Source organism: Chitinophaga niabensis, assembly GCF_900129465.1.
GTDB lineage: Bacteria > Bacteroidota > Bacteroidia > Chitinophagales > Chitinophagaceae > Chitinophaga > Chitinophaga niabensis.
In genome coordinates, this window is the sequence record NZ_FSRA01000001.1 from 3,654,626 (window position 1) to 3,885,311 (window position 230,686).

The following is a 230,686-nucleotide window of genomic DNA, read 5'->3' on the forward strand; positions in this document are numbered from 1 at the left end:
CAGCGGTTTACCTACACGGCGCAACCATTCAGGGGTAGAAGCGTTTTCATCCATACGGATGATCTTATTCCTTGCCCAGTTGAAGTTACCGGTAACACCATATTCCAGTTTGCCAATATGATTATTGTAACGGACCTGCAGATCAAAACCACGGTTATCCATAATACCGGAATTCACGGTAGCCGGATAATAGCCCCCAATGGTGGGTGGGAATAAGCCAGACTGCCCAGCCAGGATATTTGTAGTGAGCTTATAGAAATATTCAAAATCAAATCCAAGTTTACCATCCAGCCACAAAGACTCAAAACCCACGTTCGTTACTTTGGCTGTTTCCCAGGTAATGGAAGGATTAGGAGGTGCACTGGTATAAATAGCTGCAGTTGGCTTGCCACCCAGAACAATCACCGGATCGGTGGTCAGCTGGTAAGTTTGCAGATACTGGAAGGAAGAGATAGACTCATTACCCAAACGCCCTAAAGAGGCTTTCAGTTTCAGGAAGTCCACCACGCCTTTTGCTTTTTCAAAGAAGGGTTCTTTACTCACGATCCAACCCACTGCTGCTGCAGGGAAATAATCCCAGCGGTAATCCGGGTGGAAGTTGATAGAAGCATCATAACGGGTTGCTAATTCTACCAGGTATTTTCCTTTATATACATAATTGATACGGCCTACATAACCTGCCCTTGAATCCAGTCCGCTGCTGCCTGTAGGAGCAATGATGTCCAATGGGCCCTGTCCGCCATAGTCGATCTCATGAATATCCGTCAATGGGAAATTGCTGGCGCCTGTAGAAAACACGTTGTTCCTGCCCTGGCCAAATTCATACAATGCCAATGCACTGATCTCATGATCACCAAAGGTTTGATTATAGGTGATACTTGGCTGGAATGTTTTACGGAAGTTTTGGCTGTAAGACTGGCGCAGGGTGGTTCTTGTGATACCCGGTAAAGTATTCAGCATTACAAAATCTCCTGTAGTCTGATCCCTGGCGCGGCCCATCAGGGTATAAGGTGTGAGCCAGCTTTTATTTTCTGTACTGGTTTTATCATACGCCGCGAGCACTTTTGCTTCCAAACCTTTCACCCATGGTATCTTTGCACGGAAAGTGATATTCCCCTGGAAGATATTGGATTGGCCGTTCTGATAACCGGATTGTTGTACAGATGCGATAGGATTCACCCAACCTGCATTACTGTTATACGCAACTGGTAATCCGTTAGGAGCATACTCAGGCATGTTTGGAAGCATCCGCACTGCCTGGTAGAAAGGGTTCAGGTAAGCAGTGTTATCAGGGGAGATACCCGGTGTGCGGGTATTGGTCTGGCGAACGCCCAGGTCTACTGATACGGAGAAGATATCATTCAGTTCCGCATCGATGTTGGAACGAACGTTGTAACGTTTGAAGCCCGTATTTTCAATCACACCATTCTGATCCAGGAAACCCGCGCTGGTAAAATACTTCACTTTATCTGTACCACCTCTTACTGTTACATTATGCTGGTGTGAAATGGCAGTGTTGTCTGCCAGTTTACCTACCCAGTCAGTATTACCCAACAGCGGATTGGTATTGGTACCATTGCGCACCGCCTCTATCTGTTCTTTCGTGTACACGTAGGGAACAGGGAATGCGCCGGTATGGTCCAGGTAATCATTATCCATATCCGTTCCTTTATTGTACCAGTACATATAATCCGGGCCATTAAGGAATTTAGGGAAACGGGTATTGGAAGTTACCTGTAAACCGCCATCATAAGTGATCTGTGGTTTTCCGCTTTTACCACGTTTAGTGGTTACGAGGATAATACCATTCGCCGCCTGTAAACCATAAACTGCGGTAGACACGGCGTCCTTCAGCAATGTAATGGATTCTACCTCAGCAGGGTCCAGCGTACCGAAAGAAGTACGCGGTACGCCATCAATGATCACCAGCGGAGCCTGGTTACCATTATATGTAGCCACACCACGGATACGCAAAGTAGCATCATCCGCACCGGGACGGCCTGATTGCTGCAAAGTGGTAAGGCCAGGTAAGCGGCCAGCCAATGCATTGGTAAGGTTCATAGTGGGCGCCTGTTTCAGCTGGTCGCCACTGATCTGCACCGCAGAACCAATTACATTCTGTCTTTTTTGTTTACCATACCCTACTACGATCACTTCGTTCAAACCACTTGCAGATTCTGCCAGTGTTACTTTAAGATCGGCCGCAGGGCCTGTTGTAATTTCTTTTGTCTGAAAGCCAATAAAGCTAAATACTAACGTGGCTGATGCTGATTTCAGCGGTAAAGAGAATTTACCGGTCACATCTGTTTTGGTGCCAAGCGAGGTGCCTTTGATCTGCACCGTAACACCTGGTATGGAACCTCCTTTTTCATCCGTAACCGTTCCGCTAACATTGCCTGTCTGTGCGTAGGTGTGGATGGATGGCGCTATCAGAATAGCGAGGCATAGCAACCATCTGACCATACTTCTTTTGGTAGATAAAACATCCATAATAATCGTTGATTAGGTGAGTAGGAATTAATTGAATTGTCCGCTAAAGTCCACGCCCTTTTGGAATGGCTTCAAATAATAGTCTATTAATACAGCTGTAGTGCTTCTGTTTAGTTCCAGTGTAGCAGCAGGTTTGCCGGCGATAGCCAGTTTATTCCAGTCTGCTTCCACCTGTTGCAGTGTTACTTTAGTACCTGCTTTATCAAAAAGTTCCAGCAGGAACTGCAGTGTTAAAGGATCGCCGGACGCGCCCCAGTAATTCAACAGGGAAGCATAATAAGTGCGAAGGCCTTCTGCGAGTTCATAACGTGTGATGATCTTTTCAGGGTAGAACCATGTTTGGTTAGCCCATTGATAAGGAACACCTGTTCCTTTGAGGATACCGGTGGCGCCAATGCGCTGGATGGCCGCAAAATGCACGCTCTCTGCAGGCACATCAATAAAAGGCATGATGTAGGCTTTTGCATTGAGCAGTGCCTGCTGCACTGATCTGATGGCTACCTGGCGAGGTTGTATATTTTGTTGCAATGAAATAGCTGCGAGTGCACCCGCGGCCTGGCCAATGCCTAATACCACAGGCTGCAAACGGGTAGCGCCGTTCACGATATTCGTAACACTGATGCTCTTCTCCGCTACGATCAATCCTTCCACACCTTTTGGTATGAGGCTGCCCAGGGGAACATTATAAGAAGGCACACGGATCTTTACGAAATCGATCTTAGGTGCTGCCTGGTTCTTTTCATGATGATGATCTATCGTATAATCCCCTACAGCCACGCCCGTACGATACAAGGTCTTTTCATAAGGCCTGGACACTTCATTCACAGTTAACACAGCTTCTCCTTTTACACGGCGGGACTCCCGGTGATAAGGGATCATGGGTAACTTGTCAGTTGTAGGAAATTCATCGTCCGCAATGCCCAGGTGTTTGTAGCCGAGCGCGGCCTGCAGGTAATAGATAAAGCGCAAACTGTGCAGTTTCGCAGCTTTCAGGGCTTGCTCCCTTTCTGTAGGTGTATTCTCAATGATATTGAGGTAAAAATCATTGCCGGATTTCGGCCAGTTGATCATGTATTTATTATTCGGCAAACGGCCGTACTGCATCATATGATGACAGTTATTATCCGGGGAGTCAAAAGAAGCAGGATCAGATACATCACAGCTCTTTGCAAACTCCGCTGCATTATATCCTTCTGGTTTGGGAATGGTTTTGTTGGCGCCTTTACCGTAATCTTTCAGTACCACCACATAAGTAAGGTCCTGTATAATGTCGTTGGCTTTTTCGGGTGCCTGGAGTTCTCCTGTTTCATCACGACTGTCCATCCCGATATCATACTTTGCGCCTGCTGCTGCCATTACATCTCCCAGTTCAGTGGCATCTATTACCAGTTTTGCTTCGATGGTACTTTTCTTCTTTCCCTGCAGGATGGTTACCTCCCAGCGATCATCCAGGCGGCGGATGGATTGCCATTTTGTTTGATAAGCGATCTGCAGTTTTGGTTCAGCTGCAGCCATCTTCTTTAATATATCATTGCCTACATGCGGCTCAAATAAACAGTTACTGACCCAACCGGTGTATACTGCGGCCGGACCTCCATAATAAGTATAAAGATGTGAACGGAACTCTCCCCACAAACCGGAAGGCATCCTGTTATTACCATCAATGGCAGATACACCTGCGGAAGTAAGCATGCCTCCGAGCCAGGTAGTTTCTTCTATGATCAGTGTATTAGTACCCATACGGGCAGCCTGAATTCCAGCCATTGTACCACTTGCACCACCACCGATCACCAAAAGATCCGTTTTCGTTTGTGCGTTCACAGTAGTATAAATAAAGCTGAATACCAGTATTAATAGCTGAGTACAGTTGCGCATCCTTCTAGTCGATTATATATTGTTAAAGTCCCCTGCCTTTTGAATAATATTCAGATCTGGTTGGGCATCTAAATATTTAAAATGATTCCTCTAAATAAGAATAAATTTTATTAAAAGACAAGTACTTTTTAATATTATTTTTTAACTAGAGTATTATTAACCTCATAAATGAGAAAAGTAAGCCCTAAAATGAATATAGTATCATCGTTTTCCGGATTATGGTTCGAATGGGAAGATTTTTGCCCAAAATGACCAGATTATCAAGATTTGTTTTTAATTTTTTTTAAAAAGAATATCTTTGCGTAGATTGTACATTTATAAGATGTGGCAAATGCTGTAAAACTTTTTAAATAAACCTATCTCCCCAACTCACATGAGTCAAACATTCTTTGAAGAATTAAATAATGAAACCCTGGGTGGTGTAGCCTATAAGAATCTAAGTCTGAAGAAAAAGATGATCGCCTATTTTGCCAATATCAATAATGCGACCATTGCGGACCTGGCTAAAGAACTGAATGCCAGCACCCCTAAAGTGACCACGCTGTTAAACGAACTCCTGCAGGAAGGCCTCGTGCACGACTATGGGAAAGTGGACAGCACAGGAGGGAGAAGACCTAACTTATATGGCATGGCGCCGGACGCCGGTTTCTTTATTGGCGTGGAAGTAAAGCGGTACCATATTAATCTTGGCCTGTTGGATTTCAAAAAGAACCTTGTAAAGTTCGTAGAGAAGATCCCTTACGACCTGCAGAACACTGCGGCTTCGTTAGATGACCTGTGTAAGATCGTAGTGAAGTTCATTGATGAGCTGCCTGTTGGCAGGGAAAAGATCCTGGGGGCAGGTGTGAACCTCTCCGGCCGTATTAATTATGCAACAGGTTACAGTTACAGCTTTTTCCATTTTGATGAAGAACCGCTGAGCAGGGTGATCGAGGCCCGCATTGGCATCAGGACCTTCCTGGAGAACGATTCCCGCGCTATGGCATATGGTGAATTCAGCAGCGGCACAGTTAACAACGAAAAGAATGTACTGTTTGTAAACCTGGACCATGGTATTGGTTTAGGTATCCTCATCAACGGCCAGTTGTATTATGGTAAATCCGGTTTTGCAGGAGAGTTCGGGCATATCCCCTTCTTTAATAATGAACTGATCTGCCATTGCGGTAAAAAGGGTTGCCTGGAAACAGAAGCCTCCGGCGCTGCGCTGGTCCGTAAGTTCCAGGAGAAACTGAAGGAAGGTTTTTCTACTGTAGTGATGCGCAAGCATAAACAACCGGAGCAGATCACTTTAACAGATATTATACACGCCGCTAATAATGATGACATGCTGGCCATTGAACTGGTAGCAGAGATCGGCGAAAAACTCGGGAAAGGCATTGCCATGCTGATCAACCTCTTCAACCCTGAACTGGTGATCCTGGGTGGCAGTATTTCCACTACGGGCGATTATATCCGCCTGCCCATCAAAAGTGCGATCAACAAGTTCTCACTGAGCCTGGTCAATAATGATACCCAGCTGATCCTCTCCCGCCTTGGGGAAAAAGCAGGGATCATCGGGGCCTGCCTGCTGGTAAGGAATAAATTATTATCGCTGGCATAGAATTAATTTGGCGGGATAGCTTATGGCATGTACATTTATTGCCCAATTTAAAGGCTATCTCTATGACAACGGAACAAAAATCCATGCAGTATTATGTACTGGACGTATTCACCCATGAAAGGTTTAAAGGCAATCAACTGGCAGTAGTGGTGATCAATAAAGAACTTGACCTCAAACTGTACCATGATATCTCCCGGGAATTTAATTTTTCCGAGACCTCATTCATTCATTATTCAAAAGAAGAAAAGGCATTAAAGGTACGTTCTTTCACCGCCTCCGGAATAGAAATAAATGGTGCAGGACACAACCTCCTCGGTGCTATCTGTCTCGCGGAACTGAAAGACATGAATATTTTCCGCCACCAGGAAAAAGCTCCTTTTGTGATCATGAAAGATGAACGTATTCCCATTTCTATTGAGAACAACGGGCATGACCTTCCCTATGTAGGCATGCTGCAAAAACCTGCCACTACTGGTAACACCGTTCCCATTGAAGATATGGCAGCAGCCCTTTCCCTGCAACCGGAAGACCTGGTGGTACGCGACTGGCTACCTACTGTTGTTAGCACAGAAGTAGGCCACCTGATGATCCCCATTAAAAATATGGAGGCATTAAACAGGGCCGTACCTGTAAAACCCAGCCTCAGGAACCTCGCCACTGGTTATGGCTTTGAAGGATGTTATTGCTTCACTATAACGGATAAGGACACCCCACAGATCGCGCAGGCACGTTTCTTCAATCCAAGTATCGGTATTGATGAAGATGCTGCTACCGGCAGTGCTGCAGGGCCTCTCGGCGGCTTTCTCTTCTTAAAAGGATATATCCACCAACATACAGATTACAGCATACTGCAGGGTGTTAAAATGAACCAGCCCTCTGTGTTACGCTTTCGCATAACACCCGAAGGTATCTGGCTCAGCGGCACTTCCATCATTGTGATGGAGGGTATATTGCATGTGTAATTGCGTATATTTAAGGTATGGCCACTTCCTTTTTACAAGTACTGCTGTCTCTCGCAGCAGGTATTGGATTGATCGTACTACTTACGGTAAAGTTCCGGGTGCATGCTTTCTTCGCTTTATTCCTCGCGTGTTTTGTGGTAGGCTTAGGCGTACAGCTGTCTGTTGCTGAAATTGTTACAGCTATGAAAGAAGGCTTCGGGCATATCCTGAAGAACCTTGGTTTTGTGATCATGCTCGGTACCATGCTGGGTGTGATACTGGAACATACAGGCAGTACACGTGTAATGGCCGCATTCATTTTAAAGTTAGTGGGGGAAAAGAATGCTGCTGCTGCCATGGGTATTACAGGCTTTATTGTAGGCCTGCCCATCTTCTGTGATTCCGGTTATATTGTTTTAAGTGGCCTGAATAAATCTGTAGCAAGAAGAAGTGGTATATCCCTCCTCGTGATGTCTGTTTCACTGGCATCCGGCTTGTATGCCGTGCATTGTTTAATTCCTCCGCACCCTGGTGCTACGGCTGCTGCGGGTATTATCGGAGCAGATATCGGCAAGCTAATCCTGATAGGCATCCTGGTAGCTGTCCCCGCTGCTGTGGTGGGTTGCTGGTGGGCTGCCCATATGGGGAAAAAGATCCCCGTAACAGCTATGGACGAAGAAGAAGAAACACCCGTACTCCCGGATATTCCTGTATGGAAAGCATTCCTTCCTGTTATTGTTCCTATTATCCTAATTGGTGTGGGTGCTTTCAGTGATCTGCAAAAAGGTGCAGCCTTTCTGCATGTACTGGGCGATCCGGTCATTGCTTTATCCATTGGTGTGATCCTTGCTTTCTTCACCAGCACCAGCTGGCACAGGGATGCCCTGAGCAATTTAATGCAGGAAGCTGCTGAGAAAGCCGGGAGCATACTGGTGATCATTGGCGCAGGTGGTGCTTTTGGTGCCGTACTCGCCACCACAAAACTCGGCGATCATTTTTCCAGTTCCCTGTCACTGGGCAACCTGGGGATCATCTTCCCCTTCCTGCTCGCATTTATATTAAAAACCGCACAAGGCTCTTCTACGGTAGCCATTATTACAGCTGCTTCCATCATTCATCCTTTATTACCCGCACTGGGGCTGGATAGCGATATGGGCAAACTTCTCTGCATGCTGGCTTTGGGTGGCGGCTCTATGATGATCTCTCATGCCAATGATGCTTACTTCTGGGTGATCAGCAAGTTCTCCGGGCTGGATATGAAACCCATGCTAAAGGTATATTCCATGGCTACTTTATTCATGGGCTTAACAACATTGGTGATTGTGTATATCCTATCGCTGCTGCTGTTGTAATGGCCTGAATATTGTGTTTTAACCCATATGCCTGAAGGACCTTCAATTGTTATACTGAAAGAAGAACTTGCGCCATTTATCGGAAAGAAAGTAACGGCTGTTTCCGGCAATGCAAAGATTGCACTGGAGCGCATGGAAAAGAAAAAGATCACAGGTATCAAAAGCTGGGGTAAACATTTACTGATCTGCTTTCCGGGCTTTGCCGTACGTATACATTTCCTTCTTTTCGGCACTTACCGTATCAATGAAACAAAAGCATCCCCACCCCGTTTACACCTGCAATTCAGCAAGGGGGAGATCAATTTCTACGCCTGTTCCGTTATTATCATAGACGAACCGCTGGATGAACGATACGATTGGAGCAGGGATATCATGAATGATGCATGGGATGCAAAGAAAGCGATGGCCAGCCTGAATGAGATCCCCCAAACCCTTGTATGCGATGCCTTGCTGGACCAGGATATCTTTGCAGGTGCCGGGAATATCATTAAGAACGAAGTGTTATTCAGGATAAAAGTACATCCTGCCAGTAAAGTAGGTAAGCTACCGCTTAAACAAAAGAAAGACCTGATCAAAGAGGCTGTTAAGTACAGCTTTGAATTCCTGGAATGGAAGAAGGCCTATGTGTTGAAGAAACACTGGAAAGTGCATACAAAAAAGACCTGCCCACGCTGCCATATTCCTTTAATAAAAGAATACCTGGGCAAAACAAACCGCAGAACATTCTTCTGCGAAAACTGCCAGGTACTGTATAAATAAAAAACCGCCTCAGCAAAAGCGAGACGGTCTTTTTAAGGTTTCCGAAAATATCTATTCTTTATAGATCAGTATTTCAATCTTACCATCTTTTGTAACAGCACCCCTGTACATACCTTCTGTATTGAAAGGCATGGCCATATTGCCATCTTTATCCAATGCAATCAATCCTCCGTCTCCGCCAAGATCCCCTACTTTTTTGATCACTGTTTTACCAGCTACCTGTACAGACAGGCCTTTGTATTCCATGAGTGCAGAAAGATCATGTGCTACCACACTGCGGATATAGAACTCACCCCATCCTGTGCAGGATACAGCCACTGTTTTGTTGTTAGCATAAGTACCGGCACCAATGATAGGCGCATCGCCCACACGGCCGTATTTTTTATTGGTCATACCACCGGTAGAAGTACCTGCGGCAAGGTTGCCATTATGGTCTAATGCCACGCAGCCAACAGTACCGAATTTATTATCGTGATTGATGGTACCTGCTTTTTGCGGGGTAAGGAAACTATGGTCCAGCTTTGCTTTAATAGAATCTTCTTTCAATGCATTCTGTAACCCCTGCCAGCGTTCTTCTGTTCTGAAATAAGAAGTGTCAACTATTTCCACGCCTACTTCTGCAGCGAACTGTTCAGCACCATTACCCACCATCATCACATGCTCTGACTTTTCCATTACGGCTCTTGCCAGGGTGATCGGGTTTTTGATGGTACGCACACCCGCTACAGAACCTGCTCCCAGTGTTTTACCATCCATGATGGCGGCATCCAGCTCATTCCTTCCGTCGTGCGTGAATACAGCGCCTTTACCTGCATTGAACAAAGGATTATCTTCCAGTATGCGGATGGTGGCTTCTACTGCATCAAGACTGGTACCACCTGCTTCCAGAACAGCATATCCTTTCTTCAGCGCTTCTTCCAGTCCGGCTTTGTAGCGGGCTTCCTTTTCTGGTGTCATGTTCTTTTTGAGGATGGTACCGGCTCCGCCATGGATCACCAATACATAGTTCCCCATGTTCCGTTGTTGCGTATTTTTACATGCTCCTATAAGCAGGACAAGCAAAAAGAGAAGTAGTTTTCTCATAAACAGATAATAGATTTTATTGTAACCTTTCTTTTAAGTGTCCGTTTTCCACCCACCAAAAATACCACTTTCCTCCCTTCGCTTTGTTTACAGAAAAATCAGCTACGGAAAAGTGGCCATTCCCCTGCGGAGTGCCCTGCAGCTCATACACCTTTACGGCCTGCTGATTGGCTTTCCATTCTACAGGTTTACCGGGAGCACATTGTTCAGGCGGATCTTTTGTGATCAGGAAGTAAGCTTTACCTTCTCCATATACCTGCGCCTGCCCCTTCTCATCAATGCAAACAGCTGTTCTTTCATCCGGTGCAATCCCTTTCGGATAGATCTTCCAATCCGTAATGATGCGTGCCATAAAAGCCATATGCCTTCCCTGCCTTTTTCTTGCCACATAATGCTGATCGCTGATCACATGTTTTAAGAAAGGCGGATGCAGCAGATCATTGTTGTACAGGGTTACCAGTGTATCATACGGGTCCTTCAGTGCTGCTGCTGTAGCGCTGCCTGTTTCCCCGCTGTAATACAGCCCCGTGAGGATAGCACAGCCTGCGCTGGTTCCGCCTACGGGTACTTTCTTTACATTCAGCAGGTAATTGATGGCATCTGCTGTTTTAGTACCGCGCCAGAAGTTCATGTAATTGGATTGATCACCTCCTGTGATGAACAGCATTTCTGCATTCCTGATCACTCTTTCCACTTCAGGGTTATTCGCCAGTTCACGGGAATCGATCAGCAATGTTTCCACGGAAGCTACTTTACCCAAACTATCTATGGTGCGGTTGTATAAATAATTGCTGGATGCGCGGATCACCACTACATTGCCCCCGCCGCTCTTTTTGATCATCCATTGAAAAGCGCCGGGAACATCTCCCCCTCCGCCGATCAATGCCACGCCGCCACTTGTTTTTGTCTGAACATCTGTTGTATCACCGGTTACACCCAGCGATGCTACTCTCTTCTGTGCCTGTACATAAACTGATATGCTTATGAAGAACAGGATCATATATCCTTTCATACTTAGTATCCCGGGTTTGGTTTCATATTTGGATTGGCCCTTAACTCGCTGTTAGGGATGGGGAATACATACTGAGCGTCTGTAGGTTTTAACAATACAGCACCCAGCGCATTCACAGCATCTTCCGGATTACGGGAGATCACCCAATTCCTTCTGCGCAGGTCAAAATGACGATGGCCTTCAAAAGCCAATTCTTTAAAACGTTCTGTGATGATGTTATCGATCATGATGTCCTTATCTACGATCGTTACCGGCGTATACCCGGTAATGCGGGCCGCACGCAGCGCGTTCAGATCATCTCCTGCTTTGGGAAGATTGTTCTTTTCTGCATAGGCCTCCGCACGGATCAGGTACATCTCTCCTGTTCTGAGTAATTTCACGTCCGTAAGGTTGGAACCATCTGCTTTGATATATTTCACCACAACATTCGGCACCTTATTATCCGCCAAACGGCCCGGTTCTATCATGATGTAAGAACCGAAACGCACATCATTTACTTTATCGAAGAGATTGGTAAGCTTATAAGAAGCGGCATAATAGATCCTTGATCCGGCGGGATCATCCAGGAAACCGGCTTGTGTGTAGAGGTTGCCGATGATCTCATCTCCTTCTACCCTTTTCAGTTTCCAGATCACCTCTGCATTGGAGTTATCTTTCCAGATCTGCGGGAAGGCGGTCTTAGAAGCCAATGGCAAGGCATTGATCACTTCTGTGGCATATGTAATGGCATTATCCCAGTTCTTTTCGTACAGGGCTGCACGTGCCTGCAATGCAGATACGGCGATGGAAGTGATCCTGATCCTGTCGTCAAAACCGGCTGGTATCAGGTTCCTGGCATTGGCAAGGTCTGTATTGATCCTGGCCATTGTTTGTGCAAAAGTGAGCCGGGCTGGTTTGCTGTTCATGGAGCTATCCATATAGGGAACACCCAATGCATCCGGTTCGTATTTCGCAGCAAAGTTCCTGATCAGCTCCAGGTGGCAGTAAGCACGCAGGGCCAGTAATTCGCCCCTGTATTGACTGATCGCTTCCTGCTCTGAGGGTTTCACCGGAATTTTCCAGGAAGCACTCAAAGCCCTGTTCAAACGATCGATGGCAACATAGTTATCCTTAAATGCAGGATGCAGGAAACTACCATCGTATTGCCAGCGGTGTGTGGCAAAACCTGAGCCGGTACTGTTCTCAGAAGGCAGCATGTTCTCGTCCGTGATGATGGAGGTGTAATACATGCTGGAACGGAAATTGAGCGTGGAGTAAGCTCCCAGCAGACCTTTATTGATATCGTCCACTTTCTGGTAAGCGCCCTCCGGGTCTATAAAATCGGAAGGGCGCAGGTCTATCTGCTTATTGCAGGCAGTTGTGGCAAAGGCTATGAGAAGTATATAGAGAGAATGTTTTCTGATGCGCATAATGAAGGATTAAAAGTTAACATTTAAACCAACCACGTAAGTTCTCGGAGCAGGATAACTGAAACGGGCGTATTCGTTACCATTTTCAGGATCGAAACCTCTCCATTTTGTCCAGGTGAAAAGGTTTTGCCCCTGCACATAGATCTGTAATCCTTTTATGTATTTCATATTACCCAATGCACTCTTTGGAAGATTGTACCCGATGTTCGCATTCCTTAAGCGCAGGAAAGAAGCATCCTGTATATCCCTGGAAGTATAATTGCGATCTGCATCTATGCGTGGCAGGATGGCATTATCTCCCGGTTTCTTCCAGCGGTTGTACAATAACCGGGTGGATTGATTACTGGTGATGAAGCTGGGATTCTCATTAAAGTAATCCTCATTATTGTACCGCATCACCTTTGCATTAAAGCTCAGCAAAGCATTGGCATAAAAATTCTTCCAGGTGAGGGAAGTATTGAAACCACCTGTTATTTCAGGAATGTAGGTACCAAACTCTGCCACGCTCATGGTAGCCGCATTATAATCTGTAGTGATCTCTCCTGTTGCTGTGTAATACTGCGGATCACCATTAGCAGGATTTACGCCAGCCCATTTCGGAGCATAGTGTGCGCCGAAAGGAAGGCCCACACGGATGATGCCGGTATAACCATTTTCAAATTCTTCTGCGCCCCCAAGGTCCAGCACTTTGTTTTTGTTATACGCCATGTTCACGCCTACCGTCCAGGTAAGGTCATTCTTTCGTACGATATCCCCCTGCAGATCTATCTCCACGCCCCTGTTCCTCATTTTACCGGAACTGATCGGCAATGTTTCGTCCGGTACGCCGGCTGTGAAAGACAATCGCTGATCTATGAACAGGTTACTGGTGATCCTGTTGTAATATTCCATCGTAAGGCGGATGCGGTTGCTTTTAGTAAGCCCGATATCAAAACCTATGTTTAACTCTTTTGCATATTCCCAATCATAGTCCGGGTTACCGGGCTGGCTGGGAACAATAGCCGCATTACCGCCATAAGAAGCTCTGGCGAAAGTAGCCAGGTAGGCAAAATCACTCCCAAACTGGCTGGCGGTAGTACCATAACTGGCCCTGAAACGCAGCGCGGAAATGAAGCTAACATCTTCCAGGAACTGTTCCCGCTTAGCTTCCCAGGCTACGCCTGCAGAATAGAAACCATGCCACCTGTTAGTGGGCGGCACCATGGAAGAACCATCCCTTCTGTAACTTCCGTTGAAAGTATATTTATTGTTGTAAGTGTAACGCAGCAAACCAATGTAGGAGGCTGTAGCATTCTTAGACTTACCACCGTTAAGCAGTGGTGTATATGTTCCCGGATCACCTATTCCGGCAGGTGTTTCAGGTAAGCGGGGATCTAATCCGTAGCCGGTAAAACCGAAAGTGCTGTACCTGTTCTGCAGGTATTCAAAATAACCGGATACCTCCAGTTCATGTCTGGAATTGAAGGTGGTATTATAAGTAAGGCCAGAAGTGGAGATCAGCGAAGAATTCTTTACAGAACCTTCACTATAACTACCCAGCCTGCCGTTGGATACCCTGCGGCCTGCATAAGAATCCGGGTTGATCCATTCTTCATTCACCTGGTCACGGTAATCGATGCCCAATCTTGTTTTAGCCACGAGCCCTTTTACGATCTCATAACTGAGCGAAGTGCTCACGATCAGCTTCAGCTGGTTCTGCTTCCTGGTGGTGTTCAGCATCCTTTCGTAAGAATCACTTCCTTCCCTTAGGTCCAGCACCGGGTAATTGGAACCATCGCCTGTGGTAACCAGTTTACCATCAGGCGCAAACGGGTATTCATAAGGCAATGCATAGTACACGGCAGATAAAGGGTTATTAGCCCCGGAGCCGCCTTCGTTCTGAATGAGATTACCTTTTGAATACCCTGCGTTCACGTTTAAGTTGGCGGTTAATTTACCTGCCGTGAAGTCCAGATTGTTTTTTAGTGTGTAACGTTTAAGGTCTGATACTCTTACCAACCCCTGCTGATCAAAATAATTGAGGGAAGAGTAAAAGCGGATATTTTCATTACCGCCGCTGGCGCTAACCTGTTGTTCCATATAACGACCGTTGCGCATGAACAGGTCTCTCCAGTCAGTATCCTGGCGGAGAAGGCTGTCTACGATACGATCTGCTGCTGCTTTTTGGGCAGGAGTTTTTCCTGCATAATCCGGGTTCAGCTTGGAATAGATCCAGAAAGGGCCAGCTTCCGCGCCGGTTTCCACACCAATGCCTTCTTCAAATTCTTTCCGCTGTGCGGAGTTCATCATATCGAAACGGGGAGTGGTTAAGGTAGAAACGCCGTACTGTGATCTGTACTCCACCGCTACTTTTCCTGACTTACCTTTTTTGGTAGTGATCACGATCACGCCGTTGGAACCTCTTGAACCGTACAGCGCTTTTGCGGAAGCATCTTTCAACACCGTAACGGATTCAATATCTCCGGGGTTAATAGACTGAAAGGTACCTGCTTCAATAGGCACACCATCCATCACATACAATACAGCGGTATTACCTGCAATAGTACCTACACCACGCAAAGTAACTTTTGCACTGGTACCGGGCTGACCGGAAACGGCATTCACCTGTAAACCGGGAACGCGGCCCTGCAGCGCTTGCTCAAAAGTAGCAGCAGGTACATCGTTGATCTTATCGCCGCCGATGGTAGTGGCAGCAGAAACAGATTTGCTTCTGTTGTAACCGGTGTAACCTGTTACCACTACTTCGCCCAGGCTGGTAGTGGAGGGTTGCAGTACTATATTGATCTCTTCCCGGTCACCTATCGTTACCTGCTGGGCAATGAAACCCAGGAGGGAGAAGTCCAGTGTTTTAGCACCATCCGGTACGGCCACCGCAAAGCGGCCATTCGCATCCGTTACTGTGCCGGTAGCGGTTCCGGTCACCTGGATGGTTACGCCCGGCAGGGCTTCATTAGAAGAACCTGTTACACGCCCTTTCACTACTTTGTCTACCGGGGCGTTCTTGTTGGAAGGCATGATCACCACCAGGTTATCTTCCTTCACCACATAACCTAATCCCAGTCCTGCAAAAGCACGGGACAGTACCTGGGCCAGGTTGGCATTCTGTACGGAAATGCTCACCCGCTGGTTATCCGGCAAAGTGCCCGTGTGGTAAACGAAACGGTAATCCGTCTGTTTCTCCACCTCGTTCAGGACCTGCCGGATGCTGCTTTTCCGCAGGTCCAGGCTGATCTTGTCCTGCCCTGCGCCGTTCACGGCATATACCTGCAGGCCTAAAAGAAGCAGTAGCGTAATTAGTTTCATAGCTAATATTAGCGCGCGTTTAGATGGAAACGGGCATATAAAACCCGGCTCCAACACATTTTTTCTCATAACTTTGTTATGGTTTAGTGAATGAATACCCTAATTCTTTTAACTAACCGCCGGGAAGTGCGCCAACACTTCCCACTTTATTTTTATTTACTGATAACGATCCTGCTCTGCTCCATCTGAAAATTGAAGGGATAAGATAACTGTAGTGCTTCCAATGCTTTGATCACTGTTTCACTCTCAAAAGTGCCCGAATAGCTGTATTGCTTTACGGCTTCGTCTGTGATAACGATCTGTATGCCATACCATTCCTGCAAACGGATGGCGATCTGCTCCAATGATTCGTCCTGGATCTTGAGCCTGCTTCTTACCCATGCAATTTCCTTTGCTTTATGGTCCTGGGGGTCTACCGCCAGTGAGCGTACCTTTAATGCAGCAGTGTCTTTTGCCTTATCGGCATAGACCACGAGTTTTTGATTTGGTGTAAGGATGGTTTTGTGCTCCGGCTTTGTTTTAGAGGTAACAGATACCTTTCCCCTGAAAAGGGCAGTTTCTGTGTATACGTTTTCCGGATAAGCGCTCACGTTGAATACGGTGCCTAATACTTCTATACTAACGTCTTTTGTGTGTACGATGAAGGGATGTGCAGGATCTGGCTTTACATCAAAAAAAGCTTCACCGGAAAGGGTGAGTATCCGGTTGTTTTTCCCAAATCCTTCTGAGAGAGAGACGGTACTGTTGTTCCTCATGGTCAGTACGGAACCATCTGAGAGTACCAGGGTTTTCCTGGGCTCATTGCCGGACTGGATGGTTGCGGCCAGTACGGGCATCTTATCTTTATCAGTGGCGTATTTCCAGATCAGGGAAAGGCCAAGTAATGCCACAAAAGCGGCAGCGATGGAGATGTAGCGGGATGTACGTTTGGGTGTTCCCTGCAATGCTTCTTTCAGCAACATAGAACGGCCTATACCATCCTTTAGCTGGGCAGCCTGCTCCTGCAGGTTTCCCTGGTTACCATTCAGGATAGCGAAGATCTTTTTAGCTTCTGCGATATCCGCGGCAGCTTCCGGATGCGCTTCCATCCATTCCTCCCATTGGGCTGTGGCGGATGGGTCTGTTCCCAGGCAATAACGTTGAAAGGATTCATCACAGAGGAAATCCTCTGCGTTACGGTAATTTTGGTCCATCTACATACACCTTTCCAATACTGACGGCAGAAAAGTGCGTTTTACCCAAAGAAAATTTAACTTTTTTTTATTTCAGCAGCTGCCGGAGCAAATGGATGGCGTTATAGATGGTATTATACACTGTTTTTACACTTTGGGATGTATGCTCCGCAATTTGCTGGTAAGAGTATCCCTCAAAGAACATCAGCCCGATCAGTTCCTTCTGGCGGGGCGTTAACTGCTGCAGGGCATGATATAATTTACGTTTCAGCTCTTCATCCTGCTGCACCCGTACGATGATCTCTTCATAGGGCAGTTCTGTTGTAACCTCCTGTTGAGACATCCGCTCAATAGCCGTGTCGATCCTGGCGTGGTACTCCAGCTGATCGATCAGCATCCTGCGCAGGGAGGTGAACAGATAAGCCCTTACCTGCTTAACTTCATTGAGCCTGTGCCGCTTTTCCCAGAGTTGCAGGAAGAGCTGTGTAACGGTGTCTTTCACCAATTCATCATTGGCCGTAACTTTCAACCCGAACCTTACCAGGTGGAAATAGGTATTGTTATAGAGATCAAAAAAGGACTGTTTATTCCCTTTCCTGATGCCTTCCCAATAAGCGCTATTGTTTTCTTCCCCTGTCACTTTATATCTTTTATCAGTTCCCGGACGGCTGCCTGTAGTTGCTGGTCCTCTCCCCCGGCTACTTTATCAAATTCATTCATCACTTCAATATCCGGTTGTGTGCTTACATTTTCAAGATATTTTCCCTGCAGGTCTTTTACACCTACAGTAGGTACGCTGAAGTGCATGGTATTGTCAACGAGCGTTTGCCCCGTCATCCAGGTACAGCTTCCGGGAACGGGCATCCCCACCAGTTTACCCATTTTCAAGACCTGGTAGTCATGTACAAAACACTGGCCATCGCTGTAATTTGCTTCGCAGGCCAGTACAATGGAAGGTTTCGTCCACCTGAAAGAAGGTTCGCTGTTCACCAGGAAATGGTCTGTGGTATTGTCCCTTACCTTCTTACCGCTGAGGAACATGATCAGTTCAGATGCCAGGTCCCCGCCCCTGTTGAAACGCGTATCCACCACTATGCCTTTTCTTCCGGGATATTTGCCCAGTACTTCTTCATATGTATGACGGTAAGCATTATCATTCATCCGATAGAGATGTACGTATCCCAAGGTACCATGGCTGCGCTTACTCACTTCTTCCTCATTCCTTTTCACCCATCGTTCATATATGAGATCGAATTCCGCGGCTGGGCTGATGGGCTTTACCTTGACCTGCTTACCTGATACTGTAAGCATGATATCTTTACCGGCTTTGCGGTTAAGATAAGCTGCAAAGTCTTTATTTGGTTCAATTTTTTCTCCGTCTATTGCTTCAATCACATCCCCCGGTTTCACCAGGCCTTCCAGGGGACTGCCTTTCATGATCTCTTTAATGGCTGTGCCTTTATAGAATACACCCAAAGAGGCTGTTACATCCCCATCCTTTCTGTCGTCCCGGTAGGTAGCGCCTGTATGGCTTACATTCAATTCACCCAAAAGCTCATTGAGCATTTCTGCAAAATCATAATTGTTATCGATATGCGGAAGGAACTTTTCATAGTTCACCCTGAGTGCAGCCCAGTCAACACCATGCATGCCCGCGGTATAGAAAGTTTGCTTTGTTTTATTCCAGATGTAATCAAACATCGCCTTTCTTTCTTCTCTTACTTTTACAGGGAATGTACCTTTAAATTCAATAGTATCTTTTTTTGCGGCAACCGGGTCCACCCGTAATATTTTCCCCTCTGCCACCATGTAAATGAATTGTTTTTCCTTATCCCATTGCATGGTGGTTTCGTCAATGCTCAGCGGCAGCAGTAATTTTGTTGCTTTCGTACGAAGGTTACAGGACCACAGATCGTAATTCTTTCCCTGTTTGGCGAGGTAGTACAATGTTTCTCCATTACTGCTTATCAATGAGCTTGCCAGCTGGGAAGGATATTCTGTAAGTCTTGTTTTCTTATTCCATGGTTGTTCCAAAGCATATACATCCACCTGCCGTGTGCTACTGTTGGCATAACTGTGCAAACCATTCCTGTCCGTGAACCAGGTGATCATTTTTCCATTCATCACCCAATGTGGGTCCGTATCGCTGTACCCGCTTTGGGTGAGATTGATCAGTTCTCCTTTCCCGGAGGTACTGATCATACCCACTTCGTCATTGCCAGCACCCTTTTCATTAAATTTCACCAGCAGCCAGTTGCCGTCCGGGCTCCATTCAAAATACTGATCGTGTTCCCTGCGGCTGGTTAGCTGGTCAGGCCCAAGAATAGTCCGGAATTTACCGGAGGCGATATTGAATATTTTCAGGGTTGTTCTGTCTTCAATAAAAGCGATCTCTTTTCCATCCGGAGAATAGGCGGGTTGATAATTATCGTGTTCATTTGTTATCTGCGCATGTGAAAGTATTTCCAATGGACCTGATTTAAAGATGCCCCATTTGCCGTTCATAAAACCCGCAAACAAAAGCTGTTTACCATCCGGAGAATAACTAACGCTGGTGGCCGAACTTCCGCCATAGAAATGTGAGCTGTTTACCTTTCCGTCTATGCTGCCTGTAAAGATACGCCCCCTGATAATAAAGGCCAGTTCCTTACCGGAAGGAGATACCGCCATCTCTGAAATATCCGAGAGCGGTACACTTATTTCATCCCTGCTTTTCAGGGGTGTAATGCGGATGTTTACTTTAACCGGTTTCCTGTTCTTCTGTTGCTGATAGATCTCTCCGTTGTAACTGAAGCAGAGCGTAGCGTTTTGCGATATGCTCAAAGAACGTACGGGGTGATCTTTAAAGAAGGTCACCTGCTGTACGTTCCTTTTAATATCTGTTGTAAATACATTAAAGCTGCCACCCTGCTCACTGAGATAATAAATATTATCTTCTCCGTTCCAAACAGGGCTTCTGTCTTCCCCCTCAAAAGAAGTGATCTTTTTATGCTTACCTGTTTGGTTATCGTATAACCAGATGTCCCGCGCGATGGAAGATACCTGGTGTTTGCGCCAGATGTTTTCCCGCCCTTTCCTGTCGTGGTAAACAATATAACGGCCTGCAGGACTCAGCTTTGCATCTTCAGCCGGCGTAGTCAGTAATTGCGTGACAGGGCCTCCTTCTACCGGCACTTCGTATAATTCCTGCAAAGCATCAGAAGGGAATTGGCGGTTATCCGGATCATCGAGCCTTACTGCACCGAAGATTGCTTTCTCGTTCTTAATATCATAAGGATATTCATCTGCAGAATGCCAGGTGAGGCGTTTGGGAGATCCTCCTGTTATGGGAATAATGAATAAGTCGAAGTTGCCGAAGCGGTTGCCTGCAAATACAACAGACTTACCGTCTGCACTCCATACCGGCATGCATTCATAAGTACTGTCTGTTGTAAGCTGAATAGCCGTACCTCCTGCTGCGGGCACTTTATACAGATCTCCCCTGTATGAAAAAACAATTGTTTTACCATCCGGGGAAATAGCGGGATAGCGTAGCCATAATGGAATATCAGCAGCTGATACGTTGTGGCATAGCAGGATAAAACATAGCAACGGGAAGATGCGTTTCATCCGAGAAAAGTACAAAAGATTTATGGAACCCTCTAAATAATGATGATAACTGGTTAATGAGGGTTTATTCTTTTATACTATTTCTTTGCCTCCTTCATTTCTGATATTTCTTTCTTCAATTCAATAACATAAAGCGTTAACTCCTCCACCTTCTTCAGCAGCTGCTTATTGAACTCTCCAACATCCAATCCTTCCTCACTTATCTTTTCCGCAGAAGGAATACCCGGTAAGTGCTGGTGTTCCCTGATATAAGATGCCACCTCCAATAAGGGAGGGAGTACATAATCCCGATGAAATACATAATCAGGCCAGTCATTGGTATTCAGGGTAACCTTTACCTTTTTAGCGAGTATGGTTCCGTTAACAGCCAGTTTAGCCTGCGGAGAAGTAGTGCCGATGCCTACATTACCGGAAGGATCTACCCGTAAACGTTCTGCATTGGCAGTGTATATCGCAAAAGTGCTTCCGGCAGGGGCAAATGTACCAGCTCCATATGAAGGAGTAGCGATATTTCCTAAACGGTACCTGTCAACAATAGCACTTCCGTTAACCTGCAACTGGTCTGTACCGTTATCCACCGGCTTATTCAGCAGCATTCTTGATGTTCCCGAATGCCATATCTCATTCCAGTCACCCCAATTTGTTATTCCGTTCGCCTTTCGGAAATACATCCTTTCTCCATCAGCATTTGCATATGGAATGGCGATCTGTGTACTCCATCCAGGGCCATCATGTCTGCCGGAAATTCCCTGCACATAAGAATAGGAGATACCATTTATTATTGTTGGCGTCACCTTATTATAAAAACCAGACCCTGCCGTGGCGGTCATATCATTCCATGTTACATCAGACACAGAAAACTGAGACACAGCATATTGCGCATTACCGCTTAGCACAATCAGGCACAAAGCTACCAAGGGAAAAAGGGTCTTACATTTCATAGTGATAGTTTCCATTTATAGTTAATAAAAAACGAGGGAGAAATATGTTTCGATCTGATAGAAAAAAGTGGACAACTTTTAAAAACATTTCATGATATAAGGTTATCTCCATAAATATACGGGAAAAAGCTATTCATACCGCAAAGCCTCAATAGGATCCAGCCGGGAAGCCGCCTGTGCAGGGTAATATCCAAAGAATACACCCGTCAGCGCACAAACCATAAAGGATAATACAATAGAGGACTCAGATACCAGTGTTGGCCATCCCAACGTGAGTGTGATCACCTTTGCAGCAGTAATACCCAATAATACTCCTATGATGCCTCCCGTAATGCTGATAATAATAGCTTCTACCAGGAATTGCAGCAGGATGTCTACCCCTCTTGCGCCGATGGACATCCGCAATCCTATTTCCTTTGTGCGTTCCGTAACGGAAACGTACATGATATTCATAATGCCTATCCCTCCTATCACCAGGGAAATACCTGCAATAGCGGTGAGCAATACCGTTAATAAGCTACTGGTGGAACCGAGTGTTTTGATCAGTTCTTCCATTGTTCTTACCTGGAAATTATTTTCATCCGCCGGCCGCAGGCGGTGTGTTTCCCGAAGAATGGAAATGATCTCATCTGTAGCCTGTACAGATGAATTCTCATTGATTGCAGAAGCATAGATGCTCTGGAAATAAGTAGTAGCCAGGATGCGCTTTTGTACTGTAGTATATGGCGTGAGGATGATATCATCCTGGTCCTGCCCGAAAGAGCTCTGCCCCTTTGGCGCCAATGTACCTATTACCTGCAAGGGAATGGAGTTGAGCCGGATCACCTTGCCTACAGGGCTTTCACCACTGGGAAATAGATTGTTGATCACGGTTTGCCCCAGCACACATACTTTAGCAGATGAGGCTACATCTGCATCGGTAAAGCTCACACCGTCCTGCACCACCAGTTTTCGGATATCAAAATAAGAAGGTGCTACGCCCTGCAGGCTGGTAGGCCAGTTCAATGCACCATAGATCGCCTGCCCTTTTGTGGAAGATACCGGTGATACCTCGCTTACATATTCTGCATTCCGTTCTATCGCCTTTACATCTTCAATGGTAAGGCTTTGAAAACTGGAACCTTCTACCCTTACTCCACCGCTTACATTACTGCTGGGCAGGATGGTGATCATATTAGAGCCCATACTGCTTAACTGCGACTGGATACTTTGCTTGGACCCTTCGCCTATTGCCACCATCGCAATCACGGCAGCCACCCCGATAATGATGCCCAGCATAGTGAGGAATGCCCGCAGCTTATTGCGTTGCAGTGCTTTTAATGCGATCCGTATGAGGTTCATTGCATTCATTTCCCGGATTTAATAGTCGTCCGCTACAGGTAATGCAGCGAGTGCTTCCTTTGCCGAACGTACGTTTTCATTGATACTGTCTTTCACTACTTTCCCATCCCGCAACATCACCGTTCTGCTGCTGAATGCGGCAATATCCGGTTCGTGCGTAACAAACACGATGGTTTTTCCTTCCTGCTGATTCAATTCCTGCATCAGCATCATGATCTCATAAGATGTACGCGTATCCAGGTTACCGGTAGCTTCATCTGCCAGGATCATCACAGGCTCGTTTACCAATGCACGTGCAATGGCCACCCGTTGCTGCTGTCCGCCAGAAAGCTGATTGGGCATATGGTCCAGCCGGTCTCCCAACTTTACGGATTGCAATGCTTTCACAGCTCTTGCCTTTCTTTCCTGTGTGCTTAGTGAAGGATTGTAGAACAAAGGCAATTCTACATTTTCCAATGCAGAAGTACGGGGGAGCAGGTTATATGCCTGGAACACAAAACCTATTTTATGATTGCGCAGCCTGGCCAGTTCATTGCGCGACAAGTCTTTTATATTCACACTATCCAGCAGGTAATTACCGGATGTGGGTTTATCCAGGCAGCCCAGTAAATTAAGCAGGGTTGTTTTCCCGGAACCGCTGCTGCCCATGATCGTAACAAACTCCCCGGCATGCACATCAAAGGAAACACCTTTGAGTGCGCGTACTACTTCCGTGCCCATCACGAACTCCCGCCGGATCTCCTGTAGTTCAAGTATTTTGTTGCTCATCGCCTGCGCCCTCCCATCCTTGGCATAAAAGGACTGCCTGTACCTCCCGCTGCTGCAGGATCACTGCTGCCATTCATGGCCATTACCACCACATCCTGCGGTGTTAGGCCAGACAGTACTTCTATATGTGTGTTATCATTTAAACCGGTGCGGATGTGTTTCTGCAAAAGGGTATCACCCCTTATTACCCAAACGTAGTTGGAAGATCCCGCACGCTGCTTTGGTTTATCTTTAGTAGGATTCTTATGTACTGCACTCACCATCACATAGTCCTTCAAACCTGTAGAATCAGGGCGAAACTTCAGGGCTTTAACGGGTAAGAGCAAGGCAGTGTCTTTTTCCGCAGTGAAGATGGTTACGTTGGCCGTCATGCCCGGCTTCAGTTTCATGGCTGCATTGGAGGCATTGATAATGGTATTGTAGGTGACCACGTTGGATGATACGTATGGCGACAACCTGATCTCCTGCACTTTCCCATCAAACACATCATCCAGGTATGCATCTACGGTGAAGGTGACCCGTTGCGAATCTGCCACGTTGCCAATATCAGCTTCATCCACACTTGTTTCCACCTGCATATGTGCAATATCTTTTGCTATCACAAACAAGGTGGGTGTATTAAAGCTGGCGGCTACCGTTTGCCCCAGGCTCACATTCCTGTTGAGTACCACACCATCTATCGGAGAATATATTTCAGTGAAGGAAAAGTTCTTTAACGCTGTTTGCAGTTGTGCATTTACACTGGCTACATTGGCTTTGGCCTGGTTGATCTGGTTGTAGGCAAGGTCATAATCTGCTTTGGCGATCACACCTTGTTTATACAACATCTCCTGCCTTGAAAAATTATTCTGCTGATATTCCAGGTTACTTTTCATTACCTGCAGGTTAGCCCTGAATTGGTCCACCTGTGCCTGGAACAAAGATTTATCCAGCTCCGCCAGCAGTTGCCCCTTTTTCACCTGTGTATTATAATCCACATAGAGGTGCTTGATGGTACCGGATACCTGTGTACCTACAGCCACTGTATCTACAGGCCTGAGTGTACCCGTGGCCGTAACCGTGGTGGCGATATGCCCATATTCCGGCTGTGCGGTCTCAAAGCTGATGGGTACCTCCTTCTTTCTGATGAAGAAATACCAGATAGCTACCACCGCCACAAGGATCAGCACAATTGTAATAATGCCCTTTCTATACTTTTTCATCTGTTATCATTAACATGATCAATGACTACAAGCTGACAGCAGGGTTTAAGCAGATAATGTTATTTAACAAATATTATGCAGATTATGTTGACCTGGTAAAATGACAATGGCCCGCCGGCGCTGTTTTCACAGAACCGGCGGGCCATTTTAAACAGGCAATGCCTATTTCAGGTTATACAGGATCACAAACTCCACCCGGCGGTTCTTCGCTTTTCCGGCCTCAGTGGTATTATCCCCGATAGGATCGCGGTCTGCAAGCCCCCAGGTGAACATACGTTCATTATCTACCTTGTTATTATTGAGTAATTGTTTAGCACTTACGGCGCGTCTTTCAGACAGGTCCCTGTTATAAGCCGCCACGCCGGTATTATCCGTGTGCCCGGTGATCATGATCTTTGTTTTATCATACTTATTCAGCACACCCGCAAAACGTTCAAACGTGGGTTTGATATCATCTTTTAACTGGTCAGACGCGGTGGCAAAGAGTATATGATCCGGGAAGATCACTTTGAGACTGTCGTTAAGGATACTTACCTCTGCCTCATTCAATACGTTCTTTAGTTCTTTGTATTGCTTATTCATGTATTGCTGCTCAGCCGTCAGTTTTTTAGAAGCAGCGCAGGAGGTTAGTACAATCAATGCGGTAATTACCGGGAGTAACATTTTTTTCATTATGCATAATTTTGCTGCGAAGGTATCTAAAATATAGATTATCAGCGTTTTATGCAGTTTTAATTTAATATTGGGGATTTGATTGATATGAGTCTCTTCTGGCTATGTGAGGCCCCTTTTTATACTCCGCAGATTCTATATATGCAGCAGGGGGCTCTGTAACGCCTGCCCTCACGCCTTCTATGTTGATATTAGCGGAAGGAATGTCAATCTTAATACCGGAAATCCTATTGGCAGTACGTCTGAATATTATATAACCGCCATATCGCTCTACCTTAAAAGTATCTGCTACCTGACGGCCCAGGTCTGCGCTACCAGCGCGACTGCTGGCAGTAAGAACACCATCTTTCAAAGTTACTTTCACTTCATCCTCGTCATAACCAGTGCCCACTTTATAGGTACCTACATAGTCAACCAGATCTTCTACACGGATACCTTCCAGATCTATATTGGCTACAGGGATGTTTACTTTGATACCGGAGATCTGTTTAACGGGGTTACGAAGGAAGATGACCTCACCACCATATTCATCCACAGAGAAGGTATCAGGTTTCAGCATGCTGAGATTAGCACTCCCTCTGCTACCGCTGATCGTCAATTTGTCTTCTTTCAACTCCACCCTGGTATCTTGTGCGGCATCACCCGTACCCAATTTGTAAGTACCGGGATATTCCGTTAATGAACTTTTCTGTGCATGTACCGCAAGCGTCATAAAAAGCGCTGCAGTCAATAAAACATGTTTCATAAAATGAATAGTTTAGGCAGGGAAATTAGTCTTGTTGCGGGGGTCTAACAACAAAACAGGTATGAAATAATTGTTATAAAGTGAATGAGGCCGGGAAGAGGGGTAATAAAAAAAGAGAAGACCTGCGAAGATCTTCTCTAACCCTTTGTTGTCCCACCTGGATTCGAACCAAGACAAACAGAACCAAAATCTGTCGTACTACCATTATACTATGGGACATCGTGATTGGGATTGCAAAAGTATACTTTTTTTTATTTCTGCAAAAAAAACTTCCTCTTTTTTTGTAAAAAACCTTGGAATCCTTGTCCCCACAAGCATTTCATCAAATCAACATCCATATTTTTTCAACGATCCGTTCCGGAGATAATTGTTCCATGCAAGCATGATCTCCTCTGAAACAGGGTTTATTTCCGAAAACAGAACATGGTCTGCAATAGAGATCTATCTGTGCCGCAAACTCCTCTTTCTGGCCATATCCCATAAATCCTGCATAAGGGTGTGTAGCCCCCCAGACAGATACTACGGGTACTCCAAACAGAGAGGCCAGGTGCATATTGGCGGAATCCATACTTACCATCAGTTTTAACCTGCTGATAATGGCTAATTCTTCTTTCAGGCTGAAATTCCCTGCCATCACCTGCACGCGGCTAAATTTGGCCGCCAGTGCATTTAATTGTGCCACTTCCTGTGCTCCGCCGCCAAACAACAACACTTCCACTTCTTCCTTTGCAGTGAGCTGCCGGATCACCTCTTCCATTTTTTCAATAGGATAGGTCTTTTCTTTATATGTGGCAAAGGGGGCAATGCCGATCCGGACTTTATCACTGGCCTGCCGGGGTAATGTTCCCGAACCCGCAATTCCCGGTTCCAGCCCCAGTTCCCGGAAAACCTGCCGGTACCGTTCAATGGTAGTGGTCAGGGGTTGCAGTACCTTCCCTTCTTTCTGTGTCAGTCGTTTTTTCCCTTCCCGCCCTTTATCTATCACGGCCACCGGAATCCCCCGGAGCCGGAAAAAGGTCCTTAAGATACGGGAACGCAATACCTGGTGCAGGTCGGCCACTGCGCTGATCTCCGGAAAGGCCTTACGTATAGAAGAAAAGAGCCGGTACAGGCCCCTAACCCCTTTATGCACTCCTTTCAGGTCAGCCGGCACAAATACCAGGCGGGGGATCCCCTCACAGAGTGGTCCCCAGTTCTTATTGGTCACGAAAATGATGGTAAGTTCCGGATGAGCATCCAGCACCTCTTTCATCACGGGAATGGTCATGGCCACGTCTCCCATGGCAGAAAACCGTATAGCCAGGATACTACGGCTTTTGGCCATATAATACAGGATTGAGGGAAGGATCGTTGTACATCTTCATCTGTTTGTACACTTTCATGTATTTGCGGCCCTTGCTGATATCTTCCAGCAACTCCTCGATGGCAGTGGAAAGGTCTTTTTGCTGTTCCAGCAGGATGTTCAGTTTGCGCTGGCAGGTTTTACGATGCTCTTCGCTGGCATCCGGGCGGGTAGCTTCCTCCCGCATGTGGTAGATCTTGAGACCAAGGATGGAAAGGCGGTCTATTGCCCAGGCAGGACTTTCCGTATTAATGGTAGCCTTTGGCTGGGGGATCACGTCCTTATATTTATCAAGGAAATAACTGTCAATGTATTCCACCATATCTGTCCGTTCCTGATTGGAGCGGTCGATCCAGCGTTTGAGGTCCAGTGCTTTTACCGGGTCTATATGGGGGTCCCGCACCACATCTTCCAGGTGCCACTGCACAGTATCTATCCAGTTTTTCCCGTATAACAGGTGTTCCACGGTGGTTTTTCCATATGGGTTCTCCACTTTCCGGTAAATATCATTGTGAATGTGGTAATCCCGGATACTCTGGTCAAAAATGCCTATACAAAGTTCAGTAAACATGCAGCAAATGTAGTCTGGAATTTTGAAAATCCCATGCCCCGCATCTCCCCGGCCCGGCAGGGGCTAACGCAGAACCCTACACGTTACCGCAAAAAAAAAGCACACTGTAGATACAATGTGCCGGGCATAAATCATGTGAATGTTCGAGAATGCAATTGTGTAGGCTCTTAATGGTTCTCTAAAGAGGGCTTTTCAAAAAAGCTCGCGCCATTGCAATTAGCTGATTACACATGCTTGTTATTAGCAAGTTGGTGACGACAGCAACACTGCTAATAACAGCATGGTAAATATCTTATCTGTGAGGAGGATCTTTTTGGGGATCGTCCGTGTCTTTATCTGGTTATGTCTTCTGCTTTTAGGTAATGTTGGGTTATCACAAGTTGACTGTTCACTTATTTGTCAGGCTAAATTGGTAAATCTGTCTTAAGTCTTTTTTGCTTGAGTGCAATACTAAATTACAACGCGTTGCTGTGATAATATTGCAGTGGTTAATTTTTTAACAAATGAAAAAAAGGAATTCCCAACCCATTGAAAACTGCGCTGTTAGTGATCTTAAAAGGTCTCAAATGGCATAGAAAGTTTATCCGTGACTGTTGGAAACGCTGCATTGCTGCAGTAGGGCATTAACAAAAAAAAGAACAGCGCGGGGAGATCCCTGCGCTGTTGTACTTTACCCAAATTTTCTCATAATCATTAGTCCGGGAGAATAACAATGGATGACTCGCTTAAAAGCTGCCTGGAGTCATATAAAACTTGTACAGTTGGCGTAATACGTTCAAACTGCCCCTGCCTTCCTCCACCGGCAATCAGGGATAGCGCTTTGGCTATCAGCGGGTCCTGCTGATCCGCGATAGGGAATAATGGCAGTATACTTTTCTCGTCACTCACATATTGTGGTGTTATGCCGTTTTCATATCCGCCTTCTCCCCTGGCGTTTGATAATTTATAGGTAATAGGGAGCAGGGACCAGGGAATACGTTTATCTGTAATGCTCACAGCGCCCACATCTTTGCCAAAAGTGGTCTGGCCGATCAGCACTACCTGTGTATAAGGTTTGAGGTTGTTGATCACTAATTCTGCTGCGGACCCTGTAATGGCAGTTCCCAGTATGAATACCCTAGGAAGGGATAACTGCCCCGGTGCCAATGCACCGAAAGGGATCACTTTATTATCTTCGGAGGGAACAGCTAAAACATCTTTAAAGGAACGCATCTTTACCTGTTGTTTTGCATTACCGGCATATTGAACAAAAGGTTTCAGCTCATCAAGGCCGGGAGCCACCAGTGCGCTGAGCAGGGCAGCTCCGGTTACACTGCCACCCGGGTTATACCGGAGGTCGATGATCAGTTCTGAAGCGCCTTCTTCCTTAAATTTCCGGAATGCCTGCAGCACATCATTATTATAATAGTCATCAAAATTATTCAGGAAGAGATAGGCTATTTTCTTCCCATTGATCTGCCATGTTTTCTTTTCATAAAGGGGATTTTCTACGATAAGCCTTCCCTCTATGGCTACCTGTTGTACTTCTGTAACCTGTCCGTTATCCGCCACTTTGGCTGTGGTAATATTGCTTTTGTTCTTTTGCAACAGGTCCTTCCCTAATTGCTGTGCATTTGCGGGAGTAATAATGGTATTACTGATACGGGTGAAATAATCTCCTCTTTTGAGCCCGTTAAGCGCCGCTGCGGTACCGGGGATCACAAAATTAATGATCCCGATAGCTCCTCCCGGAGCCTGTGCCCAGGGAATTACATAATAATCAACACCGAATGTCCGCAACATTCCTTTCGGGAAATTGCTTTCATTATATATAATAGAGAACCGGTCCGTGGGCTGTTTGAGACTGTTAAAGAACGCAACGGGTTCCTGCTGCCCATCTGCCACGGCCGGAAGGGATTGATTCCAAAGATAGTACTCCCGCATATTGGCCAATATCCAGTTATTGATCTCCTGCTGCGTTACCGGTCCGGCAGGCGCAGGGGCATCCTGCTTGCGGCAGGCGCTGAATAACAATATCAAACAAAGCAATCGCAGGTACATAAATATGATTTAAAATCCGGCAAGCTGGGTAGAGCTATAGGTGATAGCGGTGCCGTTAACAGCCCGTTTAATATCAAAAATAGCACTGCCTATATCTTTTAAAGCAGTAGCGGTTAAAAACATCCTTCCTCCCTTTGCATACCTGGCAGGATCGATTTGATCTGCATTGGGCAGATAAGTATTTGTTGCAGCATCCTTTAATTTGAAAACGAATCTTACGCCTGTTTCAAAACCCGCAAAATAATCGATGGTGGTAAAACCAGTGAATTTACCCCGTTGCAGATTTTCGAATACAGCAATCGGCGCATTCATGCCTTCGCCTGGTGTAATGGCGTTGAGCATTTTAACACGGTAAAGTTCCAGCGTGAGCTTTTCAGGCAATTCCGGATCTGAATAGCTAAAACCAACCTTCCGTTTGTCCGGTGATGATGATTCTCCCTTTGCATTGAGGAGGAATTGGGGTTTCCCGGTTTTCTCAAACTGTAAAATAGTGAAGGAAACAAAGCTAGCAGGGATGTCCAGCAGGGTATCTATCCATGTTTCTCCGCTTTTCAGGTTCTTTAGTTGCAGATGTTGTTTTCCATTTCCCTTTTCCACTATCTTCCTGTTGATGCTGCTCTTAGTTTTACTCATACTATCCAGCAATACTTCATTGTTCCATGTTAGCGCTGATACCGCCGTTTCATCTGCCCAATAACTGGTGGCAGACATTTCCATAATATTTTTTTCCACTTGCAGGTTGCCTTCCTTCTTACATGCAGCAAGGCAAATAAATAAAACGAGTAAAATGTTTCTTTTCATTAACATAAATTTTATTGGTATTACAGAATAAGCAGGTGATAGGGAACTATCACCTGCCTAAAAATTCGTTGCACCATTTTTACAAATGTAAAAGCAGTTATTTTTAATAAGATATTACAGACCAGCAGTCCAGGTCAGGAACCAATAAGAACCAGCTGGGTCTGCACCTTTACCGGCATGTGCAGGTAATGTAGTGTTTGGATCGAAAGTACCAACACCAAATGGATCCAGTAATTGGATATCTGTGTTTGAGTTACTGGCGTTGATGTAAACTTCGTTACCTGGTACCACAATAGGGCCAAGTGTGCTGAATGCATGAACAACGTTTCCGCTGAAAGTACCTGATGCACCACCTTCCAGGGTGATACCATTACCATAACCCAGGAAGATAGAGTTGGTAACGTTAAGACCTGTATTTCTTCTGAAACGTGCAGCATTCAATGTACCTGCAAAAGCAGAAGTTTCTCCGCCGATCAGGGTAACGTTAGAAACAGTAGGCTGTGTTCTTGGAGTCAGCGAAGAGCTGTTTGCATCGTTGTCTGATTCGATACCATTGGCATCAGCATAAACAAAACCTGCCCTGCGAAGGCCAATTACATACTGAACATTACCAGTGTAACCATGGTCAAAATCCAGGATATCATCGTTTGTGTTCAGAGATACGAGGTGAGTAGCATTTACAGTACCTCCAAAGAATTCAAACGCATCGTCCCTGCCATAAGAAACCTGGATATAATCCAGAACGGTACCGCTACCTACACCACCCAGGGTGAGGCTGTTCAGTTCGTTGTTGTCTGACACGTTAGCACCAGCCCACTCGATACGAACATATTTCAGTATGCCGGAATTGTCTGCGGGAGTGCTACCGCCATAATGTACGTCAACACCTACAGGCAGTGTAGGCAGGTCAATACCTTCGATGGTTGGGTTGCTTTGGTTAGTTGGAGCATTACCCAGGATCACAACACCACCCCAGTCACCAACTGCAGGAGTAGCATTATTAGAAGTGAATACGATCGGAGCGTTGGTACCATCTGCATGAATCAAACCACCGCGGGTAACAATCAATGCAGAAGCTTCTGCTGGTGTGGGTTTAGAGATACCTTTAATGGTAACGCCTTCATTGATCACCAGGTCTCCGCCAGGTACAACATAGGATTTTCCGTCGAGATAGTAAGTACCGTATGCCACCAGTTCCACATTAGCGTTAATAATACCGGGTAAGGTAGAACCGTTTGGCAGGATACCTGCTTTTACATTTTGATCAGCTTGCTGGCCTTCTTTTTTGCAGGCAGCAAAGGTTAACAGGGTCAGCGCACTGGCTGCAATCATGAGCTTTTTCATGGTTTGAATTTTTTCTAAGGTTTTAATGAATGATTTGTTATCTAATGGATGCAATGAATTTTGTGTTTTAAAGACCTGCAGTCCAGGTCAGGAACCAGTAAGAATAGTCCGGGTCGCAACCCTTACCTGCATGCGCCGGCAATGTAGTATTTGGGTCAAAAGGACTACCAAATGGATCAATCAGTTGGATATCTGTATTTGAATTGACAGGATTCAGGTGAGCTTCATTACCTGCAGGAACAGGACCAAGGGCACTGAATGCATGTATAACGTTGCCGCTGAACACAGTTGATGATACTACCTGAATTCCCATTCCATATCCCAGGAAAACGGCGTTGGTGACATTCATGCCTGAATTTCTTCTGAAGCGTGCAGCATAGAGCGTGCCGGGGAAAGCAGCAGTTTCTCTGCCTATTATAGTGATATTCGAAACGGACGGCTGTGTTTTCGGAATGTCTGCTGAACCACTTGCATCATTATCTGATTCAATACCATTTGCATCAGCATACACAAAACCCTGCTTACGAACACCCAGTACATACTGAACTGTACCAGTGTAACCAAGATCAAAGTCCAGGATGTCATCATTTGTGCTCAGGGATACGAGGTGAGTAGCATTTACAGTGCCCCCAAAGAACTCAAACGAATCGTCCCTTCCATATGAGGCCTGGATATAGTCCAGTACGGTACGGCTACCAACACCCCCGAGTGTGAGGCTGTTCAGTTCATTATTATCAGAAACGCTGGCACCTGCCCATTCGATGCGGATAAATTTCAATACGCCTGAGCTGTCTGTGGCATCAGCACCACCATAATGTACATCTACACCGATAGGGAGTGTGGGCAGATCAATGCCTTCAATAACAGGCTCAAATTTATTGGTGGGTGCATCTCCCAGTATCACAATACCACCCCAGTCTCCAACAGCAGGGAAATTACTGTTAGAAGTAAATACGATCGGATTCTCCAATGTGCCAACAGCATGGATCAAACCACCACGGGTAACTATCAGTGCAGAAGCCTCTGCTGGGGTAAATTGAGGTATTCCTTTTACAGTAACACCTGCATTGATGATCAGGTTTCCTCCTGGCTTCACATAAGTTTTGCCATTAAGATAATAAGTACCGTTAGCCACCAGCTCTACATTCGTACTAATAACACCGGGTAATGCGGAGCCATTTGGCAGAATACCTGCTCTTACATTATGATCATTTTGTTTCGCGTCCTTTTTGCAAGCGGCAAAGGTTGCCAGGGCCAGCACGCTGACTATAATAGTAAGTGTTCTCATTTCTAAACCGGCTTTTTAAAAATTATAGGTGATGTTCATGCTCAGGTTCCTTCCCTTAAACCAGCGGTGACGTACATAATCCAATCCTTTGTTATACCTGTTCCCTTTGGGATCGCCATTCGGTTCGTTGCTCATCATATAAAGGTCCGTTTCACTTCCACCGCCGGAATTACCCGATGGCTTCAGGGATTGGTTCTGGTAAATAACATAATCCTGCTGTAACAGATCGCTCAAGTTCAGCCTTACCTGCATACGTTTCTTCAACAGGTTGGCACTTAACTGTACATCTATCACATCGCGCGGGTTCTCATACTGATCATGCCATGCCTGGTAACCACCTACTATGATGCGCGGACCATAGCGGTTGTAAGCAATGTTCAACCCTATCACATCTCCAAAGTAACCGATGCCACCATTCAGCACGTAAGGAGAAAGGCCCTGCAATGGTCGGTTACGGGAATCCGGTGCCAGGGTAGTATCATTTCTACCGGTTACACCATTTGCCGCATTAAGTAATTCTGATGTATTATACCGCACGTTCGCTTCCATCCATGAAGCATTTGCACTTATATAGATCTGTTTCAGCAGTTTGGAATTTGGCTGGATAAAACCTAAAGACTTACGGAGATCCAGTTCAAATCCTTTGCTTGTAGAGCTTTGCAGGTTAAAATAGTAGAAGATGCCGGTTGCATTTCCACTGCTGAAATCACCTATCAACTCCACGGGGTCATGAAACTTCTTGTAGAAGGCGGAGAGAGAGATCACTTCGCCCGGAGCCGGGTAATATTCATAACGGATATCCCAATTGGTGATCTTCGCATCTTTCAACCCTATTGCTCCTTTATAAGAACTTCTTTCTTTGAATTCATAATAGATGTAGGGTGCTCTTTCCCTGAAATCAGCCCTGGCTAAGGTTTGTGAATATGCCAACCTGAAGTTCATACGGTCATTCAAACTATACACCAGGTTGAAAGAAGGAAGCCAGTCCGTTTTACTGTATTTCACCGTAGTATCTCTCGGCAATCCTGTTCTATAGTTATAAGAAACACCCTGCAGTTCCATAGCACTCTGCTCCATTCTCACCCCGCCTATAAACCGGAAGTGCTGCAGGAATTTCAGGTCCGTCATCAGGTAAGCAGCATGGATCTGTTGTTTGCCGGTATAATCATCTCCCGCAAATCCCTGCCTGCCAATACCAGAGGGCTGGTACTGCAGCATACCGGGTTGAATAAGTTCCGACGAGTGTAATTCATAATCCGCCTTGCCAAATACAGCACTGTCTATCCTTGCCAGTGCAGCAGGCGTATTCGCGGTTGGATCATAATACATCCGCAGTGCAAGGCTTTTGTTGTCCGCATTCCGGAAAGTGCCTGCATATCCTACTTTAAGGTTTTGTGTTGTATTGCCAATTTTAAATGGTATGGTAAAGTTGCCCAGTACATTCTTACGTCTTTCCTTCAGCTTGGAATTAAAGATGGTTAACCCGTCTGACAGGATACCGCTGGAACCGTCGTTCAGGTTATAATTCCTGAACTGCCCTTTGGGTCCGTTGCTCATACGCCCATTAGATGCCCTTGTATCCGGCTGATCCCTGTCCAGCACAATGTTATCTGCAGACCAGTCGAACTTCAGGTGTTTACCCAGGAGATGCTCCCCTTCCAGCCTGTTCTGCCATAAAGCATTGATCAGCGTTACGTCTATATAATATTTTACCGGCCCATCCCCTCTGTCCCAGTTAGTGCCGTAAAAAGCATTGGACTCATTACTGAAACGCCTGTTGTATAAATTCTTAAAAGCTACCTTATGCCCTTTTGTTTGAAAGCCAATGTTCAATACTGCACCCAGGGCGGTGTTGAAATTGTAAGTGTTTGCACTATCGTAGAGATAATAAGAAGGAAAATAACGTGTTTCATCTACGATGCTTTCTTCATGGCGGTAAGTGGCTGCCAGCGTAACACCAAAGGAAGAGACCTTGTCTTTCAGATCCATTTTCCGGCCTAACATCAGCTGGTAATTCTGCACCGGTGAATATTGGTAAGCACGCAAGCCCCAGTTATTGGGTATAGCCCTTTCCATCCTGCTGCGGTTCTCCTTATCTCCCGCACCCAGATATTTGCGGTATTCTTCATTATTCCAATCTTTATTCCACCAGCCACGCGTTCCATCATCAAAGCCCAGGTAATCATTACCACCACGTTTTGTTCCGTACATAGACTTACCGGTGCTGTTGGTATTAATGCCTGTTCCTAATGTTATGGACAGGAAGTTCTTTTCCGGAATGCTCCGTGTATTTACCTGAACAAGGCCACCTGCAAACTCTGCCGGCATATCCGGCGTAGCTGTTTTATTTACGATGATATTATCTATCAGTGCGCTGGGGATCACGTCAAAGGAAAAGTTCCTTCTGTTAGGTTCTGTACTCGGCAGATTAGCACCGTTGAGGATCACATTATTATAACGCTCACTCAATCCCCGTACGGTCACAAACTTATCGTCCTGCACGGTGATGCCGTTCACTCTTTTTAATACCTGTGCCGCATTATTATCCGGTGTAACCCTGATCTGTTCTGCACTGATACCATCAGACACCGCAGCATTATTTTTCTGCAGTGCATACAGCCCTTCCACGGAAGCTTTCTGATAATTTCCGGTGATCACTACCTCTTTCAAAGCAGAAGAAGAGGAGGTCATTAACACATTCAGCGGCGTCAACTGTTTTTCTCTTACGATGATATCTGTAACCTTCTGCGTATTATAAGAGATGTAACGGAATGTGAGCACATATTTACCCGGGGGTAATTTAATTGTGTAACTGCCATCCACCTGCGTTACAGTACCTCCTTTTCCTTCTACCATAATGGTTACGCCGGGGAGTGGTTCATTACGGTTGTCCACCACCTTTCCGGAGATCGTACCATCTTCTATCCTTCTTGCCAACGCTTCGGCTTTGCCTGCACGGATGGCAATTGTATTATTGTTGTAGTCGATATCTACGGGTGTATTCCTGTCCAGGAATTCTAATACTTTTCCGAGGTCAGCCGAAGAATATTCCAGTTCTGACACGGCACATTTACCAAGGTATAAAGGATCATATGCATAAATAAAAGAAGTTTGCGATTGCAGTGCTTTGACCACCTCTGCCACATTGGTCTTCCCTGTTTTTAAAGAAATCTTTTGTTGCAGTGTTTTATATGACTGTGCAGCTAATACCAGGTGCTGCCCGCATAATAAAATAGCAAATGTTAAATAGATGGCTGTGCGCCTGTTAAAAAATTTACGTGTAAAATTCTGCATACGTTTTTGTTACTTTTTTATATCTGGTTGAGATGAAGCATGCGCATAAGATACCTGATAGCAGGGGTCTCCCTGCTTTCGTATCCGGGTCTGTTTATGAATTAATCCTTCGTGATGTGTACAAAAGTGCTATCTCCTTTCTGGCTATAGGAGATGCGCTGAACAAACGACATTTTTTTAAGTACAAGTTCAAGTGATACCTGCAACGGGAAGGTGGCAGTCATCCTTTTTGCCGCAATAGCTTTATCTGTTAATATAAAGGCCTGTCCGTACCGGCGCTGTAATTTGGCAAATACCTCATCCAGCGGCGTATTATCAAAGATCAGTTTACCTTCTTTCCAGTCTGTAGCTTCGCCGGGGGTAAACGTTGATTCTTTATATTCCCTGTTGTTCCTGTAGCTGATCCTGTTGCCGGGTAACAATATCTTTGAAAATGCAACGGCGGTATCTTCTGCACTCACGGCTACTTTCCCTGAGATGAGGCTTACATGGATGCTACTGTCTGAATAGCTGGGGGTAGCAATATTGAAAGAAGTACCCAATGCTGTTGTGATCAATCCGCCTGCATTTACACTAAAAGGCTTTTCCTGGTTTGTTTCCACTTCAAAATAAGCCTCTCCTTTCAGCCACAGTTCCCGCTTTTTAACATTATAGGTTTCATCATACATGAGCATGGAATACCCGTTCAGCCATACGGCGGTACCATCCGGCATATGCACCAGTTTTACACCTGGCCCGTTGTTGGATAAGGTGTCCATGTGTTGTACATGGAGGGTTTGAGGCATTGTTTTTGTCTGCAACAGGTACGCAGTTGTTGCGATGATCCCCAGTACGGCGGCCGCAGCGGCCATCCGTAGCCATGGGATCCGTCTTATTTCTTTAACCGGTGTTGGCTCATCCCATTTTGTCATCAGATACCCGTCCAGCTCCCTGTTATCCTGTTGATCCAGCCAGGCTTCCACCTGTTCCTGTTCCGCTTCGGTACAAAGGCCTTTAAAGTATTTATCCAACAATTGGTGGTTCATGTGTTAGTCAAACGGTGGTTATTAACCCGGTTGCAATAAGAGTACGTTTGTAAAAGAGGGATGTACCAATGAAAAAACGGAGTTCATAATTTGGTAACATTACATGGTTAACGGGCCGTCAGCTCCCGGCGGATAAACTGTAAAGCCAGCTGCAGGTGATTCCTGACGGTCATAGGTGATAGGGACAATTGGTCAGCAATTTCTTTATGGGAACGGCCTTCATCGCGGCTCATCAGGTAAATGTTCCGCCGTTGTTCAGGCAACCGGGCAACCAGTTGTTGTATTTCTTTACGTAACTCTTTGTACAATAAGGTATTCTCTGCTGAATCCTCATCCTGCACTTCTTTCTTATGCAGGGTTAACTCACCCAGGTTTTTCTTTTCCCGGTATAACTTACGGGTTTCATCGATCACGATGTTCTTCACGTAAACAAATAACAGCGGGAAAATATCCTGGCCGGGCTGCACCCGCTCTATATTCTCCCATAACCGCACAAAACACTGCTGTGTAATCTCTTCCGCCCTTTCTGCATCGCTGGTTAACTTGTATGCAAAGCGGTAGACCTTGTCCCGGTTTGTGACAAACAACTCCTCAAAAAGTACTTTTGCTGGAATTTCGGGCATGACAGAACAATTGAAATTAACGTGGATAAATGTAGGCGTTACATGTTACTTGAATGTTAACATACGTAAAAGCAAAAACCCCAGAGCAACGGATCGCTCTGGGGCCAGCATAAACATGGTTTTCTTATTATTTTTTGGTCATCTGCAAAATAGCCACCAGCGGTAAATGGTCTGAAGCCAGCTTTCCGGTAACCGGTCCATAACTGATCACCCTGAAATGATTCGCAGGTTTGAACATAATATAATCGATCGTTCTGTCCGGTTTATCCGAGGGGAAAGTATAGGCACAATTCAAACATCCCATAGTGAATTGCTGCTTTAAGATGCCGATCGTCTGGCTCGTTGGCAAAGCATTCAGATCACCTGCAAGAACCAATGGGTTTTGCGTCAGATCTTTCACCAACCTGTTTGCCTGCAGGATGCGGTTATCTTCTGCTCCCAGGTGATCCAGGTGGGTAGCTGCGAAGTTGAACTTCATGCCTTCTGCTTCTACCGTGATCATAGCCACAGACCTTGGTTCTGAACCTGCCAGCGCGATCGGTAATTCCAGCCGCAGGGAATCCAGGATCGGAAAACGGGACAGTACAGCATCTCCGTATTCACCACCGTCATATGCCATGGCTTTGGTGAAGTAGGAATACATCCCGGTTAACCGGCCTAATTCTTTCGCCTGGTCCACTGTAGCGCCGCTGCGTTTTGTATAACGGTCCACTTCGGAAAGTGCTACCAGGTCCGGCTGAATGGATTTGATCACATCTGCCGTTCCCTGCAGATCTATCGCAGTGCCTGTCATGGGAATACCCCTGCGGATATTATAACTCAGCACTTTCACACGCACCTTTACGGAAGTATCTACCGGTACCGGAGGATTGGTGCCTCCATTACTTTTACTGCAGGAGAGCGCCAGGAAGGACAATAAAATTAATCTCATCATACTACTAATAATAAACCTGCATTTGAGAAATTACAGGCAGGTGATCACTGGTGGAAACAGTTCCTACTCTATTCTCCACTACCCTGAAACGGTTAGCCGGTGAATAGATGATATAATCTGTATTGCTGGCAGGGTTGGTAGCCGGATAATTGAAAGCACAACCTTCTGTACAGATCAGCGTAAAGCGTGTTTTTAAGGCCAGGTAGGTATCTCCCGCCAGCTGATCATTGAAGTTGCCTCCCACGATCACCGGCCCGTCATACGGCTGTAAGAATTCCAGCAGCTTGGCTGGTTGCCCCGCCCTTAAAGTAACGTTCGCATTGAAGTGTGTGCCGGCAAATGTGAGGGTCTGCCCTTCCTTTACTTTCACTTTGATCACAGCCAGCGGACCGGGTTCGCCGGAAGGTGTGGGCAATATAAATGCCGCACTGTCTGTGATCGGGAATTTGGATAATACGGCAGTACCATATTCTCCGCCATCATGATTAATGGCTTTGGCAAAGTAGCTGAACATACCCAGCTTCTTCGCGATCTCTGCAGGCATATCCACATATCCGCTACGTTTAGTGTTCTTGTCTATCTCCCTGATCACAATCAGGTCTCCGCCTAAGGGACGCAAAACATCTGCCACTGCGTTCACATCAAATACGGTAGACTTCTTACCATAAGAGATCACTTTCAGGTTCAGGCCGTCTCTTTGCGCTTCCACTAAAAAATAGGCTGTGCGCAGGTTTTCATTCACTGCTACATTACCTGTTACCTGCTCTATCGTAACCGGCAAAAGGTATTTCTTCAATGATTCCAGCACACCTGCTGTTTTGATCTGCAATTTCAGGGGTGCAGTACTTTGCTGTCCTTTTGCAATGGTCCCGCTGGTTTGCAGTAGTTCATAACTACCTGCCGGCATAGTTTCGTAGGCAGTACCGTTCAATTGATTATAAGCAGCTACGAGTGATGCGTCTACCCTGAACTTTACTTCCAGGTTATTGCTGTTATTACGCGGCCCACCAAAGGCGGCACCGAAGATGATGGTCTGTGGTGTGTCTGCCATCACCAGGTTAACGATGGAAGGCAGGTTCACTGCCTGCGGCATATATACCTTTTCATACAATTCCGGATGAGGAATATCCTTATCGTACTTACAGGCGGAAATGAGGATAATAGAGAGTATACTGAGTAAATACTTCATGTCGAATAATGTTAAACGTGATCAATTACCATCCCGGGTTCTGCACAATGTTCTTGTCAATATCTATTTCAGACTGTGGTACCGGGAAGAGATAATAGTTCTTCCGGAACACTCTTGTTTCAAATACTGTTCTGCGATAGAAAGCCGGCGGATCTGCATCTACGTTCATACCATAAAATGCACCGCCCTCTGTTTGTTCTGCGATCTTCCAGCGGCGGGTATCAAAATAACGGAGGTATTCAAATGCCAGTTCTACCTGCCGTTCGTGACGGATGGCTTCTCTCATCGCTGCCTGTCCATTGGGTACAGGCAAAGGATTAGCACCCTGGCCGTATTGCGGAACACCTGCCCTGTCGCGGATCATGTTCAGGTACAACAGGATGTCGCTGTGCCCCGGTTCTGCTTCATTTAATGCTTCCACATAGTTCAGCAGCACCTCCCCGAAACGGAACATGAGATAGGCACGGTCCTGGTATTTATTGAGACGAGGATTGGTCAGAGGGGATACATTCTTACGGTTCAGGTAACCTGTGCGGGAATGGTCCCAGGAGCCTTTCTTGCCGGATTCTCCGGAGAACCACGTCTGGATCACTTTATTACCTTCTGAAGGGTTGATCCAGTAACTGCCTGCATAAGATACCGCTACATAAAAACGCGGCTCTCTTCCCACATACATATTGTAGGTGCCAACAGTAGTATATTTTGTAGCTACGGTGGACATACCTGTTTCCTTATAACCGGAAGCTGTATTGATAACAGGAGAACCATCTGCGTTATAGCCAGTAATAGGCCGCATGCCGTTTTCCATTTCGTAAGCATCTACCTGTTTTTGAGTAGGGCCTGTTGCAGAGTAACCCGCAGCAATACCTCTCGGTGTAGCAGTACGCTCCCAGGCAGAGATAGAACTTTTTGCACGCGCAAAGATCCATTCACTGTTCCAGGTATCTAAGAAAATATCACGCAGGGAAACGATGGGATCGCTCTTTTTATATAAAGAGAAAAGCCCTTCATCTATGATCGCTTTGGATGCATCTGCCGCCCTGCGCCATTTGGTGATATCTTCTGTTTGGTTGACCAGTTGTTTACCATCTGTGTTCTTAAAGTTTGCATAGTCTTTATTCCCATTGAATAAAGGACTTGCCGCATACAACAGCAGGCGTGCCTTCACCGCCATACAGGCTGCCTTGGTAGCACGGCCGTAATCCATTTCGCTTTGTACGGTGAAATGCAGCGGCAATTCCGTAGCTGCTTTATCCAGTTCTTCCACTACATAATCCACACATTCATCAAAAGAGCTGCGCGGCAGGTTGAGGCGAGGATCGCTGATGGGCAGGTCCACAGGAATAGCATCATCACCAACCAGTACAGCAGGACCATATTGCTCCATGATCAGGAAGTAGCAGTAAGCCCTGAGGAACCTGGCCTCTCCTGTATATTGTTTGATCAGCTCTGCACCATTCGGTTCACTGAGCAGTTGCTCGTTCTTACCTATGCGGGACATAAAGTAAGTAGCTGAACGGATACCCTGGTAGTATCCCTGCCAGAAGTTATAGTAATTGGATAATGCATTCCAGTTACCAATATTGATCTTGAAAGAATAGTAATCAACACGGTCGTAGGATACATCTCCTTCATCAGAACAACCGATCCAGGGGATACCTGCAGTAACGCCTGCATGGTCCCTGATAGCAGTGTTGTAAATATTGGCCAGGTATTGTTCAGAGAGGTCTCTGCGGTTAAACACCTGGTCTATGGTAATGCGGTCATCCGGCACCTGGTCCAGGAAATTCTTCTGGCAGGCAGTTAATGAAAATATCGTCAGCAGAAAAAGAACGATTCCTGATCTGTACATGAGTTTGTGATTTTAGAAAGTAAAGTCAATACCGGCACTAAATGTTTTAATCAGCGGGAAGGCAGCACCACTGCCATTGCCCAGTTCAACATCCCATAGTTTGAATGGAGAGAAGGTGAGGATGTTCACACCCTCTACAAACACAGATGCACTCTTCACCTTTGCCCTGTTCAGGAACGCTTTAGGCATGCTGTAAGCCAGCTGTGCATTCCTTAAACGGATGTAACGGCCATTCTGCAGCCACCAGGTACTTTCTGCATAGTTATCATTCACGGTACCAGGTGCTAAACGCGGATAGAATGCTTTGGGATTTGGGTTCTCTTCCGTCCAGCGATCGCCGATATTACTGAAGAGGTTGCCACTGGCCATACCTTGCTGGAAAGGGATCATACCCTGACCGGTGAGATAGATATCTACATTCCCTATACCCTGGAACAAACCGGAGAGCGTGAAGTTTTTATAGGAGAGCGTTAAACCAACACCGTATACAATCTCAGGAATGGGTCCGTAACCAATAGCTGTTTTATCATTTGCATCGATCACACCATCCGCATTCAGGTCTTTATATTTGATATCACCTCTCCGGGTATCACCTGTTTGCCTTGGACTGTTGGCTACTTCATGATCGCTTTCAAATATTCCCAAAGCGATGTAGCCAAACTTCTGCTGCACTTTCAGACCACGCTCTTCCAGCCATGGATAACGGCGTGCGGGTTCATCATTTTCAATCACTTTGTTACGGGTGAATGTGAAGTTGCCCAGGAGCTGGAACTTAATGTCCTTGCCTATTTTGCCGGACCAGGTAACGGAACCATCAATCCCTTTATTCTCAATGATCCCTACGTTACCGAAAGGAACTCTCCGCAAGCCTGCATAAGCAGGCACAGATTCTTTACGCAGGAAGATGCCTTCTCTTCTTTCTTTAAACAGGTCCGCCTGTATGTTGATGCCTTGCAGGATCTGCAGATCAAAACCCAGGTTGGTTTTCTGTGATGTTTCCCAGGTCACATCTGATGCATATTCTCCCAGTTCCCTTCCTATATAGTTATTATTCATGTTCTTGCCAAAGGTATACGCATTGCCACTGGCGGGAATAGTTTCCACAGTAGCGATATAAGCGAACCTTCTGCCGGTGATGTTGCTGCTGCCCACAATACCATGTGAAAAACGTACTTTGGCCACCTGTACAATTTGCTTCAGCGGCTCAAAGAATTTTTCTTCAGATAACAGCCATCCTAAACCCCCTGAAGGGAAAAATCCGTAGCGGTTCTTCGGTGTAAAGTTTTCCGAACCATTATAACCAAAGTTCAACTCCAGGAAGTACTTTGAGTTGTAGCCATATGTAGCACGGCCAGACACTCCTCTGAAACGTGTAGGCAATGATAGGATGAGGTCTTCCGTCTGCGTATCGATCTTATCACTTTGGTTATAGATCAACATAGCGCCTATGCTGTGTTTACCAAATTCGTTCACATAGTTCAGCGATGCTTCATTGTACAGTGAACGGTTACCTTGCCTTGCATTGGAATAACCGAGGAAATCGTCTCCGCGAAGTACTTCCTGGTAAATGAGCTTCCCATCTGCATCTCTTCCGGTAGCACGGTAGGTGCTTGGCTTTTTAGTACGGCGCTGGCTGGTATAATTGTAAGCATCAAAAGCAAACATGGCATTGATAGAAAGGCCCTTCACGAGGAAGTCAAGGTCCTGCCTTACCTGTAAGTTGGAGTACAACTGGTTGCGCCACTGGTTCGCATAACCAGAGTGTGCCAGTAATGCCCAGGGGTTCTGCACATTGGCGCCCGCCGGGATATCCGGTATCTTCCCATCTTTATACATGGTAGGATACATGATCGGTGTAACAAAGTAGGCTTTCGCAAAAATGTCCGCAGCATTGGAGCCGGGGTAATTCACATTCGCGAGCCAGCCCTGCAAACCCAGCTTAACATTAGTGGTGCGCGTAGGTTGTAAAGTGATGTTAGTGGTAACGTTGTATCGCTTCATAGCGATTTCATTATTATAGGTATTGAGTGCATCTTTTTTATACATACCCACTTCATCAAAATAACCTGCCCCTACATAGTAGCTGGCTTTTTCCGCACCGCCATTGATATTGAGGTTTACACGGCGGCTGCGGCCATATTTATCGAACAGTTCTTTAAACCAGTTCACGTCTGGATATAATTCGGGATCTGTCTGGTTACGGGTCATCTCAATCATTTCATCCGTATACATCGGAGCACCACCCCTGGTGGTCAGTGCTTCGTTGGAAGCTTTCATATAGGTCACGCCATCTGCAAAATCCGGGATCTTGGTCAGTTGTGTGATCCCTTCGTTGTACCTTAAACGCACCACCGGTTTTCCGATCTTACCGGTTTTGGTAGTAATAAGTATTACACCGTTCGCACCGCGCACGCCATACACTGCAGTAGCGGAAGCATCTTTCAGTACAGTGAAACTGGCAATGTCTTCAGGGTCCAGGCTGCCCATATCGCGGGGCACACCATCTACAAGGATCAATGGTTTGCTGAGTGCATTATCGAAGGTGGATACTCCCCTGATCCATACATCTGCGCCTGCGCCGATCTCACCATTACGCTGTACGGAAATTACTCCGGAGAGGCGGCCACCCAGCACAGTACTTAAGTTGGAAGCCGGGATCTGCAGCTCCGAGGGTTTTACGGAAGATTGCGCACCAACAAGACTGATCTTTTTCTGTTGCCCGAAACCGATCACCACTACTTCGTTCAAGCCACCTTCCAGCGCTTCCATGATCACATTGATCTCATCCCTGTTGCGCACGGCGATGGTTTGTACTTTGAAACCGATGTAGCTGAACTCCAGGGAATCTTTAGGATCAGCGCTGATCCTGTACACCCCTTTTTCGTCTGTGATGGTACCTCCGGATTTTGCTTTTACGCGTACCGTAACTCCCGGCAGCGCATTGCCCAAACCATCCTTCACGAAACCCGTGATCTCAAGGTCTATGCGTTTTACAGCAGTAACAACAGGCGCAGGAGCTACCGCACTGCGGATCACTACGCTCCTGCCTACCAGCTCCCAGTTCAGCCTGGCCGGCAGTAATAACTGGTTGAGCAGGTCGCTCAGCTTCTGGTCTGTAACCTTTAAGTTCACAGGCTGCGACAGGGAGGCATGTGTACTGTAAATAAAAGCCACATCGGCCCGTTCGCCCAATAATTTCAGCGCAGTTTCCAGCGATTCGTTCCTTACCTGCAAACTGACCTTTTTGTCTAATACAGTCTGACCTTCCGCACTGCGTGAAAATGCCATTTGCAGTGAAAATAACAGGAAGGCAAACCCAATAACTGACCCTCTCATAATGACAAGGATTGTGTGTTTAGAGAACCGGTAAAAATCCATACATTTGATCGTTTTTAGGAACATTAAACATAGCCCCCATGTGCAGGTTGGCGCTCGCACGGGGGGCTTTTTCTTTATAGCTACAGGAATCCCGTTCAGGCTTGTTGCCAAACCTGTCAGGTACTTTTAAACTTCCGGGAAATACTTTCTAGTCTTTAATGATGACAGCCGTTCTCTGCGTGGATAATGACCCTTTTTCCATCTGCTTCATACGTGGCATCAATTGTTTTACATATTAATTGCAATACTTCGTCTATCGTTTGGTTGACATGGAACTTACCTGTTATTTCACATTGTTTTGAACTATTATTACTAATCTCTATGCTGATATCATAATGGCGTTGCAATACTGCCGCTACTTCTGCCAGCGGCATATGGAAGAAGTTAAGCTCTCCTTTCACCCATGCTTCCGGCTCCTTCTGAAACTCAGCATGGCTGAGCTTTCCCTGCTGTTTATCAAACACACCCGCCTCTCCTTTTTCCAGTATTATTTTTTCTGTGGCTTTGCTCATTTCCACTTTTCCGCTGATCACGCCTACACTGATCTTTCCATCTTTCGGATAAGCCTGGATATTAAAACTCGTACCCAGTACCCGCGTACGTACTTCTCCGCTGGTGATCACAAAAGGCAATTCGCTGCTGGCCTTTACGTCAAAGAAAGCTTCTCCTTCCAGGATCACTTCCCGTGTTTCCCAGTCTGCCATATATTGCAGTTTACTTGCAGCATTCAGCACCACAACAGAACCATCAGGCAGTTCTATCCTTTTAGTACCTGCGAGGCTCTCTATGGTTTCCATTTGCCCGGGCCTGCTCATCAATATGTATATCAATGCGGCACCCAATACCACTACGGCAATGGCTGCTACGCGTAAGATCATCATACGCAAGGGCTGCCGGCGGGCCGGTATTTCAATTGACTGGCGAACATCCTTGTACAGCGCATCCAGGTAAGCCTGCTGCGCCGTAGCCGTCATATTATGCCATTCACCCTGGTTTGTATTCCTGCTGTTTAACCAGTGCAGCACCTGCTCTTCCTCTTCAGGAGTACAGGTGCCGGCCTGGTATTTGTCCAGCAGTTTGCTGAGTTGCTCTTGATCCATCGTTGGACTTTACATCTATATTGTCGAATGAAAAAATACGGTGGTACTATAAGGGGCAAAAATATTTTCAGAGAAAGAAAAAGAACATCCGCTTCAGGGAAAAGCGCAATTGCTTCAATACCATAGTGAGCTGATTCTTTACGGTTTGATTAGAGATATTCAGGGTGCTGGCAATCTCATTCACACTCATGTGCTGCTGCCTGCTGAGGCGGTAAATTTCACGGGCACGGGGAGGTAAACGGTTTAGCTCTGCTGAAACCGCATTGTCGAGGTCTTTATAGATCAGGGTATTACCAGTACTGTTATCTACATCATTATCCGATGCTTCCACTGCTGCCAGGTAGTTTTCGTGCAACATATGGCGGCGTAAGTGATCGATCACGCGGAAGCGTACGGCTTTCATCAGGTAAGCACGAAGGGATTGTTCAATGTGAAGCTGCGCACGTTTTCCCCAGAGTTCTACCAGCAGATCGTGAATGATGTCTCTTGCCTCTTCCAGGGAAACCATTTTCCCGGCAGCAACATCCATCATTTCCTTTGCATACTGATGGTATAACCATTCAAACGCAAGGAGATCACCTTCCCTGAAACGGCGCACCCATTCGGCTTCTTCTATGTTGGTCATTCCGCTCATGAATTGTTAAAATACCCAAAAATAACTAAGAATCAAATTAACAGTTAGCCGCGACCCTTTAGTTTATTGTTAAGAAAAAGGCCCGATGGATCACCGGGCCTTTTCTTTATTTTTTACTGCGTTGTGCTATGAAGTATAATGGTATGCCTAACAGGATGATACCCAATCCCGGAATGGCGTAATTAGGCTCGTATATCAGGAGTAAAATTGCCAGTGACAATGCAACCAGGATATACAATGCCGGTAATACAGGATACCCGAAAGCTTTGTAGCTGCGGGGAATATCCGGCCGTGTTTTACGCAGGATGAAGATCCCCAGGATAGTGATCACATAGAATACCAGTACGCCGAATATCACCATGGCCAGCAGATCGTTATACTTACCGCTGAGGCAAAGCACACAGGTCCAGGCACATTGGATCCAAAGGCCGAAACCCGGTACATCATCCTTATTCAGTTCACCGGCCTGTTTGAAGAACAGCCCATCTTTTGCCATGGTATAATAGATCCGCGCGCCGGATAAGATCAACCCATTGTTACAACCGAAAGTGGAAATGATGATCATTACTGCAATGGTTGCAGCACCCACCCCTGCTCCGAAGATGCGTTCTGCTGCTGCCACGCCCACCCTGTCTGAAGGCGCAAAGGCGATCTCGTTGAAAGGCAGTACGGCGAGGTACATGAAGTTAGCGGCTACATAAATAATGGTTACAATAAAAGTACCCAGGAACAATGCCCTGCCAATGTTCTTCTGCGGATTTTTGATCTCTCCCGCAATGAAGGTTACGTTATTCCAGGCATCGCTGGAGAACAGGGTACCTTTCATGGAAACCGCTACCGCACCAAAGAAAGCCATAGTAGTTAAACCGGTGGTCACCAGCTGGCCATCCGCCATGCTGAGGCTGTTCAGCTCCCAGGCATTTGCCCAGTTGGCATTCCATATCTCTGCTTTGGCCCCGATGATCAATCCGAAGATGATCAATCCAAAAAGAGAGAACAGTTTGGTAAAAGTGAAAACGGTTTGAATGATCTTACCATTCTTCACCCCTTTTGTATTAATAAAGGTGAGCAGGATAACAGAAAGCATGGCCACCAGCTGTGCCACAGACACATGAAAGCTGCCTATTTCAAAGAGGTAATTCTTCTCCCCCAGTTCCGGTGCCAGGTAACCTACATATTTGGCAAAAGCCATGGCCACGGCAGCAATGGTACCCGTTTGTATCACGCCGAACTGCGTCCATCCAAAGAGGAAGGCGATAAATGGATTGTATGCTTCCCGCAGGTACACATATTGCCCCCCTGCCTTTGGGAACATGCCGGACAGTTCACCATAACTGAGTGCGGCAATCAGTGTTACCACACCCGCCAATACCCACATGGCCATCATCCACCCGGAAGAGCCCATGGAGCGTGCTACCTCCGCGGATACAATAAAAATACCGGATCCTATCATGGAACCGGCTACGATCATGGTGGCATCCACCAGACTTAGACTTGGTTTGAAAGAGTTTTCCTGGTTGATTGACATGTGAGGTTGATAAGGTGGTTTATAAAAAAATCCCGGTGTAATATACCGGGATTAAATTTAATATATTTCAGGATTACATCCTGCGACTTATTTTTTAGCTGCTGCGTTCAACTCCTTGATCACCTCGTTGGTAACATTGTAAGCCTCATCCTTGTACAGGATATTGGTGGCCCCGCTGCGATAAGAGAAGATGAAAGCATAACGATTGTCTGCATTGAACTTCTTCACGCTTTCGTCCAGGCGTTTTTGCAGGTCTTCATTGAACTGTGCTTCTTTGGTTTGTAGTTGTGCGTACAGGTTCTGGCGGTTTTGTTCATGCTGCTGTGCTTTCTTCTGAAGGCCCATTTGCGCAGCCTCACCTTCTGCCTGCGTCATAGTAGGCGCTCTTTGCTGCAATACCTGTAATTCGTTCTGTAATTGTCTTTCGCGGGCACCAATCTCATTCTGGGCTTGCTCTTTTTCTTTTTCCAGTGCCGCCTTTTTTTCTTTAAAGTAGTCGTAGTGTGCTTCCAGGGAATCAATATCTACATACGCCAGCTTTAGAACTGCGCCTGAGGCGGGTTGTTGTACAGAAGAATTATTAGCTGATGCGGCGTTCTTTTGATTAGCTTGTTGGCAGGATGCGAATACACCGGCTACCGCCGCCAGGAATAATCCATTTTTCACAAAAAGTTGACGAGTGTACATGTTGATCGGTAGATTTTTAACCCTTATAATATGAAATAGAAATCTTGAGGCGGCTAAAATAAGGTTTTTGGGATATAAAAAAACGTTAAAATGGATTTTTATACAGATGTGCAATTAATCTTGTGGGGCAGCATGCCTGTTATATAGAAAAGGCCGCCCCCATATGGAAACGGCCGCCCAGTTGGCATATTATATCTTATTTAACTTTTTCCAGTAACATCTCGGGTTCATCGGTGGTCAGGTAATCCACGCCCGCTTTCAGGTAAGTATCCATCTGCTCCGGGTTATTCACTGTCCAGATATTCACATTGATGCCATTTTTCTTTGCATCCTTGATGATACTGATATCTTTATCGATCACTTTAAAATTGTAGTCAAAACCCCAGATCTTATCCGCTTTCAGTTCTGCCGGTGTTTTATCTCCCATCAGATATGCAATCTTGGCAAAAGGATTGAGTTCCACGATCTTTTTGCAGATATTATAGTCGAAGCTGATATAGAGCATCCAGGCCTCACACTGATGTTTGCGGATCAGTTCCACGCATTTTGTAGCCAGCTCCTCTGCCCTGGCCTTACCTAAACCGGAAGGTTTCAGCTCCAGTACCAGGTGGGTGGTGTTCTGCTTCATGGCCTCGAGGATGTAATCTTCAAATAAAGGAACATGATCACCTTTATTTAATGGTATGGAGGTAAGATCTGCGATCAATGTTTCCTCGATCTTTTTATCACCGATATGGTTATCATGAGAAAGCACGGGTACGCCATCCTTAGACAGCCATACATCGAATTCAGTACCTTCCGCACCGATGCGGATAGCATCTTTCAGGGAGCTGAGGGAGTTCTGGCTGGAACCTGTGTTTTTCCAGGCACCGCGATGGGCTACCACTTTATTACGATGAAAATCATCCCTTACGAGGATAAAGGTTTCACGCTTATCGCCGCTCTGAACGGTTACGGCATATTTGAAGGAAGGGGTATTAGCCGCCACACTGTTTTTTTTGTTCAGGCGGATTTCGCCTTTTTTGCTGATGGTGAAAAGCCCGGAGGTATCTTCCACCAGTTTAGCTGCCTGGGCAACGCCCTGTGCATTAAACACCTGTCCCACCAGGGCACCTTTTTTGGCCACGGGGATCTTGTAATTGTTCAACAGCAGGGAAGGTACCTGCCCATGAACCGCAACTGCTGCCATCAATGCAGGGATCATAATCAGACTTTTGCTCAGTCTATAACGTAGACGCATGGTATTGTGTTTTTATCTTTCAAATAGTTACTTTTCAACTTACAAGATACTTTTATATTGTTGTATTTTACTTACAATTTAATTTCGTGCCAAGGTAATATGAATCTTTTGTAAACGTGAATGGTTTTGATTAAATTACCATTAAAGAATAAAAAACCGCCAAAACAGCAACCATATACCATCGCATGCCCCTTAATATCCATGTAAAAACAATAGTCCATGTGGCTTAAGCTCCAGATCCGCTCCATCCTCTATGCAGGTACCGCTGGCATTACGGACGATGATCAGCGTGCCCGGATATTACGCAACAATGCTGTTGCGCTCTTCACCGCCTTGCTGGCGTTGATCTTTGGTCTCTATTATTATTTTATCTCCAGGGAAAAAATGATCTTGTACGGCGTGCTTACAGAAGCGACCTGTTTCTTTACGGGTATTTTCTGTAACCGGTTACGGCGCTATACCGCAGCCACCATCATCGTTCAGTTCACCAACCTGCTGGCAGTGGTTTATTTCGGCTGCCTGCTCAGCCTCAATATGGAAGCCAGCCTGCTGGCCATCTTTATTGTTGGAACTTCCTTCCTGATCCTGAAAGATATCAGCTCCCGGATCATTTCCATTACTGCCACCTTTGTGGCCCTGGCCTTAATGGAACTCAACAAACTTTACCCGGTGATCACGCCCATTGTATTTGAGCCGGCTACTGCGCTGATGGTTCATTATACCGCCCCGTTCGTGATCGTATTGCTGAGTTGCCTCACCATTGTATTATATGTCTGGCAGAACGACCGGCTGCTGCTTAAAATAAAGAGTACTACCCATAACCTTGAGCAACATGCGGTAGAGCTGGAACGCACGAATGATGCATTGGAAAAAGCCAATCTCACCAAAAGCATTTTCCTCCGGGAAACCAGTCACGAGATCCGTAATCCCCTGAATGCCATTTTTGGGATCAGCCAGTTACTGATGATGGAAATGGAAAAAACAGACCAGTTAAAATCCATCTCCAAACTGATCATCCATCTTCATTCCGCCAGCTACAATGTTACCCAGATCATCAACAATGTGCTGGAATTATCCAAGCTGGAGGCCGGTGTGCTGGACGATGTGCGGAAGGACCATTTCAATATGCAGGAATGGATCAGCAACATTATCCATATCTACCAGTATGTGGCTGACCTGAAGGGCGTAAAAATTGAATTGGAAATAGACCTGGACATGCCGGAAAGGATGATCAGCGATAAAGTAAAGCTCACGCAGATTGCCAACAACCTGCTGATCAATGCCATTAAGTTCACTGCGGACAACAGTGTAATTAATGTTCACCTGTACCCGGAAAATGATCAGTGGTCTTTAGCTGTAAGTGACCAGGGGCCGGGTATTCCGGAAGAAATGATGCAGGCCATCTTTGATCCTTTTATCACGCAGCAGGATGCCGCTTTTATTGATGGCACCGGCCTTGGCCTGCCTATCGCCAAACGGCTGACACAGTTATTATATGGAGAGATCAAAGTGCGGCGCAATGAAGATGGCGGTACTACTTTCATTGCCAGCTTCCCGAAGGAAGAACATGTACTCCCTCCTGCGCCGGCTGAAACTAATTTCCTGGCGGACGATGTGGATTATAGTGATAAAGTGATATTGGTAGTGGAAGATAATATGATGAACCAGATGGTGTTCTCCAATTTCCTTTCCCGTTCCCGCTGCAAACTGATCTTAGCGGATAATGGCCAGCAGGCACTGGAAAAGGCCAGGATCCAGGTCCCGGACCTGATATTGCTGGATATGCATATGCCGGTGATGGACGGGTATGAAACACTCCTGGAACTGAAGAAAGACCCCAGGCTAAAAAATATTCCGGTGGTAGCTATTTCTGCCGATTCATACAAAGAAGCGGTGGAAGAAGTGATGCAGGCCGGCGCGAATGATTATGTATTGAAACCCGTTCAATTCAGGCCCTTGTATGAAGTGGTGGGAAAATACCTGAAACCCCAACCGGTAGCGATCTGAAACTAAAACCGGGAGCAACCTGCTCCCTGCCTTCCAAGATCTGAAAATCCTTTCCCATAAAAAAAGGGAGCGCTTTTCGCGCCCCCTTTATTCTCTATCATTAACTACGTTCGAAGTTATAACTATTCCTCTTCGTCAAACTGGAACACTTCTTTAGAAGATGCCAGGATATCATACTCTTCTTTAGAACCTACGATCATGTTTTCAAACTCTCTCAAACCAGTACCGGCCGGGATCAGGTGACCTGTAATCACATTCTCTTTCAGGCCAAGCATATCATCTGTTTTACCGTTGATGGCTGCAGAAGACAGTACTTTGGTAGTTTCCTGGAAGGATGCGGCAGAGATCCAGCTGTGTGTACCGAGGGATGCTTTGGTGATACCAAGCAACAGCGGGCTGGACGTTGCAGATTCCGCATCGCGGTATTCCACAAGTTTCTTGTCCGCACGGCGTAACACGGAGTTCTCTTCACGAACCTGGCGCAGTGATACGATCTGACCAGCTTTCATGCTGGTAGAATCGCCTGCTTCGGTTACTACTTTCTTATCGTATATCTGATCGTTTTCTTCAAAGAATTCAAACTTATCGGTAGTGTCGCCTTCCAGGAAGCGGGTATCTCCCGGATCCTCGATGGTTACTTTACGCATCATCTGACGCACGATCACCTCAATGTGTTTGTCGTTGATCTTCACACCCTGTAAGCGGTATACCTCCTGAATTTCATTCACCAGGTATTCCTGAACAGCAAACGGTCCTTTAATAGACAGGATGTCTGCAGGTGTAATAGAACCATCGGACAATGCGGTACCTGCTTTCACGAAGTCACCATCCTGTACAAGGATGTGGCGTGTCAACGGAACGAGGTACTTCTTGATATGTGATTCGCGGCTTTCGATGATGATCTCACGGTTACCACGTTTGATGTTACCAAATGCTACCACACCATCAATTTCAGAAACGATGGCAGGGTTGCTCGGGTTACGTGCTTCAAAGAGCTCCGTAACACGTGGCAGACCACCCGTGATGTCTCTCAGCTTACCGATCACGCGTGGGATCTTCACAATCACCTGACCCGCTTTCACGGAAGCACCTTCTTCGAGTATTACGTGAGAACCTACAGGTAAGTTGTAAGATTTGCTTTCCTTGTTACCATCAACGATGAGGGAAGGGATCTTGTTCTTATCCTTGGTTTCGATAACCACTTTTTCACGGTGACCTGTTTGCTCATCCGCTTCTTCGCGGTAAGTGATACCATCGATGATGCTATCAAAACGGATCTTACCGGCAATTTCAGAAACGATAACGGCGTTGAACGGATCCCAGAAGCAGATCACATCACCTTTCACTACTTTCTGACCATCTTTCACTACCAGGGTAGATCCATAAGGTACGTTGTTAGTGATCAGGAGACGGTCGTTCTTCACATCCATGATCCTCAATTCACCGGTACGGCCGATAACCACCTGTACTTTTTCACCTTCACCGTTTTCGAATGTGGTCGTACGCAAGCCATCGAACTGAACAGTGCCATCAAATTTAGCAGTGAGGGTAGACTCTACTGATGCAGAGCCGGCCACACCACCCACGTGGAAGGTACGGAGTGTCAGCTGTGTACCTGGTTCACCGATGGACTGTGCTGCGATGATACCAACGGCATCCCCACGTTGTGTGGTGTACCCGGTGGCAAGGTTTTTACCATAACATTTCACACACACCCCTCTGCGGCTTTCGCAGGTAAGTACAGAACGGATCTCTACTGTTTCAATGGTGCTATCTTCAATATGTTTGGCAATTTCTTCTGTTATTTCCTGACCTGTAGATACGATCAGCTCTTCAGTGATCGGATCAAACACATCGTGCAGGGAAGTACGGCCCAGGATACGATCGTACAGTGGTTCTACCACCTCTTCGTTATCTTTCAGGGCAGCAGTTGCAATACCACGGAGGGTACCGCAATCTTCTTCCGTGATCACCACATCCTGTGCAACGTCTACGAGACGACGGGTCAGGTAACCCGCATCCGCCGTTTTCAACGCTGTATCCGCAAGACCCTTACGGGCACCGTGCGTAGAGATGAAGTATTCCAATACGTTCAGACCATCTTTAAAGTTGGAAAGGATCGGGTTCTCGATGATCTCGGAACCGGAAGAACCACTCTTACGCGGTTTTGCCATCAATCCTCTCAAACCAGCCAGCTGTTTGATCTGTTGTTTAGAACCACGCGCACCGGAATCCAACATCATGTATACTGAGTTGAACCCTTGTTTATCATTGGCGAGCTCACGGATCAGTGTTTCGGTCACTTTCGTGTCCACACGGCTCCAGATGTCAATGATCTGGTTGTAACGTTCGTTGTTGGTGATCAGACCTGTGTTGTAGTTATCCCACACTTCATCCACCTCGCCGGACGCGCCGTCGATCATGAGTTGTTTAGCTTCAGGGATGATCAGGTCATTGATATTAAAGGACAATCCACCACGGAATGCTGTACGGAAACCAAGGGTCTTGATATCGTCCAGGAATTTCGCAGTTTTTGGAATGTCTGTTGCTTTAATGATATCACCGATGATCTCACGCAGCGATTTCTTAGTGAGCAGGGCATTTACGAAGCCTGCTTCACGCGGAACGAACTGGTTAAAGATCACACGGCCTACTGTAGTTTCGATCAGCTTTCTTTCCAGTGTGCCATCCGCTTTACGGATATCTGCTTTTACGCGGATGTTAGCGTGCAGGTCAACCCGGCCTTCGTTGTAAGCAATGATCACTTCTTCAGCAGAGTAGAAGGCTTTACCTTCTCCTTTGATCACTTCTTCAGCTGTAGTTTTCTTACCCTTGGAGATGTAATACAGACCGAGTACCATGTCCTGAGAAGGCAGGGTGATTGGTGTACCATTCTGAGGGTTAAGGATGTTGTGGCTGGAGAGCATCAGTAACTGGGCTTCCAGGATAGCAGCGTTGCTCAAAGGAACGTGTACCGCCATCTGGTCACCATCGAAGTCAGCGTTGAACGCAGAACACACCAGCGGGTGAAGCTGGATTGCTTTACCTTCCACCAGTTTGGGCTGGAATGCCTGGATAGACAAACGGTGAAGGGTTGGAGCACGGTTCAGCATCACCGGGTGACCTTTCAGTACATTCTCCAGGATATCCCAAACCACTGCTTCTTTTCTATCTACGAGCTTTTTAGCTGATTTAACTGTTTTTACGATACCTCTTTCGATGAGCTTACGGATAATGAACGGTTTGAACAGTTCAGCAGCCATATCTTTCGGTAAACCACATTCGTGCAGTTTCAGTTCAGGACCTACCACGATAACGGAACGACCGGAATAGTCAACACGTTTACCGAGCAGGTTCTGACGGAAACGACCTTGTTTACCTTTCAGTACATCGGAGAGAGATTTCAGTGCACGTCCGCCTTCTGCTTTAACGGCGTTGGATTTCCTGGAGTTGTCGAACAGGGAATCCACCGCTTCCTGCAACATCCGTTTTTCGTTCCGTAAGATCACCTCTGGCGCCTTGATCTCGATCAGGCGTTTGAGACGGTTGTTACGGATGATCACACGGCGGTACAGGTCGTTCAGGTCAGAAGAAGCAAAACGGCCACCATCCAATGGTACAAGCGGACGTAATTCCGGTGGTACAACTGGAATGTATTGCATCACCATCCATTCCGGACGGTTATCAACACGGCCATTGGCATCACGGAAAGCTTCCACCACACTCAAACGTTTCAGCGCTTCCGCTTTACGTTGCTGGGAAGTTTCAGTGGCAGCCTGGTTGCGGAGCTGGTAAGAAAGACCGTCCAGATCAATGCGGGACAGCATCATTTCTACCGCTTCAGCACCCATTTTGGCGATGAATTTATTCGGATCTTCATCCGGCAGCATCTGGTTGTCTTTCGGAAGGGTATCCAGGATATCCAGGTACTCTTCTTCAGTGAGCAGATCGCTGTAGTTCAGTCCTTTCTCCTGTTTCACTCCGCTTTGGATGATCACGTATCTTTCATAATACACGATCGTTTCCAGTTTCTTGGAGCTCATACCGAGCAGGTAACCGATTTTATTAGGTAATGATTTGAAATACCAGATATGAACAACAGGCACTACTAAACGAATATGACCCATTCTTTCACGACGTACTTTCTTCTCTGTCACTTCTACACCACAACGGTCGCACACAATGCCTTTATAACGGATACGCTTATATTTTCCGCAATAACATTCGTAATCCTTTACAGGTCCGAATATCCTTTCGCAGAACAAACCATCACGTTCGGGTTTGTAAGTACGGTAGTTGATGGTTTCGGGTTTCAGCACTTCTCCATAAGAACGCTCCAGGATGGTATCCGGAGAAGCGAGACTAATGGTGATGTTACTGAAATTTGATTTAGGACGATTTTCTTTTTTGATGGCCATTATATGTTATTTAAAGAAAACTCATTGGAAATGCATGGTCTGAGATGCCATGGCCTGTTTGTCTTCACATGATTATACGGCAGCTCCCGCTTGTGCGGGAACTGCCTATATATAATAATCTTAATCAAACTTCAGGTCCAGACCGAGACCACGTAACTCATGGATCAATACGTTGAAGGACTCAGGTACACCGGCTTTCGGTATATTGTCTCCCTTCACGATTGCTTCATAAGCTTTCGCACGGCCTACGATATCATCGGACTTAATTGTGAGCAACTCTTGCAGGATGTTGGCGGCACCGTATGCTTCCAGGGCCCATACCTCCATCTCACCAAAACGCTGACCACCGAACTGGGCTTTACCACCCAGCGGCTGTTGCGTAATGAGACTGTATGGTCCGATAGAACGGGCGTGCATCTTGTCGTCCACCATGTGGCTCAGTTTAAGCATGTAGATAATACCTACTGTTGCTTTCTGGTGGAAGCGCTCGCCGGTTTCTCCATCACTCAGGTAAGTGTGGCCGAAGCTTGGCAATTTAGCTTCAGTGATGTATTCTGCGATCTCTTCCACGCTCGCACCATCGAAGATAGGCGTGGCGAATCTTACACCCAGTTTCTGACCGGCCCATCCAAGAACGGTTTCATAGATCTGACCAAGGTTCATCCGTGAAGGTACCCCAAGTGGGTTCAACACGATATCAACCGGGGTTCCATCTTCCAGGAATGGCATATCCTCATCGCGTACGATCTTAGCCACGATACCCTTGTTACCGTGACGGCCTGCCATCTTATCCCCTACTTTCAGCTTACGTTTGCTGGCCAGGTAAACCTTAGCCAGTTTCAGTACGCCCGCTGGCAGTTCATCACCGATAGAGATGTTGAACTTCTCACGTTTGTAGCGGCCCAGCTCCTCGTTGTACTTAATGTTAAAGTTGTGGAGGAGGAAGTTGATCTGGTCGTTTGTTTCCTGATCAGTTGTCCAACCCAATGGGTTTACAAACTGGAAGTCAACATTCGCCAGGTTCTTGTTGGAGAATTTAGAGCCTTTGGAGATCAGTACTTCACCGTAAGTGTTGGTGATACCTGCAGACGTTTTGTCTTTCAGCAGCAGCAACAATTTACTCATCAGCACTTCCATCAGGTCTTCTTCATTCTTCTGATGTATCTTTTCCAATTTCTCCAATGCCGCTTTTTCACGGGTTTTGGAGTTCTTGTCTTTCTTAGCGCGGGAGAACAGCTTCTTGTCGATCACCACACCTTCTGTAGATGGTGGTGCCTTCAGGGAAGCATCTTTCGCATCGGAAGCTTTATCACCGAAGATCGCTCTTAAGAGTTTTTCTTCAGGAGAAGGATCAGATTCACCACGTGGGGTGATCTTACCGATCAGGATATCTCCTTCTTTAATATGCGCACCTACACGGATGATACCGTTCTGATCCAGGTCCTTGGTGGCTTCTTCGCTCACGTTCGGAATATCCGGAGTCAGTTCTTCTTCACCCAGTTTAGTGTCACGTACTTCCAGTTCGTATTCGTCGATATGAATAGAGGTGAACCAATCTTCTTTGGCAACACGCTCAGAGATCACGATCGCATCCTCGAAGTTGTATCCTTTCCATGGCATGAAGGCCACTTTCAGGTTACGGCCGAGGGCCAGCTCACCTGCACGGGTAGCGTATCCTTCTGTTAAGAAGTCTCCTTCTACCACTCTTTGTCCTTTCTTCACAGCAGGACGGAGGTTGATACAGGTGCTTTGGTTGGTTTTAACGAACTTGGTCAGTTGGTAGATGATCAGATCATCTTCAAAGCTTACCAGTTTCTGCATTTCGTCGCGCTCATAGCGAACATGGATCTCATTTGCATCCACGAACTCTACCACACCTTTACCGTTTGCAGTGATCTGCAGGCGGGAGTCGCGTGCTGCTTTTCCTTCCAGGCCGGTACCTACGATAGGCACCTGTGGATTGATCAGCGGTACAGCCTGACGTTGCATGTTTGATCCCATCAACGCACGGTTGGCGTCATCATGTTCCAGGAACGGGATCAGGGAAGCGCTCAAACCAACGATCTGGTTCGGAGCCACGTCCATATATTCTACTTCTCCACGGTCCAGGATCGGGAAGTCGCCGGTTTCGCGGGACTTCACTTTCTCGTTGGTGAAGGAGCCTTTATCGTCCAACGGAGCGTTGGCCTGGGCTATCTTAACAGAATCTTCTTCTTCAGCGCTCAGGTATTCGATCTTGCTCATATCCACTTTACCGTCTTTTACTTTACGGTAAGGTGTTTCAATGAATCCCATTTCATTCACCATGGCGTGTACGCACAGGGTGGAGATCAGACCGATGTTTGGTCCTTCAGGGGTTTCGATCGTACAGAGACGGCCGTAGTGGGAATAGTGTACGTCACGTACCTCAAAACCTGCTCTCTCCCTGCTCAAACCGCCGGGCCCGAGTGCGGAGATCCTGCGTTTGTGCGTGATCTCAGACAGTGGGTTGGTCTGGTCCAGGAATTGAGACAACTGAGAAGTACCGAAGAAGGAATTGATCACGGAGGACAAAGTTCTCGCATTGATCAGGTCCACTGGCGTAAACACCTCGTTATCCCTTACGTTCATTCTTTCACGGATGGTACGGGCCATACGGGCCAGACCTACGCCGAATTGCGCATAGAGCTGTTCTCCCACGGTACGTACACGACGGTTGCTCAGGTGATCGATATCATCGATATCAGCTTTACCGTTGGTCAGTTGAACCAGGTATTTGATGATGGCGATAATATCCAGCTTGGTGAGCACTTTCATGTCCAGCGGAGTAGGCAAGCCCAACTTGCGGTTGATCTTGTAACGGCCTACATCTCCGAGGTCATAACGTTTATCAGAGAAGAATAATTTATCGATGATACCCCTTGCTGTTTCGTCATCCGGCGCATCGGCACCACGCAATTGGCGGTAGATGTGCTGAACGGCTTCCAGTTCGGAGTTAGATGTATCTTTGTTGAGGGTGTTATAGATGATGGCAAAGTCGCCGCTCACCTCTTCTTTCTGCACAAATACAGATTTCACGCCCATGTCTGTGATCAGCTCGATATTGGTTTCATCCAGGAAGCTGTCGCGTTCCAGAACGATCTCATTTCTTTCGATGCTCACCACCTCACCGGTATCCTCATCCACGAAATCTTCCACCCAGCTACGTAAAACGCGGGCAGCCAGCTTTTTGCCGGTGTATTTTTCCAGGTTCTTGCGGTCTGCTTTAACTTCGTCAGCCATACCAAACAGCTCCAGGATATCCTTGTCTGTTTCGTAGCCGATGGCACGCAACAGGGTGGTTACCGGGAATTTCTTCTTACGGTCGATGTACGCGTACATCACATTATTGATGTCCGTCGCAAACTCCATCCAGGCTCCTTTGAAGGGGATTACCCTTGCAGAGTAGATCTTGGTACCGTTTGGATGTACAGATTGACCAAAGAATACACCAGGAGAACGATGGAGTTGAGATACAACTACCCGTTCAGCACCGTTGATCACGAATGTGCCCCTTGGGGTCATGTAAGGGATATTCCCGAGGAATACGTCCTGTACAATTGTCTGGAAGTCTACGTGCTCCTCGTCGTTACAGCTCAGACGGAGTTTTGCTTTGAGCGGCACGGAGTACGTAAGCCCCCGCTCAATACACTCTTCGATGGTATAACGCGGAGGGTCTACGAAATAATCAAGGAATTCCAGATTGAAGATATTTCTCGTATCTGTGATCGGGAAGTTTTCCTTGAATACTTTAAAAAGGCCTTCGTTGTTTCGCTTGTCTGGTGTGGTTTCTAATTGGAAGAAATCCTTGAAAGATTGAATTTGGATAGCCAACAGATCCGGTGTCTCAGCAACTTGTTTGATCTTTCCAAAATTAATTCTTTCGTTAGTTTGGGCTTTTTTTAGAGACATATTCGAAGTTAGCAGTTAATATAACTTGTATGAATAAGGGAAATTAATGATTCTTTGTCAAATACATCGAAATTCTTGTCTATTGAAGGACACTTTCCCAAAGGGGTAAGGTCAAAAGTGCAAAAGCACTTTTGACCTCAAAAAGATGTATCTAAACAAAGAATTACTGAATTTCAACTTCAGCGCCAGCTTCAGTCAGCTTCGCTTTCAGGTCTTCTGCTTCAGCCTTGGCTACGCCTTCTTTGATAGCTTTAGGAGCACCGTCTACCAGTTCCTTAGCTTCTTTCAGACCAAGACCGGTCAGATCCTTAACGATCTTCACTACGTTCAGCTTGCTTGCGCCAGCAGATTTCAGGATTACGTTAAAGGCAGTTTTTTCCTCAGCAGCAGCGGCTCCACCACCACCATCAGCAGCTACAACAACTGCAGCAGCAGCTGGTTCGATACCGTATTCGCTTTTCAGTACGTCTGCGAGTTCTTGAACTTCTTTAACAGTAAGACCTACTAATTGTTCAGCTAATGCTTTTACGTCTGCCATTGTATGATATTTTTGAAATTGTTTTTTAAAATTTGTTGTTGTTTATATTGTGACTTGGAAGCCATGTTAATTGGGCCACTGTAGCTTATTCAGCTGCAGGTGCTTCTGGTGCTGCATCAGCTGCGGGAGCTTCAGGAGCAGATGGTGCGGAAGCTTCGGGAGCTGCAGCAACTGCTTCTCCTTCTTTCTTTCCTTTCTCGAGCAAAGCAGCGATAACGCGTTTTGCAGGAGACTGCAACAGACCGATAACTTCGCCGATGAGTTCGTTCTTGGTTTTGATCTTCACCAGGCTAGCCAGCTGGTTGTCGCCCAGGTACAGTTCGTCAGCGATGAAAGCTGCTTTCAGTACTGGTTTTTCCAGTTTAGCGTTTTCCTTACGGAAAGTGGAGATGATCAGTGCCGGCTCTTTCGGGCTGTCTGAGAACATGAGGGCAGTTACGCCATGCAGTGCTTCGTAAACACCGGCATATTTCTCATTGTCCAGGCTTTCCAAAGCTTTTCTGATGAGGGTGTTCTTAGCCACCTTCATTTCTACCTTCTTATCGAAGCACACCTTTCTCAGGTGGTTCACCTGCTCAACGCTCAGGGACTCTGTATTGGTGATGTAGAAGTTGCTATATTGAGAGAACTTACCTTTCAGCAGCTCTATTGCCTCTGTTTTTTGATCTTTCGTCATTACTCAATAATTAGTTTTGAACAGATTTGGTGTCAATTACAATACCAGGGCTCATGGTGCTCGCCATGGATAAGCCTCTCAGGTAAGTACCTTTTGCAGTAGCCGGTTTCAGCTTGATGATCGCGTTGATCAGCTCCTGGCTGTTCTGCTCGATCTTATCAGGCGCAAATGAAATACGGCCGATAGAAGCGTGGATGATACCAGCTTTATCTACTTTAAAGGTGATCTTACCGCCTTTAACCTCGTTAACAGCAGCTGCTACATCATTGGTAACAGTTCCTGTCTTAGGGTTCGGCATCAGGTTACGTGGACCGAGGATCTTACCCAGTTTACCGATCTTAGGCATCACGGAAGGAGTAGCGATGATTACATCGATATCCGTCCAGCCAGCTTCGATCTTTTGGATAAATTCATCCAGACCCACGAAATCTGCACCCGCTTCTTTAGCAGAAGCTTCTTTATCAGGTGTGCAAAGAACCAATACTTTCTTAGTCTTACCAGTACCGTGTGGAAGCGTAACAGAGCCACGGATTGCCTGGTCAGCTTTCTTAGGATCAACGCCTAAGCGGATATGTAAATCGACGGAAGAGTCGAATTTAGTACAATTAATGTCTTTAACGAGCGTGGATGCCTCTTTCAGGCTGTATGACTTATTCTTGTCCACTTTCACGTCAGCCACTTTTCTTTTCTTCGTTGCCATTGCAGAATGATTTAAAAAAAGTTAAGATTAGTTTTCCCAGGGGGCTTTACCGTCTACAGTAATACCCATGCTACGTGCTGTACCGGCAACCATTTTCATAGCGCTTTCCAGGGTGAAGCAATTCAGGTCAGGCATCTTGTCTTGAGCAATAGCCTCAACCTGTGACCAGGATACTTTACCTACCTTGTTACGGTTAGGCTCTTTAGAACCACTTTGCAGTTTGGCAGCTTCCAGCAGCTGTACAGGTGCGGGAGGCGTCTTAATTACGAAGTCGAATGATTTGTCAGTGTAAACTGTCAGCAAAACCGGCAATACCTTACCCATTTTATCCTGGGTACGGGCATTAAACTGTTTGCAGAACTCCATGATGTTCACACCTTTGGAACCCAAAGCGGGACCAATCGGAGGTGCAGGGTTGGCTTGGCCGCCTTTCACCTGCAATTTCACGTACGTTGCGATCTCTTTTGCCATTGATGTCTGTTTTAATTTGGTTAAACGTCCTCCTCCTCGTTTTACCGGGAAGAAAACTCCCAAAACTCAAAAGTCTTTAAAAGACCTTTCAAGGGGGATGCAAAGGTAGGTATTAATTAAATAAATAGCAAAAATTGTTTGGAGTTCGGCATTTTTTTTGCTATTATCCGGAGATTGGGAATAAAATTAATAGCTAAAGCCCTATTCATCAGTATATTAGGTTTCTAATACAGCATACAAAGATACGGATTTATATTGTATTTTAAGCCCAAATTTCCACTTATGCGCTTTTTCAGCCTCCTTATTATACTATTACCATTTTCGCTCATGGCACAATCCCGTCTGCTCATCGGCACCTACACCAAAAGCATGCATGTTTACAGCTTTAATGCGGAAACAGGGGCCCTTACAGCACAGGATTCAACACAGGAGCTGAATAATCCTTCCTTCCTGACCGTAGCCCCCGGCGGCCAGGCTGTTTATGCAGTCGGCGAAGCTGGCGGCGGCAAGGTATATGCACTAGGGCTTAATGGCAACCAGTTACTGTTGAAGAACACCCAATCCTCCGGCGGCAACGGTCCCTGCCATATCACGATAGATAAAGCCGGACGGAATGTAATTGTGGCCAATTACGGCAGTGGCAGTGTATCCGTATTGCCTGTTCTGGCCGATGGCAGCCTTGGCGCTCCCCTGCAAACTATCCAGCACACGGGGTCCAGTGTGGTGGAATCCCGGCAGAAAGGTCCTCATGCCCACTCTGCCAATTTCTCGCCGGATGAAAAGCAGGTATTTGTTGCGGACCTGGGCATTGATAAGATCATGGTCTACGATTACCATCCTGATAATAAACAAACACCCCTCACCCCTGCTGCCATACCTTTTGTTGCTACCAAACCGGGTATGGGTCCAAGGCACTTCACTTTTCATCCTAATGGTAAATATGCTTATGTGGTGGGAGAGCTTAATGGCGATGTAACGGCTTACCATTATAAGGGTGGGACACTGATACCTTTCCAATCACTTTCTTCAGCTCCCGGCGCCTCAGTTAAGTTCGGCCTGGCGGATGTACATATCTCCCCGGACGGGAAATTCCTTTACCTGAGCGACAGGGACAAACAAAACTACCTGGCCATCTTCACGATCAACAAGAATACGGGCAAGCTGAGCTTTTCAGGTCATCAATCCACACTGGGCGAGAATCCCCGGAACTTCCTGATCGATCCTTCCGGCAAGTTTGTACTCGCAGCTAACCAGAGTACCAATAATGTGGTGGTGTTTAAAAGAGACCTGGTTTCAGGGAAACTGACCCCCACCGGTTATGAGATCAGTGTGCAGAAACCCGTTTGCCTCCAATTGGTAAAATAGGTGTGGCACCATGCATAAAGTTGTCAAAACAAGTATTTTGTAACTTTAGTGCCCTAAAAACCACCCCTTTATGAAACGCACATTGTTAATTCTCATCACCTGCTTTATTGCTTTTTCTGTGAATGCTCAGGATGAAGCTGCACAAAAGAACTGGATGGAATACGCTACCCCCGGTTCTGTTCAAAAAATGATCGCCATGTCTGACGGAGAGTGGAATACGGACATCACCTTCTGGATGGCTCCGGGCGCTCCTCCTTCCAAACAAAGCGGCAAATGCGTGAACAAAATGATCCTTGGCGGCCGTTTCCAGGAATCAAAACACACCGGTTCGTTTGGCGGGCAGCCTTTTGAAGGCATTGGCACTATGGGGTACGACAATCTGAAAAAGGTTTTCCAAAGCTCATGGGTGGATAACATGAGTACCGGTATTATGTACATGGAAGGCAAATGGGACGATGCCACCCGTTCTGTTACCTTTACAGGCAAATGCACCAATCCAGCCTCTGGCAAGGAAATGAACATTAGAGAGGTATACAGGATCGTAGATGATAACACCCATCAGATGGAGATGTTCCAGATGGAAAACGGCACGGAGTACAAGAGCATGGAAATGAAGATGACCCGCAAATAAGCTAATACTAAACGACATTTAAACAAAAAAGCCTCCCGGGATCCGGGAGGCTTTTTTTAAATATAATGAGCAGCTTAGCTGATCTTTTCTACCTGCATGAAGTTGAGTTCCACCGGAGTAGCACGGCCGAAGATCTTCACCGTTACTTTCAGTTTCTTCTTGTCTTCCAGTACTTCTTCGATCACGCCATTGAAATCGTTGAATGGTCCATCGATGATCTTGATGGTTTCTCCCACGATGTATGGTTCGCTCATGGTGAGGCCCTGATCGGAGATCTCGTCCACTTTACCCAGCATTTTGTTTACTTCTGATTTGCGGAGTGCAATGGGTTTTTCTTTTCCGAGGAAGTGGATCACGCCGGAAACGTTGCGGATAGCCTGGATCACTTCATCAGTCATCCTGCCTTCCATCGCTTCGATCATGATATACCCGGGATAGAAGTTCTTTTCGCGCATCACTTTTTTACCAGCCTGCACTTTATAGACCTTTTCCACGGGCAGGAAGATCTGGCTGATCACATTGCCCCAGTCGCTACGGCGCACTTCGATATCGAGGTATTCTTTTACTTTCCGCTCCTTGCCGCTTACTACGCGCAGCACGTACCATTTGGTTTCGTGAGCGGGAGCCTGCGGTGCTTCAACCTTCGGCTTTTCAGGTGCGGAGGCTTGTTCCTGTGGCGTTTCGTCCAGTGGGGTATCTTCTAATTGGATATCATCCATTATTGAAACAGTTTATAGTATTGCGATAAAACGAGGTGAGATGCTGAATCCATTCCCCAAACCATCAGGGTGATGATTATAGTGGCGATCAGAACGATCATGGTAGAGGATTGCAGTTCCCGCCAGGTTGGCCAGGATACTTTATGAACCAGTTCGTGGTATGATTCTCTGAAGTAGTTGGTGATTTTGTTCATGGTAATAAGTTATCCTGATATGAACGATAAAATTGCCGAGGAGTAAAATTGTTTGTTTTCTTTCAAAACCAATCAATTTAACTATCCGGCAATTCAATTCTTAAGCACGGGTACTAGGATTCGAACCCAGATCAAAGGTTTTGGAGACCCGTATGCTACCGTTGCACCATACCCGTTTGTGAAAAAGCCATTAGCCGCAATTGTCTCTGCTCAGCAAATATAATCCGCTAATGAAAGCAAATTACAACTAATGGCCTTTTTATTATACAGTATTGCTACTGATGATTATTTCAGGATTTCTGTAACCTGACCAGCACCTACGGTACGTCCACCTTCGCGGATAGCGAATTTCAGACCTTTTTCCATAGCGATAGGCTGGATCAGTTTAACAACCAGACCGATGTTATCACCGGGCATAACCATTTCAACACCTGCTGGTAATTCAACCTCACCAGTTACGTCAGTTGTACGGAAGTAGAACTGAGGACGGTATTTTTGGAAGAATGGAGTGTGACGGCCACCTTCTTCTTTGCTCAGTACGTAAACTTCGCATTTGAAGTCAGTGTGCGGAGTGATAGAACCTGGCTGGCAGATAACCATACCACGACGGATCTGAGTTTTCTCAATACCGCGGAGCAGCAGACCGGCGTTGTCACCAGCTTCACCTTCATCCAGCAGTTTTTTGAACATCTCAACACCAGTGCAGGTAGATTTCAGAGACTCAGGGATCAGACCTACGATCTCAACGTTCTCACCAACTTTGATACGACCGCGTTCGATACGACCAGTAGCAACGGTACCACGACCAGTGATAGAGAATACGTCTTCTACTGACATCAGGAACGGTTGATCAACCGGACGTGGAGGCAGCGGAATGTAAGTATCTACAGCTTCCATCAGTTCGTCGATCTTAGATACCCAGTTAGCATCGCCAGCGAGGGCGCCGGTTGCAGAACCTTGGATGATGGGCACATTATCGCCATCAAAACCGTATGAAGACAACAGGTCGCGGATCTCGATCTCAACCAGTTCCAGCAATTCCGGATCATCAACCAGGTCAACTTTGTTCATGAATACTACGATACGTGGAACACCTACCTGACGAGCGAGGAGGATGTGTTCTTTCGTTTGTGGCATTGGACCATCTGTAGCGGCTACCACGAGGATTGCACCATCCATCTGAGCTGCACCGGTGATCATGTTCTTCACATAGTCGGCGTGGCCTGGACAGTCAACGTGTGCGTAGTGACGGTTTACAGTCTGATACTCAACGTGTGCTGTATTGATGGTAATACCTCTTTCTTTTTCTTCAGGCGCTGCGTCGATCTCATCATATCCTTTCTTCTCAGCCAGACCCTTGTTTGCCAGAATTGTAGTAATGGCAGCAGTCAAGGTAGTTTTACCGTGGTCCACGTGACCGATGGTACCAATGTTAACGTGGGGTTTATCCCGCTTAAAGGTTTCTTTTGCCATTGTATTTTTTTTTAAGATGGTTTGTAAAGTTGTATTATGTTGTTTTTTAAAAACTGTTTTTACAAACTTGAGCCAATGACGGGGATTGAACCCGCTCCTTTCTCTTTTCCCTGAGAACGCTCATCCATTGAGCTTATCGGCTTAGTTAAACTTCGAAATTCCGGATACTGATCTCCTGAACCTCCCGAAGGATAATCCGTTGACCTGCTATCCGAAACTTATTTGATTTGATGATGAGGGTTACCCTTTCAAAAATTCAAATTTCTAGAGCTGTTGATGAGAATTGAACTCACGACCTCTTCCTTACCAAGGAAGTGCTCTACCCCTGAGCTACAACAGCGAATTCAAAAACGAATTACGAATCTCTATTAAAAATTATCAACCCGTAATTCGTAATTGATAATCCGTATTGACTCAGAGCGGGAGACGAGGTTCGAACCCGCGACCTACAGCTTGGAAGGCTGTCGCTCTACCAACTGAGCTACTCCCGCATATATTGGTATCCTTTATATCAATCACTCTATTTCCTTGCACAACTTTGTTCCGCCCCTGATTGCACAAAAGCGGAACAAAATAAAGCGTGGGCAGGATAGGATTCGAACCTATGAAGTCGAAAGACAGCGGATTTACAGTCCGCCCCATTTGGCCGCTCTGGAACCTGCCCAACTTACAAACTTTGCCCGGAGCCATCCGGTAACTTCTGAGCCAGCAGAGGGATTCGAACCCCCGACCCACTGATTACAAATCAGTAGCTCTGGCCAACTGAGCTATGCTGGCGTGTTTTGTCAAGAAAAAGATTAACACTCTTCTTAAAAGGAAGCGCAAAATAAATGGTTTACTTTTTAAGAAACAAATATTTTTTTCAGCTTCCGAGTGCCCATCAATTCCCTGATGTAAGTCGGCTAAAATGCCCTACAGTAAAGAACTTTACTACCCTTGCGGATCCCTTTTTGATTCGGGATGGCAAAGGTAGTAAAGAGAAAACTAACTTCAAAATATTTTTGGGAAATTAATGTAAATTCTTCTCCTTCTGGCGCTTGATCTGATTTACAAGCGAATCGAAAGCAAGATCGACGGACTCTTCGAAAGATTTAGACTCGTGTTTCACGAAGAAATCGTGGCGGGGTACATGTACTTTAATCTCGGCTATCTTATCTTTTACCTGGTGGGCTAACTGATCAAGTTTGAGGAACACTTCAACGTTTACGATACGGTCATAAAAGGTGGTGAGTTTTTGAATACGTTTGTTCACATGATCAATAAGTTTTGCGTCAGCATCGAAACGCACAGTTTGAATTTGAACATTCATAGCACTAAAATTTAACATTTAACAATCTAATTTCAAGCAAGTAATCATCTTTTCATAGGCTGTTTTTTGGTGAGAACTCTGTATTACTAATTTACTGAACTTTCAATGGCTTTCCATTTTTTGTGTAAAAATTTTTGTTAAAATCAGTCTACAGCAATAATAACTTTCCTCATAACAATAACAGCTGATCAGCATCAACTGTTCCTATGATCTTACTCCGTATAATTAAATGTTGATAATTGTGCTAGGCTTTGGGATGCGCCTGACGATATGCTTTTTTCAGGCTTTCTATGGTATTATGGGTGTATACCTGTGTGGAAGCAAGACTGGAATGCCCCAGCAGATCCTTTACTGCATTGAGTTGTGCCCCGTTGTTCACGAGATGTGTGGCAAAAGTATGCCGCAATACGTGCGGGCTTCTTTTTGAAATGGTAGTTACCTGGCTGAGCGCAGCTTTTACCAGCCTGTATACATATCCTTTGGTGACCCTGGTTCCCTTTTCGTTCACAAACAGGTATTCCAGCTCAGCACTTTCCAGTTCCTGCCGTTTACGGGCATCGTAGGCCTGAATGTGATGGACCAGTTCATTGCTGAGCGGGATGATGCGTTCTTTATTGCCTTTTCCCAATACTTTGATCTGGCTGTTGCTTACATCCACGTCGTACAGTTTGATACCCAGCAGCTCTGCCTGCCGGATCCCGGTTTGGTACAATAAGGCAATAATGAGTTGAGCAGTGGCTCCTTTGAAGTCGTCCCCAAAGATCACCTCTCCTTCTGCGGAATTCTGCTCCAGCTGCTGCATGCCCTTCTGTTCCACAAATACGGGCAGGCGTTTCCGCAGCTTTGGACTCACTACTTTCACCATAGGGCTCTGGCCGATCACTTTCTGGCGAACGGCGTATTTGAAGAACGACCTTAAGGTGGAGATTTTATGACGGATAGTACCGGGAGAGATAGTATCAGGGCTTTCCGGCCGGCCTTTAAGGCCTTCCACTAACCAGGACTGGATGTGAAGGGAACGGATATCTTTCAGATCTATACCGCCGTAGGAAAGGGCCAGGTATTCGAAGAACTGGGAAAGGTTCACCGTGTACAGTTCCACTGTTCTCGGTGATTTCCGCTTAACGCCTGTATAGTAGGCCAGGAACTCTTTTGCCAGTGGTATCAGATGCTCTTCCTTCATGCCAACACAAAAAAATTGATGACTGTAAAGTTATAGAAAACCTTACAATCATCAATCTTATGTATTAGAAATTAATTTCTGATCTTAATTACCAGATTACTCGAACTTACCGGAAGCTACCTGCAGTTTGTAAACAGCTTTCAGCACTTCAGTCCTGCGACGGATAGAAGGCTTGGTAAATGACTGACGCTCTCTGAGTTGCAGCAAAATCTTCGCTTTCTCAAATTTCTTCTTATACTTTTTAAGCGCTTTGTCTATGTTTTCGCAATCTTTAGAATCGATGATTAACATATTTGTCCTTTATTTTTACGGACAGCAAAGGTACGGCAAGTTTTTTATTTTCCAAAATTAAATCAGCTCCATTTTACTGCCCCTTCATGTTAGTGTGTAATTGACTAATTTTGTGGTCCAATATTAAGACTATTTATGTTTACAGGCATTATTGAAACCATGGGTACGGTTACTTCGGCCGTAAAGGAAGGAGCAAACCTGGAATTAACCATCAGCTCGGCATTGGCACCTGAATTAAAGGTGGATCAAAGTATCTCTCACAACGGCGTTTGCCTCACTGTTACCGCTATTGCAGCGGACCATTATACAACTACCGCGGTGGCGGAGACTTTATTAAAAAGCAACCTGGGCAGCCTGCAGCAAGGCCAGACCGTGAACCTGGAAAGGGCCATGATCTTCAACAGCCGTATAGACGGGCATATTGTACAGGGCCATGTGGACAGTACAGGCACCTGCCTTTCCGTTGAAGAACAGAACGGCAGCTGGCTCTATCGCATTGGCTTCCCTCCGCAATTTGCATCCCTGATCGTGGAAAAGGGTTCTATCTGCATGAACGGCATCAGCCTCACGGTATTTGACATTACCAACGATGCTTTTTCTGTAGCCATCATCCCATATACTTACGAGCACACTAATATTCAGCATCTTACGCCCGGCGCCTCCGTGAACCTGGAATTTGACATCCTTGGTAAATACGTGGCCCGGCAATTACAAATCAACAAATGAACCATCCTCTTTTCCGGGAACTGGGTATGAAATATCCGCTGATCATGGCGCCCATGTTCCTTGTGAGTAATGAACCCATGATAAAAGCAGCCATCCGTGCCGGTATTGCAGGTACTTTCCCTTCCCTCAACTATCGTAAGGAAGGAGAATTGCCCGCTTTGCTGGATAGATTGAATGAAACCAGGGCACAACATCAGCAGGGCACTTATGGCGTAAACCTGATCGTACAGAAAACGAACCCGCTCTATAAAAAACACCTGGATGCCTGTGTGGCAGCCAAAGTTCCTTTTTACATCACTTCCCTGGGGAACCCGAAGGAGGTGATAGAAGCTGCTCACTCTTATGGCGGCAAAGTGATCTGTGATGTAACGAATATGGAACATGCACAGAAAGCTGTGCAGTATGGAGCAGATGGCCTTATTGCTGTATGTTCCGGTGCAGGAGGCCATGCCGGCCCCTACCCTATGCATGTGTTGATCCCGGCCCTTAAAAAAGCATTCCCGCACATTCCCGTAATTGCTGCCGGTGGTATTGCTACCGGCCAGCAAATGGCCAGTGCCATGGTATTGGGGGCAGATATGGTATCCATAGGTACCCGTTTCATTGCCAGCCTGGAAGCTACGGTGAGTGAAGAATACAAACAGGCCATTGTGGATCATGGAATGGAAGATATTGTACTCACGGAACGGCTTTCCGGCACGCCCTGCAACATCATCAATACGCCTGAAGCTAAGAAGATGGGGTATAAACAAACCGCCTGGGAGAAATGGCTTTCCCGCAATCCCCGCACTAAGAAGTATTATAAAATGATGGTGCAGCTAAAGGGGATGAAGAAACTGCAAAAGGCCGTGAAGCCCGGCAACTACGCGCATCTCTGGAGTGCAGGGCAGAGTGTTGAAATGGTGGATGATATCATTGGCGTGGAAGAGATCGTAACCCGCATCGTGCATGAATATGATCAAAGCCTGCTGGCCTTCAAATCTTAATTATCTTTGCAAAATGTCCGAATCAATTAATTACCAGGAAGGCGCTGTGCTGTTGTTCAACAAACCATTAACCTGGACTTCCTTTGATGTAGTAAGGAAAGTTAGAAATACCACTAAAGCCAAGATAGGCCATGCCGGCACTTTAGATCCCCTCGCAACGGGTCTGCTGATCTGCTGCACCGGTAAAATGACCAAAAAGATCAACGAATACCAGGCACAGGAAAAAGAGTACACCGGTACTTTCACACTTGGTGCCACCACCCCTACTTTCGACCTGGAATCTGCACCGGAAAACCAGCAACCCGTTCCCGCATTGGACCAGGCAGGTTTACAGGCTTTTGCAGATAAATTTGTGGGCGCTATTCAACAGCTTCCTCCCATTCATTCCGCCATCAAACAAAATGGTACACCTATTTACCACCTGGCCCGCAAAGGAGTAGATGTAAAGGTAGAACCCCGGAATATTACGATCTATGCTTTTGAAATAACGGAAGTGGCTTTGCCTGTTGTGCATTTCAGGGTACAGTGCAGTACGGGTACTTATATCCGTTCACTGGCCAATGATTTTGGTGCAGCTATCGGCTGCGGAGGTTACCTGAGCAGTTTATGCCGTACAAAGATCGGTGCCTTTAAACTGGAAGATGCAATGGAAGTGGCTGATTTTATTGAGCAGTATAAACAGGCACATCAGAACGGATAACCGATGGCCACGTTCCAGGTTACGTTCTCCCGCCGCCAGCGGCTATCTCCCAACGTCCATTCACCAATATACCAGCCGCTGCTGTTTTTGGTGGGATATGGTTTTTTGAGCGGGATACCAAAGTCGAGCCGGATCACGAAGTAACTGAAATCCACTCTCAGACCAGCGCCTGTACCAATGGCAAGGTCCTTATACAGATTACCCACCTGGAACTCTGCACCAGGGCGGGAAGTATCTTTCCGTAACATCCAGATATTTCCGAGGTCCAGGAACGTGGCTCCTTTGAGGTTCATGCTGCCGCCAAACAAACGGATCAGGTTGAAACGGTATTCCACATTTCCTTCGAGTTTCATATCCCCCGTCTGATCCGGGAAGATCTGTGCTACCCTTGATGTGTCTGTATAAGAACCAGGGCCCAGTGTACGCAGCCGCCATGCACGGATACTGTTAGGACCGCCTGCTGTGAACTGGCGGATATAGGGTAATACGGAACTTTGCCCGTAAGGAACACCCAGGCCTACATAAGCACGCGTGGCAACGGCTGAACGCTCATAATTCCAGTAATGCCGGTAATCCAGTTCCAGCCTTACAAACTGCGAGATGTTCACCCTGGAAAGTGTTTCCAGGTTTTCTCCTTTGCTGCTCAGCACATCCAATGCCCCGTTCACGCCTTTCAGCCAGAGACCTGATTCTTCGAAATTGGCGCGGAAATAAGTATTCTGCCGTTGATGGAACACATCGTTATTACTGAAGATGTAGGTAATATTCTCACCTCCCACAAAGGCAGGCTCAAAGCTCCTTCGCAGATAGGGACTGGTGCTCACCACACTGTCTATGAATTCCTTTGTTAACACTACGCCCACATACGTGAAGGTTAATGGTTTTACATTCCAGCGTTTGTAAACAGATTCATTCCATTCATATCCAAAAGAGCCGGTTACGTTCCGGATATTGAACTTATCGATACGCCGGAGATTATTGAAACCGGCAGAGATACGTGTTTTAGCGGTGGAGCGGTTGTTCTGCCTTAAACGGAAAGGAGTTACAAAACGTGGCAGGATGAGATCTGCCGTGATACCATACTCCTGTGCCTGCAGATCGAACTGACTATTGTTCTTTACTACTTCCACCCCTCCTTTTACATTTATATGCAATTCATTGGCGGCACGGTTCAGGTTGTAATGGCGATATCCAAAGGACACGCCGCTACCCACAAAATAATCACTACTGGTAGAAATATCGAAGTTGGTGCTGATCTCCTGTTTTTTCCTGGGTGTGAGCTGAATATATGCATCCAGCTTCTGCACCGTATCCGGGTTCTCCTTGTAAGTAAGGGTTACAAACTGCCAGAGGTTGAGATCGTATAAACGGTTCACCGTGTTGTTATAGTTCTGGATAGAATATTTATCGTTGGTGCGTAATTGAATAGCACGTGAAAGTACCCGTGGCCGGATAATATTCTCGTAGTATTTGATAGTGAGGAAGCGGCTTTGTGTTGTGTGATAATTAGTGTCATTCACATTTCCCTGCAGTTTGAAATCGGGGAACACATAGATCTTGTTCAGGTAAAAGAGTTTGGTAAGATCGCTGGCGGAATCTTCCGGCAGCTTTATTTCCACGTCTATATCCAGTAAAGGCTTCTGGTCTGAACTCAATACCGTGGGCATGCTTTCAAAGGGGTTCAGCGGATCTACGAAGAGGGATTTATTGAGGGTATCTACCGTAAAGGAGATCAGTTCCCTGTTGAACTTGTAATATCCTGCATCACGGATCACCCTTGTAAGCCTTTCCCGCTCCCTATCCAGGTTGCCTGCTTTATAAGCATCGTTGGTCTTTATGTGGGAGAACTGCAGGTTATCTTTTACGATCTTGGAAATGGCTGTGTCCGGTATGTCGTAATTGATCTTTTTGATCACAAAGTTTTTGCCGGTGTTCACTTCATACTCCACGCTTGCTTTCTGCCGCCGGATATTCTCTTTATAACCTACGGTGGCATAGAAGTATCCCTGGTTATTAAGATAGGAGATCATGCGGGCAACGGATTCCTTTGTTTTCAGGGAATCGTAGATCACAGGCTCCTGGAGGTTCCGCTCTGCCAGCATCAGGTTCCAGAACCAGTTGCTTTTCTTTTCGTAATTCTTCTGATTGTACAGCCAGACCTTCAGGCGGGTGCCCAGTACTTTCTGGTTGGGCTGTTGCAGCATCAGGGATTTGGAGGAGAGGTCGTTCTTCAGGTCCGTTTTTTCATTGGAATTGAGCTTACCCGTAATGTTCACATCCGTGTTGGTGAGCAGGTTCTGCTCTTTCTGCAGGTACCGGGTGTTGGAACAGGCCGTCCATAACCCGCATACCATCAGCAGCACAGCCAGATGAGCCATCTTCACATATAACGGGTATGTACTTCTCTTCAAGATATTTTGAATTAACGGGTATTGATACTTCCCGAAACTACGGGGCTGCTTGGCTGAATGCCGGAATTCCTGTAGGTTTGATCCTATGATTTCAAAGGCGCAAATTAAATATATTCAATCATTACAGCACAAAAAATACAGGCAAAAATTTGGCCAGTTTGTAGCAGAGGGAGATAAGATCGTGCAGGAACTGTTGCAGGGTACTTATGGCGTAAAAGCCGTATATGCCACCAAAACATGGCTGGAAGCACAGGCCCCGATGATACAAAGGAGTATTGAAGTGCTGGAAGTGGACGAAGCGGTTTTGAAACAGCTCTCTTCTCTTTCCACCCCCAACCAGGCGGTTGCACTGGTGGATATCCCTCCTGCCCCGCAACCCCTACTGCAGGGCCATATCACCCTGGCCCTGGAAGCGATCCGTGACCCTGGGAATATGGGTACCATTATTCGTATAGCCGACTGGTTTGGTGTACGCCAGATCATCTGCACGCCGGATTGTGTGGATGCCTATAATGCCAAAACCATCCAGGCCACGATGGGCAGCATTATGCGGGTGCCAGTGATAGAAACGGACCTCGTGGCATTATTGAAAACACCCGGCCAGGTGGCCAGTTACGCAGCTACCCTCCATGGGAACAATATTGCCAACACTAAAAAACTGCAGGAAGGGATCATCCTGATCGGCAATGAATCCCGCGGGCTGAGCGAAGAGGTTATAGCACTGAGCACTCACCAGATCACTATTCCAAGGATCGGACAGGCTGAATCGCTGAATGCTGCCGTTGCCACTGGTATTATCTGCGGCAGACTGCTTATTTGAACTGGATAGCTTTAACCGGGGTAATGGTACGGATCAATAAAGAAGGGATGATCAATATCAGTATGCAAATACCTAAGGTGCCCACATTGATCATACCCACTTTCCACCATTCGATAGCAATGGGTGCCACGGTCATATAGTAAGATTCTTCCGGCAATTTAAAGAAGCCCGTGTACTGCTGCAGCAGGGCTAAACCAATACCCAGCACATTACCGATAATGATCCCGGCCACCACGATATATGCTGCCTGGTAGATGAACACCTGCTGTATCGTGAAATTAGGCATGCCCAATGCCTTGAGAATGCCCACCATATTGGTACGTTCCAGGATAAGGATAAGGATGGCCGTGATCATATTAATTACGGCCACGATGGTCATGATCACCAAGATTATGGTTTCGTTCTTATTCTGTAAGCCCAGCCAGTCGAAGATATTAGGATATACCTCTTCCATGCTGCGGATGTTGAGCTCGTCAGACATGAGTTCTCCGATAGCGCTGCGGGCACTGTCTATTTTCCGGTAATCCTTCAGGTAGATCTCGTAACCACCAATGTCGCTGGGTTCCCAGTCGTTCAGCCGGCGGATCAGGTCTATATCTCCTACCAGGTAGGCTTTGTCGTATTCCTCGATGCCGGTTTTGTAGATGCCGCAGACAGTGAGTTTCCGGGCACGGGGTGGCAAACCGTCTCCCCTTACAAAGTAGACCACCACTGCATCGTTCAGTTTTAACTGTAACAGGGCCGCAGTATTGGCGGACACAATGATCTCGGGCGCATAACCACTGTCCTGGAACTGAATGTTGCGGCCTTCCGTGATAAAAGGCAACTGGTTGTTCCGGTCTATTCCCTTGAAGATCATACCTTCTGTTTCCCGGTCCTTTTTAATGATCACGGATTTGGTGGCAAAATCGTGGATGGCAGTAACACCGGGGAGCGCACGGATCCCGGCTTCCAGCGCAGAATCTGCTTTAAAGGGAATTTGTTCTGTTAAAGGACCGGCATTGGCCTGATATTGGGTAATATGCATATGCCCCCAGAAACTGAAGATCTTTTCAGAGATCTTCTGCTGGAAACCGTTGATCATTGCTGTAGCCAGGATCATCACAGCCACACTGAAGGCTGTAGCGATCATAGCTATGTTGATGATGAATTTAGTAAAAGAGGAAAACCGGTTGAAGGCGATCCTCCGGGCAATGAACACTGATATGCGCATAGCGCTAATTTAATGGAATATTGTAAATTACAGTTATGAAGAAAGTAGCATCCACATGCTTCACCCTTATAGCGATCCTCACAGGTTTCCACCTGAGCGCGCAGGAAAACAAGATCACCCCGGATCATGTTTACCATCAGAACATCAGAACAGTAAAGCTTAACCGTACAGGCGACCCGGTTAGTTTACCCCTGATAACACTGAACAGCGGCGAAAAACTTGAGTTGAACTTTGATGATCTTCAATACGAAGTTAAAAGTTATTACTATACTTTGGTGTTATGTAATGCGGACTGGACACCTGTGCGCATGAACGCCATCGAATACCTCCGCGGATTTTCAGAGAACCAGATCCAGGATTACCGTTTTTCCAGCGTGGCTTTGCAGAAGTACGTGCATTACCGTGTAGAGATCCCGAATAAGAACTGCACACCGGTGAAGTCGGGAAATTACCTGCTGAAAGTATACCTGGACAGTGATACCAACAAACTGGCTTTTACCCGCCGCATGATGGTATTAGAGAATAAAGCAAACGTGGGCGGGTTCGTTTCCCAGCCTATCAATCCTAAAGTATTCAGAACTTCGCAGAAGGTAAATGTTTCCATCAATACAAAAGGCCTGAACCTTCCCAATCCTTTCGATCAGTTAAAGGTGGTGATCCAGCAGAACTTCCGCTGGGATAATGCCATCACCGGCATCAAACCACAGTTCATCAAAGGCGATGTGCTGGAATATAATGCAGAGCAGAACATTATTTTCCCTGGTATGAAGGAATGGCGCTGGATAGACCTGCGCAGCTTCCGGCTGCAGACAGAAAGGGTGGAGAAAACAGATTACCAGCGCACAGGCACTACCGTATTTGCCATGCCTGATTTCCCGCGGGACAACCAGGTGTACCAGTATATCAAAGATATCAACGGGCGTTATTTCCCTGCCACCATAGATGATTACAACCCCAACTTTGAAGGAGATTATGCACGGGTGAACTTTGTATTCCCCGCTAAAGAACCTTTTGCAGGATATGACCTGTACATCTTTGGAGAGCTAACGGATTACGAATGTAATACGGCTAATAAGCTGGTATATAACGGCGCCCGCCGGGCTTATGAAGGAGCGCTCTTTCTCAAGCAGGGTTTTTACAACTACGTGTACGGCCTGATAGACAGAACTACTAACCAGTTCAGTACAGAATATACTGAAGGTGATTCCTGGGAAACAGAGAACGTTTATACCGTTCTGGTGTATTACAGGGCATTAGGCGGACGGTATGATGAACTGATCGGCCAGCTCAACCTGAACTCCATTCAAAACCGCAGATGATCAGATATTGGAAGCCGTTGTCTGATCCATCGTTTTACCCAACTTCACAATATTTGCTGCGCCGCGTTTGATAATGATCCGCGTTCCGCGATCGTATGTAAAGTAGCGGTAGAACCAGTTGATGAACACTACCAGTTTATTCCGGAAACCTAAGAGGTTCAGTAAGTGTACTGCCATCCATGCGATCCAGGCAATATAACCGCTGAGGCGAATACCGGCAAATTCTGCTACTGCTCTGTTACGCCCAATGGTGGCCATGCTGCCAAGGTCTTTGTACCTGAAAGCTTTCATCACCTTACCACGCAAACTGTTTTTGATATTGGCTCCCAATTGTGCGCCCTGCTGTATGGCAACCTGTGCCACCATCGGGTATCCCTTCGGGAAACGTTCATCATTCAGCATTCGTGCCATATCCCCGATAGCATAGATATTGGAATATCCTTCCACGAGGTTCACTTCATTTACTTTCATGCTGCCGTTCGGTAAAAGCACGCTATCCGGGAAACCTTCCAGCGGAAAACCTTTCACACCTGCGGACCATAAGAGGGATTGGGTTTCAATGGTGTCTCCATTGCTCAGCTTCAAAGTAGTACCGTCATATTCCTTCACGGCGGTGTTCAGCAATACTTTTACACCTAAGAAATCCAAACCTTTTAAGGTGTTAACGCTCGATGCTTCAGACATAGAGGCTAATACCCTCGGCCCTGCTTCCACCAGGAAGATGTTCATCAGATGGATCGGTAATTCAGGATAGTCCTTGGGCAGGATGTACTTCCGTAATTCTGCAAAGGCACCCGCTAATTCCACGCCGGTAGGGCCGCCGCCTACCATCACAAAATTCAGTTTCCGGCGGATGAGCCGTTCATCGTTCAGCAATAAGGACTCTTCGAATTGTTTCAGCACATAGTTACGGATCTGCACGGCTTCTATGAGGGATTTCATACCGATGGCATTTTCTGCGATCTGGTTATTCCCGAAGAAGTTGGTGTTACTGCCGGTAGCGATCACGAGGTAATTGTACCTGATCTCACCGATATTGGTTTCCAGGACATTTTCCTCAGAACGTACCGCTTTCACCTCAGCCATGCGGAAGTGCAGGTTCTTCTGGTTCTTGAAAATACCCCTCAGCGGAAAGGCAATGCTATCCGGTTCCAGGCCTGCGGTAGCTACCTGGTAAAGGAGGGGTTGAAAAAGATGATAATTGTTCCTGTCCAGCAACACCACTTGTACGGGTGCGTGTTTCAAAGCCTTGGCCAGGTTAATGCCACCAAATCCACCTCCAACTATTACCACCCTGGGCCTGTCTGATTCCGGAATGTTCGGCTGTATCATGTCGTTTTTATTTTGCAGTATGGTCTTTCTAGGTTCCAAAAGCCATACCATTCATATTACATATCAAAATTACAAAACTTTCAGTAAAAAATGAAAGATTAGTTTAAAAGGGATTGTTAAAGTGTACAGTGCTGTGCAGAATTTATGCAATTGTAGTTTGGTGTTTGCTTTATTCTTGTGTAAACCTTGCTTTATCCTTGCTTCGTTGTTGTAAAGTATTGCGTGCCAATAAGGATTTAGAGCAAGTTTGGAGCTAGGATAAAGCAAGGATTAAGCTAGGATAAGGCATAAAAAAAGGCTGCCCCGTTATCTGAGGCAGTCCTTTTGTTATGCGGATGATCTTATTTTAATGCCATATGCAAGGCGGCAGCCAGTAGTGCACCGATCACCGGTCCTACTACGGGAATCCATGCGTATCCCCAATCGCTGTTACGTTTGCCTTTAATAGGCAGGATGAAATGTGCGATCCTTGGACCAAGGTCCCTTGCAGGGTTGATAGCGTACCCGGTAGGCCCGCCTAAAGAAAGGCCGATGGCTAATACCAGGAGCGCCACAGGCAAGGCATCTACAGCACCCAGGCCCACTTCGGATTTAGTGATATAGAACACCCCGAAAATAAGTACGAAAGTGCCGATGATCTCTGTAACAAGGTTTGGAATGGTGCTCCTGATGGCCGGTGCCGTGCAGAAACAGGCCAGGATACCATCTGCATCTGTAGTGGCATCAAAGTGTTGCTTGTAAGCAGCCCATACCAGGCTGGCTCCGATAATGGCACCGATCAGCTGGGCAGTGATGTACACCGGCACAAGGTCCCAGGTAATACCACCGGTAACAGCCAATGCGAGTGTTACCGCTGAATTGAGGTGAGCGCCACTGTAAGCACCTACTGTAAATACACCTACAAAAACAGCCATGGCCCAGCCCATAGTGATCACCATCCATCCGCCGTTCTGACCTTTACTTTTATTCAATACGCAGTTTGCTACTACCCCGTTCCCTAAAAGAATGAGCAATGCAGTGCCTAATATTTCTGCCAGGAAAATTGACATTGTTGGTTGTATTAAGGTGAGTGTTATTTTTCAGCCCAGGCTTTTGCTGCGCGGATGGCACGCTGCCAGTCTTTTGTGAGTGCCGTTCTTTTTTCTGCATCCATGGAGGGCGTGAACTTAGCGTCTTCCTGCCATTGTTTGCGAATGGTTTCAATGCTATCCCAGAAACCGATAGCAAGGCCAGCGAGATAGGCTGCACCCAGTGCGGTGGTTTCTGTTACTTTCGGGCGGATCACCTGTGTTTCCATGATATCTGCCTGGAACTGCATCAGCAGGTTATTGGCAGTGGCACCGCCATCCACCCTTAATTCCCGGATCTTCATGCCGGCATCGGATTCCATGGCTTTCAGAACATCCATGGTCTGGTAAGCGATGCTGTCCAGTGCGGCGCGGGCAATGTGTGCGTCTTTTGTTCCGCGGGTCATACCAACGATCGTGCCGCGGGCGTATTGATTCCAGTGTGGGGCACCCAGTCCTGCAAATGCGGGGACCATATATACACCATCTGTATCTTTTACTGAAGCTGCCAGTGCTTCCACATCCGCAGAGTGGCGGATGATACCTAAACCATCGCGCAGCCATTGCACAACGGCTCCGCCGATGAAAATACTGCCTTCGAGGGCGTAATGGGTGGTATTACCGATCCTCCAGGCAATGGTGGTAAGGAGATTGTTGGCAGAGGAGATCGCTTTTTCACCGGTGTTCAGCATCATGAAACAGCCCGTGCCGTAGGTGTTCTTCACCATACCGGGTTCTGTACACATCTGGCCGAAAAGGGCTGCCTGCTGATCACCTGCAATACCGGCGATGGGTATTTTGAAAGGTGTGAGCGTGGCTTCTGTTTCTCCATACACTTCGCTGGAAGCGCGTACTTCCGGAAGCATGGAGGCGGGAATATCCATCAATTTCAGGAGGCTTTCGTCCCATGCCTGTTTGTGGATATTATATAACATGGTGCGGGAGGCATTGCTTACATCAGTAACATGCAGTTTCCCTTTAGTGAAGTTCCAGATAAGCCAGGTGTCTACCGTACCGAATGCCAGTTCTCCGGCGTTAGCCTTTGCGCGGGCGCCTTCCACATTATCCAGGATCCATTTTACTTTGGTACCGGAGAAGTAGGCATCTAAGATAAGGCCCGTTTTGGAGCGGATATCTTCTGCCAGGCCTTGTGCACGCAGTTCGTCGCAGTAGGCTGAAGTACGCCTGTCCTGCCAAACGATAGCGTTGTACAAGGGTTTTCCTGTTTTACGATCCCATACGATAGTGGTTTCCCGTTGATTGGTGATGCCCATGGCTGCGATCTTGTCTCCCGTGGTGCCGGCTTTTGCGATCACTTCAGCAGCTACGCCTGCCTGGGTACTCCAGATCTCATGTGGGTCATGTTCTACCCATCCTGGTTGGGGGTAGATCTGTGAAAATTCTTTCTGCGAAACGGCTACGATATCCCCTGCACGATTGAAGATGATAGCGCGAGAGCTGGTGGTTCCCTGATCCAGGGCCATAATGAATTGTGCTTCCATGCTTTTTAAGTATAGTTAAACGTGGTACCTTGGTTTACGAGGTAGTAAGATACTAGGAATAAATTAAAAGTAAAAAAAATTTCTACTTGCCTGAAAACAAAAAAGGGAAGCCGTATGGCCTCCCTTTCAGAGAAATATTATTAGTCAGAAACTACATTTTCTTAGCATCTTCCAGGAACTTGGCGAGGCCAATGTCCGTGAGCGGGTGTTTCAGCAATCCGAGGATAGAATCCAGCGGGCAGGTGCAAACATCAGCACCGCTTTCAGCACATTTCACAATGTGGAGGGCGTTGCGGATAGATGCTGCCAGGATCTCAGTTTTGAATCCCTGGATGCTGTAGATCTGGGCGATCTGAGCGATCAGTTCAACACCATCCCAGCTGCTATCGTCTATACGGCCGATGAAAGGAGATACATAAGCAGCACCGGCTTTTGCTGCCAGGATAGCCTGACCTGCGGAGAACACCAGGGTGCAGTTAGTACGGATACCGTTATCAGTGAACCATTTGATGGCTTTCACACCGTCTTTGATCATAGGCACTTTCACCACGATGTTCGGGTGAATAGCGGCCAGTTTCTTACCTTCTTCCACGATGGAAGCAAAGTCTGTAGATAAAACCTCTGCACTTACATCTCCGCCTTCCACGATCTCGCAGATAGCTTCGTAGTGCTTAATGATGGCAGCCTCGCCTTTGATCCCTTCCTTAGCCATGAGCGAAGGATTGGTGGTTACACCGTCCAGGATACCTAAGTCTTGTGCTTCTTGTATCTGTGCGAGGTTTGCTGTATCAATAAAGAATTTCATAAAGTAATATTAATGTTGAAAAGTTTAGTGTTCAAGATATGCATTTGTTCTCTGTTCCGAAATGTGTTCCGGGCAATTTCAACAAACCATCAAACTAATTTCGGAAAAAATGAAGAGAGAACTTTCTGCCAGGAGGAAAAAAAAATGGCAAGTTACTTATATCGCACCGCTACAACCGCCTACCCTTGCTACATTCCTGTCCTGGGGGAGTTCAGCAGGAGCTGGTCGTATAAGACTTGCCGTTGCAAAGGTAACGGAAGGTGGGATAATATGCAAATTAAATTGCGGGAAATATCTGCGGGGGTTACGGTTTTGGGAGGATGGTGTGGTTGGAGATACCTGCCGGGGCTGAGGATGTTGTTATTGCAGATGTGTGAATTATGCCTGCCGGAGTTAAGGTTTCGGAAGAATATTGTTATTGTAAATGCCCATTACTGCTATGTTTCACAGCTGCTATTGTTTCTTCTTTTTTGAAGGCTTCTTAAACACATCCTTTTCATTCTCTATAAGTCCTGTCTGATCTTCGGGGCCCTGCTTCACAGGGATATCTGAAGCTGCATTTATATCAGCATTGCCGCGGTATACTGCTCTTACTGCAATGCTCTTTGTGATACTGTCTGTTGCAGGGATCAGGAGGTCCTGCCCTATTATCTGGCCGGTGTTAGTATATAAACGAACGCGTGCGGTATCCAGGGGGTAGATCTTTCCGGTGTTGTAAATGCCTTCCACATTCAGGTAAAAATGCAGGCCGCGCTTGAGGCTATCTGCATAATGATGAAAGCGGATGCCTGTGAGATAAGGGAGCTGCAGAAAAACCTCATGTTGTTTGGAAGGGTTCTCTTGCAGGGTAACCAATAACTTAATACGGTAATTATCAGGGCGTATCCTGTTCCTGTTAAAACGCAGGATGCCGTTATTGCATTCACCATCAGGGGATTCCACTTTGATCTGGCTCCAGCGGTAATCTCCTTTGAGCAGGCCCGTGGTGCTACGTTTGCTGCTATCTGCGTAGGTGATCTCAAACCCTATCGGGGTGGTACTGTATAACTCTGCCACAGCGCCGGAATCAAATGCGGCGCGGATGTTTACTACCTCCTTTTGCTGTGCCATAGCGGGTAGTGCGCATATTATCAATAGCAACGTTCTGAACATACTGTACATAGGCTAAAACCATTCCAAATTTAAGGATTGCGAAAGCAATGCGCGACACTTGAAAAAATATTCTATTTTCACGCAATTTTAGAAAGCATGTCATTACCACAACATTCGGATGCCACTTTGCGCTACCAGCAGCAGGTAGAGAATTCCAGGAATTACGTTTTGCCTTTTATAGCGCAGGAGTTTCCGGAGATGAAAGGACTGCGTGTAATGGAGATCGGCTGTGGAGAAGGTGGTGTACTCACCCCCTTCCTGGAGCAGGGCGCTCAATGCACGGGTGTTGATCTTTTCCCGGAAAGGATTGAACTGGCGAAGGGTTTCCTGGGGAACTACGTGGCCAGCGGGCAGTTGCAGCTGATTGCCAAGAATATTTACGATGTGGATTTCTTTGGTGAGTTTCAGCATGCTTTTGACCTCATTATCCTCAAAGACGCGATTGAACATATTCCTGATCAGGATAAACTGATCGAATACCTGAAGCAATTGCTCAATCCGCGTGGGCAGGTGTATTTTGGGTTTCCGCCATGGTATATGCCGCATGGGGGGCATCAGCAGATCTGCCATAGTAAGGTGCTGAGTTTTTTGCCTTATATCCACTTGTTGCCGAGGCCGTTGTATCGTGGTTTGCTGAAAGCATTCGGGGAGCATGAGAATACGATCAAGGAGTTAATGGAACTGGTAGATACCGGTATTTCCATTGAAAGATTTGAGAAGATCGCTAAGGCTTCCGGGTTTGCTATTACGCGGCGTAAATATTACCTCATCAATCCTATCTATAAATACAAGTTTAATCTCAAGCCCAGGGAGCAGTTTGGCTGGATGAAGGGGATTCCTTTTGTGAGGAATTTCTTTACTACCTGTATGTATTACCTGATTAAGCCCAAGAGTAATTAATTTTTTGCAGGAACCTTGCCACGCAGCAGAGAGCGGAGGTTTTTCATTTTGCAGGGTGAAGTTCTTTTGCCGGGGCAGGTGTTTCTTTTGCGGAAACCTTGCCGCTCAGCAGAGAGCGGAGGTTTTTCATTTTGCAGGGTGAAGTTCTTTTGCCGGGGCAGGTGTTTCTTTTGCAGGAACCTTGCCACGCAGCAGAGGGCGGAGGTTTTTCATTTTGCAGGGTGAAGTTCTTTTGCCGGGGCAGGTGTTTCTTTTGCGGAAACCTTGCCGCTCAGCAGAGAGCGGAGGTTTTTCATTTTGCAGGGTGAAGTTCTTTTGCCGGGGCAGGTATTTCTTTTGCAGAGACCTTGCAGCGTAGCAGAGGGCGAAGTTTTTTGCCAGATAAAACCTAAACGCCCAGTAGCGAACTCTCCGTACAAGAGTGCGACGCAACGAACGTTTCATTCCTATTCTACTGCCGGGTCAACGAGCATTCCATATCTCCCAGGAGGCTTCTGCCTGTAAGATGAGCATTTCGTGGCCATTCTTTACAGTGGCTCCTTTTGCGGCGCCATTCTGCATGAACTGTGTTTCTGCGGGATTGTAGATCAGATCGTATAACAAATGTTGCGGGGTGATGAATTCGTAAGGAATGGGAGGTGCTTCCGTTACGTTGGGATACATGCCAACGGGTGTAGTGTTGATGATCAGGGTATGCTCCTTCATAATGGCTTCGTTCAGGGATTCATACAGGATAGTGCCCGTGAAATATTTCCTGCTCACTTCTGTATAAGTTATCCCTAACTGCTCCAGGCTGAATTTCACTGCTTTGGCTGCTCCACCGGCTCCTAAGATCAACGCTTGGGTATGCTGTGGCTGCAATAAAGGTTCCAGGGAACGCTGGAAGCCGATCACATCTGTATTATGCCCCGTTAATTTATTTCCCTGTTTGCGAATGCAATTCACAGCGCCAATGGTTTTAGCGGCTTCGCTGAAATCATCCAAAAATGGGATCACGGCTTGTTTGTAAGGGATGGTTACATTCAGCCCTTCCAGTTGCGGGTTGTTCTTCCAGAGATCAGGAAACTGATCTATATCGGGAATGGGAAAATTTTCGTAACTGCAGCCGGAAATACCTTCCTGTGAGAACTTATCAGCAAAGAATCCTTTGGAAAAGGAATGAGAGAGCGGGAAACCAATAAGGCCGAATAAACGCATAATGATGTATATACGAATACGGATTGCCTGTAAAGACAATCCGTACCTGTTGTGCTATTCTTTATCTAAGAAGAGATGGAATGTGTCTCCACGGAGACCAACGCGCATGGCTTCCAAAGGAATCACTTCATTAGGAGCCAGGTTACCCAAGTTGGCATTGCAGCCTACCAGTTCCAGGAAATAGAGCTGCTGATCTTTCTGCGGTGCTTCCCAAATGATCTTTTCTGCAGGGATCTGTGTGAGGATCTCCTGAACGAGGCCTTCGCGCACTTCTCCTGAACCACGGTAAATACCTACATTCCCACCTTCGCGGGCTTCTGCAATTACGTAAGTGGCGCCGGCTGATAATTCCGCACGCATCAGTTCGATCCATTTATAAGGAGGAATGATATGCTCTGCATCTTTGGAACCTACTTCGCTGAGTACCAGGCCATGTTTGGTGAGTTGTTCAATATAACCACACTTTTCCGCATGAGGGATAGTGATGGACCCATCGGATACCTCCATCCATGTGATGCCGTAATCCTTGATGGTTTTCACATAATCATCAAACTGGTTGCGGATCAGGAATGCTTCAAACAAAGTACCACCAAAATATACAGGAATGTTGGCAGCCTGGTATAGTTCAATCTTTGCGCGCAGGTTTGGCGTTACGAATGAGGTACCAAATCCTAACTTTACAACATCTACATGTGGTGCTGCTGCTGAAATAAAATGCTTTGCCTCTTCTACACTCAGGCCCTTGTCCATCACCATGGTTAACCCATAAGTACGTGGCTGTGTGGTTCTTTCAGGAATTTGCGTGAGATTAAAATTCATTTTTCACAATTTTATTCTTCTTAATGGTCATTCACCAAACGTTCATACTTAGCTCTGCCTACCTTGTAATTGGATTGGTTTGTGGTTTTTCAAAATGATGATCAAATTATAAAACCGCGGCAAAAATAAGAAGTAATACAATATGTGAGGTAAAAAATAGACAAGCAGGCTACCGTTTCCGGCGATACCGGGCTATCAGCTCTACTACGCTGTTATGCTGAAGGATGGAAGGATCCAGTTCTGTGACCTTTTTAAACTGCCTTGGATGCAGCTGCAGGGCGGTTTCCAGTTGAATAAGGCCTTCTTTGGTCCTCCCCATAGATATGAGTATCACTGCTTTATAATACAGGAATACGGGTTTGCGGCCGATTTTGCTTTCCGCGATCTCCAACTGGGCATAGGCTTCTTCCACATGGCCAACGAGGTAAAGGCCGCGGATCAGTTCCTTCCAGGCGGCAGCACTGCCGGGGCGGATCCTTACGGCGTTAAGGAAATACACCAGGGCTTCTTTGTCGCTGCCGATCTGGAGCAGGCACTGGCCCAGGGTGATATTGTATTCCAGGTTCTGCTTATTCAGGCGGATAGCGGTCTGGAGGGACTTTATAGCATTTTCCCAGTTCTCTTCCGTCATGTAAGCTTTGGCTATTTTAAGATAGAGCTTATCATCGTTCGGGCTGAGGTGGGAGGCTTTGCGGTAGTAATAACGGGCCTGGGTGAACTTGCGCATCTTTTCATAGCAATGGCCGATGGCTTCGTAGATCACGTCCTCCGGTTTGGCTACTTCCAGGTGTTTTTGCAGTACTTCAATGGCTTCGTTGAACTTACGCAGATGAATATACGCGTCGCCCATGTTTCGGTAGGCGTAATCGAAACGTTCATCTATCACTACGGCATACTGGTAAGCATCTACGGCTTTTTCATAAAGCTTGAGGCCCTGGTAGGCTGTTCCCAGGTTGAACCAGGCGAGCTGGTTGTAGGGGTGTTCGTTGATGATGGAAGTATGCAGGCGGATACTTTCTTCGTTGCGACCGGTAAACTCCGTCCAGAAGCAGATCTTGTGCAAGGCCTCTTCATTGGTGGGATCGAACTCCAGCAGCATCTTCAGGCAGTCGAACACTTTCTCAAACTCTTCCCAGTCGTCATATACATCAGCGAGTTCCAGCAGGAGGTCTGTGCGGTCTTCCCCGTCGAACACTTTGATCTGTTCTTCGAGGAGTTTGGCGGCCTTTTCGTGCTGGTTCATGGCCAGGTATACGTCTGTTTTGAGAATATAGAGGTTAATATCGTTACTGTCCAGTACAGCGGCTTTTTCCAGCAGCTGCAGGGCTTCCCGGTATTTTTTGGTTTCTATTAATAAAGCAGATTTCTTGAGGAGCAGTGCGGAAGAAAAGGGGAACTGCTCTATAGCGATCTCGACGGCTTGCATGGCATTATTGAGTTCGTCATGCTCGTCATAATAGTCGATGATCTGTTCGAAAGAATCCTCGTCCAGAAAGGAGTGAGAACGCCCTTCCTTTAGATTTTCAAATTGCTGAAGCAAGTCCCTTAAATCTTCAAAATCCTCGTTAAACTCGTTAAATGATGGGAAATCGTGATTCATTAATACGAATATAGTGGAAATTCAAGCTGCCACCAAACCTGCTCCGTCTACCGTTTGTGTATATTTTTTAACATTTTATTAAGATAAAGGGTATCTTTGCTTTAAGATTCCGTTATGATAGATAGAAAATTCGTATATTTGTGGTACAATGAAGAAGATAAATAACATAATCAACAGATTCTCATTGTCTTGCCTCATGGTGAGTGCTTTATTCATGGTTGCACTTAACGTCCAAGCCAATGATTTAGGCGGTAATTTCGATAACAACAACGATAAGGTTGTAAAAAAGACCGAGACTAAATATACTTTAACCGCCATGCCCAAAACAAATCTGAGCCTCGACGCCGGATTCACTGCAAGTGGTATCCTGAGGACGGATTTTAAACTGAGCTCTGACAATACTGTGAATGTAAGATCTGTAGTGACTTACAAGCGTGGTAATGTTACCTATATCGTTCCTTACATCGTGCAGGTTCCGCCAACGCAGAATTTGGCGCCCCAGCATTATCATCAGCTGCAGGTGCAGGTTAAACTGCCTTTCAGAAAGAATTAAGGACATTTGAAAAGAGATTTTACAAAGAAGGCTGCTCGGAAGAGTGGTCTTTTTTGTTTTTGTGGGGATTGGGATGGAGCGTGTTTTGCAGAGATGTGGCGGAAACCTTGCCGCGCAGCAGAGGGCGGAGTTTTTTTCTTTTGGGGGGAGGATGTTTTTTGAAGCTGTTCTTTTGAGGATTTAGCGGAAACCTTGTTTTCTTTTGGGGGCGGATGTTTTTAGAGAGAGAGTATTCTTAAGCGAATTAAAACCACCTAATACAACTAAGGCCATTCTTGCGAATGGCCTTATATTTTTCAGGGAGCTCTTTTATCCCCTTATTTTCTTCAATTCATCCTGGGTGATTTCCTTATACCCCTTTGGCTCATCAAAAGTAGAGGCGGGTACGGGACTGAGGTCTACTTTTGTAGCTATGGCTTTCATTTTAGAGCCGGCCTTAATGATGATCTCAAATTCCAGGGGAATACCTTTCAGGTTCATGAACCGGCGGTTGTAGAACTTGTTCTCAGGCAGGAGATCTATGGTGTAGAATACATCAAAGGTAGTACCATCTTCATTTTTACCAATGGCCCTACGACATCTGTAACCGGCTATCTCCTTGGTTTCCTGCTGGTCTGTGAATTGGGTGCCCTGGTATTTCTTCAGGTCCTGTTCATAACCTTTCCTGTCTGTACGGATCAGGTATTTATCACCATGATTATCCATGAGCGTCACTACCGTTTCGCTCTGTGTATTGATCAGGTAGATGTAATTCACCACATTGAAGTTCATGTCTATCCGGCTCTGATTACCCCGTATGTACTGTGTCATGGAACTACCGGCAAACATAGCCTCCATCTGGAGCTGTTCGGGAGGTAATTCCACTTTATAGGTGATCCTGGCGTCCGATATGGTACGTTGTGCCAACAGCGGCGTTGCCAGGCCTGCGATGCAGCCTACCAGCAATCCCCCTATTTGTAACAATTTTCGCATAATGGTTCAATTAATTCATAGGTATGAGTGAAAAATCTATGCCAAAGGTAGCAGATCCGCTACCAGTCTGGTTTTAGCTTATTCAAAAACGCCCCTATCCCCTTTTTGCAATCAGGGTGCTGCCTGGTTTCGGCATTTGTGCGGGCCGCAGCTTCCAGGGCATCCGCCAGCGGTTTATCCAAAGCAGCGCTGATCAGTTGTTTGGTGATCTTCAATGAGTTAGCCGAAGTTTCCCCACATAACTTTTCTGCTAAGGCCTGTACCTCCTCCTGGATTGATCCGGCCGCCATCACCCCATTGATCAGGCCGTGCTTTACTGCCTCTTCCGCACTGATCAACCTGCCAGTTAACAGCAATTCCCGGGCGCGGCCCTCTCCTATCTTCCTCACTAAAAACACACTCACCAAAGCGGGTACAAACCCTATCCTTACTTCTGTATATCCAAATTTCGCAGCCGGTACGGCATAACTCAGATCAGCTATGGAAGCCAATCCACATCCCCCTGCAATGGCATCTCCTTCTATCCGGGCAATCACCACCTTTTCCAGTAAGTAGATGTCCTGCATCAATTGCATCAGTTCCTTTGAATCAATTAAGTTCTCCTCAAAGCTGTTGTGCTGTAACTGCTGCAGGTATTCAAGATCTGCTCCTGCACAGAACGCTTTTCCATTGCCGGCAAGTATCACCACTTTCACATTTTCATCTGCTTCCGCCTGTGCAAAAGCAGCCCTTAACTCCCGCACTACTTCTGCATTCAATGCATTCCGTTTATCCGGCCGATTGAGTGTAATAGTGGCGATCCTGTTGCTGATATGATAGGTGATACCCTGCATGATCCAAATGTAAGGGAATTATTTTTAACGATTAAAGTACATGTATAACATATTGTAAATTAAAAGCCTCTGCCGGGATTTACGTTCCTGCAGAGGCTTTCTTTATTGTTATTTTGTACGCTTAGTGCGTTACTTCTTCTATCACTTTTCCTACTGTACCATTCGGCATCTGGATGCGCAGGAGTGCTGCCACGGTTGGCGCAATATCAGTCATCGCAGTTGTTCTGTTGGTTTTACCGTTACGGATGCCCCATCCCATAAATACTAAAGGAATATGTGCATCGTAAGGGTTCCAGAGACCATGGGTGGTACCTGTTTTGCCACCATCCAGCCAGCCGGGGAGCAGTGTAACCATGATGTCGCCACTTCTTTGTACGTTATAACCATTTACCACCATTGTTTTCAATGGCTCAGGCAAAGCGGTGGTACCCAGTTTATGCAGGTCGAAAGCGTTGGAAACACCGGGATACTTAATAGCATTTTCCAGGATCCAGGCTTTTACGGCTTCCAGTTTGCCTGCTTTGGTCAGTCCCTCGTTATCCAGTGTGAACTGGTAGTTGTAAGAAGCAGTTACTGCTTTCTTGAATCCGAATTCTATTTCAATGGCAGTGTTCAGGGCTTTTAACATGGTAGCATCATCCCACAGACCATTAGGCAACTTGTTCTCTGCCAGGAAACCGGGTACATGTGCCACACCGTGATCTGCCGTGATAAAGAACAACCATTGGCCTTTACCCACTTTCTTGTCCAGGTACTTGAAGAATTCTCCGAGGTCTTTATCCAGGCGCAGGTAAGTATCTTCAGTTTCCACAGAGTTTGGCCCATGTTGGTGACCTACGTAGTCAGTTGAAGAAAGGCTCACTGCCAGGAAGTCCGTAGTATTGCCATGGCCCAGCTTTTCGTTATCCAGTGCTTTTTTGGCGAATTCCAGTGTGAAGGTGTTACCAAAAGGCGTGGAAGATAGAATGCCGAAGCTATTTCCCATCTGGCCTGCCAGCGCATGCGGGAAAGAAGTATTGTCCTGCCCCTTGAAACGGCCTTCATAAGGCTTTTCGTCTCCGGAACTCTGGATGTAGGTATTTACCGGGTACAAAGTATTCCAGGGTTGTGAAAGGTACTTTGCAGGCAGCTTCTCATTATTGAATGCATCTACCCAGGCAGGCAGTGCGTTCATGTAGTAGGAGCTGGTCATAAAGTTACCGGTGGCGCCATCAAACCAATAAGCTGCGTTGGCACTGTGGCCTGCGGGTAATATAGCACCGCGGTCTTTGATGGCAACGCCTATTGTTTTATTACGGAAGTTCTGCGCCAGGCGGAGTTCGTCTGTAATAGTATTGGTGAGCATATTCTTCGGGCTCATCCTTCCGGCTGCATTACTGCCGCCGATTGCGTTAACTGTCGTATCTTCCGTACAGTACATGCTTTTGTTGGAAGTCCTGTCGTTCCAGTTATTGCCGATAATACCATGAATTGCAGGTACAGATCCGGTATAGGCACAGGTATGGCCGCAAGCAGTGATGGTTGGTGTGTAAGGGATAAGCGTGTTTTCGCAGGAGAAGCCCTCATTCAACAGGCGTTTAAACCCATCATTGGTATAACGGTCATAATAACGGTACAGGAAGTCCCAGCGCATCTGGTCTACTACCATACCCACCACTAATTTAGGGCGGGCCACTTCTTTGGCTGTCTTTTTACCATAGTTCGGCGGGAATCCGTGTGTAGGCGATGTGGCTTTTTGGCCAAATGTTACGGTTGCCGTCAATAGTAATGCGACAGTTAAAAATTTAATACGGCTCATATAAATCATTGATTGTTGCTAATTTACTCTCCGTTCAGACGTGGAAAAATTGATTGACAAAAGTAACCTAAGTTTACAAAAAATATAATTTTAATACCTTTGTAGGCAAATTTTAAACACTTTTTAATAATCGTCATGGATATATTCGAGAAACTGAAGCACATGGGGCCCATCGGAGAACACTCTGAGAGAGCCCACGGTTATTTTGCTTTTCCCAAACTGGAAGGCGAAATCGGACCCCGTATGAAATTCCGGGGCAAGGAAAAGATTGTATGGAGCCTGAACAACTACCTGGGGCTGGCTAACCACCCGGAAGTTCGTGCCACTGACGCAAAAGCTGCAGCTGATTTTGGATTGGCAGCCCCCATGGGTGCGCGGATGATGAGTGGGAACACGAATTATCATGAGCAACTGGAGAAAGAACTGAGCGATTACATGGGTAAAGAAGATACTACCCTGCTCAACTATGGCTACCAGGGTATCATGAGCGCTATTGATGCCATCTGTAACCGCCGTGATGTGATTGTGTATGATGCAGAATGCCACGCCTCTATTGTGGATGGTCTGCGTTTACACCAGGGACATCGTTATGTATTCAAACACAATGATATTGAAGATTGCGAAAAGCAACTGAAACGTGCAGTAGAAATGTGCAAGACCACCGGTGGTGGCATCCTCGTGATCACGGAAGGTGTGTTTGGCATGGCCGGCGATCAGGGCAAACTGAAAGAGATCGTTGCTTTGAAATCAACGTATGAGTTCCGTTTAATGGTAGATGATGCCCATGGTTTTGGTACGATGGGTAAAACCGGCGCAGGTACCGGTGAAGAACAGAATGTACAGGATCAGATAGATCTGCTGTTCAACACTTTCGCCAAGTCTGGTGCTTCTATCGGTGCCTTTATGAGCGGTGATAAGGCTATCATCAATTACATCCGCTACAACAGCCGTTCACAGATCTTTGCTAAATCCATTCCTTTACCACTCGTGATCGGGCATCTGAAACGCGTTCAAATGATGCGCCAGCAACCGGAACTGAAAGATAAACTGTGGAGCAATGTAAATAAACTGCAACAGGGTCTGCGTGAAAGAGGTTTCAATATCGGAAAGACCAATTCTCCCGTAACACCTATCTACCTGCAGGGGGATATTCCTGAGGCAACAGCTATGTGCCTGGACCTGCGTGAAAATTATAACATCTTCTGTTCTATTGTAGTGTATCCGGTGATCCCGAAAGGCCAGATCATTTACCGCCTGATCCCAACCGCGGCACACTCTGATGAAGATATTGAGCTGACGCTGAAGGCATTCACTGAAACGAAGGCTAAGCTGGACCAGAAGGTGTATGCAGTAGCAGAAATTCCGATGGTGTAAGTAAGTATTTTTTGATATGTTAAGGGCATTCGCAAGGATGCCCTTTTCTTATTTCAAACCATTAACAAAGGGGCAAAAAAATAGGGCTGATGGTTAGTCAGCCCTGGCAAACAAATCGTTCTTTCACTAGGTGTAATACATGATCATAAGAATCGATCGTTCATGAGGACATGGTAATAAAAAAAAGTTTGGTCATCATAGAATATGGATAACTATGAAGTAACCCATAAATATATTTTATGATAATTTTAGAACTTTAAATGTCTTAAGGGGATTTTGTAAAGCACGGCTCCATGCGCTTTTCTCGAACAAAACTAGCTGCTATCCAGCGTTTAACCAAAAATAACGTACTTCTACGGTATATCAATAACACTAACGTGGTATTTTGTTAACGCACTGTTAAACTTCCCGTTTATTTTGTTAACGAGCTTTGTTTTTGCGCGCAAACCGACATAAAAAAGCCGGTTCATTAACGAACCGGCTTCTCTTTTTTATAAGTGATTTTCTAATGCCACATCATACTTCACTTTCCAATCGGCTACTTTGCCCCAATCTTCTCCATCTACTACAATCCCTTCTCCTTTCACGGTACCGATCTTCTCATAACGAACGGAATGATCAGAAGCATCTACCAGGCCATGCAGCAAAGCTTCAAACTTTTCTTTATCCGCAGGGCTAACACTCACTACTACACGGCTTTGTGATTCGCCGAAGAGGTAAGCATCCTTCCGGTATTTTTTATTGGTCACCACATCGAAGCCGAGCCCTCTTGCCATACCGCTTTCCAGCAATGTGGTAAAGAGGCCACCTTCACTTACGTCGTGAGCAGATTGGATCAATCCGGCTCCGATCAGTTTGGTGATGGCCTGTTGCAGTTTAAATTCTTCTTCCAGGTTGAAATGCGGGGCAGGGCTATGTTCAACACCTATCAGCTTGTGCAGGTATTCAGAACTGCTGATATCATTATAGCTGCGCCCTACCAGGTAAACCAGGTCGCCGGCTTGTTTGAAATCCAGGGTCATCCTTTGCTCCATGGAATCCAGCACACCCAGCATGCCAATAGTGGGGGTTGGGTAAACAGGGCCGTCGGGAGACTGGTTGTAGAAGCTCACGTTACCACCTGTAACGGGGGTATTGAACTTACGGCAGGCTTCACCCATTCCTTTCAGTGCGTATACGAACTGATAATAAACTTCCGGATCGTAAGGATTACCAAAGTTGAGGCAGTTGGTGATCGCTACAGGTTCGCCGCCACTGCAAACAATGTTACGGGCAGCTTCTGCCACTGCGATCTGACCACCTTTGTGCGGATCTGCATATACATAGCGGCTGTTGCAATCAGTAGTTACCGCCAGTGCTTTAGGCGTACCTTTTACAAGTACGATAGAAGCATCGCTGGGAGCATTGGTGCTGGCATTTGCAGTACCCACCATGCTGTCGTATTGCGTATAGACCCAACGTTTGGACGCGATGTTAGGTAACTGGCTGATCTTTTCAGCAATTGCTTTTGCGTTAGTGACATCCGGGATATTCTGGATATCAAAGGCTTTGATCTTTTCGAAATACTTAGGCTCTACATAAGCGCGGTGATATTGGGGAGCGCCGCCACCCAGTACCATACTTTCCGCAGGTACTTCTGCTTCCAGTACCCCATTCATGTAGAAACGCAGCATAGGGTCCTTTGTTACTTCACCGATCTGTACGCAGTGGAGGTCCCATTTATCGAAGATGTCCAGCACTTCTTTTTCACGGCCTTTATGCACAACAATGAGCATGCGCTCCTGGCTTTCAGAAAGCAGCATTTCCCATCCTTTCATATTTTCCTGGCGGGTAGGTACTTTATCCAGGTGGATGATCATACCGTGTTCGCCTTTTGCACTCATTTCTGCAGTAGAGCAGGTGATACCGGCTGCACCCATATCCTGCATACCTACCAATGCGTTGGTTTTCACTACTTCCAGGCAGGCTTCCAGCAGTTTCTTTTCCTGGAAGGGGTCTCCTACCTGTACTGCGGGCAGGTCTTTGGCACTTTCTTCCGTAATATCTGCGGAAGCAAAAGAAGCACCGCCGATACCATCTTTACCGGTAGCGGAACCTACAATAAATACAGGGTTACCTGCTCCGTGAGAAGTGGCGGATACCATGGTACCCACTTTCAGTACACCCACGCTCATGGCATTCACGAGGGGGTTGGTGCCGTAGCAGTCTTCAAAATATACTTCACCACCTACCGTAGGTACGCCAAAGCAGTTACCATAATGGCCAATGCCGTCTACCACACCTTTCAGTAAATGTTGTGTTTTCTTATCATTGATGTTACCAAAACGCAGCGAGTTCAACGCAGCGATCGGGCGGGCGCCCATGGTAAATATATCACGGTGGATACCACCTACCCCGGTTGCAGCTCCCTGGAATGGTTCCAGTGCAGAGGGGTGGTTATGGGATTCTATTTTAAATACGCAAGCCCAGCCATCTCCAATGTCTACCAGGCCGGCATTTTCTTCACCAGCCTTTACCAACAGGCGGCCACCTTCCCTGGGGAGGCTTTTCAGCCATACAATAGAATTCTTATAGCTACAGTGTTCACTCCACATTACGGAGTACATGCTGAGTTCTGTAAAATTCGGTGTGCGGCCCAGGATGGATTTAATACGTTCAAATTCGTCAGCGGTGAGTCCTAACTGCTCGGCAGTTTCTACTGTGGTTTGCATGAATTGATGTAGATTTAGAAAAGAAGATGCAAAACTACATAGTTTTCCTGCAATTGACAAGAAGGAGTATTGATATACCCATATACACATAACATTATTTTTAATGTATCAGTTTTAGGATACCCGACCTTCAAATATTTGTTTAAATTTTAAAAATATATGCTTTTTTAGGGACAAATGCAATTTTTTGTTCAATACAGCAGAAACAACTTGTAATTTCCACGATTCTGCCGTTCTTTTGTGGTAAAATAATTCTGACATCATGCAATCGTTACGCTTTCAAGCGCTGGAGAATCTGACCGGCGTAGATTTCAAAGTAAGTCCCGAACTGAATGGTAAGATCACAGACGTGTTCGGCACAAATGTATTTACCGGCAAAGTAATGCGGGAACACCTGAGTGACGAGGCTTATAAGAGCCTGATGAACTCAATTAAAGGTGGTAATAAGATCGAGCGTAAGATGGCCGATCAGATTGCTTCCGGCCTCAAAGCCTGGGCAATGAAAAAGGGCGTGACCCACTATACCCACTGGTTCCAACCTCTCACAGGTACAACTGCTGAAAAACATGACTCCTTCTTCACTATTAAAGGAGATGGTTCCAGCATTGAAACTTTCGACGGCGACGCACTGGTTCAACAAGAGCCGGATGCATCCAGCTTCCCTAACGGCGGTATCCGTGCTACATTCGAAGCACGCGGTTATACTGCATGGGATCCTTCCTCCCCTGCTTTCATCATTGATCAGGGCGCTGGTAAAACCCTTTGCATCCCAACTATCTTCGTAGCTTATACCGGTGAATCACTGGATTACAAAGCGCCTTTGCTGAAAGCATTGTCTGCTTTGGATAAAGCTGCTGTTGACGTGTGCAACTACTTTGACAAGAACGTAACTAAAGTAACTGCTACCCTTGGCTGGGAACAGGAATATTTCATGATCGACGAAGGTCTGGCTAACGCCCGCCCCGACCTGGTGCTCACTGGCCGCACTGTTGTAGGCCATGCTCCTGCTAAAGGACAGCAACTGGAAGATCATTATTTCGGTGCTATTCCTGAGCGTGTATATGGCTTCATGCGCGATTTCGAACTGGAATCCTACAAACTGGGTATTCCTTTAAGAACCCGCCACAATGAAGTTGCACCTGCTCAGTTTGAGTGTGCTCCTATCTTTGAAGAAGTGAACATTGCAGTTGACCACAACTCCCTGCTGATGGACGTAATGAGCAAAGTTGCCAAACGTCACAAACTGAGAGTGTTACTGCACGAGAAACCATTTGCAGGTATCAACGGTTCAGGTAAACACAACAACTGGAGCCTTGCTACAGATACTGGTGTGAACCTGCTGGCTCCCGGTAAAACACCGAAGACCAACCTGATGTTCCTCACTTTCTTTGTGAACACTATTAAAGCCGTACATGATTATGATGATCTGTTACGTGCTGCCATCGCATCACCAAGCAACGACTTCCGTTTAGGTGCTAACGAAGCGCCTCCGGCTATCATCTCTGTATTCACCGGTAAATACCTGGCAGAAGTTCTGCAGGAAGTTAAGAGCCGCGTGAACAACAAGTTTGATGAGCAGGACGAAGCTATCCTGAAATTAGACCTTCACCGTCATATCCCTGAGCTGCTGCTCGATAACACAGACCGTAACCGTACTTCTCCGTTCGCCTTCACTGGTAACAAGTTCGAGTTCCGCGCTGTAGGTTCTTCCGCTAACTGCGCTTCTGCAATGACCGTGTTGAACACTATCATGGCTAAAACACTCGCTAACTTTAAGGTAGAAGTAGATGGCCTGATCGAAAAAGGTGAAAAGAAAGAGATCGCTATCATGCAAACCCTCCGCAAATACATCGTTGATTCTGAGAGGATCCTCTTCGAAGGCGACGGTTATAGCGATGACTGGGAAAAAGAAGCTGAAAAACGTGGCTTAGCTAACGTTAAAACCACACCGAAAGCATTGGATGCAATGGTTACTCCTAAAGCTACCAAGCTGTATGTTGAAACCGGCGTTTACAATGAAAGAGAACTGCATGCCCGTCACGAGATCCTCCTGGAAGATTACGTGAAGAAAGTGCAGATCGAAGCCCGCGTGATCGGAGACCTGGCTACAAACCAGATCCTGCCTGCGGCTATCAATTACCTGAACTCGCTCCTTGCCAACATCAAGGGCCTGAAGGAAATTGGCCTGAAGGAAGATGCTTACAAAGCACAACTTCAGATTGCAACGAAAATATCTGAACACATAAATGTCATCAGTGAGAGTGTACAAGCGATGATCGAAGCACGTAAAGTAGCCAACAACCTGACTGACCAACGTCAGAAAGCAATTGACTACTGTGAGAAGATCAAAGAGAAATACTTTGACGTGATCCGCTACCACTCAGACAAACTGGAGTTTTTGGTAGATGACAAGATCTGGGGACTCCCCAAGTACAGAGAGCTGCTTTTCTTGCGATAAAAAACCGTAAGATTGTTTTGGTGTATGATGGCCCCCGGTATTTACCGGGGGTTTTTGTTTTTTATCTGTTTTGTTAAAATGGTGGAGGGGATTAAACCTCGGTCTGTTCCCATGGTCTATTCTTAAAATCGTCATTATTATGAAGAAATTACTATTAGTAGCATTTCTCGCAGGTTCGGTGAGCCTGGGCTATGCACAAACCAAGCCGGTGAATGATCTGAAGCTGAGTGAGCAACAAAGTCAGAAATTAAAAGACATTAATAAATCTTTCCTTGCCAGCACACAGGACATCCGTAAGAATGATGCACTGAGCAAAGAAGACAAAAAAGCCAAGATTGAAAGCCTGCAGGCAGACCGCACCGGGCAGATCAAATCTGTACTGGATGCCGGCCAGTTTGAGCAATGGCAGAAGAGTCAATCCGCCAATAAAGAGAAAATGGCTGGTTTGATGGAAAAACGGAAGGGAAAAGAAGGTAAGAAAGGGGCTGGCCGCGATCACAGCGATGCCGCGATCAAAGAACTGGGGCTGACTGAAAAACAAGGCGCAGACCTGAAATCCATCAACAAGGAGTATGCAGCTAAGGCAATGGAACTGAAGAATAAAGCAGACCTTACCAAAGAACAGAAGAAAGAACAAGCGAAAGCCCTGAAGGCAGAAAGGTCCGCTAAGCTAAAAACATCTCTTGGCGATGCCCAGTATGAGAAATATGAAGCACTGAGGAAAGAGGCCAAAGGAGAGAAAGGTAAGAGGAAGAAGGCTGAAAAATAATTTTCACAGCGGCCAAAGAAGAAGAAAGCCGGGAAACAATTTTCACAAGTGTATATATTTTTAAGGTTTTGAGGTTCAAGAAAAAAGGCCCCGCTTTAATGCGGAGCCTTTTTCTTTTTAAACTATCTTAAACGTTTCTGTGAACTTGGTAGTGAAATTTCCTTTCCTGAAGTTCTCATCCTGCATCAACTGCTGGTGGAACGGAATGGTTGTTTTAACCCCTTCGATCACGAACTCACTCAATGCCCTTTCCATTGTATTGATCGCCTCTTCCCGCGTTTGCGCAACGGCTATCACTTTAGATACCATGGAATCATAGTAAGGAGGAATTACGTAGCCTGCATAGATATGAGAATCCACCCGCACACCATGACCGCCCGGTGTGTGTAACACCGTTATACGGCCCGGAGAAGGGCGGAAATCGTTATGTGGATCTTCTGCATTGATACGGCATTCGATCGCGTGCATTTGCGGCGTATAGTTCTTACCGGAAATTGGAATACCGGCAGCAATTTTGATCTGTTCTTTGATCAGGTCGAAATTGATCACCTCTTCCGTAACACCGTGCTCCACCTGGATACGCGTGTTCATTTCCATGAAGTAGAAGTTGCGGTGTTTATCTACCAGGAACTCAATCGTACCTACACTTTCGTAATTGATGGCGCTGGCAGCCCTGATAGCAGCCTCACCCATTTTCTCACGCAGTTCAGGCGTCATGAAAGGAGAAGGAGATTCTTCTACCAGTTTCTGGTGACGGCGTTGGATAGAGCAATCACGCTCGCTGAGGTGGCACACTTTGCCGTATTGGTCGCCGGCAATCTGGATCTCAATATGGCGGGGTTCTTCCACGAACTTTTCCATGTAAATGCCATCATTGCTGAAAGCAGCTTTTGCTTCTGCTTTAGCCATGTTGTAAGCATTCTCAATCTCATTTTCGTCCCATACAACCCGCATCCCTTTACCACCACCGCCGGCAGTAGCTTTCATGATCACCGGCAGGCCCATGGATTTGGCAATTGATTTTGCTTCTTCCACGCTCTGCAAAAGCCCGTCTGATCCGGGAATAACCGGAACGCCGGCTTTGATCATCGTTTCCTTAGCGGTTATCTTGTCTCCCATTTTACGGATCATCTCCGGTGTGGGGCCAATGAACTTAATGCCGTGTTCTCCGCAGATCTCTGCAAAACGGGCATTCTCTGCCAGGAAACCATAACCGGGATGGATAGCATCTGCATTGGTGATCTCTGCAGCTGCCATCAGGTGAGGTATGTTAAGGTAAGAATCGCTGCTCTGTGGTTTTCCAATACATACGGCTTCGTCTGCAAATCTAACGTGCAGGCTGTCTTTATCCGCCGTTGAATATACTGCCACCGTTTTGATGCCCATTTCCTTACAGGTACGGATGATCCGCAGGGCAATTTCGCCACGGTTGGCGATCAGTATCTTTTTGAACATGTTTTTCTTATAGGTTATAAAAACTCAAAGGAAAAAGGTTGCAAGCAACCTTACAACCTTCCTACCACTATCAAAGAGTTATGGTTCTACCAGGAACAAAGGCTGGTCGTATTCTACCGGAGAAGCGTCGTCTACCAATACTTTCACGATCTTACCACTTACTTCGCTTTCAATTTCATTGAACAGTTTCATGGCTTCGATGATGCACACCACCTTACCGGTAGTTACTTCATCACCTACATTCACGAAAGCCGCTTTATCAGGTCCTGCACTACGGTAGAAAGTACCGATCATAGGTGATTTGATAGTGATCAGGTTACTGCTGGCAGCAGGAGGAGCTGTGGCAGCAGGAGTGCTGGCTGCGGGAGCCGTGGCAGCGGGTTGCTGGGCTACTGCTACAGGCTGCTGAACCGCTTGCATAGCCGGTACTGTTACAATCTGCTGTACTTCGTTATCCTTCTGTTTTATAGTTATTTTAAACTGGTCCTGCTCAATGCTCAGTTCGCTGATATTTGACTTGTTGATCATTTTAATCAGCTCCTGAATCTGTTTAAAGTCCATGTAGACAGTTTTTGGTTTTAGTAATTTGCTGGTTCTCTGTGATAGAAATAGATAAGTATATGGCTATTCTTTTACTCTCTCGATATAGTCACCTGTTTTGGTGTTCACACGGATCAATTCTCCCTCATTCACAAATAAAGGTACCATTACTGTAGCGCCACCTTCAACGGTAGCTGGTTTCAAGGTACGGGTTGCAGTATCACCTTTCATGCCGGGCTCGGAATAAGTTACTTTCAGTACAATCTTGTCCGGCAACTCTACACCCATTGGCAGTTCAGTTTCTGTGTTGATGGAGATAGACACCTCATCACCGTCTTTCAGGAACTGGGGTGCGTCTATCATTGATTCATTCACAACTATCTGCTCAAAGGTTTCTTTATCCATGAAGTTGTAACCGCTCTCATCTTTGTATAAATACTGATAAGCTTTCTTTTCCACACGAACCGGGAAGATGTTATCTCCGGAGTTCCAGGTATGCTCAATTGAACGGTTGTTATCAACGCCTTTCAATTTAGCCCACACTTTTGCAGCTGCACGGGCGGTTTTGTTCTGACCAAACTCTACAACAGAATATAAGCTGTTATCCAGCTTAATGATTAATCCTGTTCTGATATCTGCGGTGGTAGCCATAAAAGGTCACTGATTTTAAAGTTAAAAATTTACGTTAGGATTGCAAAAGTAAAAATTTTCGCATATGAACAAACAAAACTTATCGGAAATTCCACAAAAGCGGTATAGTTTTGGTGCTGTTATAGCAGATTGATTATCACTTTAACAATATAAAAATATGAAAATGAGAAGATGGATGTTCCTGCTTTTATGCCTTCCAACCCTACTGAAAGCACAAACCAACACTAATACAACCACCAATATTTCTCCTTTTAAGCAATATTCGATCATTTCTCCCCTGCCGCTGACATTATACGACGGTAGTACCTTTTCCAAGAACGACCTCCCCAAAAACAAGCCTGTACTGGTATTTGTTTTCAGCGTGGAGTGCGATCACTGCGCCCATATGACAGAGGAGATCCTCAAAAACATCGGCAAGTTCGGAAAAACCCAGCTATTAATGATCACTCCTTTTAAATTGGAGCGAATGAAGGCCTGGTACGACGAATATAAGATCAAAAACTACCCCAATATTATCATGGCGGCCGAGCCCACAAGGCAGATCCTGTCTTATTACGACCTCCACAACTTCCCCGGAACTTACATTTATAATAAGAAGCACCGGTTGGAAGCGGACTACGAAGGTACCGTTAAACTGGACACATTGTTAAAGCACTTGTAAATTTCCCGTTTAGCCTGATCGAATTGGGAATTTTTAGGGGAATTGGCTGAAATTCACGTTCCGATGTCCTACTTTTGTTTTCCAAATTTATTCTTCACCTTTTTTAAAATACTCAGATACGATGAAAGTTACTGTTGTAGGAGCTGGTAATGTAGGTGCAACCTGTGCCAATGTGCTGGCCCACAGAGATTTCTTGCAGGAAGTAGTTTTGCTTGACATCAAGGAAGGCACTGCAGAAGGTAAGGCACTGGACACGTGGCAGCAAGCGCCCATTGATTATTACAGCACAAAGGTGACCGGTGTTACCAACGATTACACCAAGACCGCCAACAGCGATGTTGTAGTGATCACCTCTGGTCTCCCCCGCAAACCGGGTATGAGCCGGGACGATTTGATCTCCACCAATGCCAATATCGTAAAATCTGTGACAGAGAATGTTACCAAACACTCTCCTAACGCTATTATCATCATCGTATCCAATCCTTTGGATGTAATGACCTACTGCTCTTACCTGACTGCCAAGAAAGACAGCAGCAAGGTATTCGGTATGGCAGGCATCCTGGATACAGCCCGTTACCGTGCCTTCCTGGCAGACGAGATCGGCTGTTCTCCGAAGGACATCCAGGCTATCCTGATGGGCGGCCACGGCGATACCATGGTTCCGCTGCCACGTTACACCACCGTTTCCGGTATCCCGGTAACTGAACTGGTAGCAGCAGATAAACTGGAAGCTATCATCCAACGTACCAAAGTTGGTGGCGGTGAGATCGTGAACCTCCTGGGCACCTCTGCCTGGTATGCTCCCGGCGCTGCTGCGGCACAAATGGTAGAGGCCATCCTGAAAGATGAAAAACGCATCTTCCCTGTTTGCGCATGGCTTACCGGTGAATATGGCCTGAAAGATATCTACCTTGGCGTTCCGGTTGTACTGGGCAAGAATGGTATCGAAAAGATCATCGAACTACAACTGAATGCAGAAGAGAAAGCATTGCTTTCCACTTCAGCCGTACACGTGAAAGAAGTGATGGACGTACTGGACAATATGAAAACACCTGCTTAACCAGGGTTTAGCAGATACTTTATAAAGAGAGCATCCCTTTACTAATGGGATGCTCTCTTTTTTGTAGAACTCCTACTACATATTTGAGCGTTATAACAACTGATCTTCGTAACTTTAGGGCGCGTTTAAGGTTAACAGTTTGTCAGGTACACCAATAGCACGGCCAGAATCTATATTACATCTCATCCCAAAAAGACCATATCATGAAAAGGCTACTTTTTGTAGTGCTGATATGCAGCCCGCTAAGCATACTGGCACAGGCAGCAACATGGAAGGTAGACAGGGACCATTCTTCCGTTAATTTTTCTGTAGAACACCTGGTGATCTCTGAAGTGGACGGTAGTTTTAAAAGTTTTGATGGTGAATTGAAGGCCGCCAAGCCGGATTTTTCAGATGCACGGATCAACTTTACAGTAGATGTAGCAAGCGTAAACACAGGCAATGACCCAAGAGACAAACACCTCAGATCAAATGATTTTTTAAATGCAGAGCAGTATCCCAAAATGTCGTTTAAAAGTGTTTCACTTACCAAGGTTTCAGAAGGTAAATACTTACTGGAAGGAGATCTTACGATCCGTGACGTGACTAAACGGGTAAAATTCAATGTCAGCTACGGCGGTACTGTAAAAGATGCTGAAAACAAGCAACGGGCAGGATTCAAAGCAAATACTTACATCAACCGGTTTGATTATAACCTTAAATGGGATAAGCTCACCGAAGCAGGGGGAACAGTGGTGGACAAAATGGTGGACATAGAACTAAAACTAGAGTTTATTAAACAATAACTGTGTAGAATTTACACGTAAACCTAACTGGATGAAGGCGTTAGCAATTGCGCTTTGTATCTCCATATCATTTAAATTGCGCTATATTTTTTGCCACATATGTCCAATATCGAAAAGCTGATTTCAATCAAAACCTTTACCAGCGAGCACCACAAGGGGTTAATAAGTCTGATCTTCGTGGGGAACTGGATCATTTCAAAACACCAGCATTTTTTCAAGCAGTATGACATTACAATGCAGCAGTTCAACATCCTGCGGATCCTGCGCGGCCAACATCCAAAAGCAGCGAGCATCAATATGCTCAAAGAAAGGATGCTGGACAAAATGAGCGATGTTTCCCGCCTGGTGGAAAGATTGCGCAAAGCAGGTCTCGTGGAACGTAAAAGCTGTGAGCTGGACAGAAGAGCGGTAGACGTTATCATTTCACCCAAAGGCCTGCAGCTCCTCAAAACCATCGACGGGGAAATAGGTACGCTGGACGATACGTTGAAATCGTCCCTCAACGAAAAGGAAGTGGTACAGTTGAATAAATTGCTGGATAAACTATTGAACGGTTATTAAACATCGTCCGCCAAAGGCTGTCCAAAATTGAGCACATACCCGTTGCAATCCCTGATTGCAAATTCGCGCATATTATAATCGAAATCCTCTAAAGGGTATACGACATCTGTGGAATCCTTTAACCGTTCCCATAGCTGGGTAACATTATCTGTACGGAAATACAAACTCCCGGTTAATGCGAGCGTTTGTTCATTCATATGCACATTAGGCAACCGGAACATGATAATAACCTCACCGTTACGCAGCGATGCCCAGCTAAAATCCCCCTCCTCATCCCGAAGGGAGTTATCCAATTCAAAACCAAGCGTGTTAATGTAAAAATCAATTGTTGCCTGCATATTACCCGTACTCAACATGGGCGTTAGGGAACTGAACATAATTATGTTTCTTCTACATAATCAAGGTCCTTGCCAAATGTTTCCTGCATAGAGAATGCGAAAACGAAAGCCAATGCGATACAAACAATACCGGTGATGAAACCACTGTGCAGATAACTGACACCTGCCGTCTGCAAACCGGTGAAAAGTAAGGAGATCACCGGAAGCAATCCCCGTGCATAGTTAGGAACAGTAGTGGCAGCCGTTGCACGCAGGTTGGTACCAAACTGCTCTGCAGCCACTGTTACAAATATCGCCCAGAACCCAACACTAAAGCCCATCAGGCCGCAGATGGTATAGAATGCGGTGGCGGAGATCCCGTATGCGTTAAAGTATAAAATAACACTGATCAGGGTAAGGGTATAAAAGATATATAACACCTTCTTTCTGCTGCGCATCATCTGGCTGATAAAGCCACTGGCAAAATCGCCGAAAGTAAGCGCTGCATAACAGATCATAATGGCCTTGCCCGGATCAATAGCCCCTTCTACGCCCATTTCCTTTGCAAATTTATTAGAGAAGGTCATAAGGATCCCCACAACGAACCAGGTAGGCAGGCCTATCATAATACATTTCAGGTAACGGAAGAAACGCTCCTTGCTGGTGAAGAATTTAAAGTAGTTACCACGACTTACATTTCCGCTTTGCTTGATACTATTATACATGCCGGACTCTACCACACTCACCCGCAGGATCAGTAATGCGAGGCCCAAGGATCCGCCGATATAATAACAAATGCGCCAGTTGTCCCCGAAATACTCTGAGACGAAATAAGCAACCACTGCACCGGAGATCCCCACGCTGGCCACGATCATGGTACCCAGGCCACGTTTTTCTTTTGGCAGTATTTCCGAAACCAGGGTGATACCAGCGCCCAATTCACCAGCCAGCCCCAACCCGGCCACAAAACGCCAGATCATATACCATGCAATGGCATGCTCGCCACCGATCATACCATTGGCAATATTAGCCACAGAATACAAAAGGATAGAGCCAAACAGTACGGATAAACGCCCGCGTTTATCTCCCAGCACTCCCCATATGATGCCACCAATAAGCATACCCACCATCTGGATGTTGATGAGGTACATGCCTATCCTGTCTACATCATCACCCGTAACACCAAGGGATGTAAGGCTTTTAATACGTATAATACCAAATAAGAGAAGATCGTAGATGTCTACAAAATAACCCAGAGATGCTACAATAACAGCTGCATTAATCAGCTTAACGGGTTTGCCGGCGGAATTCATAAAGGTTGATATTTAATGGTATACCCTAAAAAAGAAAGAGACACAAAATAATTGTGTCTCTTTATATTATGAAATAATATTACGATTTTATTTCTTCTTTTTCTACAGGTGGCTCTATTGGATTGCCAAATTCATCAAAATGAGCGTGTATTGTACTTTTCCCAAATACCAGTTTAATGATCACAGGCAGGGTGGTGATCACCACAATAATGATAATGATCCATTCCAGGTGATCCTTCAGGTTCGGGAACGCTTTGTTCAGGTAATGACCTGCGAGCATCATGGAAAAAACCCAGGATATAGAGCCTACCACATTCCAGAACATAAATTTCTTACGCTCCATATTTACAATCCCTGCAACTATAGGCGTGAACGTACGAACTACCGGCAGGAAGCGCGCAATGAAAACTGCTCCCGCACCATATTTGTCAAAAACCTCTTTGGCTTGCCAAAGGTGTTTCTTCTTAAATAAGAAAGTATCTTTTCTTTTAAATAAGAGCGGACCTGATTTCTTACCGAACCAGAAACCAACCATATTACCCAGGATACCCATGATCGCAATCAGGGCCATTATTACTACAAAGGGCATATTAAAAAAGCTCGCGCTTAATTCTTCTCCATAAATACCAGCCACAAAAAGCAGGGAGTCCCCCGGAAGGAAGAAACCTACAAACAGCCCTGTTTCAGCAAAAATAATTCCCAGGATCAGATACAATCCTCCATGTTGAATAATCCACTCCGGACTAATTAAATGTTTAAAAAACTCAATGATCTGATCCATGCTAATGTTTAAAAAATTGAATAGACGGCCAAAAATAGCCTATTATTTGTCAAGACTAAGTTAATATTTTATGAAAAGCCGCACTAGGCTTTTGTTTCAGGCGGAAGCTTGGTAAAGTCAACTTCCCCTTCCCACCTGCCGATCACCGCAGTGGCCAGGCAATTTCCTATCACATTCACGGAAGTACGCGCCATGTCCATCAGTTCATCAATACCCAGGATCAGGAAAACGGGCCAGGTAGGCAGGTCAAAGGAATGTACCGTACCTAAAATAATCACCAGCGTAGCCCGGGGTACACCGGCCACACCTTTACTGGTCAGCATCAGGGTAAAAACCATCAGGATCTGCTGGCCCCAGCTAAGCGGATGGCCTGCAGCCTGGGCAACAAATATAGAGGCCAGCGCCAGGTATAAGGTAGAACCGTCCAGGTTGAAACTATATCCCGTTGGCATTACGAAAGCGATCACTTTACGAGGTACTCCCATCCTTTCCATAGCCTCCATGGCTTTTGGCAGGGCAGACTCGGAACTGGTGGTGGCAAAGGCAATAGATACCGGCTCGGAGATCTCCCGGATAAATCTGCCAATAGGCAGTTTGATGATCAGGGCTACCGGCACAAACACAATAAGCATGAAAGCCAGGAGGGCTACATACAATGTGGCCAGCAATTGTAAAAGATTACCCAATACGGCTAAACCGCCATGCCCTACGGTAAAGGCTATTGCAGCTCCTACCCCTATCGGGGCATAATACATTACAATATTGGTGAACTTAAACATCACCTCGGACAGGCTTTCACAAAAGCTAAGCATAGGCCCGCGGAACTTTTCCTTCACCAGTAATAAGGAAATACCAAAGATCACACTGAACACCACTATGGGAAGGATGTCCCCATGGTAAATGGATTTGGCGATATTTTCAGGGAACACATGCAGCACCACATCCTGCCAGTTCTGAGGTTTGGTTTCCGGAAGTTTTTCATGTAAGGCATTGGGTGGCATATTGATCCCAACACCCGCCTGGCTGATATTGATAGCGGCAAGACCTATAAATAAAGCGATAGTAGTAACGATCTCAAAGTAGAGCAGGGACTTCCAGCCCATCCTTCCCACCTGCTTGATATCCGAATGACCGGCAATACCTACCACCAGCGTACCAAATAACAAGGGGGCAATAATGGTTTTGATCATGGACAGGAAGATCTTGCTCATCACCTGGAAGTTGACAGCAACTCCTGGCCAATCGTGCCCCACTTCTGCACCAACCACCATACTTACCAGGATCCAGGTTGTGAGTGAGCGTTTTTTGATAGCAAACCATATAATGGAAGCAATTGCCAGCCAGCGGCTAACGGCCAGCCCTGCCCCCGGAATGCTGACCAGGTCAAGATGCACCAGGGTATGAAGGATAGCAACGATAGATATAAGGACCAATGCAATGAGGGCTGCCTGCTTCTTATTCATTAGAGGTGGTTTAGTTTAGTGTAATAACGCAAAAAAATCGCCCAAAAATAAGGTTCTGGACGGAAAATCCCCATAAAAATGCAATTGCATGCATTCATAAAATAAAAATACGGTGTTAGAGTTTTAGATACTATATTTGACGATCTGTAAAAAATCTAAACAAACAAAGCTTATATCAACCACCACAACTACTAAGTATGAGCATGCTCTTTGCTAAAAAACCTCTGTCAACTTTGCTCGCTGAAGCTTCCGATTCTGAGAAAGGTCTTAAACGTACATTAGGTGCCTGGGCACTGGTTGCGTTGGGTATCGGCGCTATCATCGGTGCGGGACTTTTTGTTAGAACAGCTGCTGCTGCCGGAGCGCATGCAGGTTCTGCGGTTACCATCTCCTTCATTATTGCAGCTATCGGATGTGCGCTGGCTGGTCTGTGTTACGCTGAATTTGCTTCCATGATCCCTATCGCGGGAAGTGCCTATACATATTCTTACGCCACCATGGGTGAGTTTGTTGCCTGGATCATCGGCTGGGACCTTGTATTGGAATATGCCTTAGGAGCGGCTACCGTGGCTATCGGCTGGAGCCAGTATCTCAACAAGTTGCTATTCATTACATTCGGCCAAACTATACCTTATGAATGGAGCCACTCTCCCTTCCAGGTTTCTGAGGCTGGCGTCAGCGGTATTGTGAACCTCCCTGCAATGTTTATCCTGCTGCTTATCTCCCTCCTGCTGGTAAGAGGTACGCAACAATCTGCCGTGGTAAATACCATCATCGTAATAGTAAAAGTTTGTATCGTTATCCTTTTCATTATACTTGGCTGGCAGTTCATTAACCCTGCTAACCACACTCCTTATATGATCCCTGAAACTGCTGGTGTAGTAAACCTGAGTGATGGGTCCACAGTGGATTATTCCAAGTTCTGGAACAACGGCTTTGCCGGGGTGATGACGGGCGCAGGTATCGTATTCTTTGCCTTCATTGGTTTTGATGCGGTTTCTACTGCAGCGCAGGAAACAAAGAACCCGGCTAAGACCATGCCTTTCGGTATCCTTATTTCCCTCGCGGTTTGTACTATCCTGTACATACTGTTCTCTCACGTACTCACCGGCGTTGCTCCTTACCAGGATTTCCTGAAATCAGGTAGTGAAGCATCCGTTGCATATGCCATTGACACTTACATGCCTGGTTACGGCTGGTTATCTACCCTTATTACGGTAGCTATCCTCGCAGGTTTCAGCTCTGTGATACTGGTGATGTTGCTGGGTCAGACACGTGTATTCTACTCTATGTCTAAAGATGGATTAGTACCTAAGATATTCTCTGATCTGCATCCTAAATTCCGCACACCTTATAAATCCCAGTTGTTATTCCTGGTATTTGTATCCTTGTTCGCGGGCTTTATTCCAGACCATGTGGTAGGAAACATGACCAGTATTGGTACCTTGTTTGCCTTCGTACTGGTTTGCATCGGTGTTATTGTAATGCGCAAAAGTAATCCTGAAGCAGTACGTACTTTCAAAACCCCGCTGGTTCCTTTTGTTCCCATCCTGGGAGCGCTCGTTTGCCTGGCCATGATTGTGAGCCTCGGCAGAGAGAACTGGGAACGTTTAGGTGTTTGGTTACTGATCGGTATGCTTATCTACTTTGGCTATAGCGTTAAGAACAGTAAAGTGCGCAAAAGCCTGAAATAAATAATAAATATTATATAGCAAAAAGCTGCCTTCTACTCAAAGGCAGCTTTTTGCTTTCAGGGCGCATCACTACAAATTTTTGCGCCACTACAAAGGAATTTAATAAATTTGCACCCACGTTACGCAATGCAGGATGCTGACCATTCATATTGTGTGATCTATAATTTGTAATTCTTTATGGGACGTATATTTGAAGTAAGAAAACATACCATGTTTGCCCGCTGGGACCGCATGGCCAAACAGTTTACCCGGATCGGCAAGGAAATAGCCATGGCAGTTAAACAAGGCGGTCCGGACCCAGACAACAACCCAGCACTCCGTCGCTGTTATGCGAATGCGAAAGGTGTGAATATGCCTAAAGACCGTGTGGAAGCTGCTATCAAGCGTGCCATGGGTAAGGATACAACTAATTACGATGAAGTTGTGTATGAAGGATATGCACCACATGGCGTGGCTGTAATAGTTGAAACTGCTACAGACAACACCACCCGTACCGTTGCCAATGTAAGGATGCACTTCAATAAAGGAGGCGGAAGCCTTGGAAACAGCGGTTCCGTTGGATTTCTGTTTAACAGGATGGGGGTTTTCAAGATCAAGAACGAAGGACAGAACCTGGAAGAGCTGGAGCTGGAACTGATAGATTTCGGGCTGGAAGATATTGGAGAGGATACAGAGGGTAATATCATCCTCCGGGCTGCCTTCAGCGAATTCGGTAATATGTCCAAAGCGCTGGAAGAAAGAGGTATGCCTGTTATCAGCGCTGAATTACACAGGATTCCAACCACACAGGTGGAATTAAATGAAGAACAAACAAAAGAAGTACTGGAAATGATTGACAGGCTGGAGCAGGATGAAGACGTGCAGCAGGTGTTCTACAATCTGAAGTAATTCTCTTTTATACGATACAACCCGGAATCAGGCGCAGCACGTCCGGTTCCGGGTTCTTTTTTTAGCCTGTTACAATATTCTGAGCATTACCTTGCAGAAAAGCCTGCACATTCTCCACCGTTTTATTCATCAGCCGCTTACGGGCATCCAGTGTAGCCCAGGCGATATGCGGCGTGATCAGGCAATTCCGGGCAGGGAAAAGCGGATGATCTGCTGCAGGAGGTTCGGTAGACAGTACATCCAGTCCCGCCCCGGCAATAACACCGTTATTTAATGCAGCCGCCAGGTCCGGTTCATTGATAAGCGGCCCCCTGCTGGTATTGATCAGGAAAGCCGAAGGTTTCATGGTAGCCAGCAGATCTGCATTCACAAAACCCCTATTTTCTGCATTCAGAGGGCAATGAAGGGACACAATATCTGCTTCCCGGAAGCAGGTGGCCTGGTCTTTAAAAGTAACACCAGCCATTTTATCCCTTTCCGGATGTTTATGGCTAACGATCACTTCCATCCCAAATGCCAGCGCAATGGTTGCCACCGTCCTTCCTATCTGCCCAAAGCCGATGATAGCGATGGTTTTACCCTGCAGTTCCATTAATGGCATCTTCCAGTAGCTAAAATCCTTACTTTGTGCCCATTCTCCTTTTCTGACACTGTCCGCATGAACTCCCACTCCCAGGCATAGTTCAAGTATAAGGGCAAAAGTAAGCTGAGCAACAGAAGCCGAGCCATATGCAGGTACATTGGCAACGATGATGCCCTGCGCCTGAGCAGCTTTAATATCCACTACATTGTAACCTGTAGCCATTACGCCGATGTACCGCAAACGGGTCAAACGCCTGATCGTATCTCCGTCTACAATGGCTTTATTGGTGAGAATGATATCCGCCTGGCTGGCCCGTTCTGCCACCTGTTCAGGCAGGGACCTGTCATAAACCGTTACATTACCAAGAGCATGAAGAGGATCCCAGCTTAAATCTCCGGGATTAAGGGCATAGCCATCCAATACAACTATATTCATGAGAAAAAGTGCTGATCAGGGATAAATTTACGGGATAAATCAGCAAATGGGTAGGCGCTGCCATTATTATATAGAAAGGCCTAACCAAAACCATACAAAAAGCCCTTTATATAACGTTGACAGCGCCGGAGATTAACAATACAATTCTAATTTGCAGAGAAAAAACTTTTATGGCATATTGATCTTTGTGAAAATGTTATTCACCTTGTCGATGATGAAATTCCCATACACAGAACGATAAGTGCCATAACATAGTTTACCATTAAGTTGGAGATTGTGCTCTTTGCCAAGTGGATGCATACCTTCAATGAGCCGGATAAAACGCATCCTTTGCAGTTGGCCTCCGCATTTGCATCTGCTCTCTGAGATTTTTTTGTGTGATTGCACAATGTTGCTACACCTGATACATCTTGCTTCCATAAAACGTAGGTTTGAACGCTTTTAAATTAGACAATACAATTTTGATGCACTATTGTACTCAATTGTCTAATGGATACATATATCAGTGGCTTGAGCCCGGGGCTGACAAACAGTAAAGACGATAATAAGCTAAATGGAATTTATGCAGGTTTAGACAGGAATGTATTGGTTGATATAAAACTACATTCCAATGTACAAAAATAATAAAATTAGGGTAGGATAATTTAAAAGAACCTGGTCAGTTTTTTCTGACATTGTCAGCAATCAAAGGATGATGGTTAAAGTATTTAAATAAAAACCTGGCCAGGTTTACTGAACTCAGTCAGTGATCAATCGCGTTTGCAGAAGCATTTGCGATAGATTTCGATTATTCATGGATGATGGTTAATACTATTTTTACTATTCTGCACTGAAGTTACGAATATCAAAGGAAAAAGAACTCATGGTTTGGTCAAAACTGAAGAGGCCGCCTCATTGAGAACGGCCCCTGTTTTCAGCCTATTTGAACCGTCTAAGCAATTTTCTTCTGTCTTGATGTATCAGTGATACCGTTGCAATATAGATATTTCCATTATCCAACTTTAGTTGTATGGATAATGAACAGGGAATGAATAAAAAACGAGAATGAACAAATAAATTATTGTAAAACAGCAGATTACATTTTACAATGAACGATGCTTTCTTAGAATATGCAGTTGCGCACCGGCCACTGCAGGATGGGAGGGATCACAATTTATGACAAGGAAATAGCTGGCTAAAGGGGTTAATTGCCAGTCTTCATTCATCTGGCCTTCATAGCAACAATAGGTTCTTCTGAAATTTAAAGCTACGGGCATGCCAAGCGCCGCACATGCCCTCATGGCCCGGGCCAGGGCTTCTGCAGCCTGGTCCGGTTGATAACCCAGGGCTTCCAGTAATTCACTTGCATAATACTCAGGCAATGTACTTGCCTCATGGCGATGTTGCGTAGCCAATACCTCATCCAGGTAATCAAATGACTGTAGCATATCATTGGATTTTATGGTTTCTTTCTCATCTCTGCTAATTGGGTGAATAACTTACGTTCTTCTTCTGTTAACTGGCCCGGCACCGTGATCTTTACCTTTACATAAAGATCCCCGGCTACTTCTTTACTTCCCTCGGGAACTGGTAAACCTTTTGCTTTCAACCGGAACAGCCTTCCGCTATCAGTACCGGCAGGTATGCTTAACTGTAAAGGACTTCCCGGAACAGCTACCTGCACTTTCCCGCCTAGAACTGCCGTGAAAAGATCAACAGGCACTTCCATATACACATCTTTTCCCTTCAGTTCAAATTGCGCATCAGGAGCGATACTTACTTCTATCAACAGATCACCTGCTTCTCCCCCACTTCTCCCCGGCTGGCCTTTCCCTTTTAACCTGAGTACCTGCCCTGAATAAGTGCCGGGTTTTATTTTGAGATTGAGTTTCTGTCCGTTTACCTCTATCTGGCGTGTGGCTCCGGTATATACATCCTGCAAACTCACCTGCATCGTGGCCTGGAGATCGCCACCCCGCCTGTTACTACGGCCACGCCCTTGTTGAGCACGACTGCCAAAACCACCGCCAAAAAGATGCTCAAAGAAATCAGAGAACTGGCTCCCATCTCCGAACATACTATCGTCATATTGCTGTTGCCGGCCAGCCCCTTGCCCTGAGCGCCATTTGCTCCAGTCAAAATCCCCCCCATTGCTTCCTGCCTGTTCATAGTATTTCCAGTTCTCTCCAAATTCATCATACTTTTTGCGCTTCTCTTCATCACCCAACACCTCATATGCCTCATTCAGTTCTTTGAACTTTTCTTCCGCCAGTTTATCATCCGGATTTTTATCAGGATGGTATTTCACCGCCAGTTTGCGGTATGCTTTTTTAATATCTGCCGCACTGGCTTTTTTATCTATGCCTAATACTTTATAATAATCTTTGTATTCCATATCTCTTAAAATATAACGTTAAACCGGAGTTCGTTGTTTGAAACAGTGAACGGTAAAACACCGCACCCCCTGCAATGATACAGGGGGCGCGTTATTTATTATATAATAAAATAAAAACTGCTACTCTCTGATCATTTCCAGTACCACCTTTACCACATCTTCCACATTCGGTTTGGAGAAATAATCCCCGTCAGTCCCATATGCAGGACGATGCGGTTGGGCAGCCAGTGTACGCGGCGCTACGTCCAGGTAACGATACCCTCCCTGTTTTTCCATCACATGCTGGAACATAAAAGCTGTTCCGCTTCCCGGAACATCTTCATCCACAAACAGGATCCTGTTCGTTTTCTTCAGGGACTCTACTATAGAATGATGAATATCGAAAGGCAGTAAAGTCTGCACATCTATTAACTCACAGGAGATACCCTGCTGGTCCAGGATCTGCATAGCTTCTTCTATGATGCGCAGCGTGGAACCATAAGAAACGATGGTAATATCCGATCCCTCATGCAACACTTCCGGAATACCCAATGGTACGGTGAATTCTTTAAGGTTCTCCGGCAACCGCTCTTTCAGGCGATAACCATTCAATGATTCGATCACTATTGCAGGTTCATGTGCCTGCAGCAATGTATTATACATACCAGCCGCCTGTACCATGTTCCTTGGAACACAGATGTGTATGCCACGCAAAGAATTAATGATCATCCCCATTGGTGAACCGGAGTGCCAGATACCTTCCAGGCGGTGACCACGTGTACGCACAATGATCGGGCAGAATTGTGTGCCCTTTGTTCTGTATTGCAGGGAAGCAACATCATCACTAAGTGGCTGCAGGCCATATAACATATAATCCAGGTACTGGATCTCTGCTATTGGACGAAGACCACGTAAAGCCATACCAATACCCTGCCCCATAATAGTCAGTTCACGGATACCGGTATCGGATATACGCTCTTTGCCATGCTTCTGTTGCAAACCTGCAAAGCCCTGGTTCACATCGCCGATCTTACCTACATCTTCTCCGAAAGCAAATACCAGCGGGTGATAAGAGAATAGTTGATCGAAATATTTATTCAGTATTTCATAGCCATTCAGCATCTGTGCGTCCTCTGCATATTCAGCAGGCACCTCCGGAACTTCCAGCGCGGAGTTAGCACCGGTGGCATGAAGGAAAGTATTGTAATTCTCTTTTTCCTGCAGAAGAAGGTTATCGTAATACAACTGCATTTCATCCAGGGCACCGGAGAAATTACGTGGGTGCCTGAAAATAATGCCAAAAGCACTTTTCAGGATATCCCTGCGTTGTGGTTCACGGTTAGCTGCAATCTCCTGCATCAGCTGGGAAACGTATGCAACATCTCCACGGCCTTCATCCAGGATAGCCTGGCAACGCTCCAGGAACAATTGCACCTGATCTTTAATAGGAGCAATGTATTTATCCCATGCGTTTTTACGGCCTTCCTGCGCAATAACCTTTGCTTCTGCTTCAATCTGCTGCAGGGCAGCATCATCCGCCAGTGCATTTTCCAGCAGCCATTGACGCATCTTCCTGTTACAGTCAAAATCTTTTTCCCAGGCCAGGCGTTCACGGCTTTTGTAACGTTCGTGAGAACCTGAAGTAGAGTGCCCCTGTGGCTGTGTGATCTCTTCTACATGGAAAAGGACAGGAACATGTGTTTCGCGTGCTTTGCGGATTCCTTCTTCGAAAGTTTCACACAAGCCGGCATAATCCCATCCCTTAACGTTATATATTTCGAAACCGTTTGTATTCTCTGTTTTTCTGAATCCTTCCAATGCAGTGCTGATAGAACCCTTCGTAGTTTGATACTTCTTTGGTACAGAGATGCCATAACCATCATCCCAAACAAAAACAACTAAAGGCACCTGTAAAACACCCGCCGCATTCATGGTTTCCCAGAAATGCCCTTCGCTGGTGGAAGCATCGCCGATAGTGGCAAAACAAACCTCGTTTCCATTACGGGAAAGATGCTCATATTGCTGTAATTCAGGTACTTCCCGGAACAGCTTGGAAGCATAAGCCAGCCCCAGTGCCCTGGGCATCTGTGCAGCTGTAGGTGCCATATCCGCAGCACTGTTCTTCATGGAGGCAAGGTTTAACCAATTGCCTTCCATATCTATATTGGAAGTGGAAAAATGAGAATTCATCTGCCGGCCGGCAGAGAAAGGATCATGATTGATATCAGGATCAGCATAGAGTTGCGAGAAAAACTGCTCTACGGTAGCAATTCCACTGGCAAAGGCAAACGTCTGGTCACGGTAATACCCCGAACGGAAATCACCCGGCTTAAAGTATTTAGCCATAGCGATCTGCGCAATTTCCTTACCATCGCCAAAAATGCCAAACTTGGCCTTACCGGTCAATACTTCCCGGCGGCCCAGTAAGCTAACTTCTCTACTGATACAGGCTAGCCTGAAATCACTCAATACCTCCTTCCGGAACTGCTCAAATGACAACTGGCTCTGCATATTCATAGCTAATTCGTTGTTTTCGATCATGCTTACCTGGTTAAAGCACAAATGTAGTGGAAATTGATGAATGGGTAAATGCCCTGTTGATTTCCTCAAATATTTAAATTTTTAAGAAATATTTAATATCTTGATACCTGCGGTTCAATTTTTGGCCGTAAATTTGTTGAGGAAACTGGTAGGAACTATTACGTTTTAACCGATCGATAAAAACCAAATTTTAAAAGATGAAAAAAATTATCTTATCCCTATTTGCAAGTTTGCTGGTAACCACCGCGGTGTTTGCCCAGGCACAGAATGGATCCGGTGCAACGAATGCAGTTGATACCAAGGTGAAGTTTAAAAAAGATAATATTGATTTTGGTGTAACCAAATTCAACAAACCTGTAACGATCACATTCGAATTCACGAATATCTCCAAAGAGCCTGTATTGATCGAAAAGGCCACTGCCAGTTGCGGTTGTACTGTTCCTAACTGGACGGTAGAACCTATCCTTCCTGGTAAAGCCGGTAAGATCACTGCAACTTACAGCGCCAATCAGGTAGGTAAACCGCAAAAAACGATCTATCTCAAACTGAAGGGAGTTGAACAGGAGAAAGAATTGATCCTTACCGGTACGGTAGAGAACTAATCAGATAAATCTTTCGCATATAAAGCCTCCGTTCATCACGGGGGCTTTTTTTGTTATACTTCATTACAATACCTTTGCACCGCTAAACAATACACCAAATGCCTAATATCAGTCAGCGTGGACAGATCATGCCACCCTCTCCCATTCGTAAGCTGGTCCCCTATGCAGAAGCAGCTAAGAAGAAAGGAGTGACCGTTTACCATCTTAACATTGGCCAACCGGATATCGAAACCCCTCAGCCAGTGCTGGACGCGGTAAGACATTCCACTTTTAAGATCCTGGACTACAGCCATAGCGCCGGTAATGAAAGCTATCGCCGCAAACTCATTAGTTATTATAAGAAGTTTGATATTACGGTAGATCATACAGAGATCATTGTAACAACAGGTGGCTCGGAAGCCATCCTGTTTGGTTTCATGGCCTGCCTGGATCCCGGAGATGAGGTAATTGTACCGGAACCTTTTTATGCGAACTACAATGGATTTGCCACAGAAGCGAACATAAACATCGTTCCTGTTACTTCATCTATTGATACCGGCTTTGCCTTGCCGCCGATAGCAGACTTTGAAAAAAAGATCACGCCCAAAACAAAGGCCATCCTGATCTGTAACCCCAACAACCCTACCGGTTATTTATATAGCCGTGCAGAAATGGAAGTGTTAAAGGAGATCTGCCTCAAACACAATCTCTTCCTGTTCTCTGATGAAGCCTACAGAGAATTCTGTTATGACGGGGAAAACATTTCTGCTATGAACCTTACCGGCATGGATAACCATGTGGTAGTGTTTGATACTATTTCCAAGCGATACAGCGCCTGCGGTGCACGTATAGGGGCTGTAGTTACTCATAACAGAACGATCCTTGACTCCGTGATGAAGTTTGCACAGGCCCGTCTTAGCCCGCCCAGTTTCGCTCAAATTGCAGCAGAAGCCGCAGTAGACCTCCCCGATAATTATTTTGATGCCATCAAAGCGGAGTATCAAAGCCGCCGCGATACCCTGGTATCCTTACTGAATAAGATCCCTGGTGTATTCTGCCCCAATCCCGGCGGAGCGTTCTATGCAATGGCGCGTTTGCCCATTGATGATGCGGATAAATTCTGCCAATGGCTGCTGGAGTCCTTTTCATATGAAGAGCAAACCGTTATGTTATCTCCTGCAACCGGTTTTTATGCCACTCCGGGGCTTGGAAAGCAGGAAGTGCGGTTAGCTTATGTAATAAATAAGGAATCTATCACAAAAGCGATGAAAACGCTGGAAAAAGCACTCGAAATCTATCCGGGCAAAATTTAAATCTTGCCAATAAGCGGGTAAAAAGCGGGAAGATCATGTTAAAAAAACATTATTCTTCTGAAACATGACAAAAATCATGTTTCTCAATAGGATGGCTGGAACGCCTATGAATAGAGGATATTTGCATTACAATAAATTCTATATATCATATTTTGGCAAAAACATCCATTTTTTACAACATTGTTGTTTTGAAATACGATTTTATTGCCTATTTTTACTGTGTAATCAGGACGCAAAGGAAGAAAAGTTAGATAGTAAAAATTTAGATACATGTTAGACAAAATTCTAAACCTGCTTAGCAAAAATTTAACTTGTATAATTTTGACAAATGGGAAAATGGCGCGACCTTTGCATTATCAACATTATGTAAAAAAACGGCGACAAACTAAAACGTTTTAGCTAATCAACATATTTTTGTATCAGTTTTTCATAACGTGGAATTTATAAAGGCAAACGGCTCTGTTCACAGAGCCGTATTTTTTTTCCCTAATATCAAGAATTATCTTTTTCCAACCGATTGCAATTTAAAATCCACGATTTCAAGGAAATTTCCGCCATAATAGCGGGCACATCATTAGTATTTTTTCATATTATTGTCATGTAATGAAAAGACAAGGTGGGTATTGTGCTTAACCGCATAGTACCTTTCGCTAGTTTTCATAACGTGGAATTTTAAAATGCAAAGGTCCCGATTCCTCGGGACCTTTCCTTTTAAATGAGGTCAATGAAATGGGGTCTCCCCCATTCCATTATATTTCTACATATTCGACTTGATCATAGTAAAGAAGTCATCAAACAAATAGCGGGAATCGTGCGGACCCGGAGTGGATTCCGGGTGATATTGCACAGAAAACGCAGGTTTGTTCTTAATGCGGATCCCTTCTACAGAATTGTCATTCAGATTAACGTGGGTTACTTCCACATTTTCAGAAGCTGCCACAGCCTTTGCGTCTATCGCAAAACCATGATTCTGGGTAGTGATCTCACATTTACCGGTCAGCAGGTTCTTCACCGGATGGTTCAGCCCACGGTGACCGTGATGCATTTTATAAGTAGGAATGCCATTGGCCATAGCCAATAACTGATGCCCCAGGCAAATTCCAAACAGCGGACGATCAGCAGCCAATACCTGCTTGATAGTATCTACCGCATAAGTAAGCGGAGCCGGATCGCCGGGACCATTAGAGATGAAGTAAGCGTGAGGTTTGAAAGTTTCACATTCTGCAAAAGTGGTTTGCGTTGGATGTACTTTCAGGTAAGCACCTTTTTCTGAAAGGCATTTCAGCATGTTACGCTTTACACCATTATCAATTACTGCTATACGGATCTCTGCATTGGGATCGCCAACAAAATAAGGTTCTTTGGTTGAAACTTCGGCACACAATGCCAGCCCTTCCATAGATGGAACTTTGGCCAGTTGCGCCTTCAATTCCGTTTCATCCAGTATTTCAGAAGAAATGATACAATTCATGGCCCCTTTACTGCGGATATGCGAAACAAGTGCACGTGTATCCACTTCATGTATGGCTACCAGGTTATTTTCTTCAAGGAATTGAGCGAGGGAAGTATCCGCCATCTTGCGGGAGAAATTATGGGCGATATTCTTACAGATCAACCCGCTGATCTTTACACTGCTGCTCTCTACATCTTCATTCTTGGTACCATAGTTACCTACGTAACAGTTGTTCATGATCAGCACCTGTCCTTTGTAAGAAGGATCTGTGAACACTTCCTGGTAGCCCGTCATCCCTGTATTGAAACAAAGTTCTCCGGAAGCTGTTCCAACTTTTCCGAAAGCTTTACCATGGAAAACGGTGCCATCTTCTAATAACAGCATGGCTGGCTGTGATGATCTGGTAGTCTGCGGCATTTCTTCTTACCCTTTCTTTTTTTATGTTCCCGGAAGGAACGGTTAAAACTGTGCAAAGTTAGGGCATGATTTTGAATTTTGGATGGGTTATTTAAGATCAATTCAATCTTGCCGATCCCATCACCTTTTCCGCTATCTTTCTACCGGTTTCATCATTCCCCCGGTGCGTTACCAACAACTGTACCCGGGTACCTCCTCTTACTGCTACCAGGCTGCTGAACTCTATAGGAGAAGACTGTTTGTAAATATAACTACCATGCTGCAGCATTGCCTGCTGCCCCAGGATTATGACCGCTTTTTCCGTGTAAGTGAATTGTGATACCCCCTCTTCCCTGCTCAATTGATTGGCAGCCTCTTTTGATGCCAGCTCCAGGCCAATATAATTGTCTGCCAGGTAAACCACTTCATCCATCCTGATCACCAGCCCTTCCCCGTTACTTCCCCCTTTAAAAGCTTTCAGCCGCATATTAGGCTGATCCTTAACAGGTACCGGTGATAAGGATAATGGTGTCTGTAATTGAAGCATATTCCCTCTGAAAGTGCGCCAGTTATCTGTATTCAGCATCGTAACAGGAACAGCCGGCTCCTGGAACATTTTAACCAGTGTTGGCCCATAATAGGCCCCCAGCGTGCTGCAGGCTATCAATACCACAATACTGGTGATCAAAGCTGTTTTTTTCCGGAGGTCAAACCCCTGGCGGCGGCGCTTTTTCATGATCGCTTCATACCTTGCTTCAGGTACGCCCATTTCCAATTCATACGCAGCAAAAGTGCTATTGGGATGCTGGACCTTCCAGTCCGCATAATTAAAAGGGAATTTTTTACCGCAATGGTCGCAGAAAGTGATGTATTCGGATTTTAATGCGCTATGCTCTGCGCAATAACCGCACTTCAGGTAGTACATAGGATATAGGTTTTCGACATATCAAATATAGTAAATATTTAATTTGTTTTAGCCTTTATGGAGCGAATAACTTTCTCAGCAGTTTCCAGCCGGCCCGACAGCATCAAATAAAAAAGGGACAAAGCCAAATGCTTTGTCCCTCTGATATATTCAGTTCCTTAGAACTATTCAGCAGCTTTTTCTTCAGCAGCTGGTGCAGCAGCATCATCTGCTTTTTTCTTAGCACCACCGGCACGACGGGTTTTCTTAGCAGGTGCTTTTTCAGCTTCTGCAGTTTTACCGTAGATCTCGTTGAAGTCTACCAGTTCGATCAAAGCTACTTCAGCATTGTCACCATGACGTTTGCCAAGCTTGATGATACGGGTGTAACCACCTGGACGGGCAGCGATCTTCTCGCTGATGGTTCCGAACAGTTCCTTGATGGCTTCTTTATCCTGCAGGTAGCTGAATACAACACGACGGTTGTGTGTATCGTCTGATTTACCACGTGTTAACAGTGGTTCGATATACACGCGCAGCGCTTTTGCTTTAGCTAATGTAGTTTGAATACGTTTGTGGCTGATCAGCTCGCAAGCGAGGTTGCTCATCAGGCTCTTACGGTGAGCAGCAGTGCGGCTCAGCTTGTTTAATTTTACTCCGTGACGCATGACATTTTTTTGTTTGTGTTCCCTTGCACCGTGTCAGGAATTACAAGGTACTTGTTATAAAATACAAATCACGGATGCTTTAGAGCTATCCGTGATTTGTGCTATACAGATTTTATTCTTCGTCCAGTTTCAGTTTGGACAGGTCCATACCGAAGTGGAGACCTCTTTCGCCGAGTACCTGCTCGATCTCGCTGAGTGATTTCTGACCGAAGTTCCTGAATTTCATCAGTTCCTCCTGTTCGTATTGAACGAGTTCGCTCAGGGAGTTGATCTTTGCAGCTTTCAGGCAGTTGAATGCACGAACGCTCAGGTCCAGATCTTCCAGCGGAGTTTTCAGGATCTTGCGGAGTTGCAGTGTTTGCTCGTCTACAACATCTTCTTTCTCAGTATCCTTGGTATCAAAACTGATATTTTCATCAGTGATGATCATCAGGTGCTGGATCAGAATGCGGGAAGCTTGTTTAACGGCTTCTTCAGGATGGATAGTACCGTCCGTGTGAACTTCCATGATCAACTTCTCATAGTCAGTCTTTTGTTCAACCCGGGTGTTTTCGATGCTATACTTTACATTCTTGATGGGTGTAAATACAGAGTCGATGGCGATGTATCCGAAGATTGCATCTTTGGGTCTGTTCTCTTCAGCAGGAACGTAACCGCGACCTTTACCGATCGTCAGTTCAATATCCAGCTTAGCAGAAGGATCCAGGGTGCAGATCAGCAGTTCAGGGTTCATGATCTGGAAAGAGTTGGTTGCTTTCTCGATCATATCTGCACGGAACTCTGTTTTACCTTTGATAGAGATCTGAATTTTCTCGCTGCCTACTTCATTCTCCACAATCTTCTTGAAACGTACTTGTTTCAGGTTGAGGATGATCTCAGTAACGTCTTCAGTGATCCCTTTCAGGGTAGCAAACTCGTGATCGGCGCCTTCAATCTTTATTCCCACAATGGCATAGCCCTCCAATGAAGACAACAGTACACGGCGGAGCGCGTTACCAACTGTCACACCGTAACCTGGTTCTAATGGACGGAATTCGAATTGAGCTTCAAAGTCCGTGGACTTCTGCAAAACGATCTTGTCAGGCTTTTGGAAATTAAGAATTGCCATTGATATGCTTGATTTATGAGTTTAACTTATGTTACACAGCTATAGCCACCAGCAGGCGGCTATAACATATTACTTAGAGTACAATTCCACGATCAGTTGTTCCTTGATGTTCTCAGGAACGCTTTCTCTTTCAGGATATGCAATGAAAATACCTTTCATGTCCTTTTCATTCCAATCCAACCAGCTGAACTTTGGATTCTTTCCGCGGATGTTGCTGGTGAGGGAAGTGTTACCGGCTGTTTTATTCTTCAGGCCGATTACATCTCCTGGTTTCAGTTGTAAAGAAGGAACGTTTACTACAGTACCGTTCACCGTGATGTGCTTATGCGCAACAAGCTGACGGGCTGCAGGGCGTGAAGGTGCGATACCAAGACGGAAAACTGCGTTGTCTAAACGAGCTTCCAGCAATTTGATCAATACTTCACCGGTAACGCCTTTTCTACGGGTAGCTTCTTCGAAGAGGTTACGGAACTGGCGCTCCAATACACCGTAAGTGTATTTAGCTTTTTGTTTCTCTCTCAGCTGTAAGGCATATTCACCCAGTTGTTTACGCTTGCGTTGTGCACCGTGTTGACCGGGAGGATTGCTGTTCTTACCTAAATACTTGCCATTTCCTAAAATGGGCTCGCCAAAAATCCTTGAGATCTTGGTCTTGGGTCCTGTGTACCTTGCCATGTTATTTGGTTCAGATTTTTAGTTTCGGTGTACGCTCATTTAAAAATCTTAAAATTCGATCGTACACCCACATTGTTTAAAATAAATATACTAATTATACATTACGAATACGAATTACCTGATACAAATGTTCATTGTAACAGATAATTCGTAAAAATAAATGTCTTTTCTATACCCTTCTCTTCTTAGGAGGACGGCAACCGTTGTGAGGCAGCGGCGTCACGTCTTTGATCAGGGTTACCTCGATACCGGAGTTAGCGATAGCGCGGATAGCACTTTCACGACCGGCACCTGGGCCTTTTACAAATACATCTGCTCTTTTCAAACCTGCGTCAAAAGCGGTTTTTGCAGCATCTGAAGCAGCCAGCTGAGCAGCATAAGGAGTGTTCTTCTTAGAACCCTTAAAGCCCATTTTACCGGCGGAAGACCAGGAGATCACCTGACCTTGCTTGTTAGTGATGCTTACAATGATGTTGTTGAAACTAGCGGAGATATGTACGTCTCCGAAGTTATCCACCTTTACTACCCTCTTCTTAGCGGCAGCTTTTGTATTAGTTGCTTTTGCCATAATTCGTTAAAATTCCAACTATGAGATTCCAAATCCCGTTTTATATAAAAACCCTTTATGCTGCCAGTTCCCGGATCTGGAAAGAGGGAGACCAGCAAAGGGATCTTACTATTTCTTTGGTGCCTTCTTCTTTCCGGCAACGGTTTTACGTTTACCTTTACGGGTACGGCTGTTGGTACGGGTACGCTGACCTCTAACCGGCAGACCTTTCCTGTGACGGAGACCACGGTAGCATGCGATATCGAGCAAACGCTTGATGTTCATTTGAACTTCAGAACGCAGCTGACCTTCTACCTTCAGTTCGCTGTTAATGATATTCCGGATGGCGCCTTGCTCGTCATCATTCCAGTCTTTCACTTTTTTGTTAAGATCAATGCCTGCTTTCTCCAGGATATACACTGAGGTAGAGTGACCAATACCGAAGATATAAGTCAGACCTATTTCACCTCTTTTATTTTTAGGAAGATCAATACCGGCTATACGTGCCATATTAATTGTTTAATTTATAATTCGTTTAAATGAATACAGAAACTGATTAACCCTGACGTTGTTTAAAACGAGGATTCTTTTTGTTGATCACCAGCAAAACACCTTTGCGGCGAACGATCTTGCAGTCTGCACTTCTTTTTTTGATGGAAGCTCTTACTTTCATGAGTCAAAAGTTATAGTCTAAAGTTATTGTCTATTTATACCTGAAAATTATACGGCCCCTGCTCAGATCGTAAGGACTCATCTCAACGCCGACTTTATCACCGGGCAGGATGCGGATATAGTGCATTCTCATTTTTCCAGAGATGGTGGCCAAAATCTCATGTCCGTTTTCCAGTTTTACCCGGAACATAGCATTTGATAAGGCTTCTAGAATAATACCATCCTGTTTAATGAGTGCCTGTTTCGCCATAAAAAATTTTAGGAATGCAAAGATACCACAAAAAGTTATTAAACTGAAAAAAATACCATAAATAATCTTTGGAAAAGCGTCACTGTGTGGATAACTTTTGACAGACGTGGTTATGACCGCAAAAACTCATTCAATATCAGGCTATTACAAAGTGTTTTATTTCAGAATCTGCAACGGGGCTGGATCTGTGATCTACCCGGTTTTTAAAACCAGATGGCAAATATAAGCTTTTCAAGTGACATCCAGGCACTAAAGCGCTAGTTCAGGTAAGCTGAGTTAATAGCAGGATTGTTCTTCTCCGCTACTTCGATCCCTTCAAAAGTGGATAGAACATCAGGTTTACCTTTCATCACAGCTACCGTATGTTCATAGTGAACGGAAGACTTACGGTCGCGTGTTACAACGGTCCAGCCATCTTCCAGGTATTCCACATCACGGGTGCCCAGGTTTACCATGGGTTCAATGGCTATCACCAGGCCTTCTTTCAATACTGCTCCGCTACCCCTGCGGCCGTAATTCGGCACTTGCGGGTCTTCGTGCAGGTTACGGCCTAAACCATGCCCTACCAGCTCTCTAACCACCCCGTAGCCACGTTCCTTCTCCACATACTCCTGGATAGCATAAGCAATGTCTCCTACCCTGTTACCTACAATGGCTTTTTCGATCCCTTTGTTAAGGGCTGTTTTAGTAGCAGCCATCAGCTTCTGCACATGGCCGGGGATCTCCCCTATGGCAAAAGTGTATGCGCTATCTCCATGAAACCCTTCACTGAATACACCTACATCAACGGAAACAATATCTCCGTCCTTTATAGTGTACCCGTTGGGGATGCCGTGTACCACGGCTTCGTTTACGGAGATACAGCATGTATTGGGAAAACCTTTATAGTTCTTGAAGGAGGGTACTGCCCCGTGATCCCTGATGAATTGCTCTGCAATTGCATCCACATCCAAGGTACTCATTCCGGGTTTCAGCCTGCTGGCTACTTCTGCCAGTGTAGCACTTACGAGTTGAGCGCTTTTACGGATCAGTTCTATTTCTTCTTTCGTCTTGTAATGGATCATAACGTGCAAAATTATGGAAAAATCTGATTGTTTTCTTATGAACAGCAGAATGGCCGCAGTAGTTCGGAAAGCTGAAAAGTATGACAAAAAAAACACCAGGAATCAGAGACTCCTGGTGCGCTATATCTTTAATTCTTAAGATTGTTTTGATCAGGCATTAGCCGGGCTCGTCCTGCCTTTGATCCTGCCGGAACTCATCAGGCCATCGTAATGGCGCATGAGCAGCTGGCTTTCGATCTGCTGCAGGGTATCCAGGATAACCCCTACCATGATCAGCAGCGAAGTACCGCCGAAGAAGGTAGCAAAGGCACCGTTGATCCCTACTGCGGCTGCAACACCGGGGAGAACACCTACCAATGCCAGGAAACATGCACCGGGAAGGGTGATGCGATCCATAACAGCTCCGATATAATCTGCGGTGGCTTTACCGGGCTTAACACCGGGCACAAAACCATTATTACGTTTCATCTCATCCGCCATTTGGGTAGGATTGAAGATCAGCGCTGTGTAGAAGAAGGTGAATACTATTACCAGTACTGCGTAGATCAGGTTATAATAACCATTTGTATGATCGCTGAATATGCGGATAAATGCAGATGCACCTTCGTTGTTTGTAGCAAAACCGATAGCTGTAGCGGGGATGAACATGATGGCCTGGGCGAAGATGATGGGCATTACACCGGCAGCATTCACTTTCAGCGGAATGAACTGGCGTACACCTCCATATTGCTTGTTACCAACAATGCGTTTTGCATAGTTCACAGGGATCTTGCGGGTACCCTGCACCAGCAGGATAAGACCTACTGTGATCAGGATGAAGAAAGCGATCTCCACCAGGAATATCAGCAATCCGCCACCTGCACCGGTTGTTTTGAGCGACAGCTCCTGCAACAGGGCTTCCGGCAGACGGGCGAGGATCCCGGTCATGATGATGATAGAAGTACCGTTACCAATACCTTTATCTGTGATCTTTTCTCCTAACCACATTACGAACAATGTACCAGCAGTGAGCACAACCGTAGTAGACAGCCAGAACATGAATGAACCATATTCAGGGATAAGTGCACTACCGGATTGTGTTCTGAGGTAAGCCACATACGCGCTGGCCTGGAAAGCCGTAACAATTACGGTCAGGATACGGGTATATTGGTTGATCTTCTTCCTTCCGCTATCCCCTTCTTTCTGTAATTTCTGGAAATAAGGCACTGCGATGGTGAGCAGTTGAATAGCGATAGACGCTGAGATATAGGGCATGATACCCAGGGCAAAGATGGAAGCGCGGGAGAATGAACCACCGGCGAACATATTGAAGAGGCCCAGGATGCCTTTTTGAGACGTCTCAGAGAATTTTGCCAGCTCATTGGGATCGAGACCGGGAAGGGTGATATAGGAACCTACGCGGTACACCAGTACCAGAAGCAGCGTGGTACCAATGCGTTTACGCAGGTCCTCGATGCTCCAGATGTTCTTTATGGTTTCGATAAATTTCTTCACAGGAAGATAAGAGTTTAATAACGCGTGTAAAATTCGAAAAGACGCACTACTCCGTAGGCGCCTTCTCTATCGTAATTTCTTAAACCAGTTCTATTGATCCGCCAGCTGCTTCTACTGCTGCTTTAGCTTTTTCACTGATCGCGTTCACCTTCAACACAACTTTGCTTTTCACTTCACCCTGACCGAGTACTTTCACTTTAGCTGTTTTGTTGATCAGGCCGTTCATGTACAGGTTCTCTACGGAGAATTCCTGCAGACCATATTTTTCGATGATCACATCCAGGTCACCGATGTTGAACACTTTGTATTCAGTGCGGGTGATAGGGATGAAACCGCGTTTAGGCAAACGACGTTGAATAGGCATCTGACCACCTTCGTGACCTCTTTTGCTGGAGTAACCAGTATTGGATTGAGCACCTTTGTTACCTTTCGTAGCAGTACCACCTTTACCGGATGCTTCACCACGACCTAAACGTTTTGATTTATGTACTGCGCCTTGTGCAGGCCTTAAATTCTGTAAACTCATAATTTTAATTGTTTTACTTACGCGGAAATCAACCGCTCGCTTTTACAATGATAGTTCAAAAAAGTAAGAAGCCAAATGTAATTGTTTTTTTTACATTACGCGTTTACATTCTCCACCTTTACCAGATGGTTCACGGCACGCACCATACCCAGTACCTGGGGGGTTGCTTCTACTTCAACAGTGGCATGCATCTTTTTCAGACCAAGCGCCTTAAGGGTCAGCTTTTGTCTTTCCGGACGGTCGATACCACTTTTTACCTGAGTGACTTTAATCTTTGCCATTTTACTTTAAATATTCCTAATTAGAAATAATGCTTATCCGTTGAATACCTTTTTCAGGGAAATGCTACGGGTTTTAGCAATCTGCAGCGGTTCGCGCAGCAGGCCCAACGCTTTGAAAGTAGCTTTCACCACGTTGTGCGGGTTTGCAGAACCCAGGGATTTCGCCAGAACGTCGGTAATACCAGCGCTTTCCAGCACAGCACGCATAGAACCTCCTGCGATCACACCAGTACCGTGAGCGGCTGGTTTGATCAGTACTTTCGCTGCACCTTCCTTCGCCAGTTGGTCGTGAGGAATGGTGCCGTGATGTACCGGGATCTTAATCAGGTTCTTTTTAGCGTCGTCGATCCCTTTAGTGATGGCTTCCTGTACTTCCTTGGCTTTACCAAGGCCGTGACCTACCACACCGTTCTCATTACCTACAACTACCAGCGCGGAGAAACTGAAAGTCCGGCCGCCTTTGGTGGTTTTGGTAACCCTGTTGATAGCTACAACCTTCTCTTTCAGCTCAAGATCGCCAGCTTTTACTTTATTGAATGAATTCTTTGCCATTTTTATTTAATAAGAATTACGATATCAGATTGATTAAAATTGCAGTCCACCTTCGCGTGCGCCATCAGCTACTGCTTTTACACGACCATGGTAGAGGTAACCACTCCTGTCGAATACGCAGGTTGAAAGTCCCAGTGCTTTGGCTTTAGTGGCCAATGCAGCGCCCACCAGCTTTGATTTCTCGGATTTGGTACCTTGCTGGGCTTTGATATCCTTATCACGGGAAGAAGCGGATGCCAGGGTAGTGCCATTGGTATCGTCAATCAGCTGCACATAGATGTCCGCGTTACTGCGGTAAACCGCTAAACGGGGATGTTGTGCAGTTCCGCTGATCTTTTTACGGATCCGGTAGCGGATATTTTGTCTTCTGTCTGTTCTTGTACTCATTATGAAGTGTATTTAAGGCCCGATGCTGCCGGGACTATTACTCTTTATTGATTATTAATGCTGTTAGCTTTTACCGTTTATGCCGCGTTGCGGATGGTGTTATTACTTACCGGCAGATTTACCAGCTTTCTTACGTACCACTTCACCTGCATAACGAACACCTTTACCTTTGTATGGTTCTGGTTTGCGGAGGCTGCGGATCTTGGCAGCTACCTGGCCTAACAGTTGATTGTCTATACCTTCCAGCATGATCTTCGGATTCTGACCTTTTTCTGTGAGGGTTGAAACCTTCAGTTCAGATGGTATTTCGAAGATAATGTTGTGAGAATAACCTAAAGATAGGTCTAACAACTGACCCTGGTTCGCAGCTTTATAACCCACACCCACCAGTTCGAGTTGTTTTTTGAATCCTTCAGATACGCCTGTAACCATGTTAGCTACGAGAGCACGGTATAAGCCATGCAAAGCGCGGTGACGGATCTGGTCTGTAGGACGGGAGATCAGGATCTCACCATCTTTTACTTCCAGTTTGATATCACGGTCCATTTCTTTCTTCAGTTCACCTTTGGGACCTTTAACCGTGATCTCGTTAGCAGGGGATACAGTTACTGTAACGCCGCTGGCCAATTTAATAGGACTTCTTCCTATACGTGACATAATCAGTCAGTTTAATTGTGTTGTGTAATTCAGGCATTCCGTGTTCAGCGCCGGAAAAAGAAGAGCTTAATTGTCAGAATGCCATCAATCCCGCCTTTTGCAAGGCGGGATCAGTTATATTAATAAACGAAGCAAACTACTTCGCCACCTACGTTCTGTTGTTTCGCTTCCTTATCGGTCATTACACCTTTGGAAGTAGAAATGATAGCGATACCCAGGCCATTCTTGATGCGTGTGAAACCATCAGGTTTGGAATACTGGCGCAGACCCGGACGGCTGATCCTTTGCAGGTCAGTGATCGCAGGGATCTTTGTTTGCGGATCGTATTTCAGCGCTATTTTAATGAGGCCTTGTTTGTTGTCCTCTTCGAACTTGTATTTCAGGATATAACCTTTATCATACAAGATTTCGGTAATGCGTTTCTTCAGTTTTGAAGCCGGAATTTCCACGATCCTGTGATTTGCCATCTGGGCGTTACGGATGCGTGTTAAAAAATCTGCTATTGGATCAGTAACCATTGTTTCGAAAAAATTTAAAACAGTTAGTACAATGCGATATCCAATCGAAAAAGAAAGGAATCAAGTTAATCTGCGAGTGGGTAATTCAACCGGAATTACCAGCTTGCTTTTCTTACACCAGGGATCTTACCTGCCAGTGCCATGTCGCGGAACATGTTACGACATACGCCAAACATGCGGATATATCCTTTTGGACGACCGGAGAGTTGGCATCTGTTGTGCAGGCGAACGGGAGATGCGTTCTTAGGCAGTTTGTCCAGCTCAGCATAATTGCCTTCTGCTTTCAAAGCAGCGCGTTTTTCTGCGAACTTGGCTACCATCGCTTCTCTCTTCCTTTGTCTGGCTTTTACGGATTCTTTTGCCATAATTGATTATGAAATATTAATATTAGTTTTCTTTTCTGATGTTCTTGAAAGGCATGCCCAGTTCTTTCAACAGCTCATAAGCTTCTTCGTTGGTTTTGGCAGTGGTCACGAAAGTGATATCCATACCAGTCATACGGGAAACTTTATCGATGTCGATCTCAGGGAAGATGATCTGCTCTGTAACACCCAGGGTATAGTTACCACGGCCGTCAAAAGCTTTTTCGTTGATACCTTTAAAGTCACGAACACGGGGCAGGGATACAGAGATCAGCCTGTCCAGGAACTCGTACATATTTACACCACGCAGCGTAACACGTGCACCAATCGGCATGTTCTTACGCAGTTTGAAGTTGGAGATGTCCTTTTTAGACATGGTAGCAATAGCTTTCTGACCGGCGATACGGGTCATTTCATCTACTGCAACATCTACCAGTTTCTTATCACCTACCGCACCGTTGATACCCTGGTTCAGGCATATCTTGGTAAGGCGGGGAACCTGCATTACGCTTTTATAATTGAATTTCTTATGCAAAGCAGACACCACTTCATTACGGTATTTAGTTTGCAGCCTGGGTTGATATGATGTGTTTGCCATTATTTGATTACCTCCCCTGATTTTTTAGCGATACGAACTACTTTACCATCCTGTTTCTGACGAGCTACACGTGTAGGTGCGCCAGCCTTTGCATCCCATAACATCACGTTAGAGATAGCAATAGGAGCTTCTACCTTTACAATACCGCCTTTGGTATTCTGGGCAGAAGGTTTGGTGTGTTTAGTGATGATGTTCACGCCTTCCACTAATACACGGCTTTTGTCAAGAATTACTTCCAACACCTTGCGGGGTTTGGTCCGGTCTTTATCATCACCGGTAACCACCACAACCAGGTCGCCTTTCTTAATGTTGAACTTAGGCTTAAATCTAGTTTTCATCTGTTTGTTTATTTATAAACGCCAAACGGAACACCTGTTCCACTTGATTAATATTTATGTCGTTTTTTAAACGGGCTGCAAAGATATGCAAAGAATTCGGATCTTGAATTCCAGCTTTCAGATAAAGGTAATTTTCATATATATTACCCTTATCCTCAAAATCTTTAATTCCAGATCCGAACGTATATTTTACTCCTTAAAGCACTTCTGGCGCCAGGGAGATGATCTTCATATATCCTTTATCGCGAAGCTCACGTGCAACCGGACCGAATATACGGGTACCGCGTGGCTCGTCTGAGTTATTCAGCAATACAACGGCGTTGTCATCGAAGCGGATGTAAGAACCATCTTTACGACGGAGTTTCTTCTTTGTTCTTACAATAACAGCTTTGGTTACTGTGCCTTTCTTTACACCACCACCGGGGATAGCGTCTTTCACAGTCACTACAATCTTATCACCCACACCTGCGTAATCCTGACCGGAGTTGCCGAGTACGCGGATACAGAGTACTTCTTTAGCACCACTGTTATCAGCTACGTTCAGCCTTGATTCTTGTTGTATCATCGTAATACGTTGTTAATTGTTTTAGCAGAGGCTGCGTATCAGTTGATGACGGGCAGCTTGAAACAAATGAATAATTACTTTACTTTAGCGATCACTTCAACCATGCGCCAGTTCTTGTTTTTGCTTAACGGGCGGGATTCCATGATACGTACGGTATCACCAATGCTGCACTCGTTCTTTTCGTCGTGTGCCATGAACTTGGTGGTTTTCTTAATGAACTTACCATAGATCGGGTGTTTCACTTTACGTTCAACTTCAACAGTAATGGTTTTATCCATTTTATTGCTGGATACCAGTCCGATCCTGGTTTTTCTTACTTTTCTTTCTTCGGTCATTTTGAAAGGTATTTTACTCCCTAAAGAGATAATTTATCGTTTTTATTGGTTAATAGCTATCACTAGAAACCCAACGCTCTTCTGCGCAGTTCAGTCTGGATACGTGCGATGTCCCTTCTGATGAAGCGGATGCTCATCGGATTTTCGATCGGTGTTACCGCGTGGCTGAACGTGACCTTTTTCAAGCGCAACTTCTCTTCAGACAATTTGTCTTTCAGATCTTGTTCAGTCAGGCCTTTAAGGTCCAGTATTGCTTTTGGCATTTTTTAAAATTTTGTTCTGGTTATCAGGTTTGTTTACTTGATCAGGTTTAATACGCTGGTGCTATTAAGCAACAAAGTCGCGGCGCACTACGAATTTCACTTTGATCGGCAGTTTCTGTGCAGCCAGTTCCATAGCTTCTTTAGCTACTTGCAGGGGAACACCATCTGCTTCAAACAGGATGCGACCGGGCTTTACTACGCATGCCCAATGGTCTGGAGCACCTTTACCTTTACCCATCCTCACTTCCAACGGCTTAGCAGTGATTGGTTTGTCCGGGAAAATGCGGATCCACACGTTACCTTCACGCTTCATATGCCTGGTCAGCGCCACCCGCGCAGCTTCTATCTGACGGTCTGTGATCCACTTAGGTTCCAATGCTTTAAGGCCGAATGAACCGAAAGAAAGAGCTGCGCCCCTCTTTGCGTTACCTTTGATGCGGCCTTTGTGCATCTTCCTGTGTTTCGTTCTCTTGGGCTGTAACATCGTTTATGTTGTTAAAAAGTTTGTTTAATTAAGTTTCAACAGCTGTGTGATTATTTACGAGGACCACGGTCTCCACCACCTCTTCTATCACCACCACCGCCACCGCGGTTGTCTCTTCTTTCACCACCACGATCTCCGCCACCACGGTTTCCACCGCCCTGGTGACCACCACCTACGCGGCCTTCACCATCTTTGCCGGATACAGCGTTAGGGTTCAGATCACGTTTACCCAGTACTTCACCTTTACAGATCCACACTTTGATACCGATCTTACCGTAAACAGTCAATGCGAACAAAGAAGCGTAATCGATATCCATACGGAAAGTATGCAGAGGAACGCGGCCTTGTTTCATTTCTTCTGAACGGGCGATCTCAGCACCACCCAAACGACCACCGATCTTAACCTTGATACCTTCTGCACCCATACGGAGAGCGGTAGCAATAGCCATTTTGATAGCGCGTTTGTAGTTGATACGGCTTTCGATCTGTTTAGCGATCGTTTCAGCAACGATGGTAGCATCTATCTCCGGACGACGGATCTCCAGAATGTTGATCTGAACATCTTCTTTTCCGGTCAGTTTCTTCAATTCTTCCTTGATGCGGTCCACTTCGTTACCACCTTTACCTATGATGATACCAGGCTTAGAGGTATGAATGGTGATGATGAGCTTACCGAGTGTTCTTTCGATCACTACGCGTGAAATGCCGCCTTTGTTGATACGTGCATTCAGGTAAGTCCTGATCTTGTTATCCTCGATCAGCTTGGAAGCATAATCCTTTTTGCTTCCATACCAATTAGAGTCCCATCCTCTGATGATACCTAACCTGTTACCAATAGGATTTGTTTTCTGACCCATGTTCTGGTTTTATTTGTCTATGAGTTTTAAATATATTTTTTTCCTACAGCTGGTCTGCTTACTTAGCAGCGCGACCATCTACCACCAGTGTTACGTGATTACTTCTTTTGCGCACACGGTAACCTCTACCTTGTGGAGCCGGACGCATCCTTTTAAGAACGCGGCCACCGTCTACAAAAACAGTTTTTACGAACAGGTTAGCATCTTCAACCCTCGCGCCTTCGTTTTTGATCTTCCAGTTTGCTATAGCTGATAGCAAAAGTTTCTCCAGCGGCACGCTAGGGTGTTTAGGATGGAATTTCAAAATATTCAAAGCTTTCTCTGCATCAAGGCCGCGGATAAGGTCTGCGAGCAAACGCATTTTGCGGGTAGATGTAGGATTGTTGTTCAGCTTAGCTACTGCTTCCATTGTGATTAATTTCTGTGTTATATAAGTTTTGTGTCAGCGTTCAGAGAACGGAATGACTACATTTTTTTGTTTGCGTGTCCCTTGAAGTTGCGGGTAGGTGCAAATTCACCCAGTTTGTGACCCACCATGAACTCGGTTACGTAAACCGGGATGAACTTGTTACCGTTGTGTACGGCAAAAGTATGGCCTACGAAATCGGGAGTGATAGTAGAACGACGACTCCAGGTTTTGATAACGGTCCTTTTAGAACCACCCTCGTTCTGTTTTTCTACTTTCTTCTCTAATTTGAAGTCTACGTAAGGACCTTTTTTAATGGAACGACCCATAGTCTTGTTTATTTAAGATTTCAATCCCGGGTTTAACGGGATTGAAACTTGTTAAGCGTTATTATAATTTCTTACCGTTTTTACGGGTGATGATCAGTTTATCTGAGCTCTTATGCGATTTCCTGGTTTTCAGACCTTTCGCATATTTACCGCTCCTTGATCTTGGGTGACCACCTGAAGCTCTACCTTCACCACCACCCATCGGGTGATCCACAGGGTTCATGGCCACACCACGCGTACGGGGCTTAATACCTCTCCAACGGTTGGCACCAGCCTTACCGATAGATTGCAGCGCGTGATCAGAGTTAGAAACTGTACCTACGGTAGCCATGCAAGTGTTCAACACTTTACGTAACTCGCCGGAAGGCATTTTCAACACAGCGTATTTTTCTTCCTTGTTGCTCAATTGCGCATAAGTACCGGCACTGCGTGCGATAGCGGCACCTTTACCAGGTTGCAGCTCGATATTATGAACAACAGTACCCAAAGGCATGTTTTTCAACGGTAATGCATTACCCAGTTCCGGAGCAACTTCAGGGCCGCTGATAACAGTAGCACCAACCTGCAGTCCGTTTGGAGCAATGATGTAACGTTTCTCACCATCTGCATAGTTCAGCAGAGCAATGAATGCGCTACGGTTTGGATCGTACTCGATCGTTTTTACTGTAGCCGGGATGCTTACCTTATCACGTTTGAAATCGATGATACGGTATTGTTTCTTGTGTCCACCGCCAATGTAGCGCATAGACCTTCTACCTTGCACGTTTCTACCGCCAGTTCTCTGAGCAGGAGCCAGGAGGCTTTTCTCAGGAGTGTCGGATGTCAGCTCTGCATATGCATTACCTATTTTCCAACGGGTACCGGCTGTAATCGGTTTGTACTTTTTCAGTGCCATTTTTCTACTTAATTCAAAATGATTAATAGACTATTTATAATTTGATCTGTATATACATCCAGGTTAGCAGCTTACGCCGCTAACGGCACTGGTATATTATATGTTAGCATACAGATCTATGGATTCTCCTTTCGCCAGTGTTACCACTGCTTTCTTGTGGGAAGGTTTGCGGCCTGAGATAAAGCCAGCTTTGGTAAAGCGGGTTTTATTCTTACCTGGAACCACCATGGTGTTAACTTCTGCAACGGTTACGCCGTAGAAATCTTCCACTGCTTTCTTTATCTCCAGTTTGTTGGCTTTTTTGTCAACAATGAAGTAAAAGCGGTTAAACTTTTCAGTCGCCTTGTTTACCTTCTCCGATATCACCGGTTTGATTAAAACATCAGACAGTTTCATCTGTTAATATTTAATTTGCTCGGGCCAGATGGGATCTTACGATCTCATATCATTATAGCTTTGAGCTGTTATTTGAAAATTATGCTTCTACAATGTCAGCAGTTTCTTCAGTGAAGATCTTTGCTGCGCTTTCTGTGAACACCAGGTAGTTGCTGTTCATGATCTCGTATGTGTTCACATCGCTCAATACAGTACCGTCAACGGTAGGGATATTGCGAAGGGACAGGTATACGTTATCATTGTACTCAGGAAGAACCACAAGGGTTTTCTTTCCACCTACATTGATGTTCAGGTTTTTGAGAATGCTTTGGAACTGTTTGGTCTTAGGTGCATCCAGGTTGATATCCTCAACGATGATGATGCTGTTCTCTTTAGCCTTGGTAGACAGTGCAGAGATCTTCGCTACATCTTTCACCTTACGGTTCAGTTTGAAATCGTAACTGTGAGGTTTTGGCCCGAAGATGGTACCACCACCTTTATACAATGGGTTACGGATGTTACCTTTACGGGAACCGCCGGTACCTTTTTGTTTGTGCAGTTTGCGGGAAGCACCTTTCACTTCAGCACGGGTCTTTACCTTGTGCGTACCCTGACGTTGCGCAGCCAGGTATTGCTTTACAGCGAGGTAGATCACGTGATTGTTCGGCTCAACACCAAATATCTCTTCAGGAAGCTCAATAGTTCTTCCGGTCTTCTTACCTTCTATATTTAAAATATCTAGTTGCATATTACTTCTGGATTAAAACGATTGAACCAATGTGGCCGGGAACGGAACCACTTACCAGGATATAATTCTTCTCAGGGAAAATCTTCAGGATCTTCAGGCCTTTCACTTTCACTCTTTCATTACCCATTTGGCCAGCCATACGCATACCCTTGAAAACGCGGGAAGGATAAGATGAACCACCTACAGAACCGGGAGCTCTCTGACGGTCGTGCTGACCATGGGAAGCTTCACCCACACCGCTGAATCCGTGGCGTTTAACAACACCCTGGAAACCTTTACCTTTGGAAGTGCCTACAATGTCGATCTTCTCACCTTCAGCGAAGATCTCGCAGGTGATAGTTTCGCCAAGTGCTTTAGCTACAGCAGCGTCCGGGTTGCGGAATTCTTTTACGTAACGTTTAGGGGAGGTTTGTGCTTTCGCGAAGTGATTTTGTTCTGCCTTGGGAGTGTTCTTAACTTTCTTCTCGCCATAAGCTACCTGAACAGCGTCGTACCCGTCAGATGATTGAGATTTCACCTGGGTAACCACGCATGGACCAGCCTCGATAATGGTACAAGCAGTTTGCTTACCATTGGCCTCGAAGATACTGGTCATACCAATCTTTTTACCAATAATACCTTTCATTGTGTTATATAATTTAGCCCAGCGCCTGAGGGATCTCTAGCTATCCTCAGGATGAGCGGTTTAAATACTGTTTATTGGGCGGCTACCCTGAAGGCGTAGCCTATTGTTTGTTGCTTCTGTCACAAAACACCTCAGGCGGGCCTTTTGCCCGCCATTGCTGAGGTCTCTTAGTTACCTACGCTTTAATTTCCACTTCTACTCCGGAAGGCAGATCCAGCTTACTCAGCGCGTCTACAGTCCTGGAAGAAGAGGTGTAAATGTCTAACAAACGCTTGTGCGTGCACAGTTGGAATTGCTCACGCGCTTTTTTGTTAACGTGCGGAGAACGCAGTACCGTAAAGATTTTCTTCTCTGTTGGTAAAGGAATTGGACCTGTTACCACGGCACCCGTGTTACGCACGGTTTTAACGATCTTCTCGGCAGACTTATCCACCAGGTTGTGATCGTAGGACTTCAGCTTGATTCTAATTCTCTGAGACATATGCAATGAACTTCTTCTTTATTACCCCTTACAATTTGGGAGGGCAAAGGTATGCTTTATTTTATTTATGACAAATATTTTGAGGTATATTTCTGGAGAATATTGACTTTATGCGTTCCAATCTTTAGTTTTAAAGCTATTTAGGTTAACGGCTGCAAGGTAAGCAATTTGTTTAATCATTTTATTACCAAGGCATTACATTCTTCTATGCGGTTTTTATCTATTGTATTATGCCTGTTTGTTTATTTTCCTGTTTTTGCCCAAAACCAGGACTCAATACCCCTTAGCCAGGCAGAATTAGAAGAAGCCCTCGAACAGGAACTCATCGCACTGAAAGCCGATGTACTCCCCGAATTCCCAGGCGGCTCCCGTAATATGGGAAACTGGCTTAACTATAACCTTACCGTGCCCTACTTCAACCTGCGGGAAGATACCCTGGTGAGGGTATATGTGGATTTCACGGTAGAACATACCGGTTATGTGACCGGTGTAAAGCTCCGGCGCTCGTCCGGGTTCAAGCAACTGGACAGGGAGGTGCTCCTCCTGTTTTCCCGCATGCCCAAATGGAAACCAGGCACCCTGAACGGAAAGCCGGTGGACCTTAACCTCACCATTCCCATGAATGTACAGTTGGGTAACAGCATGCGTAAGCCATATAATGTACCCACCCCGGAAGTCTCCCGGTTACCTCAGTACGTGGGCGGCGGTAAAGCGTTGGCCTATTTTATCAGAAAGAACCTCCAGTACCCTAAAGAGGCAAAAAGTGCCGGCATTGCCGGGGCGGTGACGGTAGAATTCCTGATCCTTGCCAACGGGCGCGTGGATAATGCTGCCACGATCGGTGATGCCATCGGTTATGGCCTCGAAGAGGAGGCTACCCGCATTGTGGAGAAAATGCCCAAATGGATCCCCGCGGAGCTGGATGGCAGGAAAGTACCCAGCAAACACCAGGTGATCATCCGCTTTGAACTGCCCAAACACTAAGCGAAACAGGCTGCCTCCCGCTTTTTATGCAGGGAACACAGCCTGTTTGTGATATATAATCTACTTTTTAAGGGGCTTATTTCTTCATATTTGCGCGTTCTTCCCGATAGATCTGTTTAGCCTTTGATGTAGGCAGATAGATCTGAAAACCTACATTAACCCCAACAGCATGTGCTGTAGTGGAACTGCCAAAACCAACTGTCAGATCATATTTCAACAATGCTTCAAGACCTACATTAGGTGTAATAAAATAGGCCAGTCCGGGACCAAAGCCTATTCCAAGTCCATTGGTGTTGGTGCTTATATCCCCGGCTTTTGTATTCACACCGTTAATACCGGCATTAGCCTCCAGGAACCAGCGCGCTCTTTTAGATACTTCCACCTTCTTGTCTTTAATGTAGTACCGGCCAAATGCCCCGACACCATAAGTAAAGGCAGTAGAACCATCTCCTGTTGACAATCCAAGTTTAACCTCGCCGCCAATTGCAATGTCGTCTTTTATAAACCATCCCAATTTGGGGGTTAAATTCAAATTGAACCTGTTAGCTCCATTCTGAAAAGTACCTCCGATGTTACCTAAATTGGCGCCTACCAGCATATTGCCTTTTTCGGTTTGTGCAAACGTGGCAGTAGAACATAATACTGCAGCCAGAATAAGGGTTAAGTGACCAATTTTTCTCATAATATGTGTTTTTGATGAATGCTTGCTCATGATTTCATTGGCCAAGGGGATAAAGAGGCGGGAGGGGTTAAACATCTTTCTTAACACGAGGATTTGAAAAAGGTTGACTCTCAGCACATTATTTTTCAACATGGTAAAAATAACGTGGCAAACATTTTGATCATTATATATATAAATTACCTTATTATCCGTTTTTAAATAAAACCTGCATGAAACCTGTTACCATATCTGTGGCCACCCTGGCCTTTCTCACAACTGCAGCCTGCATATTTGCCTTTGCCTGCAAAAAGAACAACTCCCCCACTACTCCCCCACCGGAAGACCCGGATTGGCCAACGGATAATATCCGCGTTGTGGTAGGTACGGGTATTTCCCGGCCATGGGAGATCCTCTGGGGGCCTGATAACTTTATCTGGATGACGGAACGCAACGGCAAGGTAAGCCGCGTAAACCCTAAAACGGGCGCACTCAGCCCTCTGCTCACCATCCCGGATGCTGTTTCTGATGGAGAAGGTGGCTTGCTGGGTATGGTCCTTCATCCGGACTTTACCACCACTCCCCAGGTGTTCGTTGTGTATAATTACAGGAATGCCGGCAACTACCGGGAAAAGGTGGTACGTTACCAGTATGCGGACAATACTTTAAAAGATCCCGTGATCCTGCTGGACAACATTCCGGCAGCGGGGATCCATAATGGTTCCAGGCTGCTCATTACCCCTGACCGTAAGTTATTCATTACAGCGGGTGATGCGAGCGTTCAGGCGAATGCGCAGCTCACTACCTCTCTTAGCGGTAAAGTGCTTCGTATTAACCTGGATGGCACCATTCCGGCGGATAATCCCTTCCCGGGCAGTGCTGTATGGAGTTATGGTCACCGCAATCCCCAGGGGATGGTGATGAACAATGGCATCCTTTACACCTCTGAACACGGGGCCGGCGTAGAAGATGAAGTGAACATTATTGAAAAGCAGCGTAATTACGGATGGCCAAATGTGGAGGGCCCCTGCAATCCCGGCGGCGAAGCCACCTTCTGCACTGCCAATAACGTAAAGGAACCGCTCTGGTCAACCGGCAACAGCACCTTTGCCCTTTGCGGACTGGATTATTACAATAACGACCGCATTCCGCAGTGGAAAGGCTCCCTGCTGGTACTGAGCCTGAAGAATCAGACCCTGTACCAGCTAAAGCTTGGCGCGGATGGCAAAACAATAGCCAGCACCAAAAATTACTTTACTAACCAGTACGGCCGGTTAAGGGACCTTTGCATCTCTCCTGCCGGCAGGGTATACATCTGCACGGATGATAATGCCGGAAAGATCATTGAGATCAGCAAACCTGAATAGTATTTCAGATCTCCTGTACAGATCAGCAAACCTGAATAACTATTCCAGATCTCCTGCATGAATGTTGCCTGCGCTGGCTTTCCGCCAGGCAGCTTCATGCAGGATCATACAATCCCTCGCAGTGTCTACCGATGCGGAGATCCATCCAAGGTAAGGCTCATTGCCAATCATAAACTGCACGCCTATATACTTCCGGTTAGCCGCCGTCCAGGCACCCCGCCAGGTAGTATCCGCCGGATTACCAGCCGGCAGGAGTATCTCGCAGAGGTAGGTATCATAGCCATTCCATTCCCGCGGATGATCGGGGATCACAGGTATAACTTCCCCTTTTGTGAGTTTAATAACGGAATCCGGCTGTGACAGCAATTTTGCGTGTTTTACGGCAAGCGCCGCGAACTTCGCATGCACCCCTTCCGAATCATTGATCAGGCCTACTACGAAATACACATCATGCAGCGTATCTCCATCGATATTGATCAACTGGGGATGCAGGTAACTTACTTCCTTGTCCTGGAGGGAACGGCGCTCCAGTTTAGGTTTTGGGGTGTTGTTTCGGGATTTTTTACAGGCAGTTGCCAGCAGCACGCAGGCTGCGAACAGATAAATGAGGTTACGCATGGTTTTATTATTTGAGGTCTGCTATAAGACGGGGCAGGCGCCAAAATGGTTACAGGCAGGCCTCAAAAAAAAAGACCCTCCGGAATCCGGAAGGCCTTCTTTATTTCTATCTATCAACTTGTGCTTAGGCGTTCACTTTACCTTTCACCTTAGCCACCACTTCTTCAGCGATGTTGTTCGGTGCAGGGTTATAGTGAGAGAATTCCATGATGGAAGAAGCACGTCCGGAAGACAGGGAACGCAGTTGCGTTACGTATCCGAACATTTCGCTCAATGGCACTTTGGCTTTGATCACCTGTGCACCATTGCGTGATTCCATACCTTCCAGCATACCACGGCGACGGTTAAGGTCTCCCGTAACATCACCCATGTATTGGTCAGGCGTGGTCACTTCCACTTTCATGATAGGTTCCAGCAATACTGGTTTCGCTTTTCTACCAGCTTCACGGAAGGCTGATTTGGCGCAAAGCTCGAAGGACATTGCATCAGAGTCAACCGCGTGGAAAGAACCGTCAAACAAACGAACTTTCAGGCTCACGAGCGGGAAGTTAGCCAGTACACCATTACCCATTGAGTTTTCAAAGCCTTTTGCTACCGCAGGAATGAACTCTTTAGGGATGGCTCCACCAAATACATCATTCACAAACTGGAAGCTCTTGCCTTCGTTCTCTTTCAGCCATGCTTCATCAGCAGGTCCGATCTCGATCTGGATGTCCGCAAACTTACCACGACCACCTGTTTGTTTCTTGTAAACCTCGCGGTGTTCAACAACTTTGGTGAACGCTTCTTTGTAAGCAACCTGCGGCGCACCCTGGTTCACTTCTACCTTGAACTCGCGACGCATACGGTCTACGATGATCTCCAGGTGAAGCTCACCCATACCACTCAGGATGGTTTGGCCGGTTTCTTCATCTGTCCTTGCTCTCAGGGTAGGATCTTCTTCTACCAGCTTAGAGATGGCCAGACCCATTTTATCAACGTCTGCCTGAGTTTTAGGCTCGATAGCTACGTGGATAACGGGCTCAGGGAACGTCATTGACTCAAGGATGATCGGATGATCTTCCGCGCACAATGTGTCGCCTGTTTTGATATCTTTAAAACCAACAGCTGCTCCGATATCACCGGCTTCGATGAAGTCGATCGGGTTTTGCTTGTTAGCGTGCATTTGCATGATACGGCTGATACGCTCGTTCTTGCCGGTACGGGTGTTCAGTACGTAAGAACCACCGTCCAGGCGGCCTGAATAAACCCGGAAGAATGCCAGACGACCTACGAAAGGATCGGTAGCGATCTTGAATGCCAGGGCAGCAAAAGGTTCTTTTGCGTTCGGATGGCGCTCAATTTCTTCATTATTATCAGGGTTGATACCTTTTACAGATTCAACGTCCAGCGGAGAAGGCAGGTAACGGCAAACGCCATCCAGCATCTTCTGAACACCTTTATTCTTGAAGGAAGAACCGCACATCATCGGGATGATCGCCATATCGATTGTGGCTTTACGGATAGCGTTATGGATCTCGTCTTCAGAAATAGAATTAGGATCTTCGAAGAATTTCTCCAGCAAAGTTTCATCGTAGTCAGCTACTGCTTCCACGAGTTTCGCTCTCCATTCTTCTGCTTCCGCCTGCATGTCCGCAGGGATAGCAATTTCCTGGTAAGTAGCACCTTTACCTTCTTCATCCCAGATGATACCTTTCATGGTGATCAGGTCTACCACGCCTTTGAAGCTATCTTCAGCGCCGATAGGCAGGGTCAGGGGCACAGGGTTTGCACCGAGCATTTCCTTCACCTGTTTTACCACGTTCAGGAAGTCAGCACCGGAACGGTCCATTTTGTTAACGAAACCGATACGGGGTACCTTGTACTTGTTAGCCTGGCGCCATACAGTTTCAGACTGAGGTTCAACGCCGGATACAGCGCAGAATAATGCTACCAGACCATCCAGAACACGCAGGGAACGTTCCACCTCAACGGTGAAGTCCACGTGGCCGGGAGTATCAATGATATTGAATTTGAAGCTCTTTGTATCAGGCGTAGGCTGTCCCTGTTGAGTCGGGAAGTTCCAGAAACAGGTAGTAGCAGCAGATGTAATGGTAATACCTCTCTCCTGCTCCTGCGCCATCCAGTCCATGGTAGCTGCCCCTTCGTGAACCTCACCGATTTTGTGGGTCTTCCCTGTATAATACAGGATACGCTCTGTGGTAGTGGTTTTACCGGCATCGATGTGAGCCGCAATACCAAAGTTTCTTTGAAATCTTAAGTCTGCCATAAAAGTAAAATGACTATAAGTAATGCAATTTGGGGGGCAAAGGTAGTCTTTTTAAATCAATTAATAAAGATGGATTTAATGTCAAATTGTTAAATCCATGATCCTCCGGCTGCTTTCAAAATTCAGCCAATCATCATCCAAAATCTACCAAATGCTAAATTAGGGGCTCCTATTGTTGGCCGGAAACGTTTTTTATCTACCTTTATTGCGTTCTAGGCTGAATTTGAACCCCAATTTCTAAGTAGCATATTTAACGACTAAAACCGATTAACACAAAACGCACGGGAACCCCAAAATACACTTCCCGATGCAGGGCGGCGCATGCTTACAGGTATGTATAACCAATAGTCAGGAGCATTTAGTATCAATTATTTACAGTTTGTTTTGACATGCAGCTCTGCATGCAGGCCCTCTATATTCAGCATTTTCCATTTTCACTCATTAACCTCACACTCATGAAGCATCTTTTTACAAAGTATCTGCTTATTGCCGTGCTTATGGCAATAGCATGGCTGCCCACGAGCGCCCAGCTGGTACTGGTCCGTGATGTTGCAGCCAGTAGCGGAGGCACCGGTACGGCCGGTGGCATCACCTTCGACTACACGATCGGCGAACCCGCCGTAGCCACCATCGCCGCAGGCAGCTGGATGTTATCCCAGGGATTTCAGCAACCTGAGATCCTTCCCCCTTTGGCACCGGGAGTTAACCCCCTTATGGATTTTATCCTCTTTCCCAACCCCGCCTCCACTACGGCCAGGATGCAGTTCAACCTGCTTACTGAAAATATGATCACCCTCATGCTGGTGAATACCGCCGGCCAGGTGATCTATTCAGAAAGACGGGTCTACGGAGCAGGTAAGGTAACCATCCCCACACCGGTAGATAAACTTGCCGCGGGGATCTACACGGTGATCATTAAAGCGGGCGGTATGATCTATACTGAAAAACTCATTGTTCAGTAAGCGCTCTATTCAAAATGTTTAAAATATTCATCATGAAGCATAAGCTATTGCTGTTAGTGCTTTGTTGTATAGGAGCCGTTCATCCTTTATTGGCTCAGAAAACGCAACAACAGCCTATGAACATAGGCGCAGCATTCTTACTCGTCAACCCGGATGCCCGCAGCAGCGGTATGGGGGATGCGGTTACCGGCATTGAGCCGGATGCCAATGCCCTTTTCGGTAATGCTGCCAAGATCCCATTCGCCGGAAGCTGGGGTGTCAGCGCCTCCTATTCCCCCTGGATGTATGATCTGAATGAAAGTAAAACCCATATGGGCTATGTATCTGCCTTCAAAACCTTTAACGACATGGAAGGCATCGGGTTTTCCGTTAAATATTTCAACCACGGAGAAGTAACCTTCCGGGACGATAATGGTATGGAACTGCAACAATATCGCCCGAGAGAATACGCTATCGACGGAAGTTACGCCAGAAAGCTCTCCAAAAAGCTGGCGGTTGCCGTGTCGCTGCGGTACATCCGCAGCGAGCTTGGTTCCGGTACCTATAATGGCCTGGAACAAAAGCCCGCTTCCTCTTTTGCAGGCGATATAGGACTGTATTACCAGGGTTTTACTGACCATATCGATTATGGCAACCGCTATTGCTGGGGGATCAGTTTTACTAACCTGGGTACCAAGCTGAAGTATACGGACGATAACAACCGTAAATCCTTCCTTCCCATGAACCTGCGGATTGGTGGCGGTTATTCTTTTGTGCATACGCAGGAACACCAGTTCACCGTAGCAGTGGATGTCAACAAACTCCTGGTGCCTACCCCTCCTATCTACAAGCTGGATGCTGGTGGTAATCCCACCAGCGAAATTGAAAAAGGGAAAGATCCCAACCGCGGCATCGTGGAATCTATCTTCTCCTCCTTTGGGGATGCGCCGGGCGGCTTCGGCGAAGAGATCCGCGAGTTTACGATCGCATCCGGGCTTGAATATGCCTACCAGCGCAAGTTCTTTGTGCGCGCAGGTTATTTCTACGAGCATCCGAATAAGGGTAACCGCCAGCATTTTGCGGCAGGGATCGGCGTAAATATCCAGGGCTTCCAGGTAGATATGTCTTACCAGATGCCTACCGGAACAAGCCTGCTGCAACGTAAAAGTTTAAAATTCACTCTGTTATACACACCTTTCACAGACCGTTAAACCTCTCACTCATGAAATCAATCACTTTCTTAATAACCGTTTTACTGGTGATGGGCCTTTCAGCAGCCCATGCACAACAAAAGACCCGGGACATCCTTTTCCCCGATTATGCAAAAGATCAGATCAGGTTAAAAGGTACAATACAGCCGCTGGGAGCAAAACCATCTGAAGCATTGATCACCAGCCCCAAAGCACTGCGGGACAGGATCTTTAAAACCACCGGTGGTGGTGCAGCTCCAGCCACGGCTCCTGCCGCTAAACTGGAAACCAAACAGCTGGGCTCTTCCAAAAGCCTGACAGAAGCAGATAAAGAGATGAAGGAACAGCAGGCCACCATACGAACTAAAACTTTAGCACCTAAACTGGAACAACAGGAAACAGAACAAAAACCCAAAAACTGATCATCATGAAAAAACTATTAACCCTTACTATATTCTTACTCATGCTGGTGGCCCAGGAAACCTTTGCGCAAAACGGGCTTTCAGGTATCAACTACCAGGCAGTGGCACGCAATGCCAACGGGACCATTGCCGCTAATCAGAACCTCACGGTGAGGTTCTCAATCCGCGGCGGATCTGCTGCCGGCCCGGTGCAGTACCAGGAAACACATACTACCAGCACTAACGCAATTGGTCTCTTTACTTTACAGGTAGGCCGTGGTACCCCTGTTACCGGAACTTTTGCCGGTGTGCCATGGGTAGCTGCTAACCAGTATCTGCAAGTGGAAGTAAACCCGGGTGGTGGTTTTACCACATTAGGAACTAACCAGCTGATGAGTGTGCCCTTCGCACAATTTGCAGCCAATGGTGTTGCCGGTCCTGCTGGTCCCGCCGGCCCTGCTGGTCCTGCCGGGCCTGTTGGTGCCGCTGGCCCTGCCGGTGCAGTAGGTCCTGTGGGGCCTGCCGGCCCTGCGGGTGTTCCTGGCCCGATAGGACCAATGGGGCTTCCTGGTGCAGTTGGCCCTGCAGGAGCTCCCGGTGCTCCCGGTGTTGCCGGCCCCGCTGGCCCAATTGGCCCAATTGGTCCGGTTGGTCCTGCCGGCCCTGCTGGCTCGATTGTAGGTGCTCCCGCTGGTGGAGATCTTACCGGTTCATATCCTAACCCTGTTGTTGCGCAGATACAAGGCAAAGCTGTAAATAATGCTGCACCTGTGGCAGACCAGGTATTGAAGTTCAATGGTGTGGAATGGGCACCCGGTAGCGTGGTAGGTGCTTTCGTGCTCCCTTACGTAGCCAACGAAAATAACCCTGCTACCCTGTTTTCCATCACCAACTCCGGAGACGGCACCTCGCTGGAAGGTGTGAACAATACCGCCACCAGTAACATTGCTTCCATCCGTGGGATCGTTAGCAGCACCTCTCCCGGTGGATTCTCTGCCGGCGTGCGTGGTATAAATAACGGCACCGGCGGATTAGGCGTTGGTGTTTATGGCTCACAGAATGGCTCCGGCTGGGGCGTTTATGGCACAACGCCAAACGGCCTTGGGGTATATGGTAACGCTTCAGCCAACGGGTTTGGCGTATATGCCAACAGTAATACGGGAACTGGTTTACAAGCTACCAGTAACAACGGTATTCCGGCCAGTATTTCCATCTTCAACAACGCTAATAACAACAATGCCCTCGTTGTTTCCTCTGTAGGTAATGGAACCGTGATAAATTCCAGCTCCACGGGAAATGGTACAGCTGTAAATGCCAGCAGCGCCGGAAGCCATGGCGTGCGGGGAACCACGGAAGTACAAACGGCAGCCGGCGTAATCGGTTATAATAATGGCGCCGGCGAAGCGGTAGTAGGTATCACCACCAGCAATATCGCAGGTGCAGTGGTAGGCCGGAATGATGGCGGCGGCTATGGCGTGAGAGGCTTTATTGCCACCAATGCCACTGGTACAGGTGTTGGCGTATTGGGCCAGGTAGGGTTAAATAATAGTACCGGAAGGGCAGGCCGCTTTGAAAACTTCAATAACACCAATACCGTGGGTAACACCCTGGAAGTGGAAACCAACGGTAACGGTAATATTCCCGATAATACAAAAGGTAATGCCGCTTCCTTCCTGGTAAATAATACCAACAGCGTTGCTGCGGCAGTACGGGGTGAAGTAAAAACCATCTTCGGCAACTTCGGCGCAGCCGGGATCTTTGGTATTTCCTCCGGAACCGGCGGATTTGCAGGCCTTTTCCACTCATCCAATGCAACAGGTAACGGCCACGCCCTGGTGGCCATCCAGGACGGGAATGGTAACGCCATCACCGCTAATGCCAGCAAGGATGGAAATGGTGTAGAAACCAATATTGATGGCGGCGGCAACGCCCTTTACGCCTGGGTACCTACTTTTGCCACGGGCAGGGCCGGACGTTTCAATATCTTCAACGAAAGCAACACCAGTGATGTGATCACGGTAACCACCGTAGGTAATGGTATTGCAGGCAACTTCAAAGTGGATAAAGTAACCGGTACATCTCCTGCCGTACGAGGAGAAGTGAACTCCCAATTTGCCAACTTTGGTACCGCCGGTATCTACGGTGTCAGTTCAGGTACCGGTGGCTTCGCCGGCCTGTTCCATGCTTCCAACCCTGCAGGTAATGGCCCTGCCCTCATCGCAATAGCTGATGGTAACGGTAATGGTATTACCGCCAACGCCTCCAACACCGGGGATGGTGTGGAAACTACAGCAGATGGTACAGGTAGCGCACTGTATGCCTGGGTACCCAACTTCGGCAACGGCAGAGCTGCACGCCTGGTGAATTACAATACGGGCAATATCAATCCTGTACTCACTGTTGAACAACACAGCAACGGATCAATTGCTGTGTTCAAAAGCGGGAACCCAGGAACAGTGAACGTAGCTAGGATTAACTCAGCAGGCCGCGGTTTCTTCAATGATGGCACACAGAATAGCGGTGCGGATATTGCGGAAGCATTTGATGTGACTGGCCCAATGAATGCCTATGAACCAGGCGATGTACTGGTGATCTCGACGTCTCAGGACAGGGCTATGGAAAAATCATCCGGACCTTATTCTGCCCTCGTAGCAGGCGTATACGCCACTAAACCAGGTGTATTGCTTACAGAAAGAGAGGGGGTAGATGATATCACGGACCAGGTGCCTTTAGGCGTAGTAGGTGTGATCCCCACTAAAGTATGTGACGAAGGCGGTGTTATCAAACGTGGTGACCTGCTCGTTACTGCCAGTAAACCCGGTTATGCCATGAAGGCCGATCCTGAAAAGGTGAAGCCCGGCCAGGTGATCGGCAAAGCATTGCAGGAACTGGCTTCCGGTAATGGGAAGATCAAAGTGCTGGTGAATGTAAAATAATGGATCTGATATGGCAGACCTAAACGCTTGAGTGAAGGTTAATGTCTGGATTATGTGGCGAGGCTGTTCCGTGAGGAGCAGCCTCCTTTTTTTCCGTTGGCGTAGTAAAGGATTATCATTACGGCTCGCTACGTGAATCCATTCAACCATAAGCAGCTGGTATGGTGGTGGTATCTGGCTGAAGTTTAAAAAAGAAGAACATGCGGCAGCCCTGCATGGATAGTGATGAATAACTGGCTGAAGGATTTTGCCTATCGTATTCACCTGGGGGCAGGTACATTTATACTGGCGGGAGGAATAGCTATTGTGATAGCATTCGTTGCCGTAAGCATCCAGTCCATCGCGGCTGCGATGACCAATCCCGTGCGAAGCCTCCGGTCTGAATAATTTCATCCGGCAATACTTCAGCTTTGAATCCCCATTCATTCAACAGCGCTATCAGTCCGGAAGCGTGAACAGGGCCTGTTGTGCATTTCACACGCAAGATCCTGTCGCAATCTTCGAGATCGAAATTGGCTTTGTAATCAGCATACCGCTGATGGATCTGATCTACCAGTTTGTAAGCAAAGATGGGTTCCCTTACATTGGTTTTAAATACTTCTACCATGATACAAATGTAGCCGGGCAAAAGTACTTTAACAGGGTGCATATACGTCAATCTACGGGCTGATTTGCGACAATTTCAATAGTGAACAATTCATGTATCAAAACCGGACAGGAAACTAAAAAATCCTTCTTTTAAATCGTTGATTACTAACACCATTGCTATCTGGCATTACCTTTGGGCAGCAGCTGTCAATACCATTTAAAACAAGTGCATGATCCGCAATTATTTCAAGCTCGCTTTTCGTAATCTGTTGAGGAATAAAATATTTACAGCCATCAATATCTCAGGCCTGGCCATGGGCATTGCCATCTGCCTGGTGATCATGCTTTTTATAAAGAATGAATGGAGTTACGACCGCCACAATGAAAAGGCAGACAGGATCGTAAGGGTTGTATTTAAAGGTTCGGTGCAGGGGCAGGCTATGAAAGAAGCTAATGTAATGCCTCCTACGGCACAGACCTTATTGAAAGATTATCCCGAAGTAGAAGCCGCCACCCGCATCCGGAACGCAGGTGCTGCCACTTTCAGCCATAAAGAAAAAAGTTTTAAAGAAGAGGCCCTGGCCTTTGCAGATGCCAGTTTATTCAGCGTATTCACCCTTCCTTTTGTGAAAGGGGATCCTGGAACGGCCCTGCTGGAACCCAACACCATCGTGATATCGGAGGCCGTGGCACAAAAGTATTTTGGACGGGAAGATCCCATTGGCCAGTTACTGGAAATAAAAAACGAGCAGAAGGCCTATAAAGTGACCGGGGTAATGAAAGCCATTCCCGTGAATGCTCACTTTCATTTTGACCTTTTTCTTTCCATGGCGAGTTTACCCGATCAAAGTTCTGATTCATGGATGATTTCCGGTTATTTCACCTACCTCCTCCTGAAACCTGGCATCGCCTGGCAAAAACTGGAAGCCAAACTACCACAAGTGGTAGAGAAATACATGGGCCCGCAATTGCACCAGTCCATGGGTTTTACGCTGGCTGAATTCCGCAAAAAGGGGAACGACATTGGCCTGTACCTTCAACCGCTCACAGATATCCACCTGCGCTCGAACCTGATGCCCATGACGGAACTGGAGCCTACCGGGGATATGCGTTACGTGTATATTTTTGGTGCCGTGGCAATATTCATGCTCCTGATCGCCTGTATTAATTTCATGAACCTTTCTACCGCCAGTGCCTCCAAACGCGCCAGGGAAGTAGGTATACGAAAAGTGCTCGGTTCCGCAAAAACAGACCTGGTACGCCAGTTCCTGCTGGAATCTATCCTGCTCACCGCTTTTGCCATGATATTAGGCCTGGTACTGGTGTATTTAGCCCTGCCTGTTTTCAATCACCTTACCGGAAAAGAACTCCGTCTCGGCTTAACCACTAATCCCTGGCTGATCCCTTCCCTGCTGCTTTTCGGTTTATTTGTAGGCGTACTGGCCGGTAGTTATCCTGCCTTCATGCTTTCTTCTTTCAATCCTGTTAAAGTGCTGAAAGGCAGGTTTACAGGTGGCAAGGCCACGATGGGTTTGCGGAGCGGCCTGGTGGTTTTCCAGTTTGCCGTTTCTATTATACTCATCGTAGGAACGGTGGTAGTGTATCAACAGCTCACGTACATCCAGAACAAAAAGCTGGGGTACGAGCGGGACCAGGTGATCGTGCTGCCGGAAACCTCCCGGCTGGGTGTTAATGAAAATGCCTTCAGGGAACGGCTGCTGCAGGACCCGCGGGTGGTGAACATCAGTACTTCCGGTTATCTTCCCGCAGGCCCTACCTATAACAATAACTTCTTTGTTTATGCCAAAGAGCAGGCAGAGCAGATCAAAACCCTGCGGTACGATGTGGATGACAGCTACATCCCTACCATGAGCATGCAGGTGATAGCGGGCCGTAATTTCTCCAGGAACTATGGCACAGATTCAACTGGTGCCATCCTTAATGAAGCGGCCGTAAAAGCGCTGGGCTGGGATACACAGAATGCCCTGGGCCAAACGATCACCCGCTCCCATAATAAGGCTGGTACAGATAAAGTCACTTACCATGTGATCGGCATCGTGAAAGATTTTCATTTCAGGTCCCTCCACGAGCAGATCTCTCCGCTGGTGATGGTATTGGCCAGTTACAACGGTACCATGATCGTGAAAGCGAAAACAAAAGATATCTCCGGCTTGCTGGCGGACATGAATAAAACATGGAATGATCTCAAGGCAGCTGCCCCGCTAAACTATTCCTTCCTGGATGAACGTTTTAAGGCAACTTACGAAGCGGAACAAAAGATAGCCCTGATCCTGGGTATCTCTGCCAGCCTGACTATTTTCGTAGCCTGCCTGGGCCTGTTTGGTCTGGCCACTTTCACCGCTGAACAGCGCACAAAGGAAATTGGTGTACGGAAAGTACTGGGTGCTACTGTAACAAGCATAGTGGCTTTGCTCTCGAAGGATTTCCTGAAACTGGTATTGATCGCCAATGTACTGGCCTTACCGGTGGCCTGGTGGATCATGAACAAGTGGCTGCAGGAGTTTGCCTACCGGATCGACATCAGTTGGAGTGTATTCGTGATTGCCATTCTCTCAGCCATCCTGATAGCCCTGGCGGCGGTTAGTTTCCATTCCGTGAAAGCGGCGTTGACCAACCCGGTGCGTAGCTTGAGGGGGGAGTAAAATATTATGGGGTCAGCTTTTTTCTATCGCTCAGCCGCCGTTGTGTCACTCACTTCGGCGGTTGAATATTTTTGGGCAGGGGCGGCGAAAGTACTTCCTTTCAAGGGGAAAAGAAAAATGCCTTCCACAAAAGGCATAAAAAATCAAACATTCTTCCGAAGGGGTATTCCTTAAATATATGCTGAAAAATACCTCCCAAAGAGGACAAAAAAAATGTTCACTTAAGTATGCCGTGAAAAACACCCTCCCTCAGAGGACAAAAAAAAGGTTCACTTATGTATGCCGTGAAAAACACCCTCCCAAAGAGGACAAAAAAATGTTCACTTAAGTATGCCGTGAAAAACACCTCCCAAAGAAGGCACAAAAAAAGCGAACATCCCTTTGCAGGAATGTTCGCTTAAATATATTCTGAAAAATACTACACTTTGAAGTGAGAGAAAGCCTTGTTGGCTTCAGCCATACGGTGTGTATCTTCTTTCTTCTTGAATGCAGCGCCTTCACCTTTGCTGGCAGCGATGATCTCATTAGCCAGTTTCTCAGCCATGCTCTTACCGTTTCTTTCACCAGCATAGCGCACGAGCCATTTGATGCTCAAAGACACTTTTCTGTCAGCACGAACCTCTGCAGGGATCTGGAAGGTAGCACCACCGATACGGCGGCTACGAACTTCAACAGCAGGAGTTACGTTAGTTAATGCTTTTCTCCAAACATCGTAACCATTTTCGTTAGTTGCTTGGCTAACGCGGTCAACGGCGTCGTAGAATATTTTATAGGCAATGCTCTTTTTTCCTTGTTCCATGATGTTATTCACAAAACGAGTTACCAGTTTATCCTGGAACCTGGGATCCGGAGCCAGGGGTAATTTTTTCGCAGCTTGCTTTCTCATTTATTAGAAAAATTTCGACTTTTTAATTAATTATTTCTTAGCCTTTTCCTTCTTAGTACCATATTTGGAACGGCTCTGTTTCCTGTCCTTCACACCAGCGGTATCCAATGAACCACGTACGATATGATAACGTACACCTGGTAGATCTTTTACCCTTCCGCCACGGATCAGAACGATGGAGTGCTCTTGCAAGTTGTGGCCTTCACCCGGAATATAGGCGATCACCTCTACTTTGTTTGTCAAGCGCACCTTAGCTACTTTACGCAAAGCAGAGTTCGGTTTCTTCGGAGTGGTAGTGTACACACGGGTACAAACGCCACGGCGCTGAGGACAAGCATCCAATGCTCTGGACTTGGACTTAGCCCTGATAATTTCTCTTCCTTTTCTTACTAATTGCTGTATTGTAGGCATTCTTACCTAGTTTATTTTTCTTGCTGGTTTACAATGTCAGCCAAATATCTCAGTATGAGAATTTGGGACGGCAAAGGTATCACTTACTAATTAGAATACAAAATTGTCCGGGAAGAAATTTCCAAAAAATCATGCTTAACGGCCACTTTCTTCCAATAAAGCCTTCACAATCAATTCCCATTCGGCTTCCAATGCCCCTCCCGGCATAGATCTGCCTGCCCTGGCGTACCAATAGGCAGCATTTCCCTGGTCCCCTTCCTTCCTGTGCAGGTAAGCATGTACCCAGGACCCATCCTTTGTGCTGATATCCTGGGCTATGGTATGAGACCGCTCCCAATCATCCTTCCCATCCCACCATAAAGCCTCCAATAAAAGTGGTAATCCCGATGGCGGGGTTGCCTTAGCTAAAGATGCTTTGAATTCGGTAACGGTCATTATTTAGCCTGTTTTGAAGAGCAAAGGTCAGGAAATCCTCTCAGAAGTATTAAAAAATCAACGCTCTTTTATGTAAACAATTCATTTTCAATCAAAAAGAGCGGGCAGCGCTAATATGTGCTTATTATTGAGGTCTTATCTTTCTATATCCCTATATCGCTGAAGGCGCATTCCTATAGCATTCTACCAGCATTCCTATATCGTTTGGATATAGGAATGTTATAGGAGCGATATAGGAATGCTGGAACTATGATATAGGAATGATATAAGAATAGGCCAGGATGCTGCTTCTTACAAACGCAAAAAGGCTGCCCGAAGGCAGCCTTTTCAACTGTATATAATATTATATTAACTTTTAGATCCTATAATTCCATCCTTTCACATCTTCCACTTTACCTGTACGGATAGCATCCAGGCGTTCGATCACCTCTGCACCTACCGCGTATTTAGTGGTATCCAGGGAGATCTTATGCTCCTTATAGTCCAACTGTTCCACATAGGCCACGCTGGCAGCGGTGCCTGTGCCGAATACTTCCCGGAGGGTGCCCTCTTTCCAGGCGGTTACTACTTCCTCAATGGAAATAGGGCGTTCTTCCACTTCAAAACCCATATCCGCCAACACATCCATTACACTGGCGCGGGTAACGCCGGCCAGGATGGTGCCGTTGGTGAGGTCCGGCGTGATGGCCCGGTTGCCAATGATCACAAATACGTTCATGGTACCACATTCCTGCAGGTATTTATAGTCAAAGCCATCTACCCAGAGGATCTGGTCGTAGCCCTGCTTTTTAGCCTGCATAGTAGGGTACATGGCCCCTCCATAGTTACCGGCAGCTTTGGCATAACCAACCCCGCCGGGGAAAGCACGTACATATTTATCCTGCACCAGCAGGTGAATAGGTTTATTAAAATATGGCCCTGAAGGGGAATTGATGATAGCGAACTTGTAAGTATCAGAAGGACGCACTCCGATGAACTCATCTGCAGCGATCATGAACGGACGCAGGTAAAGGGAACATCCTTCATTGGAAGGCACCCATCCCCTGTCCAGGTCGATCAGCATAGCCATACCACCCACAAAAAGCCATTCAGGTACTTCGGGCATACCCATACGCTCAGCACTCTTGTTAAAACGGGCATAGTTATCGTACGGGCGGAAGATCATGGGATTGCCTTCCTGGTCGTTATATGCTTTGATCCCTTCAAAGATTGCCTGCCCATAGTGCCAGGCGGCGTTGGAGGGGCTTACACTCAGGTTTTGAAAAGGGATGATCTCTGCGTTCTTCCATTCTTTTCCGTCAAAATCGGCCACTAACATGTGGTCCGCGTATTTCTTGCCAAAAGCCAGGTTAGAAAAATCCAATTCACTTAAGCGGCTCTTTGTTGTTTTGGTTACCTTTATCTTCCGTTTCGCCTCTTCCATTACTGTAGATTTAGCGGTGGGATAGTCTGCTACCATCATGGTTTATTAGTTTTATCTCAATATTTTTGAACTTTCAAAGCAGGTTCGTTCCACCGAACGATCCGCAAATAAACGTTTTTTCCCTTACATGGGATCGTCATATTAAACCATAACAATATATTTATGAGCCTAGAGCAATTGCAACTGGATCCTTACCTGTTGGCGCAAATGTACAACCAGCCTATCATTCCGGAGATGCGGAGCGCGCAACCTGCAGTGGAGAAAGCATTGCCCAAAGTGAAATATTTAGGCGAAAATCAAAAAAACGTATTACTGCTTATACAAAACGAAAGCGAAGCGTATTTGAACGATGAATTGTTCAATCTGCTGACAAATATATTGAGTGCATGCAAGCTCGGCATGCAGGAAGTTGCATTGGTAAATGTTGCACAATATCCCGGTTTAACGCTGGCGGACTATAAACAACTGATACCTGCACAGCAATGCATCTTTTTCGCTATTCCCCCTGAAACGCTGGGCCTCCCGCCGATGCAGCCCTACCGGCTGGAGACGCATTTACAGATCCCCGTGTTGTATTCGGACCATTTGCAACAAATTGCAACTGACAAAACTTCGAAAGGGAAATTATGGATGGCACTGAAACAACTTTTTGGAATTTAATATACCCGACCGGCTATGACCTTAGTATTTGCTACCAATAACGAGAACAAAGTAAAAGAGATCCGTTCCATGCTGGGAGACGCTTTTGCGATCATCACCCTGCAGGAAGCAGGTATAGATATAGATATCCCGGAACCCCATGATACGCTGGAAGCGAATGCCCGGGAAAAATCGGAAACCATCTATAAGCTGACGGGCAAAAATTCTTTCTCTGAAGACACGGGCATGGAAGTGGATGCCCTTAACGGGGAACCGGGAGTACTCTCTGCCCGTTATGCCGGAGAACAAAAGAACGCTGCAGACAATGTGGCCAAAGTACTGCATCTGCTGGAGGGTCAGACCAACAGGAAAGCCCGCTTCAGAACAGTTATTTCCCTGATCATAGATGGAACAGAACACCAGTTCGAAGGTATCGCTGAAGGGAACATCCTCCCGGCCGCAAGGGGCAGCAAGGGTTTTGGGTATGATCCTATCTTTCAGCCCACAGGCAGCGATAGGGCCTTCGCTGAAATGGAACTTACAGAAAAGAACGAATACAGCCACCGCGCAAAAGCTTTTAAGAAGCTGATCGCATTCCTCCAAACACAATAGCATGGCAAGAGTTAAGATAGATATGCCGGCATCTTACCGGTTTTCTACCCGGATCCCGGTACGCATTGGCGATGTCAATTATGGCGGGCATGTGGGTAACGATGCTATCGTGTCCATCCTCCATGAGTCCCGGATGCAATACCTCCAGGCTATTGGCTGCACGGAATTGAAAGCATACGGCACCGGGCTGATCATGGCAGACCTGGCCGTGGTATATAAAGGAGAATCCTTTTACGGTGATCAGCTGACTGTTGCGGTAGCAGCGGATGAGATCAGCAGCGTGGGCTTTGATCTGTTCTACCGGATCAGCATGGAAAAAGAAGGCAAAACAGTATTGGTGGCGGAAGCCAAAACCGCCATGATCTGTTACGATTACGATAACCATAAAGTGAGCAGGGTACCTGACGCTTTAAAACAACAATTAATTTAACAGCATGGCATATAAGGACATTGAGCATGTGATCACACATCGCCGGACAGTGAAGCCGGCCAATATGAACGGGAAAAAGATAGACGATGCCATTGTGCAGGAATTACTGCAACTGGCAGACTGGGCGCCAACGCACGGCCATACAGAACCCTGGTATTTTATGGTATATGCCGGTGAAAAGGCGCAGGCCTTTGCGGCAGACCATGCAGAGATGTATAAATCATTCACGCCTGCTGCCCAGTATATCCAGGGGAATTATGAGAAGCTGAAAACACAGGCAGACCTGGCTTCGCATGTGGTTGCCATTTGTATGAAGCGGGGCAACAATCCAAAGATCCCTGAAATAGAAGAGATAGCGGCGGTATCCTGTGCGGTGGAAAATATCTGGCTCGGTGCTACTGCACAGCAGATAGCTGCTTACTGGGGTTCAGGTGGTATGACCTATCACCCTGCCATGCAGGATTACCTGGGTTTGGGAGATGATGATAAAGTACTGGGATTCCTTTACCTCGGGTATTCCGAGGAGGCTCCACGCACCGGGCGGCGCGTGAAGCCCCTGGAAGAAAAAGTGAAGTGGATGTAGGATGTTCAGGCTGGTACGGGCCAGTGTAAAAGCAGGCTCGTAGCCCTTCCGCAGAAATTCCTGCAACTGGTACGTTTTAGCAACCACCTGCAGGAAGCTACTGTAACCGGATACCCATGTATCCGCAGAAATTACTGCAGCTGGTACGTTTTAGCCAGGTCCCGGAAAGAACGTACCTGCTGTTCCTCCCATTCCTTGTCTTTCCCCATTTCAGTGGCCATAATAGCGGCTACCTTAGGTGCTACACGTACTGCTTCTTCCGCATCCAGGAAGAGTGCGCGGGTACGGCGGGCCAGTACATCTTCTACCGTATGCGCCATTTCTGTGCGCACTGCCCACAATACCTGCGCTTTAATAATGCTCAGCGATTCGCTCAGGGTTTCTTCGTTTCCGTTTGATAAGTTCCTGATGGCAACTGCATCAGCGCCATAATAATATAGCGGGTCTTTTTCGTCTATTTTTACCGCAGAACCGTGAATGGGTAAGTTCCGGGTCACGGAAGTGGTCTCCGGCCATTGTTTCACCTTCTCCAGTTTGTCTATTACATCTTCCCCCATACGCCGGTAGGTGGTCCATTTACCACCCAGGATGGTAACAAGCCCTGAAGCGGAAACCATGATCTTGTGGTTGCGGGAGATCTCCTTTGTTTTTTCACTCTTCTCCGGTTTAGCCAATGGCCTCAATCCAGCCCATACACTTTTCACATCAGCCCTTGTTGGGGCACGCTGCAGGTATTGGCCGGCAGTGGAGAGGATGAAACTGATCTCTTTTTCCATGGCCACAGGGTCCAGGCTGATTTCGTTCACCGGGTTATCCGTAGTACCCACCACTATCTTATTATGCCAGGGTACGGCAAAAAGTACACGTCCATCGCTGGTCTTAGGGATCATGAGCGCATTCTCGCCGGGCAGGAAAGAACGGTCCAGCACCAGGTGAACACCCTGGCTGGCTACGATCTTACGTTTTACGGCAGGATCATCCATTTCAAGGATATCGTCTACAAAAACGCCGGTGGCGTTAATGATACCTTTTGTTTTTACTTTATACTCACGACCGGTTTCCGCATCTTCTATAGTTACCAGGGAAAGCTGGCCGTTCCCGTTCTTGCCCAATCCTTTCACCCGCATATAGTTCAGGGCAATACCGCCTTGTTCATAAATGGTCTGCATCAGGTTCACCGCCAGGCGGGCATCATCAAACTGACCATCATGATAAAGGATACCGGCAGAAAGGTTGTTATCTCTTAAACCGGGGAGTTTCTCCAGGGTCTTTTTCCGGGAGATGTGAATAGAACGGCCCAGGCTGAGGCGCCCTGCCATCCAGTCGTACATTTTCAGACCGATCGTGTAAAAAATGCCTTCCCACCAGCTATAGGCGGGAATGATAAAGGAGAGGTTCTTGGCCAGGTGTTTGGCGTTTTTCAATAACAGGCCCCTCTCTACGCTGGCTTCGCGTACCAGGGCTACATCCCCCTGGGCGAGGTATCTTACACCTCCATGAAGTAATTTTGTGGCTTTGCTGGACGTGGATTTAGCGAAATCCGACTGTTCTAACAGCAGTGTTTTGTATCCTCTTGTTGTAGACTCCACCGCGGCCCCAAGGCCGGTAGCTCCACCCCCGATAATGATCACGTCCCACTCCTGCGCGGTCTCCATCGCTTTCAGTTGTTCTATACGATTCATTTTCTCTTTTATTCAAGCATTTTTATACAATATACATCGTAATCCGATACGTGCAAATTTAATTCATTTCCACAGGGTTTTTTGTCCTTTTTAAAGAGACGATCCATACTGTTGAATTTTAGGGTATTATGAAATCTGCTTGCGTATCTATGCTAAAAGTCCCAGTTCTTCACCCTTGCGATAGCCTTCTGCCATTTCTCCCGCAGTACTGATTGCCCTTCCACAGGTGGATTGGGCGAAAAGGTCCTGGCTACGGTATACTGTTCCCGGATCTGCTGCAGGGTCCAGAAATTGGTAGCGAGGCCTGCCAGGTAAGCAACACCGGTAGCTCCGGAGGGCATTACCTGCGGCCGCATGACCGGGTATTGCAGGATATCGGTTTGCATCTGCATAAAGAAATCGTAAGTAGCGGAGGTACCGTCTACCCGTAATTCGGTAATGGCGCGGCCGCTGTCTTTTTCCATGGCCTCCAGCGCATCGGCAATGCCAAGGGCTACTCCTTCGAGCGCGGCACGGGCAATGTGGCCGGAGGAAGTACCCCGGGTGATACCGATGATCATGCCACGGGCGTAAGGGTCCCAGTATGGTGTGCCCAGCCCGGAAAGGGCCGGAACAAAAAGTACCCCGCCATTATCCGGTTCGGTCTGCGCCAGCGCTTCTATCTCTGCGGTGGATTCAATGAGGCCAAGACCATCCCTGATCCAGCGGAATACAGAACTGCCGCCAAATACGCTGCCTTCCAGCGCATAGGTAACTTCCCCGCCGATCCGCCAGGCAATGGTGGTGAGCAGGTGATTGTCGGAAATAATGGGATGGGAACCGATGTTCATCAGTGCAAAACATCCGCTGCCGTAGGTATTTTTAACCATACCCGGTTCCAGGCACATCTGCCCGAACAATGCGGCCTGCTGGTCTCCTGCCATAGCCGCGATGGGAATGGCAGCGTTCAGGATAGAGCTTTCTGTATAAGCGATCACCTCGCTGTTGGAACAGGTATCTGGTAAAAGTTTATGTGGAATATTAAAGAGGCGGAGTAATTCTTCATCCCATTGCAGGGTATGAATATTGAAAAGCATGGTACGGGAAGCATTGGTAACATCGGTTACATGCTTTTTGCCGGCGGTAAGTTTCCATACCAGCCAGGCATCTATCGTTCCAAAAGCCAGCTGGCCCTGCTCTGCCCGGATGCGGGCATCCTTGATATGGTCCAGGATCCAGGTGATCTTACTGGCGGAGAAATAAGCATCGAGGATCAGCCCGGTTTTCTGGCGGATGAGGCCGGAGAAGCCCTGGTAGCGGAATTCGTCGCAGAGTTTGGAAGTGCGCCTGTCCTGCCAGGCAATGGCATTATACACCGGCTCCCCGGAGATACGGTCCCAGAGTACGGTTGTTTCCCGCTGGCTGGCAATGCCTATACCGGCAATTTCTTCAGCTGATATGCCGGCACTGGCAATAAGTTCTTCAATGGCGGACAACATGGTAAACCAGATCTCGTTTGGGTCTACCTCTATCCAGCCGGGCTGGGGATAATACTTTTCGTATTCCTTCTGCACCTGCCTGATCACCTTTCCTTCCCGGGAAAACAGCACAGCCCCGGCAGCGCTCGAGCCCAGATCAAGGGAGAGGATATATTTCTTTTGACCGTTCATATCGTTTATAGCTTTTTCAGGTCTCCAATAGCCTGCATGAGTTCACCAAGGTACAGATACATCGCTTCCAGGTATTCATTCCCCAGATCGGTGAGCTGGTAATATTTACGGGGAACACCTTCATCCATTTCCACCCAGCGTGATTCCACGAGTTTCTCTTTCTTCAACCTGCTTAGCAACGGATAGATAGTACCTTCAGCAATATCCATATCAGCCAGCTTTTTGATCTCGCTGATCAATTCATACCCGTAACGCTCCTTCTTTTGCAGCAGGAGCATAATGATGTATTCAAACAGTCCTTTTTTTATCTGGGATTGCCACCGGGTGATGAAATAGGCATTTTGCTTACTCTCCATAAGGGAATTAGTACGTTAGACTGCTAAAAGTAATCAAAAAAAGGCTGACCGTAAGGCCAGCCCTTCAGCTATTTCAACAAATGAGGTCTTTCCTTATACACCTTCCAGATGAATTCCCCGAAGATGGTGTTGGCCCATGCAAACCAGGAGCGGCTGAACTTAGCCGGATCATCCTTGTCGAATGATTCATGCATAAAGCCTTTGCCTGCGTGGCATTGCTGTAATGTCTGCAGGCATTGTTTGATCTCAGCTTCGTTGTTACTGGTCAGGCCCTGGATCACTAAACTGATCGGCCAGATCTTATTCAGGCCCGTATGCGGACTACCAATTCCCTTCCCGGCTTTTCCTGAGAAAAAGAAGGGGTTTTCTGAAGAGAGGATCATTTTCCGTGTATTGATATAAACCGGATCATTCGGTTTTATTGCACCCAGGTAAGGCAGTGCAAGGAGGCTGGGCACATTCGCATCGTCCATGAGGTTGAAGCTGCCGAAACCGTTCACTTCAAAAGCATATACTTTGCCGAACTGCGGATGTGTAACGATGGCATATTTCTGCAGCGCATTTTCCACTTCTGTAGCCAGCGTACGGCAGGCATTGGCCAGGTTGGCATCTTTATGGAAAGCCAGCACCATTTCTGCTGCCTGTCTTAAACTCACCACAGCAAAGAAGTTGGAAGGAACAAGGAAGGGCCAGATAGTAGCGTCGTCACTAGGGCGGAAAACAGAACAGATCAGCCCTACGGGTTTAACGGGATAACCGTAACCACCTAAGGGTACACCATCTGTTGCCCAGGAAGTGGTCCGCTGGAAATGATAAGGACCGGGACCATCCTTGCGTTGCTGCTCCTTAAATGTTTTCAGCGTCAGCTCTATGGATTGCTTCCAGGTGGCATCAAAGGGAGAAGCATCTCCTGTTATTTTCCAATACTGGTAAGCCAGGCGGATAGGATAACACAAGGAATCTATTTCCCATTTACGCTCATGGATACCAGGCTTCATATCTGTGAGGTCACTCTTCCATTCCCCCTGTTTTGTTTCATCTCCATAGAACGCATTGGCGTAAGGGTCTTTCAGCACACATTTCACCTGGTGGTTGATCACCCCGGCAATAAGGTGGCGCAGCTGCTCATCTTCTTTTACCAGGGGAAGATAGGGAGATACCTGTGCGGTACTGTCCCTCAGCCACATGGCATCAATATCCCCGGTGATCACGTAAGTGTCCGGGCGGCCATCTTTCATTTTATATTCTACTGTAGTGTCCAGCGTATTAGGGAAGCAATTCTCAAAAAGCCAGGATAGTTCAGCGTTGGTACTTTTGCTTTTTACAGCAGCTATCGCCTTCTCCACAGCTTCACTGCGGAACTTACGCTGTGCTGCGGGGATGCGTACAACGGGGAATTCTTTCTGGCCGGCCCAGGAAAGTGCAGGGCGTAAAATAACGGCGGATGATAATAACGCGGATTGACGTAGGAACTTTCTTCTGCTCATATTTTATGTTTGATCCTGAAAAATAGGAACTTCTTTGCCAATGGAGGCTGCTAAAATATTGCTAACGAGCAAAAAAAAACCGGTCTATGGAAATAGACCGGCCGTCATTACAGTGAACTTGAACAATTTGTTCAACTATTTTTCTATGGTACCACCGTTATTTTTTTTGTACGCCGATCAGGACCTTTCTGCTGCGTACAGCAGGCCTGGCTTCGCCAACCGGTAGCACCACTTTATTATTCCATATCACCAAAGGGGTAGTAACAGGTGCATATACATTCTCTGCTTTAACATCACCTGCTACAGACCATGTGTCTTTAACGGTGTTATAACGAAGTACTTCCCTGTTAAAGCCGGGATGTGCATCTTTGAGTTCCGTAACGCGTGCAGCATTTGCACCATCATCTCCGCCAAACAGCAAGAGATCCGCCTGCCCATCATTGTAGGCAGGTGTAGGTGCGGCGGCCAGTACAGCAGGGAGGTCTGCGATCTGCTTCCATCCTGTACCGGGTTGATATACCCAGCTATCCTTTAAATATTTCCGTTGTAAAGCGCTATCAAGATATACGCCGCCGAAAACATAGAACTTACCTTTCTCCGTACCTGCTATAGCCAGCATGCGTGGCAGGCCCGGTAAGGGTTCCAGTACTTTCCATTGTTGGGCAGGCGCATTGAGGTCCAGGCTCCAGCATTGCTGTGTTGCCCTGCCGGTGGGCGATGCAATCCCTCCGGCGATGTAAATGGTTTCGTTGATCAGTACACCGCATGCATTGATCACCGGGCCAGGCATAGGAGGTAAAGCAGTGATAGTTACTTTCCCCTTTTTATAACTGATAATGAAGGCATCCGCATAATTCATTTTGGCATCTCCCCCACCCAGGCATACTAATCCTTTCTTACTGCTGAGCGCAACACCATATCCTAATGGACGTGGTAATCTGCCTGCCTGTTTCCATTTCCCGTTTTCTTTTTCCAATACCCAGATAGTATCATACCAGGTTTTAACACCGCCATCCCAGGGTCTTTTATTGCCGGGGAAATTGGTGCCTCCTGCTATGATCAGGGCGCCGTTGCTTACACCGGCATAAGCTCCTGCCAAACCATCTGCCACCGGCAGCTGCGTAGCCTCTTTCCAGTTAAACTGTGCTTTGGTTTGTATGGTTAGCAGGCATATTATAAATGCCAGTAGTCCTCTCATTTAAGTTCTTTAAGTTTCTTTGCGGGCGCCTTTTCAAAGAAAGACAATGCAGACAGTTGTTCATGGAACTTATCATACGCCGCCGCATCTAATGTTGTCAATGGAAGCCGGCATGGGCCAAGGTTCCAGCCTAACATATGCATGATCGCCTTTTGCCCGGGTATGGGCGGATATTTCACCAGTATGCGGATCACTTCTACCATATAAGCATGCGAAACCTGCGCTTTGGCAATATCTCCATTGCGGAATGCTGCTATTGTTTGCAGGTAAAGTGGTGCGGCAAAAGTATATGTGCTGCCGATAGCTCCCTGCGCACCAATTGCCAATGCAGGCAATAACATTTCATCCAGCCCGTACAGGATATCAAACTTCCCGTTCTCAAAGTTCAGGCAGGCCTGGTATTCATGTAAGGTAGTGGCGGTGTATTTGATGCCTGCCAGGTTAGGAATGACAGGCCCTGCTATTTTCAGGAATTCGATCATATCCATGCCCACACCGGTAAGATGCGGGATGTGATAATAGTAGAAAGGTAATTGCGGCGCTGCGGATGCAATCTCTGCCATACTATCTGACAGGTTTTGAACATTAACAGGCTTGAAATAAAACGCTGCTACCGCTGAAATAGCATCTGCTCCTATCTCCTGTGCATGTGCCGCCAATGCCCTTGCTTCTGCAATACTACTATGCCCTACGTGAACGAAGATCAGCAATCTCTTCTGTGCCGCTTTTACAAATGATTCCGCTACGGCCATCCGTTCTGTGGTGGTCATATTGGGGCCTTCGCCATTACTGCCGCATACAAATACTCCTGTTAAACCATCTGCTACCAGTTTATCCACAAGGGGCTGGATGAGGGCATGGTTTACAGATCCGTTTTCATGCATGGGTGTAAATGCCGCAGCAATTAATCCTTTTACCTTTTCCATGTTACAGTTTATTGATAACCTTCTGTTTGTTTGATCAGGTTGTTGTTAGCCATTACGGTTGTGTTCAATGGCCAGAACAATGGCGTTGTTTTACCAACCAGGTTGGGTACAACTGTATAGACATTGATGGTGCCACCTTTATGGAACCTCACCAGGTCGTACCAACGTTTTTGTTCAAAGAAAAGCTCACGACCTCTTTCGTTCAATATCTCTTTCTCTACGGTAGCTTTATCTGTTGCACCTGTATAATCTCCGTTGCCTGTACGCACCCGCACTTTATTAATGTATCCGATGGCCAGCCCTGTCTGATCCAACGCTGCATAGGCTTCTGCTTTCAGCAGGAAGATGTCTGCCAGGCGGTACATGATCACATCGTTATCTGCTACACGGTCGTCTGTATATTTCGTACCGGGGAATTTGGTGATCCAGGATATCTTAGGGCCACTCGCCTGCCGTTCCGTTACCCAGGTATAAGGTTTCCGCTTGTCTGCCGGATACTGGTTGAACAGGGCTCTCGACTGAAGGCTGATCTGGTAGGCACCCAACCCGTTGGCGGTGGTGTTGCAATAAGGGAGGCTATCCAGGTTGAGCGCTCCCTGCACACCTGTAAGGTAAGGTAATGCATTTATTACATAATGGCCTGCATTGGGTACCACACTGCTGCCGGTAACCGGCTCGTCCCGCTGGTAATAGGCTGCCAGTAAAACTTCCGGATTGGTAGCGGCACGTAAGCCCACTACATTTTTGAAATCGAGGTTTAAACTAGCCCCTGTTTTTTCCACTTCATCAATTGCGGCGATCGCAGCATTCAGGTCAGCTGCGCCACCACCCAGCACTTTAGCGCTCCATAATTTCACATCTGCTTTCATGGCCTGTGCAGAACCATAGGCAAAACGGTATTTTGAAGGGAAGGATGTAGCTGCAAAATTGCTTATAGACTTGTAAATGGTAATAGCCGTGTCCAGGTCTGCATTGATCTGCTTCATCACATCCGTTGCCGGTGAACGCGCCAGCAGAGGCACATTTTCATCCACTACAGCGGTCAGCATCAAAGGAGCGTCTCCTATAACGCGGGTGAGATGGAAATAGAAATATGCACGCAGGCAATAGGTTTCTGCAATGATCCTTTTGCGGGTATCAGGATTGGAAGAAAATTCAAAAGGTTTGATCTTTTCTAACAACAGGTTGCAATGACCGATGGCTTTGTACCAATCGTTATAATTAATAGCGCCGTTAGTAGGGGTGATGATCTGCGTCCATGCTACACCAAAGCGGGAGTTTAAGGCGGAGATCAGTTCATCTCCGCGCTCAGTGCCATAGGTTATGTTATTGGCGAAGAACCGCATAAAACCATATATGCCGGTTACATAAGGATCAAAATCACTTTCGTTCTGGAAATAGGTTTCCTCCGTAATGCTGGATTGCGGCGTTATTTCCAGGAGTTTCTTACATCCGGTCAATCCCACTACAACTATCAAACTAAACAGGAATATCTTTTTCATGACTGAATTTTTTAGTACTTAAAACTTAACCGTTGCACCCAATGAGAATTGTCTTGGGCGGGGATATCCTATCGCATCAAAACCTGTATAGGATTCAGGATTGATACCTTCATATTTGGTGAGGTATCCCAGGTTGTACACACTGGCAAAAACGTTCATGCCGGTGGAGCGGATCTTTTTCATGATGTTACGCGGTATATCATAAGAGAGGGTGATCTCACGGAAGGCCAGGAAATCTCCTTTCTCATACATCACAGATACATCAGAGGAATAACTGTTATTCACACCCAGTGTGGCGCCACGCAGATAGTTCCGTTGACCGAAATCGAAATCTGCAAAAGAGAACCGTGCGTATTTCTTACCCACGTCCCCTGATTTTTGCCAGATGTCCGGCCCCAGCGCCTGTTCGGGAGCACCTTCGTTAAAGGCTCTACCCTGGCCTAAGGAGCGGGCCAATGCACCATTGGTGATCATATGGCCCATAGCATAGTCCATCGCTACTCTTAACGTAATGCCTTTATAGGAAAATGTATTCTGCCATCCACCTATTTTATCAGGTGTACGGTATCCCATAAACACCTGGTCTTTGGTATCGATCACACCATCGTTGTTCACATCATTAAAAATGAAATCACCTGCGCGTTTTCCAACGGCGATACCGGATGCGGAAGCCAGGTTATCTTTCTTCGTGGCATTCCATGCAGCTGCTTCAGCATCTGTGGAGAACACACCTAACACCTGGTAAGCATACAGGGAAAAAGGTCTTTCACCTTCAGCAAGGCCACCTGCTTCCACGAGGGATTTAGTAGCAGGGTTCCATACCACATCCCCGCCCTGGCGGTTCTTAGGTCTTCCATTGGCAGGCAGTGCTTTGATCATTTGTTTATTGTAGGCAAATGAGAAGTTGGTGTTCCAGATGAAATCCTTCACCTGTAATACTGTACCGCCAAGCTCAATCTCTATACCGGTATTCTGTAAGGTTCCGTTATTGTAATAGATAGAAGCAAATGGTGCTTCAGAAGGCAATGGTTTTGCCGCCAGCCTGTCCTTTGTAAGTTTGTTATACCAATCCACCGTAAGGTTGATGCGGTTATTGAGGAAACCCGCTTCAATCGCTACGTCCATAGCCTCTGTGCCTTCCCATTTCAGGTTGGGGTTGCTGAGGTTAGCCCTCAATATACCGGAACCCTGGCCATAAGAGTAAGCGTTGTACCCGCCGTAAGTATCTACTACCCGCAGGTCGCTGGCGCCTACCCATCCATAGCTGCCCCTGAGCTTGAGGTTGCTGATGGGTTTTACATGCCAGAAACGTTCTTTATGGATATTCCATCCGGCAGAGAAAGAAGGGAAATAAGCGTATTTATTTTCCGGAGCAAAATTGGAGAACCCGTCGTAACGCAGGGAAGCGCTGAAGAGGTACTTTGCTTCGTAATCATAGTTCAACTGCCCGAACAAACTGGCCGATTTGGATTCTCCCAGCGAAGTGCCAAAGTAGTCAGGTATTATGTTTGACGTAGGAACACCACCAATCACGGAGGTAGGGGGTTCATTGATCGTATAGATATAGTCGTTGGTAGCTCTTTGCGAGCTGATGTTGATATTGCTGTTGGTATTCCTGGTATAGTTAAACCCGCCCAGTACCGTAAAGTTGTGTTTCTTGTTCAGATCGAAGTCATACTGTAACACCTGGTCTACCATTAACTGGCGGCTGTTATTGGTCGCTTCGTTCTTTTGCCTTTGGTAAGTAGGCTGAATTTCATCAGCAGGCGTGGCCTTCCGCATGAACATATAGCGATAATCTGAAATGAAGTAAGAGACAGAAGGCCTGAAGTGCAGTCCGGGCAGGATGGTCCAGTCTCCTGCCAGCCTTGTTACCACACGTTCTGTAGAAGTCCTGGTATCGTCGTATTTCACAGTATGCAACCTGTTACGGGCGGACCATAATTCACCCAGTGCAGGATTACCATCATCCTTATAAATGCGGATCAACGGCGTGATGCGCGTGCCCCTGGTGAGATCGTTCGTGAAGTTATCCACGTAGTTGGGTAAAACATTCTGATAGTTCAGCATCGCATCCACTTTGAAATTGTTGCTGGCCTGGAAGCTGAAGTTACCGAGGGCATCGTAACGTTTGTAGTTAGTACCAATAAAGGTTCCCTGCTGATCTGTATAGCCCAGTGAAATGTTATAATTTGCCTTCTCGGAACCACCGTCTACAGATACGTTTGTATTGCTGGACAGGCCGGTTTTCCAGATAAGGTTTTCGTAGTTGTTATCTGCATATAACAATTTGGTACCGGGATTGATAGGGTCGTCCATGGTCATATAACCATGCGCCAGCAGATTATCTACATAGGCCTGGCCTTCTATGGCCACAATATTATCATACAGTGCCGTAAGGTTTACATTCTTTCCATACTGGCCTTTAGCGGTATACACACGTGTACCTGCGGAGAAGCCACCATTGTTCAGCAGGTTGTTCTTATCGATCAGGTCCGCCGTATTCCGAACGGTGGTACGGGCCAGTTTCAGATAGTCTGTTGCACTGAGGTATTTATAATCACGTGGCTGGGTTTCCCAGGTAGTGCGGTGATTAACGGCCAGGTTCATTTTACTGTTGTTCTTTCCGCCTTTTGTTTTGATCACGATAACGCCGTTAGCGCCGCGTGCGCCGTAGATAGCGGTAGAGGCCGCATCCTTCATCACCTGTATGGATTCAATGTTATCAGGGTTCACGTCACTCATGGAACGGAACACACCATCGATCACCACAAGCGGGCTTCCGCCATCAGTATTCACCACATTTCCGCCGCTGGTACCGATACCTGTTCCATACACGTTCAGCTTGGTACTACCACGAATGATGATATTATTCGCACCTTCGCCAGGCTGGCCGGAAGAAATAGGAATGGACATACCGGCGATCTTTCCCTGCATAGCCTGTATGGGATTGGGATTGGGGGAATGTTTGAGCTCTTCCACATCCAGTTTGGAAATAGCTGCAGTAGCTTTGGTACGGGATTGCTGCATATACCCTACGATCACCACATCTTCCAGTGTTGTGTTCGCTGAGCTGAGGGAAACATTCAGGCTGGTACGCCCGCCTACGCTCAGTTCCTTGTTGTGGTAACCGAGGTAAGAGAAGATCAGGATCCCATCTGCCGGAACATTGATGGAATAACTACCATCCGCACCTGTGAAAGTTCCGCGTGTACTGCCTTTCAGCTGTACGCTGGCCCTTTCAATGGGCACACCGGTAGAGTCAGTGACCTTACCACTAACTACAGACTGCGCCAGTGCAGCGAAAGCCGGCAACAGTAACATAGATACAAAGAATAGAATTCTCCGCCCGGAGATAAAGAGAGATAATTTCATAACGGATCACTGTTTAGACAGAGATGGAATTTGACATCAAGCTATGTAGATATGTACTACATATCAAATGTAAAATAAAAAGACACAATCAACCAAATTAATTTTTGGCGAGAGAATTTACCAGGCAGGAAAAATTTCGTCCCTGCCAGGAATAAAAAAAGGGAACTGCTTTGCGGCAGTTCCCTTTCAAGATGTTGCTTGCTTTATTTCAGGCGGTCGAAGTGTGGTTTGAGGTGTTCCAGCATACCGGCCCGGAATTCTTCCTTGGTCCCGTCTTTCAGGATGTTCACCAGGTCTATGTGGGATACGGTACCGATCTTGGGTACTTTTTCCAGGCTGATCACATAACCGAAAATAGGGAGGAGCATATTCTGGAAACGGGTGAGCGTATCGTTGCCCGTCATCTGGTAGATCTTTCCGTGGAAAGCTACTTCATTGCTGATGCGGAAGGCCTGTCCTTTCCCTTTGGGTTCCTGGCTTTTGGCGATGGCTTCCAGTTCCTTCAGGTCCTTTTTGGTTTTGCGGAGATAGAGAATGTCTGCCAGTCCCATTTCCAGGGTAAGCCTTAGTTCAAAGATATCCTGCAGGGTACTGTCGTCTATGATCAAAGGGTCCAATACTCTTTCGAAAGAACCAAGTATATCAGGGCGTGAAAGTATCATGCCTCTTCTTTTCTTCGTTTCCACCATACCTAACATACGGAGGCGGCTTAATGCTTCTCTCACTACGTTGCGGCTCACGCCTAATGCTTCTGCCAGTTCCAGTTCTGAAGGAAGTGCATCCCCGGGTTTAAAGGATTTCTTTTTTAAATAATCTCGCAGCTCTTTCTCGACAATATCTGCCATCGTGTTCTGAGCAATGGGGACAAGATCTTTGATCAGATCAATTTTAGCCATACGGGTAGGTTAATTTTTGTATAAATGTAGTACATTATAAATAATCTCACCTGGTTAGCAGCCCTATCAACCCTGCATGTTGTGGAAACAACTGTGAGAGTACCGCTTTTTCTGCCAGTTCAAAATCAGCAAAATCAAATCCGGGCGCAACGGTGCAACCCACGAGTGCAAAGCCGCCGGTTTCTTCTACGGAGGATGCGAACCAGCTGCCGGCGGGGATCACCAGCTGCAGTTGTTCACCCTGTGCCACGTCCCTGCCTAAACGGTGTACATGCAAAGTGCCGTTTGGTTTGATCTCGTAGATATGCAGGGTAACACCATCGTAGAAATGCCACATTTCATCAGATGCGATCCTGTGAAAGGCTGAGAACTCTCCATCTTCCAGTAAGAAATAAATGCCTGTTGAAGCAGCCCTTGGTCCGGCTGGTTGCTGTAATACCAATGGCGCTCTATAGGTTTCCCTGAAAGAGCCTCCTTCTACATGTTGCGTTAATTGAAGCGTTTCGCGCCAGTAGGCTGCCGTAGTTTTCATGACTTAAACTTACAGCGTTTTTTTCCAAATTAGAGCGCTGCCTGCGGGTATATTCTTTTTTTCAGGGATGGTTTGCTCTTTTTCCGCCTTCCCCACCAAATATAAATACCGGTAATTGGTAAGCTGGCACAGATAAGGCTGGCGCAGAACATCAGGATCTTACCCGGTAATGCCAGCACGGCTCCCGTATGGATATCATAATTCATCCGGCGCAATTTATCGCCAAAACCCGCGTCCTTGTAGAATCCGGCATAGGGGCCGTCTTGTTTTAATGGCTTCAGGGTGTACTGATCAAACTGGTAATTGTCTGTTTTATAGTAAGTACCGGGGCGGTGATTGATGGTCACACTCAGTGGTGAATTTTTAGAGGAAGCAAAATATACGCTGATCCCTGCTCCTTCCGGCATGTGCTGGCGTACCTTGTTCCAGGCAAGGTCCGTTGCTTTTTCAGCAGAATATTCTTTTGTGTAAGCAGAGGTATCGGAAGTGGCGTAGATAGCATTATCGAGGGACTTTCCGCCGGAGGTGGCATAATACAGTGAATTGCTCCACCATTGGAAACCCCATACCAGCCCTGTGATCACAAGCACCAGGGCAATGAACATGGCGTAAAAGCCCAGTACGTTGTGCAGGTCGTAATTCTTCCTGCGCCATTTTGCGTCCCATTTGATGCTGAACCGCTGCCTGCGGGCTGCTTTGTTCCTTGGCCACCAGAGGATTAAACCGGTTACCAGCATCACAAAGAAGATCAGTGTGGCATAAGCAACAATGGGCTGGCCAATATGTGTGGGCAGCCAGAGATAAAAATGTCCATCGAGGATAAAACGGAAGAAATCGTTTTCCGCGTTCCATACCTTTAGTACTTTCCCGGTGTAGGGGTCCATGAACACCTGGTAATAATATTCGGGATCACCGCCGTAGAATTGTACAACAGTGCTGTATTTACCTCCCTGGTAGCTGATGCCGTTAGCTATTTTGCCCGGGAATTGTTTCTCAGCTATCGGGCGGAGCACGGAGGGTGGCAAAGGCTGTACGTTTGCCTTTGGCTCCGTATAGTACCAGGAGCCATTTACCAGGCCGCGCAGTTCCCACTCAAATGCGAGTATACAACCGGTAATACTTATAATAAATACAACCAGCCCGGATGTAAATCCGAGCCAGAGATGTATTTTCCCTACTATTTTTTTCATCTTACCTGTCAGGCTAATATTGAATATCCGGTGCAAATATGCGCCGGTAATTTCCCGGGAGCAAGACGGATCGGGAAAAACAATTGCGTAATCAGGAAAATGCTGCATCATACCTGCAATTAATTCCTTATATTTACATACGTGCGACCTTTCCTCGCCATATGCCTTTTTGCAGTGATCAGCCTGCAGCTTACCTTCCGGGTAACGGGATACCTGCAATGTATTGTGAAAGTATACATGCATGATAAAAACGTTCCGGCAGATTGCGGTTGCGTTCACTTCCTCACACAGGCATTTGACGGTAAGGACCCAGATGCTCAATTGCAGCAGTTAACTTCCACGCTTAAAATGCAGGATTATGTTCCATCCCTGAACAGCCCTGTGCCTGGAACACCGCTGCTACAATCCCCTGTTGTGTATGGTGTTGTTTCATCACAATACCGGTACAAGGGGTTGAAAAACATCTTCCATCCTCCCTGCACTATTTCCTCTCTGATCTGATATCTATTATCTCACACGCGATTGGTTTTCGTGTACCCTGCCAGTTTCCAAACCTAACAGGCGTACATATCCCCGTGTGTAATGCTTATTTTTTATTTTCTCACACGCGATTGGTTTACGTGTAGCCTGCCAGTTTCCAAACCTACAAAGGCAACGTATATCGTCGTGTACTATTCCGGCTATGCGCGGCGCGCCTTGCGTTGTGCGTATGCCATCACCCTTTAAGCATTTTTTATGAAAACAATATGGCTATACATCTGCTGCATAGCCGGGCTCATGGTACTTATCCGGAGTGGCCCGCCTGCTATCGTGCAGCGATCATCTTTACCTTCTCCTCCCGCCATGGACAGATAATCAAATAGTTAAGGGGAGGATGGGTCGTACAAACTCCTGGAAAGGCGCTCTTCAAAGGGCGCCTTTTTTATCCAGTGGAAAAATATATTTCGTAAATAAGCGATCGCTCACTTATCTTTGTATCCTGATGAGGACAAGGGATGAAAATAAGATCTGCGAACTCCATCGCCGAACGGTAGAAATGATCGTAAAGGATGGGCTGGACGGCTTTGGCGTGAACAAGCTGGCCAAAGCTGCCGGTGTTTCTCCTGCCACCATTTACATCTATTACAAGGACCGGGAGGACCTGATCGTTCAAACGGCCATCCGCGTTACCGAACGTATGCTGAAGGAAAGCCTTGAGGGATTTGATCCGGATAACATGTCTCTGGAAGAAGGTTTACGGAACCAATGGCAGAACCGCGCCAGGCACTTTTTTAATAATCCGCTGGATACGCAGTTCATGGAAAAAATGCGGTATTCGCATTTGTACGATAAAGTATCCAAAGACGTGTATAATACCTTCAAAGAAATGATGGGCCGTTTCTGCCGCAATGCAATAAAAAGAGGCGAACTGATCCCGCTTTCTACAGAAGTATACTGGTCATTAGCCTATGCACCTTTATATCAGCTGATCAAGTTCCACTCCCAGGATAAAACTTTTGGTGACAAGAAATTTGTATTCACGGAGGAAGCCATGGAAGAAGCCTTACAGTTAGTATTGAAAGCCTTAAAACCCTGATCCGTCAGATCATTCATTCACCCTTAAATGAGCAACTTTATGAACAATGGTTATATCACAGCATCCATTCCGGAGGTACTGGTTTTTCGCACCAATATCAGGTTCAAAAAAGATCTCAGGCAGGTAGGCCCTTTTTTAGATAAAGAACCTGGCATTCAGCGATGGAATGTAGACAGGGAGGATTCAGATAAAGTGCTTCGCATAGAAGCCCGGCACCTACTGCCACAAGATATTATCCACCTTATTACCCGGGCAGGTTTCTTCTGCGAAGAACTGCCCGAATAACCTAACAATTCTAACACACACAATGGAAACAATGCAAGCACCTAAAGAAAGGGTATTCTCCCGGTACCAGGTTTTCGTCATTGCCGTACTTTCTTTACTTCAGTTTACCGTGATCCTCGACTTCATGGTACTTAACCCCCTCGGTGAAATACTGATCACCAAAATGAACATCACCACACAACAGTTTGGCCTCGTTGTATCTGCTTATGCTTTTAGTGCCGGGATATCCGGTATCCTGGCAGCGGGTTTTGCGGATAAGTTTGACCGGAAGAAAATGCTGATGGTATTTTATTCCGGTTTCACGATCGGCACTTTCCTTTGCGCACTGGCACCTAATTATCATTTCCTGCTGGCAGCCCGCATCTTCACGGGTTTGTTTGGCGGTGTGATCAGTGCCATTGGCATGGCTATCGTGGTGGACCTTTTCCTGCCGCAGGTAAGAGGCCGTGTAATGGGATTTATGCAGATGGCATTTGCACTCAGCCAGATCCTGGGAATGCCGGTAGGCTGGGAACTGGCCAACAGGTTCAGCTGGCACGCCCCTTTCTGGGTGATCGGTGTAATGGCAGCAATCCTGGGAGGCGCTATCCTTCTTTACATGAAACCGATCACTGAACACCTGAGTGCCAGAACAGAAAGGAACCCCGTGGAGCACCTGGTGCATACGGTGAGTAACAGAAAGTACACACTTGCTTTTTGCACAACCATCCTGCTGGCAACAGGCGGTTACATGCTGATGCCTTTCGGCAGTACTTTTTCCCGGCATAACATGGGACTGTCACCACAGGATATTACCTGGCTGTATGTAGCTACGGGAGCCGTTTCACTGGTAGTCAGCCCCATTATCGGTAAGCTGAGCGATAAGGTGGGCAGGATCAATGTATTTTATGCTGCCACCTTATTGACCTGTATAATGGTCCTGATCTTCACAAGGCTGCACATTACGCCGTTATATCTTGCCATTATCATTAACGGATTGATGTTTGCGGGTGTACTGGGCAGGATCATTCCTGTTCAGGCATCGCTGGCCTCTATCCCTTCCCTGCAGGACAGGGGAGCTTTTATGAGTATCAATGCTTCCATTCAGCAGATCTCCGGCGGTTTTGCTTCCGTAATTGCAGGGCTGATCGTTTACAAGACCAGCAGCGGATTTTTGCTGAACTATGATATACTGGGGATTGTGATCGTTGGAGCTTTCATTATTACACTGGTAATGATGAACCGGTTAAACAAGCAGATCACGAATAATGCTGCGAATGCGGCTGTTGAGAAGAAGAAGGAAGACGTTGTTCCTGCATAAATTGCATAAAGAAAGGCGCCGGAGTTACCGGCGCCTTTCTTTATTTAAATAAGGGATTGTAGATCAGCCCCAGGATATTCCCCCAGGGATCTTTCACCATCGCCACCTGGATAGGTTCTCCCACCGTACGCGGTTCGCTGTGAGCAGTAGCCCCCAGTGATAACAGGTGTTCATAGGCAGCCTGGATATCCTCCACACCCCAATAAGTTTCCACTCCTCCGGCGCCGGGATGTTCTTCTCCCTTCGGTATTGGCTGCAGCCCCAGCTCATATCCTCCTATTTCAAATCCTACATAATAAGGCTCGTTGTAATAAGGAATTACACCGAATGCTTTGGTATACCACGCCGTTGCTTTTGGCAGATCATTTACCCTGTAAATGGTGGTGCGCAGACCTAAAAAATGTTTACTGATATTTGTCATAAAATGGCATTTGGCGAATATTTAACAAAACTGGTTAACGTTTGCCCAGTAAGGCTCTCCGCTAATATAACCCCTATCCTCCTAAATATTTATTTTTATTTCGTTCGTGGTAATTCACCGCATCGTAAATTTGTAATACCAGGCTCCTGACCCATCTCCTGGGATTCATCTAAAACAGTTCTTAATATGGAAAAGCATACCATTCGCGAAGCGTACAAACGCTACTGGCTCGAAAACGGTAAAAGACCCGTATCTGTTTTTGCCCTCTGCAAGATCATAGACATCCCCGAATCTGCATTTTATGAAAGTTATAGCTCATTGGACGGCGTTGAGTCAGACATCTGGCTGAGCTTCTTTGAACGTACGCTTGAACAGCTGCAGACGGATGAAACCTATCAGCAATATTCCGCGCAGGAAAAATTACTGGCCTTTTACTTTTTGTGGGTACAAAAACTGAAGGAAGACCGTAGTTACATCCTCCTGCAAAAAGAGCGCTACCAGTTCCCTTCCCCCGCGCAGTTTTCACAACTCTCTACTTTCAAGCAGGCCTTCTTTGAATACGCCACCAGCTTAATTAAAGAAGGATACCTCAGTACGGAGATCAAGGAAAGGAAATTCATTTCTGATAAATATGTACATGGGTTCTGGATGCAGGCATTATTTGTTTTAAAGTATTGGATAGATGACAGGAGCGTCAATTTTGAAATGACGGATGCTGCTATTGAAAAAGCCGTGAACCTGAGTTTCCAGCTGATCCATTCCAACACTTTGGACAGCCTGCTTGATTTCGGAAAATTCATCTTCACCAGGAAATAGCAGATATGAAGGAACAAACGAATATTCCTACAGGCAAAGTTGAAAGGGCGGGACGTTTTATGACAACCGGATTAAAAGTAGGAACGAACTATATCAAACATTACACCCGTAAACTGATGGACCCTTCCACTACGAAGGATGCCCTCCACCAGGAAAATGCGGAAGATATTTACGAAACATTGAGCAACCTCAAAGGCAGCGCCCTCAAAGTTGCACAGATGTTAAGCATGGATAAAGGCATGCTGCCAAAGGCTTATACAGAACGTTTTGCGATGAGCCAATACAGCGCACCTCCTTTATCCGGTCCTTTAGTGGTGAACACTTTCACGAAAACGCTGGGCAAAACGCCGGCGCAATTATATGACCAGTTTGATATGAAGGCATCCAATGCTGCATCTATCGGGCAGGTGCACAGAGCATCGAAAGACGGCAAACCACTGGCAGTAAAGATCCAGTATCCCGGCGTGGCCAACAGCGTTAAATCTGACCTGCGCCTTGTGAAACCCTTTGCCATCAGGATCGTGGGGATGAATGAAGTGGATATGGACAAGTACTTTGATGAAATTGAATCAAAGTTACTGGAAGAAACAGATTACAACCTGGAACTGCACCGTTCGCAGGAACTCTCTGCGCAATGCGCACATATTCCTAATCTTGTTTTCCCGGTGTATTACCCGGAGCTTTCCTCAGACCGGATCATTACAATGGACTGGCTGAACGGCCAGCATCTGAAAGAATTCCTGCTAACCAACCCTTCCCAGGAAGTGCGTAATAAGATCGGGCAGGCGATGTGGGACTTTTACCAATTCCAGGTACATAAACTGAAAAAGGTACACGCAGATCCGCACCCCGGTAATTTCCTGCTGCGGCCGGATGGTACCGTAGGGATATTTGATTTCGGTTGTGTGAAAGAGATACCGGAAGATTTTTATGTGAACTATTTCCTGCTCACAGATAAAGAGGTGTTGAAAGATGAAAAACGGCGCAGAGAGATCTACACCAATCTTGAAATGATCCATCCTTCGGATACGGAAAAAGAGATCACTTTCTTCTCGGGGCTTTTCCAGGAAATGATCCGCTTACTCACCCACCCTTTTACGGTAGAACGTTTCGACTTTGGGAATGAAGATTATTTCAATGAGATCTATGCCTATATGGATCACCTGTATAATCTCAAGGAGGTGCGGGAATCCAAAGTAGCGAGGGGAAGCAGGCATTCTCTTTATATTAACAGAACTTATTTCGGATTGTATTCCATGCTGAGCGACCTGAAGGCAGATGTGGTTACGGGGCAGGCAAGGATACAGGAGATGATCAATGCGTCTAACTAGAAATTAAAGCTGATTATATTATAGCCGTATCAAATTGATACGGCTTTTTTTATTACCGGAACTGAGTACCTCCCTCCCCAATCTGTCCCTATTTTTCAACCCTTATTTCCTGCTGTTTTCCTGCTGTTAGTGATGGACTGGATTTTGTCCTTTTCTCCCTAAAAAACGATAACCATGAAAAATCGAATCACACCCATTGGCATTATCAGCATTTTTGTTGTGATGATGCTGGCGCAGGCAAGTATCAGTTACTCCTCGCAGCCGGTTATAGCCGTTCAGCAGGAACAACAGGATACCATTCCAAAACACAAAAAGGATTCTTCCATGAAGAAGAAGAAAAACAAGGACAGGGACTGGCCAAAAGACACACTCAACAAGCCGCGCAGGGATACTTTTCCTGCTGCAAACAGGCCTTAAAGAGTAACGGCTTGTCAGGCCTCCTTCAGAAGCAGGCCCGACAAGCCTTTTCTTAATTAAAAACATTGTTATGAGTATAGGATTCTGGGTATTTGTAGGATTAATAGCACTGCTGGTGATCTATATTATCCTGCAAACCAATAGCCACACAAGAGACAAAGGAGTGGATAAACTTATCAACAGGAATAAACCTCCTTATGATATAGATAATAAAGCTGCGGGTAGCGGGGATTGAGGGATCTATGTCCTAATAGAAAGAGGTTTTTAAAAAAGAACAGCCTCTTTCTGTTTTAATAATTGTTGGCTACGTATGTTTTCAACCGAATTATAAAACAGAGTAAATAGGCATAAGCTTCCCAGCAAACCGTTGTGGGGCTGATAATCCTATCTCAAGCGATTTTCCCAAGTATTTCCAGACGTTATCTTCCGGAAGACTGTCCAGACGTTATCTTCCGGAAGACTGTCCAGACGTTATGCATATAATAATTGGAATCTCTCAGTGGCGGCTTACGGTAGATAATCTAAATGCAAAAACAGAAGTGGAGTATTTCACAACTGTTATCAACAATGCATTACTACATTATGAACCAGGGCTTCCTGGAGAAATAGAATATGAATTCATACCCTCACGGACGAAAGGTATTGGGCAAGAATTACGGAGTGGATATGTAATCATAGATAATCTCCACTCCCATTTGGAGCGGAGATTATTTTAACTTCTCTTTATTCCAAAGAACCTCTCCTGCAAAGCCTGGAAGATCACAAACAATACCGGGATAATAAATAACCCCAGCACCACACCAAACAACATTCCCCCGATAGCACTCGATGCAATGGAACGATTCCCCTGTTCTGTAGCTCCTTTCGCAAACAGTAATGGCAACAAACCAACGATGAATGCAAAAGAAGTCATGAGGATCGGCCGCAACCTGAGTGTGGCTGCTTCCAATGCTGCTTCCAGTAATGCTTTCCCTGCCCTTCTTCTCTGTATGGCAAACTCCACGATGAGGATAGCGTTCTTTGCTAAGAGACCTATCAACATGATCAGGCTGATCTGTACATAAATATTATTGGTTACATCCATCATGCGGATAAAAGCAAATACGCCGAGGATCCCTGTAGGCAATGATAACATGACCGCCATTGGAAGAATATAACTCTCATACTGCGCAGCCAGCAGGAAATACACGAACACTACGCACAATCCAAAGATGAAGAGGGTCTCTGAACCAGAGGATTGTTCTTCCCTTGCCATGCCGATGTATTCATGAGAGAATCCCATCGGTAATGCAGCAGCTACTTCATTCACCGCTTTCATGGCATCGCCGGAGGAGAAGCCTTTTTTGGCCTGCACACTTACCGTGATGGCATTTGCCTGGTTCAGGTGATTGATCACCTCAGGGCCATATACACGCTCCAGGTGAGCAATAGATCTTACCGGCACCATTTCTCCAAATGCATTTTTCACATGGATATGTTCCAGGCTGTTTTCATCCACACGGTAGGGAATATCTGCCTGTACCACTACGCGGTAGTATTTTCCGAAGCGGTTAAAATCGGAAGCATATACACTGCCGTAATATGCCTGCATGGTATTGAGTACATCACTTACTTCTACCCCCAGTTGTTTGGCCTTTACTTCATCCACTTCCAGTTGAAATTGCGGGAAGCTGGCATTGAAGGAAGTATAGGCAGTACCAATTTCAGGGCGTTCCTGCAAGGTGGCAATGAAACGGTCCGCCTCTCCTGCCAGTTTACTGATGGGGCCGCCGGTATTATCCTTCAGTACAACATCCAATCCGTCTACTGCTCCAAAACCCTGTACAGTAGGCATAATAAAGGTGAAGGAATTACCTTCGGGATAACTATAAAAGAGGGTATTTATAGAATCAACAATGCTGTTAATTTCTGAAAATTCCCCTCTTTCTTTTTTAGGCCGTAAAGTGGCATATATAGAACCATAGGAGGGTGAAACGCTGGCTGCCATGAGGTTCTCTCCTACCACCATGGAACTGAATTCCACCGCTTCCATCTGGTTGATCTTTTTGTGTACGCTGTCCAGCACTCTTTTCGTGCGGGCATATCCCGCACCGGGTTGCATATTCAAAGTGGAAATAACAATGTTCTGATCTTCTGTTGGAATAAAGGCTTTGGGTGTGGTACGTGCCAGTGCAAAAGTGGCAACCCCTGTCAGTAGTAAAGCACCCATTGCCAGCCACTTTCTGCCGATCAGGAAATGGGCTGCCCTGATGTATCTTGCAGACATTGCTTCAAATCCTGCATTGAAATAATGAAAGAAACGGCGCCATCCTTTCTTATTATCAACATGCCCCGTTTTTAATAACAACGCACATAATGCAGGGCTGAGGGTTAAAGCATTCACGGCTGAAAGTATAATGGCAATGGCCAGCGTAAAGGCAAACTGCCGGTAGAAAACGCCTACGGGGCCTTCCGTAAGACCAATGGGCAGGAACACCGCAGCCATTACCAGTGTGATGGAAAAGATGGCCCCGGTGATCTCGCTCATGGCAGTAACTGTAGCTGTTTTAGCATCAGTGCCATGGCCCATTTTGCTATGTACTGCTTCCACTACCACTACAGCATCATCTACCACAATCCCAATGGCCAGCACCAGCGCAAACAAGGTCAGGAAGTTGATGGTGAGGCCAAACAACTGCATGAAGAAAAAGGTACCGATGATAGAAACCGGTACTGCAATTGCCGGGATCAGGGTAGAACGAAAATCCTGTAAGAAGATGAACACTACAATGAATACAAGAATGAAAGCTTCTATCAGCGTGCCTTTCACTTGTGCAACAGCTTCGTCCAGGAAACCTTTGGTGCTGAAGCTTACGAGGTATTCCAATCCTGATGGGAAAGATTTCTTTGCATTCTCCATCACTTTCAATATCTCCGTTTGAATATCATTTGCATTGGAACCCGGCGTCTGGTAAATGAACATACCTGCATCCGGCCGGCCTTTGGAGGTTACGGCGGAAGCATATGCATGGTCCAGCGATCCTAATTCCACACGGGCTACATCTTTCAGGCGCATCACTTTCCCTCCCGGCTCTGCACGGATCACAATGTTTTCATAATCCGGTTCCTTATTCATTTTTCCTTTATAACGGATCGCATATTCATACGCTACTGCACTTCCTTCTCCCAAACGGCCCGGCGCCGCTTCCAGGTTCTGGTTGTTGATCGCATCTATCACTTCCTGCGGGCTCATGTTGTAAGCTGCCAGCTGTGCAGGATTCAGCCAGATGCGCATGGCGTAATCCTTACTCCCGTACATTGCTACCTTGCCCACCCCCTGCACCCTTTGAATTTGAGGAATAAGGTTTATGAGCATATAGTTATTGACGAACTCTCCATCATAACGGCCGTCCGTTGCCAGCAGATCGATGAACATGATCATGCTGTTCTGTTGTTTGGATGTGATCACACCTGCCTGCACCACTTCTTTCGGTAACTGGTTGGTGGCCTGTGCAATACGGTTCTGAACGTTAACGGCTGCCTGGTCCGGATCGGTACCCGGTTTAAAAAAAACGGAGAGCACCAAAGTGCCGTCGTTAGAGGAGGAAGAAGACATATACGTCATATTATCCACCCCATTGATCACCTGCTCCAGGGGAGTAGCTACTGCGCGGGCCACGGTTTCTGCATTGGCGCCGGGGTACCTGGCAGAAACAGCCACAGAAGGAGGCGCAATATCAGGGAAGATCTCCATGGGCAGGCTCTTCAAAGCCAGCAATCCCAGGATGAGCAAAATGACGGATACTACAGAGGCCAAAACGGGCCTGTCGATTATTTTTCTGAGCATAATAATTAGGGAAAACCCGTTTTTTACTATGCAAAAATGTTGGGAATAAAGGGCCTAAACAATCAGGGAACAAAGATTCCATAAGGGATAAATTTATCCCTATGCGCCACTGGCGGGTATTGGCGGATACCTTTTCAGACCTCCCCGCATTATGATATATTTGTTGTCCTTAAACCCTCAGACATGTATGTAAAAAAGCTCCCGGAATCACTGGAATATGGTGTGAACATGACGATCAAGGTATTGGGCGGGAAATGGAAGGCCTGTTTACTGGATAGTATCCATTCCGGCATCCGCAGGCCCAGTGATCTGCACCGCAGTATTCCCGAAGCCCCTGCCCGGGTGCTGAACCAGCAACTGAAAGTGCTGGAGGAGTTACATATCATATATAAAAAAATCTACCCGGAAGTACCCCCCAAAGTAGAATATTACCTCACGGAATGGGGCACCAGCCTGCTTCCGGTGATTATGCAGATGGAAAGCTGGGGGAACAATTATTTTGAAAAATCCACTGAAAATTCCCTATTGCGTAAATAAAATTCCGCATCCGATCTACCCGGCCACTCATTGTACCTGAATTTTGCGGCGGACTAAAGACCGGCGGTTTCTTACCGCTATCAGCCAATAAATATATTACGATGAGAAAATTTACAGCGTTTATCCTCCTGCTCATGGTATCTGCCATCAGCCTGCGGGCAGAAATTCCAACCGGGCATATCAAAGGCACCATCAAAACCAACGATGGACAACTGGCTCCTTTTGTATCGGTTCAGATCAAGGACAAGAACCGCGGGGTAATAACAGACGAAAAGGGCGTATTCAATTTTCGCAGGATCGCTCCGGGGCAATATACACTTCTCGTATCCCTGCTGGGCTATGAAACCGCGGAACAGCAGGTTACCGTAACTGCTAATGAAACAACTACTGTAAATATAGAGATCAAAATTTCCAATACGCAGTTGCAGGAAGTGATCATCAAGGGTAATCAGAATAAATTCGGCAGAAAGGAAAGTGACCAGGTAGCGCGTTTGCCGATCAAAAATATTGAAAACCCACAGGTGTATAATGTGATCGGGAAAGAACTGATGAAAGAACAGGTGATCACTACTTTTGATGATGCGGTCAAAAATGCACCGGGCGTGAGCCGCCTATGGTCTTCTACCGGCCGCCCTGGTGATGGTGCCGGCTATTTCTCCATACGTGGTTTTGCTGTGCAGCCTACCATGATCAATGGTATTGCAGGTCTGACCAATGGCTCTATCGACCCGGCTAATGTTGAAAGGATTGAAACTATCAAAGGGCCTTCAAGTACACTGTTCGGCAGCAGCCTGATCTCCTTCGGCGGATTGATCAATATTGTGACCAAACGCCCTTATGAGAACTTCGGTGGCGAGATCAGTTATACCGGTGGTGGTTTTGGCCTGAGCCGTATCACCGCTGATATCAATACGCCATTGAATGATGATAAAACTGCTTTGCTGCGTTTCAATGGTGCTTACCATTCTGAAAACAGTTTCCAGGATGCAGGGTTTAGGAAGTCTTTCTTCCTGGCTCCCAGCTTATCCTACAAGGTGAGTGACAAGCTCTCCTTCCTGGTGAATGCAGAGATCTACAATGGGGAAGGCACCAACCCGCTAATGGTTTTCCTGAACCGTAGCCGTCCTTTGAAAGCTACTACGCCAAAGGAACTCAACATGGATTTCAACCGTTCCTATACTGCTAACGATATCACGAACAAAACACCAACCGTAAACATCTACGGCCAGGCTAATTATAAGCTCTCCGATAAATGGACTTCTCAAACGAACCTCTCCAGGAGTGTGCGTAAAAGTGAAGGGTATTATTCTTACGTGATGTTCCTGGACCAGGGCCTCCCTGCCGGCCAACCCGTGGTGCAGAATGACACACTTATCAGCCGGTTCGTGTATAACCAGAATTCTATTTCTACCACTACGGGCGTACAGCAGAACTTCATCGGCGATTTCAAGATCGGCAAAATGAGGAACAGGGTTGTGTTTGGATTGGATTACCTGAGCCAGCAGACCACCAATAATAACTCGCCTTATCTGACCTTTGATTATGTGAACGTAACGAATGCAAAAGATCCCCGTTATGGTCAACTGAACAGGCCTGCTGTAGATGCGAAGCTGGCGGCCATAGTAGGCGGAAAACAAATGAACAGTACCACGAACGACACTTACAGTGCATATGTGTCTGATGTATTGAACATTACAGAGAAGTTCATTGCCATGGCAAGTGTACGGGTGGACTATTTCGATAATAAAGGCGCTAACGATCACCTGACGGGTGTGAAGGGAGCCGGTAAATATGATCAGCTGGCTGTATCTCCCAAATTCGGGTTGGTTTACCAGATCGTAAAGGATAAGATAGGGATCTTTGCCAATTACATGAATGGTTTCAAGAACCTGGCTCCTGTTGTACAACCTCCTCAGCTTAACCTGGACGGTGTACTCAAACCTCAGCAGGCTAACCAGTTTGAAGGAGGTATTAAGCTGGATGCGCTGGACCATCGGTTGAATTTCACAGCGAGCTATTATGACCTGCTGGTTACCAATATGACCCGCGGTGCTGTGATGAGAGTTGAAAATGTTGACTACAACTATACAATCCAGGATGGCTCTCAACGCAGTAAGGGCGTTGAACTGGACCTTGCCGCGAATCCTGTGAACGGGCTGAACATCGTTGCCGGTTATTCTTATAACGACAGCAAAATGGAAAAGTCCGCAGTGTTTGTGTTGGGTAGAAGGCCTGTTACGGCTGGTCCTGAGCACCTGGCGAACCTTTGGATCAGTTATACTATTACCGGCGGTAAGGCGCAGGGTTTGGGTGCTGGTGTAGGTGGAAATTATGCGAGTGATAATAAGATCACAAATGATTCCAGGACGGGGGTGTTTACTTTGCCTTCTTATGCTATCCTGAATGCGAGTGTGTTCTATAATGCAAAGGCTTTCCGCCTGGCGTTGAAGCTGGATAATGCTACGAATAAAGAATATTTTGGTGGATGGACGACTGTTGAAAAGCAAATGCCGAGGCGTTTGGCTGCGAGTGCTACGTTCAAGTTCTAATATTATTTTTGGAAACGTTTAAGAGAGGGTGTTCTTTCAGGGCACCCTCTTTTTTTTGGGGACACGGTTGTCTTCAAATTATTCCGCCGCTCCCAATAAGCATAAAAAAAATTCGACCGAAAAAACTAGCCCGGTGGTTATAAGAGGCAAGAGGGAACAGTTTTCGGACGAATTTTTTTTATGCTTATTTCCGCTGGTGTTTTTTTGGTTGGGAGTTGAGTGGTGTTTGTTCTTGTTCAGGTATATACTGTCGCTGAAGGGAGTGACACAACGGCGGCTGATCGTTGATCAAAAGCTGGTCCCAAAACTATCTTTGGCACTACTTTGAGTATAGGATGGGAGAAGGATTACCCTATCTTGAGCCTATGTCAAGCCTATGTTAAGAGTGGGATGGTAGTACCTTAACAAAGAGGGCACCCTTGATGGGGCGCCCTCTTTTATTCTTTATGCATTGATTATTAGAAACTTACGGAGATGTTCTCTGCGCCCAGTTGTTTGTGCAGGAGGAGTAGGATCTCACTTCTTGCTTCGGCGGATTTGGCAACGTCTATGCTCCAGCAGAAGGCCTTCAGTTCAAAACCGTCTTCCATCACTTTGGTAAACAGGATCTGTGGCTCCCGGGTGGTGACTATGTATTTGGATTGAAGGATGGCCTTTTTGATAGTGGCCGATACTACCTCCATATCCGTGTTGCCGGTGACGGTCAGGTCTATTTCCAGGCGCTGCTGGCTATTGGTGAGGGTCCAGTTTACGATCTGCTGGGAGAGGATGTCTCCGTTGGGAATGATCACTTCTGCGCCGTTCTGGGTGAGCAGGGTGCTGGAACGCAGGCCTATTTCCCTTACGCGGCCGGATTTATCTCCGATCTCTACTACATCCCCGATTTGCAGGGGCCTGTCGAATATGAGGATAATGCCGGATACGAAGTTGTTCACGATATTCTGCAAGCCGAGACCAATACCTACACCTAAGGCCCCCAGCACGATGGTGATCTTGTCTACCGGAACGCCTGAGGCAGCAACAGCCAGGAGGTAACCGAGGCAAAGTAGTATCAGTCTTGCTATGAGCAGGCGTGAACGCTGCCCCTTGTTACTTATCTCATCATCGTTACCTGTATCACCAAAGAAGTAACCTACGTACTTCTGCAATAAGTGTGCTATCCAGATGATCAGGAAGAACAATAATATACCGCCGATGGTAAAGGAGGCATTTCCGATGCTGCGGGGTGCTTCCAGGAATTCTATCAAACCGTTTAATACAGTGGTATAGATATTCAGGTTGGTGGTGAACACGATCAGCCACAGGATCACCACCAGGAATAAAACCGGGCGGCGGAAACTGGTAAGCACATGCTGGAATTCAAAGTGGGTGGTAACGCCTCTTTTGATCCGGCTGGTAACGATCTGCAACAGGATGGCTTCCATACAGATCTTGCTGAATACGGCAAGGCCCACCGCCTGCGTAAAGGCGAAAATAGCAGCGTGACCAAAGATCTGCGCAAGTGAAAAACGGCCGAATAAATTAAAGAAGATGGCCAGGATATTCATGATATTATGCAGGATGATCACAAAACGCAGGAAACCTCTCAAATGCAGGTTTTCCTTTAGTCTTGTGAGGAAGAGCCATCCGAACACAACAGACAGGATATTGAGGATGATGAACCAGCTGCGTTGCCAGAAACTTGGATCGATGATATGATGTGCGAAAGAGAAGAAGATATATAACAACACCATCGCGATCCAGTACAGGAATAACCTGCGAGGCCACTTCTTCCAGCAGATGATGGTGAGGATGATCAGTAACAGGAACTGCATGGATTCAATGTATGCAGAAGGTGCATGCAGATCGAACAGGGGAGCGATGGAGAACATGATCACGAAAGAGGAAACAATGTAACCGGAGGGCAGGTACACGAATTCCATTTCGCGGATAGCCCCCATGCCATTGAGACGGCGGAGAGCCCGGATGCTGCGGAAGATCCAAATAAAGAACAGGATGCCAATGAGCAACAGGAATAATCTTTTATTGCCGCTGTCTTTAAAATAATAGTCCAGTGCTTTCCTTTCTCCCCTGACTGCTTTGTAAAAAGAAGAACGGGTAGCAGCAGATATATCCAGTGTATCCTTTTCCCAGAGGTAATTATATTCTTTCCCAAAAATGCGGGTGGCAGAAGTGTTCAGGAGGTTGTTCACTTTGTCCAGCAATTTGGAAGTGGTGATGGCATTGGCAGAAGTATGTGTTTGCAGCAGGTTGATGGTGGCCAGGCTTTCCCGGAGATGGCGGGTGCTGCTGCGCCAGGCTTCCCGCATATCTTTTAACTGCGGCGCAAACTGGATGCGCAGCAAAGAGTCTCTCATCAGTTGACGGAGTACGGTATCACTTCTGAGGGTTGCCAGGTTATTCCTGAGATTGTTCAGTTTGGTTTCGGAACTGTCCAGCAGTTTGCGGTGTGCCCTGAGGTCCGTCTGGATGTTTTGCAGCAAAGTCCTGAACACCTGGAGGTTGCGGAGGTTGAGGGCCTGGCTGTTGTTAAGCACATTGTCTTTCAGTACACTGAGCACGGAATCACTGTCTGCCAGTTTTGCAACGATCAGGTCTATACCTATCCCCAGTTCACTTTTGTTATCAATGTTATCCAGTACTACGTAAGAGTTCTCGATCTTCAGCTGATAATCGCTGCTGGTGAGGGCAGTGGAATCAGAAAAGATGGCAGACATTCCTCCACCTCTTCTTGTGCGGGTAGAATCTCTTTTTATACGGGATGTGTCCTGGGCAACAGTGACCAATGTGGCTAACCCGAAGATGCAGCATAAAAGCAGCCGGTTTCTCATGAAGTGATGTTTTTCTGTAGCTAAGCTATGAAAAGAAATTAATATGTGAGGTAGGGATATGAAAAAAGGCCTCATTAGAAAATGAAGCCCTTTAGCTTATGAGAAATCCAATCGACCTTTTATCTTCTTTTCCGGCGGATCAGTAATGCCACAGCGGAAATAAATAATACGGCAGGGAGGAGAACGAGTAAAATGATCCGCAGAATGGTCACATCCTCTTTAGCGATCAGGATCTTACTATCAGGTGCTTTAGGCCGGGATACATCTACCGGGTATTCATCATAGCTCAGCCATTTGAACATTTCGAACATAAAAAAGAAATTTCCAACCCTTATGTTATAACGGTTGAGTTCCGGAGCGCTCATAAAGTCTGCATCACCTAATACCATGATCCGTTGTTCTTTTCCTTTCGTTTGCCTGGTTAGTGAAACGGCGATGGGGGTAGTGGCTTTCACATCACCTGTTGACGGATCAAATTGCACATATCCGGTATCCTGGTTCAGCTGGCCAGTTTTGTTCCAGCTTTTGCTGCTATCTGTAGCCAGGATCTCTGTTACTTTAAAATCACTTTGTGTATACTGTACTCCCACTGAAGAGATCATAGACATTTTCACACTATCCGTCCAGAAATTTTTATAGTTACCGGAGGTGGCGGCCGCAGCTGTTGTGATATATCCCATTACGAGGTCAGGAGAGAAATCCCTGCTTTCATGTAACAGGATGCCTTCTTTCAGTTGCACGCCCAGTTTATTTAAGAGTGGGTTTAATACTTCCTGGCGGCCGGGTTCTCCGGCAATCAACATATTTCCCCCACGATCTATGTAACGGATTATTCTTTCGGATACGGCGGGTGGCAATGTTTTTTTAGGATCTGCAATCACGAGTACGGCAATATCTTCCGGCACATCACCTTCTTCCAGCGAAAGGGCTGTTACATCAAATCCCTGGTTCACCAGTGATTTCCGGTAGCTGAGTTCAGCTGTACTGCCTTTGTAATCTTTATCCCCTACCTTATCGATGGCACGTTCATTATTCCCGGTGAGGAAACCAATCTTTGGAGGTGTTACCACTAATCTTTTGATGGCAGCAAGCACTTCTGCTTCTCCGGGATTAGGATCCATTTCTCCTGCATACTCCCTGAGGAAAGACCGCTTACCATTATATTCCAGGCATCTTACAAAACGGTTTTCCTCTGGCCGCAGATCAATGATCTTGCGGATCTCTGCCGGTGGCATGAACATTTTCAGGCTCAGTTCCCGCGCTTTTGCCATTCTTTTTGCAAGCGTATCTAATGATACCCCTTTGTTGCCTTTGTATAACCATTCTGCCATAGAGGTATCATAGTAGTATACATAGTTTATTTTCATGTCAGGCATGAAGCGCTGATAGGGTTGCCAGAAATTCACATCTTTGTTACGGCTTTTGGGAATGCCCATATGCCAGAAATCATCCATCAGGTTCACATAGGTGGTCACCTTCAAAGGTTCTTTCAATTGTTTGATGATCTGCTGGCTGGTGGCAGTGAGCGTTCTGGTTTTAGTGGCAGTCATATCAGCATACAACGCGAGCCCTGGCCGGGAGCTGATGTACCCCAGCATTAATACTGTTACTGTGAGAAGTGAATAGCGGGCTATCTTTACCCACAATGGTTTTGCTTCCCTGCCGGATTGCAGCAACATAATACTAAGCCCCAGGAACAGCGTAATCACCAAAACAAAATAGCAGAGGTCTTTACTAATGATCAGGCCATCCCTCATCTGATCAGCTCTTCCGGAGATAGAAAGGAAATAGGTGAGGTCCCTTACAAAATTCACATCCTGCCATAAGAGACCTACATAGTTCAAAGCGGCAAGTACTACCAGGGTGCTTACAGCAGCCACTACCTGGTAAGCAGTAAGGCTGGACATAAACAGGCCAATGGCAGCATACGCACAGATCAACAGGTAGATACCAAGCAGACCGGATGTTATATACAGCATATCAAAAGACTGTATCGAATACATACCAGCCACTGCGAATATTGCCAGTATAGCTATCAGTAACAGGCAATAGACCATCATGGCCAGGTATTTTCCGAGTATGATCTCCCGGGTCTTAACAGGGGATGATAATAAGAGCTTGATGGAACCACTGCTCAGTTCCCGGCTCATTAGCCCCATAGTAAGTAAGGGTATGTACAGGTATACATTCCGTTGGATCTCTGAGAATAAACCCAGCGGGCCGCCAAAGATGGCAGAGGTAATGAAGCTCAGCCTGCTGCCCATTTCCTGGTAGCCTGCATAGAGCTTCAATTTATCTACAAATGTAAGGCCGGTTTGAAATGTAAAAACGATCAGCACCAGCCATGCGATGGGAGAGAAAAACAGTGTGCTTAATTCAACTCTTGCTATTCTGAGTGTAACTTTCATTGCTTAATATTAATTGGTGCTTTTACCTGATAACTGTGCAAACACTTCATCCAAAGAACTTCTTTCCAGGTTGATCTCTGTTAAGCGCCATCCATTCGCTACACTGGTTTCCACTATCCTTTCCGTGATATGTTTCACACCCGAAAAATGCAGGCGGAAGGTATTTCCGTATTGCAGTGCTGCTTTTGTAATACCTTCTATAGCCTGCAAAGCTGCAAGTGCAGGCGGGTTTTCGAAGGATACGATGAGGCTATGCGGTACGATGTAGTTGTTGAATGCATCTATCGTATCTGCAAACACCATTCTCCCGTTTTCGATCATTTTGATGTCTTTGCAGGTAGCTTGTATTTCTGAGAGGATATGCGAAGAGAAGATAACCGATCTTTCTTCCGCTATTTCTTTGATCAATGCCCTTACTTCAGTGATCTGGTTAGGATCTAATCCATTGGTAGGTTCATCAAGTACCACCAGGCCCGGTTTATGAATGATGGCCTGGGCAATCCCAACCCGCTGACGGTAACCGCCGGAGAGGTTTTTGATGAGGCGTTTGGAAAAATGCGCAATGCCACATCTGTCTTTTGCCTCCGCCAGCGCAGTTGGAATGTTTTTCTTTTCCATTAAGCGGATGTACGCACAATGGGTCAGGTATTCATCTACCGTGAGATCAAGATGCAGGGGAGCGCTCTGAGGTAAGAAACCGATCTTTTTCTTTGCTTCTTCCGGTTGCCTGCGCATGTTGAGGCCGCCTATATACACTTCCCCTTCTGTTTGATTCAGCACCCCACACATGATATTCATGGTAGTGGATTTACCGGCGCCATTTGAACCCAGCAATCCAAGCACACCTTTCTGGCTGATCTCGAAATTAATATCCCGGATAGCCCAGGCAGTACTATACCTGTGCGAGAGTCCGCGGACGCTCACAATACACTCATTGGTCATATTTTTTCTGCTTAGTGTTTTTTAATTATAACCGGGGTTTTGATGTCCCTGTAAACCAGGAGCGGTATTCACTTCCCCTGATGGTAATGGATATAATGCGCGGAATGGCTGCCAGGTAACAGCAGGGTTTTTCTGCGGCGTTACTATGGTCATCACAGCATTCAGCCTGTCTGTACGTTTCAGGTCAAACCAGCGGTGGCCCCATTCCACGAATAGCTCTACCTGGCGTTCATGTTCTACCGCCTGGATTGCAGCGTCCTGCGACATTGCTTTGGAAAGGTCCGGCAGGTCTCCCGGATTGCTTCCACGGGCGCGTTTCCGGAGGGCGTTGAGATCATCGATGCCCTCTCCTACTTTATTTTGTTTGATACGTGCTTCTCCCCTGATCAGGTATTGTTCTGCAAGGCGGAGCATCATGATGTATTCTGTGATGGGTTTGTCTATATCCCATACTTTGTACTTGTTCGCAAATTTAAAGCCGGAGCTGTCGCCTATCCATTTGGTGCTGCGGGTGTCTCCGGTTTCAAAAGCGTTTTTCAGGAAGGTGCTGATCACAAAGGGGTATTCAGGTCTGGGGCCGTTGGGAATACCGGGTGTAGTTCTCAGGATAAGGGCCTTGCCATCCATGGTATTGAACCGAGCCTGCAATGCAGGCAGTTGCCAAATGGCTTCTTTGCTGCTACGCAGGAAAACGCTGTTCAGTTCCGGCAGTTCGTAGATGGGGTTTGCGATCACTTCGGATGCTTCAGCTTCTGCTTTGGCATATTCTTTCAGATAGAGATAAACCCTTGCCAGCATCGCTGTGGCTACTGCTTTTGTGGGACGAAGGCGTTCTGTGGAAACGGTGGTGATATCTGCATTAAAATATTTATCGCTCAGCAATGCTTTTGCTGCTATCAGATCATTTACGATCAGTTGATAGATCTGCTCAGAAGCAGTACGGCCTTTGGTGATGTTCTCCTGGTAATCTGTAGAAGTAATGAGGGGCACATCTCCATAAATATTCACGAGATAGAAATAACAGAATGCGCGTGCAAACCTAGCCTCTCCCATCAATTGATTCCTTACCGGATCTGTAACACCTTTTGAAACAGGCAGCATTTCCAGCGCATCGTTTGTGGTGTAGATATATTTATACATATCATACCACCAATAGGTGCCGTCTTTCATGATCCTATTGCTATACATGTCCTGTGTGAACAAGTCCGATGCAGCTGCGGCATTGAGGTCATCTCCTGAAATACTCATCAGGATGGGGATACCGGCTGTACCTTCTGAAAATGATCCAAAATCGGAAAAGAGCCTGGATAATACGGAGGAGGCTGTTTTGTTATTAGCATATACTGCCTGGTACCCGATCTTGTTACCGGGGGCCGATGGATCAACGAGTTTTTTACAACCTGTTTGCAGTAATGCGATAAGTATGAAGAGTTTTATTCCTGATTTCATGATAATACTTTAAATGGTGATCTTAATACCGGCAGTTAACACGCGCAGTGGAGGAAGGCTGCTGCCACTCTGATTTTCAGGGTCCATGCCTTTGAAATTTGTAATAGTGAACAGGTTCTGTGCCTGAAGGAATAACCTGGATTGCTGTAAGCCGATCTTCCGGTTGATCTCTTTAGAGAAGCTGTAAGTGAGTTGTATATTCTTTAGGCGGACAAAAGAAGCATCTGAATAAGAACCGTCACTTTCCCGGAAATAAGTATTGGGCCAGCCCAATGCCCTGTCTGCATTGAACCGTTGGTTCATGCTGATATCCCCCGGTTTTTGCCATCTGTTGAGCACTTCAATATGCTGGTTCCCCTGCATACCTGTACCTGCCCCTGCCAATACTGCTCCGCGATAAGCCTGCCCGATCTGTTTTGCAAACTGGAAAATGAAATCCAGATCAAATCCTTTATACCTGATGCTGTTCTGAAAACCACCATAATACTCAGGTGTTCTGTTCACCGCCCCCACTTTATCCGTGAGGCTGTTCAGGCTCAGGGATTGTTTTTTGTTATCCTTATCCAGGAACTGATACATACCGGTAGCAGGGTCTACTCCTACATAGCGATATACCCTGAGGATATCCAGTGATTCGCCAATGGTGAGTGTAGATTTGTAACTGGTATTTTCAATACCGGGGAAGGCCACCAGTTTGTTTTTAGCAAAGGAGATATTGAATGAGCTGTTCCAGGTAACTTCACCGATCTTTACATTATTGGTACCCAGTACAAATTCCCATCCTTTATTTTCTACTACAGCGGGCCAGTTGGCGGTTACCTGTGTAAAACCGGTATGGGCAGGAACACGGTATCCTACTAACTGATTACCGGAACGATTGTTATAGTAACTGGCGCTGACAGAGATCAGATCACGCAGGAAACCAAATTCCAATCCACCCTCCAGCTTCTTGTTCACTTCCCATTGATAATAAGGATTGTGCAGGTTGTTAGGTCCTAATCCTCTCACGCCCTGGTAAGGGTTTCCGCCGATAGTATAATAGCGCATGAACTCGTAATCTCCCACTGCATCGTTACCGGTTGTACCATAACTACCCCGCAGTTTACCGAAACTGATAAAGGGCAGATGGTTTTCGATAAAGTTTTCTTTGGAGAAGATCCAGGCTGCACCCACGGCACCGAAATTCCCAAAACGGTTATCAGGCCCGAACCTGTCTGAACCATCCCTTCTCATAGTAAGGTTCAGGATGTATTTCTCTTCTACGTTGTAGTTAAATCTTGCGAACAGGGAATTGTATTTGTAGCTCCTGATCAGGGAATTCATGGGCATGATAGAAGAAGCTGAGGCCAGGTTCCCGATCAGTCCATCACTGATAAATCCGGAAGCGCTAACATATTGGCCATTAGCTGTATTCTGCTGAATGGTAGATCCCACTAAAGCATTCAGGCGGCCTTTCCAAAGATCTTTGGTATAAGTGATCTGTGGTTCTATCAGCCATGTTCTGTTATTACTGTTAGAGAACTCTGCAGACCCGTTTATATTGTAGATCGGGTTGTAAGAAGAGATGGGGAAGTTAGCCGTTTCATCCACATGCATAAAAGTATAACCGAAAGTGGATTTGATATCCAGCCCTGGCAATACCTGGTAACTGACAGCTGCATTGGTGATAAAATTGTTCACTTTACGGCCGAACCTCGCTGTTCCCCTGGCAATAGGATTCGTCCAGTTACCATTTGCCCAGTTTAGCGAACCGTCCGGATTATACAACTTCGGTGCAATAGGAGGTAATGAAAAGGCAAGGTCAACGATGTCATAACGTGGAAGGTTATTATTTCCTATAGTATATCCTCCGGTGATCAGTACTTTTAATTTCTGATTATCTGAGCTGCTGTTGATATTAAAATGCATTGTTCCCCGCTGGTCTGCATTGTTTCCCGGAAATACAGTTGTTTCCCGGTGATAACTTCCACCTATCAGGTATTGCGTTTGCGAATTTCCACCAGTCATGGATAATTGCGCATCCGTATAGGAGGCAGTGTTGCCAATGAATTCTTTCTGCCAGTCCGTATACCTGGTAGTATCATAGTTTTTCAGATCAATAGCGCTGGTCACAGTCGGGAGTTTCCAATCCACTCCGTCATTCCTGTATGCTTCATAGCGCATATCCAGGTATTGCCTGGTGTTGAGCATGGGCATCATTTTGGAAACAACAGCGGTACCCTGTGTAATATTTGCGGTGATGAGGGTTTTACCTACTTTCCCTTTTTTAGTGGTGATCAGGATCACACCATTCGCACCACGGGAACCATAAATAGCAGTGGCATCTGCATCTTTCAATATATCGATGGATTCAATATCCTGGGGGTTGATAAAGTTGAGCGGACTTCCTCCATTGGTGAGATCATTGGGGGCAACACCCATCACCATACTGGCGAGATAAGGCACACCATCAACAATGTATAATGGATCGTTTGCAGTAACACGGATACTGTTGCGGCCACGGATCTGCACTTTAAAAGAGCCACCGGGTACACCGGTACTTTGTGTGATCACCATGCCTGGTACCCTTCCCTGAAGGGCTGAGAGCGGATTGCTCACAGGTTGCCTTTCGATATCTTCTGCTTTAACGGTTGAAATGTTACCGGTATTGAAACGTTTGGAGGTAGTACCATAGGCCATGATCTGCACTTGGTCCAGTTTATTTTCAGAGGGAACAATTCGAATTGTTATACCTGTTGAAGCATTGCCATTGATACGGAATGTTGCTTCTTCAAAACCTACAAAGCTCACCAAGAGTACATCCCCTTCCGAAGCATTGATCATAAAACGACCGTTGGCATCTGTAACCGTACCGCTTTTACTACCTTTGATCTTCACAGAAGCGCCGGGAAGTGGAGTACCATCAGCAGATAGTATTGTTCCCGTAACAGGAATAAAAACCGGTGCTGTTGCCAGATCCCTGCGGGACAGCATGATGGTTTTATCTGCCATTTCATAAGTGATCGGCTGGTCTTTCAACACCGCAGCTAAAAAGTCTGTCAACGGCATATTCTGTACCGTCAGGGAAACAGACTTCGCATTGCGGAGCAGGTCTTTGTTGTAGAAAACAACATACCCTGTCTGCTTTTCAATAGCAGAAAAGATCGTTTCCAGCTTAACGTCTTTACCCGCAAGCGTAACCACCTGCGACCATCCTTTTGCGCTTACCTGCAAAAAGGCGACGGTTAGAAAAATGAAGGTCAGTTTCATCGCATTCACAATTGTTTTGTTCACTGTGAGCGGAAACATCCGTCTCATCAGCATCAGATCTTTGGTTGTGAACCAGCCTTGTGAATTTGGTTGGCTTAGGCCAGGCACAGGGATTGGCCGGTTACAATTAGCATTTTTTTGCATAGATTGCAATAGTTTGGTTGATTAAAAATTGAGTTTGAACGCTCTGATTTGGATTTGACTGAACGACCTGCCGCTACAGATCTCCAGTCTGTGGCGGTTTCATTTTCAGCCGGTTCCGGTTATATATACATGTCTAAGGTGTTACGATCAGTTTAGGCCCTTCTTCCATCCGGAATTGTACGCCTGCTCCTTTTAGTCCTTTCAATACGTCTGACAGTTTAATGTTCCGGCTCATTTTACCACCGAATTCAATATCCGGCACGTTTCCTTCGTAGCTGATATCTATATCATACCAGCGGGCAAGCTGGCGCATTACTTCTTTGAGATGTGCGTCCTGGAAATTGAAAAACCCATTCTTCCATGCCATGGTTTTATCAAGGTCTGTATTGGACAGTACCAGAATACCCTTGTTAGAGATTTGTGCCTGTTGGCCCGGTGCAAGCACTACTTTTTCTGTGCCGGCATTTACACGTACAGCGCCTTCCAGCAGGGTAGTACGGATATAATCTTCGTCCCGGTAAGCATTGATATTAAAATGAGTGCCTAAGACCTCTATGGAAGTTTGGTTATTCACTTTCACCTTAAAAGGTGCCTGTGCCTGTTTTGCCACTTCAAAATAAACCTCTCCGGAGATCTCCACATTTCTTTCATCGTCCGGGAAGGCGGTTGGATAGGTGAGGGAACTTTCTGCGTTGAGCCATGCTTTTGTACCATCCGGTAGTTGAATGCGGAACTGGCCTCCACGGGGTGTTCTAAGCGTATTATAACTTACGGCTTCTACTACTTCGTACTGAAGCTGATCGCCCTGCTGGCGGATACCCTGTCCGATCATACGATTGCCGGCACTGTCCAAAGTAACGGTGGAACCATCTCCTAGTGTAAGGATGGCTTTACTGTTGCCCGGGTTGACGTCCTGTGTTAAAGGAGGAGAGATTTTCCTGGGAGCCGGCTGCCAGAAGTAAGTTCCGGCAGCCAGCGCTATGATCAGAATGGCGGCGGCATAGCGGAACCAGGACCTTTTGAACAGCTGAACACGGGGAACAGGTATGGGGCGGTCCTCTGACTCAAAGATTGCCGCCATAATAGACTGCATGGTATCCGCTGAAATATCTTCCAGTTCTTTAGGTGATTCCAGTAATTGTGTAATGTGAGATCTGATCTGTTCCTCATTCTCTGCGTTTTCCAGCAGGGTATGTAATTCCTGCTTCTCTTGTGCCGTAGCACGTTGAGTAAGACATAAATTAAACAGGTCTTCCAATCTATTTTGAGACATGATCCTCCCCTTTTACCTATATAGTGTGGTTAAAAATTAAAGTTGGGGGGTTAATGGATAAATATTCTTTTATTTAATATTAATGAGCAGCAACAAAACGCTGAGTGGCAATTGCGCGAGGCAATAGGCCCTTACTTTACGGGTGGCTTCTTCCAGGTTGTGCTTGACTGTTTCCGGAGAAACATTCATAGCTTTTGCCGCTTCTTCCCGTTTCAGGCCTTCCTGCCTGATCAGCTGATAAGTTTGTTTCTGGCGTGCCGGCAGCCGGTCTATGGCTTTTTGCAGTAAGGTGGTGTATTCTTTCTCCTGGAGCTGCTGTTCTGGTTGCAGGGCGGAGATCATTGATCCTTCCAATCCTTCTGTGGTATCGGTTCCTTTCTCTTTCAGCGAGCGCTGGAAGCTGTTATAAATTGTATTCCTGGCCACGGCATTGAGCCATGCAGGGAAATTGTCTATGGTTACCAGGTCTTTACGCTGAAGCCATACCTTCAGGAAGATGTCCTGCAGTGTTTCCTCAGCCAGCACGGTAGAATGCAGCAGGCGCAGGGCAGTGGTATAGATATTCTTTCTATACTCCTCCACCATCTTCGTAAATGCCTGTTGATCTCCCTCCGCTATGCGGTGCAACAATTCCTTCGTATCATACATGTCCACTTTTTGGTTGATTTCCCCGGTTAAAAATAGGCGAAAAAAAGGTTTACTGCAAACAGGGGTTGTTTTAAATTTGTTCCCATGAAGTTTAATCTGCTTATTGCTGTATTGTTTTGCTCCCTGCAGGTGTTTGCGCAGGAAGGGCCCAGTGAGGAAAGTCTTGCTTATCATGAGTACCGTTCCAAAATGAGTGTACCTCCTTATGAACTGGCGAAGATCAAAAAGCTGGTGGCAGGCTTAAAAACCGTTTATGAGGAGAGTGATGAAGGACATCAGACGATGCCGGAGAAGATCTATAACGCTCTTTCCCTCCGGGAGAAGTTCACTTACAATATGATCCATGCCGAGGATTTCAGTCAGAACTGTGATATTTTCTTTGCATTGGATGAGCATAAAAAGATCTTCGGGCATTTGCTGGATATTTTTGGAGATAGTAATTGGAGTGAGCGCCAGTACAAGTTCTTCAAAGAGAATCGTGATTCTGTGATGGCATTGATCAAAGAATCTGTACTTCGCAGCAAAAGGATGGGAGTGAATTATAAATATGCAATTGTGGAGATGAATGGCTGGGAGATGGTGCCCTTCCTGATCAGCACTTATAATACTGACAGGAAAGATCATGATATTCTCACCGTATTGATGTTATTGATGGAACAGAATAAATACCCGGTGTTTGTGGCTTCTGCTTCCTATGCTAAGTTGTATGGTAAAGACGCAGCTTACGATGGTTATCTTGATTTGAATAAAGCCAACGAAGACCTGATCATGCAACGTGCAGACAATTTCTATAAAAGCAAAAAATGATCTACGTACTGTTACTGGTTGCATATGTGCAAATACCGGCGGGCACTTATACCCTTGGGGAAAAAGGCCATGTGCTGAATCCTTTGCGCAAAGTAACAACAACAGGGTTTCAGATCTCTTCCACAGAACTTACGAATTCCGATTTTGAAAAGTTTGTGCGCAGTACGGGATATATTACTGATGCTGAGAAGCATAAGGATGCCATGGTCTTCGCCCCCGGCCTTCCTGAATTCAGGTGGTTAAAAGATAGCACTGCCTCATGGCGATACCCCAATGGAAAAAGCAGAGGCGGTATTGAACAGAAAATGGACCATCCTGTTACCACCATCAGTTATCATGATGCAGAAGCCTATTGCAGATGGGCAAAAGTAAGGCTCCCTACCCTGGATGAGTGGGAAATTGCCGCGCGGGGCCTTAAAACAGAACCTGGAAATATCTGGCATGGGCGGGATCATTTGCAGGCAGATACCAGTGATGGATTTATGTACACAGCACCTGTTGGGAGTTTCCAGCCCAATGCTATCGGGCTGTACGATATGTTCGGGAATGTGTTTGAATTCTGCTCAGGGGCTTTACCGGGTGATAGCAAACAGGTGGTGCATGCAAGAGGAGGATCCTGGTGGTGCAGTAAAAATGCCTGCAAGTTCTTTAATGCTACAGATATCGGCAGAGTGAACAGGAGGGCTTCCTTCAGCAACCAGGGGTTCAGGGTGGTGAAGATATAATCCTTAACTTTGGCCCATTATGTTTTCAGAATTAGATAACCCGGCCTGGCATGCGCTCAATAGCCAACACCAAGAATTTGCTATCGGAACCACAGTGGCTAAAAGATATTCTCCTGATATAGTTTCCTTTATCGGTTTTGAGCAATCACCCGATTCATTGGATCCTTTTATGAAGGCAGGTGAGTCCTTTTTTATTATCGGCGATCTCCCTCCCCTGCCTGCTCATTGGGAAATGCAGCATGACCTGGTTTGTTTACAGATGGTTTGTGAGAAGGCCATTATGCCTGATAAAGATATACCTGTTATTGAAGTATTATCCGATAGCCAGGAGATGTATGAGCTGGTCACTAAAGTGCAGCCGGGATATTATCTTCCGGGCACACACCGTATGGGTAATTATTTTGGTATCAGGCAGGAAGGCAAACTGGTAGCCATGGCGGGGGAGCGGATGCGTTTAGATGGGCTTACAGAATTGAGTGCCATTGTTACCCTTCCGGAATTCACCGGGCGGAAATATGCGCGACACCTGATCACACACCTGGTGAACCGTAACCTTGAAGCAGGAATCATTCCCTTCCTGCATGTTTCTCAATCAAATGAAAGGGCTATAGGGCTCTATGAACATCTAGGGTTTGTTACACGCAGGAAGATCTCTTTTTACCTGGTAAAAAAAAGGACTGCTCAATAATGAACAGTCCTTCAGGGTGATGTTAAAATTTCCTGGAGCTTTCAATCTTTATATCAGCGTACTTCCAGGCTTCGTTAAACCGGGCTTTTACTGCAAGGGCTTCCGTTTCTTTTCCTTGTCCTTTCAGGCTGTTGAACAAGCCTTTGAGCGCCCAACCATTTTCTTTAAATGTTTCGAGGTCTTTCAAATAAACTTTTTCCGCTTCCGGATACTTACCGGCTTTGGTGAGCCAGTGGCCTAAAGACAGGCGCACAGAGAAGAACCAGTCCGGCGGTTCTGTATATGCCAGCTTATCTTCTATGGCAATCGCTTTTGTAAAGCGATCTTCTGCTGTTGCATAATCTCCTTTGTAACCGGCCAGTTCTCCTTCGAGGGAATAAGCGGCTATCTGCACAAGGTCCATTACCGTATTCATATCCCAGATGCTTAGGTCCTTTAATGATCCGTCCGCTAACATTTCCTGTATTGCTTTCAGTTCCTGCTCAGCAGCTTCCCTGTTTCCTTTTGCTGCCTGTGCCATACCTCTTGCATAGTGCCAGATAGCTGTTGGATACCTCAGTGGTTTGCCTGGATCGGGTTCCTGCAGGATCTCATCCCAGCGGCCGAGATGGATCATTACATAGAGCGGGATGATATAAAAATGCTGCACGCCAGCCATTTCTGCGAGATACTTCCTATCCGCTTTGCGGGACACCATTCTTGCAGCATCGAGGGCTTTCCGGCTACTGCCCTCCAAGAAAGCACAGGCGGCCAGGAAGTGGATGTTGTGTGGGTACAATACCAGCGGATAATATCCTTCTGCGCGGCATTGGGCTATGTAAACACTATCTGCCAGTGAGGCCTTTTCATTCGCTACCACACCTTTGTGATAATGCCCGGTGCGGATGTAAGTATGAGAAGGCATGTGCACCATATGACCTGCTGCAGGCATGGCTGTTCGCAGCTTATCTGCATAGGGCAAAGCAATTTCTGCTTTATTAGATGCTTCTGTGGCATGAATATAATAATGCATAGCACCGGGATGATCCGGTATTTTTTGCAGGATCTTTTCGATCAGCGATACGATCTCCGGTGTCCAGGGTTGCGGAGTACCGTCTTTTAACCAGAGGTCCCAGGGATGCAGGTTCATGAGTGCATCCGCATAAATGGTAGCAATATCCATATCCCCGGGGAATGCTTCATGCGCTTCTTTCAAGGCCTGTGCATATGCTTCATAATATGGGGTCATGTCTTTTACCTCTTCCCTGGGGAAACGTTTCGTCATTGTATGGATCAGGGCTTTTTCTTCCGGGCTGCCGTCTTTGGAATATTTAACGGCTTTGTCAATGGCTGCGTTAATATCAGCAAGACTGGCGGGGTTCAGGGGAGCATTGTAATTTGGCCCTAACACCATAGCAATTCCCCAATAAGCCATTGCGCAGGTGGAGTCATGTTTCAGCGCGGTTTTGAAAGAACGGAATGCTTCTCCGTGATTAAAACCATAAGTGAGTGCAAGGCCCTGGTTAAAGAATTTCTGGGCTTTGGGGGAACGGGTGTTTACTTTGTAATGTACGCTCCCGAGGCCTTTCAGCAAGGGGGCATCTCCTTTTTTCCATATGTCCGGATCAAAGGAAGGTGCGCAGTACATAAATGTTCTTTTAGCGAGGGGTACTTCTTTGGAAGAAATGGCTTGCCAAAGACCCATCATAAATAATGCAATCAATAATACATACAGTTTCATGGAAGGGGTATTTTTATTTTAAGGGGATGTGCTGGGGTATCTTATTTACAAGCTAACGTAACAGGAACTTGTTGTATAATAAAGTTATTTATAATTTTTTAATAAACCCAAGCAGATCGTACACGAAGCGTTCGGGGTCTTCCCAATGGAGGGCATGGCCTGTACCTTTGTAAGTAATTCTGGTTGAGTTCCTTAGAGCGGCTGCCAGGATCCGTTGGTCTGTTTCAGGCATGATCGTATCCCTATCTCCATATAAGATCAGGGCCGGTATTTTTACCTTTTTTAGCTCCTTCTCATAATCCGCTTCCAGCATGCCATAATGAACTTCTTTCCATACTCTTGCAGGTACCAGGCGGCTTTCTGATACGTAAGTATGCAGTTCCATTCCGTCCAGTTCTTTGGCGAGTGTACTTTTCTGGAATTCATGTATAAAAGTGGAATCGATGGGGTCCTGCAATTGTTCTATCATTTTGCCGAATTCCTGGATGGCCGGATTCTTTTTTAAGCTGGCGATAGCTCCTACCAATACCAGGCCTTTGGTACGGTCAGGATAATCAATGGCAAAACGCTGTGCAATGAGTGAACCCATAGAATGCCCTACGATAACAGCAGAAGGGATCTGCAGTTCTTCCATGAAAGCATTCACATCCGCGGCAAAATCTTCCGGCTTATATCCTTTCCGGGGTTTGGATGAAAGGCCGTGACCACGTTGGGAAAGTGCATATGCATGTATAGATGTGGGCAAATGCATCATCACTTTCTCATAAGAATACCATGAATCTGTATAGCCATGGAGAAAGATAACAGGCATGCCGGAAACGGCTCCCTGTTCCACATACTGTATTTCCACACCTGTGGAAAGCTGAATTGTTTTAACGATCGGCAATTCCATGAGTGCCGCATCATAAGAAGCCTGAGCAAAAGAAAGATGGGAGCTGACGATGCAAGAAGCCATCAGCAGGATATTACGTTTGTTCATCCTAAAAGTTTTGAAGTCAACAATACTGCAAAACTACCTTACCGGTCACAACGCGGCAATCCCGCAAGCAGGTATTATATATCCCCGAAAGCGGGCAGGAGTGTAGATAAGTTTATACAATGCGGTTATTGATGGCTTTGGCCACTACTTCCGTGAGTGAAGCCACATGGAGTTTCTCATAGATCTTTTTTACGTGAGAGCGAACGGTTTCATAGCTGATAGAAAGGTCTGCGGCAATCATCTTATAACTGAGCCCATTTACGAGAGCGGCCAGTACTTCTTTTTCGCGGGGCGTTAACTGGTAATCTACCTTTTCTTCAGGACGAATATGCGTGGCTACCGTCTGCATTTTGTTAAGTACCTTCCTGGCGATGGAAGGACTCATGGGAGAACCTCCATACTGCAACTCCTGTATAGCATCCAGTAATTTGGTATGCAGGAAATTCTTGAGGATGTAACCGGATGCCCCACTACAGATAGAATCAAATACACGATCGTCATCTTCAAAAACGGTTTGCATCAGTATTTGTACCTGCGGGAATTCCTTTTTAATCTGTACCACTGCTTCTATGCCCGTCATACCAGGCATTTCAATATCCATAAGGATGATATCAGGTTTACATTCTTTTACATCTGCCACACAATCCAGCACATGAGAAAAGGAGCCGACCACTTCAAACTGGGAAACGGTGGAAAGTAGCATGCTAATGCTTTCGCGGATGTTCTTATTATCATCGAATATGGCGATCCTTAGGCTCATGGGGACAAATCTGTTTATATAAAGTTCAGCTAAAATTATCAAAATAACATCCCCAAATCAGGGGATAGGGAATCTCAAAGTAAGGGTGGTACCTTGCCCCGGGATACTGTTGATCATGCATTCCCCTTTCATTTCCTTTGCCCTCCGCCGCATGTTCTGTAATCCATTGCCGGAAAGGGTATTGGCGGATCTAACGGTTTTCTGGTCAAAGCCTTTTCCATCGTCCTTCACTATGAGTTGCAACATATGCGGACCTTCCTTTACTTCCACCCAAAGGTTCCGGCATTGGGCATATTTATAAGCATTGCTAACGGCTTCTTTGAAGATGAGGTAAAAGTTCTTACGTTTCGTCATTTCCAGGTTCAGTTCCGTGATATCCAGATCGAAGTTCAGGTGGAAGTTAACACCCTGCGCCTTGAGTAAGGGACGGGCAAATGAGTCCATCCTTTGCAGGATGGTACTCATATGATCGTTGCGCGGGTTAATGGTCCATACGGTATCGCTCAATTCACTGATCATTTCACCGCAGGCGTCCCGGATCTTTTCCAGTGTACTCCTCAGATCGTTGTGTTTTTGCTGTTGCAGATAGATCTGCGCCACTTCGCTGTATACGCCAATGCTGCTGAGGGTAGAACCTACATTATCATGCAGGTCCTGTGCAATCTTGTTCCGGATAGCCTGCCTGTCCAACAGTTCATTGATGCGGTAACGGTACATGGCATAAGTAGCTGCGGTAATTATGGCTGCACAGAGCAGGAAGAACCACCAGGCTTTCCAGAAAGGAGGTATAATTCTTATGCGGATGGCGGTGAACTCATTCCCCCAGTTGCCTTTACTGCTAGTGGCTTTTACTTTCAGGATGTAATAGCCGCCATCCAGGTTAGAATAGCTGGCATAGTTACGGTCTCCCGCTTCTATCCAGTCTTTATCGAAACCTTCCAGCATATAAGCGTAGGTGGTATTACGCTGCATAAATTCCGGGGCGGAAAAAGTAAAGGTGAAATAATTCTCATTGTGAGGCAGCCTGATCTCTTTTTCTTTCAATCGTTCGCTGAAGGAAGCATTGAATACCCGAAAATCTGTAAAGAATACTTTCGGGTATTTCCTCTCTTCTTTTATCTTCTCCGGCCGGAAAGCAACGAGATAATTATTTCCGGCTACATACATCTGGCCCTCCGCATCTTTAAATACGCTTCCGCTTACGCCGCCTGATTTCTCCAGGTCCGGCAGCTGATAAGTGGAATAAGTGGCTATGTAAGGATCATATTTATGAAGGTTGCCATTGCTTACCATCCATACATTTTGCCAGCCATCTAACTGCAGCCCTTCCAGCAGGTTACTGGATGTGGTGATATGTGTAAAGGAATCTGTAACCGGATCAAACTGATGCAAACCTCCACCGTAGGTACTGATCCACAATTTGCCGGTGGGGGCTTCCACTATATCGTATACATTATTGGTGATGGCCCCATTGTAATAGGTGAGATAAGGCAGTGCGTTCTTTTTGTTCCATTTGCCCAGGCCTGCTTTTCCCGTTGCCATCCAGATGTTGCCTTTTGAAGTTTTATAAAGTTTTCTGATAAGGTGATCCGATAAATTGAAGTTTTTTATGATGTTGGCAGTGGTGTCTTCCCGGGAGATCCAGCGTTGGGTGATAAAATCATAATAGGCAATGAAATGGCCATATGGTACTGTGATCAATACAGGATGCGCTGCAATAGTATCTTTAATGATAGATACAATGCGGGAGTCTATGATGTTGTAGATCACTTCATCTTTTTCTGTATTAGGCAATAATGACAGTGCGAGGGTTTCCGGATCGCATATAAATAGAGTAAAGTTGGTGCCGAGGTAAAGGGTACCATCATCATCCCGGAATATTTTTGAAACAGCCAGTGGGTGGCCTTTGTATTGTAATGGTGTGTGACGGAATACATCCGTACCTTTTGCTTTGATGTACAATCCATCGCTAGTGCCAGCCCAGAGGTTTCCATTCACGGTTTGCAGATCATAGATCTTCAGGTCTTTGCCGTTCTTATCCAGGAACTGTTGGGAGAAGGGTTGCTGCGAAGGATTGTAAACGCTTACGCCACGATTGGTACCCAGCCATACCATCCCATCTTTTCCAATATAGATGCAGTTAATGTGGTCATCTGCTATCGTGCCTTCCAGTGCAGGATCGTAGCGGAGATTGCTGAAACTGTTCTTTTCCGTATCGTAAATGAATAAACCATTGTTCTTCCCTCCCATCCAGATATAGCCGGCAGTATCTTCTGCGAAAGACAATATATCGTCTGCAGGGGATGCAAAAGCTTCTTCCTGTTGCTGTTCTTTATTAAAGCGGTACAATACCTTATCCCAGGAACCGAACCAGATATTCCCCTGTTTATCCTTATACAGCGAACTGACAGATGCGTGTGGAAGATCTGCATAGAGATCGCTGTAACGATGATCCATGTTGTATTTCAGGTCATGGATATTCACTTTCAACATACCTCCCCCCTGCCTGCCCACCCACAATGTATCACTGTTATCTATTACGAGTGACAATGCATTGCGGGTGCCTTCCTTCACAGGGCTTTCGAATTTCTCTGTTTGCTTGTTAAAGCGTAGCACCCTGTTGCCACCCGTGGCCAGCCAGAGATAACCTTCTTTATCCTGTACTATTGCATTGACAATATTGATGGGGATGGAGGAAGAATCCCTGGGGTTATGGCGGTATTGTTTGAATTGCTGCGCTGCAGGCAGGCGGTGATCATATCTTGTAAGGCCTGCATCAGCAGAGGCGATCCATATAATGCCCTGTTCATCTTCCAGCAGGGAGGTGATGATATTTCCTGAAATAGTAGCGGTATTACCCGGCGTATTCCTGAAAAGGGAAAAGTATTTTCCGTCGAAGCGGTTTAGTCCGTCTTCTGTGCCCAGCCATACGAATCCTCTTTTATCCTGGAGGATGCAATTCACTTTATTATGGGAAAGCCCGTTCTGCACAGTAAGCCGTGAAAAGATCAGTTGGGGGTGCTGCGCATGAACCAATGCACCGGAATAAAGGAAAAGAGCGGTGTATAATAACCTGCTGAACATCTCGGGGTTTGTAGATAACGTCTAAAAGTACAAAAATCTCCTAAATACGTTATCACCGGATTTGGGGATAGCAAAGATCATCCCTCCGGCGGGAGGGATGATCAGACTTTTGGGGTTAGCCTTATTGGACTGCTATGGGCTCACTATAGAAGAAATCGTCGTATGCCACCAGGTCTTTTGTACCGCCATCGCTGAGGTCTTTTACCCCGGTAGCCAGTTTAGCGTTACCAGCCACTATCCTGACCTTTGTTACCTGTGATTCCGGGAAAAATACACCGAGGAAGGAGAAAGCCGCCCCGGCCTTTTTAACAGGGGCTTTCACTACCCCCAGGCTCGTACTGCCGTTAAAGCATTCCAGGAAGGTAGAATTAGCATCGTCCACATCAGAGAAGATGATACCGAAGCCTTTAACAAAAGCGCTGGTGTTGGTGCCGGCTACTTTGAATTCTACTTCTGAAACGTTTGAATTCACAGAGACGATCAGCTTCTTCTGGCTGAAGGGAATGAATTCATCCGCATAAGAAGCATCTATCTGTGCAAAGCTGGTACTGTCCAATCTCAAAGGCAAACTGGCGGCAGTATATATCAATCCTCTTTTACGGCCGTTCGCTCCTGCAGGATCAGTGAGATTGAAGAAGTCTGCCGGGAAAAGATCGTTATTGGTAAGATTAGGCGGTACGCCATCCCAGTTCACTTCTCTTCTGCCTGTAGTAGCTCCCGGCGCATTGTTCACCGGATCGCCAATCTGTGCGCGGAAGTTGTTGATCTGTGTAACAATAGTGGCACTGTCTCCTGCTGATTGAAAAACGGTGACCTTTACTTTTGGAGGTACTTCGTAATGATCGTTATTGTCCTTATCACAGCTGGCCTGTAGCAGGCTCAACAGGAATATTACGCCGAACGTGATCTGTTTCATGTGTAAGATTTGGGGTTATAAATAATAGTGTAAAGATGGGGATGGATAGAAGTGTGTGCAATCCCCGGATGTGTTAGCGGGGATCACTCAATGTGGGGATGAGTATGTTAATTTTATCCGTTACTGTAACCTTTGCAAAACAGGCCCGTTTTAAGAATAGTTGCATTCACTCCTAAAACGACCAAAATGAAATTGCCCAAAACTTTACTTAGCGCTGTTCTTATTGGCATTGCTGTTCAAACAATGACATCCTGTGGAAAAGAAAAAGCACCCGATCCAAAGGAAAAGCAAAAACAGGAAGAGAAAAAACAGCCTGATGGCTGCCCCGCTTGCGGAATGGGTTAATCTCTCTGAACACACCATGCTATTTGATCATCTTTTAAACCGGATGGGTGCCAAAAATATTATCAGCAGTTGCCTGCAACCTGGACAACGATATACTTGCTGCCTGCCTTCCATTAATGCAGGAATCAAGAGTGGAAGCGCTTGAATGGTCTTTTGATGCATTGTATAAAGTAAAAGATATTCCATCCTGGTTTATAGAATTATTAACCGCCTACAGCGATGAGAAAAGGCTGATCGGGCATGGTGTGTTCTTCTCACTGTTTTCCGGCAAATGGCTGAAAGAACAGGAGAACTGGCTGAAACAACTGAAACAAACCTGTACTGAGTTCCAGTTTGATCATATCACGGAACATTTTGGCTTCATGACAGGAAAAGATTTCCATCATGGTGCTCCATTAAATATCCCTTATACTTCCACCACGCTGAACATTGGCCGGGACAGGCTGAAAAGGATCTATGATGTTTGCAGATGCCCTGTAGGATTAGAAAACCTTGCCTTCTCCTATTCTCTTGATGAAGTAAAACGGCACGGTGATTTTTTAGAACAGCTTCTTTCGCCTGTAAATGGGTTCATCATCCTGGACCTGCATAATCTCTACTGCCAGATCCACAACTTCAATATTTCCTTTGATGATATCATTGCGCTTTATCCATTAGACAGGGTAAGGGAGATCCATATTTCAGGTGGCAGCTGGGAAGGTTCTTTGGTTGATCCTCCCCGGCAGATCAGGCGGGATACACATGATGATGCTGTGCCGGAAGAAGTTTTTCATCTGTTGGAAAATACTATTGAGCGATGCCCTAACCTCAAATACATTGTACTGGAACAATTGGGAAATGGGTTATCAACTGATGAAAGCAAAACTACTTTCTACCAGGACTTCCTGAAGATGGAAAGTATTGCCGGGCGTTTTTCCTCTCAGGGAAAGCAGACCTTTGTTCCTTTATCACCTTGGCAAACAGGGTATCCTGTGGAAGATGAAACCCTTTATCAGCAGCAGCGGGAACTTTCTTCTATCCTGGAATCTGCTGCTTCTTATGAAACAGCAGTGAACGCGCTTTCTGTTTCTTCCCTTGCTCAATCTGATTGGGGAATTGAGCATTGGGAGCCATATATGATAGAAACGGCTATTAAGATAGCGCAGAAGTGGAAGAAATAAATTGGCTATGACTGACGTGGTGATGTTGAGCTACTCCGCCAACAAAAAAGGGACTGCCCCAAAATGAGGCAGTCCGTTTCCTTATCTTATACGCTATTTTCTTTCTTGTCCACACTATCTTTTAACGGCCTCCATCTCTCCCCATGTAGTCATCACTGGGCAGGTAGCGGGGCCGGTAGTTCTATATGCCACCACATTATAGTATTGCCCGGTAAGCGTAGTGGCACCATTATTTCTGTCTGCAGTTGTCTGCACCATATTCGTGTACACATAATTGTTATGAAACCTCCGGGCCAGGAATGGCTGTACCACTGTTCCCGTCGTGGAAGTGGGGGAAGTTGTGCGGATGATCCTTGACAATACGGTTGACTGGCCTGCATTGGGATGAAATGCCGCAGAATAACGTACTTCCACGATCTGTCCCGGATCAATATCCATCGGACCCACAGAATATAACACCTGTGGTGTGGCCGTGAGTTCGGAAATAGCTGAGGTGGATTGCTGGAAGAAATTGCCGGGAGCACTTTCTCTTAATTCCACAAACATATCTCCGTACAAATTAGGGCCGAAGCCTTCTATGAAAAGTGGCTGACCCGTCCAGCCATAAGCATATAACACAGAGTTGAAGAATACATTACTGGTTGCTGCTGCATAATAATTACCAGCGGCGGGAGACATGGTGGAATGATGTTCTCCCCAGGTAATACCACTCTGGCTGGCTGGTAAAAGGGTGGTTCCACCAGTAGCTGTAGCTGAACTTCCCTGGATCAATGATCTTCCCAAACGCTGATGAGAGCCATCGTTGGGTACTTCCGCCGTTGCTTCAATATGATGGCGCACATCTACCATAGTGCCTGCAGGAATAGAAAGCGGCCCCACGGAAAACTCCACATGTTTATTGGGAGCATCGATAGGCACACTAAATTTCAGTGCTCCTCCCCTGTATGGGGCTTTGGGCAACAACATACCGGAAGCTTTATACCATGTTACTCCCCGTTCCAATACTGCCACTAACTCTCCTCCTCCGGGAACAGTATAATTGGGTGCCTGAGAGCTGGTGCTGCCGCCATACACCACCGCATTAATGTAAATACTATTAGATGGTGCTGTGAACTGGAATGATCCGTTCCGGGCCAGCACTTCGCAGGAACCTTCTTCCGGCACACTGATATTACTGCCGGAAGCTTTGGCGATAAATCCCACAAAACCGGCAGAGGTTTGGTCTTTCACGGCATTGTTGGTACCGATCACTACCAGGCAGGCTGCCATCACATTCACGGGGCTGTTGATGTTCAACTGCTGCTGAAAATGCGCAGAGAGCACATCTCCCGCCTCTACGGTAATGGGACCTATGGTATACATGATCTGTTTGTTATAGCCCGGATAGTTATTAATAGATGTAATGGGCGTAACATTATCTTTCCAATAAGCCACCACTGTACTCAAGGTACTTGCGGGTTGATTTGCTACCGCCAGTTTTTCCAGCTTAAGCGGCGGCTCTTTATCTGCCTTACAGGAGATCAAAGCCATACCTATACAAGCGGCATAACTACATAAAGTTTTCATTGGGTATATTTAAGGGTGAAATAATCAATTGGTAGGCAGTGGGTAATCTGCCAATGGCTTTTTATCCCACCATACTCTTGTAAAGTTTTCATCTGCTCCCTTCAGCATTCCTACTGCTGCATCATATGCCGACCTGTTAGTAGATATTTCCACAGGCGGATAAGTAACCCTTCTCACTAGTTGTGTTCTTGAAATAGCAGGGCTTTCCGAAGCAATAAGTGCATATCCTCTCGGATAACCTGTTCTTCTGCGTTCCGCCCAGGCTTCCCATCCATCGGGATACAGCGCCAGCCATTTCTGCGTGATGATCTGCTCCAGCTTTCTTTCAAAAGTACCCGCATCATCATACAGTACCGGGATGTCACTCATAGCTGGTGTATTCCATTTATCAGCAACAGGTGCCGGTAATGAGGTACTGGTTTGGTAAGTTGTGATCTGACCGGGCGTAGCAGCTACACGTTCTGAAAGAGAAAGACTGATGCCCTGGTTATATAGATCTTTCGGTGTACCACCCATATTCCAGCCCCTCAAAGCTCCTTCTGCCCGTAAAAAAGCAACTTCCGCTGCAGAGAGTACCCTATTGGGGGTGAGCGTTCCCTTCCTGTCCGGCGACAACCATTTTGTGCCTACGAAGGAATTGAGGTTTGCTAATTGTGTGCCTCTTTCTGCTGCAGGCAAACCATTGCGGATACCGGTATACTGACCACCTGTTACGGCCGGCGATAAATAATCGGTTAATCTTGGATCGTTGTATCCTTTTAATGCGCTGATCAGCGAAGTGCTGGCGCGGAAATCTATCAGGTAAGTAATGCGGGAAAGGATGTTCACGCTATTAGTGGTGGTGAGCACATTGGCATTATCTGCATTGGCGGTGATCACCCCTTCGGTGATTGCTTTCTCTGCTTCTGTTTTTGCTTTGGCCGCGTCTGCGTATGCAATGCGTAATGCAAAACGGAGGCGCAGGGAGTTGGCGAGTTTCAGCCATTTGTCCGCACTGCCGGCATACACCTGATCGTGTGCGCCGAAACCATTGCCGCCAGGGTTTTGCTTTAATACAGCCGTTGCTTCATCCAGTGTTTTGAAGAAATCAGCATAGATATCTTCCTGTGCATCGTAGGGCACGCTGCTGGTCTGATCACCGAAATGAGAATAGATAACAGGGCCGAAGTAATCCGTCATCCTGCTATAGATCACTACTTTCCATATTTTAGCGATAGCATTGGCTACCGTCATGTTGTTTTCCTTTGTCACTTTTTCTGTGAGGAATAACTGCGGTGCGGCATTCACATAAAAATCCTTCCAGAAAAGATCTACCCAGGAACCGTTCGGGATGAACTGTTCTGTACTGAAGGCCGCAGGTACGGAAGCAAAGTATTGTGCGTAAATATCTGCATGTAATGTTTGCCCTACTTCCACATACACAGCACATAATCCATGATACTGTGAAAATGCAAATGACTGGCCGATCAATGCAGCGGTTATCTCATTTTCCGGCAACAGGTTTTCCGGTGTGTTCATGGCATCGAACCTTTTCGTGCAACTTTGCAGGAATAAAGTAAGTGTGGCCACGAAAAGCAAAAAATACTTTTTCATCTTTATCTATTTAAAGTTGATCTTAATATTGGCCCCAAATGAACGGGAAGGCGGCAAGGCAAACGACTGGAAACCTTCAGAAATAGTTCCGGTACCTTGTGTGTAATCAGGATCAAGCCCTTTTGCATCCCTGTGGATGAAGAAAAGGTTCCTGCCTACCAGGGATACCTGTATGGCTGCCAGTGGCCCCCTGTTGAAAAGAGAAGATGGTAACTGGTATCCCAGCGTGAATTCCCGCAGCCTGGTATTGGTAGCTTTACGCATGAACATTTCTCCGACAGGTGCTGTTCTTCCTCCCAGGAATTGCCAGAGTTGCTGTGCATTCACTGCTTTATCATTTTCTGATCCATCCGGTTTAGCAGAAGCATATTCGGTGAGGATGTTCTTTCCAAATAACAAACCACCATCCCTGCCTTGCAGCGTGGCTTCTGTTAAGCCTTCCCCATAAAGGATGGCATCTGTGAAAGAAGCAATATCTCCTCCCTGCTTGTGGCTGATCACAATGCCTGCACTCCAGTTCTTATAAGCGAAGGAAGTGGAAATGCCGCCTGTCCAGTCAGGGTTTACATTTCCCAGTAATACTGTTTTTCCCGGTGTGGTCTGCGGAAGACCATTTGTGCCTACAAGCACACGGCCTTTGCTGTCCCGCACAAAACCTTTACCATAGATCTGTCCGAAAGGGCGGCCTTCTTCCAGCACAAAATTTCGCATGTAGGTGTCACCACCCACTATCAGGGAAGGGATGGCATCGGAGAGTTCCAGTACCACGTTATCGTTCTTAGCGAAATTGAAGTTGAGGTCCCAGGAGAAATTGCCGGACCTTATGGGTGTAGTGTTCAGGATCACTTCAATTCCTTTATTCCTTACATCACCCCCATTGGTGTATAAACTCAGGGCGCCACTTCCAACAGGTAATGCCTGCAGGAATATCTGGTTACTGGTATTAGTCTGATAGGCTGTAACATCCAGGCTTATACGATCATGCAAGAGACGTAGTTCAAGACCAACTTCTGTAGAACGGGTTATTTCCGGTTTCAGGTTTTTATTGGGTAAAGTGGAGCTGAGTGATAAATAACCCAGGTTGCCTCCAGGGGCGCTGGCTGCGAAACGTTGTAACAGTCCGGGTGAAGCACCGTTACCCACTTGTGCTAGGGAACCTCTCAGTTTCAGGTAAGTGATGGTTTGCGGCAGCTTCACCAGTTCTGACAGCACTGCACTAATACCCGCCGAAGGATAAAAATACGAACGGTTGTTTGCTGCCAGGGTAGAACTCCAATCATTCCTGCCCGTTAATTCCAGGAAGATGGCATCTTTCCACCCTACTTGTGCATTTGCATACAGGGACTGTGTTTCCATTTCCACCACTGGCGTGTAACCGGCAACGGGGGCTAATGAGATATTTGATAATGCAAAGAAATTAGGTACGCTCATACCTGTTCCGGTATTGGCGGTCAGCAGATCTCCAGTGGTATTCCTTATTTCACCACCGGCGTTAGCGCCCAGCGACCAATCTTTGTTCAATTGTTTTTTATAGCTCAGCAGGAAGTCGCCATTCAGCAATAATGCAGAACCTTTCCCTACGGCATATCTTCCGGAGGGATCGCGGTAAGTGCCGTAATAGGATTTTTCTTCGGATGAATTATTCTCTCCGTCGAAAGATCCACGTACCATTACACGGAATTCTTCTGTAAACTGGTAAGAAAGGGATACCAGTCCCATCAGGCGGTCTACTTTATTATAGCGCAGATTACGCAACAATGCCCAGTAAGGATTAGCACCTGTAACTGTACCCGGGCTCCAGTAATTCTGCTTCATCACGCCCAGCACGGGATCCTTATATTCAAAATGGGTGAGCTCCTGGTCCCTGATACTGGAAGGCATGGTAGCGATCTGGCGGAGCGGGTTAAAAGAAGACTCTCCTTCATCCAGCTGGTTGCTGATCTTTTGCTTCATGTAATCCAGCTTGGTATCCAGCGTTAGTTTTTTTGTGAGTTGGTTAGTGACACGTATTGCTGCATTGTGGCGGGAAAGCTCGTTACCGGGCAATACACCGTCTCCACTGGTATGGGTATAAGTGAAGAGGGTTTTGGATTTCTCCGTGCCGGTGCTTACAGAAAGATTGGTAGCGAAGTTGCTGCCGTTATTGAATACATTCTCACGGGCTTTTCTGTCTGGCAGGTAACTGTATTGTTTTCCTGCATCAGCAGGATCGAGTGACCAGGTATCTACCATGCGGCCATCCATTTTCGGACCCCAGGAAGATTCAGAAGTTTTCAGGAAAGTACCAGAGACGCCTTGCCCGTATTCATATTGAAAAGGGGTGGAATGAATAGGTGTTTCCACCATGTAAGTGGAGTTCAGGCTTACATTCACACCTTGTCTTCCTTTTTTTGTTTCAATCACGATCACACCGTTCTGCCCTGCGCTGCCATATAGTGCAGCAGCGTTTGCACCTTTCAGCACGTTCAGGGAAGCGATGTTATCTGTATTGATATCAGCAGGGCTGGCACGGGTAACTACACCATCTATCACATATAAAGGCTGGCTGTTACCACTGATAGATCTGTTACCACGCAGGATCACCCTTGCCTGTGAACCTACTCCGCTGGAACCGGAACTGATATTCAAACCGGCTACTTTACCCTGCAGGGCATTCACCATATTGAGCTCTCTGGCTTCCGTGAGTTCTTTGGCACTTACGCCCTGTGTACTGTAAGTGAGTGTTTTCTTTTTACGTTCCAGGCCCAGTGCAGTTACCACTACTGTTTCCAGTGCAGTAACAGAAGGCGCCAGTTGAACGGTTAGTTCCGCCTGGCCATTTACCGGTACTTCTTTTTTCTCGTACCCCGTAAAAGTGAAAACCAGGATGGCATCTGCCCCTGCGCTGATACTAAAACGGCCATTCTCATCCGTAATAGCATGGCGCTCTCCTCCTTTCAGGAGAATGGTTACACCCGGCATGGGTTTACCATCTTCCCCATTTACCACTCCTTTAACGGCCCGGTCCTGTGCATGAGCAAATATGGAGATCAGGAGCAATATGCTTCCTGCGAAAAGCCATGATGCGGCTTTGCGTAACATTCGGGAATAGCTGCGAGCTACAGGCAAATAACACCCTGTGCTCAACAGATAGTTTACAGCCATAATACATTCAATTTTGGTTAATTAGTTAATGTGATCCTGGTTGACAGTACGCTCCCATGGGGGACGTTAACGTACCCGTAAAATGAATAAATGAATCCTTATCCTATTGACTAGCTAATGATATGGTATTATTTGCGCAATAATTGGTTCATGGCTTTCAGCAGTACTTTTTCCACCTCTGCTGTAACAGCTGAGGCCTGGCCGGTTTCATATCCTCCTTCATTATAGGCTTCTGCCGTTCCTATATATCCCGGCGCATAATCTCCGTAGGCAGCCACGGTCACAAAGAGGTCAGGACGCATTGCTTTGGCTGCCAGCTGGTATTCAATAAAACATTCTCCCGGCAAATGCACCATACGTGCATTGCCTATCTTTAAACAACTGATATCTACTTTCTTTCCTTGTTTTGTTCTTTCCATGAAAACCTGCTTGGATGCATTGTTTGCAATGAACACGCTGGTTTCCTTGTGTAACAGTTCTCCCAGGTTATCCAGGCTGGGCTTGATGGGCAATGCCACAGGGAGCGATTCCCATTTCACATCTGCCGCGGTGATCTTTTCTTTTTTTGTCTGCTGCCAGGCTCTTAACATACCGTCAGCTAAACGCTCTGCTAATAATAAACGGTTCTCTTTTGCTCCATCGTTGTATTTGCCAACAGTGATATTACCGCCGGCCCCATTGAAATGCAGGTGTAATGCATCGGGTACAGACAATTGCCTGAAGAACCTTGCTACACCCGGAATATCAGGATTGGCTACCCCTGTACGGTAATAACTTTGTGGATGTGTGGCGTAATAACTCAATACGGCCAGGGGTTTATTATTATTCCAGAAACTGATGAGTGATACAATAGGATCTATCAGCCCCTCTGGTCTTGCTCTTATGCTTGAATCCCTGGTAGCAGAAGTACGGGAAGCGATCACCTTTTTATCGTCTCCAAGTATGCGCCTGTTGGAAGCTACTTTATATACTTCTGCTTTGCCAAGCCCAATATGTGTAACAGGTTGTGCATTCTTCAAAGCACCAATCATGGCCACCTTCAGCCTGCTGATCACTTCGCGTGCAAATGTTCCCTCAAAACCCTGAGGGTTCATGCCTTCTTTCTTCAACCATTGTTCCGCACCGAAATCACAAACGGGCGCATCGTGCTGATGCAGTGCATGCAGTGCTACCCTGTCCGGCGTAGTGCCTGCTGCTTCGGCCATTGCTTTCCGGAATTCATCATATCCTTCGTTGGCAATGCCTATCCAGTCTATAGCACAGAGTACAATAGGTTTGCCGGCGCCGGTGAGGATAATGCCTTTGGCGCGCAGGCTTTGGTCCCAGCTGTTGGTCATCTTATCATATACCAGTGCAGTACCCACCGGTGGGGTGGCATCTACATCAAAACTGCATACTTTTAAAGTGTCCGCCGCTTTTACTGTAGTATGAAAACATAAGATGATCAAACCAATGCTGAGGATGTGTTTCATATATTCTTCAGTTGTTCCCGCTGCTCATATACTTTCATAACAGCGTTAATAATATCGTCCATATCTGCAGTGGTGCCGAGCAGGTTACCGGAACCATGCATGGCTACCATTTCTGCGCATACGGTATCGCAACCTGGTAGTGCAGCCATCTGTTCCCTGTATTGTTTTAAACGTGCGGCGGGGAACATCTTTTTGTATTCATTTAAAGAAAGGATATGATCTATCCATGCCTCCCTGTGCAGGCCGTTAGGAATATACGGGCTGAACGGAACACCTTCCGCCGCTATGGCTTTCAGGAATTGCTGACGGGTAGCGCCTCCAAAATGTTCGGACTTATAAGACATGGCGTAATTATAATAGCCACCGCTTTCTGTGCCAGTATATCTTTTTTGTGGTACCAGGCCTTTGAATCCTTTCAGCTTTTCATTCAGGTAAGCCACGTTCTTGTTCCGTATTTCAAAACGCTCTACCGCTGTAGGCAACTGGCCAATGAGGATAGCGCCTTCAAATTCATTCATCCTGTTCTTAGGACCGATAGTTGTATGTTTTCCTTTCCGTGTAGTGCCATGATTGTGTACGGTAAAACACTCGTCCATCAGTTGTTCATCATTGCCTAAAATGGCACCGCCTTCTCCGCAGGCGATAGCTTTACTGGCCTGGAAACTGATGCAGCCCAGGTCTCCGATTGTACCTAATGTTTTGCCACGGAATTTAGCGAGTGCAGCCTGGCAGGCATCTTCGATCACTTTCAGTTTATGCTTTTGTGCCATGGCCATGAACCTGTCCATATCAGCAGCGAGGCCCATCATATGTACGGGCATGATCGCTTTTGTAGCAGAGGTGATCTTACGTTGTACATCGTCAGGATCCATTTGATAGGAAGCGGGATCGAGATCAGCCAGTACAGGTAATGCCCTGCTGGTGAGGATAGCAGATACGGTACCAAAATCCGTATAGGGTGAAGTGATCACTTCATCGCCGGGACCAATACCTAAGGCCTCTACGCAAATGGCCAATGCCTGTGTGCCGGAGCCTGTGCCGATGCAGAATTTAGCACCGGTGATGCTGGCAAATTGTTTTTCAAAGGTCACTACCGTTCCATCCACCGGAGCATTGATCCTGCTCCATTTTCCGCTTTTGGTGGTTTTCACAATTTCTTCAATCATCCTGTCATCCACATGTGGCCACTTTGGCCACTTCTTTGTTTTAGACCTTACGGGCTCGCCACCTAATACGGCGAGTTTATCACTGACCTTAGGGCCAGCAAAGACCTGTAAAGAAGCGGGTATCATTCCTGCAAGAGAAACTGCGGTGAATGTACCAATGAATTTACGGCGACCGATCTCTTTGTTAGGCATGGTGACAATTATTTGTTTACTGAGGCTTGTAATTATAATGTCTGAATATCTCCTGCATGCTCACGGGTTTTCCTCCATTCAATTTGCTTTTCTGCGCGGCTTCAATGAAAGCGCAGATCTCCAGTGTTTCTGCTGCGGGCACAGGCGGGTTGCCTGTTTCAAAGAACAGGATGATCTCGTTCAGCAGGCTTTCATAGGAATAAGCACCATAGGTGGCATTGCCATTCTCGCCAAAGATGGTGCCACCATATAGTGCTTTACCGGCACGGGTTCCCCTGAAGGTACCTATCCGTCCGTCTTCCCAGACGCCTACCACAACGTCCATATTATCCTGGTAAAAACGTGTGACCGTTTTGCAACCGGTACCCATAGCTGTGAATAACATTTCCACACCGTGAATACCGTACCAGTAAAAGTCGATATGTGTTTTTTCGAGTTTAGCAGGGCTGTATGCATCCGCTCCAATGATCTTTCCGATCTTCTTTCCACTTTTCACCTCTTCCATCCCTACTGTGAAACGCAGGGAAGAAGAAGAGAATATGGGTACATTCTTATCCTTCGCTGCTTTGAAGATGGCAATGGCATCTTTCATGCTATTGGCAATCGGTTTGTCTATAAACAGCTTCTTGCCTGCCTTGATCACTTCCATGGCCTGCTCATAATGCAACCGGCCATCGTTGGTTTCCAGCATCACCACATCCACCATACCCAGTAACTCAGCAATAGAACCCGTGATCTGCACACCTTTTGCTTTTACCTGGTTGATGTAATCAGGGATCCTGCTGGTGCTGGTTTCAATGTCTTTACTACCATAAGGATAAGCAGCCACTACTTTATAACCCTTGAGCTTGTCCCCAACTTCAGGATTGTTCAGCAAATTGGTGAAAGCGATACTGTGAGAAGTATCCAGGCCGATGATGCCAATGCGTTTACCTGCTTCTCCGTTTGCGGAACCGGCAAATGCCTGGAAAGGCAACTGGGAAAGTATGCCTGCACCAATGCCTGCATATAATGTTTGTTTGATGAACTGTCTACGCGGTTGATTCTTTTGCATCGCTTAAAGCTGTTTAGTGATAGGCTCCGTTTACGTACCCGTAAAATACACAAAAAATAATAAGATACTTATAAAATATTCCTGCCGGACTTAATAATTGTAAAACTTGTAATTCTCCCGGGTGATGATATCAATAGGCATGAAAGTGACCTTTTCTACCGGCGCGGAAGCAGCCAGATGCTGATAGAGGGTCATCACTCCTTTATAAGCCTGTTCCAGTGGTTTCTGACAGATCAGGAAATCGATCACCCCTTTTTCAATGTATTCAATGTTCTCGTTCACAAAGTCGTATCCTACGAGGATCACCTTCCTGTCCAGGTCCTTCACAAATGCGGCCACATTGGATACCCGGGAATTGGTGACGAAAACTACTTTGATCCCCTGGTTCTCCTTGAATACAGTGGACAGTCCTTTTTCTATGGATTTAGGATCTGTTTTATTGATATTGATCTTCAGGATCTTGTTATCCCAGCGGTGAGTGCGGAAATAATTCCTGAAACCTTCTTCTTTCTTCAACAAATGGTGCTGGCCGTCCAGTTCTTTAGAGATATTCACGATCAGGATGCTATCGTTTTTCCCGATCAGGTAACTGATGAGGTGTGCAGAGAGGTTACCACTGGCATTCAGCTGAGGGCCAATGTAGGCCAGGCTTCCTTCTACCGGCAGATCTGAGTCCATCAATACATAGGGGATGTTCTGTTTCTGGCATTTCTGTACAAAGCTCACAGACTCTTCAATAAAAGAAGGTGCGAGCAGGATACCGTCCGGTTTGCTTTTCAGCACCAGTTGCGACTGTTGCTGGAAAGAGGAGATAGAATCCTGGTCATAAAAGAACTTCTCCAGCACTACGCCATACTGGCTTATTTCGGCGGAAGCCGTGTCTATTCCTTTCAGCGGACCTTCCCAGTAGCTGGTTTCTTTGGACCGTTGGGGAATGAGGGTGGCTATCCTGAACTGTTTGGCCAGGGCCAGGCGCCGTGCATGTATATTAGGCTGATAGTTTAATTCCTTGATAATATCGAGGATCTTTTCCTTCGTTTTCTTGGCGATACCAGTTCTGTTGTGGATCACACGATCTACTGTGGCAATGGACACATTCGCTCTGCGGGCAATTTCCTTGATGCCTGACAGCTGGTTATTCCTATTGTCTTTGTCTTTATTTGATAATTTCATGAGCTTTGGTAGTTAAGGATGAACATCCGGCGTCAAATTTAACATAATTACGTGTACGCTCCCTCATTCTCAAATAAAGCAAATTTATAACTTCAGGAACCTGCTGACGTTGCCGGAACAGAACAGGGCCTTATCAGCCTCGGTAGCCTCCTCTTTCCGCAAAGACTCGATCCTCAGCAGGCCGGTGTAATAATCCAGTATGGGGAAGTGGGTGCCAAAGGCAAACCGCTCTTTCCCGAAACGTTTAAAAACAGAGGCAAAGTTCACGATATGGCGGCCGGAAGTATCGAACAGCACATTGGAACTTTTCACCAGGGCTTCTTCTTCCGGGCTAAGAGCTATGCCTGTGGCCAGGTTCATCAGCATGTACCTGGCGTCCGGCACTGCTTTGAGCAATGGCAGGTAATCTTTTAAGGCCCACTCTTTGGGCAGGTCCATCCAGGAACGCTGGCGCACATCCACCATACGCATGGTGAGTACAATGGCCACATCTTTATCCCTGGCCATTTTGGTTAGTTCGATCAGGTTGGGATCGTCTATTTCGTAATCGTGGTACCCGGGAAACACGCGGATGGCCTTCATCCCGAACTTTTCCACACATGTTTTAAAATCATCCTTCCAGCCGGCATAAATGGGATTGATGATGCCGAAAGGCATGAAACGGTCCTTATATGCTTTCTTTGAACGGATCTCCTCCATCAGCTCTTCGTTGGCGGACTGGGTATTCTTATAGAATATGCCATGGATATTGGTAACGAGGGAAAGATCAACTCCGTATTCATTCATCCTGCCAAGCAGGCCCTCGCAATTATTACTATGCAGGCGTTTGAAAGGCCAGTGGCCCACAAACGAATTAATATCAATTAACATGATAGCCTCCTTTTTTCAGGATGTTATTGTAATTATCGAAGAAGATCTTCTTTTTCTGTTCCTCTGTTAAACGGGCGTCCATGATCTTACCCACAGACTGGTAATACATGTTATCCGAGCCAAAGAACACCCTGTCTATACCCAATGTGGCCACGGCAAACTCCACCATATTATTTTCATTATTGCTGCCGGAAACATCCACATATACATTAGGACTATTGCGCAGGCACTTGCAGGCATATTCCCAATCAGGGCCGCCGCCGGTATGTGCATACTGGAACATGGCCTCGGGGTACCTTGCGGCTATCTCCACAAAATTCTCCGGGAGGGAAACCTGTGGTTTGATCTTCTGATCATACTTCATACGGTAACCGGCAATACCCAGCGTAGCCTCCGCATGCATCAGCATGATCATTTTCAGGTCTATCAGTTTTTCCACGATGGGATAAAACAAAGGATCGTTGATCTTTACCTGGTAATATACCTTCACCCCTATCATACCTTCTCCTACACAACGTTTTATTTCTTCCAGGGATTCCTTTCCATACTGCGGGTTAAGGGTGAGCATGCCAGCCAGTTTATTTGGATACTTTTTCATGGCTGCCAGGATCACATCGTTGCATGCGCGGAATTCATCCGGCGTGCCCAAACCCCTGGTCACTGGTTTTGAGAGGAACATTTTATCTATTGCCAACCTGTCCGCAAAATCCACATTTACTTCCGGCAGGTCTGCAGAAAGGCCCAGGTGTACATGCGCATCTAATTTCCGGTACCCTAACATTTTCCTGATCCGGCCTTCCGGAGAAGACGGTGGCACAGCAGCAGTTGCATCTGCTGCGGCCAGCATACTGCCTCCCAGGATGATACCGGAAGCAGATGTCGCCATGTTCCTGACGAAGTTCCGCCTGTTCATTGAATTTGACATGTTTACTATTTTTAAGAACTGAACATCTCTTCGTAATGGCGGGGCACATCATAAATGCCGCCGCTGGTGGTGTAAAAATCCTGGCTGAGCTCAAACACCCCATTCTTCCTTTGCATCCAGGACGCGCCTGCCAGCTTTTGATACCCGGTCATCTTTTCCCAGTTCACATAATTCAGGTCCCCATTGGTTTCAATGAGGCCCATTCCGATACCGGGAAAGGGAGCTATCCTTGCTGCCAGGTTCTTATGCCATTCCACCAGTACCGGGTTCACCGTAAGGTCTGCACAGAGGCAAGGAATGTTATGCTCCTGTGCAAAGGCGGCAATCTTCAGGGACTGGCTCAATGTTTTGGCAATACCTTTCAGCACCAGTGCACTATAACCCTGTTCTATCCTTTTCTTTGCATCTGCCACTACATGCACACTTTCATCTGCAGCAATGCGGATACCCAGGTCGCCCACCTCCTCGTTATTGGATTCCACAAAAGGTTCTTCATATACCAGTACCTGGTCCAGTGCGCCGATCTTCTTTGCATGGTCCAGGTATTTTAGCAGCAGGGATTTCTTTTCATACCGGCCATTTGCATCCATTGTGTAAATGAGTTTGCCATTACCGGTATGAGGTGTTCTGTAATCTTTCAGCGTTTGATGGATCTGCGTGAGCCTTTCCATATCACGCGCCAACATTACCTCCTGCGATCCCGGAAACCCGGTTTTAATCTTTATAACAAAGTAGCCCTCTTTCATAGCATTCACCAGGTCAGACATTGGCATGTCGTACGGCACCTGGTACATAATGGCGATCTGTTTATTATGATGCTTCAGCGCTGCCCGGTAAGGAGCCGGCACCATGGCATCAAAGGAAGTGATCCCATTTTCTTTGGCGTACAACAACCAGGCAGCATTATCTATGCTCACCAGGGCATTGTATATAAAATTCTGATTCAGGTCTTTTTTTCCTGTAACCCTCCCGGCCGTTTCCTGCAAAGCAGGCATGATCTTTTCCATCAACTCAACCGGGTGCTGAAAAGGAGTTTCCTTCACGAGCTTCAGGGCTTCATTCACCAGCACGAACATGAGGGCATTACCGCCTGTTTCTGTATTATCCACAAAGAGGTCTGCATCTGCATACAGGATACTTTGTGTAGCCAGGCCAATCGCACTTTCGCCGGAAGCAGTTTTCAACTTTGATACTGCCTGCCAGAGTTCCGAAAGATAAGCTCCCTTGAAACCAAATGGCCCGTTCAGCTTTTCCCGTTCAAATTCTGCACCTGTATTTACAACCCTGATCGTTTTCATGAATAGTTCTCTATGTTTATCTATCGGCAGATTAAACATCATGGCCAGTAAGCCGGTATTCTTTACAAATCCTCTTCTGTCCATTAAAGCAAACTCCCGCTCTTCTGGTCGATGAACAGTATCGCGTTCCCGTGTTCCCTCAGTGCAGTAGCCGGTACTGCTTCCCTTAATTCACCATGCAGCGTGTTGTATACGGCGTTGGCCTTTGTGGGCCCGGGAACAATACAATAAACAAACTTTGCGGCCATTAATGCCGGAATGGTTAACGTAACAGCATGCGTGGGTACATCCGCAAAGGTGGCAAAACATTTATCATTCACCTGTTGTATGCGGCATGCTTCGTCCAGTTCTACTATTTTCACGCTGTACGGATCATTAAAATCTGCTACCGGCGGATCGTTGAATGCGATGTGCGCATTTTCGCCAATACCCATACATACGATGTCTGTTGGATATTGTGCCAGCAAGTCGCTGTACCGCGTAATGTCCTGCTCATTCCCATTCAGGTAATGGACAGAGCGGAAGGGTACTTTTCCGAAGATGGCATTGTAAAGAAAGCTACCGAAGCGCTCCGGTGCATTTTCTTTCAACCCGATGTATTCATCCATGTGGAAGGCATTGATCCGCTCCCATTCCAATGGTGCTTCGCGGAATGCCTGCAGGAATTCGTTCTGTGATGGTGCTGCCGCAAAGATGATATTCACCTGCGGCTGAACAGCCAATAGTTCCCGCACCTTTTCCACTACGCAACGGGCTGCATCGCTGCCTGATGCTGCACGATCTTCATACAGCCGTACTTCCAGTTTGTCTTTCTTAAATTTCCGTATCATAATTTCTCATATAAAAACTCACCCATTACCATCACGGCCTGTACATTGAAAGCACCATCGCAAATGGTAATGTCTGCATCCATACCTTCCGTTAATCTCCCCTTCCTGTTCTCCACACCTACTATCCTCGCCGGAGTGGAGGTGAGCATTTGTACCGCTTCATGTACAGGCACTTCTGCCAGGTTCACCATATTGCGTACCAGTTCGTTGGCGGTGGCCACACTTCCTGCGAATGCCGTTCTGTCCGGCAATTTGGCAACACCATCTTCAACAATCACTTTCATGCCGGACTGTTTGTTACCCAGGATACTCTCGCCTTCCGGCATAGCTGCACCACGCATGGCGTCTGTGATGAGCGCAATGCGGCCGGGGCCTTTTATCTTATAGATCAGCTTTAACAAAGCAGCCGGCAGATGTTTGCCATCTGCAATTATTTCCACATCCATTTCATCCAGCAGGAAAGCCGTTTCTATGACGCCTGCATAACGGAATGCATTTCTGCGGGTAACACCGGACATACCGGAATATAAATGTGTGGCCAGGGTATAACCATTTTTAAACCCTTCCAGCGCTTCTTCATAAATAGCATCCGTATGTGCAAGAGAAGGCAGTATGCCCTGTTTCACCAGGTAACGTGCAAATTCGTTGGCACCGGGTAATTCAGGTGCTGCACTCCATCTTTTGATAGCACCGGCAGCAGTCTTCGTTATTTCTTCGTATTCCGCGGGGTCAGGATTACGGATGTACTCAGGGTTCTGCGCGCCACGCTGTTCCATGGAAAAATAAGGGCCTTCCAGGTGCATGCCCAGGAACTGTGCACCTGTTTTGTTTTTAGCTGCAGCACGCTGGTAACATTGAACGGTTTGCAGTATGCCAGCCTTATCACTTGTAAGAGTGGTAGGCAGCATGGCAGTGGTGCCGTATTGCAGGTGTGTTTGGGCTATCTTTAAAAAGCCTTCTTCTTCCCCGTCCATAAAATCATGTCCGCCGCCGCCATGTACATGAATGTCAATAAAACCGGGCATCACATAATTCCCATGTGCATCCCATTCCTCTGCTCCTGCGGCTTCGATATTTCCTTCCTCAATACCCACTATCTTATTTCCCCTGATCAGTATGCTCCCATTCGGGATCACTTTCGCAGGTGTAACAATGCGGGCGTTATAAATCTTTCTTAACTTCATTCCACTTTATCTCTTTATTGAATAGCTACTTTTCCTTCACTGCTGCGTTTGGTGGCAGACCAATGCCTCACCCGGTGACCATAAATAGCATAGAACACCAGGTAAAGATAACAGGGTATCAATACCCAGTAAGCCTGCCTTAATCCATGCGTATCTGCAAACAGCCCGTAGATCTGCGGCAGGATGGCGTTACCACTCAAGCCCATGATCAATACAGATGCACCTACTTTTGTAAACTTGCCTAAACCATCCAATGCCAGTGGCCAGATGCCTGCCCAGATCAATGAGTTGGCCAGCCCCAGCAACACTACGAACCAGATGGAAATATCTGCGTCATGGCCTCTGAAATTCACCCGCCCGTTTGCGAAAATAATGAGCAATGAAAACAGCAAGCCCAGTAATGTGCAAACGCGTAATGCATTTACCTGGCTGATCACGCGGGGAATAAGGATAATACCTATGAAATATCCGCAAATGGTGCAGAACAACGTGTACGAAGGAAATACTTTGGCTTCCAGCAAAGAAATATTCATAGAACCTGCATAGCCGATGATGGTATCAATCGCAATTACCTGCGTACCTACATGCAGGAAAATAGCGATAGCGCCCAGCACCAGGTGCGGGAACTGCATGATCTTTGATTTACCTTCATTTGCACGTTGCTGTTCGGGTGATTCTTCATCTGTATCAATATCCGGTAATGGAGAAAAACGGATCATGAGGCCCAACAGGAAAAGGAAAACGCCTACGCAAATGTATGGTACTATCACCCGGCTGATCAGTTCATCCAATGCTGCTGCTTTCTGGATATCATCCATATTGGGCAATTGTTTGAACAGATCTGTATCCGTAGCTCTCAGTACTACCGCTGCGAAGATCAATGGCGCCACTATACCGGCAGCTTTGTTACAGATACCCATGATACTGATCCGCTGTGCCGCTCTTTCCTTAGGGCCTAATATGGTGATATAAGGATTGGCCGCTGTTTGCAGGATAGCCAGCCCCGTTCCAAGGATGAACAATGCGATCAGGAAAATGGCATAGGTGCGTGTAGCCGCGGCCGGTACAAAAAGGAATGCCCCGAATGCCATGATCCAGAAACCCACCATCATCCCTTTCTTAAAGCCCGTGGCCTTCAGCAGATAGGAAGCGGGCACCGACATAATAAAATAGGAAATGTAAAAAGCAAAAGTAACCAGGTAAGCCTGAGAATGGCTCAACTCGCAAGCAATCTTGAAATACGGGATGAGGATGGCATTCACCCATGATACAAATCCAAACATGAAAAACATCACACCAATGATGGCGATGGAAATAACCACTTGCTTACGGCTGAGTGATTCCACAGAAAT

At 46.3% G+C, this 230,686-nt stretch carries 201 protein-coding genes, 7 tRNA genes and 1 other RNA gene (2 of these 209 cut by a window edge); 51 read left to right on the forward strand and 158 right to left on the reverse strand.

Annotated features, from left to right (window positions below; all coding sequences use genetic code 11):
• On the reverse strand, nt 1-2,490 hold the 5' portion of the coding sequence (locus BUR42_RS14465) for a SusC/RagA family TonB-linked outer membrane protein (protein WP_074239910.1). It extends 705 nt beyond the left edge of the window; 2,490 of the gene's 3,195 nt are visible here — the first part of the coding sequence; it begins with the start codon at nt 2,488-2,490; its stop codon lies beyond the left edge, outside the window.
• Nucleotides 2,491-2,517: 27 nt separating this feature from the next.
• Complete coding sequence (locus BUR42_RS14470) at nt 2,518-4,365, reverse strand: FAD-dependent oxidoreductase (protein ID WP_074239911.1); 1,848 nt, start codon at nt 4,363-4,365, stop codon at nt 2,518-2,520.
• A 373-nt stretch (nt 4,366-4,738) separates the two neighbouring features.
• On the opposite strand from BUR42_RS14470, the gene BUR42_RS14475 reads away from it, so the two are divergent.
• The 4 genes from BUR42_RS14475 to BUR42_RS14490 all read left to right on the forward strand — a co-directional run bounded on the left by BUR42_RS14475 (nt 4,739) and on the right by BUR42_RS14490 (nt 9,017).
• The gene (locus tag BUR42_RS14475) at nt 4,739-5,965 is read left to right on the forward strand and encodes an ROK family protein (protein ID WP_074239912.1); all 1,227 of its coding nucleotides are present in this window, start codon (nt 4,739-4,741) and stop codon (nt 5,963-5,965) included.
• A 62-nt stretch (nt 5,966-6,027) separates the two neighbouring features.
• Complete coding sequence (locus tag BUR42_RS14480; RefSeq protein WP_074239913.1) at nt 6,028-6,927, forward strand: PhzF family phenazine biosynthesis protein; 900 nt, start codon at nt 6,028-6,030, stop codon at nt 6,925-6,927.
• Nucleotides 6,928-6,944: 17 nt separating this feature from the next.
• Nucleotides 6,945-8,258 (forward strand): GntP family permease, encoded by a 1,314-nt coding sequence (locus tag BUR42_RS14485; protein WP_074239914.1) that lies wholly within the window; start codon nt 6,945-6,947, stop codon nt 8,256-8,258.
• A gap of 27 nt (nt 8,259-8,285) precedes the next feature.
• Entirely contained in the window at nt 8,286-9,017 is a 732-nt protein-coding gene (locus BUR42_RS14490; RefSeq protein ID WP_074239915.1) for a DNA-formamidopyrimidine glycosylase family protein, read from the forward strand.
• A 51-nt stretch (nt 9,018-9,068) separates the two neighbouring features.
• Here the strand turns inward: BUR42_RS14490 and BUR42_RS14495 are convergent, their stop codons facing one another.
• The 32 genes from BUR42_RS14495 to BUR42_RS14650 form a co-directional block, all read right to left on the reverse strand.
• The gene (locus BUR42_RS14495; protein WP_074239916.1) at nt 9,069-10,100 is read right to left on the reverse strand and encodes an isoaspartyl peptidase/L-asparaginase family protein; all 1,032 of its coding nucleotides are present in this window, start codon (nt 10,098-10,100) and stop codon (nt 9,069-9,071) included.
• 16 nt (nt 10,101-10,116) lie between these two features.
• Entirely contained in the window at nt 10,117-11,112 is a 996-nt protein-coding gene (locus tag BUR42_RS14500; protein ID WP_074239917.1) for a cyanophycinase, read from the reverse strand.
• 2 nt (nt 11,113-11,114) lie between these two features.
• A complete protein-coding gene (locus tag BUR42_RS14505; protein WP_074239918.1) occupies nt 11,115-12,521 on the reverse strand; it encodes a RagB/SusD family nutrient uptake outer membrane protein in 1,407 nt (468 codons plus the stop codon).
• A 9-nt stretch (nt 12,522-12,530) separates the two neighbouring features.
• Nucleotides 12,531-15,824 carry a SusC/RagA family TonB-linked outer membrane protein gene (locus BUR42_RS14510; RefSeq protein ID WP_074239919.1) on the reverse strand — a complete coding sequence of 1,098 codons (3,294 nt, stop codon included), beginning with the start codon at nt 15,822-15,824 and terminating at the stop codon, nt 12,531-12,533.
• Between the two features lie 152 nt (nt 15,825-15,976).
• Nucleotides 15,977-17,017 (reverse strand): FecR family protein, encoded by a 1,041-nt coding sequence (locus BUR42_RS14515; protein ID WP_074239920.1) that lies wholly within the window; start codon nt 17,015-17,017, stop codon nt 15,977-15,979.
• Nucleotides 17,018-17,084: 67 nt separating this feature from the next.
• Nucleotides 17,085-17,636: an RNA polymerase sigma factor gene (locus BUR42_RS14520; RefSeq protein ID WP_074239921.1), complete on the reverse strand. Its 552-nt coding sequence runs from the start codon at nt 17,634-17,636 to the stop codon at nt 17,085-17,087.
• Nucleotides 17,633-20,605 carry a S41 family peptidase gene (locus tag BUR42_RS14525; protein ID WP_074239922.1) on the reverse strand — a complete coding sequence of 991 codons (2,973 nt, stop codon included), beginning with the start codon at nt 20,603-20,605 and terminating at the stop codon, nt 17,633-17,635. Before BUR42_RS14525 ends, BUR42_RS14520 begins: the two co-directional genes overlap by 4 nt.
• Nucleotides 20,606-20,682: 77 nt before the next feature.
• The gene (locus tag BUR42_RS14530) at nt 20,683-21,546 is read right to left on the reverse strand and encodes a pyocin knob domain-containing protein (RefSeq protein WP_143197448.1); all 864 of its coding nucleotides are present in this window, start codon (nt 21,544-21,546) and stop codon (nt 20,683-20,685) included.
• A gap of 129 nt (nt 21,547-21,675) precedes the next feature.
• Nucleotides 21,676-22,896, reverse strand: a complete 1,221-nt coding sequence (locus BUR42_RS14535; protein ID WP_074239924.1) for an ABC transporter permease — start codon at nt 22,894-22,896, stop codon at nt 21,676-21,678.
• 9 nt (nt 22,897-22,905) lie between these two features.
• Entirely contained in the window at nt 22,906-23,655 is a 750-nt protein-coding gene (locus BUR42_RS14540) for an ABC transporter ATP-binding protein (RefSeq protein WP_074239925.1), read from the reverse strand.
• The gene (locus BUR42_RS14545) at nt 23,652-24,857 is read right to left on the reverse strand and encodes an efflux RND transporter periplasmic adaptor subunit (protein ID WP_074239926.1); all 1,206 of its coding nucleotides are present in this window, start codon (nt 24,855-24,857) and stop codon (nt 23,652-23,654) included. The genes BUR42_RS14540 and BUR42_RS14545 overlap by 4 nt, the downstream gene beginning before the upstream one ends.
• Nucleotides 24,858-25,019: 162 nt before the next feature.
• Nucleotides 25,020-25,529 carry an OmpA family protein gene (locus BUR42_RS14550; protein ID WP_074239927.1) on the reverse strand — a complete coding sequence of 170 codons (510 nt, stop codon included), beginning with the start codon at nt 25,527-25,529 and terminating at the stop codon, nt 25,020-25,022.
• A gap of 64 nt (nt 25,530-25,593) precedes the next feature.
• A complete protein-coding gene (locus BUR42_RS14555; RefSeq protein ID WP_143197449.1) occupies nt 25,594-26,274 on the reverse strand; it encodes a hypothetical protein in 681 nt (226 codons plus the stop codon).
• A gap of 148 nt (nt 26,275-26,422) precedes the next feature.
• Nucleotides 26,423-26,493, reverse strand: a tRNA-Gln gene (locus tag BUR42_RS14560).
• 103 nt (nt 26,494-26,596) lie between these two features.
• The gene (locus tag BUR42_RS14565; protein ID WP_074239929.1) at nt 26,597-27,598 is read right to left on the reverse strand and encodes a glycosyltransferase family 9 protein; all 1,002 of its coding nucleotides are present in this window, start codon (nt 27,596-27,598) and stop codon (nt 26,597-26,599) included.
• Entirely contained in the window at nt 27,582-28,187 is a 606-nt protein-coding gene (locus tag BUR42_RS14570) for a DUF4254 domain-containing protein (RefSeq protein ID WP_074239930.1), read from the reverse strand. Before BUR42_RS14570 ends, BUR42_RS14565 begins: the two co-directional genes overlap by 17 nt.
• 693 nt (nt 28,188-28,880) lie before the next feature.
• Nucleotides 28,881-30,227, reverse strand: a complete 1,347-nt coding sequence (locus BUR42_RS14575) for a S41 family peptidase (RefSeq protein WP_084185574.1) — start codon at nt 30,225-30,227, stop codon at nt 28,881-28,883.
• A gap of 9 nt (nt 30,228-30,236) precedes the next feature.
• Entirely contained in the window at nt 30,237-31,028 is a 792-nt protein-coding gene (locus BUR42_RS14580; protein WP_074239932.1) for a hypothetical protein, read from the reverse strand.
• Nucleotides 31,029-31,142: 114 nt separating this feature from the next.
• Entirely contained in the window at nt 31,143-32,372 is a 1,230-nt protein-coding gene (locus tag BUR42_RS14585) for a hypothetical protein (RefSeq protein ID WP_143197450.1), read from the reverse strand.
• A 67-nt stretch (nt 32,373-32,439) separates the two neighbouring features.
• Nucleotides 32,440-33,660 carry a hypothetical protein gene (locus tag BUR42_RS14590; RefSeq protein ID WP_074239934.1) on the reverse strand — a complete coding sequence of 407 codons (1,221 nt, stop codon included), beginning with the start codon at nt 33,658-33,660 and terminating at the stop codon, nt 32,440-32,442.
• A 15-nt stretch (nt 33,661-33,675) separates the two neighbouring features.
• Nucleotides 33,676-36,954 carry a TonB-dependent receptor domain-containing protein gene (locus tag BUR42_RS14595; RefSeq protein WP_074239935.1) on the reverse strand — a complete coding sequence of 1,093 codons (3,279 nt, stop codon included), beginning with the start codon at nt 36,952-36,954 and terminating at the stop codon, nt 33,676-33,678.
• 101 nt (nt 36,955-37,055) lie between these two features.
• Nucleotides 37,056-37,979, reverse strand: coding sequence for a FecR family protein (locus tag BUR42_RS14600; protein WP_074239936.1), 924 nt, complete (start codon nt 37,977-37,979; stop codon nt 37,056-37,058).
• 107 nt (nt 37,980-38,086) lie between these two features.
• Nucleotides 38,087-38,602: an RNA polymerase sigma-70 factor gene (locus BUR42_RS14605; protein WP_074239937.1), complete on the reverse strand. Its 516-nt coding sequence runs from the start codon at nt 38,600-38,602 to the stop codon at nt 38,087-38,089.
• Nucleotides 38,603-38,729: 127 nt separating this feature from the next.
• A complete protein-coding gene (locus BUR42_RS14610; RefSeq protein WP_084185575.1) occupies nt 38,730-39,536 on the reverse strand; it encodes an endonuclease/exonuclease/phosphatase family protein in 807 nt (268 codons plus the stop codon).
• A gap of 4 nt (nt 39,537-39,540) precedes the next feature.
• On the reverse strand, nt 39,541-40,725 hold the full coding sequence (locus tag BUR42_RS14615) for a BT_3987 domain-containing protein (RefSeq protein WP_074239939.1): 1,185 nt from the start codon (nt 40,723-40,725) through the stop codon (nt 39,541-39,543).
• A 25-nt stretch (nt 40,726-40,750) separates the two neighbouring features.
• Entirely contained in the window at nt 40,751-42,577 is a 1,827-nt protein-coding gene (locus tag BUR42_RS14620) for a RagB/SusD family nutrient uptake outer membrane protein (protein WP_074239940.1), read from the reverse strand.
• A gap of 12 nt (nt 42,578-42,589) precedes the next feature.
• Nucleotides 42,590-45,913 (reverse strand): SusC/RagA family TonB-linked outer membrane protein, encoded by a 3,324-nt coding sequence (locus BUR42_RS14625; RefSeq protein ID WP_200798261.1) that lies wholly within the window; start codon nt 45,911-45,913, stop codon nt 42,590-42,592.
• A 197-nt stretch (nt 45,914-46,110) separates the two neighbouring features.
• Complete coding sequence (locus tag BUR42_RS14630; RefSeq protein WP_074239941.1) at nt 46,111-47,055, reverse strand: FecR family protein; 945 nt, start codon at nt 47,053-47,055, stop codon at nt 46,111-46,113.
• 67 nt (nt 47,056-47,122) lie between these two features.
• Nucleotides 47,123-47,680 (reverse strand): RNA polymerase sigma factor, encoded by a 558-nt coding sequence (locus BUR42_RS14635; RefSeq protein ID WP_074239942.1) that lies wholly within the window; start codon nt 47,678-47,680, stop codon nt 47,123-47,125.
• Nucleotides 47,681-47,795: 115 nt separating this feature from the next.
• Nucleotides 47,796-49,217, reverse strand: coding sequence for an APC family permease (locus tag BUR42_RS14640; RefSeq protein WP_074239943.1), 1,422 nt, complete (start codon nt 49,215-49,217; stop codon nt 47,796-47,798).
• An 87-nt stretch (nt 49,218-49,304) separates the two neighbouring features.
• On the reverse strand, nt 49,305-49,904 hold the full coding sequence (locus tag BUR42_RS14645) for an OmpH/Skp family outer membrane protein (RefSeq protein WP_074239944.1): 600 nt from the start codon (nt 49,902-49,904) through the stop codon (nt 49,305-49,307).
• Nucleotides 49,905-50,100: 196 nt separating this feature from the next.
• On the reverse strand, nt 50,101-51,144 hold the full coding sequence (locus BUR42_RS14650) for a glycerophosphodiester phosphodiesterase (RefSeq protein WP_074239945.1): 1,044 nt from the start codon (nt 51,142-51,144) through the stop codon (nt 50,101-50,103).
• Between the two features lie 219 nt (nt 51,145-51,363).
• Here BUR42_RS14650 and BUR42_RS14655 point away from each other — a divergent pair, with 219 nt between their 5' ends.
• Entirely contained in the window at nt 51,364-53,151 is a 1,788-nt protein-coding gene (locus BUR42_RS14655) for a hybrid sensor histidine kinase/response regulator (protein WP_074239946.1), read from the forward strand.
• A 122-nt stretch (nt 53,152-53,273) separates the two neighbouring features.
• On the opposite strand, the gene rpoC is transcribed toward BUR42_RS14655, so the two are convergent.
• The 6 genes from rpoC to rplK all read right to left on the reverse strand — a co-directional run bounded on the left by rpoC (nt 53,274) and on the right by rplK (nt 63,884).
• Nucleotides 53,274-57,569: a DNA-directed RNA polymerase subunit beta' gene (gene rpoC / locus BUR42_RS14660; RefSeq protein ID WP_074239947.1), complete on the reverse strand. Its 4,296-nt coding sequence runs from the start codon at nt 57,567-57,569 to the stop codon at nt 53,274-53,276.
• Between the two features lie 120 nt (nt 57,570-57,689).
• Nucleotides 57,690-61,499, reverse strand: a complete 3,810-nt coding sequence (gene rpoB / locus BUR42_RS14665) for a DNA-directed RNA polymerase subunit beta (RefSeq protein WP_074239948.1) — start codon at nt 61,497-61,499, stop codon at nt 57,690-57,692.
• A gap of 163 nt (nt 61,500-61,662) precedes the next feature.
• On the reverse strand, nt 61,663-62,037 hold the full coding sequence (rplL, locus tag BUR42_RS14670) for a 50S ribosomal protein L7/L12 (protein WP_074239949.1): 375 nt from the start codon (nt 62,035-62,037) through the stop codon (nt 61,663-61,665).
• 85 nt (nt 62,038-62,122) lie between these two features.
• Entirely contained in the window at nt 62,123-62,713 is a 591-nt protein-coding gene (gene rplJ / locus BUR42_RS14675; protein ID WP_074239950.1) for a 50S ribosomal protein L10, read from the reverse strand.
• 10 nt (nt 62,714-62,723) lie between these two features.
• Entirely contained in the window at nt 62,724-63,413 is a 690-nt protein-coding gene (rplA, locus tag BUR42_RS14680; protein WP_074239951.1) for a 50S ribosomal protein L1, read from the reverse strand.
• A gap of 27 nt (nt 63,414-63,440) precedes the next feature.
• A complete protein-coding gene (gene rplK, locus BUR42_RS14685) occupies nt 63,441-63,884 on the reverse strand; it encodes a 50S ribosomal protein L11 (protein WP_074239952.1) in 444 nt (147 codons plus the stop codon).
• A gap of 282 nt (nt 63,885-64,166) precedes the next feature.
• On the opposite strand from rplK, the gene BUR42_RS14690 reads away from it, so the two are divergent.
• Together BUR42_RS14690 and BUR42_RS14695 are read left to right on the forward strand one after the other, a co-directional pair.
• Nucleotides 64,167-65,249, forward strand: coding sequence for a lactonase family protein (locus BUR42_RS14690; RefSeq protein WP_074239953.1), 1,083 nt, complete (start codon nt 64,167-64,169; stop codon nt 65,247-65,249).
• 70 nt (nt 65,250-65,319) lie between these two features.
• Nucleotides 65,320-65,880: a DUF1579 domain-containing protein gene (locus tag BUR42_RS14695; RefSeq protein WP_074239954.1), complete on the forward strand. Its 561-nt coding sequence runs from the start codon at nt 65,320-65,322 to the stop codon at nt 65,878-65,880.
• A gap of 74 nt (nt 65,881-65,954) precedes the next feature.
• On the opposite strand, the gene nusG is transcribed toward BUR42_RS14695, so the two are convergent.
• The 12 genes from nusG to rpsU form a co-directional block, all read right to left on the reverse strand.
• Nucleotides 65,955-66,599 carry a transcription termination/antitermination protein NusG gene (gene nusG, locus BUR42_RS14700; RefSeq protein WP_234979677.1) on the reverse strand — a complete coding sequence of 215 codons (645 nt, stop codon included), beginning with the start codon at nt 66,597-66,599 and terminating at the stop codon, nt 65,955-65,957.
• A complete protein-coding gene (secE, locus tag BUR42_RS14705; protein WP_074239955.1) occupies nt 66,599-66,793 on the reverse strand; it encodes a preprotein translocase subunit SecE in 195 nt (64 codons plus the stop codon). The genes nusG and secE overlap by 1 nt, the downstream gene beginning before the upstream one ends.
• 105 nt (nt 66,794-66,898) lie before the next feature.
• Nucleotides 66,899-66,969: transfer RNA gene (locus BUR42_RS14710), tRNA-Trp, on the reverse strand.
• 109 nt (nt 66,970-67,078) lie between these two features.
• A complete protein-coding gene (tuf, locus tag BUR42_RS14715; protein WP_074239956.1) occupies nt 67,079-68,266 on the reverse strand; it encodes an elongation factor Tu in 1,188 nt (395 codons plus the stop codon).
• A 70-nt stretch (nt 68,267-68,336) separates the two neighbouring features.
• Nucleotides 68,337-68,407: transfer RNA gene (locus BUR42_RS29765), tRNA-Pro, on the reverse strand.
• 127 nt (nt 68,408-68,534) lie between these two features.
• A tRNA-Thr gene (locus tag BUR42_RS14720) sits at nt 68,535-68,606 on the reverse strand.
• Between the two features lie 78 nt (nt 68,607-68,684).
• Nucleotides 68,685-68,757: transfer RNA gene (locus BUR42_RS14725), tRNA-Gly, on the reverse strand.
• Nucleotides 68,758-68,847: 90 nt separating this feature from the next.
• Nucleotides 68,848-68,930: transfer RNA gene (locus BUR42_RS14730), tRNA-Tyr, on the reverse strand.
• A gap of 39 nt (nt 68,931-68,969) precedes the next feature.
• Nucleotides 68,970-69,043, reverse strand: a tRNA-Thr gene (locus BUR42_RS14735).
• Nucleotides 69,044-69,275: 232 nt separating this feature from the next.
• Complete coding sequence (locus BUR42_RS14740) at nt 69,276-69,575, reverse strand: HPF/RaiA family ribosome-associated protein (protein ID WP_074240609.1); 300 nt, start codon at nt 69,573-69,575, stop codon at nt 69,276-69,278.
• A 244-nt stretch (nt 69,576-69,819) separates the two neighbouring features.
• The gene (locus BUR42_RS14745; protein WP_074239957.1) at nt 69,820-70,758 is read right to left on the reverse strand and encodes a tyrosine-type recombinase/integrase; all 939 of its coding nucleotides are present in this window, start codon (nt 70,756-70,758) and stop codon (nt 69,820-69,822) included.
• 96 nt (nt 70,759-70,854) lie between these two features.
• Nucleotides 70,855-71,049 (reverse strand): 30S ribosomal protein S21, encoded by a 195-nt coding sequence (rpsU, locus tag BUR42_RS14750; protein WP_074239958.1) that lies wholly within the window; start codon nt 71,047-71,049, stop codon nt 70,855-70,857.
• 135 nt (nt 71,050-71,184) lie between these two features.
• On the opposite strand from rpsU, the gene BUR42_RS14755 reads away from it, so the two are divergent.
• From BUR42_RS14755 to truB, 3 genes are read left to right on the forward strand one after another with little or no spacing between them, the layout of a single operon-like run.
• On the forward strand, nt 71,185-71,775 hold the full coding sequence (locus BUR42_RS14755) for a riboflavin synthase (protein WP_074239959.1): 591 nt from the start codon (nt 71,185-71,187) through the stop codon (nt 71,773-71,775).
• Nucleotides 71,772-72,761, forward strand: coding sequence for an NAD(P)H-dependent flavin oxidoreductase (locus BUR42_RS14760; RefSeq protein ID WP_074239960.1), 990 nt, complete (start codon nt 71,772-71,774; stop codon nt 72,759-72,761). The genes BUR42_RS14755 and BUR42_RS14760 overlap by 4 nt, the downstream gene beginning before the upstream one ends.
• 13 nt (nt 72,762-72,774) lie before the next feature.
• Entirely contained in the window at nt 72,775-73,461 is a 687-nt protein-coding gene (gene truB, locus BUR42_RS14765) for a tRNA pseudouridine(55) synthase TruB (RefSeq protein ID WP_074239961.1), read from the forward strand.
• On the opposite strand, the gene tamL is transcribed toward truB, so the two are convergent.
• The gene (tamL, locus tag BUR42_RS14770) at nt 73,449-75,872 is read right to left on the reverse strand and encodes a translocation and assembly module lipoprotein TamL (RefSeq protein ID WP_143197452.1); all 2,424 of its coding nucleotides are present in this window, start codon (nt 75,870-75,872) and stop codon (nt 73,449-73,451) included. The two genes, truB and tamL, sit on opposite strands and share 13 nt — an antisense overlap.
• An 85-nt stretch (nt 75,873-75,957) precedes the next feature.
• On the opposite strand from tamL, the gene BUR42_RS14775 reads away from it, so the two are divergent.
• Nucleotides 75,958-76,692, forward strand: a complete 735-nt coding sequence (locus BUR42_RS14775; protein WP_074239963.1) for a TrmH family RNA methyltransferase — start codon at nt 75,958-75,960, stop codon at nt 76,690-76,692.
• Here the strand turns inward: BUR42_RS14775 and BUR42_RS14780 are convergent.
• Nucleotides 76,685-77,905: an ABC transporter permease gene (locus tag BUR42_RS14780; protein WP_074239964.1), complete on the reverse strand. Its 1,221-nt coding sequence runs from the start codon at nt 77,903-77,905 to the stop codon at nt 76,685-76,687. The genes BUR42_RS14775 and BUR42_RS14780 overlap by 8 nt on opposite strands.
• Before the next feature lie 35 nt (nt 77,906-77,940).
• On the opposite strand from BUR42_RS14780, the gene BUR42_RS14785 reads away from it, so the two are divergent.
• On the forward strand, nt 77,941-79,224 hold the full coding sequence (locus BUR42_RS14785) for a type IX secretion system plug protein (protein ID WP_074239965.1): 1,284 nt from the start codon (nt 77,941-77,943) through the stop codon (nt 79,222-79,224).
• Here BUR42_RS14785 and BUR42_RS14790 read toward each other — a convergent pair whose 3' ends face one another.
• The 6 genes from BUR42_RS14790 to BUR42_RS14815 form a co-directional block, all read right to left on the reverse strand.
• Nucleotides 79,225-80,556, reverse strand: coding sequence for an NAD(P)/FAD-dependent oxidoreductase (locus BUR42_RS14790; RefSeq protein ID WP_074240610.1), 1,332 nt, complete (start codon nt 80,554-80,556; stop codon nt 79,225-79,227).
• A gap of 341 nt (nt 80,557-80,897) precedes the next feature.
• Nucleotides 80,898-81,605, reverse strand: a complete 708-nt coding sequence (locus tag BUR42_RS14795) for an MIP/aquaporin family protein (protein ID WP_074239966.1) — start codon at nt 81,603-81,605, stop codon at nt 80,898-80,900.
• A gap of 23 nt (nt 81,606-81,628) precedes the next feature.
• A complete protein-coding gene (gene glpK, locus BUR42_RS14800; protein ID WP_074239967.1) occupies nt 81,629-83,125 on the reverse strand; it encodes a glycerol kinase GlpK in 1,497 nt (498 codons plus the stop codon).
• A 151-nt stretch (nt 83,126-83,276) separates the two neighbouring features.
• Entirely contained in the window at nt 83,277-83,930 is a 654-nt protein-coding gene (gene fsa, locus BUR42_RS14805; protein WP_074239968.1) for a fructose-6-phosphate aldolase, read from the reverse strand.
• A gap of 142 nt (nt 83,931-84,072) precedes the next feature.
• An RNA gene (ffs, locus tag BUR42_RS14810) (signal recognition particle sRNA small type) lies at nt 84,073-84,172 on the reverse strand.
• A gap of 211 nt (nt 84,173-84,383) precedes the next feature.
• Nucleotides 84,384-85,040, reverse strand: coding sequence for a hypothetical protein (locus BUR42_RS14815; protein WP_074239969.1), 657 nt, complete (start codon nt 85,038-85,040; stop codon nt 84,384-84,386).
• 138 nt (nt 85,041-85,178) lie between these two features.
• Here BUR42_RS14815 and BUR42_RS14820 point away from each other — a divergent pair, with 138 nt between their 5' ends.
• The gene (locus tag BUR42_RS14820) at nt 85,179-85,982 is read left to right on the forward strand and encodes a class I SAM-dependent methyltransferase (protein ID WP_074239970.1); all 804 of its coding nucleotides are present in this window, start codon (nt 85,179-85,181) and stop codon (nt 85,980-85,982) included.
• Nucleotides 85,983-86,108: 126 nt separating this feature from the next.
• Here the strand turns inward: BUR42_RS14820 and BUR42_RS14830 are convergent, their stop codons facing one another.
• The 4 genes from BUR42_RS14830 to BUR42_RS14845 all read right to left on the reverse strand — a co-directional run bounded on the left by BUR42_RS14830 (nt 86,109) and on the right by BUR42_RS14845 (nt 89,598).
• On the reverse strand, nt 86,109-86,426 hold the full coding sequence (locus tag BUR42_RS14830) for a hypothetical protein (RefSeq protein ID WP_143197453.1): 318 nt from the start codon (nt 86,424-86,426) through the stop codon (nt 86,109-86,111).
• 18 nt (nt 86,427-86,444) lie between these two features.
• Nucleotides 86,445-87,179: a shikimate dehydrogenase family protein gene (locus tag BUR42_RS14835; protein WP_074239973.1), complete on the reverse strand. Its 735-nt coding sequence runs from the start codon at nt 87,177-87,179 to the stop codon at nt 86,445-86,447.
• 54 nt (nt 87,180-87,233) lie between these two features.
• Nucleotides 87,234-87,998 (reverse strand): phosphosulfolactate synthase, encoded by a 765-nt coding sequence (locus tag BUR42_RS14840; protein ID WP_074239974.1) that lies wholly within the window; start codon nt 87,996-87,998, stop codon nt 87,234-87,236.
• 169 nt (nt 87,999-88,167) lie between these two features.
• Nucleotides 88,168-89,598 (reverse strand): tetratricopeptide repeat protein, encoded by a 1,431-nt coding sequence (locus tag BUR42_RS14845; RefSeq protein WP_074239975.1) that lies wholly within the window; start codon nt 89,596-89,598, stop codon nt 88,168-88,170.
• 316 nt (nt 89,599-89,914) lie between these two features.
• On the opposite strand from BUR42_RS14845, the gene BUR42_RS14850 reads away from it, so the two are divergent.
• Entirely contained in the window at nt 89,915-90,151 is a 237-nt protein-coding gene (locus BUR42_RS14850; RefSeq protein ID WP_143197454.1) for a hypothetical protein, read from the forward strand.
• Nucleotides 90,152-90,460: 309 nt separating this feature from the next.
• On the opposite strand, the gene BUR42_RS14855 is transcribed toward BUR42_RS14850, so the two are convergent.
• The 3 genes from BUR42_RS14855 to pafA all read right to left on the reverse strand — a co-directional run bounded on the left by BUR42_RS14855 (nt 90,461) and on the right by pafA (nt 93,754).
• Nucleotides 90,461-91,123, reverse strand: coding sequence for a hypothetical protein (locus BUR42_RS14855; protein WP_143197455.1), 663 nt, complete (start codon nt 91,121-91,123; stop codon nt 90,461-90,463).
• 59 nt (nt 91,124-91,182) lie between these two features.
• Entirely contained in the window at nt 91,183-91,956 is a 774-nt protein-coding gene (locus BUR42_RS14860; RefSeq protein ID WP_074239978.1) for an enoyl-CoA hydratase/isomerase family protein, read from the reverse strand.
• A 121-nt stretch (nt 91,957-92,077) separates the two neighbouring features.
• Nucleotides 92,078-93,754, reverse strand: coding sequence for an alkaline phosphatase PafA (gene pafA / locus BUR42_RS14865; protein WP_074240611.1), 1,677 nt, complete (start codon nt 93,752-93,754; stop codon nt 92,078-92,080).
• Nucleotides 93,755-93,889: 135 nt separating this feature from the next.
• On the opposite strand from pafA, the gene BUR42_RS14870 reads away from it, so the two are divergent.
• A complete protein-coding gene (locus tag BUR42_RS14870) occupies nt 93,890-95,128 on the forward strand; it encodes an aminotransferase class I/II-fold pyridoxal phosphate-dependent enzyme (RefSeq protein WP_074239979.1) in 1,239 nt (412 codons plus the stop codon).
• Nucleotides 95,129-95,619: 491 nt separating this feature from the next.
• On the opposite strand, the gene purL is transcribed toward BUR42_RS14870, so the two are convergent.
• Complete coding sequence (gene purL / locus BUR42_RS14875) at nt 95,620-97,839, reverse strand: phosphoribosylformylglycinamidine synthase subunit PurL (RefSeq protein ID WP_074239980.1); 2,220 nt, start codon at nt 97,837-97,839, stop codon at nt 95,620-95,622.
• A 262-nt stretch (nt 97,840-98,101) separates the two neighbouring features.
• Here purL and BUR42_RS14880 point away from each other — a divergent pair, with 262 nt between their 5' ends.
• Complete coding sequence (locus BUR42_RS14880) at nt 98,102-100,297, forward strand: glutamine synthetase III family protein (protein ID WP_074239981.1); 2,196 nt, start codon at nt 98,102-98,104, stop codon at nt 100,295-100,297.
• A 139-nt stretch (nt 100,298-100,436) separates the two neighbouring features.
• Nucleotides 100,437-101,066 (forward strand): hypothetical protein, encoded by a 630-nt coding sequence (locus tag BUR42_RS14885; RefSeq protein WP_074239982.1) that lies wholly within the window; start codon nt 100,437-100,439, stop codon nt 101,064-101,066.
• 117 nt (nt 101,067-101,183) lie between these two features.
• Here the strand turns inward: BUR42_RS14885 and accC are convergent, their stop codons facing one another.
• The 3 genes from accC to efp form a co-directional block, all read right to left on the reverse strand.
• Complete coding sequence (accC, locus tag BUR42_RS14890) at nt 101,184-102,521, reverse strand: acetyl-CoA carboxylase biotin carboxylase subunit (protein ID WP_074239983.1); 1,338 nt, start codon at nt 102,519-102,521, stop codon at nt 101,184-101,186.
• A 78-nt stretch (nt 102,522-102,599) separates the two neighbouring features.
• Nucleotides 102,600-103,082: an acetyl-CoA carboxylase biotin carboxyl carrier protein gene (gene accB / locus BUR42_RS14895; protein WP_074239984.1), complete on the reverse strand. Its 483-nt coding sequence runs from the start codon at nt 103,080-103,082 to the stop codon at nt 102,600-102,602.
• Nucleotides 103,083-103,145: 63 nt separating this feature from the next.
• Entirely contained in the window at nt 103,146-103,712 is a 567-nt protein-coding gene (gene efp / locus BUR42_RS14900) for an elongation factor P (RefSeq protein WP_074239985.1), read from the reverse strand.
• A gap of 157 nt (nt 103,713-103,869) precedes the next feature.
• On the opposite strand from efp, the gene BUR42_RS14905 reads away from it, so the two are divergent.
• From BUR42_RS14905 to BUR42_RS14920, 4 genes are all read left to right on the forward strand, one after another.
• Nucleotides 103,870-104,373 (forward strand): peroxiredoxin family protein, encoded by a 504-nt coding sequence (locus tag BUR42_RS14905; RefSeq protein WP_084185577.1) that lies wholly within the window; start codon nt 103,870-103,872, stop codon nt 104,371-104,373.
• A 121-nt stretch (nt 104,374-104,494) separates the two neighbouring features.
• Nucleotides 104,495-105,433 (forward strand): malate dehydrogenase, encoded by a 939-nt coding sequence (gene mdh, locus BUR42_RS14910; protein ID WP_074239987.1) that lies wholly within the window; start codon nt 104,495-104,497, stop codon nt 105,431-105,433.
• A 203-nt stretch (nt 105,434-105,636) separates the two neighbouring features.
• Complete coding sequence (locus tag BUR42_RS14915) at nt 105,637-106,218, forward strand: YceI family protein (protein ID WP_074239988.1); 582 nt, start codon at nt 105,637-105,639, stop codon at nt 106,216-106,218.
• 99 nt (nt 106,219-106,317) lie between these two features.
• Complete coding sequence (locus tag BUR42_RS14920) at nt 106,318-106,779, forward strand: MarR family winged helix-turn-helix transcriptional regulator (protein WP_074239989.1); 462 nt, start codon at nt 106,318-106,320, stop codon at nt 106,777-106,779.
• On the opposite strand, the gene BUR42_RS14925 is transcribed toward BUR42_RS14920, so the two are convergent.
• The 4 genes from BUR42_RS14925 to BUR42_RS14940 form a co-directional block, all read right to left on the reverse strand.
• Nucleotides 106,776-107,156: a VOC family protein gene (locus BUR42_RS14925; RefSeq protein ID WP_074239990.1), complete on the reverse strand. Its 381-nt coding sequence runs from the start codon at nt 107,154-107,156 to the stop codon at nt 106,776-106,778. The genes BUR42_RS14920 and BUR42_RS14925 overlap by 4 nt on opposite strands.
• A gap of 2 nt (nt 107,157-107,158) precedes the next feature.
• Entirely contained in the window at nt 107,159-108,409 is a 1,251-nt protein-coding gene (locus BUR42_RS14930; protein WP_074239991.1) for an MFS transporter, read from the reverse strand.
• A 79-nt stretch (nt 108,410-108,488) separates the two neighbouring features.
• Nucleotides 108,489-109,190 (reverse strand): DedA family protein, encoded by a 702-nt coding sequence (locus tag BUR42_RS14935; RefSeq protein ID WP_084185578.1) that lies wholly within the window; start codon nt 109,188-109,190, stop codon nt 108,489-108,491.
• An 83-nt stretch (nt 109,191-109,273) separates the two neighbouring features.
• Entirely contained in the window at nt 109,274-110,653 is a 1,380-nt protein-coding gene (locus BUR42_RS14940) for a dicarboxylate/amino acid:cation symporter (protein ID WP_074239992.1), read from the reverse strand.
• Between the two features lie 197 nt (nt 110,654-110,850).
• On the opposite strand from BUR42_RS14940, the gene BUR42_RS14945 reads away from it, so the two are divergent.
• Both BUR42_RS14945 and BUR42_RS14950 read left to right on the forward strand, forming a co-directional pair.
• On the forward strand, nt 110,851-112,347 hold the full coding sequence (locus tag BUR42_RS14945) for an amino acid permease (RefSeq protein ID WP_074239993.1): 1,497 nt from the start codon (nt 110,851-110,853) through the stop codon (nt 112,345-112,347).
• Between the two features lie 177 nt (nt 112,348-112,524).
• On the forward strand, nt 112,525-113,235 hold the full coding sequence (locus BUR42_RS14950) for a YebC/PmpR family DNA-binding transcriptional regulator (RefSeq protein WP_074239994.1): 711 nt from the start codon (nt 112,525-112,527) through the stop codon (nt 113,233-113,235).
• A 61-nt stretch (nt 113,236-113,296) separates the two neighbouring features.
• On the opposite strand, the gene BUR42_RS14955 is transcribed toward BUR42_RS14950, so the two are convergent.
• The 5 genes from BUR42_RS14955 to BUR42_RS14975 form a co-directional block, all read right to left on the reverse strand.
• Nucleotides 113,297-114,253, reverse strand: a complete 957-nt coding sequence (locus BUR42_RS14955; protein WP_074239995.1) for a D-2-hydroxyacid dehydrogenase — start codon at nt 114,251-114,253, stop codon at nt 113,297-113,299.
• Nucleotides 114,254-114,421: 168 nt separating this feature from the next.
• Nucleotides 114,422-114,580, reverse strand: coding sequence for a hypothetical protein (locus BUR42_RS29770; RefSeq protein ID WP_159442276.1), 159 nt, complete (start codon nt 114,578-114,580; stop codon nt 114,422-114,424).
• A gap of 755 nt (nt 114,581-115,335) precedes the next feature.
• Nucleotides 115,336-115,680: a hypothetical protein gene (locus BUR42_RS14965; RefSeq protein WP_074239997.1), complete on the reverse strand. Its 345-nt coding sequence runs from the start codon at nt 115,678-115,680 to the stop codon at nt 115,336-115,338.
• An 11-nt stretch (nt 115,681-115,691) separates the two neighbouring features.
• Nucleotides 115,692-116,627, reverse strand: coding sequence for a DnaJ C-terminal domain-containing protein (locus BUR42_RS14970; RefSeq protein ID WP_074239998.1), 936 nt, complete (start codon nt 116,625-116,627; stop codon nt 115,692-115,694).
• Between the two features lie 120 nt (nt 116,628-116,747).
• Nucleotides 116,748-119,147 carry an alpha-ketoacid dehydrogenase subunit alpha/beta gene (locus tag BUR42_RS14975; RefSeq protein WP_074239999.1) on the reverse strand — a complete coding sequence of 800 codons (2,400 nt, stop codon included), beginning with the start codon at nt 119,145-119,147 and terminating at the stop codon, nt 116,748-116,750.
• A 197-nt stretch (nt 119,148-119,344) separates the two neighbouring features.
• Between BUR42_RS14975 and BUR42_RS14980 the strand changes: the two genes are divergently transcribed.
• The gene (locus tag BUR42_RS14980) at nt 119,345-119,749 is read left to right on the forward strand and encodes a DUF1573 domain-containing protein (RefSeq protein WP_074240000.1); all 405 of its coding nucleotides are present in this window, start codon (nt 119,345-119,347) and stop codon (nt 119,747-119,749) included.
• Between the two features lie 98 nt (nt 119,750-119,847).
• On the forward strand, nt 119,848-121,041 hold the full coding sequence (locus BUR42_RS14985) for a pyridoxal phosphate-dependent aminotransferase (RefSeq protein ID WP_074240001.1): 1,194 nt from the start codon (nt 119,848-119,850) through the stop codon (nt 121,039-121,041).
• A 757-nt stretch (nt 121,042-121,798) separates the two neighbouring features.
• Here the strand turns inward: BUR42_RS14985 and carA are convergent.
• The 32 genes from carA to rpsJ all read right to left on the reverse strand — a co-directional run bounded on the left by carA (nt 121,799) and on the right by rpsJ (nt 140,854).
• The gene (gene carA / locus BUR42_RS14990) at nt 121,799-122,911 is read right to left on the reverse strand and encodes a glutamine-hydrolyzing carbamoyl-phosphate synthase small subunit (protein ID WP_074240002.1); all 1,113 of its coding nucleotides are present in this window, start codon (nt 122,909-122,911) and stop codon (nt 121,799-121,801) included.
• Between the two features lie 97 nt (nt 122,912-123,008).
• Entirely contained in the window at nt 123,009-123,815 is an 807-nt protein-coding gene (locus BUR42_RS14995) for a hypothetical protein (protein ID WP_074240003.1), read from the reverse strand.
• Nucleotides 123,816-123,979: 164 nt separating this feature from the next.
• Nucleotides 123,980-124,462: a 50S ribosomal protein L17 gene (gene rplQ / locus BUR42_RS15000; RefSeq protein ID WP_074240004.1), complete on the reverse strand. Its 483-nt coding sequence runs from the start codon at nt 124,460-124,462 to the stop codon at nt 123,980-123,982.
• Nucleotides 124,463-124,574: 112 nt separating this feature from the next.
• Complete coding sequence (locus BUR42_RS15005; RefSeq protein WP_074240005.1) at nt 124,575-125,570, reverse strand: DNA-directed RNA polymerase subunit alpha; 996 nt, start codon at nt 125,568-125,570, stop codon at nt 124,575-124,577.
• 69 nt (nt 125,571-125,639) lie between these two features.
• Nucleotides 125,640-126,245 carry a 30S ribosomal protein S4 gene (rpsD, locus tag BUR42_RS15010; RefSeq protein WP_074240006.1) on the reverse strand — a complete coding sequence of 202 codons (606 nt, stop codon included), beginning with the start codon at nt 126,243-126,245 and terminating at the stop codon, nt 125,640-125,642.
• Between the two features lie 169 nt (nt 126,246-126,414).
• Nucleotides 126,415-126,813 (reverse strand): 30S ribosomal protein S11, encoded by a 399-nt coding sequence (rpsK, locus tag BUR42_RS15015; RefSeq protein ID WP_074240007.1) that lies wholly within the window; start codon nt 126,811-126,813, stop codon nt 126,415-126,417.
• A 108-nt stretch (nt 126,814-126,921) separates the two neighbouring features.
• Nucleotides 126,922-127,302 (reverse strand): 30S ribosomal protein S13, encoded by a 381-nt coding sequence (gene rpsM, locus BUR42_RS15020; RefSeq protein WP_074240008.1) that lies wholly within the window; start codon nt 127,300-127,302, stop codon nt 126,922-126,924.
• Nucleotides 127,303-127,348: 46 nt separating this feature from the next.
• Entirely contained in the window at nt 127,349-127,465 is a 117-nt protein-coding gene (gene rpmJ, locus BUR42_RS15025) for a 50S ribosomal protein L36 (protein ID WP_074240009.1), read from the reverse strand.
• A gap of 30 nt (nt 127,466-127,495) precedes the next feature.
• On the reverse strand, nt 127,496-127,714 hold the full coding sequence (infA, locus tag BUR42_RS15030) for a translation initiation factor IF-1 (protein ID WP_012789309.1): 219 nt from the start codon (nt 127,712-127,714) through the stop codon (nt 127,496-127,498).
• A 257-nt stretch (nt 127,715-127,971) separates the two neighbouring features.
• Nucleotides 127,972-128,778 (reverse strand): type I methionyl aminopeptidase, encoded by an 807-nt coding sequence (gene map, locus BUR42_RS15035; RefSeq protein ID WP_074240010.1) that lies wholly within the window; start codon nt 128,776-128,778, stop codon nt 127,972-127,974.
• A 150-nt stretch (nt 128,779-128,928) separates the two neighbouring features.
• Nucleotides 128,929-130,272, reverse strand: coding sequence for a preprotein translocase subunit SecY (gene secY, locus BUR42_RS15040; protein ID WP_074240011.1), 1,344 nt, complete (start codon nt 130,270-130,272; stop codon nt 128,929-128,931).
• Nucleotides 130,273-130,351: 79 nt separating this feature from the next.
• The gene (gene rplO, locus BUR42_RS15045; RefSeq protein ID WP_074240012.1) at nt 130,352-130,798 is read right to left on the reverse strand and encodes a 50S ribosomal protein L15; all 447 of its coding nucleotides are present in this window, start codon (nt 130,796-130,798) and stop codon (nt 130,352-130,354) included.
• 95 nt (nt 130,799-130,893) lie between these two features.
• Complete coding sequence (gene rpmD, locus BUR42_RS15050; protein WP_074240013.1) at nt 130,894-131,079, reverse strand: 50S ribosomal protein L30; 186 nt, start codon at nt 131,077-131,079, stop codon at nt 130,894-130,896.
• 33 nt (nt 131,080-131,112) lie between these two features.
• Entirely contained in the window at nt 131,113-131,631 is a 519-nt protein-coding gene (gene rpsE / locus BUR42_RS15055; protein WP_074240014.1) for a 30S ribosomal protein S5, read from the reverse strand.
• Between the two features lie 33 nt (nt 131,632-131,664).
• Complete coding sequence (gene rplR, locus BUR42_RS15060) at nt 131,665-132,018, reverse strand: 50S ribosomal protein L18 (protein ID WP_074240015.1); 354 nt, start codon at nt 132,016-132,018, stop codon at nt 131,665-131,667.
• A 102-nt stretch (nt 132,019-132,120) separates the two neighbouring features.
• Entirely contained in the window at nt 132,121-132,675 is a 555-nt protein-coding gene (gene rplF, locus BUR42_RS15065; protein WP_074240016.1) for a 50S ribosomal protein L6, read from the reverse strand.
• 119 nt (nt 132,676-132,794) lie between these two features.
• Nucleotides 132,795-133,193 (reverse strand): 30S ribosomal protein S8, encoded by a 399-nt coding sequence (gene rpsH, locus BUR42_RS15070; protein WP_074240017.1) that lies wholly within the window; start codon nt 133,191-133,193, stop codon nt 132,795-132,797.
• A 95-nt stretch (nt 133,194-133,288) separates the two neighbouring features.
• Nucleotides 133,289-133,558, reverse strand: coding sequence for a 30S ribosomal protein S14 (gene rpsN, locus BUR42_RS15075; protein ID WP_074240018.1), 270 nt, complete (start codon nt 133,556-133,558; stop codon nt 133,289-133,291).
• A gap of 22 nt (nt 133,559-133,580) precedes the next feature.
• Nucleotides 133,581-134,153 carry a 50S ribosomal protein L5 gene (gene rplE, locus BUR42_RS15080; RefSeq protein WP_074240019.1) on the reverse strand — a complete coding sequence of 191 codons (573 nt, stop codon included), beginning with the start codon at nt 134,151-134,153 and terminating at the stop codon, nt 133,581-133,583.
• Complete coding sequence (rplX, locus tag BUR42_RS15085; protein WP_074240020.1) at nt 134,153-134,491, reverse strand: 50S ribosomal protein L24; 339 nt, start codon at nt 134,489-134,491, stop codon at nt 134,153-134,155. Before rplX ends, rplE begins: the two co-directional genes overlap by 1 nt.
• Nucleotides 134,492-134,687: 196 nt before the next feature.
• The gene (rplN, locus tag BUR42_RS15090) at nt 134,688-135,056 is read right to left on the reverse strand and encodes a 50S ribosomal protein L14 (RefSeq protein WP_074240021.1); all 369 of its coding nucleotides are present in this window, start codon (nt 135,054-135,056) and stop codon (nt 134,688-134,690) included.
• Nucleotides 135,057-135,130: 74 nt separating this feature from the next.
• On the reverse strand, nt 135,131-135,391 hold the full coding sequence (gene rpsQ / locus BUR42_RS15095; protein ID WP_074240022.1) for a 30S ribosomal protein S17: 261 nt from the start codon (nt 135,389-135,391) through the stop codon (nt 135,131-135,133).
• 62 nt (nt 135,392-135,453) lie between these two features.
• Nucleotides 135,454-135,654 carry a 50S ribosomal protein L29 gene (gene rpmC / locus BUR42_RS15100; protein ID WP_074240023.1) on the reverse strand — a complete coding sequence of 67 codons (201 nt, stop codon included), beginning with the start codon at nt 135,652-135,654 and terminating at the stop codon, nt 135,454-135,456.
• Between the two features lie 64 nt (nt 135,655-135,718).
• Nucleotides 135,719-136,138, reverse strand: coding sequence for a 50S ribosomal protein L16 (gene rplP / locus BUR42_RS15105; RefSeq protein WP_074240024.1), 420 nt, complete (start codon nt 136,136-136,138; stop codon nt 135,719-135,721).
• 50 nt (nt 136,139-136,188) lie between these two features.
• A complete protein-coding gene (gene rpsC, locus BUR42_RS15110; RefSeq protein WP_074240025.1) occupies nt 136,189-136,995 on the reverse strand; it encodes a 30S ribosomal protein S3 in 807 nt (268 codons plus the stop codon).
• Between the two features lie 58 nt (nt 136,996-137,053).
• Nucleotides 137,054-137,404, reverse strand: a complete 351-nt coding sequence (gene rplV, locus BUR42_RS15115; protein WP_074240026.1) for a 50S ribosomal protein L22 — start codon at nt 137,402-137,404, stop codon at nt 137,054-137,056.
• A 56-nt stretch (nt 137,405-137,460) separates the two neighbouring features.
• Nucleotides 137,461-137,730, reverse strand: coding sequence for a 30S ribosomal protein S19 (gene rpsS, locus BUR42_RS15120; protein ID WP_074240027.1), 270 nt, complete (start codon nt 137,728-137,730; stop codon nt 137,461-137,463).
• A gap of 61 nt (nt 137,731-137,791) precedes the next feature.
• Nucleotides 137,792-138,625 carry a 50S ribosomal protein L2 gene (rplB, locus tag BUR42_RS15125; protein ID WP_074240028.1) on the reverse strand — a complete coding sequence of 278 codons (834 nt, stop codon included), beginning with the start codon at nt 138,623-138,625 and terminating at the stop codon, nt 137,792-137,794.
• A gap of 96 nt (nt 138,626-138,721) precedes the next feature.
• On the reverse strand, nt 138,722-139,021 hold the full coding sequence (gene rplW / locus BUR42_RS15130; RefSeq protein WP_074240029.1) for a 50S ribosomal protein L23: 300 nt from the start codon (nt 139,019-139,021) through the stop codon (nt 138,722-138,724).
• 79 nt (nt 139,022-139,100) lie between these two features.
• The gene (gene rplD, locus BUR42_RS15135; RefSeq protein WP_074240030.1) at nt 139,101-139,748 is read right to left on the reverse strand and encodes a 50S ribosomal protein L4; all 648 of its coding nucleotides are present in this window, start codon (nt 139,746-139,748) and stop codon (nt 139,101-139,103) included.
• A 1-nt stretch (nt 139,749) separates the two neighbouring features.
• Complete coding sequence (gene rplC, locus BUR42_RS15140; RefSeq protein WP_074240031.1) at nt 139,750-140,373, reverse strand: 50S ribosomal protein L3; 624 nt, start codon at nt 140,371-140,373, stop codon at nt 139,750-139,752.
• A gap of 175 nt (nt 140,374-140,548) precedes the next feature.
• Nucleotides 140,549-140,854, reverse strand: coding sequence for a 30S ribosomal protein S10 (gene rpsJ / locus BUR42_RS15145; RefSeq protein WP_012789286.1), 306 nt, complete (start codon nt 140,852-140,854; stop codon nt 140,549-140,551).
• Nucleotides 140,855-141,061: 207 nt separating this feature from the next.
• Between rpsJ and BUR42_RS15150 the strand changes: the two genes are divergently transcribed.
• Complete coding sequence (locus BUR42_RS15150; RefSeq protein WP_074240032.1) at nt 141,062-141,838, forward strand: energy transducer TonB; 777 nt, start codon at nt 141,062-141,064, stop codon at nt 141,836-141,838.
• A 76-nt stretch (nt 141,839-141,914) separates the two neighbouring features.
• On the opposite strand, the gene BUR42_RS15155 is transcribed toward BUR42_RS15150, so the two are convergent.
• Nucleotides 141,915-142,520 carry an outer membrane beta-barrel protein gene (locus BUR42_RS15155; protein ID WP_074240612.1) on the reverse strand — a complete coding sequence of 202 codons (606 nt, stop codon included), beginning with the start codon at nt 142,518-142,520 and terminating at the stop codon, nt 141,915-141,917.
• A gap of 209 nt (nt 142,521-142,729) precedes the next feature.
• Here BUR42_RS15155 and BUR42_RS15160 point away from each other — a divergent pair, with 209 nt between their 5' ends.
• A complete protein-coding gene (locus BUR42_RS15160) occupies nt 142,730-143,863 on the forward strand; it encodes a PQQ-dependent sugar dehydrogenase (protein ID WP_084185579.1) in 1,134 nt (377 codons plus the stop codon).
• A gap of 39 nt (nt 143,864-143,902) precedes the next feature.
• On the opposite strand, the gene BUR42_RS15165 is transcribed toward BUR42_RS15160, so the two are convergent.
• Together BUR42_RS15165 and fusA are read right to left on the reverse strand one after the other, a co-directional pair.
• Nucleotides 143,903-144,481, reverse strand: coding sequence for a hypothetical protein (locus tag BUR42_RS15165; protein ID WP_074240033.1), 579 nt, complete (start codon nt 144,479-144,481; stop codon nt 143,903-143,905).
• Between the two features lie 124 nt (nt 144,482-144,605).
• Nucleotides 144,606-146,750, reverse strand: coding sequence for an elongation factor G (gene fusA, locus BUR42_RS15170; RefSeq protein WP_074240034.1), 2,145 nt, complete (start codon nt 146,748-146,750; stop codon nt 144,606-144,608).
• A 455-nt stretch (nt 146,751-147,205) separates the two neighbouring features.
• Between fusA and BUR42_RS15175 the strand changes: the two genes are divergently transcribed.
• Genes BUR42_RS15175 through BUR42_RS15190 form a run of 4 tightly spaced genes read left to right on the forward strand, consistent with a single transcriptional unit; the run spans nt 147,206 to nt 152,218 of the window.
• A complete protein-coding gene (locus tag BUR42_RS15175) occupies nt 147,206-147,712 on the forward strand; it encodes a T9SS type A sorting domain-containing protein (RefSeq protein ID WP_159442277.1) in 507 nt (168 codons plus the stop codon).
• 32 nt (nt 147,713-147,744) lie between these two features.
• Nucleotides 147,745-148,902 carry a type IX secretion system outer membrane channel protein PorV gene (gene porV, locus BUR42_RS15180; protein ID WP_074240614.1) on the forward strand — a complete coding sequence of 386 codons (1,158 nt, stop codon included), beginning with the start codon at nt 147,745-147,747 and terminating at the stop codon, nt 148,900-148,902.
• Nucleotides 148,903-148,913: 11 nt separating this feature from the next.
• Nucleotides 148,914-149,303 carry a hypothetical protein gene (locus tag BUR42_RS15185; RefSeq protein WP_143197457.1) on the forward strand — a complete coding sequence of 130 codons (390 nt, stop codon included), beginning with the start codon at nt 148,914-148,916 and terminating at the stop codon, nt 149,301-149,303.
• Between the two features lie 5 nt (nt 149,304-149,308).
• Nucleotides 149,309-152,218, forward strand: coding sequence for a beta strand repeat-containing protein (locus BUR42_RS15190; protein ID WP_074240037.1), 2,910 nt, complete (start codon nt 149,309-149,311; stop codon nt 152,216-152,218).
• A gap of 301 nt (nt 152,219-152,519) precedes the next feature.
• Here BUR42_RS15190 and BUR42_RS15195 read toward each other — a convergent pair whose 3' ends face one another.
• Entirely contained in the window at nt 152,520-152,825 is a 306-nt protein-coding gene (locus BUR42_RS15195) for a hypothetical protein (protein ID WP_074240038.1), read from the reverse strand.
• 211 nt (nt 152,826-153,036) lie between these two features.
• On the opposite strand from BUR42_RS15195, the gene BUR42_RS15200 reads away from it, so the two are divergent.
• Nucleotides 153,037-155,469, forward strand: coding sequence for an ABC transporter permease (locus BUR42_RS15200; RefSeq protein ID WP_074240039.1), 2,433 nt, complete (start codon nt 153,037-153,039; stop codon nt 155,467-155,469).
• 418 nt (nt 155,470-155,887) lie between these two features.
• Here BUR42_RS15200 and rpsG read toward each other — a convergent pair whose 3' ends face one another.
• The 4 genes from rpsG to BUR42_RS15220 form a co-directional block, all read right to left on the reverse strand.
• Nucleotides 155,888-156,355, reverse strand: a complete 468-nt coding sequence (rpsG, locus tag BUR42_RS15205; RefSeq protein WP_074240040.1) for a 30S ribosomal protein S7 — start codon at nt 156,353-156,355, stop codon at nt 155,888-155,890.
• A 30-nt stretch (nt 156,356-156,385) separates the two neighbouring features.
• Nucleotides 156,386-156,766: a 30S ribosomal protein S12 gene (rpsL, locus tag BUR42_RS15210; protein WP_026751391.1), complete on the reverse strand. Its 381-nt coding sequence runs from the start codon at nt 156,764-156,766 to the stop codon at nt 156,386-156,388.
• Nucleotides 156,767-156,901: 135 nt separating this feature from the next.
• On the reverse strand, nt 156,902-157,201 hold the full coding sequence (locus tag BUR42_RS15215) for a hypothetical protein (protein WP_074240041.1): 300 nt from the start codon (nt 157,199-157,201) through the stop codon (nt 156,902-156,904).
• Nucleotides 157,202-157,556: 355 nt separating this feature from the next.
• On the reverse strand, nt 157,557-158,663 hold the full coding sequence (locus tag BUR42_RS15220) for a branched-chain amino acid aminotransferase (protein ID WP_234979678.1): 1,107 nt from the start codon (nt 158,661-158,663) through the stop codon (nt 157,557-157,559).
• Between the two features lie 123 nt (nt 158,664-158,786).
• Between BUR42_RS15220 and BUR42_RS15225 the strand changes: the two genes are divergently transcribed.
• The 4 genes from BUR42_RS15225 to BUR42_RS15240 are packed head-to-tail and all read left to right on the forward strand — an operon-like array spanning nt 158,787 to nt 160,888.
• A complete protein-coding gene (locus BUR42_RS15225; protein ID WP_143197458.1) occupies nt 158,787-159,284 on the forward strand; it encodes a hypothetical protein in 498 nt (165 codons plus the stop codon).
• A gap of 15 nt (nt 159,285-159,299) precedes the next feature.
• Nucleotides 159,300-159,875: an RdgB/HAM1 family non-canonical purine NTP pyrophosphatase gene (gene rdgB, locus BUR42_RS15230; RefSeq protein WP_074240043.1), complete on the forward strand. Its 576-nt coding sequence runs from the start codon at nt 159,300-159,302 to the stop codon at nt 159,873-159,875.
• A 1-nt stretch (nt 159,876) separates the two neighbouring features.
• On the forward strand, nt 159,877-160,305 hold the full coding sequence (locus tag BUR42_RS15235; RefSeq protein ID WP_074240044.1) for an acyl-CoA thioesterase: 429 nt from the start codon (nt 159,877-159,879) through the stop codon (nt 160,303-160,305).
• A 4-nt stretch (nt 160,306-160,309) separates the two neighbouring features.
• The gene (locus BUR42_RS15240) at nt 160,310-160,888 is read left to right on the forward strand and encodes a nitroreductase family protein (RefSeq protein ID WP_074240045.1); all 579 of its coding nucleotides are present in this window, start codon (nt 160,310-160,312) and stop codon (nt 160,886-160,888) included.
• Nucleotides 160,889-161,019: 131 nt separating this feature from the next.
• Here the strand turns inward: BUR42_RS15240 and BUR42_RS15245 are convergent, their stop codons facing one another.
• From BUR42_RS15245 to BUR42_RS15295, 11 genes are all read right to left on the reverse strand, one after another.
• Nucleotides 161,020-162,570, reverse strand: coding sequence for a glycerol-3-phosphate dehydrogenase/oxidase (locus BUR42_RS15245; RefSeq protein ID WP_074240046.1), 1,551 nt, complete (start codon nt 162,568-162,570; stop codon nt 161,020-161,022).
• A gap of 152 nt (nt 162,571-162,722) precedes the next feature.
• On the reverse strand, nt 162,723-164,219 hold the full coding sequence (glpK, locus tag BUR42_RS15250) for a glycerol kinase GlpK (RefSeq protein WP_074240047.1): 1,497 nt from the start codon (nt 164,217-164,219) through the stop codon (nt 162,723-162,725).
• Nucleotides 164,220-164,224: 5 nt separating this feature from the next.
• Nucleotides 164,225-164,575 carry a PadR family transcriptional regulator gene (locus BUR42_RS15255; RefSeq protein ID WP_074240048.1) on the reverse strand — a complete coding sequence of 117 codons (351 nt, stop codon included), beginning with the start codon at nt 164,573-164,575 and terminating at the stop codon, nt 164,225-164,227.
• Nucleotides 164,576-164,643: 68 nt separating this feature from the next.
• The gene (locus BUR42_RS15260; protein WP_074240049.1) at nt 164,644-166,062 is read right to left on the reverse strand and encodes a glycoside hydrolase family 125 protein; all 1,419 of its coding nucleotides are present in this window, start codon (nt 166,060-166,062) and stop codon (nt 164,644-164,646) included.
• A 157-nt stretch (nt 166,063-166,219) separates the two neighbouring features.
• Nucleotides 166,220-167,260, reverse strand: a complete 1,041-nt coding sequence (locus BUR42_RS15265) for a hypothetical protein (RefSeq protein ID WP_074240050.1) — start codon at nt 167,258-167,260, stop codon at nt 166,220-166,222.
• Entirely contained in the window at nt 167,257-168,186 is a 930-nt protein-coding gene (locus tag BUR42_RS15270) for a dihydrodipicolinate synthase family protein (protein WP_074240051.1), read from the reverse strand. The genes BUR42_RS15265 and BUR42_RS15270 overlap by 4 nt, the downstream gene beginning before the upstream one ends.
• An 8-nt stretch (nt 168,187-168,194) precedes the next feature.
• Nucleotides 168,195-169,688, reverse strand: coding sequence for a RagB/SusD family nutrient uptake outer membrane protein (locus BUR42_RS15275; protein ID WP_074240052.1), 1,494 nt, complete (start codon nt 169,686-169,688; stop codon nt 168,195-168,197).
• Nucleotides 169,689-169,706: 18 nt separating this feature from the next.
• The gene (locus BUR42_RS15280; protein ID WP_074240053.1) at nt 169,707-173,063 is read right to left on the reverse strand and encodes a SusC/RagA family TonB-linked outer membrane protein; all 3,357 of its coding nucleotides are present in this window, start codon (nt 173,061-173,063) and stop codon (nt 169,707-169,709) included.
• Nucleotides 173,064-173,266: 203 nt separating this feature from the next.
• Nucleotides 173,267-173,959, reverse strand: coding sequence for a FadR/GntR family transcriptional regulator (locus BUR42_RS30085; protein WP_074240054.1), 693 nt, complete (start codon nt 173,957-173,959; stop codon nt 173,267-173,269).
• Nucleotides 173,960-174,005: 46 nt separating this feature from the next.
• The gene (locus BUR42_RS15290; protein WP_074240055.1) at nt 174,006-174,491 is read right to left on the reverse strand and encodes a cupin domain-containing protein; all 486 of its coding nucleotides are present in this window, start codon (nt 174,489-174,491) and stop codon (nt 174,006-174,008) included.
• 29 nt (nt 174,492-174,520) lie between these two features.
• Complete coding sequence (locus BUR42_RS15295) at nt 174,521-175,681, reverse strand: PepSY-associated TM helix domain-containing protein (protein WP_074240616.1); 1,161 nt, start codon at nt 175,679-175,681, stop codon at nt 174,521-174,523.
• 141 nt (nt 175,682-175,822) lie between these two features.
• Here BUR42_RS15295 and BUR42_RS15300 point away from each other — a divergent pair, with 141 nt between their 5' ends.
• The 4 genes from BUR42_RS15300 to BUR42_RS15315 all read left to right on the forward strand — a co-directional run bounded on the left by BUR42_RS15300 (nt 175,823) and on the right by BUR42_RS15315 (nt 178,842).
• Nucleotides 175,823-176,182: a hypothetical protein gene (locus tag BUR42_RS15300; protein WP_143197459.1), complete on the forward strand. Its 360-nt coding sequence runs from the start codon at nt 175,823-175,825 to the stop codon at nt 176,180-176,182.
• 481 nt (nt 176,183-176,663) lie between these two features.
• Nucleotides 176,664-177,257 carry a TetR/AcrR family transcriptional regulator gene (locus BUR42_RS15305; protein ID WP_074240057.1) on the forward strand — a complete coding sequence of 198 codons (594 nt, stop codon included), beginning with the start codon at nt 176,664-176,666 and terminating at the stop codon, nt 177,255-177,257.
• A 39-nt stretch (nt 177,258-177,296) separates the two neighbouring features.
• Entirely contained in the window at nt 177,297-177,542 is a 246-nt protein-coding gene (locus BUR42_RS15310) for a hypothetical protein (RefSeq protein WP_074240617.1), read from the forward strand.
• 22 nt (nt 177,543-177,564) lie between these two features.
• Complete coding sequence (locus BUR42_RS15315; protein WP_084185580.1) at nt 177,565-178,842, forward strand: MFS transporter; 1,278 nt, start codon at nt 177,565-177,567, stop codon at nt 178,840-178,842.
• A 40-nt stretch (nt 178,843-178,882) separates the two neighbouring features.
• Here the strand turns inward: BUR42_RS15315 and BUR42_RS15320 are convergent, their stop codons facing one another.
• Nucleotides 178,883-179,263: a VOC family protein gene (locus BUR42_RS15320; RefSeq protein ID WP_074240058.1), complete on the reverse strand. Its 381-nt coding sequence runs from the start codon at nt 179,261-179,263 to the stop codon at nt 178,883-178,885.
• Between the two features lie 186 nt (nt 179,264-179,449).
• Between BUR42_RS15320 and BUR42_RS15325 the strand changes: the two genes are divergently transcribed.
• The 4 genes from BUR42_RS15325 (at nt 179,450) to BUR42_RS29775 (ending at nt 182,062) form a co-directional block, all read left to right on the forward strand.
• Nucleotides 179,450-180,079: a TetR family transcriptional regulator C-terminal domain-containing protein gene (locus tag BUR42_RS15325; protein ID WP_074240059.1), complete on the forward strand. Its 630-nt coding sequence runs from the start codon at nt 179,450-179,452 to the stop codon at nt 180,077-180,079.
• A 5-nt stretch (nt 180,080-180,084) separates the two neighbouring features.
• Entirely contained in the window at nt 180,085-181,410 is a 1,326-nt protein-coding gene (locus tag BUR42_RS15330; RefSeq protein ID WP_074240060.1) for an ABC1 kinase family protein, read from the forward strand.
• A 174-nt stretch (nt 181,411-181,584) separates the two neighbouring features.
• Complete coding sequence (locus tag BUR42_RS15335; RefSeq protein WP_074240061.1) at nt 181,585-181,827, forward strand: hypothetical protein; 243 nt, start codon at nt 181,585-181,587, stop codon at nt 181,825-181,827.
• A gap of 70 nt (nt 181,828-181,897) precedes the next feature.
• On the forward strand, nt 181,898-182,062 hold the full coding sequence (locus BUR42_RS29775) for a hypothetical protein (RefSeq protein ID WP_159442278.1): 165 nt from the start codon (nt 181,898-181,900) through the stop codon (nt 182,060-182,062).
• Nucleotides 182,063-182,539: 477 nt separating this feature from the next.
• On the opposite strand, the gene BUR42_RS15345 is transcribed toward BUR42_RS29775, so the two are convergent.
• A complete protein-coding gene (locus tag BUR42_RS15345) occupies nt 182,540-185,653 on the reverse strand; it encodes an efflux RND transporter permease subunit (RefSeq protein WP_074240063.1) in 3,114 nt (1,037 codons plus the stop codon).
• A gap of 183 nt (nt 185,654-185,836) precedes the next feature.
• Between BUR42_RS15345 and BUR42_RS15350 the strand changes: the two genes are divergently transcribed.
• On the forward strand, nt 185,837-186,190 hold the full coding sequence (locus BUR42_RS15350) for a winged helix-turn-helix transcriptional regulator (protein ID WP_074240064.1): 354 nt from the start codon (nt 185,837-185,839) through the stop codon (nt 186,188-186,190).
• 101 nt (nt 186,191-186,291) lie between these two features.
• On the forward strand, nt 186,292-188,739 hold the full coding sequence (locus BUR42_RS15355) for a TonB-dependent receptor (protein ID WP_074240065.1): 2,448 nt from the start codon (nt 186,292-186,294) through the stop codon (nt 188,737-188,739).
• Between the two features lie 458 nt (nt 188,740-189,197).
• On the opposite strand, the gene BUR42_RS15365 is transcribed toward BUR42_RS15355, so the two are convergent.
• The 7 genes from BUR42_RS15365 to BUR42_RS15395 form a co-directional block, all read right to left on the reverse strand.
• Nucleotides 189,198-191,570: a mechanosensitive ion channel domain-containing protein gene (locus tag BUR42_RS15365; RefSeq protein WP_074240067.1), complete on the reverse strand. Its 2,373-nt coding sequence runs from the start codon at nt 191,568-191,570 to the stop codon at nt 189,198-189,200.
• A gap of 119 nt (nt 191,571-191,689) precedes the next feature.
• The gene (locus BUR42_RS15370) at nt 191,690-193,978 is read right to left on the reverse strand and encodes a Gldg family protein (protein ID WP_074240068.1); all 2,289 of its coding nucleotides are present in this window, start codon (nt 193,976-193,978) and stop codon (nt 191,690-191,692) included.
• A gap of 9 nt (nt 193,979-193,987) precedes the next feature.
• Nucleotides 193,988-194,920, reverse strand: a complete 933-nt coding sequence (locus BUR42_RS15375) for an ABC transporter ATP-binding protein (protein ID WP_074240069.1) — start codon at nt 194,918-194,920, stop codon at nt 193,988-193,990.
• 21 nt (nt 194,921-194,941) lie between these two features.
• On the reverse strand, nt 194,942-196,369 hold the full coding sequence (locus BUR42_RS15380) for a RagB/SusD family nutrient uptake outer membrane protein (protein ID WP_074240070.1): 1,428 nt from the start codon (nt 196,367-196,369) through the stop codon (nt 194,942-194,944).
• Between the two features lie 9 nt (nt 196,370-196,378).
• Nucleotides 196,379-199,666, reverse strand: a complete 3,288-nt coding sequence (locus BUR42_RS15385) for a SusC/RagA family TonB-linked outer membrane protein (RefSeq protein ID WP_074240619.1) — start codon at nt 199,664-199,666, stop codon at nt 196,379-196,381.
• A gap of 229 nt (nt 199,667-199,895) precedes the next feature.
• A complete protein-coding gene (locus BUR42_RS15390) occupies nt 199,896-201,035 on the reverse strand; it encodes a FecR family protein (protein WP_074240071.1) in 1,140 nt (379 codons plus the stop codon).
• A gap of 69 nt (nt 201,036-201,104) precedes the next feature.
• Entirely contained in the window at nt 201,105-201,683 is a 579-nt protein-coding gene (locus tag BUR42_RS15395) for an RNA polymerase sigma factor (protein WP_159442279.1), read from the reverse strand.
• Between the two features lie 84 nt (nt 201,684-201,767).
• Between BUR42_RS15395 and BUR42_RS15400 the strand changes: the two genes are divergently transcribed.
• Genes BUR42_RS15400 through BUR42_RS15410 form a run of 3 tightly spaced genes read left to right on the forward strand, consistent with a single transcriptional unit; the run spans nt 201,768 to nt 203,903 of the window.
• Complete coding sequence (locus BUR42_RS15400) at nt 201,768-202,490, forward strand: hypothetical protein (RefSeq protein ID WP_159442280.1); 723 nt, start codon at nt 201,768-201,770, stop codon at nt 202,488-202,490.
• Complete coding sequence (locus BUR42_RS15405; RefSeq protein WP_074240074.1) at nt 202,487-203,215, forward strand: SUMF1/EgtB/PvdO family nonheme iron enzyme; 729 nt, start codon at nt 202,487-202,489, stop codon at nt 203,213-203,215. The genes BUR42_RS15400 and BUR42_RS15405 overlap by 4 nt, the downstream gene beginning before the upstream one ends.
• Before the next feature lie 19 nt (nt 203,216-203,234).
• Nucleotides 203,235-203,903, forward strand: coding sequence for a GNAT family N-acetyltransferase (locus tag BUR42_RS15410; protein WP_074240075.1), 669 nt, complete (start codon nt 203,235-203,237; stop codon nt 203,901-203,903).
• Between the two features lie 22 nt (nt 203,904-203,925).
• On the opposite strand, the gene BUR42_RS15415 is transcribed toward BUR42_RS15410, so the two are convergent.
• From BUR42_RS15415 to BUR42_RS15435, 5 genes are all read right to left on the reverse strand, one after another.
• A complete protein-coding gene (locus BUR42_RS15415; RefSeq protein ID WP_074240076.1) occupies nt 203,926-205,623 on the reverse strand; it encodes a tetratricopeptide repeat protein in 1,698 nt (565 codons plus the stop codon).
• Between the two features lie 88 nt (nt 205,624-205,711).
• Entirely contained in the window at nt 205,712-206,602 is an 891-nt protein-coding gene (locus BUR42_RS15420) for an alpha/beta fold hydrolase (RefSeq protein ID WP_084185583.1), read from the reverse strand.
• A 112-nt stretch (nt 206,603-206,714) separates the two neighbouring features.
• Complete coding sequence (locus tag BUR42_RS15425; RefSeq protein WP_074240077.1) at nt 206,715-207,362, reverse strand: response regulator; 648 nt, start codon at nt 207,360-207,362, stop codon at nt 206,715-206,717.
• Nucleotides 207,363-207,419: 57 nt separating this feature from the next.
• The gene (locus BUR42_RS15430) at nt 207,420-210,446 is read right to left on the reverse strand and encodes a sensor histidine kinase (RefSeq protein WP_074240078.1); all 3,027 of its coding nucleotides are present in this window, start codon (nt 210,444-210,446) and stop codon (nt 207,420-207,422) included.
• 121 nt (nt 210,447-210,567) lie between these two features.
• Nucleotides 210,568-211,362 (reverse strand): hypothetical protein, encoded by a 795-nt coding sequence (locus BUR42_RS15435; RefSeq protein WP_074240079.1) that lies wholly within the window; start codon nt 211,360-211,362, stop codon nt 210,568-210,570.
• A gap of 186 nt (nt 211,363-211,548) precedes the next feature.
• On the opposite strand from BUR42_RS15435, the gene BUR42_RS29780 reads away from it, so the two are divergent.
• Both BUR42_RS29780 and BUR42_RS15445 read left to right on the forward strand, forming a co-directional pair.
• Nucleotides 211,549-211,707, forward strand: coding sequence for a chryseobasin-related MNIO class RiPP peptide (locus BUR42_RS29780; RefSeq protein WP_159442281.1), 159 nt, complete (start codon nt 211,549-211,551; stop codon nt 211,705-211,707).
• 47 nt (nt 211,708-211,754) lie between these two features.
• Entirely contained in the window at nt 211,755-212,867 is a 1,113-nt protein-coding gene (locus tag BUR42_RS15445; protein WP_074240080.1) for a multinuclear nonheme iron-dependent oxidase, read from the forward strand.
• Between the two features lie 114 nt (nt 212,868-212,981).
• Here BUR42_RS15445 and BUR42_RS15450 read toward each other — a convergent pair whose 3' ends face one another.
• The 13 genes from BUR42_RS15450 to BUR42_RS15510 form a co-directional block, all read right to left on the reverse strand.
• Nucleotides 212,982-214,433 carry a hypothetical protein gene (locus BUR42_RS15450; RefSeq protein WP_143197460.1) on the reverse strand — a complete coding sequence of 484 codons (1,452 nt, stop codon included), beginning with the start codon at nt 214,431-214,433 and terminating at the stop codon, nt 212,982-212,984.
• Nucleotides 214,434-214,457: 24 nt separating this feature from the next.
• A complete protein-coding gene (locus tag BUR42_RS15455; protein ID WP_074240082.1) occupies nt 214,458-216,026 on the reverse strand; it encodes a SusD/RagB family nutrient-binding outer membrane lipoprotein in 1,569 nt (522 codons plus the stop codon).
• Between the two features lie 6 nt (nt 216,027-216,032).
• Nucleotides 216,033-219,107 carry a SusC/RagA family TonB-linked outer membrane protein gene (locus BUR42_RS15460; RefSeq protein WP_074240083.1) on the reverse strand — a complete coding sequence of 1,025 codons (3,075 nt, stop codon included), beginning with the start codon at nt 219,105-219,107 and terminating at the stop codon, nt 216,033-216,035.
• Between the two features lie 191 nt (nt 219,108-219,298).
• Nucleotides 219,299-220,642 (reverse strand): hypothetical protein, encoded by a 1,344-nt coding sequence (locus BUR42_RS15465; RefSeq protein WP_074240084.1) that lies wholly within the window; start codon nt 220,640-220,642, stop codon nt 219,299-219,301.
• Entirely contained in the window at nt 220,639-222,000 is a 1,362-nt protein-coding gene (locus tag BUR42_RS15470) for a DegT/DnrJ/EryC1/StrS family aminotransferase (RefSeq protein ID WP_074240085.1), read from the reverse strand. The genes BUR42_RS15465 and BUR42_RS15470 overlap by 4 nt, the downstream gene beginning before the upstream one ends.
• Before the next feature lie 16 nt (nt 222,001-222,016).
• Nucleotides 222,017-223,054, reverse strand: a complete 1,038-nt coding sequence (locus tag BUR42_RS15475; RefSeq protein WP_074240086.1) for a Gfo/Idh/MocA family protein — start codon at nt 223,052-223,054, stop codon at nt 222,017-222,019.
• A gap of 90 nt (nt 223,055-223,144) precedes the next feature.
• Nucleotides 223,145-224,227 carry a LacI family DNA-binding transcriptional regulator gene (locus BUR42_RS15480; protein WP_074240087.1) on the reverse strand — a complete coding sequence of 361 codons (1,083 nt, stop codon included), beginning with the start codon at nt 224,225-224,227 and terminating at the stop codon, nt 223,145-223,147.
• An 84-nt stretch (nt 224,228-224,311) separates the two neighbouring features.
• Entirely contained in the window at nt 224,312-225,097 is a 786-nt protein-coding gene (locus BUR42_RS15485) for an amidohydrolase family protein (RefSeq protein ID WP_074240088.1), read from the reverse strand.
• A complete protein-coding gene (locus BUR42_RS15490) occupies nt 225,087-226,022 on the reverse strand; it encodes an amidohydrolase family protein (RefSeq protein WP_234979679.1) in 936 nt (311 codons plus the stop codon). The genes BUR42_RS15485 and BUR42_RS15490 overlap by 11 nt, the downstream gene beginning before the upstream one ends.
• Before the next feature lie 11 nt (nt 226,023-226,033).
• Nucleotides 226,034-227,320 (reverse strand): mandelate racemase/muconate lactonizing enzyme family protein, encoded by a 1,287-nt coding sequence (locus tag BUR42_RS15495; protein ID WP_234979680.1) that lies wholly within the window; start codon nt 227,318-227,320, stop codon nt 226,034-226,036.
• A gap of 83 nt (nt 227,321-227,403) precedes the next feature.
• Entirely contained in the window at nt 227,404-228,150 is a 747-nt protein-coding gene (locus BUR42_RS15500) for a 6-phosphogluconolactonase (RefSeq protein WP_074240090.1), read from the reverse strand.
• Entirely contained in the window at nt 228,147-229,334 is a 1,188-nt protein-coding gene (gene nagA, locus BUR42_RS15505) for an N-acetylglucosamine-6-phosphate deacetylase (RefSeq protein WP_074240091.1), read from the reverse strand. The genes BUR42_RS15500 and nagA overlap by 4 nt, the downstream gene beginning before the upstream one ends.
• A 14-nt stretch (nt 229,335-229,348) precedes the next feature.
• Nucleotides 229,349-230,686, reverse strand: partial view of a sugar MFS transporter gene (locus BUR42_RS15510; protein ID WP_074240092.1) — the 3' portion only. Its footprint extends 18 nt past the window's final position; 1,338 of the gene's 1,356 nt are visible here — the last part of the coding sequence; its start codon lies beyond the right edge, outside the window; the stop codon is at nt 229,349-229,351.

Coding starts and splice junctions, on each gene's coding strand:
- BUR42_RS15175 (WP_159442277.1), top strand. CDS start 147,206: ATGAAGCATCTTTTTACAAAGTATCTGCTTATTGCCGTGCTTATGGCA.
- BUR42_RS15275 (WP_074240052.1), bottom strand. CDS start 169,688: ATGAAAAAGATATTCCTGTTTAGTTTGATAGTTGTAGTGGGATTGACC.
- accC (WP_074239983.1), bottom strand. CDS start 102,521: ATGTTCAAAAAGATACTGATCGCCAACCGTGGCGAAATTGCCCTGCGG.
- rdgB (WP_074240043.1), top strand. CDS start 159,300: ATGACCTTAGTATTTGCTACCAATAACGAGAACAAAGTAAAAGAGATC.
- BUR42_RS14795 (WP_074239966.1), bottom strand. CDS start 81,605: ATGTCAATTTTCCTGGCAGAAATATTAGGCACTGCATTGCTCATTCTT.
- BUR42_RS15295 (WP_074240616.1), bottom strand. CDS start 175,681: ATGAAAAAAATAGTAGGGAAAATACATCTCTGGCTCGGATTTACATCC.
- BUR42_RS14610 (WP_084185575.1), bottom strand. CDS start 39,536: ATGATGAGATTAATTTTATTGTCCTTCCTGGCGCTCTCCTGCAGTAAA.
- rplD (WP_074240030.1), bottom strand. CDS start 139,748: ATGCAACTAGATATTTTAAATATAGAAGGTAAGAAGACCGGAAGAACT.
- BUR42_RS15365 (WP_074240067.1), bottom strand. CDS start 191,570: ATGAGAAACCGGCTGCTTTTATGCTGCATCTTCGGGTTAGCCACATTG.
- BUR42_RS14490 (WP_074239915.1), top strand. CDS start 8,286: ATGCCTGAAGGACCTTCAATTGTTATACTGAAAGAAGAACTTGCGCCA.
- BUR42_RS15225 (WP_143197458.1), top strand. CDS start 158,787: ATGAGCCTAGAGCAATTGCAACTGGATCCTTACCTGTTGGCGCAAATG.
- rpsK (WP_074240007.1), bottom strand. CDS start 126,813: ATGGCAAAAGCAACTAATACAAAAGCTGCCGCTAAGAAGAGGGTAGTA.
- BUR42_RS14845 (WP_074239975.1), bottom strand. CDS start 89,598: ATGAATCACGATTTCCCATCATTTAACGAGTTTAACGAGGATTTTGAA.
- rplQ (WP_074240004.1), bottom strand. CDS start 124,462: ATGCGTCACGGAGTAAAATTAAACAAGCTGAGCCGCACTGCTGCTCAC.
- BUR42_RS15480 (WP_074240087.1), bottom strand. CDS start 224,227: ATGAAATTATCAAATAAAGACAAAGACAATAGGAATAACCAGCTGTCA.
- BUR42_RS29775 (WP_159442278.1), top strand. CDS start 181,898: ATGAGTATAGGATTCTGGGTATTTGTAGGATTAATAGCACTGCTGGTG.
- BUR42_RS15455 (WP_074240082.1), bottom strand. CDS start 216,026: ATGAAAAAGTATTTTTTGCTTTTCGTGGCCACACTTACTTTATTCCTG.
- BUR42_RS14930 (WP_074239991.1), bottom strand. CDS start 108,409: ATGAATTCCGCCGGCAAACCCGTTAAGCTGATTAATGCAGCTGTTATT.
- BUR42_RS14955 (WP_074239995.1), bottom strand. CDS start 114,253: ATGAATATAGTTGTATTGGATGGCTATGCCCTTAATCCCGGAGATTTA.
- rpsN (WP_074240018.1), bottom strand. CDS start 133,558: ATGGCAAAAGAATCCGTAAAAGCCAGACAAAGGAAGAGAGAAGCGATG.
- BUR42_RS14530 (WP_143197448.1), bottom strand. CDS start 21,546: ATGAAATGTAAGACCCTTTTTCCCTTGGTAGCTTTGTGCCTGATTGTG.
- BUR42_RS14640 (WP_074239943.1), bottom strand. CDS start 49,217: ATGTCAATCAACCAGGAAAACTCTTTCAAACCAAGTCTAAGTCTGGTG.
- BUR42_RS15345 (WP_074240063.1), bottom strand. CDS start 185,653: ATGCTCAGAAAAATAATCGACAGGCCCGTTTTGGCCTCTGTAGTATCC.
- BUR42_RS14740 (WP_074240609.1), bottom strand. CDS start 69,575: ATGAATGTTCAAATTCAAACTGTGCGTTTCGATGCTGACGCAAAACTT.
- BUR42_RS15330 (WP_074240060.1), top strand. CDS start 180,085: ATGAAGGAACAAACGAATATTCCTACAGGCAAAGTTGAAAGGGCGGGA.
- BUR42_RS14495 (WP_074239916.1), bottom strand. CDS start 10,100: ATGAGAAAACTACTTCTCTTTTTGCTTGTCCTGCTTATAGGAGCATGT.
- BUR42_RS14950 (WP_074239994.1), top strand. CDS start 112,525: ATGGGACGTATATTTGAAGTAAGAAAACATACCATGTTTGCCCGCTGG.
- BUR42_RS14945 (WP_074239993.1), top strand. CDS start 110,851: ATGAGCATGCTCTTTGCTAAAAAACCTCTGTCAACTTTGCTCGCTGAA.
- BUR42_RS15165 (WP_074240033.1), bottom strand. CDS start 144,481: ATGCGTAACCTCATTTATCTGTTCGCAGCCTGCGTGCTGCTGGCAACT.
- BUR42_RS15310 (WP_074240617.1), top strand. CDS start 177,297: ATGAACAATGGTTATATCACAGCATCCATTCCGGAGGTACTGGTTTTT.
- rpoB (WP_074239948.1), bottom strand. CDS start 61,499: ATGTCTCTAAAAAAAGCCCAAACTAACGAAAGAATTAATTTTGGAAAG.
- rpsM (WP_074240008.1), bottom strand. CDS start 127,302: ATGGCACGTATAGCCGGTATTGATCTTCCTAAAAATAAAAGAGGTGAA.
- rplF (WP_074240016.1), bottom strand. CDS start 132,675: ATGTCACGTATAGGAAGAAGTCCTATTAAATTGGCCAGCGGCGTTACA.
- BUR42_RS14775 (WP_074239963.1), top strand. CDS start 75,958: ATGATTTCAAAGGCGCAAATTAAATATATTCAATCATTACAGCACAAA.
- BUR42_RS15325 (WP_074240059.1), top strand. CDS start 179,450: ATGGAAAAGCATACCATTCGCGAAGCGTACAAACGCTACTGGCTCGAA.
- BUR42_RS15390 (WP_074240071.1), bottom strand. CDS start 201,035: ATGTCTCAAAATAGATTGGAAGACCTGTTTAATTTATGTCTTACTCAA.
- rpsG (WP_074240040.1), bottom strand. CDS start 156,355: ATGAGAAAGCAAGCTGCGAAAAAATTACCCCTGGCTCCGGATCCCAGG.
- BUR42_RS14880 (WP_074239981.1), top strand. CDS start 98,102: ATGCAATCGTTACGCTTTCAAGCGCTGGAGAATCTGACCGGCGTAGAT.
- BUR42_RS15265 (WP_074240050.1), bottom strand. CDS start 167,260: ATGAGAGGACTACTGGCATTTATAATATGCCTGCTAACCATACAAACC.
- BUR42_RS14785 (WP_074239965.1), top strand. CDS start 77,941: ATGAAGAAAGTAGCATCCACATGCTTCACCCTTATAGCGATCCTCACA.
- BUR42_RS29780 (WP_159442281.1), top strand. CDS start 211,549: ATGAAATTGCCCAAAACTTTACTTAGCGCTGTTCTTATTGGCATTGCT.
- BUR42_RS14835 (WP_074239973.1), bottom strand. CDS start 87,179: ATGCGTTTATTCGGCCTTATTGGTTTCCCGCTCTCTCATTCCTTTTCC.
- BUR42_RS14550 (WP_074239927.1), bottom strand. CDS start 25,529: ATGAAAAAAATGTTACTCCCGGTAATTACCGCATTGATTGTACTAACC.
- rpsD (WP_074240006.1), bottom strand. CDS start 126,245: ATGGCAAGGTACACAGGACCCAAGACCAAGATCTCAAGGATTTTTGGC.
- BUR42_RS14870 (WP_074239979.1), top strand. CDS start 93,890: ATGGATATATTCGAGAAACTGAAGCACATGGGGCCCATCGGAGAACAC.
- BUR42_RS15240 (WP_074240045.1), top strand. CDS start 160,310: ATGGCATATAAGGACATTGAGCATGTGATCACACATCGCCGGACAGTG.
- rpsJ (WP_012789286.1), bottom strand. CDS start 140,854: ATGTCTCAGAGAATTAGAATCAAGCTGAAGTCCTACGATCACAACCTG.
- BUR42_RS14525 (WP_074239922.1), bottom strand. CDS start 20,605: ATGAAACGCATCTTCCCGTTGCTATGTTTTATCCTGCTATGCCACAAC.
- nusG (WP_234979677.1), bottom strand. CDS start 66,599: ATGGATGATATCCAATTAGAAGATACCCCACTGGACGAAACGCCACAG.
- rpsH (WP_074240017.1), bottom strand. CDS start 133,193: ATGGTTACTGATCCAATAGCAGATTTTTTAACACGCATCCGTAACGCC.
- BUR42_RS14980 (WP_074240000.1), top strand. CDS start 119,345: ATGAAAAAAATTATCTTATCCCTATTTGCAAGTTTGCTGGTAACCACC.
- BUR42_RS15450 (WP_143197460.1), bottom strand. CDS start 214,433: ATGAAAACTTTATGTAGTTATGCCGCTTGTATAGGTATGGCTTTGATC.
- BUR42_RS14580 (WP_074239932.1), bottom strand. CDS start 31,028: ATGAAAAGAAACATTTTACTCGTTTTATTTATTTGCCTTGCTGCATGT.
- BUR42_RS14815 (WP_074239969.1), bottom strand. CDS start 85,040: ATGGCACAGCAAAAGGAGGTAGTAAACATCCGCGCCGCATTTGATTCC.
- BUR42_RS29770 (WP_159442276.1), bottom strand. CDS start 114,580: ATGCGTTTTATCCGGCTCATTGAAGGTATGCATCCACTTGGCAAAGAG.
- BUR42_RS14505 (WP_074239918.1), bottom strand. CDS start 12,521: ATGCGCATCAGAAAACATTCTCTCTATATACTTCTCATAGCCTTTGCC.
- BUR42_RS15235 (WP_074240044.1), top strand. CDS start 159,877: ATGGCAAGAGTTAAGATAGATATGCCGGCATCTTACCGGTTTTCTACC.
- BUR42_RS14600 (WP_074239936.1), bottom strand. CDS start 37,979: ATGAACCACCAATTGTTGGATAAATACTTTAAAGGCCTTTGTACCGAA.
- BUR42_RS15485 (WP_074240088.1), bottom strand. CDS start 225,097: ATGTTAATTGATATTAATTCGTTTGTGGGCCACTGGCCTTTCAAACGC.
- BUR42_RS14655 (WP_074239946.1), top strand. CDS start 51,364: ATGTGGCTTAAGCTCCAGATCCGCTCCATCCTCTATGCAGGTACCGCT.
- BUR42_RS14905 (WP_084185577.1), top strand. CDS start 103,870: ATGAAAATGAGAAGATGGATGTTCCTGCTTTTATGCCTTCCAACCCTA.
- BUR42_RS14500 (WP_074239917.1), bottom strand. CDS start 11,112: ATGAAAGGATATATGATCCTGTTCTTCATAAGCATATCAGTTTATGTA.
- BUR42_RS14565 (WP_074239929.1), bottom strand. CDS start 27,598: ATGGCCAAAAGCCGTAGTATCCTGGCTATACGGTTTTCTGCCATGGGA.
- BUR42_RS15415 (WP_074240076.1), bottom strand. CDS start 205,623: ATGAAACTGTATGTATTATTGATTGCATTATTTATGATGGGTCTTTGG.
- rplB (WP_074240028.1), bottom strand. CDS start 138,625: ATGGCACTGAAAAAGTACAAACCGATTACAGCCGGTACCCGTTGGAAA.
- BUR42_RS14780 (WP_074239964.1), bottom strand. CDS start 77,905: ATGCGCATATCAGTGTTCATTGCCCGGAGGATCGCCTTCAACCGGTTT.
- BUR42_RS15260 (WP_074240049.1), bottom strand. CDS start 166,062: ATGAGCAGAAGAAAGTTCCTACGTCAATCCGCGTTATTATCATCCGCC.
- glpK (WP_074240047.1), bottom strand. CDS start 164,219: ATGAACGGTCAAAAGAAATATATCCTCTCCCTTGATCTGGGCTCGAGC.
- BUR42_RS15220 (WP_234979678.1), bottom strand. CDS start 158,663: ATGATGGTAGCAGACTATCCCACCGCTAAATCTACAGTAATGGAAGAG.
- BUR42_RS15005 (WP_074240005.1), bottom strand. CDS start 125,570: ATGGCAATTCTTAATTTCCAAAAGCCTGACAAGATCGTTTTGCAGAAG.
- BUR42_RS15400 (WP_159442280.1), top strand. CDS start 201,768: ATGAAGTTTAATCTGCTTATTGCTGTATTGTTTTGCTCCCTGCAGGTG.
- accB (WP_074239984.1), bottom strand. CDS start 103,082: ATGGACTTTAAACAGATTCAGGAGCTGATTAAAATGATCAACAAGTCA.
- BUR42_RS14850 (WP_143197454.1), top strand. CDS start 89,915: ATGCCCAAAACAAATCTGAGCCTCGACGCCGGATTCACTGCAAGTGGT.
- BUR42_RS14590 (WP_074239934.1), bottom strand. CDS start 33,660: ATGAGAACACTTACTATTATAGTCAGCGTGCTGGCCCTGGCAACCTTT.
- rpmD (WP_074240013.1), bottom strand. CDS start 131,079: ATGGCAAAGATTAAAGTCACTCAGGTAAAAAGTGGTATCGACCGTCCG.
- rplK (WP_074239952.1), bottom strand. CDS start 63,884: ATGGCAAAAGAGATCGCAACGTACGTGAAATTGCAGGTGAAAGGCGGC.
- rplN (WP_074240021.1), bottom strand. CDS start 135,056: ATGATACAACAAGAATCAAGGCTGAACGTAGCTGATAACAGTGGTGCT.
- BUR42_RS14935 (WP_084185578.1), bottom strand. CDS start 109,190: ATGGATCAGATCATTGAGTTTTTTAAACATTTAATTAGTCCGGAGTGG.
- BUR42_RS15370 (WP_074240068.1), bottom strand. CDS start 193,978: ATGAAAGTTACACTCAGAATAGCAAGAGTTGAATTAAGCACACTGTTT.
- fsa (WP_074239968.1), bottom strand. CDS start 83,930: ATGAAATTCTTTATTGATACAGCAAACCTCGCACAGATACAAGAAGCA.
- BUR42_RS14540 (WP_074239925.1), bottom strand. CDS start 23,655: ATGAGCAACAAAATACTTGAACTACAGGAGATCCGGCGGGAGTTCGTG.
- BUR42_RS14585 (WP_143197450.1), bottom strand. CDS start 32,372: ATGAAAAAGCTCATGATTGCAGCCAGTGCGCTGACCCTGTTAACCTTT.
- BUR42_RS15280 (WP_074240053.1), bottom strand. CDS start 173,063: ATGAAATTATCTCTCTTTATCTCCGGGCGGAGAATTCTATTCTTTGTA.
- infA (WP_012789309.1), bottom strand. CDS start 127,714: ATGGCGAAACAGGCACTCATTAAACAGGATGGTATTATTCTAGAAGCC.
- BUR42_RS14830 (WP_143197453.1), bottom strand. CDS start 86,426: ATGAAACGTTCGTTGCGTCGCACTCTTGTACGGAGAGTTCGCTACTGG.
- BUR42_RS14635 (WP_074239942.1), bottom strand. CDS start 47,680: ATGACCAACATAGAAGAAGCCGAATGGGTGCGCCGTTTCAGGGAAGGT.
- rpsU (WP_074239958.1), bottom strand. CDS start 71,049: ATGTTAATCATCGATTCTAAAGATTGCGAAAACATAGACAAAGCGCTT.
- rplV (WP_074240026.1), bottom strand. CDS start 137,404: ATGGAAGCAGTAGCTAAGCTGAACAACAATCCTACATCTACCCGCAAA.
- BUR42_RS15385 (WP_074240619.1), bottom strand. CDS start 199,666: ATGAGACGGATGTTTCCGCTCACAGTGAACAAAACAATTGTGAATGCG.
- truB (WP_074239961.1), top strand. CDS start 72,775: ATGTCCGAATCAATTAATTACCAGGAAGGCGCTGTGCTGTTGTTCAAC.
- nagA (WP_074240091.1), bottom strand. CDS start 229,334: ATGAAGTTAAGAAAGATTTATAACGCCCGCATTGTTACACCTGCGAAA.
- BUR42_RS15190 (WP_074240037.1), top strand. CDS start 149,309: ATGAAAAAACTATTAACCCTTACTATATTCTTACTCATGCTGGTGGCC.
- rplA (WP_074239951.1), bottom strand. CDS start 63,413: ATGGCAACGAAGAAAAGAAAAGTGGCTGACGTGAAAGTGGACAAGAAT.
- BUR42_RS15215 (WP_074240041.1), bottom strand. CDS start 157,201: ATGACCGTTACCGAATTCAAAGCATCTTTAGCTAAGGCAACCCCGCCA.
- BUR42_RS15460 (WP_074240083.1), bottom strand. CDS start 219,107: ATGTTACGCAAAGCCGCATCATGGCTTTTCGCAGGAAGCATATTGCTC.
- BUR42_RS15195 (WP_074240038.1), bottom strand. CDS start 152,825: ATGGTAGAAGTATTTAAAACCAATGTAAGGGAACCCATCTTTGCTTAC.
- BUR42_RS15470 (WP_074240085.1), bottom strand. CDS start 222,000: ATGCCTAACAAAGAGATCGGTCGCCGTAAATTCATTGGTACATTCACC.
- BUR42_RS15270 (WP_074240051.1), bottom strand. CDS start 168,186: ATGGAAAAGGTAAAAGGATTAATTGCTGCGGCATTTACACCCATGCAT.
- BUR42_RS15290 (WP_074240055.1), bottom strand. CDS start 174,491: ATGAAAACTACGGCAGCCTACTGGCGCGAAACGCTTCAATTAACGCAA.
- BUR42_RS15375 (WP_074240069.1), bottom strand. CDS start 194,920: ATGACCAATGAGTGTATTGTGAGCGTCCGCGGACTCTCGCACAGGTAT.
- BUR42_RS14995 (WP_074240003.1), bottom strand. CDS start 123,815: ATGTACTACCTGAAGTGCGGTTATTGCGCAGAGCATAGCGCATTAAAA.
- rpoC (WP_074239947.1), bottom strand. CDS start 57,569: ATGGCCATCAAAAAAGAAAATCGTCCTAAATCAAATTTCAGTAACATC.
- BUR42_RS15150 (WP_074240032.1), top strand. CDS start 141,062: ATGCGGTTTTTATCTATTGTATTATGCCTGTTTGTTTATTTTCCTGTT.
- BUR42_RS14760 (WP_074239960.1), top strand. CDS start 71,772: ATGAACCATCCTCTTTTCCGGGAACTGGGTATGAAATATCCGCTGATC.
- BUR42_RS15245 (WP_074240046.1), bottom strand. CDS start 162,570: ATGAATCGTATAGAACAACTGAAAGCGATGGAGACCGCGCAGGAGTGG.
- BUR42_RS15475 (WP_074240086.1), bottom strand. CDS start 223,054: ATGCAAAAGAATCAACCGCGTAGACAGTTCATCAAACAAACATTATAT.
- BUR42_RS15420 (WP_084185583.1), bottom strand. CDS start 206,602: ATGAACAAACGTAATATCCTGCTGATGGCTTCTTGCATCGTCAGCTCC.
- rplE (WP_074240019.1), bottom strand. CDS start 134,153: ATGGCAAACACATCATATCAACCCAGGCTGCAAACTAAATACCGTAAT.
- secE (WP_074239955.1), bottom strand. CDS start 66,793: ATGAACAAAATCACCAACTACTTCAGAGAATCATACCACGAACTGGTT.
- BUR42_RS14975 (WP_074239999.1), bottom strand. CDS start 119,147: ATGATCGAAAACAACGAATTAGCTATGAATATGCAGAGCCAGTTGTCA.
- BUR42_RS14970 (WP_074239998.1), bottom strand. CDS start 116,627: ATGGAATACAAAGATTATTATAAAGTATTAGGCATAGATAAAAAAGCC.
- BUR42_RS14695 (WP_074239954.1), top strand. CDS start 65,320: ATGAAACGCACATTGTTAATTCTCATCACCTGCTTTATTGCTTTTTCT.
- rplX (WP_074240020.1), bottom strand. CDS start 134,491: ATGAAAACTAGATTTAAGCCTAAGTTCAACATTAAGAAAGGCGACCTG.
- BUR42_RS14620 (WP_074239940.1), bottom strand. CDS start 42,577: ATGTACAGATCAGGAATCGTTCTTTTTCTGCTGACGATATTTTCATTA.
- carA (WP_074240002.1), bottom strand. CDS start 122,911: ATGCCGCAGACTACCAGATCATCACAGCCAGCCATGCTGTTATTAGAA.
- BUR42_RS15305 (WP_074240057.1), top strand. CDS start 176,664: ATGAGGACAAGGGATGAAAATAAGATCTGCGAACTCCATCGCCGAACG.
- BUR42_RS15435 (WP_074240079.1), bottom strand. CDS start 211,362: ATGAAACAGATCACGTTCGGCGTAATATTCCTGTTGAGCCTGCTACAG.
- rpmJ (WP_074240009.1), bottom strand. CDS start 127,465: ATGAAAGTAAGAGCTTCCATCAAAAAAAGAAGTGCAGACTGCAAGATC.
- BUR42_RS15155 (WP_074240612.1), bottom strand. CDS start 142,520: ATGAGAAAAATTGGTCACTTAACCCTTATTCTGGCTGCAGTATTATGT.
- BUR42_RS14625 (WP_200798261.1), bottom strand. CDS start 45,913: ATGAGAGGGTCAGTTATTGGGTTTGCCTTCCTGTTATTTTCACTGCAA.
- BUR42_RS14485 (WP_074239914.1), top strand. CDS start 6,945: ATGGCCACTTCCTTTTTACAAGTACTGCTGTCTCTCGCAGCAGGTATT.
- tuf (WP_074239956.1), bottom strand. CDS start 68,266: ATGGCAAAAGAAACCTTTAAGCGGGATAAACCCCACGTTAACATTGGT.
- map (WP_074240010.1), bottom strand. CDS start 128,778: ATGATCCATTACAAGACGAAAGAAGAAATAGAACTGATCCGTAAAAGC.
- BUR42_RS15495 (WP_234979680.1), bottom strand. CDS start 227,320: ATGAAAACGATCAGGGTTGTAAATACAGGTGCAGAATTTGAACGGGAA.
- BUR42_RS14650 (WP_074239945.1), bottom strand. CDS start 51,144: ATGCGTCTACGTTATAGACTGAGCAAAAGTCTGATTATGATCCCTGCA.
- BUR42_RS14570 (WP_074239930.1), bottom strand. CDS start 28,187: ATGTTTACTGAACTTTGTATAGGCATTTTTGACCAGAGTATCCGGGAT.
- BUR42_RS14940 (WP_074239992.1), bottom strand. CDS start 110,653: ATGAATAAGAAGCAGGCAGCCCTCATTGCATTGGTCCTTATATCTATC.
- BUR42_RS15490 (WP_234979679.1), bottom strand. CDS start 226,022: ATGTCAAATTCAATGAACAGGCGGAACTTCGTCAGGAACATGGCGACA.
- BUR42_RS14480 (WP_074239913.1), top strand. CDS start 6,028: ATGACAACGGAACAAAAATCCATGCAGTATTATGTACTGGACGTATTC.
- BUR42_RS14690 (WP_074239953.1), top strand. CDS start 64,167: ATGCGCTTTTTCAGCCTCCTTATTATACTATTACCATTTTCGCTCATG.
- BUR42_RS14545 (WP_074239926.1), bottom strand. CDS start 24,857: ATGAAAAAGTATAGAAAGGGCATTATTACAATTGTGCTGATCCTTGTG.
- rplP (WP_074240024.1), bottom strand. CDS start 136,138: ATGTTACAGCCCAAGAGAACGAAACACAGGAAGATGCACAAAGGCCGC.
- porV (WP_074240614.1), top strand. CDS start 147,745: ATGAAGCATAAGCTATTGCTGTTAGTGCTTTGTTGTATAGGAGCCGTT.
- BUR42_RS15380 (WP_074240070.1), bottom strand. CDS start 196,369: ATGAAATCAGGAATAAAACTCTTCATACTTATCGCATTACTGCAAACA.
- rpsL (WP_026751391.1), bottom strand. CDS start 156,766: ATGCCTACAATACAGCAATTAGTAAGAAAAGGAAGAGAAATTATCAGG.
- rpsS (WP_074240027.1), bottom strand. CDS start 137,730: ATGGGTCGTTCCATTAAAAAAGGTCCTTACGTAGACTTCAAATTAGAG.
- BUR42_RS30085 (WP_074240054.1), bottom strand. CDS start 173,959: ATGGCTAAAATTGATCTGATCAAAGATCTTGTCCCCATTGCTCAGAAC.
- BUR42_RS15315 (WP_084185580.1), top strand. CDS start 177,565: ATGGAAACAATGCAAGCACCTAAAGAAAGGGTATTCTCCCGGTACCAG.
- BUR42_RS14595 (WP_074239935.1), bottom strand. CDS start 36,954: ATGCAGAATTTTACACGTAAATTTTTTAACAGGCGCACAGCCATCTAT.
- BUR42_RS14535 (WP_074239924.1), bottom strand. CDS start 22,896: ATGAATGCAATGAACCTCATACGGATCGCATTAAAAGCACTGCAACGC.
- fusA (WP_074240034.1), bottom strand. CDS start 146,750: ATGGCAGACTTAAGATTTCAAAGAAACTTTGGTATTGCGGCTCACATC.
- BUR42_RS14840 (WP_074239974.1), bottom strand. CDS start 87,998: ATGAATTTTAATCTCACGCAAATTCCTGAAAGAACCACACAGCCACGT.
- BUR42_RS14885 (WP_074239982.1), top strand. CDS start 100,437: ATGAAGAAATTACTATTAGTAGCATTTCTCGCAGGTTCGGTGAGCCTG.
- BUR42_RS14745 (WP_074239957.1), bottom strand. CDS start 70,758: ATGAAGGAAGAGCATCTGATACCACTGGCAAAAGAGTTCCTGGCCTAC.
- BUR42_RS15405 (WP_074240074.1), top strand. CDS start 202,487: ATGATCTACGTACTGTTACTGGTTGCATATGTGCAAATACCGGCGGGC.
- BUR42_RS14645 (WP_074239944.1), bottom strand. CDS start 49,904: ATGTACACTCGTCAACTTTTTGTGAAAAATGGATTATTCCTGGCGGCG.
- BUR42_RS15160 (WP_084185579.1), top strand. CDS start 142,730: ATGAAACCTGTTACCATATCTGTGGCCACCCTGGCCTTTCTCACAACT.
- efp (WP_074239985.1), bottom strand. CDS start 103,712: ATGGCTACCACCGCAGATATCAGAACAGGATTAATCATTAAGCTGGAT.
- BUR42_RS15410 (WP_074240075.1), top strand. CDS start 203,235: ATGTTTTCAGAATTAGATAACCCGGCCTGGCATGCGCTCAATAGCCAA.
- BUR42_RS14925 (WP_074239990.1), bottom strand. CDS start 107,156: ATGTTCAGTTCCCTAACGCCCATGTTGAGTACGGGTAATATGCAGGCA.
- BUR42_RS15200 (WP_074240039.1), top strand. CDS start 153,037: ATGATCCGCAATTATTTCAAGCTCGCTTTTCGTAATCTGTTGAGGAAT.
- BUR42_RS14630 (WP_074239941.1), bottom strand. CDS start 47,055: ATGGATCAAGAGCAACTCAGCAAACTGCTGGACAAATACCAGGCCGGC.
- BUR42_RS15335 (WP_074240061.1), top strand. CDS start 181,585: ATGAAAAATCGAATCACACCCATTGGCATTATCAGCATTTTTGTTGTG.
- glpK (WP_074239967.1), bottom strand. CDS start 83,125: ATGGAAGCACAATTCATTATGGCCCTGGATCAGGGAACCACCAGCTCT.
- BUR42_RS14965 (WP_074239997.1), bottom strand. CDS start 115,680: ATGCTACAGTCATTTGATTACCTGGATGAGGTATTGGCTACGCAACAT.
- rplL (WP_074239949.1), bottom strand. CDS start 62,037: ATGGCAGACGTAAAAGCATTAGCTGAACAATTAGTAGGTCTTACTGTT.
- purL (WP_074239980.1), bottom strand. CDS start 97,839: ATGCAAACCACAGTAGAAACTGCCGAGCAGTTAGGACTCACCGCTGAC.
- BUR42_RS14820 (WP_074239970.1), top strand. CDS start 85,179: ATGTCATTACCACAACATTCGGATGCCACTTTGCGCTACCAGCAGCAG.
- BUR42_RS14855 (WP_143197455.1), bottom strand. CDS start 91,123: ATGCGAAAATTGTTACAAATAGGGGGATTGCTGGTAGGCTGCATCGCA.
- BUR42_RS15255 (WP_074240048.1), bottom strand. CDS start 164,575: ATGGAGAGTAAGCAAAATGCCTATTTCATCACCCGGTGGCAATCCCAG.
- BUR42_RS15355 (WP_074240065.1), top strand. CDS start 186,292: ATGAGAAAATTTACAGCGTTTATCCTCCTGCTCATGGTATCTGCCATC.
- BUR42_RS15430 (WP_074240078.1), bottom strand. CDS start 210,446: ATGTTCAGCAGGTTATTATACACCGCTCTTTTCCTTTATTCCGGTGCA.
- rplC (WP_074240031.1), bottom strand. CDS start 140,373: ATGAAAGGTATTATTGGTAAAAAGATTGGTATGACCAGTATCTTCGAG.
- rplW (WP_074240029.1), bottom strand. CDS start 139,021: ATGAAACTGTCTGATGTTTTAATCAAACCGGTGATATCGGAGAAGGTA.
- BUR42_RS14985 (WP_074240001.1), top strand. CDS start 119,848: ATGCCTAATATCAGTCAGCGTGGACAGATCATGCCACCCTCTCCCATT.
- BUR42_RS14510 (WP_074239919.1), bottom strand. CDS start 15,824: ATGAAACTAATTACGCTACTGCTTCTTTTAGGCCTGCAGGTATATGCC.
- rpsC (WP_074240025.1), bottom strand. CDS start 136,995: ATGGGTCAGAAAACAAATCCTATTGGTAACAGGTTAGGTATCATCAGA.
- pafA (WP_074240611.1), bottom strand. CDS start 93,754: ATGAGCCGTATTAAATTTTTAACTGTCGCATTACTATTGACGGCAACC.
- BUR42_RS15350 (WP_074240064.1), top strand. CDS start 185,837: ATGTATGTAAAAAAGCTCCCGGAATCACTGGAATATGGTGTGAACATG.
- rplO (WP_074240012.1), bottom strand. CDS start 130,798: ATGAGTTTACAGAATTTAAGGCCTGCACAAGGCGCAGTACATAAATCA.
- BUR42_RS14515 (WP_074239920.1), bottom strand. CDS start 17,017: ATGGACCAAAATTACCGTAACGCAGAGGATTTCCTCTGTGATGAATCC.
- BUR42_RS15500 (WP_074240090.1), bottom strand. CDS start 228,150: ATGATACGGAAATTTAAGAAAGACAAACTGGAAGTACGGCTGTATGAA.
- BUR42_RS15465 (WP_074240084.1), bottom strand. CDS start 220,642: ATGAAACACATCCTCAGCATTGGTTTGATCATCTTATGTTTTCATACT.
- rpsE (WP_074240014.1), bottom strand. CDS start 131,631: ATGGCAAAGAATTCATTCAATAAAGTAAAAGCTGGCGATCTTGAGCTG.
- mdh (WP_074239987.1), top strand. CDS start 104,495: ATGAAAGTTACTGTTGTAGGAGCTGGTAATGTAGGTGCAACCTGTGCC.
- BUR42_RS14475 (WP_074239912.1), top strand. CDS start 4,739: ATGAGTCAAACATTCTTTGAAGAATTAAATAATGAAACCCTGGGTGGT.
- BUR42_RS14605 (WP_074239937.1), bottom strand. CDS start 38,602: ATGCCCGAAATTCCAGCAAAAGTACTTTTTGAGGAGTTGTTTGTCACA.
- BUR42_RS14920 (WP_074239989.1), top strand. CDS start 106,318: ATGTCCAATATCGAAAAGCTGATTTCAATCAAAACCTTTACCAGCGAG.
- BUR42_RS15320 (WP_074240058.1), bottom strand. CDS start 179,263: ATGACAAATATCAGTAAACATTTTTTAGGTCTGCGCACCACCATTTAC.
- BUR42_RS15185 (WP_143197457.1), top strand. CDS start 148,914: ATGAAATCAATCACTTTCTTAATAACCGTTTTACTGGTGATGGGCCTT.
- rpsQ (WP_074240022.1), bottom strand. CDS start 135,391: ATGACCGAAGAAAGAAAAGTAAGAAAAACCAGGATCGGACTGGTATCC.
- BUR42_RS14470 (WP_074239911.1), bottom strand. CDS start 4,365: ATGCGCAACTGTACTCAGCTATTAATACTGGTATTCAGCTTTATTTAT.
- BUR42_RS14615 (WP_074239939.1), bottom strand. CDS start 40,725: ATGAAGTATTTACTCAGTATACTCTCTATTATCCTCATTTCCGCCTGT.
- BUR42_RS15425 (WP_074240077.1), bottom strand. CDS start 207,362: ATGAGCCTAAGGATCGCCATATTCGATGATAATAAGAACATCCGCGAA.
- rplJ (WP_074239950.1), bottom strand. CDS start 62,713: ATGACGAAAGATCAAAAAACAGAGGCAATAGAGCTGCTGAAAGGTAAG.
- BUR42_RS14915 (WP_074239988.1), top strand. CDS start 105,637: ATGAAAAGGCTACTTTTTGTAGTGCTGATATGCAGCCCGCTAAGCATA.
- BUR42_RS14575 (WP_084185574.1), bottom strand. CDS start 30,227: ATGTACCTGCGATTGCTTTGTTTGATATTGTTATTCAGCGCCTGCCGC.
- BUR42_RS14555 (WP_143197449.1), bottom strand. CDS start 26,274: ATGAAACATGTTTTATTGACTGCAGCGCTTTTTATGACGCTTGCGGTA.
- rplR (WP_074240015.1), bottom strand. CDS start 132,018: ATGAGTACAAGAACAGACAGAAGACAAAATATCCGCTACCGGATCCGT.
- BUR42_RS14860 (WP_074239978.1), bottom strand. CDS start 91,956: ATGCAGGGTATCACCTATCATATCAGCAACAGGATCGCCACTATTACA.
- BUR42_RS15395 (WP_159442279.1), bottom strand. CDS start 201,683: ATGTATGATACGAAGGAATTGTTGCACCGCATAGCGGAGGGAGATCAA.
- BUR42_RS14755 (WP_074239959.1), top strand. CDS start 71,185: ATGTTTACAGGCATTATTGAAACCATGGGTACGGTTACTTCGGCCGTA.
- BUR42_RS14790 (WP_074240610.1), bottom strand. CDS start 80,556: ATGATACAGCCGAACATTCCGGAATCAGACAGGCCCAGGGTGGTAATA.
- rpmC (WP_074240023.1), bottom strand. CDS start 135,654: ATGCCAAAAGCAATACTGGACCTTAAAGGCCTGACTGAACAAGATCTG.